This is a genomic window from Streptomyces spinosus (assembly GCF_020400655.1).
Taxonomy (GTDB): domain Bacteria; phylum Actinomycetota; class Actinomycetes; order Streptomycetales; family Streptomycetaceae; genus Streptomyces; species Streptomyces argyrophylli.
The window spans coordinates 113,378-301,566 of sequence record NZ_JAINRC010000014.1 but is presented as its reverse complement, the minus strand read 5'-3'; the positions used below and the strand labels follow the sequence as shown (position 1 = coordinate 301,566).

Below are 188,189 nucleotides of genomic sequence, written 5' to 3'. Positions count from 1 at the left end.
GGCCGCGCCCCCCCCCCCGCCGGGGGGGGGGGGCGGCCCCCCCCCCCCCCCCGGCCGGCCCGGGCCGTGGCGCGCGGCGCCGAGCGCCCGGCCTCACGACACCGTGGTGGCCCGTCCCTGGAAAGTGGCCGGAACACACACCGGCCGCGTCTCGTCCTGGCGGGCCAGGCGCGAGGGCCACCAGGTCTTCCAGCCGAGCAGCGTCACCACCGACGGCAGGACGACGATCCGGATGAGCGTGGCGTCCAGCAGCACCGCGCAGGCCATGCCCACGCCCATCTGCTTCATCTCGATGAAGTTGAGCGAGGCCAGCAGGGCGAACACGCAGACCATCACCACCGCCGCGCTCGTCACCACGCCGGCCGTGCGGGTGATGCCCTGCTCCACCGCCTCCCGGATGCCGAGCCCGCCGCGTGCCGCCTCCCGGATCCGGCTGATCACGAACACGTGGTAGTCCATCGACAGGCCCAGCAGGATCACGAACAGCAGCAACGGCAGCCAGGCCACCACCCGTCCGGTCGACTCGAAGCCCAGCAGGCCCTCCGCCCAGGTCCGCTGGAAGATCAGCGCGAGCACACCGAAGGAGGCCACCGCGGACAGCACGTTCAGCACCACGGTGATCGCCGCGAGCACCAGGGAGCGGAACGCGGCCGCCATCACCAGGAAGGTGAACACCAGCGCCACCAGCAGCACCCAGGGCATCTTGTCGACGACGTTCGCCCGGTAGTCCACGTCGTAGGCGACGTCGCTGCCGCCGACCGCGTACCGGGCACCCTCGATCCGGCCGACCGTGGCCGGGGCGATGTCGTCGCGCAGCCGGAACAGGGACTCCTGCGCCTGCCGCGAACTGCTGTCGAAGCGTGTGCCGACGGCGATCGTCGCCACCCGCCCGTCCCGCGAGGTCCGCACCTCGGGGGCCGGGGTGTGCACGAACAGACCGTCGTGCCCGACGCGCCTCACGAGCGCGTCGATCCCCTCGGCCAGCTCCGCGCGGTGCCCCGCGGGCACCCGGACGGCGACGGTGTGCGTGTCCGCCTGGCTCGGGAAGGACCGTGTCAGCCGCTCGTTGGCCTGCATCGCGGGGATGGACCGGGGCAGATCGTCGATGCCGGTGGCCTTCAGCCGCAGGTCCAGGGCGGGCACGGAGAGGGCGAGCAGCGCGCCGACGGAGAGGACCAGTGCCAGCGCCGGGTGGCGCAGGGCGGGCTTCAGCATCGCCGACCACAGCCGCGGCTTGACGCCGCCCTTCTGGGTGAGCCGCCACACCAGCGGGACCCGCGGCTTGTCGAGGTAGCGCCCGAACTTGGAGAGCATGGCCGGCAGCACGGTGAGCGAGGCGAGCATCGCGATGGCCACCACCAGCACCGCGCCGGTGGCCATCGACTCGAAGGCGATGTGCCCGGCGAGGTAGAGCGCGCCCATGGACGCCATCACGACCAGGCCGGAGATCATCACCGAGTGCCCGGAGGTGGCCGCGGCGATCTCGATGGCGTCGATGTTGTCGGTCCCCAACGCCCGTTCCTCGCGCTGCCGTTTGAGGTAGAAGAGCGAGTAGTCGACGCCGATGGCCATGCCCATCAGGACGATGATGTGGGTCACCGGGCCGGGGTCGGGCACCAGCTGCGAGGCCACGCCCCACAGGCCGAGCCCGGCGAGCACCGAGGAGATGCCGAGCAGCACCGGGACGCTGGCGGCGACGATCGCCCCGAACACGAAGACCATCACGACCAGCGTCACGGGCAGGCTCAGCACGGTGGCCTTGCCGAGGTCCCGGTCGAGCATGTCGTTCAGGCCCGCCTTGATGGAGCCGGCGCCGACGAGTTCGACGCGTACGTCGGTGTGCGCGTCGCGGACCTCGGCCACCTTCTCCAGCAGCGGCCCCACCCGGTCGGCCGCGGTCTCCGGGTCGCCGGCCAGGGTCACGGGCACGAGCAGCGCCGAGCCGTCCGGGGCGAAGACGGGCCGGCCGACGGCGGCGACGCCCCTGACGCCCTTCAGGGCGCTGACGGCCTCGCCCGAGGCGCGCTCGGCGGCGGCCCGGTCCAGGGTGCCCCGGTAGGGCGTCACCAGGAGGTTCTCCACCGCGCGGCTCTCCAGGCCGCCGCTGCGGGCCAGGGCCGCGGCCCGGCCGGACTGCCCGATGGCCAGATCCGAGTCGGTGGCGGACCGGGTGCCCGTCATACCGCCGACGGCCAGGGCACCGAGCACGAACACCACCCAGAGCGTCATCGCCCACCAAGGGTGGACGGCGCTCCACCGGGCGGCCCTGGTGATCAGGTTCCTGCCTGCCACGTCTGTTCTCCCCTCCTGGAATGAAATACCCGGATCACGGGAAACGGGCCGGGGGTTTCGGCACCCGGCCGGTAGATCGGCGCACTCCTCGCGAACAGAAAACTAGTGAGGGCACGGAGCGCGATCACGGGTACAAGTACTCCGATGTGGGGGGAGTTTCTTCTACTTGACACCCAGCGTGTTCCACACGGAGCCGGTTTGTTCTGGCGGGATGTGATACCACATCCGGAGTGACACGGAAAAGGGACCGTCGCCGAGCAGGGCGACGGCCCCCGCATACGTACCGGGAAGCGGTACGTCCTGCACGCGCCAGGACCCGGGAAGTCCTCCCGTGGGATCGCGGACGGCGGCCTGCCCGGAGAACCGCCCCACGGGCAGCGCCAGTCCCTGGGCGAGCCGTCCGCCGGCCGCTTTGACGCACGCCTCCTTCCTCGTCCACAACCGGGTGAAGGCACGCCGGCCGTCGCGTGCCACCCAGGCGCTCTCCTCGGCCGGGAAGAACCGCTCGGCCAGGCGCGCCGGGTCCAGTCCGGCACGCGGCCGTTCCACGTCGACGCCCACCGGCCGCGGGGCGAGGGCGAGCAGGGCCAGTTCACCGGAGTGGGACAGGCTGAAGTGCGGTCCGTCGCCCTGTGCGAGCCGCGGTTTCCCCCAGCGGCCCCGCGTGAGGCGCACCGATTCCGGGGCCCGGCCCAGCCGTTGCCCGAGGATGATCCGCAGGGCGGCGTGCGCGATGACGAAACGCCGCCGCATTCCCGGTTCCGTGCCCCGTCGCGCGCGTTCCCTCTCGGCGTCGTCCAGGACGTCCTCGAGTTCCGGCGGATATCCTTCCGTATCCGGCCAGGAGTCCAGCGCAATGCGCCAGATCTCCACCTCGTCGGCATCGGACGCGGGCACCGGTGTGACCCCGGCCGGTTCCGGATTCCTCAGTTCCGGCATGGTCGGTTCCGGCCCGCCTTTCCGGTGTGGAGGCCCTGGAAAAGGTTGAGTCTCTGGATGTTCCGGGTGCCTTCCATGAACTCCACGCCCCGCGCGTCCCGGGCCCACTTGTCGAGCAGCGGGTGGTCGATGCGCGCACCGGGACCGAAGAAGCCCAGGGCGCGCAGCGTCACCTCCTCGGCGACCTCGCAGGCCCTGGCCTTCGCCGCCGACGCCAGATGCCCGGCGGACGGCCGGTGGTCCACCGCGAGGGCCGCCCGGTAGGTCAGCGACCGGGCCGCGTCGATCCGCCGGCCCAGCTCCTCGTACGCCTCCCGCTCCGGGCCGCGCAACAGCAGCCGGTGCTCGCCGACGTAGTCGTGGGCGGCGCGCGCGATGCCCAGGGCGATGGCGGCGACGCTCGGCCGGAGCCGGTTGAAGACGGACACGATGCTCCACATGCCGCGCCGGGTCGGCGGCAGGTGCGCGCCCAGCACCCGCTCGGCCGGCACCCGCACCCCGTCGAGCCGTATCCGGGTGAGCTGGGCGCCGCGCAGCCCCACCGTGGGCAGCGGCTCGGCGTGGAAGCCGGGGTCGGAGGTGTCGACCAGCACCGCGAGCACGCCCAGCCGTTCGGTGCCCGCGACCCGGGCGAAGACGGCGCCCAGGTCGGCGCGGGCGGCGTTGCCGACGTAGCGCTTCTCGCCGTCCAGCACGTAGGAGCCGTCGCCCACCGGGGTGAGGGTGCTCGTCATCTCCCCGATGGCCGAGCCGCGTTCGGGCTCGGTCAGCGCGAAGCAGGTCCAGCGGGGCCGCTCGGCGAGCCGGCCGTGGACCCAGGCGCGCTGCTCGGGGGAACCGAGCACGCCGAGCAGCACCCCGCACATCGACGCGCCCGGTGACGCCAGCATCATCCCGGCGTCGCCGCGGGCGAGTTCCTCGCTCACCAGCACCCGTTCCAGGGTGGCCAGCCCGTGCGCGGGCCCGCTGCCGGGGGCCGCGCTCTCCCGGTCCCAGTCGGCCGGCACCTGGTGACCGGCGAGGAACCGTACGGCGGGCAGGTCCAGGTGGCGGTGGATGGCGTCCGGGTCCCGGTCCAGCTCCAGGGCGCCCTGCCGGAGGTCGTCGGCCCAGCGGCTCACCTCGCGGTGTGCCGTGGCCAGCGAGGCGGGCAGGCTGATCACGCGCCCTCCCGTGCGGTGCCGGGGCCGGCCGTGCCGTAGGCGTCGGCGAGCAGTTCGGAGGCGTGGGCGGCGGCACCGGGGCCCTCGGCGGTGTAGCCGTGGGCGCCGAGCAGCCGCAGCAGCGCCCGGTCGACGCGGGTGATCTGCTCCTGGAGTCCGGCGAGGTGCCGCTCGCCGTCGGCGGGCCGCAGCGGGCCGAGGGGCCCGGTCCGGCCGGTGGCGAGGTCGTCGAGGACGCCCTCGATCTCCAGGTGTTCCAGCAGGACGTCGGCGAGCGTGCCCTTCACCATCTGCTGCATCAGCAGCGAGGTGCCCTCGCTCTGCCGGGCCGCCAGGTGGGCCAGGCAGGCGTCCCGCAGCCGCTCGGACATGCCGAGCCGCAGCCAGGCCAGGGCCCATCCCCAGGCGGGCGGGACGGCCTCGGCCGGCTCTCCGGGCACGGGCCGCAGCACGGCGAGCCCCGGGAGCGGCTCCGCGTCCTCGACGCCCTTCGTCCCGGTGGAGCCCGGCGCCTGCGGCGACTCCTCCCGCGCCGCCGCCTCCTCCGCCGCGAACTCCTCCAGGAGTTCCCTCGGCAGCACCGCGTGGCCGCGCGGGCCCCGGGGCGGCACCTTCGGGGAAAGGGCGCGGACCAGCAAGGTGAGCGCGGGGACCAGGCCGTCCGTGCGCGCGCTCGTCCGGGCCTGCTCGCCGTGCTCCCGCACCTCGGGCGGAACCGTCATCGTCGTCTCACTCCCCCGTCGTCCCCCGCCCCGGCGTCCCGAGGTCGAGCGTGCAGTGCGCCAGCACCGCGCGTTGCGGATCGTGCTCGGCCACGACCACCCGGGCCGGGCCGCCGCCCGCGAGGCCGGCCAGCGCCGACCACACCGCCGTGGCCGGCTGCCCGGTGCCGGCCCAGGTCGCCCAGGGCCACACTCCGGGCACGGCGGTGCGCACCCCGGCGCCCGCCACCAGCGGCAGCGCCGCGTCCCACGGCACCGCGGGCCCGGGCGCCAGCCAGGGCCGCTGTCCCGCGCCGTGCACCGGGTCCGCGCCGCCGCCCCACTCGAACAGCAGCGCCACCGCCACGTCCGCACGGACGGCCGCCGGATGGTCCGCCGGCACGGCGAACGGCTGGCTGCTCTGGTCGACGGCCAGCACCAGCAGCCGCCGCGAGCCGAGGCGCCGGGCGTACTCCAGCGCCACCCGCAGCGCGCTGAAGGGAGCCAGCATGCCCTGGTCGGACACGCCGAACGTCAGCGGCTCGCCGGGCAGCATGCCCTGGACACAGGACCCGACCAGCTCGGCGTGCTCGAAGTCCGGGGCGGCCGAGGCCACCACGGCCACCTCGGGCGCCTCCTCCGCGGTGAGCGGCCCCAGCCCGGCGAGCGCGCCCCGGGCCAGTTCAACGGAGGTGCGGCGGGGCGCGGCGGCGAACCCGGCGCGGTCGAAGGGCACCCCGTGCGGGGCACCGAGCTGCCGGAAGAACCTCTCCCGGCCGGCGTCCGGCACGTACGGGGCGCCGGGGCCGGCCGGCGCGTACCGGCCGGCCCGCAGCAGCCGCGGCACGCCGCCCACGGCGCCGGTCGCCGAGGCCGCGGGCCGGACCGGCGCGGTCGCGGGCCGGACCGGCGCGGTCGCACGGAACATGCTCAGGCGCCCGCTTCCGCCGCCACGAAGTCGGCGAGCGAACCGACCGTCTCGAAGTGCGTCATCTCCAGTTCCTCGGCGTCGAACTGCACGTCGAGGATCTCCTCGATGGTGATGAGCAGTTCGAGCGCGCTGCTGGAGTCCAGGCCCAGCTCGTCGAAGAGCCGGACGCCCTCCTCGGCGCCGGTGACGTCCTTGTTCAGCACCTCGGTCAGGCCCTGCCGGACGGCGTCCAGGTAGCGGCCACGCTCGGTGAGGGTGTTCTCGGTCATGTCGTTCTCCTTGTGGTGGTGGGCGGTTCAGCGGGCGCCGGGACCGGCGTCGTAGAGCCGCTGGCGGGCGAGCATCGCCTCGCTGTCGTCGCGTTCCCGGATGAGGTGGGCGGTGCCGTCCAGGACGAGGACCTCGGCCGGGTAGCCGTGGCTGAGGAAGTGCACCGGCGAGGCGGTCGGGCCGTAGGCGCCGGAGCGCTGCACGCCGACCAGGTCGCCGGCGCGCAGCGGCGGCATGGGCACCTTCTTGCCGATGACGTCGTTCGGGGTGCACAGCGGCCCGGTGATGTTCCACGGTTCGGTGGGCTGCTCGTCGAGGCGTTCCAGCGCGGCCATCGGGAAGTTGCGCTTGACGTACGAGCCGATGCCGACCGCCGCCATGTGGTGGTTGGTGCCGCCGTCGGTGACGGCGAAGTTCTCGCCCATCGAGGTCTTCGTGTAGCGGACCCGGGTGACGTAGGTGCCGGACGCGGCGACCAGGAACCGGCCCAGCTCCATGATCATGCGGGTGCCGGGGTGCCGGGCGTGGAACGCCTCCACGACCGGGTTGAGCCGGGTGGTCAGCTCGGCGACGTCCAGGTCCTTCTCGTTGTCGAAGTAGGCGATGCCGAGGCCGCCGCCCACGTCGACGGTCTGAAGCGGGAAGCCGATCCGCTCCGCGAGCCGCTCGGCGAGTTCGAGGATGCGCCGGGTGTTGTCCACGACGATGTCCTCGCCGAGGATGCGCGTGCCCAGGTACGCCTGGACGCCGACGAGGCGTACGGCACCGTACCGGCCGGCGAGACCGGGTCCGGCGGCGAGCAGCTGCTCCTCGTCCATGCCGAACTGACGGGGCTTGCCGCCCATCGTCAGGCCGGAGCCCTTGACGGAGAAGGCCGGGTTGACGCGCAGCATCACCCGCGCGGTGACGCCCCGCTCGCGGGCGGCCCGGTCGATGAGCGCGAGTTCGTCCAGGTTCTCGCAGACGATGGCGTGGATGTCCGCGTCCAGGCAGGCGGCCAGTTCGGCGGCGCTCTTGCCGGGGCCGAGGAAGATGATGTCGTGCGGGGCCACCCCGGCGCGCCGGGCGGTGACCAGCTCGGTCAGCGAGGACACCTCGGCGCGGGCGCCGCTGCGGTGCAGCAGGGCGCACACGGAGACGTTGGGGTTGGCCTTCAGGGAGTAGAAGACCTCCAGGGCGGGGTGCAGGCGCTCGCGCAGGTCCCGGAAGCGGCCGGTGAGTTCCGCGCCGTCGTACACGTACAGCGGGGTGCCGAACTCCTCGGCGAGCCGGCTGACGCTCAGGCCCTGCACCTCGAAGACCTCGCTCATGGTCAGCTCCGTTCCGTCAGGGCCGCGAGGCGGCGGGTGATCTCCGTGTCGAGGGCCTCGGTCTCCGTGTCGGAGGAGGCGAGGAGGACGCCGTACAGCCGTCCCTCGAAGCCGTTCTCGCCGGCGTCGGCGGCCGCGGCGTTGACCGTGGCGTAGTTGTTGACGAACAGGCCGTGCGGGCGTCCGCCGGAGCGGGTGAGCAGCGTCGGTCCGAGCAGCTCGCGCAGCTCGGCGAAGGGCAGCGGGCGGCGCGGGCGCACGGTGAAGTGGCGGGCGACGGCGACGTCGTCCGGCCCGGCCAGGACCTCGTGCACCACGGCCTGGTAGGTGGACATGTTGTTCCGAGCGTTGATCTCCACCACGGGGTAGAGGCCGTCGTCCGGGTCGACCATCGCGTCGACGCCGACGACCCCGAAGTAGCCGTCCGCCGCGAGGCGTTCGCCGAGCCGGTGCGCCGTGTCGCGGATCTGCGCGACCTGTCCCCCGGTGAGCCGCGCGGGCATGCGGTGGCCCTTGTGGACCCCGCCCTCGGTGAGCAGTTCCTTGACGAAGTCGAAGTGCACAGCGCCGTCGCGGCCCACGGTGAACTGGTAGTTCAGGTCGGCCCGCTTGGCCACCCACTCCTCGATGACCAGCGCGGTGCGTACGGCCGTGCCGGCGGCCCGTGCGGTGCGCTCGGCCTGGGCGGCGGCCATGCGGTGCAGCCGGGCCAGCGTCCGCTCGTTGTCCACCACGACGATGCCCTTGCCGGACACCCCGAACGCGTCCTTGACCACGACCCGGTGCCCGGCGGCGAGCAGGTCGCCGGCCGCGGCGACCGCCGCCGCCAGCTCCTTCGGCGTCTCGCAGGCCCAGCCGCGGGCCTGGCGGATACCCAGCTCGTCGGCGAGCCGGCGGCTGTAGACCTTGCTGTTGACGTGCTTGCAGCGGTCGGCGGGCGGGGCAGCGAGCCGCAGCCCGGTCCGCTCGGCCAGCTCCTCCTCCACCGTGGAGACGCCGTGGGCGGTCAGCCGGGCGCCGTCGGCGGCGAGCGCGGTGAGGGTGCGCAGCAGGTCCGGGTCGGCGAGGGCGTCCTCGCTGACCGTGCGCCGGGGTTCCTGTCCGGCGACCACGTGCACGGTGGGCAGGGCGAGGCCGAGCCCCTCCAGGTAGGCGCGGTAGCCGTCGTCCACGGCGGTCTTCAGCACCACGTGGTCGTCCTTGCCGCCGAGCAGCAGCGCGAACTCGTCCATGCGGTTGACGACGGCGCTGCCGGCGTGCGCGGCGACCCGGGGCAGGGCGGGCTCGCCGAGGGCCCACTGGTTCTCCACCTCGAAGTTGCCGAGGAACACCAGCGGGGTGCCCGCGTCGCCGGTGACGGCGCGCTTGAGCCGGCCGGTGAAGCCGGGGGGCGGTGATGGCATGTCGACCTCTTGAATCTCTCGGGGCGCACCGTCCGGCGGGGCCGCGCGGGCGCAGCGGGTTCGGCGCGGGCTCGCGGGCTCAGTGCTCGAAGACCATGGCGGCGAAGGTCGCGCCCAGGCCGACGCTGGTCATCAGATAGCGGTCGCCGGGGCGCAGCCGGCCGACCTCGGTGGCTCGCTGCAGGTTGATGAAGGGATCGGCGCAGAAGCAGTGCCCGGTGTGCGGCACCAGGTCGAGGAAGACCCGCTCCAGCGGCAGCCCGAGGGTGCGGCACACCCCGATCCAGGACAGCCGGTTGACGTTGTGCGGAAGGACGAGGGCCAGTTCGTCGAGGGTGCAGCCGGCCTCTTCCAGGGCCGCGGTGACGACCTCGCACAGGCCGGGCCCGTAACGGTCCTGGAAGTCGGCGGCGGCCTCGGCGCCCATGATGAACTCGGTGCCGAACCGGCTGTGGGTGCGGGCGGCGTAGCCGAGCATCCGGTTGCGCCCGGTACGGTCGGCGCTGACCAGGAGCGCGGCGGTGCCCTCGCCCATGACGGTGACGTCGGGGATGGACTGGTTGTGGCCGGTGCCGGCCTTCTCGCCGGTCAGGACGAGGGCGAGGGCGTCCGGGTCGGGGTCGGCGGCGAGCAGGGTGCCGGCCAGGTCGACGGCGAGCAGACCGGAGGCGCAGGCGTGCTGGGAGACGACGAACGCGGTGGCGTGGCGCAGCCCCAGTTCGTCCTGGACCGGGCCGAGCGAGGTCAGCGGGTACGGCAGCGGGGCGGGCATGGTGCGCGCCTGGAGCACGTACCTGACCCGCTCCTCCTGCCCGCGCAGCTCGGCGAGTTTGGCCACCGCGCGCAGCAGCAGCCGTGTCTCGTCGGCCTGCGGGTCACGGCACACGTCCGACAGCCCGTAGAAGCGCTGGTAGCGCCGCAACTGCACGTCCGTGAGCCCGAGTTCGCGGTGGAACCGGGCGATCGGGATGGTGTCGGGAAGGCAGCTGGAGACTGCCACGATCGACGTCATGCCCACCACCCTCGCGTCCACCGCTGACGATGGACTGAAACATTGCTGACCGTTGTCGCGGGCGGCCGGCCGGGGCGTGCCGGAGGGATGGCGTCCGGATACGCCGAGTCCCGCCCGTCGGGGACGGGCGGGACTCGGCGGGTCAGCGGGTACGGCTCAGCGGGTCAGCGGGTGCGGCTCAGTGGAAGAAGTGGCGCGTCCCGGTGAAGTACATGGTCACGCCCGCCTTCTTGGCGGCCTCCACGACCTGCTCGTCACGGATCGAACCGCCCGGCTGGACGATCGCCCGGACACCGGCGTCGATGAGGATCTGTGGGCCGTCCGGGAAGGGGAAGAAGGCGTCGGAGGCGGCGTAGGCACCCCGGGCCCGCTCCTCGCCGGCCCGCTCGACGGCCAGCTTGCAGGAGTCGACGCGGTTGACCTGGCCCATGCCGACGCCGACCGAGGCGCCGTCCTTGGCCAGCAGGATCGCGTTGGACTTCACCGCGCGGCACGCCTTCCACGCGAACGCGAGCTGGGCCAGCTCCTCCGCGTCCAGGGCCTCGCCGGAGGCGAGCGTCCAGTGGGCCGGGTCGTCGCCCTCGGCCTGCAGCCGGTCGGCGACCTGGAGGAGGGCGCCGCCGTCGATCGGCTTGACCTCGACCGGCTGGGCCGGGCCGTCGGCGCAGCGCAGCACGCGGATGTTCTTCTTCTTGGTGAGGGCCTCCAGCGCGCCCTCCTCGTAGTCCGGCGCCACGATGACCTCGGTGAAGATCTCCGCGACCTGCTCGGCCATCTCCTTGCTGACCGGCCGGTTCACGGCGATGACCCCGCCGAACGCGGACAGCGGGTCGCAGGCGTGCGCCTTGCGGTGCGCCTCGGCGACGTCCGCGCCGATGGCGATGCCGCACGGGTTGGCGTGCTTGATGATCGCGACACAGGGCTCGGCGTGGTCGTACGCGGCACGGCGGGCGGCGTCCGTGTCCGTGTAGTTGTTGTACGACATCTCCTTGCCGTGCAGCTGCTCGGCCGCCGCGAGCCCGCCCTCGCCGGAGGTGTAGAGGGCGGCGGGCTGGTGCGGGTTCTCGCCGTAGCGCAGGGTGTGCGCGCGCTCCAGGCTGGAGGCGATGAAGTGCGGGAACCGCGAGTCGTCCGCGGGCGCGTAGGAGGAGGCGAACCAGGAGGAGACGGCGATGTCGTACTCGGCGGTGTGCCGGAACGCCTCGGCGGCCAGCCGCTTGCGGGCGGCGAGGTCGAAGCCGCCGTCCTTCACCGCGGCGAGGACGTCGGCGTACCGCTCCGGGCTGGTGACCACGGCCACCGACGGGTGGTTCTTGGCGGCGGCGCGGACCATGGACGGGCCGCCGATGTCGATCTGCTCCACGCACTCGTCGTCCGAGGCACCGGAGGCGACGGTCTCGCGGAACGGGTAGAGGTTGACGACGACCAGGTCGAACGGCTCCACGCCCAGCTCGGCGAGCTGCTCGCGGTGGCTGTCCAGCCGCAGGTCGGCGAGGATGCCGGCGTGCACCTTCGGGTGCAGGGTCTTCACCCGGCCGTCCAGGCACTCGGGGAAGCCGGTCAGCTCCTCGACCTTAGTGACGGGGACACCCGCGGCGGCGATCCGCCCGGCCGTCGACCCGGTGGAGACCAGCTCCACACCGGCCTCGTGCAGCCCGCGGGCCAGCTCCTCCAGGCCGGTCTTGTCATAGACGCTGACGAGCGCGCGACGGATGGCCCGCTTGTTGCTCTCGGCGGTCACTGGATAACTACCTTTCGTCCCTCGATGCGATAGCCGTTGCGGGCGAGCCGCCCCACGACCTCGACGAGCAGCCTTCGCTCGACTTCCTTGATGCGCTCGTGCAGCGCGCTCTCGTCGTCCTCGTCCCGGATCTCGACCACGCCCTGGGCGATGATCGGGCCGGTGTCGACGCCGTCGTCGACGAAGTGGACGGTGCAGCCGGTGACCCGGGCGCCGTACGCGAGCGCGTCGCGGACGCCGTGGGCCCCCGGAAAACTGGGCAGCAGGGCCGGGTGGGTGTTCACGAACCGCCCGCCGAACCGCGCGAGGAACTCCTTGCCGACGATCTTCATGAACCCGGCGGAGACGACGAGGTCGGGCCGGTGGGCGGCCACCGCCTCGGCGAGGGCGGCGTCCCACTCCTCGCGGGAGCCGTGGTCCTTGACCCTGCACACGAAGGTGGGGATGCCGGCGCGTTCGGCGCGCGCCAGCCCCTCGATGCCGGTGCGGTCCGCGCCGACGGCCACGATCCGGGCGCCGTACGCCTCGGCGCCGCCGGCGGCGATCTCGTCCAGCAGCGCCTGGAGATTGGTGCCGGAGCCGGAGACCAGCACGACGAGGCGCTTGACTGCCGGGCCGGCGGAGGTGGCGGCCACGATGGGGCCCTTTCTGGGGTTGCGGTCCGTGTACGGCCGGGTCCGTACGGCGGGTTTGTACAGTCGTACGAATGCTTCACGCCCCCGGATACGGGGAAGTCTACGAAGCGGCCGACCGCCTGCAACGATACCGGCACTCGGGAAGGGGCCCTCGGGACGGGTGGGCGGCCGGACGGTAGCGTTCGCAGGGAGTCACGAAGGAGCAGCCTCGGGAACCGGGTCGTCGTGCGGTGCGTTCACGGGGTGGAAGCTCATGCCGGACAGCCGTAGTCACCTAGGGGAAGACGCTCTTTTGATGCCCGATCGCAGCCTGCGACTCCTCACGTTCCCGCCGCGCCCGGCCCAGGGGGGCGAGCGTGGCGCCGCGCTGCTGCGGGAGCGCCCCACCTCGCCGCCCACGGAGTCGTCGCGGGGTGGTTCCGGCCAAGGGGGCGCCGGGCAGGGAGGCCCGGGGCACGGCGGTTCCGGGCACGGCGGCTCCGGGCACGGCGGCTCCGGGTCGGGTGGTGAGCGGCAGGACGACAATCCGTTCGCCCCACCGCCGGAGGGCGCTGCGGACCAGCCGTGGCGGCCTCGTCATCACGGGGACCCGTCCGGCACCGGGCACGGGCACGGGCACGGCCAGGGTCATGGTGAGGGTGCCGGTCAGGGCCCGGGGTACGGCCCTGGTCCGGGGCAGGCGCCCGGCCAGGGACCCGGTGGCCACGCCCCCTGGGGCAGTCAGTGGAGTGACCGGCAGCCCGGCCGCTCCCCCGGCGGCTTCGGCGAACGTCCGGGCGGCGGTCCGCAGGGCCCCGGCGGCCCGGCCGGCCCCGGCATGCGCTGGGACCCGACGGACCCGGCCCAGCGTCGCGCGCGCTACGCCCTGCTCTCCGGCATGTGGGCTGTCTTCTTCGCCCTGTTCAGCTGGCCCTACGTAGCCCTGCTGCTGGGCGCGCTCGCCCTGTACTGGGGCATCAGCGCCCTGCGCGCCAAGCCGCGCCGGCCCTCCCCCGACGCCCCGGCAGCCCCCGGCGGCCCTGTCGCCGAGGCCGGCCGGCCGCAGACGACGGCGGCCGTCAGCGGCCTGGTCACGGCGGGCCTGGCGCTGGTCCTGGTGGCCTCCACCTTCACCGTCCAGCTCGTCTACCGCGACTACTACACCTGCGTCAACGACGCCCTCACCCACGAGGCCAAGCAGTCCTGCGACACCCTGCTGCCCCGTGAGCTGCGGGGCGTGCTGGGCACGGAGAACAGCTGAGCCGCTCACCCGGTGTCCGGTTCCGGCCGGGGCTCGGCGTGCGCGCCAGGGTGTGTCCCGGGGCGCGTCCCTGCGTGTGACTCCGTGCGCGGCCGGGGTGCGGTGTCGGCGGCGGTGTCCCCGGAGGCGTTCTCACGCACGGCCTCGCGAGCGGTCTCGCTCGCCTTCTCCGGAGTTTCCACCGCCTGCTTCAGGGCCGCCCAGCGTGAGGCGCGGGCACCGTCGTCGTGCCACCCCGCGCCTCCCGTGACCGGACTCGTGACCGGCGCCGGGGCCGGGGCCGGAGCCGTGACCGGCGCGGGGGCCGGACCCGTGACCGGCGCGGGGGCCGGAGCCGGGTACGAGGTCGGGAACGCGTCGTCGGCGGGGAGCACCTCGTACCGGTCCTCCTCGGCCTCGGCCGCACCGGCCACCGCCCCCGTCCCGGCCCGAGCCGCCGTACCCGCCCTGCCGTCCTTGCCCCGGCCCCGCACTCTGAGCCTGCCCGCCGTGTCCCCGCCCCCGGTACCGCCCTCGGCCGGGGCCGGCCGAGCCTCGCCGTGCCCGGTCCCACCGGCCGCCCCGCCCGTGCCCCGGCCCGTGGTCGCCGCCTCCCCGGCGTCCTCCCCGGACCCCGTCTCCGCTCCTTCCCGCGTCTGCCCCGCCGTCGCCGCGACCGTCGGCACCCCGGCTCTCCCGTCGCCCTTCCCCGCGACCACAGGCGTCACCGGTACGGCACCGCCCTTCGCCCCGGCCGCCGGTGCCACCGCCCCCTTGCCGCCGCGCGCCTCGTCCGGGGCCGTGGCACCCGCCTCCGGGCCCGGGGCGCCGTCGTGGCGCCGCGGCCAGGTGCGCAGCCGCCAGGCCCGGGCGGTCAGGGCCACCGGCAGTGCGAACACCAGCGTCCAGGCACCGGCCGCACCCCCGGTCCGCCACCACTGCGGGCCGAGGCGGGACAGCGTGGCGACGCCCAGGGAACCGCCCGCCAGCGCGGCGAGCAGCGCGAGGGCCACCGCGCAGACCACTGCCGTCAGCAGCACGACACCGGCGGTACGGCCGGCCGACCAGCGGGCCCGCGCCGGCACCCCGGGCTCCGGCCGGTGGACGGCCGCCCGCGCCACGAACCATCCCGCCGTCATCCCGGCCAGCCCCGGCACCGCCCCCACCGCCCAGTTCCCCGTGGCGCCCGGCTCCGGGACCGCGGCCAGCAGCGGGAACGGCGGCAGCAGCGGGGCGGGGTCGGAGGCGAAGGGGTGGACCATATGCCCGGCGCCGAGGAGGAAGCCGGGGCCGAGCGCGTAGGAGGCGGCCCAGACCGCCGCGTTGGGGACCAGCGCGACACCGAGCAGCAGTACGGCGAACCGTCCCGTCCAGCCCCCCGTCAGCTGGACGAAGGAGGCCCGCGCGAGCTCGCCGTGCCACACCAGTGACACCCCGACCAGCAGCGCGCCGCCCCCGAACAGCACCGTCGTCGCGGCACCGGCGGCGCGTACGGCCGCGCTCAGCCGCGCCCACTCGTCCGTGCCGAACACCAGCCGCCGCACCGGCCCCGGCACCACCACCAGGGCGCGCAGCACCGGCTCGCGCGGGCGGCCGTACGCCGACCACACCCCGGCACCGGCCGCGCCCGCCGCGACCAGCGGCAGACACACCGTCACCCAGAGCCACTCGGGGCGCAGTTCGCCCCGGCAGCAGTACAGGGCCGCGGCGGCGCCGACACCCAGGTAGCCGAGGACCACCCCCGTCCACGCCGTACGCGCCCGCACCGGCGGCGGGCCGTCCGGTTCGGCGGACGCGTCGGTGGCGTCCCGCGCCGCCCGGTACAGCAGCCACAGCGGCAGGGCGAGCAGCAGCAGCGGGGTGACGCCGACGGGCATGGGCGCGCCGGAGAGGGTGCCGGTCCGGGTCAGTTCCACCCCGTGCGCCAGCAGCCACAGGGCTGCGGCGATGTGCAGCGCGCCGTCCGGTCCGTCGTCCGGATAGGGCGAGCTGACCCACAGCGCCATCACGAGCACGGCGAACGAGGCGAGGCCCAGTCCGGCCGCGACGGCACCGCCCAGCAGGCTCGCGCCGAGTCCGGGTGAGCGGTCGCGCATCCGGTTGGCCAGGGGTGACGTCGAGGAGCGGCGAACGGTCGTCTGGATCACGCTCGCCATGCTCCCAACGACACGCGCTTTCCCGTCGTAACAGGCGAACCTCCGAAGTGTCGCTCAATATACGTTTATGTTCTTTTTCGTACAGAAGGGTGCATCGTGACGACACAGAGTCCCGAGCCGACGGCCCCTCAGAACCGTGCCGCCGAAGCGCGCCTGACGGCCGGACAGGCACCCTCGCTGACCCCCGCTCAGGCCTTCGACGCGCTGTACGCCTTCTGCGCTCCCGCCCTCGTGCGCCAGACCTATCTGCTCACCGGGCGCCGGGAGCTGGCCCGCGAATCCGTGGAGCGGGCCTTCCAGCTGGCCTGGCAGCGCTGGCCCGAGGTGGCCCGGGACCGTGACCCCGCAGGCTGGGTACGGGCGGTCGCGTACGACTGCGCGCTCTCCCCCTGGCACCGCTTCCGCCCCCGCTACCGCTCACCGGAACCCCCGCCCGCCGACCCCGCCGACCAAGCCCTGCTGGACGCCCTCCTCCGGCTGCCGGCCACGTACCGGCGCACGCTCGTGCTGTACGACGGTGTGGGCCTCGACCTCCCGGAGACGGCGGCGGAGACGGAGGCGAGCACACCGGCCGCCGCTAACCGGCTGGTCCACGCCCGGGAGGCGGTGGCCGCGCTGCTGCCGGAACTGGCCGATCCGGAGAAGCTGCACCGCCGCATGCTCGAACTGGCCACCCGGGAGCGGCTGCGCGCGGAGAAGTCGACGACCGTACGCACCGGCTCCGAACGGCGGAACGTCTTCTGGACCCGCGCGGCCATCGCCTTCACCGTGACGGTCATCGGCGCGACCACGCTGACGCTCCGCACCGCACCGACGCGCTACGAGGCCCCGGTCGCACCCGCCCAGGCGGTGCAGGGCGTTCCCCCACCCGCCGGGCTGGGTCCGCTCTCCCGGCAGGAGCAGCGACTGCGGGCGAAGCTCCGCCGGTCGGAGGCGAGCGGACCGGAGAGACTGGCACCGGAGCCGAAGTGAGCGGTGACGCCCCGCAGAACGCCGGCAGGCCCGCCCCCGGACGGGGGAACGGGCCTGCCGGTCTGCGCGGAGGGGAAACTCAGGCGCTCAGGATCTCCCGGGCCAGCTTCGCCGTCTCGGTCGGGGTCTTGCCGACCTTGACGCCCGCGGCCTCCAGGGCCTCCTTCTTCGCCTGGGCGGTACCGGACGAACCGGAGACGATGGCGCCGGCGTGGCCCATGGTCTTGCCCTCGGGCGCGGTGAAGCCCGCGACGTAGCCGACGACCGGCTTGGTCACGTTCTCCTTGATGAACGCGGCCGCGCGCTCCTCGGCGTCGCCGCCGATCTCACCGATCATCACGATCAGGTCGGTGTCGGGGTCGTCCTGGAACGCGGCCAGGGCGTCGATGTGCGTGGTGCCGATGATCGGGTCGCCACCGATGCCGACGGCGGTGGAGAAGCCGATGTCCCGCAGCTCGTACATCATCTGGTACGTCAGCGTGCCGGACTTCGACACCAGGCCGATGCGGCCCGGCTTGGTGATGTCGCCCGGGATGATGCCGACGTTCGACTGGCCCGGGGTGATGATGCCGGGGCAGTTCGGGCCGATGATGCGGGTCTTGTTGCCCTTCTTGCCGGCGTACGCCCAGAAGGCGGCCGTGTCGTGCACGGCGATGCCCTCGGTGATCACGACGGCCAGCGGGATCTCGGCGTCGATGGCCTCGACGACCGCGTCCTTGGTGAACTTCTCCGGCACGAAGATGACGGAGACGTCGGCGCCGGTCTTCTCGATGGCCTCCTTGACGGTGCCGAAGACGGGTACCTCGGTGCCGTCGAAGTCCACGGTCTGACCCGCCTTGCGCGGGTTCACGCCGCCCACGACGTTCGTGCCGTCACCGAGCATGAGCTTGGTGTGCTTCATGCCGGTGGCGCCGGTCATGCCCTGGACGATGACCTTGCTGTCCTTGTTGAGCCAGATAGCCATGGTGGTTTGAGTCCTCGTCCTCGTGCTTACTTGGCGGCGGCCAGCTCGGCGGCCTTGTCGGCCGCGCCGTCCATGGTGTCGACGCGCTGCACCAGCGGGTGGTTGGCGTCCGTGAGGATCTTCCGGCCCAGCTCGGCGTTGTTGCCGTCGAGACGGACGACGAGCGGCTTCTCGACCTTCTCGCCGCGGTCCTCCAGGAGCTTCAGGGCCTGCACGATGCCGTTGGCGACCTCGTCACAGGCGGTGATGCCACCGAAGACGTTCACGAAGACGGACTTGACGTCCGGGTCGCCCAGGATGATCTCCAGGCCGTTCGCCATCACCTGGGCGGAGGCGCCACCGCCGATGTCCAGGAAGTTGGCGGGCTTGACGCCACCGTGCTTCTCACCGGCGTACGCGACGACGTCCAGGGTGCTCATGACGAGACCGGCGCCGTTGCCGATGATGCCGACCTCGCCGTCGAGCTTGACGTAGTTGAGGTTCTTCTCCTTGGCGGCGGCCTCGAGCGGGTTGGCCGCGGCCTTGTCGTGGAGCGCCTCGTACTCGGGGTGACGGAACTCGGCGTTGTCGTCGAGCGACACCTTGCCGTCGAGCGCGAGGACCTCACCGGAGGCGACCTTCGCGAGCGGGTTGACCTCGACGAGGAGGGCGTCCGACTTGATGAAGGTGTCCCACAGCTTGACCAGGACGTTGACGACCTTGTCCGCGACCTCGGCCGGGAACTTGGCGGCCTCCACGATCTCGCGGGCCTTGGCCTCGTCCACACCGTCGATCGGGTCGATCGGGGTCTTGGCGACGGCCTCCGGGCGGGTGGCCGCCACCTCCTCGATCTCCATGCCGCCCTCGACGGAGGCGATGGACAGGAAGGTGCGGTTGGCACGGTCGAGGAGGAAGGAGACGTAGTACTCCTCGACGATCTCCGGAGCGGTCTCGGCGATCATGACCTTGTGGACCGTGTGGCCCTTGATGTCCATGCCGAGGATGTCCGTCGCACGGGCGACGGCCTCGTCCGGGGAGGCGGCCAGCTTGACGCCGCCGGCCTTGCCGCGACCACCGACCTTCACCTGCGCCTTGACGACGGACTTGCCGCCGAGCCGCTCGGTGATCTCGCGCGCCGCCTCAGGCGTGTCGATGACTTCACCGGCCAGCACCGGTACATCGTGCTTGGCGAAGAGGTCCCTCGCCTGGTACTCGAACAGGTCCACGCGCTTCCGTCCCTATCAGTGATCTCGCGGTTCGTTGGATGCGTGGGCGTGCCGCGAAGGGCAACGTGACGTCCGCTGTCACTAGGGAAGCGCACACGGTGTCCGAGCGCGCGGCATGTCCGTCTCGCAGGTTATCGCTGCTTGCGGGGGCCCTCTAAATCGCGGGTCACACCTGAGCGGTGATACCTGTCACATGATGCCGGTTTTCCTGGCACAGCGTGCCGCCTCCCGGTGCGGTACGGGCGTTCCGCGAGCCTCACCGGGCTGGGGTTGACCCGGTGAGACCCCCTGGCGGCCCCGGGGACGACCCGGGGCCGGGGCGCTTGATCCCCACCCCAATGGGGACCACGCACCCCGTCCGCGGGGCTCCGCCCGGACGAGCCGACGGCTTTCGACCGCCCGGGCCGGCCACCCCGCGGAGCTGTGCGCGCCACCCACTCCGGGTACCGGGTGCCCCTTCCGGCCCGGTGTCACGCCGGCCGGTCCGACGCCCTCCGGTACCACGCCCTCCATGGTCACGCCACCCGTGGTCACGCGACCCGGGGTCACGCCGTCTCCGGTACCGGCAGGGGCCGCTTCTCCAGCGCGGCGGCCATCACCTCGGGGAACAGGTCGGGCGTGCAGGCGAAGGCCGGTGCGCCGAGCGCGGCCAGCGCCGCCGCGTGGTCGCGGTCGTACGCGGGCGCCCCTTCGTCCGACAGCGCGAGCAGCGCCACGAACTGCGTCCCCGACGCCTTCATCGCCGCGACCCGCTTGAGCATCTCCTGGCGGATACCGCCCTCGAAGAGATCGCTGATCAGCACGACGACGGTCTCGGCCGGCCGGGTGATCTGCGCCTGGCAGTAGGCGAGCGCCCGGTTGATGTCCGTACCGCCGCCGAGCTGCGTGCCGAACAGCACGTCGACGGGGTCGGCCAGCTGGTCGGTGAGGTCGACGACCGCCGTGTCGAAGACGACCAGCCGGGTGCTGATCGACCGCATCGAGGCGAGGACCGCGCCGAACACCGACGCGTACACCACGGACGACGCCATCGACCCGGACTGGTCGATGCAGAGCACGACCTCCTTCTTCACCGACCGCGCGGCCCGCCCGTAGCCGACGAGCCGCTCCGGCACGACCGTGCGGTACTCGGGCAGATAGTGCTTCAGGTTGGCCGCGACGGTGCGGTTCCAGTCGATGTCGTGGTGGCGCGGGCGGGTGACGCGGGCACTGCGGTCCAGGGCGCCGGTGAGGGTGGCCCGGGTGCGGGTGGCGAGCCGCTTCTCCAGGTCCTCCACCACCTTGCGCACGACCGCGCGGGCCGTCTCCCGGGTCGTCTCCGGCATCGCCTTGTGCAGCGAGAGCAGCGTGCCGACCAGGTGCACGTCCGCCTCCACCGCCTCCAGCATCTCCGGCTCCAGCAACAGGGAGGCGAGTCCGAGGCGGTCGATGGCGTCGCGCTGCATGACCTGCACGACGGAGGACGGGAAGTAGCGGCGGATGTCCCCGAGCCAGCGGGCCACGGACGGCGCCGAGGCGCCGAGCCCCGCCGACCGGTCCCGGCCCGTCTGCGACTTGTCCCCCCTGCCGTAGAGCGCGGCCAGCGTGCCGTCCATCGCCGCGTCCCGCCCGGACAGCGCGTACCCGGTGCCGTCGGCCTGCTCCCCGCCGAGTACGAGCCGCCACCGCCGCAGCCGCTCCCGCGCGGGGTCACCCACGCCCATGCCCACGCCCTCGTCCGACCCCATGACCCTGTCCGTCCTGCCCGTCCTGTCCGTCCTGTCCGTCCTGCCCGCGTCCGTCGCGTCCGTCGCGTCCGTCATGTGCCCACCCCCGTGAGGCGGTCGCCGTGCGGGGAACCGGGTGCCGCCGTGCGTATCTCCTCGCGGGTCGCGCCGGGGGGAGGGGTGCGGGCCGGCGCGGACACCGTGTCGAGGTGGGCGTCCAGGCCGAGCAGCAGCCGCAGTACCGGGAGGACGGCGTCGGCACGCCCGGTGTCCGGTTCGGCGGCGAAGCCGGGGAGGCCGGTTCCCTGGGCAGTGGTCCCGCCGGGCCGGCCCGCGGGACCGCGCCGGACCAGCTCGCCGAGGGTTCTGCGCACGCCCGGCTCGTACGCCGCGAAGGTGCGCCGCAGCAGCGGCAGTACGTCCGTGAAGGCGTCCGCCGGAACCCCCGTCAGCCAGGTGTCCAGCAGGGCGAGCAGCCGCTCGTCGTGCACCAGCAGCAGGCCGCCACCACCGGCGAAGCCCTCCACCCAGGCGGCGGCCGCGGCGGGAGGGGTGCCCGGCGACAGCGCGAGCCCCATCAGCCGGGCCGCCTCCCCGGACTCCAGCGCCCCGTCGTCCAGCAACAGCCGCACGGCCCGGCCCCGGATGACCCCGGGCACGGTGTCCCGCAGCGCCAGCACCCGCAACACGGCCCGCCAACGCCCCCGCAGCCCGCCGCCCCCGGCTCCGCCGACCGCCCCCGCCCCCGTAGCCGCAGCCGCAGCCGCAGCCGCAGGCGAACCGACGCCTCGGGCGGGGCCGGTGGCGGCATCACCATCCACCGCCACCACAGCCGCGCCGGCACCGGCGTCATACCCGCCCACGCGCGCAGGCGCTTGCGCGTCGTCACCAGCCGTCCCCGCGGGCACACCGGTGCCCTCGCCCGGCCCGCTCGCAGCCGTACCGGTGAGCACATCGGCGCCCCCGCCGGCCTCCCCCGCGGGCGCCCCGGTCAGGCTCTCCGCCAGTAGTCCCACCGCCGTGTGCACGGCGTCCACATGGCCGCGCATCTCCTCCGCCGCGTCCGTGTCGAGTGCGACGCAGGCCGGGGGCAGGCCGACGAAGACGCGTTCGGCGAGGCCCGCCGCGACCTCGGCCAGCGCGCCGGTGTCGGTGCCGCGCACGTCGCCGTAGCGCAGTGAGCGGACCAGGGCGGGCAGGGCCTGGGCGAGGTGGCCGACGTCGGTGTCCAGGGCCGCCCGGTCGGCGAGCACCCGCATGACCACGGGCAGCGCGTCCGGCAGTCCCGCCAGCAGGCACTGCTCGGCGACCCCGGTCACGTCGGCCAGTGCTCGCGCTCCCGTCGCGTCCGCCTCCGCCTTGGCCCGTGCCGCCGCGTGGACGGTCGTCCCCCACACGCCCGCCTCGGCGACCCGTACCGACAGCTCGGGTTCCCACCGCAGCCGCCAGGTCTCCCGGAACGTGCCCGTGCTCCCCCGGGACCGGACCGGCTCGCCCCAGCCCACGCCGAGCAGCCGCAGCCGGTGCAGCAGCCTGCTGCGGCCGGCGTCGGTGTCCCCGCGCAGGTCCAGCTCCAGCTCGCGCTCCAGCGCGTCCGGCTTCAGCCGCAGCGACCGCTGCCGGCGGGCCAGGTCGCGCTGCAACGGCACCGCGGGCGCCGACTCGGGGACCTCGCCCAGGTCGTCCCCGACCACCAGCCGGTCGTGCACCAGCGCCAGCGGCACGTCCGAGCCGTCGCACAGCACCGCCCGCACCGCGTCGGTGGTCTCGCCCAGACCGGGCAACGGGCGGCCCCGCAGCGCGGCCAGGGTCTCCGCGAGCCGTACGGCCTCGATGACGTGCGCGGAGGACACGATCCGGTCCTCCTCGCGCAGCAGCCGGGCCACCTTCGTCAGCCACCGCTCCACCGGCCGGTCGGGCGCGCGGAACAGGTGCCCGTACCAGCCGGGCGAGTCGATGCCGGCGCCGTAACCGCCGGACCGGGCCAGCCTGCGGTGCGTCCACGGCACCCAGGTCAGGTCAGCCCTGGTCCTGGGCAGCCCCTTGAGCAGCGCCCGGTCGGCGGTGACGGTGGTCCTCTCGCGCAGCGCGGGCACGTGCCAGGCCCCGCACACCACGGCCACCGCGTCCCCGAACTCCTTGCGCGCGTCGCGCAGTCTGAGCCGCATGTGTGCCTCGCGGACGAGGTCCCGGGGTCGCCCGCCGGCGCCGTACCGCTCGCGCAGCGCTTCCATGGCCTCCGCCACCGCCGCGAACGGCGCGAAGGGGTCGCCGGCGCCCGGCCCCCGGTGTTCTACGACGTCCTCCCACCAGCGCTCGGGGTCGTCGTACCCGGCCGCCTCGGCGAGCACGGCGAGCGGGTCGACGCGGACCCGGTCGCCGGGGCCGGGACGGGGAACGGGATCGGGCCCAAGTCCTGGTTCTGGTCCGGGCTCCGCGGCGCTGTCGCCGTCGTACCCGTCATCGCCGTCAAGCCCGTCATCGCCGTCGGCGCCGCCGTCGCCGGACTCGTCCACTTCCTTCTGCCACGCCAGTGTGTGCGTGGCCGGCAGGTCGATGAAACGGGCCGGGACGCCCTCGTCGAGAGCCCACCGCAGGGCCACCCATTCGGGGCTGAACTCGGCGAACGGCCAGAAGGCCGAGCAACCGGGCTCGTCCACGGCGTGGGCGAGCAGGGCGACCGGGGGCCGCAGGCCCGGGTCGGCGGCCAGCGGGATCAACGTGTCGGCCTCGGGCGGGCCCTCGATCAGCACGGCGGCCGGCCGGGCGGCGTCCAGCGCGGCCCGCACCGCGCGCGCGGATCCGGGCCCGTGGTGCCGCACCCCGAGCAGCAGCGGCCCGGCGGTGTACGCCGTGCTCCCGCCGGTGCCGGTCACGCGCTCACCTCCCGGCAGGCGCGGTAGAAGTCGGTCCAGCCCTCGCGCTCGCGCACGACCGCCTCCAGGTACTCCTGCCAGACGACCCGGTCGGCCGCCGGGTCGCGGACGACGGCGCCGAGGATGCCCGCGGCGACGTCTCCCGGCCGCAGGACGCCGTCGCCGAAGTGGGTGGCGAGCGCGAGGCCGTTCGTGACGACGGAGATGGCCTCCGCCGTGGACAGCGTGCCGCTGGGCGACTTCAGCTTCGTGCGGCCGTCGGCGGTGACGCCGTCGCGCAGCTCGCGGAAGACGGTGACGACCCGGCGGATCTCCTCGATGCCGTCGGGCGCGGCCGGCAGGTCGAGGGAGCGGCCGAGCTGCTCGACCCGACGGGTGACGATGTCGACCTCGGCGTCGGCGCTCTCCGGCAGCGGCAGCACCACGGTGTTGAAGCGGCGGCGCAGGGCACTGGAGAGGTCGTTGACCCCGCGGTCGCGGTCGTTGGCGGTGGCGATGAGGTTGAAGCCGCGGACCGCCTGGACCTCCTCGCCCAGTTCGGGGACGGGCAGGGTCTTCTCGGACAGGATCGTGATGAGCGTGTCCTGCACGTCGGCCGGGATACGGGTCAGCTCCTCCACCCGGGCGGTCATGCCCTCGGCCATGGCGCGCATGACGGGGCTGGGCACGAGCGCGTCGCGGCTCGGGCCGTGCGCGAGGAGCCGCGCGTAGTTCCAGCCGTACCGGATCGCCTCCTCCGGGGTGCCGGCCGTGCCCTGCACCAGGAGCGTCGAGTCGCCGCTCACGGCGGCTGCCAGGTGTTCCGACACCCAGGTCTTGGCGGTGCCGGGCACGCCGAGCAGGAGCAGGGCGCGGTCGGTGGCGAGCGTGGTGACGGCGACCTCGACGATGCGGCGCGGGCCCACGTACTTGGGCGTGATCACCGTGCCGTCCGGCAGCGTGCCGCCGAGCAGGTACGTCGCCACCGCCCACGGCGACAGCTTCCAGCGGGCCGGGCGCGGGCGGTCGTCCTGGGCGGCGAGCGCGGCGAGTTCGGCCGCGAAGGCGTGCTCGGCGTGCGGTCGCAACGCCTGCGCGGTCTCGTCGCGGTCGGGTGCGGCGGTCGTCGGTTCCACGGACACAGACATGGCTGAGGCCCCCTCCAGCTCGGCCGGTTCGGATCTGGCACCCACCGTGCACCACGCCACTGACAATCGCTCTGACCAGCACGAACGTGGTCGCCGGACCGATTGTCAGTGGCGGGACCTACCGTCGGTGACATGACTGAGCAGGGGGTGCGCTGGACCGCGGACCAGGTGCTGGCACTGGCGCCTGACGCCGCGTCACGCAAGGCCGGGAGCAAACTCGCCGTGGCCGGGCCGTGGTCCGGGACGGGAAGCGCGGAGGGGACGGTGTGGGGGCTGTGCAAGGGCAGCGGCAGCAAGCCGTACCAGACGGTGGTGGACCTGGCCGACGCGGCCGGGCCGGCGTACAAGTGCACGTGTCCGAGCCGTAAGTTCCCGTGCAAGCACGCGCTCGGACTGCTTCTGCTGTGGGCGGGTGACGACGGCGCGGTGCCGGTTGCCGCCCGGCCGCCGGAGTGGGCCGGGCAGTGGCTCGCGGGCCGGCGCGGACGGGCCGAGACCAGACGGGCGCGGGACGGGGCGGGTCCGGCGGCCGCACCCGCCGATCCGGAGGCGGCCCGGCGCCGGGCCGAGCGCCGCGCCGAGCGGGTCACGGCGGGCGCGAGCGAACTGGAGCAGCGCCTGGCCGACCTGCTGCGCAGCGGCCTGGCCGCGGCCGAACACGCGGGGTACGGCCTGTGGGACGAGACGGCGGCCCGCATGGTCGACGCGCAGGCGCCGGGACTGGCCGCGCGCGTCCGGGAACTGGGGGCGATCCCGGCGTCCGGCCCGGGCTGGCCAGCGCGGCTGCTGGAGGAGTGCGCGCTGCTGCATCTGCTCAACCAGGGCTGGCTGCACCGCGACCGGCTGCCGGACGGCCTCGCGGCCACGGTCCGTTCCCGGCTCGGCCTGCCCGCCACGCCGGACGGCCCGCCGCTGCGCGACCGCTGGCTGGTGCTCGCCCAGTACGACTCGGTGGACCCGAAACTGACGACGCGCCGGATATGGCTGCACGGCGCGGAGTCCGGCGGCACCCGGCTGCTGCTGTCCTACGGCGCGGCGGGCCGGGCGCCGGAGCTGTCGCTGCCGGTGGGCCTCGCCCTGGAGGCGGAGCTGACGGCGTATCCGGGCTCCGGCCGGTCCCGGGCCGCCCTGGGCGAGCGGTTCGCCCCGCCGGCCCCGGCAGCGTTCCGGCCGCCGGGTGTGTCGACGGCCGAGGCGGCGTCCCGGTACGGCGAGGCGTTGCGTGACGACCCGTGGCTGGACGCGGTCCCCGTGACCCTGGACCGGGTGACGCCGGTCCCGGACGGCGACGGATGGCAGCTGGCCGACGCCGACACGGACACGGCCCTGCCGGTGACCCGGGCCGCCCGCTCCCGGCCCGGCCTGTGGCGGCTGGTCGCCCTGTCCGGCGGCGCCCCCGTCACGGTCTTCGGCGAGTGCGGCCACCGCGGCTTCACCCCGCTCACGGCGTGGGCGGAGGGGGAGGGCGAGGCGGTGCCGCTGTGCTGACCCCGGCGGGTGGACGCGGAACGGAAGAAGACGGAAGGGAAGAGGGAGGGGAAGGCGACGTGATGAACGGGACACCGCCCGGCGGCGGGACACGGGCCGACGGGGAGGCGGGCGATCCGGTGGGCTCCCGGGGGAGTTCGGCGCGCACCGGGCACCCCTCGGCGGACTCCTCCGCGAATCCGCTACAGGCCCCGGCGGCCTCCCCGACGGCCGCAGCCCCCTCCCCGCCGGCGACGGCGCCCTCCTGGGAAGACCTGGTCACCACCGCGCTCCTCGGGACCGACCGGCGTGCCCCGGCGCACGTCGTACCGGGTCGTCCGGCCCCGGTGGCACTGCTCGACGCGGCGGCCGTGGCGACCGTACGGCGGCGTGCCGGGCTGCGGCCCGCGCGGGCGGCGCGGCGGCCCGGCCCGGCGCCCGCCGATCCACGCCCCGCCCTGCCCGCCCCCGCGGCCCGCAGACTCTCCGTCCTGCTGGCCGACCGGTCCGGTGGCGCGGCCGGCGGCCGGCGGGGCGGTTCCCCGGACCTCATGGAGCTGCTCCCCCAGTGGCTCGCGGCGGCCAACGCGCACGGGTACGCCGCGCCCCCGCAGCTGCTGCCCGCACTTCTGGACGCGGCCCGGGGCCGTACGGACCTGCGTCCGGCGGCGCTCGCCTTCGCCGGCCCGCGCGCACTGTGGCTGGCCCGGCTGAACCCGGACTGGCGGTTCGCCCTGCGTGCGGCCCCCGGCGGCGGTGCCGCCCTGCCCGATCCGGCGGACGCCGAGGCGGTGCGCCGGCTGTGGCAGGAGGGGCTGTTCGCCGAGCGGGCGGCGCTGCTGGGGGCCCTGCGCGTCCGCACGCCCGGGCTGGGCCGTGACCTGCTGGCGTCGACGTGGGCGACGGAGCGGGCGGAGGACCGGCTGATGTTCCTCGACTCGCTGCGTACGGGCCTGTCGGACGCGGACGAGCCGTTCCTGGAGCAGGCGTTGGGGGACCGCAGCCGCAATGTCCGGGCGACGGCCGCGGAACTGCTGTCGGCGCTGCCGGGCTCGGCGCTCGCCGCGCGGATGGCCGTACGGGCCTCGGCGTGCGTGGCCCTGGACCGTACGGGGAGCGCGCCGGCGATCGCGGTGGAGGCGCCGCTCGAATGCGACGCGGCCATGGAACGGGACGGTGTCGTGGCCGCACCACCCGCGGGACGGGGCGAACGGTCGTGGTGGCTGGGCCAGTTGGTGGAGGCCGCGCCGCTCGGCATCTGGCCGGGGCGGCTGGGCGGGCGCACGCCGCAGGAGATCGTGGCGCTGCCGGTGGCGGACGGCTGGCAGGGTGAGCTGCACGCGGCCTGGTGCCGGGCTGCGGTTCGGCAGCGGGACGCCGGGTGGTCGAGGGCGCTCCTCGGCTCGCCCTCGGCACCCGAGGCGGGCGGACCGGGCGCGGTGTCCCTGGCGGAGCGGGCGAAGCTGCTGGCCGCGCTGGATCCGGCGGAACGGGCCGTATGGGTCGCCGGGTTCATCGCCACGCACGGCCTGTCGGAGGCGTTCCAGTTGCTCGGGGTGTGCGCGGTCCCCTGGGCTCCCCCGCTGGGCCAGGCGGTCGTCGACGCGCTGAACATCGCCCGGGACGCCGGCAGTTACCCGTGGAGCTTCAGCGGGGTGATGGGGCTGGCGGAGCGTTGCCTGGACCCGGCGGAGGCGGTCCGGCTGGAGGGACTGCTGGCGGTGCCCGACGAGCGGGAGGACGCCGCGCCGGGGGCCGGCGGGTACTGGGCGGAGGCCTTCCAGCGCCTGGTCACGACCCTGCGGCTACGGGCGGCGATGACCCGGGAACTGTCCCCGCCCGCCCCGGCCACGCCACCACCCGGAACGCCCGCGCATCCACCGGAGACCCCCTCACCATCACGGGAGGCAGCCGCGTGACCCGCAACGGAACCACCCGGCCACCGCGGCAACCGCGCGACGGCCGAAGCCGGCCGGCTACGGTGCGTAAGCAGCCGCGGACCGGCGGGCGCGGCCTCGGACCAGCCTCGTGACGGGCCGGACGGGGGGCGGCGCCAGAGCGGCCGGAGGCGGCGGTCCGCCGCGCGCAGGCAGTCGCGGAACCACCCCGGCGCACCCTCGGAACCCGTTCGGGCCCGCCTGGCGGGCTCCACGAGGGACAGTCGCGTCACGGCCGAGGGCAGCGCGGAACCGCCCGGAGCAGCCGCGTAACGGTCCGGAGCAGCCGCCTACCCGACGGGAGCAGTCCTCCGGCCACCACGCGCAGGCCGGCCGCGCAACCCGGGAAAGACCCGCGCCGCCCGGAAACAGCCGCCGAACCGCCCCAGGCAGCCGGTCAGCCGCCCGACGCCGCCGGCTGGCGGACGTTCTCGCGGACCCACTCCACGATGGACGCGGTCGTCGCCCCGGGGGTGAAGATCTCCGCGACGCCCTTCTCCTTCAGCGGCGGGATGTCCTCGTCGGGGATGATGCCGCCGCCGAAGACGAGGATGTCCTCGGCCTCCCGCTCCTTGAGCAGGTCGATGACCGCGGCGAACAGCGTGTTGTGGGCGCCCGAGAGGATGGACAGGCCGATCGCGTCGGCGTCCTCCTGGATCGCGGTGTCGACGATCTGCTCCGGCGTCTGGTGGAGCCCGGTGTAGATGACCTCCATACCGGCGTCGCGCAGGGCCCGCGCGATGACCTTGGCCCCGCGATCGTGGCCGTCGAGCCCCGGCTTGGCGACCACCACGCGGATCGGACCGGCTGCCACACCCATCACTGCCTCCATCAAGCGACCACGGAAGCGATCGCTTCCGTCCGTATCGACAAGTACCGCACTTTTGGCGCGTTCCGCCACCGTCGCGAAGTGAACGAACGTTATCCCCAGCATCCCGCAGGCGGCAGTTTTACGGTGCGCGGCGAGGGGGAAATCACATGGTGGGACATGAGGGCACACGGGGGTCGAGCCGTCCCCCGGCGTGCCGACAGGAGGTGCCCATGAAGGTCACCGGGGTTTTGCCGCTCTTCCTCCCGCTCTGCCGCCGCATGTGGCCCGGCAGACTGGCCGGACTGTCCATGACGCTGCTGCGGGCGACGGCCCTGGAGGCGGCGATCCTGGCGGGTCACCTCCTGCTGTATCCGACCGGTCTGATCCAGGAGCGGCGCTCCGGCGCCCTGCCCGCCCCGGACGGGGCCGCGCGGCTGCCGGTCCGCCCCGCGCCCCCGGTCGTCCTGCTGCACGGCTTCATCGACAACCGTTCGGTGTTCGTCCTGCTCCGCCGCACCCTCGCCCAGCACGGCAGGCACCGGGTGGAATCGCTCAACTACTCGCCGCTGACCTGCGACATCCGCATCGCGGCCGAGCTGCTCGGCCGGCACATCGAGGAGATCTGCGAGCGCACCGGCAGTGCCCGGGTCGACATCGTCGGGCACAGCCTCGGGGGTCTGATAGCGCGCTACTACACCCAGTGTCTGGGCGGTGACCTGCGGGTACGCACGCTGGTCACCCTCGGCACCCCGCACTCGGGGACCCGGGTGGCGCCGCTGGCGGACGCGCACCCGATCGTGCGGCAGATGCGGCCGGGCTCCGCGGTGATCGAGGAGCTGGCCCGGCCCGCCCCCGGCTGCCGGACCCGCTTCGTGAGCTTCTGGAGCGACCTGGACTCGCTGATGGACCCACTGGAGACGGCCTGCCTGGAGCACCCCGACCTGGACGCGCAGAACGTCCGGGTGACCGGTATCGGCCACCTCGCCCTGCCGGTGCACCCCGCCGTGGCGGCGGGGATACGCGAGGCCCTGGACGCCCCGGACTCCGCAGACCGGGCCGCCGACGGCCTGACGGTGGCCTGAGCCCGGCCCCGGACCCGGCCCCGGACCCGGCCCCGGTTGCGTCCGGGGCGCGGAGCCCGCGCACAGCCGGCGCATCGCCGGCACACAGCCCGCACTTCGCCACTCGACATCGAACATTCTTCGAACGCAATGCCAAGGTCGGGTCCTGGAGCCCCGAAACACAGCCGAATGCCCGTTTCCGGCCCACCCGAAACAGGCCGAAGATTGTCGCGCCCAGGTACCGCCGGGTACAGTCGCCGCACTGCTCTGGCAGCCCCTGTTGTCGAGGCGAAAGAGAAGTTGGTGAACGACCGTCACCCGTCGGGGACCATGACCACCCCGGCCCCGGCTTCCGACGCCTCCACCGCGCACTACGCGCCGTACGGGGCACAGGAAGCTCCCTACGACGACCTCACCACGTACGGCGGTTACGACGCCACCCATTTCCCCGGTGACCCCGGGAGCACCTCGGCCTTCCACACCGATCCGCTCTTCGGGAGTCTGCCGGGCAGCGAGCAGACCACCGGCGCGTACGACACCACGCACTGGCAGACCGGCTCCGCCCAGACCCCGGCCTACGACCCGTACGCGGCCCAGCACTACGCCGCCTATGACTCCGGTGCCTACGACGGCACCGCCTGGGCCATCCCCGGACAGCCCACCGGGAACGACGTCAGCGGTCAGTGGGACGCCGGCGCCTGGACGCAGCCGGGCCCGTCCGGCGGCGCCGACCCCACCCAGCAGTGGGAGTGGGGCACCCAGACCTTCGACACGGGCGCCTACGACGCCACGCAGTGGAACGTCGCGGGGCAGAGCGTGCCGGCGCAGTCCGGGCCGGGTGACGAACCGTTCGATCAGCAGGCCACCGCGACCTTCGAGGCGGTCGGCGGCCCGCCCTCCGCGTTCGAGCACACCGGCGACCCCCAGGCGTCCGCGGCCTTCGAGCAGGTGCCGTACGAGGACACCGACTTCGACGAACAGCCCGCCGCCGACGGCGAGTCGGACTCCACCGGCGAACTGCCCGCCGCGACCGGCCTGCTGGACGGCCAGGAAGAGGTCGCCCCGGGGCCGGCGACCCGCGCGGGCTCGCGCGGCGCGGCGCGCTCCCGGCGCCGCACGCCCGCCAAGCGCTCCCGGCTGCTGACCGTCGCCGTACCGTCGGCCTGTGTGATGGGGGTGGCCGGGATCGCCGCCGCCTCGGTCGGCGCGCTCGCCGACGACTCCCATGACACCGCCACCACCGCCTCGGACGCCCAGCCGGTCAAGCCGTCCGTCGCCAACAGCAAGCTGGACAGCCAGCTCAAGACGCTCTCAGCGGGCGCCGACGACTTCGCCGACCGGGCGAGCCGCACCCAGGAGCGGATCGACCTCAAGGCACAGCAGGAGCTGGAGAAGAAGAAGGCTGCCGCGGAGGCCGCGCTCAAGGAGCGGCTGCGGCCCAAGTTCGCGCTGCCGGTCACGCAGCACGGACTCAGTGCCTACTTCGGCCAGGCCGGCATCAACTGGATGTCGGTGCACACCGGCATCGACTTCCCGGTCTCCTACGGCACGACGGTGATGGCCGCCACCGACGGCACCGTCACCACCAAGTGGAACAGCGCCTACGGCAACATGATGATCGTGACGGCGAAGGACGGCACGGAGACCTGGTACTGCCACCTCTCCAGCTACAGCGTCGCCTCCGGTACGACCGTCAAGGCCGGCCAGCCGATCGGCCACTCCGGCAACTCCGGCAACTCCACCGGTCCGCACCTGCACTTCGAGGTGCGGCCGGCGGGCGGGTCGGCCATAGACCCGCTGCCGTGGCTGCGCAGCCACGGACTGAATCCCACGTAGGCACCAGGGCCCCGCTCCTCGGCGGGGCCCTTCCGGCTTTCCCGGCCTTCTACAGCTTCTCCACCGGCGCGTACCGCAGCAGCAGCCGCTTCGGCTTGGCGTCGCCGAAGTCGATCGTCGCCTCCGCGTTCGAGCCCGTCCCCTTCACGGCGACGACCGTGCCGAGCCCGAACTGGTCGTGGGTGACCCGGTCCCCCACGGCCAGCGCGACCACCGGCTTCTCCGACGTGCGCCGTGTGGCGAACCCGGACGCGCCCGACGCCGAGGAACGCGAACGGCTCGAGGACAGCGAGGCGGCGATCCCGGACGCCGGCCCGGAGGCCACGGGCGCCGCCGCCCCGGTCCGCTTCCACTCCACATGGGCGGGCGGAATCTCCTCCAGGAAGCGGGAGGGCGGGTTGTACGACGGCTGGCCCCAGGCGCTGCGCATCGCCGACCGCGTGAGGTAGAGCCGCTCCCGCGCGCGCGTGATGCCGACGTACGCCAGGCGCCGCTCCTCCTCCAGTTCCTTGGTCTCGCCGAGGGCGCGCATGTGCGGGAAGACGCCGTCCTCCATGCCGGTCAGGAACACGACCGGGAACTCCAGGCCCTTGGCGGTGTGCAGGGTCATCAGCGTGATGACACCGTCGCCGTCCTCCTCGTCGGGAATCTGGTCCGAGTCGGCGACGAGGGCGACCTGCTCCAGGAACTCGGCCAGGGTCCCCTGCTCGCCCTCGCCCCGCTCCTGCTCGAACTCCAGGGCCACGGCCGCGAGTTCCTGGAGGTTCTCGATCCGGGTCTCGTCCTGCGGGTCGGTGGAGGCCTGCAGCTCGGCCAGGTATCCGGTGCGTTCGAGGACGGCCTCCAGCACGGTGGCCGGTCCGGCACCGGACTCCACGATCGTCCGCAGGTCCTCCATCAGCGTGTTGAACCGCTTGACCGCGTTGGTGGAGCGCGCGGCCATGCCGTACGCCTCGTCCACGCGCTTCAGGGCCTGCGGGAAGCTGATCTTCTCGCGCTGGGCGAGGGCGTCGACCATCGCCTCCGCGCGGTCGCCGATGCCCCGCTTGGGCACGTTGAGGATGCGGCGCAGCGGCACCGCGTCCTCGGGGTTGGCGAGGACGCGCAGGTAGGCGAGGACGTCCCGGACCTCCTTGCGCTCGTAGAAGCGGACTCCGCCGACGACCTTGTAGGGCAGGCCGACCCGGATGAAGATCTCCTCGAAGACACGGGACTGGGCGTTGGTGCGGTAGAAGACGGCGACGTCTCCCGCGCGTGCGTGGCCCGCGTCGACCAGGCGGTCTATCTCCTCGGCGACGAACTGGGCCTCGTCGTGCTCGGTGTCGGCGACGTAGCCGACGATCCGGGCCCCCTGGCCGGCGTTGGTCCACAGGTTCTTCGGGCGGCGGGACTCGTTGCGCTCGATGACCGCGTTGGCGGCGGACAGGATGGTCTGCGTGGAGCGGTAGTTCTGCTCCAGCAGGATCGTCGTCGCGTCCGGGTAGTCCTCCTCGAACTGGAGGATGTTGCGGATCGTCGCACCCCGGAAGGCGTAGATCGACTGGTCCGCGTCGCCCACGACGCAGAGTTCGGCGGGCGCGACGTCGTACTCGCCGGGCGGGGTGTCCTCATCGTGTTCCCCGGTGCCGACGAGCTCCCGCACGAGCGCGTACTGCGCGTGGTTGGTGTCCTGGTACTCGTCCACCAGGACGTGCCGGAAGCGGCGGCGGTAGTGCTCGGCGACGTCGGGGAAGGCGCGCAGCAGGTTGACCGTCGTCATGATCAGGTCGTCGAAGTCCAGCGCGTTCGCCTCGCGCAGCCGCGACTGGTACAGGGCGTAGGCCTGCGCCAGGGTCTTCTCGAAGCCGTCGGTGGCCTGGGCGGCGAAGTCCTCCTCGTCGATCAGCTCGTTCTTCAGGTTGCTGATCTTGGCGCTGAAGGACTTCGGCGGGAAACGCTTGGGATCGAGCTCCAGGTCGCGGCAGACCAGGGCCATCAGGCGCTTGCTGTCGGCGGCGTCGTAGATCGAGAACGACGAGGTGAAGCCGAGCTTCTTGCTCTCGCGCCGCAGGATGCGCACGCACGCGCTGTGGAAGGTCATCACCCACATCGCGTTCGCACGCGGGCCGACGAGCTGCTCGACGCGCTCCTTCATCTCGCCCGCGGCCTTGTTGGTGAAGGTGATCGCGAGGATCTGGCCAGGGTGGACGTTCCGCTCGGCGAGCAGGTAGGCGATGCGGTGGGTCAGCACGCGGGTCTTGCCCGAGCCGGCGCCGGCGACGATGAGCAGCGGGGAGCCGGCGTGCACGACCGCGGCGCGCTGGTTCTCGTTCAGCCCCTCCAGCAGTGCCGCCGCGTCCAGGGCGGGGCGCGGGGCGCCATCGCGGTAGTAGCCCCCCGCGCTCTCGGCTCCGCTCGGGTGGGAGGACCCCCATCGGTCCGGTGGCACGTCGAACTTCCCGCCGAACAGATCGTCCGGAAGCGGCTCCGGAGCGTGATCGTCCTCGGGCGGCGGCGGAGGTTCCTCCTCGTGCCCGCGGGGGGCCTGGAGGTTCGCCAGGAAGCTGTCGTCAAAGAGGCTGCTCATCGCTCTACGAGTCTAGGGCGCCCCACCGACAACCGGTCGCGGTCCCCCGAAGACGGCGGCCCTCGACGCGGGTTGATCTTCGAGAGGACCGGCGCGCCGACCGCTCACTCATCGGAAGCGCCTGGTCACACGCGCGTGAACCTTTACGGCCCCAGAGCAAAGGTCACGGAAATGTATCGGACAAACCGCACACCAACCTTCACAGAAGACACACGAGTTGGCTAGGTTTCCGTCAGGCCGCACGACCCCCCTCCGGCGAACGTCGCCGGGCCGCGCGGCCTCCGCCGAATCCGGCGCGCCCCCGCACGGTGCCCGGAGCCGGGGACCCACCGATCCTGGGGTGAATCGGCCGACTCCCGCCCGGGACGAGGCCGTAGGGCAACCCTTCCGAGCGCCCGCCCGAACCCTCCCTCCGAGGGGAGGCCTGGGAACCCCCACCACCGACCCCGGCAGGCGGCCGTACGGAAGGAGTCGCCTCCCTTGGCGTCGCACCGCAAGCCGCGCCCCGGCGGAACCCAGGGAGAGGGCGCCCGCACACCCGCCCTCGCCACCGCCGCCCTCACCTCCGTGGCCGTGCTCTCCCAGACGGCCGGGGCCGCACCCTCGCCCGTTCCGGGCCGGCCGAGCCAGGAGGAGATCGAACGCAAGATCGAGGACTTCTACCGCCGAGCGGAATCGGCGGCGGAGACGCCGGTCGCGGCTAGCGACGGAGGCCGGGGCGGCTGGAGGGCCGCACGAACCGACCGGGACGCCGAGCGGGCCGCGCGGGAGGCCGTGCGGGCCATTCGTGGGGGCAGGGAAGCCGGCACGGGGGTCGACGGCGCCGACCGGGGTGCCGGGTGGGCCGGACAAGGGACCGAGTCGGCCGGGCGAGGAGGCGGACGGACCGAGCCCGGTACCGGGAGTGCCGACCGGGCAACGGAGCGGGACGGCCGGGGAACGGAGTGGGACGGCCGGGGAACGGGGTCGGCCGACTGGGGCGCCGGCAGCGTCGAACAGGAAACCAGGCGAACCGGACGGGGCGCCGGGTCGGCGGGACGGACCGGGGCCGGACGGGCTGCACGGGCCGGGTGGTCCACGCGGGCCGAGGGAGGCGAGCTGGTCGAGCCGGCCGCGCCCTCACGACGGCCCGCCGACAACCTCCAGCGGCTCCGGGACGAGGTCGCCCGCCGCGCTCAGCACCGGGGCCGGGCCGGACAGCGGGCCGTGATCCCCGGCCGGACCAGCGCTCCCCCCACCGCACAGGCCGTGATTCCGGGACAGGGCGGCACCGTCCCGGCCGGGCAGACCGTGGTTCCCGCGCAGGACGGCCCGGACCCGCGCCGGCGGGCCATGATCCCGGCCCAGCGCGGTACGGTCCCGGCCGAGCGCGGCACGATCGGTGCCCGGAACACGGCCATGATCCCGCCCGCCGGGGACACCACCGTCCCCCGTCCCGTGGGGGACGCGGCCGTTCCCGCGCCCCCCGTGGACGCGGCGGGCCGCCAGGCGGAGGTGCCCGTGAGCGGCCCGAGGGCGGCCAAGGCGACCGTCCAGAAAAAGCTCGCCCACGCGCGTGTGCTGCTGTCCCAGCGGACGACACGGACCACTGCCACGCCCGCCACCGCCACCGCTCCCACGGTCGCGGCTTCCACGGTCATGGCTGCTACGGCTGCTACGGCCGCGCCTTCCCCGAACACGGCTGCCGCCGCCGCGCCCGCCGCCGTCCCAGCCCCGGCCGCCGCCGCACCGACAACCGCCGCATCCGGCACCTACGCGACCAAGGCCAGGAAGGCCATCGCCTTCGCCCGCGCCCAGGTCGGGAAGCCGTGCGTGTGGGGCGCCGCGGGCCCCGGTTCCTACGACTGCGCCGGGCTCACGCAGGCCGCCTGGAAGTCCGCCGGCGTCACCCTCCCGCGTACCGCCCGCGAGCAGGCCGACGCCGGCACCCCGGTCGCACCGGCCGAGGCCCGCCCCGGCGACCTCGTCTTCTTCGGCGACGACGCCGGCCACGTGGGACTCTGCACAGGCGACGGCATGATGATCCACGCCCCCAGGCCGGGCGCGTACGTCCGCGAGGAACCGGTTTCCGCCGTCGGGGCGGCCGTCCACAGCGTGGTACGGCCGGGCTGACTCAGAGGCGCGCCGAGGCCCGCGTCCGAAGGGACCGCGATCAAGTCCACAGGAAGGCGATCACGTCCAGAGGTCGAGGACCAGATCCCCAGGTCAGCGATCAGATCCCCAGGACGGTGATCAGATCCACAGGACGATCCCCAGGACGGCGATCAGGTCCACAGGACGGCGATGAAGATGTTGGCCGTGGTCAGCAGGCCGACCAGCCCGAAGAGGCCCTTGTCGATCCGCTCCTCGTCCCGCTTCACGTAGACCAGGCCGAGGATCACGATCAGCAGGGCGAGCTTCACGCCGATCTTGATGTTGTTGACGTGGTGGTCGTCGGCCTGGTTGAGGCCCACCAGGGCCACTCCGGTGACCAGCATGGTCAGCGCGCCGTGCAGCATCCCGGGCACGAACCGGGCCGTGCCCTGGCCCATCGCCTTCATCTGGGTGAGGAAACCGCCGAGCAGCGCGGCGATGCCGATGATGTGCAGGCCGACGAAGAGATGGATGAGTACGTCCATGGAGCCGGAGCCTAACCAGCCCCCTCCGCCCCGCCCACCACCGGTCCCCCTCCTCAAGCCCCTTCCCGAGCCCGCGACCCTCGGTCACCGCCCCCGGCGACCCTTCGTCACCGCGCTCGCTCATGGACGCGGCAATCCGACGGTCCGGCCGGTGCCATCTCGCATATATGCGCCCCATAGCACCTCACTTCCACCGGCAGTCCCCCTTTTCCGCTCTTCGGTCAGCACGCTCCGTAAACGCGACGACTCCAGTAAACCGGCACGGTCACATACGGTCACGTCCCGGTCCGTCCGAACCAGTTCCGTACACCGCGTTACCTGCTCGTCACCGTCCGGCCTAGCGTCCTCCCCCAGGTGACCGGCTCCCACCGCCGCACGGGCCAGAGGCGGCAGTCGGCCACCACCGCCGGGAAAGGCCCGGCGGAGGCCCGCTCCCCCGTGCGGGCCGCCGCGGGGCCTACCGGCCCCTCGGTCGTGTGAGTCGTACGGAAGGACGTGACGGTCCAGGTGGCAGCGCACCGCAAGCGCCCGCAGCGCCCGCTCAGCGGTCATACGGCCCGGACGGCCGCCACTCTCGCCCTGGCGGGCGCGGCCACAGCGACCGCCTTCGACGGGACGGGGCACGCCGAACCACAGCTGACGCCGGCGCAGGTGAAGGCCAGGGTGGAGACGTTGTACCGGGAGGCCGAGGCCGCCACCGAGAAGTACAACGGGGCGAAGGAGGAGGCGGTCGCCGGCCAGCGGCGGCTGAGCGCGCTGCAGGACGAGACCGCCCGCAAGCAGACGAGGCTCAACGCGGCACGGGAGGCGCTGGGGTCGATCGCGGCGGCGCAGTACCGGGACGGCGGCATCGCCCCGGCCTGGCAACTGGCCCTCTCCAGTGATCCCGACCGGTATCTGGACGGTGCCGCCTTCGCGGAGCGGGCCGGTGACCGGCAGGCCGCCGCGGTCTCCCGGGTGCGTCAGCAGTTGCGGGAGATCGAGCGGTTACGCGGCGCCGCGCGCGTCGAGGTGAGGTCGCTGCGGTCGCGGCAGGCCGAGCTGAGACGGCAGAAGAGGACCGTCACCGGCAAGCTGGACGAGGCCCGGCGGCTCCTGGCACGGCTGACCGCGCCGCAGCGGACCGAGGTCACCGGTGCCGGCGGCACGGGCGCCCGGGTCTCCCGGTCGGGCACCGGCGCGCGGCAGCCGCTGGAGCGACCCGGCTCCGCCGCCCCGACCCCTTACGCGGCGGTGGCCGTCGCCTACGCCTACAGCAAGCTCGGCAGCCCCTACGTGTGGGGCGCCACCGGACCGAACGCCTTCGACTGCTCCGGTCTGGTGCAGGCCGCCTACCGCTCCGCCGGGATCTCTCTGCCCCGCACCACCTACGCCCAGATCAACGCGGGCCGGCGGGTCTCCCGCTCCGAACTCCAGCCGGGTGACCTGGTGTTCTTCTACTCCGGGGTCAGTCACGTCGGTATCTATGTGGGCGGCGGCCAGATGATCCACGCCCCCAACCCGTCGGCACCGGTCCGCCTCGCCCCGATCGACCAGATGCCGTTCGCCGGGGCGACGAGGGTGGAATGAGGCCTGGCGGCGGGGCTGCCCCGGGCGGGCCCGCCGGAGGTCGGGAAACTCCTTCAGCGACTCGTCCTCGGCGACGCCCGCGTGCAGCGCGTCCCGCGAGTCAGACCAGCCGGCGCGCGGTCGCCCAGCGGGTCAGTTCGTGCCGGTTGGACAGCTGGAGCTTGCGCAGGACCGCCGAGACGTGGGACTCGACCGTCTTCACGGAGATGAACAGTTGCTTGGCGATCTCCTTGTAGGCGTAACCCCGGGCGATCAGGCGCAGCACCTCGCGTTCCCGCTGGGTGAGGCGGTCCAGGTCCTCGTCCACCGGAGGGGCGTCGGTGGAGGCGAAGGCGTCCAGGACGAACCCGGCCAGCCGCGGGGAGAAGACGGCGTCTCCCTCCTGGACGCGGAAAATCGAGTCGACCAGGTCGGTGCCGGTGATGGTCTTGGTGACATAGCCGCGGGCGCCGCCGCGGATCACCCCGATCACGTCCTCCGCCGCGTCCGAGACGGACAGCGCCAGGAAGCGGACCGGCTGCTCGGCGTCCGCCATCAACGCGGCGCACCGGCGCAGCACTTCGACCCCACCGCCGCCCGGCAGGTGGACGTCGAGCAGGACCACCTCGGGCCGGGTGGCGGTGATGACCGCGACCGCCTGGTCGACGTCCGCGGCCTCGCCGACCACCTCGACCCCGGTCTCGGCGGTCTGGCCGATCTCGGCCTGGACGCCGGTGCGGAACATGCGGTGGTCGTCCACCAGCACCACTCGTACGTGCCGCCCGCCCGCGCCGGCGCCGGCCGGGTCGGTCTCGGCCGGTTCCGCCGCCCCCGCCGTGCCGTTCGCCTCGGTCGCGTCGCTCATGACGTCTTCTCCGCCCTCTCCATCTCCAGCTCGACCTCGGTGCCGCCGTCCGGCACCGCCCGCAGCCGGGCCGTGCCGCCGTTGCGCTCCATGCGGCCGATGATCGATTCTCTGACACCCATGCGGTCGGCGGGTATCGCGTCGAGGTCGAAGCCGGGGCCGCGGTCCCGCACGGACACGAAGACCGTCCTTCCCTCGACTTCGGCGTAGACCTGTACGGCACCGCCCTCGCCACCGTACTTGGCGGCGTTCACCATCGCTTCACGCGCGGCCTGCATCTGCGCACCGGTCCTCTCGTCGAGCGGGCAGTCGCCGACTATCACCACCTCGATGGGGACGCCGTGCTTGTCCTCCACCTCGGCTGCGTTGCGGCGCACGGCCTCGGCGACCGTGTCCGGTTCGTCGGCCTCGTCCTTGCCGGTGCCCTCCGGCTTGTAGAGCCAGGTGCGCAGGTCGCGCTCCTGGGCGCGGGCGAGGCGGCGGACCTCGCCCGCGTTGTCGGCGTTGCGCTGGATCAGGGTGAGGGTGTGCAGCACGGAGTCGTGGACATGGGCGGCGACTTCGGCGCGTTCCTGTGCGCGGATGCGCATCAGGCGCTCCTCGGACAGGTCCTGGGTCATGCGGACCAGGTAGGGGCCGGCGAGCAGGGTGATGCCGACGAGGACGGCGAGCGCGGCCTGGAGGACGGCGCCGAGATGGGCGGTCGAGCCCTGCAGGACGAAGATGGCGGAGACACCGGCCGTGACGAGCAGGACGCCGCCGGCCGCGCGGAGCAGCGTGAGGGTGCGGCGCCGGCGGCCGGCCTCGGCCCAGCGGGCCCGGCGGGCGTTGTCCGCCTGGCGCCAGACCAGGGCGACACCGGCGGCGACGAGCACGGCGGGCACCAGGTACGCCTTGGTGGCGCTGCCCAGGTTCACGCTGCCGACGAAGACCACGGAGACGACGACCATGAGGAGCAGCGCGACGATCTGTCCCCGGTCCGGCTTGCGGGCCACCAGTTTGCGGCGGCCGTCCGGCGAGGTCTCCGTGCCCACCAGCGACGGCTTCTGGTCGCCGACGCCGCCGATGCCGAGCGGCACGAAGAACCAGAACGCGGCGTACAGCAGCGCTCCGAGTCCGTCGGCCATGAACAGGCCGACGAAGACGAGCCGCACCCACACGACGGGCAGCCCGAGATGCCCGGCGAGGCCCCGCGCCACTCCGCCGAGCCAGCGTCCGTCGCTGCTGCGGTAGAGCTTGCGCGGGGGCCGCGGGTCGTCGAGGGGCAGGCTTGCGGCTTCCGGCATGCCAACGATGGTCACACGAGCGGCGGGAGGGAGCATCAGGGTCGGTCCCCGAGACGCCCCTGATCTTCGGTCGGGGGCGGTCCGGGTGGGCGGTTCGGCGGGTGTCGCGCGGCGGCCGGTGCCGCTCGAACGCCTCCCCGCCCCGTCTCAGGGCCGATTTCAGGGTTGGCCCAGGGTCGTCCCGACTGCCGCCGCGGCAGCAGGGCCGTCACCATGGACGCATGACGGATCACGAGCACGCCGCGACGGGTCCGGGACCCGGCCCCGGCCCGCGCCCGGCCCCGGGCACCGGGCCGACGGATGCCGCGCCCGCCGCGACGGACGGAACGGGAGCGGCAGGCGCCGGCCCCCACTCCCCCACGCACGAGCCGGAACGGAAGGAGGGCACCGAGGTGCCCGGCCGGTTCCGGCGCGACCGCGGGCACAAGATGATCGCGGGCGTGTGCGCGGGACTCGGCCGGCAGACCGACATGGATCCCGTCATCTTCCGGATCACGTTGGCCGTGCTCTCCGCGACCGGCGGTCTGGGCCTCATCTTCTACGGCTTCGCCTGGCTCCTGGTGCCGTACGAGGACGAGGAGGAGAACGAGCTGCGCAAGCTCTTCACGGGCCGGGTGGACGGCCAGGCGCTGGCCGCCGTGCTGTTCGCCCTGGTCGGCTGCGGGATCTTCCTGACGATGCTGAGGAACGGCGGGGTGCTGGCGTTCGCCACGGTGCTCTCGTTGCTGCTCGCCGGCGCGGGGTACTGGTCGCGGCGCCGTGGCGCTCCCGACCCGGACCCCCTGGCCGCGCAGGCCGCGGCCGACGCGCCGCCGGAGGCCCAGGCGCCGCCGGTCGTCACCACCTATCCCTCCTGGTGGCGGGACCCGATCGTCAAGGACGGCACCCATGTCGGCGGCACCGGCTACCTGTGGGGGCCGGGTGACGCCCGTGAGCGCGATCTGACCTCGGTCGTGGACGTCGGCGTACCCGCCTCCTGGACGCACCCAGGGGCGATACAGACGCCGCGCGCAGCGCCCCCGAGACCGCGCGGCCCACGCTGGATCGGCGGCTGGGTGTTCCTGCTCGCCCTGCTGGCGGGCGGTCTGGGCACGAGGCTCAGCTGGGACACGCACCCGCTGGGCACCAGCCTGCAGACCGGTCTGGCGTGCGCGCTCGCGGTGTTCGGGCTGGGTATCGCGCTCAGCGCGTTCCTGGGCCGCACCGGGGCCGGCACGGTGTTCCTGGCGCTGGTCACGGCGGCGCTGCTCGCGGGGGCGGCGGCGCTGCCCCGGGACATCACGACCCACTGGCGGGAGACGTCCTGGAAGCCGGTGGCGGCGGCCCAGGTACGGTCCGGGTACGACCTCGGCACGGGGCGGGGCACCCTGGACCTGACCCGGGTGCACCCGGCCGGGGGGCAGACGGTCACGACGGACGCCCGGGTGGGCGCGGGACAGCTGAAGGTGATCGTGCCGGCGGATGCGGCGGTGCGGCTGAGCATCGATGTGGGGGTGGGCGACATCCGGCTGCCCGGGGACAGCGGAAAGGACGTGGACGTGCGGCCCGGCAGGCACCAGGAGGTGACGCTGACGCCGGCCAAGAGCGCCGGGAAGGGCGGCACGCTGGATCTGACGCTCGGCGTCGGAGTGGGACAGGTGGAGGTCAGCCGTGCTGCGTCATGAGTTCCAGCCGGGAAAGCTGGTCACCGGGCTGTTCCTGACCGCCACCGCCGTGGCCTTCGCGGGGGACGCGGGCGGTCTGTGGGAGACACCGTGGTTCGCGGTCGTCCCGCTGGTCGTGGGCGGACTGTGTCTGGCCGGCGTCACTGCGGCGCTGACCCGGGGGATACGCAGACGGGGCGGCGCCGAGAACGGTCAGCGGTAACCGCCGGTCCTTCGGCGGCGGGCCCGCCAGGCGGCGTCGACGGAGAGGTAGGGGGTGCCGGCGAGGACCAGGGGGAGCCAGGCCATCAGATAGGCGAGGTCATTGCCGTAGTAGTACGGGGTGGTCGCCCAGCTCACCGTCAGCCAGAGGCTGAGCGAGATCAGCGCTCCGCCGAGTGCGGCCAGCCGGCCGAACAGGCCGATCAGGACGCCGATGCCGACGGCCAGTTCACCGAGGGCCATGGCGTAGCCGAAGCCGACCGGGCTCTTCAGCGCCAGGTCGACCAGCGCCGGGATGGCCGCGGAGTCGCGGGCCGAGCGCATGGTCTCGCCGATGGAGCCGGTGCCGGCGGATTTCAGGAACGCGCTGTCGGTGAGCTTGTCCAGACCGGCGTAGACGAAGGTGATGCCCAGGAAGACCCTCAGCGGCAGCAGGGCGTAGTGGCCGGCGGTCTCCCGCCAGGTGCGGTAGCCGTCCAGCCGGGTGGTGTGCATGTCTGTCCGAATCCCGTGAGTCATCGCTGCCCGCCGCCTCTCGCCCGCCGATGCACCCCTCACGTGACCATACGTATGACGAAGGGAGCCCGTTCAATCCTTTCTCGAACCATTTTCCGGATTTCGGGTGTCGGTGTGAACGGGAGGGCGGGCCTTCCGACGGGCCTCATCCGCCCCCACGCCGCCCCTCCGCGTACCGCGCCGTCCGGGCCGGTCAGGACTCGGACACGCCCAGGCGTCGATCGCCCGCCGTACGGTGGCCGTACCGTCGCGCACGGACCGCAGGACCCCATGGACCGCAAGGACCGCAAGGACCGCAAGGACCGCACGGACCCCAGTGACCCCACGGCGGCGCGGAGTGCGGCCCCGTGCGACTCCTTCCAGCTCCGGGCGGCCATCCCCCGGCGGCCATTCGGGCGCCGCGCGGACGAGAACCGGGCTGCGCCGGGTCGTTCACTCCGTCACCTGGACGACGCACCGGTTGGTCGCCACGCCGGCCGCGGTCACCACCTGCACCTCCACCGCGCCGGGTTCCACCTCGGCCGGTACCGACACGGTCAGGACGGTGTCCGTGGGGTTGCGGAAGCCGCCCGTGACCGGGACCAGGGGGACGTGCACGTCGACCGCGCCGATGCGGACGACCGTGCGGGAGAGCCGGTCGGCACCCTGGGCGCCGGGCGGGACGAAGCCGCTGCCGCGGATCTCGATGTCGTCGCCGGTGCGAATCGGGCCGTCGAGGTCACCGGGTTCGCGGGCGCGGACCACCGAGAGGATGACCGGCCGGCCGCCCTCGGCGTACTTGCCGGCCAGGTAGGTCGCGGCCGAGATCAGCACGATCACGCCCAGGCCCCAGGGCAGGTCGGGCAGCTGGTCGGGGCGGCGGGCCAGTCGTACGGCGGCGAACAGCAGGGCGACGGCACTGATGGCGACGTACTGGATGTCGGTGAAGGCGCCCCGGCCGGAGTCGTCGGTGAGCAGGTCGGCGGCGCGCGGACGGTGGGCGGGCACCTTCTGCAGCCGCTGGGCGAGGATGCGCAGGCCCACCACCCGGCGGACCAGGACGGCGACGCCGCACACCACGGCGAGGACGGTGACCACGCCCGCGCCGCGTGCCAGGTCGAGGCCGGAGAGCAGCGCGTCGCGTCCGGCGTGATCGGAGGCGGCGGCCAGGCGGGCGGCGAGCAGCAGGACGGCGTACGCGACGAACAGGACCCAGCAGGCGGCGACGGTGCGGGAGGTGGAGAGACGGTTGTCCTCGCCGATCAGCGGTGCGAGCGCTCCGCCGCGCGTGCGGTGGAGGAAGCAGGCGGCGGTGAGCGCGGCGGCGACGACGAGCGCGGCGAGCAGGGCCGCGGTGCGGGCGCCGGTCCAGCCCGCGCCGATCGCGGTGAGCGCCTCGGCCAGCAGCAGCGCGGTGACCGCGCCCCAGACCGCGTACACCGTCCGCAGCCACAGCCGGGCGAGCCGGGCCGCGCCCTCGGCCCGGCTCTGTTCGGCGACGGCCTCGGCCCGCTCGGTCAGTTCCTCCGAGACCCACTGGCGGGACGCGGAGGCCGAGTGGGCCACGCCCGCCGGCAGTCCCCGGCCGGCGGCGAACTCGTCGCGCCGGCGCAGGAACGCGGCGACGGCCCGCCGGTGTCCCTCCCGGGCGCCGTGCGGGCAGTCCCCGCAGGTGCAGCCGCCCTCGTGGACGCCGTCGGCATCCGTGTGCCCTCTCGCCTCCTGCACCGCCACGCCCGACGCCCGCCTTCCCCGCGACCTGCCGATCCGGCCGCCGGCACCCGTGATGGGCACGACGGCCGGGCAACTCCCCTGTGTCGGAAGCGCATTGTGCCCTACGCCGGGCCTCCGGCGCGCCGGGGCCGGGTCACCGGGGGTGAAGCCGGTACCGCCGTGTTGACCCGGCGGCGGATCACCCACGGACCGCGCCGCTCCGGTACGCCGGCCGGGCGGATGCGGTGCGTCAGTCGAGCAGGTCCGGTTCGCTGCGGCTGATGTCCTGCCACAGGGGCTGGTAGTTGATCCAGGCCACGAGGTCGCCGCCGAGCTGTTCGCGCGTGGCGACGGCGAGTTTGTGGTCGATGAGCACCGGGCGGCCCGCGGCCCTGGCCAGCAGCTGCACCTGGCAGGACCGGTCCAGGGACAGGAACCACCAGGCCGCCGCGTCGACCGAGTCGCCGACGGTGAGCAGCCCGTGGTTGCGCAGCACCAGGGCCTTGCGGGAACCGAGCGCGGCGGCGATCCGGCGGCCCTCCTCGGCGTCCGCGGTGACGCCGGTGTACGCGTCGTACAGGGCGAGGTCCTCGTAGAAGGCGCAGCTCTCCTGGGTGATGGGGTCGATGAGGTCACCGAGGGCGGCGAGGGCGCGGCCGTGCACGGTGTGGCAGTGCGCGACGGCGACGACGTCGGGGCGGGCGGCGTGCACCTGGGCGTGCACGGTGAACGCGGCCTGGTTGACGTGGTAGCGGCCCTCGACGACCTGCCCGTCCTGGTTGACGAGGACGAGGTCGCCGACGGTGACGTGCCGGAACGGCATCCCGAAGGGGTTGACCCAGAAGCAGTCGGTGAACTCGGGGTCCCGGGCCGTGATGTGTCCCGACACCCCGTCCTCGAAGCCGGCCCGCCCGAAGATCCGCAGGGCGCCCGCGAGCCGCTCCTTGCGGTGCCGGCGCTCGTCCTCGGCCGAGTCGTGCATCGGCGGCATGGCGAACCGCAGCCGGTCGGTGGGCAACGGCAGGGGCGGCGTGGGCCCGTGCATGGATCCTCCCGTACGGGGATTGCGGTACGGCCGGAAGGTACCGCCGGCCGGTGGGAAAGGGCAGAGCCGTGCTGTGAAGATGCCGCGCAAACCCGACAGGAGGTGTCGGGATTGCCGGTGAGACTGGCCCGCATGAACTGGGCAGCCTTCAGCACCGCCGTACCCGATCTGGCGCGCACCGCCGAGGAGCGCTTCGGCGTCCACCGCCACCATGTCCTCGCGACCCTCCGCAAGGACGGCTCGCCCCGCACCTGCGGGATCGAGGTCCGCTTCCTGGGCGGCGAGCTGTGGCTCGGCATGATGCCGGGCTCGGTGAAAGCCCTCGACCTGCGCCGCGACCCCCGGTTCGCCCTCCAGGCCAACCCGGGCGCGGGCACGGACATGGGCGGCGGCGACGTCCGGATCGGCGGGCGGGCGTACGAGGTCGAGGACGGCGGGGCCAAGGCCGCGTACGTGAAAGAGGTGGAACCGCCGCAGCCGTTCCACCTCTTCCGCACCGAGCTGACGGAGGTCGTACGAACCTACGTCGAGGACGACACGTATCTGGTCACCCAGGTCTGGAAGCCCGGTGAGTCCCTGCGCACGCTGAAGCGCGCGTAGGGCCTACTCCCACTCGATCGTGCCCGGCGGCTTGCTGGTCACGTCGAGGACGACCCGGTTGACGTCACGGACCTCGTTGGTGATGCGGGTGGAGATCTTCGCCAGCACGTCGTAGGGCAGCCGCGACCAGTCGGCCGTCATCGCGTCCTCGGAGGAGACCGGGCGCAGGACGATCGGGTGGCCGTAGGTGCGGCCGTCGCCCTGGACGCCCACGCTGCGGACGTCGGCGAGCAGGACCACCGGGCACTGCCAGATGTCGCGGTCCAGGCCGGCCGCGGTCAGTTCCTCGCGGGCGATGGCGTCGGCCTCGCGCAGGAGGTCCAGCCGCTCCTTGGTGACCTCGCCGACGATGCGGATGCCGAGGCCCGGACCCGGGAAGGGCTGACGCTGGACGATCTCCTCCGGCAGGCCCAGCTCCTGGCCCACCATGCGGACCTCGTCCTTGAACAGCTTGCGCAGCGGCTCGATCAGCTTGAACTCGAGGTCCTCGGGCAGGCCGCCGACGTTGTGGTGCGACTTGATGTTCGCGGTGCCGGTGCCGCCGCCGGACTCCACCACGTCCGGGTAGAGGGTGCCCTGGACCAGGAACTCCACGGCCGGGCCCTCGTCGGCGATGATCTCGGCCTGCGCCTGCTCGAAGACGCGGATGAACTCCCGGCCGATGATCTTCCGCTTCTCCTCGGGGTCGCTGACCCCGGCGAGCGCCTTGAGGAAGCGCTCCTCGGCGTCGACGACCTTCAGCTGGACGCCGGTGGCCGCGACGAAGTCCTTCTCGACCTGCTCGGTCTCGCCCTTGCGCATCAGGCCGTGGTCGACGTACACGCAGGTCAGCTGGGAGCCGATGGCCTTCTGGACGAGGGCGGCGGCGACGGCGGAGTCCACACCGCCGGACAGGCCGCAGATCGCGCGCTTGTCACCGACCAGCTCGCGGATGGCCTCGACCTGCTCCTCGATCACGTTGCCGGTGGTCCAGTTCGGCTCCAGGCCGGCACCGCGGTACAGGAAGTGCTCCAGCACCTGCTGGCCGTGCGTGGAGTGCATGACCTCGGGGTGGTACTGGACGCCGTAGAGCTTCTTGTCGTCGTTCTCGAACGCGGCGACCGGGACGACGTCCGTGGAGGCGGTGACCGCGAAGCCCTCGGGGGCGGCGGAGCAGGCGTCGCCGTGGGACATCCACACGTGCTGCTCGGCCGGGGTGCCCTCGAAGAGGGTGGAGGAGTTCTTGGCGACGTGCAGGTCGGTACGGCCGTACTCGCGGGCGCCGGTGTTGTCGACCGTGCCGCCGAGGGCCTGCGCCATGAGCTGGAAGCCGTAGCACATGCCGAAGACGGGGACGCCGGCCTCGAAGATCGCGCGGTCGAGGGTGGGGGCGCCCTCCTCGTACACGGACGAGGGGCCGCCGGAGAGGATGATCGCCGCGGGGTTCTTGGCGAGCATCTCGGCGACCGGCATGGTGCTCGGCACGATCTCGCTGTAGACCCGCGCCTCGCGGACGCGTCGGGCGATGAGCTGGGCGTACTGCGCGCCGAAGTCGACGACCAGGACGGTGTCGGGGGTGGCGGCAGACTGGGTCGCTGATGACACGGGGTGCCTTCTGGTGGTCGGGCGGGGGTCTGTGCCTCCGATTCTAACGGGGCGGCCGGGGGACCTTCCGAGGGAAGCCGCCGTGGCATACTGGCCGTATGCGCAAGCACTCGACCTTCGTCTTTACCTATGGCACCCGGCCCGCCGGCTGCCATGGTCGTGCTGCTTGAGCTGACGCCAAGCGACTTCCCAGGCGCCCCGGGCCGACAAGGCCCGGGGTGCCTGTCGTTTCTCCGGGCCGTGTCGTTCCGGGGCACTCATCCCAGCGAGGAGCCCGACATGACCACCACCGCACCGGACACCGCACAGGACGCCGCCCCGGAGGCGATCATCGCCGACGCCCGTGACCGCATCGACGCGCTCGACGACCGGATCATCGGGCTCGTGCAGGAGCGGATGGCCGTCTCCGCTGTCGTCCAGCAGACCCGTATCGCCTCCGGCGGGCGGCGGGTGCACCTGTCCCGCGAGATGGAGATCCTCGGCCGCTACCGGGACGCGCTCGGCAAGCCGGGCACCGCTCTCGCCATGACGCTGCTCGAACTGAGCCGGGGTCGTATCTGAGTTCGGTGCCGCTCTCACCCGTACGGCGCGTGACCGGCCCGCGCACCGCTTCGTTGAGGGGGGTGTCCGTGCCAGCCAGGGGCGGGCCCGAAAGAACCACGCGTGGCTCGCTGGAGCGATGAGGCGTACGGGTCGTGCCGCACGCCGTGGGACCTCGCTCCGGGAAGTGACCGGACGGCAGGGGACAGCAGCCCGGTCACCCAAGAGAACGGCCGGCTCCGGGGACGCCCGGGGCCGGCCGGCGGAACCCGACAACTGCAGACAGGCCACAGGGCACAGGGACAAGCGGCGCGACCCCCGGCGCCGCTCCCCGGCACCGGCGCTGCCCTGACGCCGGTGCTGACCGGAAGAAGGGCCCCGCGGCCTCTCCGTCCCGCGGGGCCCTTCGTCATGCCCGCACGCCGCACCGCACGTCATGCCCGCACGCCGCACGCGCGCGCCGCACCCCCCACCTGAACTGTGACTCAGATCACAAAAGAACCCCGGATCTCCGGAGCAACCCTTCACGCTTTCCGCCGATCAAACCTGCGGATCAAGAAAACGGTGAGAGGGACCTGCCTTCGGAGGGGGATGCAGGTCCCTCTGTGCCGCTGCGGCCGGTCCGGCCGACACCCGCCCGGTCACTTCTTCGGCGGCACCGCCGGCATCCCGAGGAAGGGCAGCCGCAGCGCGCCGAACGCGTCCGCCGGGACCACCGGGGCCTGCGGCTCCACCGGCTTCAGCCGCTCGTACGGCGCTCCGGGCGCCGGCCGCGGGTCCTCCTCGCCCTTGTTCGGCCAGAACGACATCGCCCGCTCGGCCTGCGCGGTGATCGTCAGCGAGGGGTTCACCCCCAGGTTCGCCGAGACCGCGGCGCCGTCCACGACCGAGATGCCGGGGTGGCCGTGGAGCCGGTGGTACGGGTCGATCACGCCCGTCTCCGGTGAGTCGCCGATGGGGCAGCCGCCGAGGAAGTGCGCGGTGAGCGGGGTGCCCATCAGCTCGCCGACGTTGCTGCCGGGGAAGCCGTTGATCTCGGCGGCCAGCGCGGAGGCGGCCTCGGTCGCGGCCCTGATCTGCTTGGGGTTGGGCGCGCCGTGCCCCTGCCGCGCGGTGAGCAGGCCCTTGCCGACGCCGCCGGGCTTGAGGTACGTGGTCAGCGAGTTGTCCAGGGACTGCATGACCAGGCCGATGATGGTCCGCTCCGACCAGCGCCGGTTGGACAGGGAACGGGCGACCAGCATCGGGTGCCGGGCCGCGTTCGCCAGCCAGGCGAGGACGCGCGAGGAGCCCTCGGCGTAGGGCACCTGGAGGATGGACAGGCCGCCCATCGAGTTGGAGCCCTTGCCGTAGCGGACCGGTTCGATGTGGGTGTTCTCGTCGGGGTGGATCGAGGACGTGATGGCGACGCCCCGCGTGAAGTCGGCACGCGGCGCGCCGGTGGCCTTGCGGTAGCGCCGGTTGTCGGTCTGGGCGCCGACCAGGGCCTCGGAGTTGGTGCGGGTCAGGTCGCCGAGCCGGGGGGACAGGTACGGCAGCTGACCGCCGGCCTTCATGCGGTGCAGCAGGGTCTGCGTGCCGTAGGTGCCGGCCGCGAGGACCACCTGGCGGGCGGTGAAGAGCCGGCCCTCGCCCTTCTTCCTCCGGTCCGTCGGCAGGGTCGCCACCGCGTAGCCGCCGCGCGAGTCGTCCGTGACCGACACGACCGTCGTCATCGGGTGCACGACCGCGCCGGCCTTCTCGGCGAGGTACAGGTAGTTCTCGTTCAGGGTGTTCTTCGCGCCGTGCCGGCAGCCGGTCATGCACTCGCCGCACTCGGTGCACGCCCTGCGGTCGGGTCCGGCCCCGCCGAAGTACGGATCGTTCACCCGCTGGCCGGGCCGGGCCCTCGCCTTGCCGTCGGCGTCCTCGCCGTCGCCGAAGAACACGCCCACCGGGGCGAGGTGGAAGGTGTCGCCGACGCCCATCCGCTCGGCCGCGGCCTTCAGGTGGACGTCGGAGGGGGTCATGGTGGGGTTGAGCCGCACGCCGAGCATGCGCCGGGCCTGGTCGTAGTACGGCTTCAGCTCCTCCTGCCAGTCGGTGATGTGCCGCCACTGGGGGTCCTCGAAGAAGGGTTGCGGCGGCACGTACAGGGTGTTGGCGTAGTTGAGGGAGCCGCCGCCGACGCCCGCGCCGGCCAGCACCATCACATTGCCCAGCAGGTGGATGCGCTGGATGCCGAACATGCCGAGCCTCGGGGCCCAGAGGTAGTTCTTCAGGTCCCAGGAGTTCTTCGGCAGGGTGGCGCGGGTGAAGCGGCGCCCGGCTTCCAGTACCCCGACCTTGTACCCCTTCTCGGTGAGCCGGAGGGCGGACACCGAGCCGCCGAAGCCGGAGCCGACGATCAGGACGTCGTAGTCGTAGGCGTCTTGCGGCACGTGTACTCCTCGTCGAGTTGCGGCTGCGGGTCGTGCGTGGCCGGGCGCGGCTGCCCGCGCCCGGAGTCGGTCAGCGGAACCGGAATGCCTTCATCAGCTTCAGGCTCGTGCTCATGAAGCGGGCGTAGGACTCGTCGTCCATCCCCAGCGAGGGCGCCATCGGCAGCAGCCGCTGCTGGGCGACGGTCTGGGCCTCCGTGTACTTGAGGATGCCCTCGGAGCCGTGGCGGCGGCCCAGGCCGGAGTCCTTCATGCCGCCCATCGGGGACTGGACGCTGCCGTAGGCCGGGGCGTAGCCCTCGTTGACGTTGACCGTGCCGGTGCGCAGGCGGGCGGCGACGTCCCGGCCGCGGCGGGCGTCGGTCGTCCACACGGAGGCGTTCAGACCGTACGGCGTGGCGTTGGCGCGTTCGACGGCCTCGTCGTCGCTCTTGAACCGGTAGACCGAGACGACCGGGCCGAAGGTCTCCTCCTCGCAGACGGCCATGGAGGTCTCGACGCCGTCGAGGATGGTGGGCTCGAAGAAGTAGGGGCCGATGTCCGGGCGGGCCACTCCGCCGGCGAGCACCTTCGCGCCCTTGGCGACGGCCTCCTCGACGTGTCGTCGCACGGTCTCCAGCTGGCGTTCGCCGACCAGCGAGCCCATGTCGGCGCCGTAGGCGAGGCAGTTGCCGAGCCGCATGGCCCGGGTGCGGGCGGCGAACCGCTCCAGGAACGCGTCGGCGACGGACTCGTGGACGTACAGCCGCTCGATGGAGATGCACAGCTGGCCGGCGGAGGAGAAGCAGGCGCGTACGGCTCCGGCGGCGGCCTTCTCGACGTCGGCGTCCTCCAGCACCAGCATGGCGTTCTTGCCGCCGAGCTCGAGGGAGACGCCGACCAGCCGGGAGGCGGCGCCGACGGCGACCTCGCGGCCGGTGCGGGTGGAGCCGGTGAAGGAGACGTAGTCGGCGCGCTTGACCAGCTCCGGGCCGACGACCGGGCCCTCGCCGAGGACCACCTGGAAGACGCCCTCGGGCAGGCCGGCCTCGATGAGCAGGTCACGGGCCCACAGCGCGGTGAGGCAGGTCTCGGTGTCCGGCTTCATCACGACGGCGTTGCCGGCGGCGAAGGCGGGCAGGGCGTCGCCGACGGACAGCTCCAGCGGGTAGTTCCAGGGGGCGATCTGGCCCACGACGCCGCGCGGGTGGCGCAGTTCGGTGACCTTGGTCAGCGTCGGCACGGCGCCCGCGTGCCGCTTGGGCTTCAGGTACGCGGGCGCCCGGCGGCCGTAGTGGCGGGCCGCGACGGCGACGGCCTGCACCTCCTCGTGCGCGTGCAGTCGGGCCTTGCCGGTCTCCAGCTGGACCAGGTCGAGGACCTCGGCCTGCCGCTCCAGCAGCAGGTCGTGGAAGCGGAGCAGGACGGCGGCCCGCTGCCGGACCGGGACCTTCGTCCACACGGCCTGGGCGGCGCGGGCCACCTCGAAGGCCTTGCCGACGTCCTGCGGGGTGGACTCGGGCAGGTCGGCCAGTTTCTCGCCGGTGAAGGGGGTGTGGTTGGCGGTGCGGCCGGAGCCGACGACGCCCTTGGTGAGCTGGGCCACCAACTCCGGCGTGACCACGTCGGCGGCGGTGCGGGCGCCTTCGGGCGCGGGCGCGAGCGGGTTGGTACCGGCGGTGTCCGGGGCCTGCGTGTCCGTCATGACGCGCAGGGTATGCCGCGGCGGAGGCTTTGTGTACCCGTCGGTAACGCGGATTCACCGAGTACTCACACACTGCCAGTGATCACTGGCAGCGAATGCGCTGATCAGGGCGTTGGGGCACCGCACCGCACGATCAGTCGACCTCGCTCCTTCTCGCGAGGAGGAGTCCGAGGGCGGCGAGGGGGGTGCGGCGGGGCGCCGGCTCGGGCGCGGGGGCCGGCGTGGGCTCGGGTGCCTGGGCGGACTCGGGTGCCGGTTCGGGCTCGGGCGCCGGGGCGGCGGCCGGCGGGCGGGGTTCCCGCGCCGGTTCCGGTACGGCGGTGAGCCCCAGGCAGTCGCGGAGTGCGGCCTCGGTCTGCGCCGCGTCCGGCCGGGCCGCCGGCTCCACGGCGTGCAGCCGGTCCAGCAGCGGGCCCAGCGGGCCGGGGTCCGTCTCGCCCAGGGTGACGCGGAGCAGGGCGCCCAGGGACCACAGGTCGGAGGCCGGGCCGGCGCCGGGCCCCGCCGCCCGCTCGGGTGCGACGAAACCGGCGGGCGCGTCCTCCACGTGTCCGTCGCCGATGCCGAAGTCGGTGAGGACGACCCGCCCGGTCCCGGTCTCCAGCAGCACGTTGGCCGGTTTGAGGTCCCGGTGCACGATCCCGACGGCGTGGGCGGCGCGCAGCGCGCCGAGCACGGCGAGCCCGACGCGCGCGGCCTCCTCGACGGGGAGCGGGCCGCGGCGCAGCACCTCCCGCAGGGACTCCCCGGCCACCAGCTCCATGACGATCCAGGGGACGCCGTCCTCGGTGACGACGTCGTACACCGTCACGGCCGAGGGGTGCCGCACCAGGGTCGCGGCGCGGGCCTCGTGGTGGAGCCGGTGCGCGATGCGCCGGCTGTCCTCGTCGGCGGCCGGGTCGCCGGGCAGGAGGGGTTCCTTGACGGCGACCAGCGCCTCCCCCTGTTCGTCCCGGGCGCGCCACACGGTCCCGGACGGCCCGGAGCCGAGGCGTCCGGTCAGCCGGTAACGACCGCCGATCAGACGTGCGTCGGGCGGGTGTTCGCCGTCTTCGGTCATGTCACATGAGTACCGTGTGCACCGTGCCGTTGTCGAAGCGGGAGGCCGGAAACGGGACCCGGGAACCGGGACGGCCGGTCACACGGCCCACCGGCACGGGCTGAAGCCGTGCGCGCCCTCGCGCACCTCCACCGCCCCGGCCGGCCGCGAGTGCGCCGTGACCCCAACGCCCCTGCCTCCGCGACCCGTTGCGGCGCCGGCCGCCGTGCACTCCCCTACGGCGGCCCCCCGGCGGCCGGCCGGTCGCCGAGGCGGGAGACCGGGCGCCGGGGCGGGAGACCGGGGTACGGCGGCCCGTACGCCGGTAGCGGACCGGCGAACCGGTCACCCACCCGTGGCCGAGAATGTGTCCACCGCCACGTCGAAGTACTCCCGTGCCTCCCGCACCTGCCCGACCGGTGCCGACACCCACACGTCGTACAGCCGGCCGTTCTCCTCCCAGCACAGGTCGTAGGTGTGGCGCGGGCCCTCCGCCGCGCTGAAGCCGTCCCAGGTGAACTCCCACAGCGCGGCCGGGTGTCCGTGCCGCGTGGTCCGGATGACGCGTCCGTCGTGGTACCCGGGGTTGGTGGAGGGACCGTCGGCGGCGGAGCGGTTCATCGCCGCCTCGGGGCCGCCCACCTGGGGCCCGCCGACCCGGATGCCCAGCCGGAAGGTCCCGCCCGGCGAGAGGTAGAAGACGCGGCCCTCCGGGCTGCGGGTGAAGTCCCGCGGTACGGCGAGGGAGAAGCCGGCCGGGTCACGGGCCGTGCGGTAACCGGAGGGCGCTGTGCGCGAGTCGGCACCGGGGTTGAGCGGCGGTGCCGGTGCGGTCCCGGTCGGTGACGGGGAGACGGCCGCACCCCCCGTACCCCGTCCGGTCGGTGACGGGGACGCCGTCGTGCCTCCCGTGCCGGTCCGGGTCGCCGGGCTCGTCGCGGTGCCGCCCGGCGTGCCGCCGCCCCCGTCCCCGCTCCCGTGCAGCAGCAGCGCCGCGGCCGACACGCCGGCCCCGGCCAGCGCGGCCACGAGCAGTGCCGCGACCAGCGTGCCGCGCGGGGAGGAACGCGCCGGAGGCGGTTCGAGTGGCGGCCGGGCCGGGCCGGCCGGCGGCGGTCCGCCGTGGGGCAGGTCCCGCTGCGCCGGCGTTGCCGGGGTCTTCGGCGTGAGACTGCCGCCGATCCGGTGGATGAGCCCGCCGCCGTGCGCCCCCGCGGGGCCCGGGTCGCCCGGCGCGGGCGGCGTCCGTCCGGTCTCCAGATACGTCCACAGCATCCGCTCGGCGTCCGCCGCGCCCAGCCGCCGGTCCGGGTCGCGTTCCAGCAGCCCCAGCACGACGGGCAGCAGCGGCTCCGCCTCGGCCGGCGGGCGGATGTCGTCGGAGACGACGGCGTGCAGGATGCCGCCGAGCGAGTCGCGCCGGAACGGCGACTCGCCGCTGAGCACCGTGCACAGCAGCGCGCCCAGCGACCACAGATCGGACTCCGGCCCGGTGCGCAGTCCGGACATCCGCTCCGGCGCGGTGTACTCGGGCGAGCCGACGAACGAGCCGGTCTCGGTGAGCGTGGTGGCGCCCTCCACCTGCGCGATGCCGAAGTCGGTGAGGACGACCCGGTCGGTGCCCGACTCGATCAGCACGTTCGCGGGTTTGATGTCCCGGTGCAGCACCCCCGCCTCGTGCGCGGTGCGCACCGCGCTCAGCAGGGCGATGCCGATCCGCGCGGCCTCGGAGGCGTCGACCGGGCCGTGCCGGTCGATCCGGTCGGCGAGCGAACCGCCGTCGATCAACTCCATGACGAGGTAGGGCCGTTCGTCCTGCTCCACCACGTCGTGCACGACGATGATGTGCGGGTGGCGTAACTGGCAGACCGCGCGCGCCTCGCGGAGCGTGCGGTCCCGGCGGCGGCGTGCGTCGTCGTCCGGGAGCGCGTCGTCGGACAGGAGTTCCTTGACCGCCACCCGGCGGCCCAGCACCTGGTCGCTCGCCCGCCACACGACGCCCATGCCGCCGCGCCCGACGCGTTCCTCCAGGCGGTAACGGCCCGCGATCAGCCGGAAGCCGGCTCCCTCGGTCCCCATGGGCCCATCATGCCGCACGGGGCCCGTGCCCCCCGGGACACCGACCGGCCAAGACACACCGGTCGGCCTGCCATTTTCGGCCGACTCGGCGACCGCCGGGGCCGGTTCAGCCCTCGTCCGGCTGCTGCCAGCCGCGCAGCACCCAGGTGAACTGCTCGCTGGTCGTGGCCCAGTCCTCGGCCGGCGAGGACATGTAGAGGGCGTACTCGGTGCCCTGCCGGGAGAAGTACGTCTCCTCGACCGCGTGCCGCGGTCCGGGGACGTACGGCGGGTCCTTCTTCAGCGCGGTCCAGGTGTACTCCCACCGGGCGCCCTTGCGGTCGCGGTAGATGTTCTCCTTCATCGTGACGCGCCGGTAGTCGACCAGCCGCTGGAGCTGCTGCTCCAGGTCCTGCTGGTGGGAGAGGGGGTCGGCGAAGTCCGGTGAGCCGTCGATGGCGACGCGGACGAAGTGCTTGCCGTCGTCCGGCGTGTAGTCGATCTGCTTGAGGTCGCCCTGGATGCCGTACACCTTGCGCTTCCAGCCCTTGGGCAGGGAGAGGCTGAAGCCCAGCGGGTCGTGGTACGTCGTCCAGCCGTCGGGCAGCGCGCCGTCGGCCCCGGCCGTCTCGCTGTCGGCGGGCGCCGGGCTCACCTCGCCGCCGGAGCCGGTGTCCCGCCCGCCCCAGTGCTGGATCGCCACCGCCCCGGCACCGCCGAGCACCGCGGCCAGGGCGACGACCACCGCGAGGGTGCGCAGCCGCCGGCGGGGCCGGACGGGCGCCGGCCCGCGGACCGTGAACCCGCCGGCGGAACCCGGGTCGTGTCCGGGCCCGGTGGACGCGGGGTCGTAGGGGGAGGTGGCGGAGCCGGAGCCGTACGCGGCCGTCGAGCCACCGGCGCGGTGCCCCTGGCCGGAGGAGTGCGCTCCGTAGCCCTGACCGGAGGGGTCCGGCCCGTAGCCCTCGCCCGGGACGCCCGGACCGTAGCCGGAAGCCGGGGTCCGGGAGCCGTAACCGGAAGCCGGTGTCCCGGAACCGTAGCCCTCGGCCGGCGTGCCCGGGCCGTAGCCGCCGCCCGTCGTGCCGGCGCCGTGGCCGGGCGGGGGTGTGCCCGTGCCCTGGTGACGTCCGGTGGCCGTGGGGAAGCCCGAGCCCTGGGTCGGGACGAACGCCTCGGCGGCGCGCGGCCGGCGGTTCTCCGCCGCCTCGGCGAGCATCTGCTCGGCCTCCTCCGCGCCCGGCCGCCGGGCCGGGTCCTTGCGCAGCAGCGCGGCGATGACCGGGGTGAGCACACCGGCGTGGCGCGGCTCGTCCGCCTCCTCCTCGACGACCGCCTGCATGGTGCTCAGCGGCGAGGTCCGCCGGAACGGCGAACGCCCCTCGACCGCCGTGTACAGCGTGGCGCCGAGCGCCCACAGGTCGGAGGCCGGGCCGGGATCGTGACCGCGCACCCGCTCGGGGGCCAGGTAGTCGACCGAGCCGACGACCTCACCGGTGCGGGTGATGGTGGTGTCGCCCTCGATCTGGGCGATGCCGAAGTCGGTGAGCAGGACCCGGCCGTCCGCGCCGAGCAGGACGTTGCCGGGCTTGACGTCCCGGTGCAGAACCCCGGCGGAGTGCGCGGCGCGCAGCGCCCGCAGCACCCACAGCCCGATCCGCGCGGCCTCCGCCGGCTCCACGCGCCCCCGCTCCTTGACCGTGTCGGCCAGCGAGGCGCCCTCGACCAGCTCCATCACGATCCACGGGCGGCCGTCGTGTTCCAGGACGTCGTGCACGGTGACGACGGCCGAGTGGTTGATCCGCGCGGCGGCCCGGGCCTCGGCCCTGGTCCGGGCGAGCAGCACGCCCCGGTCGCTGTCGGAGACGTAGAGCGCGGCGGTCAGCTCCTTGACGGCGACCTTCCGGTGCAGCACCTCGTCGTGGGCGCGCCACACCCGGCCCATGCCGCCGCTGCCGATGGAGTCGGCGAGCCGGTAGCGGCCCGCTATGAGCAGGCCCTGCATCTGATTCACGTTGCCCCGCAATGCTCTTGACACGGTCAGACTAAGGACCGGCCTGCCCCCAGGGAACCAGCGGGGTGCCAAGGAAACCGCACTGTGACGATGGTCATTTCGGCGCGAGAGAGGGAACCGCACCGGCACCGCACGACCCCGGACACACGCTGCTCAACCGGTGTAGCGATACGTCGCGGTAGCCTGCTCGTACAGCCGCGTCACCTCGTCCCGCTCCGCATCCGGACCGCGCACCTGGACGACGTGATAGCGGCCGTTCAGCAACAGCGCCATGTTCCGCACGAACAGGTCACGGCCCTGCCCGTCGGTCCAGGTGAACTGCCCCTCGGCCATGGTCCGTCCACCCACCTCGATGGTCCGCAGCCCGCCGGCCGTGGCCCAGCTGGAGTCGCGGTACGGCTGGAGTTCGCGCTCCTTGTCCCGCTGATAGACCATCGGATCGCTGCCGTACGCGGACGTCCCGTCCCGTCCCGGTACGACGATCAGCTCGAAGTTCCCGTGCGCGTAGACCACCTGGCCGCTGCCGTTCTTCGGGGTGCGCGTCCAGCCCTCGGCGACGGCGACCTTGAAGCCGTCCGGGTCCTTGCGCAGGGTGAAGCCGTCGGGGACGGCGGGGTCCCCGCCCGTCTGCGTCTCGGTCGCGGGCGCGGAGGCGGAGGCGCCCCCGTCCGGCGCGCTCTGCCCGGCGGAGGGGCGCGGGGTGTGCGAGGGCGCGGCACCTGTCTGCCCGGCGCCGCCGGTACGGTCGCCGCCCGCCGCGCCACTCTCGCCCTGTTTCGGCATGAAGAGCATCGCGTAGGCGATCGCACCGGCCAGCAGGAGCAGGATCAGCAGGAGCAGGGTCCGGCCGAGGCTGCGCGGCGAACCCGCGCCGTCCCGGGCCCGCTTGTGCCGGCCGTGCGGATGGGCCGCGGGCAGCCCGGCGCGCCGCCGGCGCACCAGTTCGCCACGGCGCCGGACGATCGGCAGCCGGCTCGGGTCGGCGGGCGGCGTCGGGACGACATGGGTGCCGGCGTCCGGCTCGGGCGCGGACCGCACCAGCGACCGCAGCCAGCCGCTCAGTTCCTCGACGTCCGGCCGTTCGGTGGGGTCCTGGCGCAGCAACGACTCCACGACCGGCCGCAGCGGCCCGCACTCCTCGGCGAAGGCGGGCGGTTCGGCGCACACCAGCTGCACCAGCTCGGCCGTGGACTCCTCCGGGTACGGTGCGTGCCCCTGCACGGCCCGGAACAGCAGCGCGCCCAGCGCCCACAGATCGGTGGCCGGGCCGATGGGCGCCGCCAGCTGCCAGTTCTCGTGCACGGGCCCGGCCTGCTCCGGTGCCCAGCGCTCGGTCACCGGCCCCACCACGGTCATCCGCACCTGCCGCGCCCGCTCGGCGGCGAGCGCGGTCCCGGGCCCACGGCGCACACCGCCGGGCTGGTCCCAGCCACCGCCCGGCGCCCCGGGCCGACCGGCGCCGGAAACGGCTGCGGGGGCGGTGCCGGACGCGGGTGCGGGTTCGAGTGCGGAGTACGGCGGGGTGGCACCCGCGTAGCCGGGCTCGGACACCTCCCACGCCTGCCGGCTCCGCTCCCCACCCGGCACCGGGGCGCGCCCCGGACCCTGTCCGGGACCGGGCGCCGGCGCCTGCCGCCCGGACCCGTACCCCTGACCCGGCACGGACGCCTGCCCGCTGCCGGGGTTCGCCGGTGGCAGGCCCGGCCGGTGGGCTCCGCCGTCCGGGGCCGGGGGCGTGCCGCCGGTTCCGGGGCGCGGTGCGGCGCCGTGCCAGGGGGCGCCGCGCACCCCGTAGGGGTCGGCTGTCCGGCCGGGCGGCACCGTGGTGCCGGTGCCCTCGCCGGAGGCGCCGGAGGGGTACGACGGCGCCGCGCCGGGGCCGGTGTCGTCGGCGGGTGGCCGCGCGCCCGGAAGGGCCGCGCGGTCGCCCTGCTGGGCCTCGTGCACCCGGGCGGCGGCCCGGGCGCCCGCCCGGTACGCGGCGATGGCCCCGGCCCGGGCGGCCCGGATGTCGGCACCGCTCTCCAGGGCCGGCTGGCCCGCCGCGCCGGAGCCGCCGTTCGCCCCCGGCGCCGGGAGCCCTCCGGCCGCGCGCGCCTGGATGGCGGCCCGCCGCGCGGCCTCGGGATCGACGTCCCCGGCCGGCCCTGCGCCCGCTTCGCCGCTACGGCCCCCGGAAGCGGCGGAGACCGCGCCGCCTCCCGCACCGGGCCCACCGCCCATCGTGCCGCCGCCGACGGAACCCGGCTCGGCGCCGAACCCCTCCCCCGTGTCGCCGTGCGGGTCCTCGGGAGCCGGCACCGGGTCGTATCCGCACAGCGCCTCCTCCGCCGCGCCGGCCGCGAGACCCGTCAGCATCACGCGGCCGTCGTCGCAGACGAGGACCGTGCGGACGGTGATGTTGCGGTGCACCCAGCCATGGGCGTGCAGCACCCGGAGCGCCATGAGCACGTCGGAGGCGACCTCGGCCGCCCGGTACGGCGTCAGCGGCCGCTCGGCGAGCAGGGCGGCCAGCGGGCGCGCGTTCACCAGCTCGCTGACGATCCACAGGGACCCGCCCTCGGCGAACACGTCGAAGACCTGGTCCAGCCGGGGGTGGTCGGGGATGCCGGCCGCCGCCTGCGCGGCCTCGACGGCGCGCCGCACCGCCGGATCGGCGGGCCGCCGGGTGGCGGTCCTCGCCTCCGGCGCCCGGCGGGACGCGCGCTCCCGTGCGGTGAACCCGGCGGGCAGGCCCTCCGCGTCGAGCACCTCGGCCTCGACGACCTCCGGCAACGGCACCTGCCGGACGAGGACCTCCTGACCGCTGTAGGTGTCGAAGGCGCGGGTCTCGGTGAGTTCGTACTCGTCGGACGGCGGCAGTGGCAGGCGGTAGCGGTCGGCGAGCACCCGACCCGCGTAGTCGTCCACTTTGCCTCCCCCGGCCGCCCGGTTGGTCACATCCGTTCGCCCCACGGCCCGTTTCGTACACGCGTCCGGCCGCGTACGGTCCGCGACCCTTCACGATACGTGCCGGAGGCAACCCGCATTGAGAGGATGACGGATTCTCACGTACCAAACCGGCGCACGGCGCCTATGACTTGGGTTCGAAGGACTTCGTCAACGTCTTCCAGGTGTCCTTGCGCAGTTCGCCGTGCCAGTCGGCGCCCTTCGCGGTGTACATCAGCGCGTAACCGAGGTGGTCGTTCACCACGAACCCCCGGTCGATCGTGCGGTACCCGGTGCCGCCCTCGACGTAGGTGAACTCCCAGTCGGCGGTGTTCCAGCCGCGGTAGTCCACCTTCTCGATGCGGATCTTGTGGTACTGGGAGCGCACCATGGAGCGCTCCTGGTTCTTCCAGTCGGCCACCGGGTCGTCCTTCGGCGTGCCGGTCCAGGCGACGAGCAGCTTCTGCCCTCCGGGCCCGGTGTAGCGGTCACCGGCGCCCCCGGTGGACTGGTACGTCCACCCCTTGGGCAGCCCGATCGAGTACCCCTGGCCGCCCTTGCGGGTGGAGACCACCGGAGCGCTCCCGCCGTCCTTCGACCCGGAGGAGCCCTCGGTGGAGTCGTCGGAACCGGTGTCGGAGCCGGTGCCGGCGGACGGGTTCGCGCCGGTGCTTCTCGTCGGCCCGGTGCTCGCGGAGGCCGAACTCCCCCCGTCCGTCCGGGGCCCGGTGGCCGTGCCGCCGCCCGTGCCCTTGTCCCGCTTGGCGGACGCGTCGGGACTGGCCGCGGCCCTGGCACCGCCGCTCTTGTCGTCCTTGCCGTCGTCGCCGCCCAGGGTGAGGGCCAGTACGGTCCCGAGCACGGCGAGCACGACCACCACGGCGATGATCAGCAGCGTCCGCTTCGGCACCACGTCGGTCAGCGGGGCCCTCGGCACCGAACGCGTCGGCAGGTCCAGGTCCGGCGGCGGGACCACGGGCCAGCCGGAACCCTGCTTGTTCGTGCTGGAGTTCGGCATGCCGGCGGCACCCGTCGCCGCACCGCCCGGCCTCGCGGCGGGTTCGGCCCCCGGTCCGGCGGAGAACCCGGGCCGCGTCTCCCCGGGAACCGCGCCCCCGGCGCCCACCGCGCCGCCCGTCCCCGGCGCGGACGGCTCGCTTCCGCTCTTGTTCCGCGCGGCCGCCGCCGTGGCCGCCCCGGCCGCCTTGCGGACCGACCGCAGGGCGCCGCGCAGCTTCTCGCCGCCCTCCTCGCCCCGCCTGCCCGTGGGCCCGTCGGACTGGGCGGGCAGCGGGACCACCTGCGTGGCGTCCAGCGGCTTGGGCTCGGGCGCCCGGATGACGGCGTTGAGCATGGCCCGTGCCCCGGCGTCGTCCAGCCGCTTGGCCGGGTCCTTGGTCAGCAGGCCGTAGATGACGTCCCGCAGCGGTCCGGCGTTCTTCGGCTCGTCCAGGGGCTCGGTCATCACCGCGGTGAGCGTGGCGATCGCCGAACCCTTGTCGTAGGGCGGGGTGCCTTCGACCGCCGCGTACAGCAGGCCGCCGAGGGACCAGAGGTCGGCCGCCGGTCCCGGCTTGTGGCCACGGGCCCGCTCCGGGGAGATGTAGGAGGGGGCGCCGACGAGCATGCCGGTGGAGGTGATGGACGGGTCGCCCTCGACCTGCGCGATGCCGAAGTCGGTGAGCACGACCCGGCCGTCCTCGGCGATGAGCACGTTGGACGGCTTCACGTCCCGGTGCAGGATGCCCTCCCGGTGCGCGGAACGCAGCACGTCGAGGACGGCGAGGCCCACCTCGGCGGCGCGCTTCGGCTCCAGCACGCCGTCCTCGCGGATGACCTCGGCGAGGGACTTGCCCTCGACCAACTCCATGACGATCCAGGGCCGGTCGTCCTCGTCGACGACGTCGAAGACCGTCACCGCGCTGTTGTTGCGGATCCGGGCGATCGCCTTGGCCTCGCGCAGGGTGCGCGTGATCAGGCGCCGCTTCTCCTCCTCGTCGATGTTCGACGGGAACCGCAGTTCCTTGACGGCGACCGTCCGCCCCAGGGTCTCGTCCTCGGCGCGCCAGACCGTGCCCATACCGCCACGGCCCAGCACGTCTCCCAGCCGGTACCGCCCCGCGAGGAGACGCCGCTGGTTCTTGTCCTGACGAGTCTCCTGACGAGATGTACCCGCCCGCTCCGCCTCCGACATGCGTCCCCTCATACAACCCGCCCTGACAGAGCCTCCATTGTCTCTCACCCGACAAGTGCCCAACGCCCAGGGTGCCCCTGGCCGGGGCCCGCCCCCGCCGTCCCGGAGGCCCGCCTGAAGCGCGTGTTCCGCTTATCGGGATGACGGGTCGTAAGAAGGGAGGAACCGGTACGCCGACGCTTCGGACAGTCCCGTCCATACCGGTGCCCCCGACACCCCGAACCCGCGCTGCTCACAACCGAGTTCCCCCTTATCGCCCGGTATAACGACCGGTATTCGAGCGGGGATCCCGGAAACGGCCACTCGTTCGAGTGAACGCCGGTCGCCCTACAGCGGCACGATGTCCGGCGCGCCCAGCCTCGCCGCGTCCGCGGTCAGGTCGTCCGGCTGGATCTGGGACTCCCGCTCGGCCTCCACCCGCTTCTCGTAGTGCTCGACCTCGCGGGCGATCTGGTCCTCGTCCCAGCCGAGAACGGGTGCCATCAGCTCGGCCGCCTCGCGGGCACTGCGGGTGCCGCGGTCGAAGGTCTCGATGGAGATGCGGGTGCGGCGGGTGAGGACGTCGTCCAGGTGCCGGGCGCCCTCGTGCGAGGCGGCGTACACCACCTCGGCGCGCAGGTAGTCGTCGGCGGCGTGCAGCGGTTCGCCGAGCGCGGGGTCGGCGGCGATGAGGTCCAGGACCTCCTCGGCCAGCGAGCCGTACCGGTTCAGCAGGTGCTCCACACGGACCACGTGCAGTCCGGTGCGCGCGGCGATCCGCGCTCGCGCGTTCCACAGCGCCTGGTAGCCCTCCGCGCCGAGCAGCGGGGTCTCCTCCGTGACGCAGTCGGCCACGCGCATGTCGAGCCCGTGCACGGCCTCGTCGACGGCGTCCTTGGCCATCACCCGGTACGTCGTGTACTTGCCGCCCGCCACGACCACCAGTCCCGGCACCGGGTGGGCGACCGTGTGCTCGCGAGAGAGCTTGCTGGTGGCGTCGGACTCGCCGGCCAGCAGCGGGCGCAGCCCCGCGTACACGCCCTGTACGTCGTCGCGGCCGAGCGGCACGGCCAGCACCGAGTTGACGTGCTCCAGCAGGTAGTCGATGTCGGCGCTGGACGCGGCCGGGTGGGCCTTGTCCAGGTCCCAGTCGGTGTCGGTGGTGCCGATGATCCAGTGCCGGCCCCAGGGGATGACGAACAGGACGGACTTCTCGGTGCGCAGGATCAGACCGGTGGTGGAGTGGACGCGGTCCTTGGGCACGACCAGGTGGATGCCCTTGGAGGCGCGGACGTGGAACCGGCCGCGCTCGCCCACCATGGCCTGCGTGTCGTCGGTCCACACACCGGTGGCGTTGACGACCTGCTGGGCGTGGATCTCGTACTCCCCGCCGCCCTCCACGTCCTGCACCCGGGCGCCGACCACCCGCTCCCCCTCGCGCAGGAACCCGGTCACGCGGGCGCGGTTGGCCACCTTCGCGCCGTAGGACGCGGCCGTGCGCACCAGGGCGGCGACGAAGCGGGCGTCGTCCACCTGGGCGTCGTAGTACTGCAGGGCGCCGACCAGGGCGTCCTTCTTGAGGCAGGGGGCCACGCGCAGGGCGTTGCGGCGGGTGAGGTGGCGGTGCACAGGCAGGCCGCGGCCGTGGCCGCGGGCCATGGACATCGCGTCGTACAGGGCGACGCCCGAGCCCGCGTACATCCGCTCCCAGCCCTTGTGCTGGAGCGGGTAGAGGAACGGGACCGGCTTGACCAGGTGCGGGGCGAGGCGCTCCAGCAGCAGACCGCGCTCCTTGAGGGCCTCGCGGACCAGGGCGAAGTCGAGCATCTCCAGGTAGCGCAGGCCCCCGTGTATCAGCTTGCTGGACCGGCTGGAGGTGCCGGACGCCCAGTCACGGGCCTCGACCAGGCCGGTGGACAGGCCGCGTGTGACGGCGTCCAGCGCGGTGCCCGCGCCCACCACTCCGCCGCCGACCACCAGCACGTCCAGCTCGCGCTCCGCCATCGCCGCCAGTGCCCCGGCGCGCTGCGCCGGCCCCAGAGTCGCTGTCCTCACCGCTGCCTCCCGCTGTCGCAGATCCGCTCGCGTCGGCCGCACCCGGTGGGCGAAGCCCGGTTCATCCCCTCCTCCTGCCCAAATTCTGACCGGGCTGCCCGACTTCAGCCACCACGGGATCCCGGCCTGTGGACAACTTGCGCACAACCCTTGGAAGACACACAAACACAATCACGCATAACGGTCATATATGTACCTAGTCTGACAGTGCACTCGCTCGTCTTCTCCACAGCGGTTGCGCACCTGTCCCGCTTCGGCTACTGGAAGGACGGCCCACGCCATGCCCGCAGACCTCGCCGTCATCGGACTCGGTCCCTACGGCCTGCCGCTCGCCCAGGCCGCCGTCGCCTCCGGTATCCCCACCGTCGGCTATGCCACCGGCCCCGAGGCCGGCTCGCTCAGCCCCGCGGAGCTGCGCCGGATGCACTCCGCCGGGTTCCGCCCCGTCACCGACCCCGCCCAGCTCGGCCGGGTGCGCACCGCGGTGATCTGCGCGCCCACCCCGCGCGGCGCCGACGGCGGGCTCGACCTCGGTCAGGTCGAGGCCGCCGCCCGCACCCTGGCCGCGCGGCTGCGCCCGCACACCACGGTCATCCTGGAGTCGCCCGTGCTCCCCGGCACCACGGAGGAGTTCCTGCGCCCGCTGCTGGAGGAGGGCTCGGGGCTGCGCGCCGGCCGCGACTTCCACCTCGCCTACTCCCCCAGCCGGGTCGACCCCGGCAGCCGGGACCACACCCCCGCGAGCACCCCCAAGGTCATCGGCGGCCTCACCCCCGCCTGCACCGAGTCGGCCGCCGCGTTCTACGGCCGGCTCACCGACAAGGTGGTGCGCGCGCGTGGGCTGCGGGAGGCGGAGACCGTGCAGCTGCTGGAGACCAACTACCGGCACGTCAACATCGCGCTCGTCAACGAGATGGCCGTCCTCTGCCACGAGCTGGGCGTCGACCTGTGGGACGTCATCCGGTGCGCGGAGACCAAGCCCTTCGGCTTCCAGGCGTTCCGGCCGGGTCCTGGCGTCGGCGGGCACGGGGTCCCGCTGGACCTGACCGGGCACGCGACCCGCACCCTGCGCATGGTCGAGCTGGCCCAGCAGGTCAACAACCGCATGCCCCGGTACGTCGTCCAGCGCGCGGCCACCCTCCTGAACGAACACGGCAAGTCCGCGCGCGGGGCCCGTGTGCTGCTCCTCGGCGTCACCTACAAGCCCGACCTCGCCGACCAGCAGGGCACCCCGGCCCAGGAGATCGCCGTACGGCTCATGGGGCTGGGCGCGGCCGTCAGCTACCACGACCCTTACGTGCCCGAGTGGAGCGTCCTGGACCGGCCCGTGCCGCGCGCGGACTCCCTGTACGAGGCGGCGGCCGACGCCGACCTCACGATCCTGCTCCAGCAGCACCGGACGTACGACCTCCAGGGCCTCTCGGTGAAGGCCCAGCTGCTGCTGGACACACGGGGGGCCACGCCCACGGGGGCGGCGCACCGGTTGTGAAGGCGGGCGCGTGGGGGTGCCGGGGCCGGGGATGGTGGCGTCCCGTGGGCGCCCCCGTCGGGTAACGCCCCCCTTCGGGCGCACTCGACCACGCCTGGGCATGCGGAAGGGCCGGTCGTCCGCTGGGGACGACCGGCCCTTCCGGCGTTGTGGCGACCGCTTCGGCGACTACCGCCGGTGCTGGCTGTCCGCCACCGTCACCTCGACCCGCTGGAACTCCTTCAGCTCGCTGTAGCCGGTGGTGGCCATGGCGCGGCGCAGGGCACCGAAGAAGTTCATCGAGCCGTCGGGGGTGTGGGACGGACCGGTGAGGATCTCCTCGACCGTGCCGACCGTGCCGAGGTCGACCTTCTTGCCGCGGGGCAGCTCCTCGTTGACCGCCTCCATGCCCCAGTGGTGGCCCTTGCCGGGCGCGTCCGTGCCCCGGGCCAGCGGGGAGCCCATCATCACGGCGTCGGCGCCGCAGGCGATGGCCTTGGGCAGGTCGCCGGACCAGCCGACACCGCCGTCCGCGATCACGTGCACGTACCGGCCGCCGGACTCGTCCATGTAGTCGCGGCGTGCCGCGGCCACGTCGGCGACGGCCGTGGCCATCGGGACCTGGATGCCGAGGACGTTGCGCGTGGTGTGCGCGGCGCCGCCGCCGAAGCCGACGAGGACGCCCGCGGCACCCGTGCGCATCAGGTGCAGGGCCGCCGTGTACGTGGCGCAGCCGCCGACGATCACCGGGACGTCCAGCTCGTAGATGAACTGCTTCAGGTTCAGCGGCTCGTGCGAGGACGACACGTGCTCCGCCGAGACCGTCGTACCCCGGATGACGAAGATGTCCACGCCGGCGTCCACGACCGCCTTGGAGAACTGCGCGGTGCGCTGCGGGGAGAGCGCTGCGGCGGTGACCACGCCGGAGTCGCGCACCTCCTTGATCCGGGCGCCGATCAGCTCCTCCTTGATCGGTGCCGCGTAGATCTCCTGGAGCCGGCGGGTCGCCTGCTCGGCGGGCAGCTCGGCGATCTCGTCCAGCAGCGGCTGCGGGTCCTCGTACCGCGTCCACAGCCCTTCCAGGTTGAGCACGCCGAGGCCGCCGAGCTCGCCGATGCGGATCGCGGTGGCCGGGGAGACCACGGAGTCCATGGGTGCGGCCAGGAACGGCAGCTCGAAGCGGTAGGCGTCGATCTGCCAGGCGATCGAGACCTCCTTCGGGTCCCGCGTACGGCGGCTGGGGACGACGGCGATGTCGTCGAAGGCGTACGCCCGGCGGCCGCGCTTGCCGCGCCCGATCTCGATCTCAGTCACGTTGGTGGCCTTTCCCTATGCGTTGCAGCGCCTTCCAGTATCGCCGACGGGTACGGCGACGGCGGCCCCGGATGCTCCGGGACCGCCGTGGCACGAGCCTCACGCGCGCGCGGGCGTCACTTCCCGCGCCGCTGCCGCCGCTACTTCCTGCCGCTGTAGTTCGGCGCCTCGACCGTCATCTGGATGTCGTGCGGGTGGCTCTCCTTCAGGCCCGCCGAGGTGATCCGCACGAACCGGCCGTTGGCCTGCAGATCGGGCACGGTCTTGCCGCCGACGTAGAACATCGACTGGCGCAGACCGCCGACCAGCTGGTGGACGACCGAGGAGAGCGGGCCGCGGTAGGGCACCTGGCCCTCGATGCCCTCGGGGATCAGCTGCTCGTCGGAGGCGACGCCCTCCTGGAAGTAACGGTCCTTGGAGAAGGACTTGCGGTCGCCGCGGGTCTGCATGGCACCGAGGGAGCCCATGCCGCGGTACGACTTGAACTGCTTGCCGTTGATGAACAGCAGCTCGCCCGGGGACTCCTCGCAGCCCGCGAGCAGCGAGCCCAGCATCACCGTGTCGGCGCCCGCGACCAGGGCCTTGGCGATGTCGCCGGAGTACTGCAGGCCACCGTCGCCGATGACCGGGACGCCGGCCTCCTTCGCGGCGAGCGCGGCCTCGTAGATCGCGGTGACCTGCGGGACGCCGACGCCGGCGACCACGCGGGTGGTGCAGATGGAGCCGGGGCCGACACCGACCTTGATGCCGTCGGCGCCCGCGTCGACCAGGGCCTGGGCGCCGTCACGGGTGGCGACGTTGCCGCCGATGACGTCGACGCCGGACGAGTTCGACTTGATCTTGGCGATCATGTCGCCGACCAGCCGGGAGTGGCCGTGCGCGGTGTCCACGACGATGAAGTCGACACCGGCCTCGATCAGGGCCTGGGCACGCTCGAAGGCGTCGCCGGCCACGCCGACCGCGGCGCCGACCAGCAGGCGGCCCTCGGCGTCCTTGGCCGCGTTCGGGTACTGCTCCGCCTTGACGAAGTCCTTGACGGTGATCAGGCCCTTGAGAACGCCCTCGTCGTCGACCAGCGGCAGCTTCTCGATCTTGTGCTTGCGCAGCAGCTCCATGGCCTCCGGGCCGGAGATGCCGACCTTGCCGGTGACCAGCGGCATCGGGGTCATGACCTCGTGCACGCGGCGGCTGCGGTCGCTCTCGAAGGCCATGTCACGGTTGGTGACGATGCCGAGGAGCTTCTTGTCGCCGTCGGTGACCGGGACGCCGCTGATGCGGAACTTGGCGCACAGCGCGTCGGCCTCGGCGAGCGTGGCGTCCGGGTGGATGGTGATGGGGTCGGTGACCATGCCGGACTCGGAGCGCTTCACCAGGTCGACCTGGTTGGCCTGGTCCTCGATGGAGAGGTTGCGGTGCAGGACGCCGACGCCGCCCTGGCGGGCCATCGCGATCGCCATGCGGGACTCGGTCACCTTGTCCATGGCGGCGGACAGCAGCGGGATGTTGACCCGCACGTTCTTGGAGACGTACGAGGCGGTGTCGATCTCGTCGGGTGCCATGTCCGACGGGCCCGGCAGCAGCAGCACGTCGTCGTAGGTCAGCCCGAGTGTCGCGAATTTACCGGGCACTCCGTCGACGTTGGCAGTCATGACACCTTCCCCAAATGGCCTTGATCGGTGCGGATGTCCATGCTAACGGGAAGCGTCGCTAGCAAATTCCACGGTACGGGGTCGCTTCGGGCTTCGTATGTTCGTACGGAAACGACGGCGTACGCGTTCAGCGCGGGAGCCACTTCGGGCTCCGCGCCGGGGGGTTCACTGTTCGGCGAGCGCCCTCAGGCGGCTCAGGGCCCGGTGCTGGGCCACGCGGACCGCGCCGGGTGACATTCCCAACATCTGCCCCGTCTCCTCCGCGGTCAAGCCCACGGCGATGCGCAGCAACAGGAGTTCGCGCTGGTTCTCGGGGAGGTTGGCCAGCAGTTTCTTGGCCCACTCGGCGTCGCTGCTGAGCAGCGCGCGCTCCTCGGGACCGAGGGAGTCGTCGGGCCGCTCGGGCATCTCGTCGGACGGCACCGCGGTCGATCCCGGGTGGCGCATCGCGGCCCGCTGGAGGTCGGCGACCTTGTGGGAGGCGATGGCGAAGACGAACGCCTCGAAGGGGCGGCCGGTGTCGCGGTAGCGGGGCAGGGCGAGGAGGACCGCCACACAGACCTCTTGGGCGAGGTCCTCCACGAAGTGGCGCGCGTCGCCGGGCAGCCGGGACAGGCGGGTGCGGCAGTAGCGCAGCGCCAGGGGGTGGACATGGGCGAGCAGATCGTGCGTGGCCTGCTCGTCCCCGTCGACGGCACGATGCACGAGCGCACCGATCGCCCCGTGGGCCGTGCCCGCCTCGTCGTCGCGCATCGGTCCATGGTGCCCTGCGGCCGTCCGGTCCGTCGCATCGTGCTCGTGGTTGTGCACCGAAGCGTTATGAGCAGGTGCGCCGGCACTCATTCCCTGCGCCCTCCCCTTCCGCTCGACCGACTCGTCCCCGAGAGACTCCACACCTCCAAGGATGCGGCATCCGCGCCGAAACGAGCAGCGCGCGTCCGGCGGGCCGCCGCGCACACGCCCCTCGGGGCGCTCGGCGGGGTGGTGCGCCGGGGCGCACACGCACCGGGTTCGGCCCTGCCGACGTGTACGGCGTCCGCCGCCTGTCCGTACGACGGTTCACCGCCGGCCGCTACGACGGTTCGCCCGTCGGCGCGGGACCCGGAAGGCCGGGACGGCGGGGGTGACCAGGGTGGACCGGGACGACCGGAATCACCCGGACGGCCCCGTCCACCGAACGGCACGGCGGCACGGCATGAGGGCCCGCCACGCCACCGCGGAACCTGCGTACCGGCAGGAGCCGAGTACCTGAGGTCAAGCCGGGCCGTTCGCACCGGGGCCGCGGGCACGGACGGCACCGGGATGCGCCCCGGCGCCGAGCGGCCCGCCCGGCTCCACGCTCGTCAGCGGACCAGTCCCCAGCGGAAGCCGAGGGCCACCGCGTGCGCCCGGTCCGAGGCGCCGAGCTTCTTGAACAGGCGCCGGGCGTGCGTCTTGACGGTGTCCTCGGAGAGGAACAGTTCGCGGCCGATCTCGGCGTTGGAACGGCCATGGCTCATGCCCTCCAGGACCTGGATCTCACGCGCGGTGAGCGTGGGCGCGGCGCCCATCTCCGCCGAGCGCAGCCGGCGCGGGGCGAGTCGCCACGTGGGGTCGGCCAGCGCCTGGGTCACCGTGGCGCGCAACTCCGCGCGCGAGGCGTCCTTGTGCAGGTATCCCCGGGCACCGGCGGCGACCGCGAGGGCCACTCCGTCGAGGTCCTCGGCGACGGTGAGCATGATGATGCGTGCGCCCGGGTCGGCGGACAGCAGCCGGCGCACGGTCTCGACGCCGCCCAGGCCGGGCATGCGCACGTCCATCAGGATGAGGTCGGAGCGGTCGGCGCCCCAGCGGCGGAGGACTTCCTCGCCGTTGGCCGCCGTCGTCACGCGCTCGACACCGGGCACGGTCGCGACCGCGCGGCGGAGCGCTTCTCGGGCAAGCGGGGAGTCGTCGCAGACGAGGACGGATGTCATGACCGCCCTCCGCAGCTGATGCGCGTCACCTTGAGCCTCCAGGCTGGTACGGAATCGTCACCTGTGCGGTCGACCGTCTCGGACGCCTGCCCGAGCGCTTGTTTTCTCAACCGCATCCGCACTCTCAACGACGGTCACTCGAAAGAGTTACGGGCCCGCGTGCCGTCTTCGGCACTCTATGTGAGGGCATCGACACGGTGCAGACATGCTCGACGGACCCACAACTTTTCATCACAACCTATGCCCCATTCGGCCCTTTTTCTTCCCGTTTCGCAGTGTCCGGGGCTAGATTCGCAATGAGTCATATTTTCATCTCCTTAGACCGGAGATGTACGGTCGTTGGCACCGTATCCGCCCAGAACGGCGACAAGGGGTCACGTAATGGCAGATTTCTCCCGCCTTCCCGGACCGAACGCGGACCTGTGGGACTGGCAGCTGCTGGCTGCCTGCCGCGGGGTGGACAGCTCGCTCTTCTTCCACCCGGAGGGCGAGCGCGGGGCGGCTCGGAGCGCTCGCGAGAACTCGGCCAAAGAGGTCTGCATGAGGTGCCCGGTCCGTGCGGAGTGCGCGGCACACGCCCTGGCGGTGCGCGAGCCGTACGGCGTCTGGGGCGGCCTGACCGAGGACGAGCGTGAGGAGTTGATGGGGCGGGCGCGCAACCGCCTGGTGGCGGCCTCCACCACCAGCGGGGACACCGCTTCGGATCACTGAAGGAACGTTTCTGCAACATCATCGGCGAAGCATCCGTTTCCTTACCGGGCACGCACGCGCGTGCCCGTGCCGCGTCCGGGCGGCCCCCGCGTCCTCGTGACCCCCCGCGGCTGCGTGCCACCCGGTTCCGCGACCCCCGTGCCTCCGCGCCCCCTGTTTCCTCGGTGACCTCCGCGCCGCCGGCCAGCCGCGTCCGGTTCCTCGGCGGCCCCCGCGCCGCCGGCTAGCCGCGTCCGGCCGCCCGCGCCGCGCGGGCCAGCTGCTCCAGCGTGGCCGACACCGCCGGCACCTGGGCCAGGTCGGGCAGGGTGAGGGCGACGATCTCCCGCCGTACCGCCGGTTCCAGCCGTACCGTGCGCACGCCTCGCGGCCGTACCGACTCCACGGCCAGCTGGGGCAGGACGGCGACACCGAGGCCGGCGCCGACCAGGCCGACCACGGCCGGGTAGTCGTCGGTGGCGAAGTCGATGCGCGGAGTGAATCCGGCCCCCTCGCACACCTCGACCAGCTGACCGCGGCAGCGCGGGCAGCCCGCGATCCAGGGCTCGTGGGCCAGCTCGCCGATGGCGACCGTCCCGGCGCGCGCGAGCCGGTGCCGTTCGGGCACCAGGGCGACCAGGCGGTCCGTGAGCAGGGGCCGCAGGACGAGGTCGTCCCAGTCCTCGGCGACCGCGGCCCCCTCGTAGCGGAAGGCCAGGGCCAGGTCGCAGTCGCCTTCGCGGAGCAGTTCCACGGACCTCGGCGGTTCGGCCTCCTCCAGCGAGACGCGCGTGCCGGGGTGGGCCGCGCGCAGGGCGGCCAGGGCGGTGGGGACCAGGGTGGAGCTGCCGCTGGGGAAGGAGACCAGCCGGACGCGGCCCGCGCGCAGGCCGGCGATGGCGGCGACCTCCTCCTCGGCCGCGGTGAGCCCGGCGAGGATGCCGGAGGCGTGCCGGACCAGGGCCTCGCCGGCCTGGGTGAGGCGCATCTCGCGCCCGGTGCGGACCAGCAGCGGGGTGCCGACCGAGGCTTCCAGGGCCTTCATCTGCTGGCTGACGGCGGGCTGGGTGCAGCCCAGCTGGCGTCCGGCCGCCGAGAAGGAACCGGTGGTGGCGACGGCGCGCAGGACGCGGAGATGACGGGCCTCGATCACCCGTCGAGCATAAGGCAGGCTTGGGCGGGGCTCCCGATAATGCGTCGACGCTTTGGGGCCGGATCGCTTACCGTGCCGGGATGAAGCTTCTCTCCGTCAATCTGGGCCGGCCCCGGCGGGTGCCCTACACGAACCAGCCGGACGGCCTGACCGGCATAGACAAGCAGCCGGCCGACGGCCCGGTACGGGTGGCGGCGCCCGGTCCCAAGGGCGTCGGCGCGAGCGGGCTCGCCGGGGACGCGGTGTGCGACACCCGCTACCACGGCGGTGACGACCAGGCGGTGTACGCGTACGCCCGGGAGGACCTCGACGCCTGGGAGCGCGAACTCGGCAGGCCGTTGGCCCACGGGTGCTTCGGCGAGAACCTGACGACGGACGGTCTGGACGTCTCCGGCGCGCTGATCGGGGAGCGCTGGCGGATCGGTCCCACCGTCGTGCTGGAGGTGACCTCCGGCCGCATTCCGTGCGCCACGTTCCAGGGCCATCTGGGCGAGCGCGGCTGGGTCAGGAGATTCACGCGGACGGGCGCAACGGGCGCCTACCTCCGGGTGATCGAGCCGGGGGAGATCCGGGCGGGCGATCCGGTCGAGATCGTGCACCGGCCGGACCACGGCGTGACGGCGGCGATGCAGTTCCGCGCGGTCACCACCGAGCGGGAGCTGCTGCCCCGGCTGCTCGCCGCGGGCACGGCGCTGCACACCGAGACGCTGGCCAAGGCCCGGAAGTACGTGGCCGAGCACGGAGAGCGGTAACCCGCCGGCGGCTCGGCGGGCACGGCACGCGGACCGCTGAGGCTGTCGGTCCGGGTCACTACGCTTGGGCCATGACAACGGCTCTGATTACGGGATCGACCGCGGGGATCGGTGCCGCGTTCGCGCGGCGGCTGGCGGCTGACGGCCACGACCTCGTCCTGGTCGCGCGGGACACCAAGCGGCTGCGCGAGCAGGCGACCGAACTGCACGACCGGCACGGCATCGAGGTGGAGGTGCTGACCGCCGACCTGGCGCAGGACAAGGGCATCGAGACGGTGGCCGACCGGCTCGGCGACCGGAAGAACCCGGTCGACCTGCTGGTCAACAACGCCGGCTTCGGCAACAAGGGCCGCTATCTGGACGTACCGATGGCGGACGAGCTGCGGATGCTCAAGGTGCACTGCGAGGCGGTGCTCCGGCTGACGTCGGCGGCGGCCGGGGCGATGCGCGAGCGCGGCCGGGGCGGGGTGGTGAACGTCGCCTCGGTGGCCGCGTTCGTCCCGCGCGGTACGTACGGCGCGTCCAAGGCGTGGGTCGTACAGTTCACCCAGGGCGCGGCCAAGGACCTGGCCGGCAGCGGGGTCCGGCTGATGGCGCTGTGCCCGGGATTCGTGCGCACCGAGTTCCACCAGCGGGCCGGGATGGGCACGGACAACATCCCGGGCTGGCTGTGGCTCGACGCCGACAAGCTGGTCGCGGCGGCGCTGTCCGACCTCGCGCGCGGCAAGACGGTGTCCATCCCCGACCCCCGGTACAAGGCCCTGATGGGCCTGGTGAAGGTGGCGCCGCGCGGGCTGATGGGCGGGATCAGCTCCCGCACGGGGCGCAGGTACGGGCCGCGGTAGCGCGGGTGGCGCCGCCGTCCCGGTGGGAAAATGGGCGGGACGGTACCGGACCAGGGGGGCCGGAGGCGGCGCATGACCTTCGTACAGCTCATCGAGTGCAGGACGAGCCGGCTGGACGAGATGAACCGGCTGATGGACGACTGGGTCCAGCGGACCAAGGGGAAGCGGACGGCGACGCACGCGGTGGTCGGCACGGACCGGTCGGACGCGTCGCACGTCGTCGAAGTGCTGGAGTTCCCGTCGTACGAGGACGCGATGCGCAACTCGAACCTCCCGGAGACGGACCGGGTCTTCCGGGGGCTGGTGGCGCTGTGCGACGAGATGCCGACGTTCACCGACCTGGACGTCGTGCGGGACGAGAGCCTGCCCGAGGGCATGGTGCGCGGGTTCTTCGAGGCGCTGTGCGCCGAGGGGGAACTGCCGCCGTTCAACGACCTGCTGGACGAGGACGTCCACAGCCACGACCCGATGAACCCGCAGGACACCATCGGGCTGGACAGCGTCCGCGCCGAGTTCCGGATGTGGCGCGGCGCCTTCGACTTCGCGTTCACGGTGGAGGACGTGCTCAGCCAGGGCGACCGGTCCTGCGCGCGGTGGACCTGGTACGCCGCTCACCAGGGCGATTTCCTGGGCATCGCGCCCACCGGCAACCAGGTCACCATGACCGGGATGACGCTGTTCCGGTTCGGCGACAACGGCAAGATCGCCGAGCTGTGGTGGCAGCACGATCAGCTGGGACTGATGCAGCAGCTGGGGGCGCTCGACGCGATGGAGCAGTAGACCTCCGTAGGCCGGCGGCTCCCGCTCCTGGGAGCGCCGGGGCCACCGGCGGCGGGCAAGGACCCGCCGGCCCCTTGCCTCGGAGCGCGGATCATGGAATCTTTCGGTTCCGGCCCCCGCTTCGGTGTGGGGGCGAGCACCGATCTCCCTGCACGGCGTGTAAGGGGGTCTTCGTTCCACAGGAGGCCCTTGTGCACAGCAGTGACGCGGTCGGCACGCCCCTCAACTGGGATCTCTACCGCACGGCGGTGGTCGGCATCCGTTTCGGGGACCGCACCCTTCGCATCGAACCGCGTCCCTCGGGGACGGTGGAGGGCTGCTTCCCGGCACCGGCCCGTGGCGCCACCGTCCATGTGATCACCGCCTGGAATCCTCTCGGCCGGACCGCGCCGGCCGGCGCCAACGCCCGCGCCCAGCGCCTGCTGCTCGACGACGTCCGGCGACGCGGGCTCACCTGGTGGCCTGTGGAGGGAGGCGACGTACGCGGCTCGCACCGCGAGGAGAGTGTCGCCGTCGTCGGCCTGAGCGACACCGCGGCGCGTGACCTCGGCCGCCGCTTCGGCCAGGACGCGGTCTTCGCCTGGACTGCCCGCGACTGGCGCGTCCTGGCCTGCGCCACCGGTGCCGTGGCGGCCGGCGGATGGGCGGTCCGCCGGGAGAACCTTGTTCGGCCGAGTCGGGCTGTCTACGCTGATCCCTTCCGGTCTGCCGAGGCCGAGGGAGGACCGGGAGGACGGGAGGTCCGGGGGGATTGGCTGTCATGAAGGTCGGCGGGGGGCTCCTCGGCAAGAAGATCGTGAAGACCTATCCGCAGCGTGACGGCGTACAGCTGGTCCGGTTGGCTGCGGTCGCGTCGTTCACCTGCGCGCGGTGCGGTCAGACGAAGACCGCGAAACTCGTCGCCGTACACGGTGACGACCGGTACTGCAACGGCTGCTACGGGCGCATGGAGGCGTCGGCCTCCGCGAGCGACCAGCCGTCGCCGGGAGACACCGGCCGGCCGCCGGCCCCGCGGACGGAGGACCTCGCCGAGGTCGTCGTCGGGGAACTCGACAGCGGCTCGCCCCACTCGGTGGTCAACGCCGGTCTCACAGTCGACTGGAAGTTCCACGTGCGTGCCGAGCACCTCCTGCACGGCACGTGCCCCGTACCGGCCGAGATGGCCGACCGGGCCGCTCCCCAGGAACCGCTCGACCTCACGTTCCTGCGCGGGCGCCACCGCATCAGGGTCCTGGACGAGCAGAAGGGTGTCCGGCTCGACCTGAAGGGTGACGAGCCGATCCTGACCGGGCTGGCGTGGCAGCCCTTCGTCCTCCCCGGAACCCGGGTGTCGGTGCGGTGGGACACGTGGAGGAAGCTGCGCCTGGCCTACACCCCGCTGGACGAACCCGTCGTCTTCGGCGGGACCGTGGTCCGCTACGCCTTCGACCCGAGGATCATGACCCGTGAACTCGCGGCGTTCGACGCCCGCGTGGACCGGGTGGAGGAACTGGTCCTGATCGCGCTGCGCGAACTCGGCTACCTGGACGAGAAGGGCCGGGCACTGCTTCCGCGGGAGGCGCTGGTCCGGAACACCGTCGAACGCGCCCAGGGTGAGCGACCGGCCGTGCAGAAGATCCGCGGCGCGATCGAGCGACTCCTCTCCCGGGGGATCCTCACGTGGGAGCAGGGCAGCGTCGACCGGGCGGCCAGGCTGCACTATCCCGCGCGGCGCGGCGAGACACCGGTTCCGCTGCTGTGCTACGCCCCGACGCTGCGGGTGGCGGAACGTGAGGACCTCCGCGACGACGCGAGCGCGGCCTACAGCGTGAGCGCCCACCGCGTGGCCGGTCACCTGATGCGCATCGGCCACCTCGGCAAGGAGGCCAGTCCCGAGGCGAAGGCCGCCTACCGGGAAGATCACGCGAGGGCCGGTCTGGCCGGGCCGCACGAGCTGCCCCGCGGCTTCACCTACGTACGCGAGCACGAGCGGGGCCTGTAGACGAGGGTGCGTGGGGCAACGGGGGCGGCGCCGGCCCCGGCCCCGGCCCGCCCGTCCGGTCGCCGCAACGCCAGGTGCCCGGCACCCCCGAGGGGGCACCGGGCACCTGACTCAGCTCGGCGCCGGGCTCAGTGGGCGTGGCCGTGGCTGTGGCCGTGGCCCGCGGCCTCCGGCTCCTCTTCCTTCTTCTCGACGACCAGGGTCTCGGTCGTGAGCAGCAGGGAGGCGATGGAGGCGGCGTTCTCCAGGGCGGAGCGGGTGACCTTGACCGGGTCGATGACGCCGGCCTTGATCAGGTCGCCGTACTCGCCGGTGGCGGCGTTGTAACCCTGCCCCTTGTCCAGGTCCTTGACCTTGGACACGATGACGTAGCCCTCCTGGCCGGCGTTCTCGCCGATCCAGCGCAGCGGCTCGACCACGGCGTTGCGGACGACGGCGACACCGGTGGCCTCGTCGCCGGCCTTGTCGAGGTTGCCGTCGAGCACCTTGGAGGCGTGGACCAGGGCGGAGCCACCACCGGAGACGATGCCCTCCTCGACCGCGGCGCGGGTCGCGGAGATGGCGTCCTCCAGACGGTGCTTCTTCTCCTTCAGCTCCACCTCGGTGGCGGCGCCGACCTTGATCACGCACACGCCGCCGGCCAGCTTCGCGAGACGCTCCTGGAGCTTCTCGCGGTCCCAGTCGGAGTCGGTGGTCTCGATCTCGGCCTTGATCTGGGCGACGCGGCCCTGCACGTCCTCGGACTTGCCGGCGCCGTCGACGATCGTGGTGTCGTCCTTGGTGACGGTGACGCGGCGGGCGGAGCCGAGCACGTCGGTGCCGACCTGGTCGAGCTTGAGGCCGACCTCCTCGGAGATGACGGTGGCGCCGGTGAGGACGGCCATGTCCTGGAGCATCGCCTTGCGGCGGTCGCCGAAGCCGGGGGCCTTCACCGCGACGGCGTTGAAGGTGCCGCGGATCTTGTTGACGACCAGGGTCGACAGGGCCTCGCCCTCGACGTCCTCGGCGATGATCAGCAGCGGCTTGGAGGAGCCGGCCTGGATGACCTTCTCCAGCAGCGGCAGCAGGTCGGCGATGGCGGAGATCTTGCCCTGGTTGATGAGGATGTAGGGGTCCTCCAGGACGGCCTCCATGCGCTCCTGGTCCGTCACGAAGTACGGCGACAGGTAGCCCTTGTCGAAGGCCATGCCCTCGGTGAAGTCCAGCTCCAGACCGAAGGTGTTGGACTCCTCGACGGTGATGACACCGTCCTTGCCGACCTTGTCCATGGCCTCGGCGATCAGCTCGCCGACCTGCTGGTCCTGGGCGGACAGCGCGGCGACGGCGGCGATGTCGGACTTCTCGTCGATCGGGCGGGCCGAGGCGAGCAGGTCCTCCGAGACGGCCTTGACGGCGGCGTCGATGCCCTTCTTCAGGGCGGCCGGGGAAGCACCGGCGGCGACGTTCTTCAGGCCCTCGCGCACCAGCGCCTGGGCGAGGACGGTGGCGGTGGTGGTGCCGTCACCAGCGATGTCGTTGGTCTTGGTCGCCACCTCCTTCACCAGCTGCGCGCCGAGGTTCTCGTACGGGTCCTCGATCTCGACCTCGCGGGCGATCGTGACACCGTCGTTGGTGATGGTGGGGGCGCCGAACTTCTTGTCGATGACGACGTTGCGGCCCTTGGGGCCGATCGTCACCTTGACGGTGTCGGCAAGCTTGTTGACGCCGCGCTCAAGGGCGCGACGGGCGTCCTCGTCGAACTTCAGGATCTTCGCCATGGCAGCGGGAGCCCTCTCGGAAATCTGTGGGTGAAAACGCCGCGCCCCGGGCGCCCGGCTTCATATCGATCGCGGGGGGCCAGGGGCGCGGCTTCAAGCAGAGAGTCGCTTGAGGTGATTACTTCTCGATGATCGCGAGGACGTCGCGAGCCGAGAGGACGAGGTACTCGTCGCCGTTGTACTTCACCTCGGTGCCGCCGTACTTGCTGTAGAGGACGACGTCGCCGACCTTGACGTCGAGCGGCAGACGCTCGCCGTTCTCGAACCGGCCCGGGCCCACGGCGAGGACGGCGCCCTCCTGGGGCTTCTCCTTCGCGGTGTCCGGGATGACCAGGCCAGAGGCCGTGGTCTGCTCGGCGTCCAGCGGCTGGACCACGATGCGGTCCTCGAGCGGCTTGATGGCAACCTTGGAGCTGGCGGTCGTCACGATCCGACCTCCCCCTTCGGAGATCTCACGGGGTTAACTGTCTGAGGTGGCGACCAGGTCGATCCGTCGTCGCGGGTGCCGGACCTGCCCGTCGCGTTTGTCTGGCACTCTCCAGGGGGGAGTGCCAGAGCCGAGACTATGACCGCGATTAGCACTCGGTCAAGCGGAGTGCCAATTGCCCGCGGCGCGTCGCCCGGATTCGCGACACGAGGGCCGCCGTCCCGGGGGCCTTCGCCGCCCCCGGGCCCGCCGCCGTACGGGCCGCACGTCACACGTAGTCCTCCAGCGATCCCGCCGTCAGCCCTCTGCGCTGGGCCTCCGTCAGCACTCGCACCGTCCGCTCCCACAGCGCCGGCCCCCTCGACTCGTCGGGGCCCACCAGGACGATGTCGCCGGGGCGGAGATGATGGGCGCCGCGCGTGTAGGTGAGGCCGCCCGGGGTCAGGGCGGCGCGCCACAGGACGAGCGCGGAGATGCCGCAGTCGGCCGCCGCGCGCAGGGTGGTGCGGTCGTAGGAGCCGTAGGGCGGGCGCAAGAGCCGGGGGCGGACGCCGAGGGCGGCGCGGAGGCGGTCCTGCCGGCCGCAGATCTCGGCGCGCTGGCCGGCGTACGGCAGGCCGGCCAGGGCCCGGTGGTCGACGGTGTGGTTGCCGATGCCGGCGCCCAGGGCGCGCAGACGGGCGAAGTGCGGGTAGCCGGGGGCGGCGACGCTGTCGGTGAGGAACAGGGTGACCGGGAGCCTCAGTTCGCGGACCATGTCGACGAAGCGGGGGTCCCGCTCGGCGCCGTCGTCGTAGGTGAGGAAGACGACCGGGTCGCGGGTGGGGACGCGGTCGACCACGGGGAGCGGGGCGCCGGCCCCGGGGCGCTCGGCGAGCGGGCGGGCCGGGTGCGCCGGGGGGCGGGCGAGGGGCCGGGTCAGGCCCCAGGCGCGGTAGCGGTGGTCGGGGGCGGTGGCGTGCGGGCGTACCCCTTCGGCGGCCTTCTTGCCGAGGCGTTCGATGGGGTCGACGGACTGGGCGCAGCCCGTCAGGAGCAGGGCCGCGGCGAGGACCGCGGCCGGGCCCCGAGCGCGCCTCACAGGTAGTCCTCCAGGCGGGCCACGGCGTAGCCCTCGCGCGTGACCTTGTTCAGGAAGCGGCGCATGTCGTCCACCATCGTGCCGTCCCAGTCGTCCCGCCCGCGGAAGTGGGTGAGGACGATGTCGCCGCGGCGCAGCCGCCTGTCGTCCTCGCGGTACTCCCAGTGGTCGACGAAGACCTCCTCGTTCCAGATCGGCGCGTACTTGATGCCGCATTCCTTCGCGGCGACCAGGGTGTCCTGGTTGTAGTTGCCGTAGGGGGGACGGAAGACGGTGGGGGCCTTGCCGAACTGCTTCTTCATGACGGCCTGCATGCCGCAGATCTCGTCCTTCTGCTCCTCGTAGGACAGGCCCGGCAGGTAGGGGTGGTGCAGGGTGTGGTTGTTGAGGGTGTTGCCGTAGGACCGCATCTTCCGGAAGTAGGCGTAGTCGTCCTTGATGAGGTAGTCGCTGAGGAACGCGGTGTACGGGACCTTGAGCTCGCGCATCATGGCGAGGAAGCGCGGGTCCTTCTCGGCGCCGTCGTCGATCGTCAGGAACACGACCTTGTCCCGGGTGGGGACCGTGGTGAAGACGGGGGGCAGGTTCCAGTCCTCCTGGTGGTCCACCTCGAACCCCTCGCGGGCGGTGATCCTCGGCTTGGCCGCGGGGGCCGGCGGGGGCGTGAGCGGGACCTGGTCCAGCCCCCAGCGCCGGGCGGCGGCGACCAGCCGGGCGTGTTCGGCGGCCCGGCGCGCCGCCGGGTCCTGGGGCCGGGCGGGGCCGCCCTGGCCGGACGCGGGGCGCACGGACTCGGGCTCGGCGCAGCCGGAGAGCAGGGTGGCGGCGGCCAGCGTGACGGCTCCGCCGCCGAGGGCCAGCCACCGGAAACGAGTCCGACTTTTGTCATTTTGTACTACTGCTCGCATGGTGCCGGATCCTCCCAGGCCCCGGCCCGCGACCCCGGGCGACACCGCCGCCGGAGGCGCACCATCCACCGAGTGGCCCACAATGACCCGGTGAACGACCTCGCCCTGCTCCTCACCCCCGAAGGCCGCGCCCTCCTCGACGAGGTGCGCGACACCGAGCCGGCGCGGGAGCTGGCCGTGGCCACCCGGCTGCGCCGCGAGCACCCGGCCGAGCTGGTGTCGGCGGCGCTCGGCCAGGCCCGGCTGCGGCAGCGGGCGGTGGTGAAGTTCGGGCCCGAGGACGCCGGGCGCATGTTCTTCACGCCCAACGGGGTCGAGCAGTCGACGCGGGCCTCCGTGGCGGCGTACCGGGCCGGGCGGCTGAAGGAACTGGGCGTGGCCTCCGTCGCCGACCTGTGCTGCGGGATCGGCGGGGACGCCATCGCGCTGGCGCGGGCCGGGATCCGGGTGCTGGCCGTGGACCGGGACCCGCTGACGGCGGCCGTGGCGCGGGCGAACGCCGAGGCGCTGGGACTGGCCGGCCTGATCGAGGTGCGCGAGGCCGACGTGACGGAGGTGGACACGGCCGGGTACGACGCGGTGTTCGTCGACCCGGCGCGCCGGAGCGGACGCGGTCGCCTGTTCGACCCGGAGGCGTACTCGCCGCCGCTCTCCTGGGCGGTGGGTACGGCGCTCAAGGCACCCCGCGCCGCACTGAAGATCGCCCCGGGCATCCCGCACGAGGTGGTCCCGGCCGAGGCCGAGGCCGAGTGGATCTCCGACGGCGGCGACGTGAAGGAGGCGGTGCTGTGGTTCGGGACCGGGGCGCCGGGCGCGGTGCGGGCCACGCTGCTGCCGGGCCCGCGCACGCTGCCCGGCCGCGGGCTGCCCGACCCCGGGGTCCGTCCGGTGGGGCGGTACCTGTACGAGCCGGACGGCGCCGTGATCCGCGCCCACCTGGTCGCGGAGGTGGCCGAGGAGGTCGGCGGGGGGCTCCTGGACCCGACCATCGCGTACGTCACCGCCGACGAGGCCCGGCCCACGCCGTACGCCACCGGTTACGAGATCACCGACCGGCTCCCGTTCAACGTCAAGAAGCTCAAAGCCCTGCTGCGGGAGCGCGAGGTCGGCACGCTGACCGTGAAGAAGCGCGGCTCGGCGGTCGAGCCGGAGGAGCTGCGCCGCAAGGTGCGACCGCAGGGGCCGAACGCGGCCACCGTCTTCCTCACCCGTGTCGCCGGGGCGCCGACCATGCTCATCGGCCACCCGCTCGGCTGACGCTCAGCCGCACGCGCGCGCCCTGTCCCGCAACAGCCCCCGCTCCCTCTCGTTGAGCGCGAGATCCGCCGCCCGCGAGAACTCCTCCCGGGCCTCGGCGACACGGCCCAGACGGGCCAGCAGATCACCGCGGACACTGGGCAGCAGGTGGTAGCCGCGCAGCGCGGGCGCGGCGGCCACGGCGTCCACCAGCTCCAGGCCCGCCGCCGGGCCGTCGGCCATCGACACGGCGACCGCGCGGTTCAGCTCGACCACCGGGGACGGCGCGCGGACGGCCAGCAGGCCGTACAGGGTGGCGATGGCGTGCCAGTCCGTCTCCTCGTAGGTGTACGCGCGCGCGTGGCACGCGGCGATGGCCGCCTGGAGGGTGTACGGGCCCGGGGGGCCGCTCGCGGTGGCCCCGGCGCGGTCGAGGGCGCGGATGCCGCGCGCGATGAGCATGCGGTTCCAGCGGCGGCGGTCCTGGTGCTCCAGCAGCACCGGTGTGCCGTCGGGGCCGGTGCGGGCGGCGGCGCGGGACGCCTGGAACTCCAGCAGCGCGGTCAGGCCGTGCACCTCGGGCTCCCCGGGCATCAGCGCGGACAGCACCCGGGCCAGCCGCAGCGCGTCCTCGCACAGGCCGGGGCGCAGCCAGTCGTCGCCGGCGGTGGCCGCGTACCCCTCGTTGAAGATCAGGTAGATGACGTCCAGCACGGAGCCGAGGCGGGCCTCGCGGTCGGGGCCGTACGGCACCTCGAAGGCGACGCCCCGCTTCGCCAGGGTGCGCTTGGCGCGGACGATCCGCTGGGCGACCGTCGGCTCCGGCACCAGGTAGGCACGGGCGATCTCGGCCGTGGTCAGGCCGCCGAGCAGGCGCAGGGTGAGCGCGGTGCGGGCCTCCGGCGACAGTGCCGGGTGGCAGGCGGTGAAGACCAGCCGGAGCAGGTCGTCGTCGATGTCGTCCGGGTCGGCCGGCACGTCGTACGCCGGCGGGGCCGTGACCAGGTCGCGGCCGAGCTCGGCGAGCTTGCGGGCGTAGGTCTCGCGGCGCCGGACCAGGTCGACGGCCCGGTGCCGGGCGGTGGCCATGAGCCAGGCGCCGGGGTTGTCCGGCACCCCGTCCCGCGGCCACCGCTCCAGCGCGGCGACCAGGGCGTCCTGCGCCAGTTCCTCGGCGATGCCGACGTCCCGGACGATCCGCGCGACGCCGGCGATCACCCGGGGTGACTCCAGGCGGAAGACGGTCTCGATGGCGTGCGCCGTGGCGGGCTGTGTCTCCACAGCCCACCATGCAACACCCTGGACGGCGGCGGGCCAAACGGCCTCAGCCCTCGGCGATCTCCCGCAGCTCGCAGGCCAGCCGCCACTCGGGGCCGTGGATCTTCAGGAAGCGCTGCGTCCACTCCAGGGCCTCGGCCCGGTCCTTGCACTGCATGAGCGCGTAGCCGCCGACGACCTCCTTGGACTCGGTGAACGGGCCGTCGGTCACGGAAGCCTTCTCGCCGTCCCACTCGATCCGGGCCGCCTCGGCGGAGGGGGTGAGCCCGGCGGTGTCGAGGAGCACACCGGCCTTGGTCATCTCCTCGATCAGCTCGCCCATCCGCTGCATCAGTTCCGCGCTGGGGCCTGCGGCGGGGGCGGCGGACTCGTCGACGCGTACGAGCGACAGGTAGCGGGGCATGGTGACTCCTTCGGTCGGGGCGGCGGGTCCGTTCCCGCCGCTCACCCCTGCGTCGAACGGGAGAGGCCCGGATCGACACGCTCCCGGGAAAATCTCCGGGATCTTCTCCACCGTCCCGGCGGCCGGTCAGGGGCGGCTCAGCGCAGGGAGGCCCAGAGGTCGTTCGCCGCCGGCTCCCGGGCGACGACCCGGTTGGGGTCGGAGGGCGCCGTGACGACCGGCATGGTCACCGTCCGCACCCGGTCGGCGGTCAGCCCCTTCAGGCTCCGGCCGAGGCTCACCAGCTCGTTCAGGGAGTTCAGCCCGGTGTCGGTGGTGATGCTGGTGGTGACGGCGTCGGCGACCCGGTACAGCCGGGCGGGGTCGGAGAGCAGGCCGGCGCCGGAGATCCGCTCCAGCAGGGCCTTGACCAGCGTCTGCTGGAGCCCTATCCGGCCCAGGTCGCTGCCGTCGCCTATGCCGTGCCGGGTGCGGGCGAGGGCGAGGGCCCGCTTGCCCGCGAGGTGATGGGTGCCGGCCTTCAGATGCAGGTGGCTCTTGTCGTCGTCGATGTCCTGGGCGGTGGTGACGTCGACCCCGCCGAGCGCGTCGACCAGCTTGGCGAAGCCGGAGAAGTCGATCTCCAGGTAGTGGTCCATGCGGACGCCGGTGAGAGTCTCGACGGTCTTCACCGCGCACACCGGGCCGCCCACCGCGTAGGCGCTGTTGAACATGGCGCCGTACGCCGGTGCCGTGCTGCCGCCGGAGGTGAGCGGGCAGGACGGGCGGGTGACGAGGGTGTCGCGCGGGACGCTGACGACGGTGGCCTTCGTCCGGCCCGCGTCGATGTGCACGACCATCGCGGTGTCGGACCGGGCTCCGCCGCTGTCGCCGCCGCCCAGCTCCTGGTTGTCCTTGCCGCTGCGCGAGTCCGAGCCGAGGACCAGGATGTTGAGGGAGCCGGTGGGCAGCGGGGAGGCATCCGCGGGGGCGGTCGCGGACGGGGTGATCACGGCCCTGGCCGGACGGTCGTCGCCGAGTGCGCCGTCGATGTCGACGCTTGCGATGTTGCGGTCGAGGTGCCAGTAGGCCCAGCCGGCCCCTGCCAGGCCCAGGACCAGGAGGCCCGCCAGAGCGAGGCCGACGATCTTCACCGCTCCCGATCGCCGGCCCACCCGTCTGCCCGCGTCGCCTTGCTCCTCGTGTCGCGTCACGACAGGAACATAAGTCCGAATTATTAGGGGACTGTTAGGGGGAAGCCGTCAGAGTCTGTTTTCTTGTGAAATTCTCATCCACGCGGAACCGGACGCCCTCCGGCACGGCCCGGCGCACGCCGAAAGGCCCTCCGCGCGAACCGCTAAGCGGCCAAAGGCGCGCCCGTGCTCGACCGCACCACCAGGCTCGTCGCCAGCTCCACCCGGGTCGCCGCCCGCTCCTCCCGCTCGCTCCCCAGCTCCAGCACCAGCCGGGCCGCGGCCTCGGCCATCTCGGTGAGCGGCTGCCGTACGGTCGTCAGCGGCGGGCCCACCCAGCGGGCCACCGGCAGATCGTCGAAGCCCACGACACTGAGGTCCTCCGGGACGCGCAGCCCCAGCTCACGAGCGGCCTCGTACAGGCCGAGCGCCTGGAGGTCGTTGCCCGCGAAGACGGCGGTGGGCCGGTCCGGGCGGCGCAGCAGTTCAAGGCCCAGGCGGTAGCCCGCGTCGTGGTGGAAGTCGCCGGCCACGACGAGGGAGGGGTCGACGGGCAGCCCGGCCGTCTCCAGGGCGGCCCGGTAGCCGTCGACCCGGGCCCGGCTGCACATCATCCGGGACGGCCCGCTGATCGCGCCGATCCGGGTGTGGCCGAGTTCCACCAGGTGGCGGGTGGCGGCGAGACCGCCCTGCCAGTTGGTGGCGCCGATCGACGGCACGTCGGGGCCCGGGTCGCCTGCCGGGTCCATCACCACGAACGGGATGGAACGGCTGGTCAGCAGCGCCCGCTGGGACTCGTCGAGTTCGGAGAGCACCAGCACCACGCCGTGCGGGCGGCGGGCGGCGACCTGATCGGCCCAGGTGCGGCCGGGGGTGAGCCGGCCGGCCGACTCGGACAGGACCACGCTCAGCCCGGCGTCCCGGGCGACGTTCTCCACGCCCCGGATGACCTCCATCGCCCAGGCGCTCTCCAGCTCGTGGAAGACCACGTCGATCAGCGGTGAGCGGGAGGCCTCGGCACGGCGGCGCCGGTAGCCGTAGGCGCGCAGCAGCTCCTCGACGCGGGTGCGGGTGGCGGGAGAGACGTCGGCCCGGCCGTTGAGGACCTTCGAAACAGTCGGAGCGGAGACCCCCGCCTCACGGGCGATCTCGGCGAGGGTCGCCGTCTGCGTTCCTGCGGGCTTCGAGGGCTTCATGCCCGCGATCGTATCCCCGACGGACCGCTTGACGAAGCCCTCGGTACGCCGGACGCCACCGGAACATTCGAATGATCGGGCGAAACATTCGAGGAGCGCGCCCGTACAACGCGAACACCCCGCCGCCGGGAACCCGGGGGCGGGGTGTCGAGTGGAGCGCCGGGCAGGCCTTGCACCTGCATTTCCCCGCAGGAAGCGGGGCGTCTTTCCTTGGACCACCAACGCACTGCGTCCGTACCGGTGTTCCGGCCGTTCGCTGTGTGATGATCATAGCGCAGTCGGGGCGGTTTCCCCAACTCAGTCCTCGGCCACCGCCTCGAAACGCCACCGGTGCACCGCCCGGGTCACCAACTCCGGATCCGGTTCCGGCAGTTCGGGCAGCGGGGCGTCGTACGGCGCGTCCCACCACGTGACGACCAGCACCCGGTCCTGCGGCGCGCGGAGGGTCTCGCGGCGCAACGGCTCGCCGGCGAGGGGCTGTTCGCGTACCCAGGCCAGCAGGTCCGCGCCCCGGCCCTCGACGGCCCGGGCCTCCCACATCAAGGCGACGGTCACGAGTAGAGGTTCTCCTCGCCGACCTCGTGCACGTGGTCGTGGCCGGGCACGTGCGGGTCGGTCACCGGCAGGGAGGAGTCGGCCGACAGGTCCCAGCCGGACGCGGCCCGGTTGCGGGCGACCATCTCGGCGCCGAGCGCGGCCACCATCGCGCCGTTGTCCGTGCACAGCTTGGGCCGCGGTACGCGCAGCCGGATGCCGGCCGCCTCGCAGCGCTCCTGGGCGAGGGCGCGCAGCCGGGAGTTGGCCGCCACACCGCCGCCGATCATCAGGTGGTCCACGCCCTCGTCCTTGCAGGCGCGCACGGCCTTGCGGGTCAGCACGTCGACCACGGCCTCCTGGAAGGAAGCGGCCACGTCGCGGACCGGGACCTCCTCGCCGGCCGCGCGCCGCGCCTCGATCCAGCGGGCCACGGCGGTCTTCAGGCCCGAGAAGGAGAAGTCGTACGCCGGGTCGCGGGGGCCGGTCAGGCCGCGCGGGAAGGCGATGGCCTCCGGGTCGCCCTCCTTGGCGTACCGGTCGATGACCGGGCCGCCGGGGAAGCCCAGGTTCAGCACGCGCGCGATCTTGTCGAAGGCCTCGCCGGCCGCGTCGTCGATGGTCGAGCCCATCGGCCGGACGTCCGAGGTGATGTCCGTCGAGAGCAGCAGCGAGGAGTGTCCGCCGGACACCAGCAGGGCCATCGTCGGCTCGGGCAGCGGGCCGTGCTCCAGCTGGTCCACGCAGATGTGGGAGGCGAGGTGGTTGACGCCGTACAGGGGCTTGCCGAGCGCGTAGGCGTACGCCTTGGCCGCCGACACGCCGACGAGCAGCGCGCCCGCGAGACCGGGGCCCGCGGTGACCGCGACGCCGTCCAGGTCCTTGGCGCTGACCCCCGCCTCCTTCAGCGCGCGGTCGATGGTGGGGACCATCGCCTCCAGGTGCGCCCGGGACGCCACCTCCGGCACGACACCGCCGAAGCGGGCGTGCTCGTCGACGCTGGAGGCGACGGCGTCCGCCAGCAGGGTGGTGCCGCGGACGATGCCGACGCCGGTCTCGTCGCAGGAGGTCTCGATGCCGAGTACGAGAGGCTCGTCGCGTGAGTCAGTCATTGATATCGGTTCCTTGTACGGAGGCGGAGCCCGCGGCCGCGCCGCTGCCGGGTTCCGTGGTCAGGCGCATCACCAGGGCGTCGACGTTGCCCGGCTGGTAGTAGCCGCGCCGGAAGCCGATGGGGGTGAAGCCGAAGCGCTCGTAGAGCTTCTGGGCGGGGAGGTTGTCCACCCGGCATTCGAGCATCACCTCGTGGCACTCGAACGCGGTCGCCGCGCGCAGCAGCTCGGTCAGCAGGCGGGCGCCGAGGCCGGTGCCCTGGTGGTCGCGGGCGACGGCGATGGTCTGCACGTCGGCCAGGTCACCGGCGGCGGCCAGGCCCGCGTACCCGACGATCCGGCCGTCGGCGGACTCGGCGACGAGATAGCAGCGGGTGGCCTCGGGGCCCCGGGAGTGGGCCAGCTCGGACCAGAACATGCCCCGGGACCAGGCGTCCTCGGGGAACAGGTCCCGTTCGAGCTCCAGGACCGGGTCGAGGTCCCACCAGCGCATCTCGCGCAGTCGGGGGGGTGCCGGCTGTGTCACTTGGGGGTGACCACCTTGTAGTTCTTGGGGACCTGGGCGTCCGGCCGGCGCAGGTACAGCGGCCGGGGGGCCGTGAGCTCCTCGCCCGCGGCCAGCTTCCGCGCGGCGAGCGAGGCGAGGGCGGCGGCGGACACGTGCTCGGGCTCGTGGGCGCGCGGGAACGTGTCCGGGTAGAGCAGCGCGCCGGCGCCGACCGCGGGGAGGCCCGCGACCCGCTCGGCGATGTCGGCCGGGCGGTCGACGGCCGGGCCGGTCAGCCGGGTCCGGGAGTCGGCGTACGTGGCCCAGTAGACCTCCTTGCGCCGGGCGTCGGTCGCCACCACGAAGGGGCCCTCCTCGATGTCGGCGGCGTAGGCGAGGCCGTCCAGCGTGCACAGGCCGTGCACGGGGACGCCGAGCGCGAGGCCGAAGGTGTCGGCGGTCATCAGGCCGACGCGCAGGCCGGTGTAGGGACCGGGCCCGGTGCCGACGACGATCCCGGTGACGGCCTCCAGCTTCCGTCCGGCCTCGGTGAGGACCCGGTCGACGGCCGGCAGCAGCAGCTCCCCGTGCCGGCGCGCGTCCACCTGGCTCGACGAGGCGATGACGTCGGTGCCGTCGTGCAGGGCGACGGTGACGGCGGGTGTTGCGGTATCCAGAGCGAGCAAGAGCACGCGAACAGCCTACGGCGCCCGCGCCGCTCGCAGGGTCGTCCGGGACGTCCGGTCACCGACTGCTACGGTGTGTACGAAGTACGACATTTACACCGGATGACGGCACTAGGCAGAGGTGGCGCAGGTGGCAGGGACCAGCTCGGGGATCGTGGCCGCCCTCACCGCGGCGGCGCTGGGAACGGTCGGATTCCTCGCCTACCGGGCCCAGGCGACCGTCCCGGCGAGCCTGGGCGCGGGGCCGGTGGTGCACGCGACGCCCACCTCCAAGGCGCCCCGGGACCGGCACCGCCCGACCGCCCTGCCGAGCGGCTCCGGGACGGGTGAACGGGTCGTGTACTCGGTGGACGACGACCGGGTCTGGCTGGTCACCCCCGGCAACGCGGTGCAGCGGACCTTCCCGGTGCGGCCGGGCACCGTCGACCCGCCGGCCGGCACCTACTGGGTCACGTCCCGCTCCAGCACGGCCACCGGCACGGACGGCGTCCCCATTGAGCACGTGGTGCGGTTCACCAGTGTCGACGGGGTGACCGTCGGGTTCAGCGCGGCCGTGGACGGCGGCACGGAGGGGACGGCGGCCGACCCCGGCGTGAAGACGGGCGGCATCCGGGAGACGCGGACGGACGGGATCGCGATGTGGAACTTCGCGACGATCGGCGTGAGGGTCGTGGTGATCCGCTAGCAGCCGTGCCCGGACCCGCCGCCGGGCGGCCGCGGGGACGGCGTGGCCGGGCGCGTCCGGGCGACGGTGGCCGCCGGCTCGTCGCGCGCCGCTTCGAGGAGTTCGGGCCGCGGCGGCCTGGAGATCGCGTCCGCCGCAGCGCAGGCCGCCAGCAGATCACGCATGGACACCGGTTGCACCGTGGGCATGGACGCCTCCTGAGCTGCGGGGGCGGACGTACTTAGGCACACCTAAGTACGGGCTGGGTACCATGTGACCACGCCCGGGATGTCCTGCGCAATATCTTGCCGACGGCTTGTCGGAACGTGTCGGCGGTCTCAGCCGGACAGCGTTTCCAGGTCCGTCTCGGACCAGCGTTCGCCCAGGCCGGTGACGGTCACGTGCCGCACCTCGTCCGTGGTGTCGCCGACCGCGCGGTGGATGACCACCTGGAGGCGGTCCTCGGTCAGCTCCTCGACCTTGCCCTCGCCCCATTCGACGACGATCACCGAGTCGGGCAGCGAGACGTCGAGGTCCAGGTCCTCCATCTCGTCCAGGCCGCCGGAGAGCCGGTAGGCGTCGACGTGCACCAGGGGCGGCCCGTCACCGAGGGACGGGTGCACCCGGGCGATCACGAAGGTCGGCGAGGTGACCGCGCCGCGCACGCCCAGGCCCTCACCGAGCCCGCGGGTCAGCGTGGTCTTGCCCGCGCCCAGCTCGCCGGAGAGCATCACCAGGTCGCCCGCGCGCAGCAGCTTGGCCAGTCGGCGGCCCAGCTCCCGCATCTGCTCCGGGGAGGTGACGGTCAGCTGGGTCTCAGCGGGGTTGTGCGGTGCTGCTGGTGCTTCCATAGCCACTTACGGTAGCCCCTGCGGGCACCGCGCCCGCACGGGTGAGCAGGTCGGCGAGGCGGTCGGTGACCACTTCGGGGTGCTCCAGCATCACCAGGTGCCCCGCGTCCGGCACGAGCACCAGCTCGGCGTCGGGCAGCAGGTCGGCGATGGCCTCACTGTGCTCGCTGGGCGTGACCAGGTCCTGGACTCCGGCCAGCACGAGCACCGGCATGTCGCGGAAGCAGACGAGCGCCCCGGTCTTGTCGTGGTCGGTGAAGGCCGGGTAGAACTCGGCGACCACGTCGATCGGGGTGGACTCGATCATCCGCTCGGCGAAGCGCTCCACGGCCGGGTCGACGTCCCGGCCCGCGAACGAGTACCGCTTGATGACCCCGGCGAACAGGTCGGCGGTGGCCCGGCGCCCCTTCTCCACCCACTCCGCCTGCTGCCCGAGCGCCTTGAGCACCCCGGGGAGGATGCGGCGGACCGCGTTGACGCCGGCCACCGGCAGCCCGAAGTTGACCTCGCCGAGCCGCCCGGACGACGTCCCGACGAAGGCGGTGGCGACGACCCGGTCCCGGATCAGCTCGGGGTACTGCGCGGCGAGGGCCATCATGGTCATGCCGCCCATCGAGTGACCGACCAGCACGAGCGGCCCGTCCGGTGCGGCGGCGTCGAGCACGGCCTTCAGATCGCGGCCGAGCTGGTCGATGGTGACGGGTTCCCGGTCCCGGGTCTGCGCCACGCCCCGCCCGGACCGCCCGTGGCTGCGCTGGTCCCAGTGCACCGTCCGTACGACCCCCCGCAGGGCCGCGCGCTGGAAGTGCCAGGAGTCCTGGCTGAGGCAGTAGCCGTGGCAGAAGACGACGGTGACCGGGGCGGGCGCCTTGCGCCCGAAGAGCCGTCGTCGGCGCGGCGAGACGTTCGGGCCGGCATCGGGCTCGGCCTCGTCCACCTCGTAGTACAACTCGGTGCCGTCGTCGGCGTACGCCTTGCCGGGGGTGCCGCGCAGGGCGCCGTAGGGGCCCGCCGCGTCCAGCGCCAGCCGGGCCCTGCGGCGCATTCCGCGCCCCACCGTCATCCGTTCGATGGCGACACCGGCCGCCGCTCCCGCGGCGAGCACGCCTATCGCGGCACCGGCGATGCCGGTCGCCCTGCGCCAGCTCCCGGCCGCCCCCGCGGCGGAGGCGGCGGCCGCCGAGGCGACGACGTCCGCCACGAGCTCCGCGCTGCTCTCGGTCACGTACCGCTCCTCTTCGCCGTACTGCAGTTCGCCTGGGTGGGTGCCGCCGCGGAACGGGTTACCCGAGTTCCCGCGCGTTCACGTGAAGGCGCTCACCTGGACACGGTGGACGCGTTCACCTGGGCGCGTTCACATCGACGCGTTGACATAGACGCGCGGAACGCGCGTTCCGATGCGTGTGACGATCTCGTACGCGATCGTGCCGCAGGCCTGCGCCCAGTCCTCGGCCGTGGGCTCACCGCGGTCACCGGGACCGAACAGCACGGCCTCGCTGCCTACCGGCGGCTCGTCACCACCCAGGTCCACCACGAACTGGTCCATGGCCACCCGCCCCGCGATCGTCCGCCACTTGCCGCCGACCAGCACCGGACCGGTGCCCGAGGCGTGCCGCGGGATGCCGTCCGCGTAGCCGACGGGCACCAGGGCGAGCGTGGTGTCGCCGGGCGTGACGTAGTGGTGGCCGTAGCTGACGCCGTGTCCGGCCGGGGTGCGCTTGACCAGGGCCAGCGAGGCGCTGAGCGTCATCACCGGGCGCAGCCCGAAGTCCGCCGGGGTGCCCAGCTCCGGGCTGGGCGAGATGCCGTACAGGGCGATGCCCGTGCGGACCAGGTCGAAGTGGGACTCGGGCACGGTGAGGGTGGCCGGCGAGTTGGCGATGTGCCGGACCTCGGGCCGTACACCCCGAGCCTCGGCGTACGCCAGCATCTCCCGGAACCGGGTGAGCTGGGCGGCGATGGACGGGTGCCCCGGCTCGTCGGCGCACGCGAAGTGCGACCACACACCGGTGACGCGGACCAGCCCCTCGGCCTGCGCGCGCAGGGCGGCACCGACCAGCTCGGACCAGTCCTCCCCCGGCTGACAGCCGTTGCGGCCGAGTCCGGTGTCGGCCTTGAGCTGCACACGCGCGGGGCGGCCCGCCGACCGGGCGGCCTCGACGACCTCCCGCAGGGCCCACATGCCGCTCAACGAGACGTCGATGTCGGCCTCGATCGCCTGCCGCCAGGGCCCGCCCGGCACCCACAGCCAGCACAGGACGCGGCCGGGGAGCCCGGCCGCGCGCAGCGCGAGGGCCTCCTCGGCCGTGGCAGTGCCGAGCCAGCTCGCGCCCGCCGCGAGGGCGGCGCGGGCGCACGGCACCGCGCCGTGGCCGTACGCGTCGGACTTGACGACGGCCATCACGGCGGCGCTCCCCGCCCGGGCGCGCAGGGCCCGCACATTGGCGCGCAGGGCGCCCAGATCGATCTCGGCGCGGGCGCGCAGGGCGGCGGTCGGCACAGCTGGTGTCTCAGTCATGGCACCCCCAGTCTCTCAGAGCCGTCCTCCGCGGGACGCGGGCCGGGTCCCGCGGTCACGTCTCCGGCCGCGATCGGGCTGGGGGCGCCTGCCGGCCGGGCGCGCGGTTCCCCGCGGCCCCTGGGAGTTGTGCCACCGTCCACCCCCGTGCGCCGCCCCGGCCGTCGCCAGGCCGCCGGCGCGTGCGGCCGGGCGCGCGGTTCCCCGCGCGCGGGGGGGGCGCGCCGGCGTCGGCCGTGCCGTGGCGGGGACGGTCAGTTCCGTACGTCCCTCCAGGCCTTCGGGATGTGTGACGCCACGTCATGGGCCCCCGTGGGCGCGCCCTCCGCGGCGAAGCGGCCCGCCAGGCCGTGGAGGTACGCCGCCACGCTCCCGGCGTCCGCCGCCCGCAGGCCCGCCGCCAGCAGGGAACCCGCCAGCCCGGACAGCACGTCCCCGCTCCCGGCCGTGGCCAGCCAGGGCGTCCCGGTGGCGTTCACCCGCACCGGTCCGCCCGCGAAGCCGGCGACCAGTGTCGTCGAACCCTTCAGCAGCACGGTCGCCCGGTACGCCGCCGCCAGCTCCCGCACCGCGGCCAGCCGGGCCGTCTCGACCTCCTCGCGCCGCACCCCCAGCAGTGCGGCGGCCTCCCCCGCGTGCGGGGTCATCAGCGTCGGCGCCGTACGCCCGCGCACCGCGTCCCGGTCGGCCAGCCGCAGCCCGTCCGCGTCCAGCAGCACCGGCACGTCCGCCTCCAGCACCTCGGCGACGGTGGCCGCGTCGTCCCCGGCGCCCGGCCCGACCACCCAGGCCTGCACCCGTCCGGCCTTCGCGGGCCCGGCGTCGGAGACGAGGGTCTCCGGGAAGCGCGCGATGACCGCGTCCCCGGCCGGCCCGACGTACCGCACGGCCCCGGCCCCGCCCCGCAGCGCGCCCGACACCGCGAGCACGGCCGCCCCGGGATAGCGGGCCGACCCGGCGGCGATCCCCACCACCCCGCGCCGGTACTTGTCGCTCTCCCCCGTCGGCTGCGGCAACAGCCGTGCCACATCGGCGTGTTGCAGGGCCTCAAGTACGGCGTCGGCGGGCGGCGGTTCCAGGCCGATGCCGACGAGCCGCACCACTCCCGCGTACTCCCGCGCGGGATCCACCAGCAGCCCCGGCTTGTACGCGCCGAAGGTGACGGTCAGATCGGCCCGCAGCGCGGCCCCCCGCACCTCCCCGGTGTCCGCGTCGACGCCGCTGGGCAGGTCCACGGCCACGACGGCGGCACGGGACCGCGCCACCACCCCGGCGAGCCGCTCGGCGTCCGGCCGCAGCCCGCCCCTGCCCCCGATGCCGACGATCCCGTCCACCACCAGGTCGGCCCGCAGGACCAGTTCGTCCGCGGCGGCGGGGTCCGCGGTGGCCACCGTGCCGCCCGCCCGCCGCAAGGCGGCCAGTCCGCCGCCGTGGGCACGGTCGGGCGTGAGCAGGACGGCCGTCACCCCGGCGCCGCGCCGGGCCAGCCGGGCCCCGGCGTACAGGGCGTCCCCGCCGTTGTCCCCGCTGCCGACGAGCAACACCACCCGGCTGCCGTACACCCGCCCGAGCAGTTCGGCGCAGGCGGCGGCCAGCCCGGCGGCGGCCCGCTGCATCAGCGCGCCCTCCGGCAGCCGTGCCATCAACGCCCGCTCGGCGGCCCTTACCGTCTCCACGCTGTACGCAGTACGCATGGCACCGAGTCTGCCCCGTAACCCCCGTCGCCCACACCCGGCACGGGCCCGGTCAGCCCTCCGCCACCACCACGGCCGAGGCCACGCCCGCGTCGTGACTGAGCGACACGTGCCAGGCCCGCACGCCCAGCTCGGCGGCCCGCGCGGCCACGGTCCCCTTCACCCGCAGCCGTGGCTGCCCGGTGTCCTCCACGTACACCTCGGCATCGGTCCACTGCAGCCCCGGCGGCGCGCCCAGCGCCTTCGCCAGGGCCTCCTTGGCGGCGAACCGGGCCGCGAGCGAGGCGATGCCGCGCCTGTCCCCGCTGGGCAGCAGCAGCTCCCGCTCCACGAACAGCCGGTCGGCCAGGCCCGGCGTCCGCTCCAGGGACGCCCGGAACCGGTCGATCTCGGCGACGTCGATGCCCACCCCGATGATGCTCATGCCGAGCACCCTACGACCCCGGTGACGGGCGGCGCGGCGACACCACGTCGGACCCCGGGCGCCGCACGGCCGCCGCAGCCAGACCTCTACGCTTCCGGCATGACGTCCTCGCGTGCCTATCTCTCCGACCTCTTCTCCCTGGACGGCCGGGTCGCCGTGGTGACCGGAGGCAGTTCCGGCATCGGGCGGGCCATCGCCGGGGCGCTGGCCCGGGCCGGGGCGAAGGTGGTGATCGTGGCCCGGCGGAAGACCGAACTGGACGCCACCGTGAGGGAGTTGGCGGCGGACGGCTGCCGGGCCGCCTGGGTCAGTGGCGATCTGGGCACCCGCGACGGGGTGCGCGCGGCGGCCGAGGAGGCCGCGGCCGTCTTCGGCGAGCCCGACATCCTCGTCAACTCCGCCGGGATCAACCTCCGTCCGCCGATGGACGCGCTGGGCGAGGACGTCTGGGACACCACCATGGCGGTGAACCTGGAGGCCCCGTTCCTGCTCGGGCAGCGGTTCGGTCCCGGCATGGCGAAGCGGGGCTTCGGGCGGATCATCCACGTCACCTCCCAGCAGGCGCACCGCGCCTTCGTGCAGAGCGGCGCCTACGGCGTCTCCAAGGGGGGCCTGGAGTCCCTGGCCCGCTCCCAGGCCGAGGCGTGGTCGCCGCACGGCGTCACCTGCAACACCCTGGTGCCGGGTTTCGTGCTGACACCGCTCAACAGGCGGCTGCAGTCCGACCCGGGGAAGGTGGCGGCCCTGGCCGCGCGCACGATGACCGGCCGCAACGGTCTCGCCGAGGACTTCGCGGGCGCGGCCGTGTTCCTGGCCGGCCGCTCCTCCTCCTACGTCACGGGCCAGTCGATCCACGTGGACGGCGGCTTCTCCGTCCACTGACGAAGCGGCGCACGACGGAGCCGCGCTCCACGCAGCCGCGCCCGGCGGGGCCGCGCTCCACGCAGCCGCGCCCGGCGGGGCCCCGCTCGACGAGGCCCCGCCCCCTCACTCCACCGTGACCGACTTGGCCAGGTTGCGGGGCTGGTCCACCTCGTTGCCCCGGGCCGTGGCCAGCTCGCAGGCGAAGACCTGGAGCGGGACCGTGGCCACCAGCGGTTGCAGCAGGGTGGGCGTGGCGGGGATGCGGATCAGGTGGTCGGCGTAGGGCACGACCGCCTCGTCGCCCTCCTCCGCGATCACGATCGTCCGCGCGCCCCGCGCCCTGATCTCCTGGATGTTGGAGACGATCTTGTCGTGCAGGACCGACCGGCCGCGCGGGGACGGGACGACGACGACCACCGGCACGTCCTCCTCGATCAGCGCGATCGGTCCGTGCTTCAGCTCGCCGGCGGCGAAGCCCTCGGCGTGCATGTAGGCCAGCTCCTTCAGCTTGAGCGCGCCTTCGAGGGCCACCGGGTAGCCCACGTGCCGGCCGAGGAAGAGCACCGTGTCCTTGTCGGCCAGCGTCCGCGCCAGCGCCCGTACCGGCTCCATGGTCTCCAGGACCCGCTCGACCTCCTCGGAGATGCGGGACAGGTCCTTGATCACGGCCTGGATCTCGTCGCCCCACTTGGTGCCCCGGACCTGGCCCAGGTAGAGCGCGACCAGGTAGCAGGCGACCAGCTGGGTCAGGAACGCCTTGGTGGAGGCGACGGCGACCTCGGGCCCCGCGTGCGTGTAGAGCACCGCGTCCGACTCGCGCGGGATCGTCGAGCCGTTGGTGTTGCAGATCGCCAGCACCTTCGAGCCCTGTTCGCGGGCGTGCCGCAGCGCCATCAGGGTGTCCATGGTCTCGCCCGACTGGGAGATGGCGATCACCAGCGACCGTCCGTCCAGGATCGGATCGCGGTAGCGGAACTCGCTGGCCAGCTCCACCTCGCACGGGATGCGCGTCCAGTGCTCGATGGCGTACTTGGCGATCATGCCCGCGTGGAAGGCCGTACCGCACGCCACGATGACGACCTTGTCGATCTCGCGCAGCTCGGAGGGGCTGATCCGCACCTCGTCCAGGGTCAGCGAGCCGGACGGGTCGATGCGCCCGAGCAGGGTGTCGGCGACCGCCTTGGGCTGTTCGGCGATCTCCTTGAGCATGAAGTAGTCGTAGCCCCCCTTCTCGGCCGCCGAGGCGTCCCAGTCCACGTGGTAGGAGTGGACCTCGGCCGGGCGGCCGTCGAAGCCCGTGACCGTGACGCCGTCGCGCCGCAGTTCCACCACCTGGTCCTGGCCCAGCTCGACCGCCGAGCGCGTGTGGGCGATGAACGCGGCGACGTCGGAGGCCAGGAACGCCTCGCCCTCTCCGACGCCCACCACCAGCGGGGAGTTCCGGCGGGCGCCGACCACCACGTCCGGATCGTCGGCGTGCACCGCGACCAGCGTGAACGCGCCCTCCAGGCGCCGGCACACCAGCCGCATCGCCTCGGCGAGGTCGGCGGTCGCCGAGAACTCCTCGGCCAGCAGATGGGCGACGACCTCGGTGTCCGTCTCGGAGTTCAGCTCGTGGCCGCGCTCGGCCAGTTCGGCGCGCAGCACCGCGAAGTTCTCGATGATGCCGTTGTGGACCACCGCGACCCGGCCCGCGTTGTCCAGGTGGGGGTGCGCGTTGGCGTCCGTGGGGCCGCCGTGCGTGGCCCAGCGCGTGTGTCCGATGCCGGTCGTACCGGCCGGAAGCGGCCGTTCGACCAGTTCCTTCTCCAGGTTGACCAGCTTGCCGGCCTTCTTCGCGGCGGCCAGCCCGCCGTCCGAAAGTACGGCGACACCGCCCGAGTCGTAACCCCGGTACTCCAGCCGCTTCAGCCCGGCCATCACGACATCGAGCGCCGACTGCGACCCTACGTATCCCACGATTCCGCACATGAGCGGCAGCCTACGGGCCGACAACGATCGAAAACCGCCTCCGCATGCCCGAAATCGGAAATTACCACCGTCGTACGAAGGCCCGTGGCGGCCGGAACGGGCCGCGTGACGGACCCCACCCGCCGTGCCGTTCAAACTCCGTTAACAATGGACTGTGATCTCACCGGTCTCCTCGATGCCCCGGAGCGCCCACCGGCACAGGCCGGAGGCGACTCCCTACGTCGATCTCACCCGCGCCGAGTGGAGCGCGCTGCGCGACAAGACGCCGCTGCCGCTCACCGCCGAGGAGGTGGAGAAGCTGCGCGGCCTCGGCGACGTCATCGACCTGGACGAGGTACGGGACATCTACCTCCCGCTCTCCCGGCTCCTCAATCTCTACGTCGGCGCCACGGACGGCCTGAGGGGCGCGCTGAACACCTTCCTCGGGGAGAAGGGCTCCCAGTCCGGCACCCCGTTCGTCATAGGGGTCGCCGGCTCGGTCGCCGTGGGGAAGTCCACGGTCGCCCGCCTGCTCCAGGCGCTGCTCTCCCGCTGGCCCGAGCACCCGCGCGTGGAGCTGGTCACGACGGACGGATTCCTGCTGCCCACAAGGGAGTTGGAGGCCCGGGGCCTGATGTCGCGCAAGGGCTTCCCCGAGTCCTACGACCGCAGGGCCCTCACCCGTTTCGTCGCCGGCATCAAGGCCGGCAAGGACGAGGTGTCCGCGCCCGTCTACTCGCACCTCATCTACGACATCGTGCCCGGCGAGAAGCTCACCGTCCGCCGCCCGGACATCCTGATCGTGGAGGGCCTGAACGTCCTCCAGCCCGCCCTGCCCGGCAAGGACGGCCGCACCCGGGTCGGTCTCGCCGACTACTTCGACTTCAGCGTGTACGTCGACGCGAGCGCCGACGACATCGAGAGCTGGTACCTCAGCCGCTTCAAGAAGCTGCGCCAGACGGCGTTCCAGAACCCGAACTCGTACTTCCGCAAGTACACCCAGGTCTCCGAGGAGGAGGCCCTGGACTACGCCCGCACGCTCTGGCGGACCATCAACAAGCCCAACCTGGTGGAGAACATCGCCCCGACCCGGGGCCGGGCCACCCTCATCCTCCGCAAGGGCCAGGACCACAAGGTCCAGCGCCTCAGGCTCCGCAAGCTGTAGCGGTACGTGTTGGATGGGGGCCATGCTGCACCTGCGCCTGATCACCCCGGCCGAGCGGACCGACGAGGTGGTCCGCCTGATCGAGTCCACGGTCGGCACCACCCATCTGGTGGTCCTGCCCGGCGCCGCCCGCGACCCCGCCGGCGACGTCGTCCTGTGCGACGTGGCCCGCGAGGCGGGTGACGGACTCATCGCCGGGCTGCGCCGCCTCGGCCTGGACGACACCGGCTCGATCGCCGTGGACACCATCGACCTCTCCCTGTCCCGGCGGGCCGACGAGGCCGAGGAGGCGGCGCCGGGCGAGGGCGCGGACGCGGTGCTGTGGGAGGGCCTGACCGAGGCCACCCACGAGGAGTCGACGCTGTCGGTCACCTACGCGGCCTTCATCACCCTGGCCACGATGATCGCCGCCTGCGGTGTCGTGCTGGACAACGCCATCCTGATCGTGGGCGCGATGGCCGTGGGACCGGAGTTCGGCCCGCTGGCCGGCATCAGCACGGCCCTCGTGCGGCGCCGGCCGCGCCTGGCGTGGCGTTCGCTGACCGCACTGCTGGTGGGCTTCGCGCTGGCGATGGCGGTGACCGCGGGGTTCAGTCTGCTGATGGACGCGGTCGGCCTGTTCAGCAAGGCCCGGCTGGAGGCCGACCGGCCCAACACCGGCTTCATCTACGCACCGGACTGGTTCTCGTTCGTCGTCGCCGTGCTCGCGGGCATCGCCGGCACGCTGTCGCTGACGTCGGCCAAGTCCGGGGCCCTGGTGGGCGTCGCCATCTCGGTGACGACCGTACCCGCGGCCGCCAACGCGGCCGTGGCCCTGATCTACGACGACACCCACCAGGCCGCGCGCTCCTCCGAGCAGCTCCTGCTGAACCTGCTGGGCATCGTCCTGGCCGGCACGCTCACCCTGCTCGCACAGAAGTCCTTGTGGAAGCGGCGCCGGCGCCGTCCCTGAGCCCGCGGGACTACCCGAGGGCCGACTTCACCGCGTCGGCGAGCCGCCCGGCGACGGAGCGCGCCTGCTCGATGTCGGCGGCCTCGACCATCACCCGCACCAGCGGCTCGGTACCGGAAGGACGCAGCAGCACCCGCCCGGTCTCCCCGAGTTCCCGCTCGGCCTCGGACACGGCGGCGGCGAGATCGGCCGACGTGCGCACCCGCGACTTGTCCACGTCGGGCACGTTGACCAGCACCTGCGGCAGCCGCTCCATGACGGACGCCAGCTCCCGCAGCGTACGGCCGGTCTCGGCGACCCTCGCCGCCAGCAGCAGGCCGGTCAGCGTGCCGTCCCCGGTGGTCGCGTGGTCGAGGATGATGACGTGCCCGGACTGCTCGCCGCCGAGGGCGTAGCCGTGCTCCTTCATCTCCTCCAGGACGTACCGGTCGCCGACGGCGGTCTGCACGAGCCGGATGCCCTCGCGCTCCATGGCCAGCTTGAAGCCGAGGTTGGACATCACGGTCGCGACGACGGTGTCGGAGCGCAGTGCGGAACGCTCCCGCATCGCCAGCGCGAGCACCGCGAGGATCTGGTCGCCGTCGACCTCCGCACCGGTGTGGTCCACGGCCAGGCAGCGGTCGGCGTCGCCGTCGTGCGCGATGCCGAGGTCCGCGCCGTGCTCGACGACCGCGGCCTTGAGCTTGTCCAGGTGGGTCGAGCCGCAGCCGTCGTTGATGTTGAGGCCGTCCGGCTCGGCGCCGATCGTGACGACCTGGGCACCGGCCCGGGCGAACGCCTCCGGCGAGACCCCCGAGGCCGCGCCGTGCGCTTCGTCCAGGACGATCTTCAGCCCGTCGAGCCGGTTGGGCAGCACCGCGAGCAGGTGGGCGACGTAACTCTCGAAGCCCTCCTCGTGCGACCGCACGCGCCCGACCCCGGCACCCGTCGGACGCTCCCACGGCTCGCCGTGCCGGTGCGCGTGGTAGACCGCCTCGATCCGGTCCTCCAGCTCGTCGGCGAGTTTGTGGCCGCCGCGGGCGAAGAACTTGATGCCGTTGTCCGGCATGGCGTTGTGGCTGGCGGAGAGCATCACGCCGAGGTCGGCGCCGAGCGCTCCGGTCAGGTGTGCCACCGCGGGCGTCGGCAGCACGCCGACGCGCAGGACGTCCACCCCGGCGCTGGCCAGACCGGCGACCACCGCGGCCTCCAGGAACTCCCCGGACGCGCGCGGGTCCCGTCCGACCACCGCCGTCGGCTTGTGGCCCTCGAAGGTGCCCGCCTCGGCCAGCACGTGCGCCGCGGCGACGGAGAGGCCGAGCGCCATCTCGGCCGTCAGATCCGCGTTGGCGACACCGCGCACGCCGTCCGTGCCGAAGAGTCGTCCCACTTGTCCTCCTGAGGAAGCGTCCTTGCTGCCCGGATGATGGCAGACGCCATGACATCCGATCACACAAGCCTTTGAGCGTCTTGTGTCGTTATACGCCCTTGGCTGGGATAAACGAACGCCCCGACGGCACAGATGGCGTGCCGCCGGGGCGTTCGGAGTACGAGCAGAGGCAGCTGCTGATTAGCGCTTGCTGTACTGCGGGGCCTTGCGGGCCTTCTTCAGACCGGCCTTCTTCCGCTCGACCGCGCGGTCGTCGCGGCGCAGGAAGCCGGCCTTCTTCAGCGGGCCGCGGTTGTTGTCGACGTCGGCCTCGTTCAGCGCGCGGGCGACACCGAGACGGAGCGCACCGGCCTGACCGGAGACACCGCCACCCGCGATGCGGGCGATGACGTCGTAACGGCCCTCGAGCTCCAGGACCTTGAACGGCTCGTTGACTTCCTGCTGGTGCACCTTGTTCGGGAAGTAGTCCTCGAGGGTGCGACCGTTGATCTTCCACTTGCCGGTGCCCGGGACGATCCGGACGCGGGCGATGGCGTTCTTGCGGCGGCCCAGGCCGGCGGCCGGCTGCGGCTCGCCGAAGCGGGAGGCCAGGGACTCCGAGGTGTACTCGCCCTCGACGGGAACCTCGGACTCGGTGGTGTAGCTGTCGATGTCAAGCTCTTCGAGCGGCTGCTCGGCAGTGGTCTCGGCCACGATTCTCCTCAGATTCTCTTCAGTCTTAGGGGGTGGCCGGACTTACTGCGCGACCTGGGTGATCTCGAACGGCACCGGCTGCTGGGCAGCGTGCGGGTGCTGGTCACCCTTGTAGACCTTCAGCTTCGAGAGCATCTGACGGCCCAGGGAGTTCTTGGGGAGCATGCCCTTGACGGCCTTCTCGATGGCCTTCTCGGGGTTCTTGTCGAGCAGCTCGTCGTAGCGGACGGAGCGCAGACCACCCGGGTAACCGGAGTGGCGGTACGCCATCTTCTGGGTCCGCTTGTTGCCGGACAGGTGCACCTTGTCGGCGTTGATGATGATGACGAAGTCACCAGCGTCGACGTGCGGCGCGTAGATCGGCTTGTGCTTGCCCCGCAGGAGGGTCGCAGCGGTGGTGGCGAGACGGCCCAGGACAACGTCCTGAGCGTCGATGACGTGCCACTGGCGCGTCACATCGCCGGGCTTGGGGCTGTACGTACGCACGGTTCGTAGCCTTCGCTTCGAGTGAATGGTCCTAAACAAGGTCACCGAAACGATCACGACAGCCTTGACCCACGGCGGCGACGCAAACCGCGTGCGTGGGGTCGCTGGTCATCGGCCCGGTGGACCGGTGTAAGGGCCCGTCCCGTGAGAATGAGCAAGCCAATACACAACGAAGAAGTAGGTTACCGGGCAGCCCCCGTACCGGTCAAAACGAGGCAGGCCGCCAGAGGGACCCCGCACCAGCGGCCCCCCGTCTAAGATGCGCCCCATGAGTTACGGGCAGGGGGGACCCCAGTCTCAGTGGGATCCCTGGAAACCGAATTCCCAGCAGCCGTGGAACAGCGGATCCGACGACGGGACGCCGGACTGGGCCGCGCTCGCCGAGGCATCGGAGACGCGGAACAAGCGCCGCAAGGTGCTGTTCATAGCCGGCGGCGCGCTCGCCACCGTCGCGATAGGCACCGCGGTCGCCATGGCCGTCGTCTCCGCGAACGGAGGTGATCCGCAGGCCGGTCCCGGCAACCTGCCCGCCAGCGGATCGCTGCCCGGCACGGGCAGCGCGACGCCGTCCTTCGCGCCCACCAGCGCGCCGCCGCCGCTGGACCCCACGGACTTCATATCCAGCGCCAAGAAGGACACCGCCCCGCTGAGCCCGGACACGCTGTTCCCGGGCACCCAGCTCACCATGGACGGCACGGTGTACAAGAAGGGCCCGACGGCCGACACCAAGAGCTGCGCCTCCGCCGCCGGCGGCACCCTCCCCAAGATCCTCACCGGCAACGGCTGCACCCGCCTGATGCGCGTGACCTACACGAACGGCGGCATCGCGGTCACCGTCGGCGTCGCCGTCTTCGACGACGCGGACAAGGCCGCCAAGGCCAAGGGCCAGACCGACGACCGCAGCATCGTCCGCTCGCTGTTCGGCAAGGGCGTCAAACCCTTCTGCGACGGCGCGTTCTGCCGCTCGACCAGGAACTCCTACGGCCGCTACGCCTACTTCACGATCTCCGGCTTCACCAGCGGCAAGGACGTCACCACCAAGGACACCAAGGTCTTCGGCGCCGGCAACGACCTCGCCCAGTTCACCGCGAACCAGATCCACCGCCGCGGCCAGGTCCAGGCCTCGGCCGCCGCCCGGTAGCCGGGCGCGCGCCTACCGCCGCTTCAGCCGGAGCCGCAGCGGTACCACGGCCGACTCCAGCTGGGTGCGCAGGGTCATCTTGGAGGCACCCTCGGTGCGCTCGGCGAACCGGATCGGGACCTCCACCGCCGTGTGCCCGGCGCGTACCGCCTTGTACTTCAGCTCCACCTGGAAGCTGTAGCCCGCGCTGTCCAGGGACGCCAGGTCCACGTCCCTGAGGGTCGCCGCCGACCACAGGCTGAAGCCGGCCGTGATGTCCTGGATGTCGGTGCCGAGGACGGCGCGGGCGTACCGGTTGGCGAAGCGGGACAGCAGCACCCGGTGCGCGCCCCACCGCTCGTCCAGCGAGCCGCCCTCGACGTACCGGCTGCCCACGACGAGCCCGGCGCCGGAGGCGAGGGCCGCCTCCAGCATGCGGGGCACGGCCTCCACCGGGTGGCTGCCGTCGGCGTCCATCTGGACGACGTACGCGGCTCCCTCCGCCAGCGCGGCGGACATCCCCGCCGTGTACGCCCGTCCCAGCCCGTCCTTCTCGGTGCGGTGCAACACGCTCATCCGGTGCCGCCCGCCACTGTTGTACTCCGCCGCCAGCTCCTCGGCGATCCGCCCGGTGCCGTCCGGGCTGGAGTCGTCGACGACCTTCAGGTGCAGCCCGTCCAGCGGCAGCCCGAGCACCGCCTCGGCCATCCCCGGCAGGTTCGCCGCCTCGTTGTACGTCGGCATCACCACGGTGACCGGCAGCTCGTCCTGTGCCATCAGTGCCCCTCCCCCGCGGGCGCCGGAGTACCCAGCGCCCGGAACCGCCGGCCCGCCGCGGTCCAGCGGTCCGCGTCGAGCACGCCCGTTGACTAACAGGTTCCACAACCCGGCGCGCCGGGCAGCGACCGCTTGTTGCGTGCCTCCTTGCTCCGGGCCGCCAGCAGCTCGTCGGCCGGATAGCCGACCTCCTCCAGCGTCAGCCCGTGGGGCCGTACGACGTGCACGGCGGAGTCCCGGACGCGGGCCGCCAGCACCTTCCCGGGCCACTCCGGCTCCCGGTGCCCGTCGCCCACGAACAGCAGCGCGCCGATCAGCGACCGCACCATGTTGTGGCAGAAGGCGTCCGCGCGCACGGTGGCGGTGATGATGCCGTCATCCCCCCGGACCAGGCTCAGCTCCTGGAGCGTGCGGATGGTGGTCGCCCCTTCCCGCTTCTTGCAGTAGGCGGCGAAGTCGTGCTCCCCGAGCAGCGCGCCGGCGGCCTCGTTCATGGCGTCCACGTCGAGCGGCCAGTCGTGCCACAGCACATGGTTGCGCAGCAGCGGGTCCACGCCGCCCGGGTTGTCGGTCACCCGGTACGCGTACCGGCGCCAGACGGCCGAGAACCGCGCGTTGAAACCGCTCGGCGCCTCCCTGAGCGCCCACACCCGCACGTCCCTCGGCAGCCGGCCGGCGAGCCGCTTGAGCAGCTTCTCGTGATGCTCACGCCACACACCCTCGGGCAGGTCCACATGGGCCACCTGCCCCCGCGCGTGCACCCCGGCGTCGGTGCGCCCGGCGACCGTCAGCTCATAGGTCTCCCGGGACCGGGTCACCGTCCGCAGGGCGTCCTCGATCTCCCCCTGCACGGTCCGCCTGTCACCGGCCTGCTTGGCCCAGCCGTGGAAACCGGTGCCGTCGTAGGACAGGTCGAGACGGAGACGGACATGGCCGGGCTGTACTTCGTCACTCACGTACAGATCCTCTCAAGTACGCGAAAGCGGGCCCGCCCCGAAGGGCGAACCCGCTTCCCGCGTCAGGCGGAGCCTCAGGCGTCCTTGGACTCCTCGGCGGGAGCCTCGGCGGCCTCGGTCTCCTCGACCTTGGTCTCCTCGGCCTTCGCCTCCTCGGCCTCCTTGACCGCACGCTTGGTGGCGGCCTCGGCCTCACCGGTCGCCTGCTGGGCGACCGTCAGCGCCTCGACCAGCTCGATGACGGCCATGGGCGCGTTGTCGCCACGGCGGTTACCGATCTTGGTGATGCGGGTGTAGCCACCGGGGCGGTTCTCGTACCGCGGGCCGATCTCGGTGAAGAGCGTGTGGACGACGCTCTTGTCCGTGATGACCTGAAGCACCTGGCGGCGGTTGTGAAGGTCGCCCTTCTTCGCCTTGGTGACCAGACGCTCGGCGTACGGACGCAGGCGGCGCGCCTTCGCCTCGGTGGTGGTGATGCGGCCGTGCTCGAAGAGGCTCTTCGCCAGGTTCGCGAGGAGCAGCTTCTCGTGCGCGGCGCTGCCGCCCAGACGGGCACCCTTGGTGGGCTTCGGCATGTTCTTTCTCCTGTGTGTCTGCCCCGGCCGTGTCAGGTACCGGGGTCAGTATCCGAGCAGGCGGTCGCCTGTCGGAGACCCCGCGCCCGAAGGGGCGCGGGGAACTGCGCGACCAGCCACAGCGGGCCGGCAGCCGAGAACGGACCCGTGGGCCCGAGCTCTCAGTACTGCTCGGTCTCCACGAACCCGGCATCCGCGTCGTCATCGGCGCCGAAGGCGTCCGCAGCGGCGGTCGGGTCGAATCCGGGCGGGCTGTCCTTCAGGGCCAGGCCCATGCCGGCCAGCTTCGCCTTGACCTCGTCGATGGACTTCGCACCGAAGTTGCGGATGTCCAGCAGGTCGGCCTCGGAGCGCGCGACCAGCTCACCCACGGAGTGGATGCCCTCACGCTTGAGGCAGTTGTACGACCGAACGGTGAGCTCAAGCTCCTCGATCGGCAGCGCCAGGTCGGCGGCGAGCGCGGCGTCCGTCGGGGACGGACCCATGTCGATGCCCTCGGCGTCGATGTTCAGCTCGCGCGCGAGACCGAACAGCTCGACCAGCGTCTTGCCGGCGGAGGCCATGGCGTCACGCGGACGCATCGCCTGCTTGGTCTCGACGTCGACGATCAGCTTGTCGAAGTCGGTGCGCTGCTCGACACGCGTGGCCTCGACCTTGTACGTGACCTTGAGAACCGGCGAGTAGATGGAGTCGACCGGGATGCGGCCGATCTCCTGGCCCACCTGCTTGTTCTGCACGGCGGAGACGTAACCGCGGCCACGCTCGACCGTCAGCTCCATCTCCAGCTTGCCCTTGCCGTTGAGCGTGGCGAGGACCAGGTCGGGGTTGTGCACCTCGACACCGGCCGGGGGCGCGATGTCGGCGGCGGTGACCAGACCCGGGCCCTGCTTGCGCAGGTACATCACGACCGGCTCGTCGTGCTCCGAGGAGACGACCAGCTGCTTGATGTTGAGGATCAGGTCGGTGACGTCCTCCTTGACGCCCGGCACGGTGGTGAACTCGTGCAGCACGCCGTCGATCCGGATCGAGGTGACGGCGGCACCCGGGATCGAGGACAGGAGGGTACGGCGCAGGGAGTTGCCGAGGGTGTAGCCGAAGCCCGGCTCCAGCGGCTCGATCACGAACCGGGAGCGGAACTCGTCGACGACCTCTTCGGTCAACGAGGGACGCTGAGCGATCAGCATGTGTGGATCAGATCCTTCTTTCGTGGACGCCCGCTATTTGACGCCCGACGGAAACCGCGCCCGGGAAAAGCGCGGGTACTGCAAGGGTACGGGCGGCACGACCCGAAGGAGCCGTACCGCCCGCGACCAGCGACCCGGGAAGCGTCAGACGCGACGACGCTTCGGCGGACGGCAGCCGTTGTGCGGGGTCGGGGTGACGTCCTGGATGGAGCCGACCTCGAGGCCCGTGGCCTGCAGGGAGCGGATCGCGGTCTCACGACCGGAACCCGGACCCTTGACGAACACGTCGACCTTGCGCATGCCGTGCTCCTGGGCGCGGCGGGCAGCCGACTCGGCGGCCATCTGCGCGGCGAACGGCGTGGACTTCCGGGAACCCTTGAAGCCGACGTGGCCGGCGGAGGCCCAGGAGATCACGTTGCCGGACGGGTCCGTGATCGACACGATCGTGTTGTTGAACGTGCTCTTGATGTGCGCGTGGCCGTGAGCGACGTTCTTCTTTTCCTTGCGGCGCACCTTCTTGGCAGCGCCCTGACGTCCCTTGGGGGGCATCTACAAACTCCTAGAGGGAGGTGGTCGGTCCTACAGCGAAGACCGTGGACAGGTGTCCGCTGCGGACTACTTCTTGCCCGGCTTCTTCTTGCCGGCGATGGCGCGACGCGGGCCCTTGCGGGTGCGGGCGTTGGTGCTGGTGCGCTGACCGCGGACGGGCAGACCGCGACGGTGACGGAGACCCTGGTAGGTACCGATCTCGACCTTGCGGCGGATGTCGGCCTGGATCTCGCGACGGAGGTCACCCTCGGTCTTGATGTTGTTGTCGACGTACTCGCGGATCGCGACCAGCTGCTCTTCGGTCAGGTCACGGACGCGGGTGTTCGGGTCGACGCCGGTCGCAGCCAGCGTCTCCTTCGAGAGGGTCCGGCCGATGCCGAACACGTAGGTGAGGGCGATCTCCACGCGCTTGTCGCGCGGGATGTCGACACCGGAAACGCGTGCCATTCAATGGCTCCTGGTGAATCTTCGGAGGTCTTCCACAGAACCGGCTCCCGGCCGCCGTACTAGGTACGAACCGGGTCCCCGGCCTCCGAACCGGGGGTGTCGAGCTGGTTGGCTCGGGCTCTGCGTATGAACATATTCAGCTCGCGTCGCGCGAAGACTCTGCGATAGAGGTGCAGAGGGTGATGGTCGTGCGTCAGCCCTGGCGCTGCTTGTGGCGCGGGTTCTCGCAGATGACCATGACCCGGCCGTGACGGCGGATCACCCTGCACTTGTCGCAGATCTTCTTGACGCTCGGCTTGACCTTCATGGGGTGAGGTTCTCCGGGTCAGTGCCATCGCACCGGGCGGGCCCGGGGCGCGGGCAAGATCTACTTGTACCGGTAGACGATCCGGCCACGCGTCAGGTCGTACGGAGACAGCTCCACCACGACCCGGTCGTCAGGGAGGATGCGGATGTAGTGCATACGCATCTTGCCGCTGATGTGTGCCAGGACCTGGTGGCCGTTCTGGAGCTCGACCTTGAACATGGCGTTCGGCAGAGACTCGACGACAGTGCCCTCGATCTCGATGGCACCTTGCTTCTTGGCCACGCTTCGCCCTTCGAATCGACTACCTTGATCGACTCTCAGGCGATCCCTGGGATTCCCTTGCGGGAGCATGCGGACATGCGGGTGCACGAGAGCCGACGAGTCAGTCTACGTCGGCGCACCCCGAAAGGCGAATCGAGGAAGTCTGCCCTACGGGGGAGATCGTTAAGCAAGCGGGTCCGGTGCCGCGGTGACGCCGTGCTCGGCGAGCTTGGCCCTGCCTCCGTCGGGAGCGGTGAGGACCAGCGGGCCCTGCTCCGTCAGTGCGACGGAGTGCTCCCAGTGGGAGGACCAGGTGCCGTCGGTGGTGATGACCGTCCAGTCGTCCGACAGGACCTCGGTGCGCGGGGTGCCCAGCGACACCATCGGTTCGATCGCGAGGCAGAAGCCCGGGACCAGCTTGGGGCCCTTGCCGCGCCGGCGGTCGACGTAGTTCAGCAGGTGCGGGTCCATGTGCATCTCGGTGCCGATGCCGTGGCCGCCGTAGTCCTCGATGATCCCGTACCGGCCGCCGCCCGGCTTGGGCTGGCGGCGGATGTACGTCTCGATCGCCCGGGAGACGTCGACCAGGCGGTTGCCCTGCTTCATGGCCGCGATACCGGCCCACATCGACTCTTCGGTCACCCGCGACAGCTCGATCAGCTCCGGTGCGTGACCGGAGCCCACGAACGCGGTGTAGGCCGCGTCGCCGTGCCAGCCGTCGACGATCGCGCCGCAGTCGACGGAGATGATGTCGCCGTCCTTGAGGACGACGTCGTCGGAGGGGATGCCGTGGACGACCACGTCGTTCACGGAGGTGCAGATGGTCGCGGGGAAGCCGCCGTAGCCCAGGAAGTTCGACTTGGCCCCGTGCTCGGCGAGCACCTTGCGGGCCACCTCGTCCAGGTCCCTGGTGGTGGCGCCCGGCACCGCGGCCTCGCGCGTCGCCGCGTGGATGGCGGCTACGACCAGGCCCGCCGCCCGCATCTTCGCGATCTGCTCGGGGGTCTTGATCTGCACCATGAGGGGCCTGCGCTCTCCGTCACTCACATCGACTGGGATACCTGTACAACAGTACGGCCGCGGCGCCCCGGCAGGGCACCGCGGCCGGAAGGGCCGGGAGCTACTTCTCGGCCTTCTCGCGCTTGAGAGCCTCCAGCGCCCGCCGCGTGATCTCGTCCACCGGGCCCAGGGAGGAGATCGTGACGACCAGGCCCTGCGCCTTGTAGTAGTCGATGATCGGCTCGGTCTGCGTGTGGTAGACCTCCAGCCGCTTGCGGACGGTCTCCTCGGAGTCGTCGTCGCGCTGGTACAGCTCGCCGCCGCAGACGTCGCAGACGCCCTCCTGCTTCGGCGGGCTGTACGTCACGTGGAAGACGTGGGAGGAGTCGTTGCGGCAGATGCGCCGGCCGGCGATGCGCTTGACGACCTCGTCCTCGGGGACCTCCAGGTCCAGCACCGCGTCCAGCGTGATGCCCTCGGTCCGCAGCAGCTCGTCCAGGGCCTCGGCCTGCGAGACGTTGCGCGGGAAGCCGTCCAGCAGGAAGCCGTTCTCCGCGTCGGGCTGCTCCATGCGGTCCTTGGCCATCGCGATCGTCACCTCGTCGGGAACGAGGTTGCCGGCGTCCATGTAGGACTTCGCGAGCTTGCCCAGATCCGTCTGCCGACTGATGTTGGCCCGGAACAGGTCGCCCGTGGAGATGTGCGGAACGCCCAGCTTCTCTGCGAGCCGGACGGCCTGCGTTCCCTTACCGGCACCCGGCGGCCCGACGAGGACGATACGCATCAGCGGAGGAACCCTTCGTAATTGCGCTGCTGGAGCTGGCTCTCGATCTGCTTCACCGTCTCGAGGCCGACACCCACGATGATGAGGATGCTGGTCCCGCCGAAGGGGAAGTTCTGGCTTGCCCCGAAGCCCACCAACGCCATTGTCGGTACGAGAGCGATCAGACCCAGATACAGCGAACCCGGCCAGGTGATCCGGTTGAGCACGTAGCTCAGGTACTCAGCGGTCGGTCGGCCAGCCCGGATGCCCGGGATGAAGCCACCATACTTCTTCATGTTGTCGGCTACTTCTTCGGGGTTGAAGGAGATCGCCACGTAGAAGAACGCGAAGAATACGATGAGCAAGAAGTACGAAACGATGTAAATCGGGTGGTCGCCCTTGGTGAGGTTCTGCTCGACCCAAGTCTTCCAGCCCGACTTGCCTCCCGCGAACTGCGCCACGAGTGCCGGGATGTAGAGCAGCGAGGAGGCGAAGATGACCGGGATCACACCCGCCTGGTTCACCTTGAGCGGGATGTAGGTGGACGTGCCGCCGTAGGAACGGCGTCCGATCATGCGCTTCGCGTACTGCACCGGGATGCGGCGCTGGGCCTGCTCGACGAAGACGACGAGCGCGACCATGACGAGGCCCACCGCGATGACGGTGCCGAACTCGATCCAGCCGCCGGCCAGCGTGCCCTGCTTCTTGATGGCCCACAGCGCGGACGGGAAGGTCGCGGCGATCGAGATGAACATCAGGATCGACATGCCGTTGCCGATACCGCGGTCGGTGACCAGCTCACCGAGCCACATCACGACGGCCGTACCCGCGGTCATGCAGATGACCATGGTGATCGTGGTGAAGATCGCCTGGTCAGGGACGATGCTCGTGGCGACCGAGCAGCCGCTGAAGAGCGCGCCGCTGCGGGCGGTGGCGACCAGGCCGGTGCCCTGGAGGATGGCGAGCGCCACGGTGAGGTAGCGGGTGTACTGCGTGATCTTCGCCGTGCCGGCCTGGCCCTCCTTCTTCAGGGCTTCCAGGCGCGGGATGACCACGGTCAGCAGCTGAAGGATGATGCTGGCCGTGATGTACGGCATGATGCCGAGCGCGAAGACCGTGATCTGCAGCAGCGCGCCACCGCTGAACATGTTCACGAGGCCGAACAGGCCCTGGTTGCCCTGCGCCTCGTTGACACAGGTCTGGACTGCCTTGTAGTTCACGCCGGGGATCGGGATGTGGGTACCGACCCGGTAGACCACGATGATGCCCAGCGTGAAGAGCAGCTTCTTGCGCAGGTCGGGCGTCCTGAACGCCCGGGCGAACGCGGTGAGCACGGTGCCTCCTGCGACCCCCGCGCAACTGCGTCAAGGGTGACGGTCTGAGGTTCGACGAATACGAAAAAGAACAGTGCAGGCCACCTTACCGGCGACACTGCCCCCCTTGGAACGACCAACCGGGGATACCTCATTGTGAGGTATCCCCGGTCGGGATCGTTTACGTCATCGAGGCGTCGTCCGAGGGACTCAGACGAGCTCGGTGACCGTGCCGCCGGCGGCGGTGATCTTCTCCTTGGCGGAGCCGGAGACGGCGTCGACCGTCACCTGCAGCGCCACGGAGATCTCGCCCTGGCCGAGGACCTTGACGAGGCTGTTCTTGCGAACGGCACCCTTGGCCACCAGACCCTCGACCGTGACCTCGCCACCCTCGGGGTAGAGCGCGGCCAGCTTGTCGAGGTTCACGACCTGGTACTCGGTCTTGAACGGGTTCTTGAAGCCCTTCAGCTTCGGGAGGCGCATGTGGAGCGGCATCTGGCCGCCCTCGAAGCTCTCCGGAACCTGGTAGCGGGCCTTGGTGCCCTTGGTACCACGACCGGCCGTCTTACCCTTCGACGCCTCACCACGACCGACACGGGTCTTGGCGGTCTTGGCGCCCGGGGCGGGACGGAGGTTGTGGATCTTGAGCGGGTTCTGCTCCGCCATGATCAGTCGACCTCCTCGACCGTCACGAGGTGGCGGACGGTGTGCACCATGCCGCGGAACTCGGGGCGGTCCTCCTTGACGACCTGCGTGTTGATGCCCTTGAGACCAAGGGAGCGCAGGGTGTCACGGTGGTTCTGCTTGCTGCCGATGTAGGACTTGACCTGCGTGATCTTGAGCTGCGCCATGATTACGCACCCACCCCGGCACGCGCACGCAGCAGGGCCGCGGGGGCGACGTCCTCGAGCGGCAGACCACGGCGGGCCGCGATCTCCTCGGGACGCTGCAGACCCTTCAGGGCCTCCACGGTCGCGTGCACGATGTTGATGGCGTTGTCGGAGCCGAGCGACTTCGACAGCACGTCGTGGATACCGGCGCATTCGAGCACGGCGCGCACCGGACCACCGGCGATCACACCGGTACCCGGGGACGCGGGCTTGAGCAGCACGACGCCGGCAGCCTTCTCACCCTGGATGGGGTGCGGGATGGTGCCCTGGATACGGGGGACCTTGAAGAAGTGCTTCTTGGCCTCCTCAACGCCCTTGGCGATGGCGGCCGGCACCTCCTTGGCCTTGCCGTAACCGACACCCACGGTGCCGTCACCGTCGCCCACCACGACCAGCGCGGTGAAGCTGAAGCGACGACCACCCTTCACAACCTTGGCGACGCGGTTGATCGCGACGACGCGCTCGACGTACGCGGTCTTCTCGGCGGCAGCAGCGCCGCCGTCACGGCCCTTCCGGTCCCGCCGCTCGCCGCCACCGGCACCGCTTCCGCGGCGCTGGGGTCCAGCCATTGGATTACCTCTCTCTTTCCGCTAGCTACAAGCGGCTCAGAACTTGAGCCCGGCTTCGCGGGCGGCGTCCGCCAGGGCGGCGATGCGCCCGGCGTACTGGTTGCCACCACGGTCGAACACGACGGCCTCGACACCGGCGGCCTTGGCACGCTCGGCGACCAGCGCGCCGACCTGCTTGGCCTGCGCGGACTTGTCGGCCTCGCCGCCACGGATCGACGCGTCCAGGGTGGACGCCGACGCCAGGGTGTGGCCCTTCAGGTCGTCGATCACCTGCGCCACGATGTGGCGGTTGGAGCGGGTCACGACCAGACGGGGACGCTCCGCCGTACCGGAGATCCGCTTGCGGATCCGGATGTGACGGCGCTTGATCGCGGCGCGCTTGTAGGCGTCGCCCTTGAGGATCTTCTGCCCGTATGCCATGGCTTACTTACCCGCCTTTCCGACCTTGCGGCGGATGACTTCGCCCTCGTACTTGACGCCCTTGGCCTTGTACGGGTCGGGCTTGCGCAGCTTGCGGATGTTGGCCGCAACCTCGCCGACCTTCTGCTTGTCGATGCCCTCGACCGAGAAACGGGTCGGGGTCTCCACCTTGAAGGTGATGCCCTCGGGGGCCTCGACCAGGATCGGGTGGCTGTAACCGAGAGCGAACTCAAGGTTCGAACCCTTGGCGGTCACTCGGTAACCGACACCGCTGATCTCGAGCTTCTTCACGTAACCCTGGGTCACGCCGGTGATCATGTTCGCCACCAGCGTGCGGGAGAGGCCGTGCAGGGCCTTGCTCTGACGCTCGTCGTTCGGGCGGGTCACCTGGAGGGTGCCGTCCTCGCCCTTAGCGATGTCGATCGGCGCGGCGACGGTGTGGGTCAGCGAGCCCTTGGGGCCCTTGACCGAGACCGTCCGGCCGTCGATGGTGACGTCCACGCCGGCGGGAACCGCGATGGGGAGCTTGCCGATGCGCGACATAGCTGTTTCCTCCGTTCCCTTCTGCTACCAGACGTAGGCGAGGACTTCCCCACCCACGCCCTTCTTGCCGGCCTGCTTGTCGGTGAGGAGCCCGTGCGACGTGGAGATGATCGCCACGCCGAGGCCGCCGAGCACCTTCGGCAGGTTGGTGGACTTCGCGTACACCCGGAGACCGGGCTTGGAGATCCGCTTGATGCCCGCGATGGAGCGCTCACGGTTGGGGCCGAACTTCAGCTCCAGGACGAGGTTCTTGCCGACCTCGGCGTCCTCGACCTTCCAGCCCGTGATGAAGCCCTCCTGCTGGAGGATCTCCGCGATGTGAGACTTGATCTTGGAGTGCGGCATCGACACCGAGTCGTGGTACGCCGAGTTCGCGTTCCGCAGACGCGTCAGCATGTCTGCGATCGGATCAGTCATGGTCATGAATTGGCCTGTGGCCTTTCTCGCCGGGGTTTCCTATATGCGCCATCCCTCTCCCCATACATGGACGGGACGGGTGCGGTGCGGGGACCTACGGCGTAGTAAGTCGTTCAGGGCGGCAGAGGCCCAACCCTCCCAGCCTAAGCCATGAGGGGAGGAGCCCCTGCCGTCCCGGTTGCTTACCGAGAGGTCCAGGAATCCCTAAAAGTCGGGATTACCAGGAGCTCTTGGTCACGCCCGGCAGCTCGCCACGGTGAGCCATCTCACGAAGGCACACGCGGCACAGGCCGAACTTGCGGTACACGGAGTGGGGACGGCCGCAGCGCTGGCAGCGGGTGTAGCCACGCACACCGAACTTGGGCTTGCGAGCAGCCTTCGCGATGAGAGCCTTCTTCGCCATCTCGCTCACGCCTCCTTGAACGGGAAGCCGAGGTGACGGAGAAGGGCACGGCCCTCTTCGTCGTTGGTCGCCGTGGTCACCACGGTGATGTCCATACCCCGGACGCGGTCGATCTTGTCCTGGTCGATCTCGTGGAACATGACCTGCTCCGTGAGACCGAAGGTGTAGTTGCCACGGCCGTCGAACTGCTTGGGGGACAGGCCGCGGAAGTCGCGGATGCGCGGCAGCGCGAGCGACAGGGTGCGGTCCAGGAACTCCCACATGCGGTCGCCACGGAGCGTGACGTGGGCACCGATCGGCTGACCCTCACGCAGCTTGAACTGCGCGATGGACTTGCGGGCCTTGGTGACGGCCGGCTTCTGACCGGTGATCGTGGTGAGGTCGCGGATGGCGCCCTCGATCAGCTTGGAGTCGCGGGCGGCGTCGCCCACACCCATGTTGACCACGATCTTGACGAGGCCCGGGACCTGCATGACGTTCTCGTACTTGAACTCGTCACGCAGCTTGCCCGCGATCTCCTCGCGGTACTTCTGCTTCAGACGCGGAGTGGTGGTGGTAGCCATCAGATGTCCTCACCCGTCCGCTTGGCAACGCGGATCTTGTTGCCCTCTTCGTCGAAGCGGTAGCCGACACGCGTGACGACCTTCTGGCCGTCCTTCTCCACGACCAGCTGGACGTTGGAGACGTGGATCGGCGCCTCGGTGGTCACGATGCCGCCGGCCTGGGAACCGGTGGCGGTCGGACCGGCCTTGGTGTGCTTCTTGACCCGGTTGACACCCTCGACCAGGACGCGCTCCTCGCGCGGGTAAGCGGCAATGACCTTGCCCTGCTTGCCCTTGTCCTTGCCGGTGATGACCTGGACCAGGTCGCCCTTCTTGATCTTCATGCTTACAGCACCTCCGGAGCCAGCGAGATGATCTTCATGAACTTCTTCTCGCGCAGCTCACGCCCGACCGGGCCGAAGATGCGGGTGCCGCGAGGGTCGCCGTCGTTCTTCAGAATGACGGCGGCGTTCTCGTCGAAGCGGATGTACGAGCCGTCCGGACGGCGGCGCTCCTTGACGGTGCGAACGATGACCGCCTTGACGACGTCACCCTTCTTCACGTTGCCACCGGGGATCGCGTCCTTGACGGTGGCGACGATGACGTCACCGATGCCCGCGTAGCGGCGACCGGAGCCACCGAGCACACGGATGCAAAGGATCTCCTTCGCACCAGTGTTGTCGGCGACACGCAGTCGCGACTCCTGCTGGATCACGTCTATCTCCTGATCGTCTGCCGGTTCCCCGGGGGCCGCTCACCGAGCGGCCCCCGGAGCCTGGCGGAACTGTCCTGCGAGGGGCGCCCCGCAGGAGAATTACTTGGCCTTCTCGAGGATCTCGACGACGCGCCAGCGCTTCGTCGCGGACAGCGGCCGGGTCTCCATGAGGAGGACGCGGTCGCCGACGCCCGCGGCGTTCTGCTCGTCGTGGGCCTTGAGCTTGTTCGTACGGCGGATGACCTTGCCGTACAGCGCGTGCTTCACACGGTCCTCGACGGCGACGACGACGGTCTTGTCCATCTTGTCGCTGACGACCAGACCCTCACGGGTCTTGCGGAAGCCTCGGGCTTCGGTGTTCTCAGTCACGTTGCTCTCGCTCATCAGGCGCTCTCCACCGTCTCGATGCCCAGCTCGCGCTCACGCATCAGGGTGTAGATCCGCGCGATGTCCTTGCGGACGGCCTTCAGCCGACCGTGGTTCTCGAGCTGACCCGTCGCCGCCTGGAAGCGGAGGTTGAACAGCTCTTCCTTGGCCTCGCGGAGCTTGCCCAGAAGCTCCTCGTTGCCCAGCTCGCGCAGCTCGGACGCCTTGGTACCGGCCGACATCACGCTTCACCTGCCTCGCGCTTGACGATCCGGCACTTCATCGGCAGCTTGTGGGCCGCACGCGTCAGCGCCTCACGGGCGATCTTCTCGTTGGGGTACGACAGCTCGAACATCACACGTCCGGGCTTGACGTTGGCGATCCACCACTCCGGGGAACCCTTACCGGAACCCATGCGGGTCTCGGCCGGCTTCTTGGTGAGGGGACGGTCCGGGTAGATGTTGATCCAGACCTTGCCGCCACGCTTGATGTGGCGGGTCATCGCGATACGAGCCGCCTCGATCTGGCGGTTCGTCACGTAGGCCGGGGTCAGCGCCTGGATGCCGTACTCGCCGAACGCAACCTGCGTCCCACCCTTGGACATACCGTTGCGCTTCGGGTGGTGCTGCTTGCGGTGCTTGACCCTACGGGGGATCAGCATGACGGTCAGGCCTCCGTTCCGGTGCTCTCAGCCGGAGCGGCGGCGGGGGCCTCGGCCTTGGGGGCCTCGGCACCGGCAGCCTGCTGCGGCTTGCGACCGCGCCGCTCGCCACCGCGGCCACCACGGGCCGGGCGGTCGGCGCCACCGCGGGCCGGGCGGTTACCCGCACGGGCGGCAGCGTTCTCGGCGCGGACCTCGGCGATGTTCTTGACGTCGCCCTTGTAGATCCAGACCTTCACACCGATGCGGCCGAAGGTCGTCTTGGCCTCGAAGAAGCCGTAGTCCACGTTCGCGCGGAGCGTGTGCAGGGGCACGCGGCCCTCGCGGTAGAACTCCGAGCGGGACATCTCGGCGCCGCCGAGGCGGCCACCGCACTGGATCTTGATGCCCTTGGCGCCGGCCTTCATGGCGGACTGCATGCTCTTGCGCATGGCCCGACGGAAGGAGACGCGGGAGGAGAGCTGCTCGGCGACGGCCTGGGCCACGAGCTGAGCGTCGGTCTCGGGGTTCTTGACCTCGAGGATGTTCAGCTGGACCTGCTTGCCCGTGAGCTTCTCGAGGTCACCGCGGATGCGGTCGGCCTCGGCGCCACGGCGGCCGATCACGATGCCCGGACGAGCGGTGTGGATGTCCACACGCACGCGGTCACGGGTGCGCTCGATCTCGACCTTGGAGATGCCGGCGCGCTCCATGCCGGACGTCATCATCCGACGGATGGCGACGTCTTCCTTGACGTAGTCCTTGTACAGCTTGTCGGCGTACCAACGCGACTTGAAGTCGGTCGTGACACCGAGCCGGAACCCGTGCGGGTTTACCTTCTGGCCCATTACCGGGTTCCTTCCTTGCTGCTGACGACCACGGTGATGTGGCTGGTCCGCTTGCGGATCCGGTAGGCACGGCCCTGGGCACGCGGACGGAACCGCTTCAGGGTCGGGCCCTCGTCGACGTAGGCCTCGGAAATGAAGAGGCTGTCGACATCGGTGTGGTCGTAGTTGTGCGCGGCGTTGGCGATGGCGCTGTCCAGCACCTTGCCCACCGGCACCGAGGCGGCCTGCGGAGCGAATCGCAGGACGGCCTGGGCCTCCGTGGCGTCCATGCCACGGATGAGGTCCACCACGCGGCGGGCCTTCATGGGCGTGACGCGGATGTACCGCGCCTGGGCCCTGGCTTCCATGGTTGTCCCTTCAGTTACTTACGTGTCTGAATGCGATCCGCTGCTAGCGGCGCTTCGACTTCCGGTCTTCCTTGACGTGGCCCCGGAAGGTGCGCGTCGGCGAGAACTCGCCGAGCTTGTGGCCGACCATCGACTCGGTGACGAACACCGGGATGTGGGTCTTGCCGTTGTGCACCGCGATCGTGTGGCCGAGCATGGCCGGGACGATCATCGAGCGACGGGACCAGGTCTTGATGACGTTCTTGGTGCCGGCTTCGTTCTGCGTGTCCACCTTCTTCATCAGGTGGTCGTCGACGAAGGGCCCCTTCTTCAAGCTACGAGGCATCTCAACCCGTCCTTAGCGCTTCTTGTTCGTCTTGCGGCGGCGGACGATGTACTTGTTCGACGCCTTCTTGGGCGAACGAGTACGGCCTTCCTTCTTGCCCCACGGGGACACAGGGTGGCGACCACCGGAGGTCCGGCCCTCACCACCACCGTGCGGGTGGTCAACCGGGTTCATGACCACACCACGGACGGTCGGGCGAACGCCCAGCCACCGCTTGCGGCCCGCCTTGCCCCAGTTGATGTTGCTCTGCTCGGCGTTGCCGACCTCGCCGACGGTGGCGCGGCAGCGCGCGTCCACCATGCGGATCTCGCCGGACGGCATACGCAGGGTCGCCATGGCGCCCTCACGAGCCAGGAGCTGCACCGAGGCACCCGCGGAACGGGCGAGCTTCGCACCGCCACCGGGACGGAGCTCGATCGCGTGGATCGTGGTACCGACCGGGATGTTGCGGAGGGCCAGGTTGTTGCCCGGCTTGATGTCGGCCCCGGGACCGTTCTCCACGGTGTCGCCCTGCTGCAGGTTGCGCGGGGCGAGGATGTAGCGCTTCTCGCCGTCGGCGTAGTGCAGCAGCGCGATGCGCGCGGTGCGGTTGGGGTCGTACTCGATGTGCGCGACCTTCGCCGGCACGCCGTCCTTGTCGTGACGACGGAAGTCGATCAGACGGTAGGCGCGCTTGTGTCCGCCACCCTGGTGGCGAACGGTCACACGACCGGCGTTGTTACGGCCGCCCTTGCTGTGCAGGGGACGGACCAGCGACTTCTCCGGCGTGGACCGCGTGACCTCGACGAAGTCGGCGACGCTGGCGCCACGACGGCCCGGCGTAGTCGGCTTGTACTTGCGGATTCCCATTTCTCAGTCCTCGTCCGATATCGGACGATCCGACCCGCTTACGCGGTCGGACCGCCGAAGATGTCGATACGGTCGCCCTCGGCGAGGGTCACGATCGCGCGCTTGGAGCCCGCGCGCTGGCCGAAGCCGGTGCGGGTCCGCTTGCGCTTGCCCTGGCGGTTGATCGTGTTGACCCCGGTGACCTTGACGTCGAAGACCGCCTGGACGGCCTGCTTGATCTGGGTCTTGTTGGCGTTCGGGTCGACGATGAACGTGTACTTGTTCTCGTCGAGGAGCGCGTAGCTCTTCTCGGAGACGACCGGCTTGAGCAGGACGTCACGGGGGTCCGTGTACGACTTGCTCAGCGGGGTCTCGACGGTGTTCTTGCCCTCGGCGGCGTGACGGCGCGCCTTGGCGACGCGCGCGGCCTTGGCGGCCTTGGCGGCCTTCGAGGCGATAGAGGGGTGACGGATGGCCATCAGACCTCAGTCCCTTCGGTGTCGTTGGCCTTCGGGCCGGCGACGAAGGACTCGAAAGCGGCCTGGGTGAAGACCACGTCGTCCGAGACGAGAACGTCGTACGTGTTCAGCTGGCCCGGCTCCAGGATGTGGACCTGGGGCAGGTTGCGGGCGGACAGCCACGCGGCCTCGTCGGCGCGGTCGACGACCAGGAGCAGGTTCTTGCGCTCCGAGATCTTGCCGAACAGCGACTTGGCGGCCTTGGTGCTGGGGTTCCCGCCCTCGACCACGCCAGAGACGACGTGGATGCGGTTGTGACGCGCCCGGTCGGTGAGGGCACCGCGCAGGGCGGCGGCCTTCATCTTCTTCGGGGTGCGCTGCGAGTAGTCGCGCGGCACGGGACCGTGCACGACGCCACCACCGGCGAACTGCGGCGCGCGGGTCGAACCCTGACGGGCGCGACCGGTGCCCTTCTGGCGGTACGGCTTCTTGCCGCCACCACGGACTTCACCGCGGGTCTTGGTCTTGTGCGTGCCCTGACGGGCAGCGGCCAGCTGCGCGACGACGACCTGGTGGATCAGCGGAACGCTGACCTTGGCGTCGAAGATCTCCGCGGGGAGCTCGACGGAACCGGCCTTCTCGCCCGCCGGCGAAAGGATGTCAACAGTGCTCATCGGTTACCTCAGGCCCCCTTGGCCGCGGTGCGGACCAGGACGAGGCCGCCGTTCGGACCGGGAACCGCGCCCTTGATGAGCAGCAGACCCTTCTCCGCGTCAACGGCGTGGACGGTCAGGTTCTGGGTGGTGACCCGCTCGTTGCCCATGCGACCCGCCATGCGGAGGCCCTTGAACACACGGCCCGGGGTGGCACAGCCACCGATGGAACCGGGGGAGCGGTGCTTGCGCTGGGTGCCGTGTCCGGCGCCGAGGCCACGGAAGTTGTGGCGCTTCATGACACCGGCGAAGCCCTTGCCCTTGCTCTTGCCGGTCACGTCGACCTTCACGCCGGCCTCGAACACCTCAGCGGTGATCTCCTGGCCCAGCGTGTACTCGGAGGCGTCCGCGGTGCGGATCTCGACGAGGTGGCGACGGGGGGTGACGTCGGCCTTGGCGAAGTGGCCCTTGAGGGGCTTGTTCACCTTGCGCGGGTCGATCTCGCCGAAGGCGATCTGGACGGACTCGTAGCCGTCGACGTCGTTCGTGCGGACCTGGGTGACGACGTTGGGCCCAGCCTTGACGACGGTGACCGGAACAACACGGTTGTTCTCGTCCCACACCTGCGTCATGCCGAGCTTCTCGCCCAGGATGCCCTTGATCTGCTTAGCCATTCTCAGCCCACCAGCCTCAGAGCTTGATCTCGATGTCGACACCGGCCGGGAGGTCGAGTCGCATCAGAGAGTCAACGGTCTTGGGGGTCGGGTCGAGGATGTCGATCAGGCGCTTGTGCGTGCGCATCTCGAAGTGCTCGCGCGAGTCCTTGTACTTGTGCGGCGACTTGATGACGCAGTACACGTTCTTCTCAGTGGGCAGCGGCACCGGGCCCGCGACCGACGCACCGGTACGGGTCACCGTCTCGACGATCTTCTTCGCCGAGGAGTCGATGACCTCGTGGTCGTAGGCCTTGAGCCGAATGCGGATCTTCTGTCCCGCCATGGCTACTCAGTAGTCCTGTCTCTTCTCACGCTCTGGAACCCGGCGGTTCCTGCATCCCTCGTTCTCCGACCCACGCGGTCGGGCGTGTCGCACTCCCGCTGACACGGATGTCCCTTGTTCGAACATCCCTGCGGGATTGACACGGCCCTTCCGGAACCGCGGACCGGGGACCTCGGGTCCACCGGGCGCCTGGCCGGTGCCGCGCCCACGCTTCCCGGAAGATTCCCGTACGTCCGTCCCAGTGCTGCCCTAGGGCAGTTAGGACGACGAGTACTGTGGGACTCGCTTCCGGTCCTCCCGGCGGGAGGCGCGCAGCATCAACACTCGACCGAGCAACTCGGACAGTCTGCCATATGGGGCAGGCAGACCGCCAATCGAGCCGAAGAGATTACCCCGAAGGTGACGTAGGTCAAACCGTCCGCCTCACGGCGTGGACATGATCCGCACCTTGCCGCAGCCACGCTGAGGTGTTCGGCGCCCCGGCCGCGGGCGAGGTCGATACCTGAACCGGCGTCCCAGGGCCGCCCAGCTCCGTCACCGGCTCCCGAACCATCCGTGGACTCCGGGATTTCCCACGGGAAGCGACCATCAGACCTCGCTCACGGCAGCTCGGCCCACGTCCTTGATCTGGAACACGTGGTTGCCGGTCTCCACCACCGTCGCGGTGGGCAGCACGAAGCGGACTCGGGCCTAGCCTTGAGCCGCGCGTCAGGCGATGACCAGAGCCTAAGCCGCGCTACGGGTGACCCCGCCCCACCCGCATGCTCTCCAGCGGCCCCAGGTACAGCCGAGGCAGCCCGCCCGTGTCGATCAGCAGGCGTTGCACCACCACCGTCGGGTCCACCATCCAGAACCTCAGCCGGTGGACGCCCGGCCCGGTCACGGTGTGCGTGGTGGCCGTCGCGTTGACGTTGTCCGAGGTGTGGCGGGCCCAGACCGTGTTCAGGGCGCCGTCGTCCGCGCCCGCCGTGATGTCGACGGTCCGGACCGGCCCGTCGTCCAGCGAGACGCCGTAGCGCAGGCCCGGCACGCCGGGGACGGCCGGGTTGCGCGGGGACAGGTGGGCCCACACCGTCACCTCGCCGGGGGCGGACAGCAACGTCACCTCGTACTCCAGGTGCGGGGAGGAGCCTGCGGGGACCCGGCTCGGGGACGTGACCGGCCACGGCGTCATGCCCGCCCCGGTCCGTCCGATGCCGTCGATACGGCGCCACCGGCCGACCGCCCGGTCGTAGTGCTCGGCGTCGATCGCCACGTAGCCGCCGGCCTCCACGAAGCCCCGCGCCCGCACGCCCGACGGGCGCTCCGCCACGCAGCGCACCGGCACCGACGCCCCCGCGCCGCGCACCGTCAGGGTCGCCTCGGTGCGCCCGGCCGGCACCCGGGACCAGTCCACCTCCACCTCCAGGCGGACCTGCTGGTCCACCCGGCCGCGCGGGCGGTCCACCCGCAGCCACGGCGCCGAGACCGCGACCTCGTACGGGAAGGGCGTACGGCCCCGGTTGAAGATCTCCAGGTACTGCCGGGGGCGGGTCTGGTACGGGCTGAACGGCGGCAGGGACGCGGCCGAGGAGGAGCCCCCCGGCCACCACTGCCCCGCGTCCTCCGCGCCGTCCACCGACACGCCCAGCTCCGCTCCCGAGGGCACCTCGATGCGCCGTACCGCGGGGAACAGCACGTCCGGCAGCGCCACGTTGTCCTTCTCCGGCTGCTGCCAGCCCGCGTTGGGGCCGTAGCGGTCGACGTCGCCGTAGTCGATGTGGGGCTGGGTCTGGAAGCCCCGCCACTTGCCGTCGGCGACACGGAAGTTGAAGCGGTCCGCGAGGGCGAAGTCCCGGCCGAGGGCGGCTTCGGCTCGTGCAGCGCGGTCGTTCGCCGCGGCCCGGCCCTGCGCCGCGTACAGCAGGTTCGTGAACTCCGCCTCCCGCAGCGCGTACAGGTTCGCGGTCGCCGTGACCGCGTAGCCGGCCAGTTCGAACCACGCGTCCCGCAGCCGCTCCGGCAGTCTGCGCTCGACGCGTTCCGCACGGCGGCCCAGCGCGCGCCACTCCTCGGTGACCCGTTCCAGCTCGCGGTGCGCGAAGTAGTACGGGCTCTGCCGGTCGTCGTACACGACCTGGTCGCCCGAGAGGGTGATCCGGCGGTTCAGCAGTTCCGGCTTGCGGCGGGCCTGGAGCCGGCCGTAGGCCGCCAGCAGGGACGCGATCTCCTTCGCCTGCGCCTCGCCGAAGTTCTGGCGGGCGTAGCGCTCCTCCCAGGCGCCGAGGCGCTCCAGCGGCCAGGCGTCGGGGTTCCAGGCGTAGGAGAGGAAGAACTCCGTCGGCAGCTCGTTGCCCTTCAGGTCGCCGACGTTGGCCACCCACAGGCCGTGGTTGCCGTAGGCGTGCGCCTGGTGGAGCTGGTCCCAGACGTTCCTGACGTTCGCGGTGTCGACCCACTTGTAGTTGCGGCCGGCACCGACGTAGTCGAAGTGGTAGTACAGGCCGTAGCCGCCGGTGCGCGGGCCGTCCGGGTGCTTGCGGATGTTGCCCCAGTTGTCGTCCGTGAGGACCACGGTGACGTCGTCCGGGGCGCGCAGGCCGCGGTCCCAGTAGCGCTGGACCTCCTTGTAGAGGGTCCAGACCTGGGGGGTCTCGGCCGCCGGCCTGCCGGTCACCTCCTCGATGATGCGGCGCTGGTCGGCGATGATCTGCTGCATCAGTTCGATGCCGTCGCCGTCGGGCAGGCCGGTGTCCCCGTTGCCGCGCATGCCGAGGGTGACGACGCCCTCGAAGTCCTGGTCGACCATGCGCTGGATGCCGACGCGCCAGTACGCGCGGATCGCCTCCGCGTTGCGGCGGTAGGACCACTCGCCCGTGCCTCCGTAGGGGTCGGTCCCGGAGCCGGCGTGCCGGTTCCATTCCTCGATGCCCCGCATCATCGGCGCCTCGTGGGACGTGCCCATGACGATGCCGTACTCCGCCGCCCGCCGGTGGTTGTCCGGGTCGTCCTCCGCGAACGCCCGGCCCCACACCGCCGGCCACAGGTAGTTGCCCTTCAGGCGCAGCAGGACCTCGAAGACCTTCGCGTAGAAGTCGGCGGTGAAGCCGCCGGGGTAGCCGGGTGCCTTCCCTTCGCCGAAGTACGCCGGGGCCCAGGTGCCGAGCGCCGGGTTCTCGTCGTTGATGAAGACACCCCGGTACTTCACCACCGGAGTCCCCTGGGTGAAGCGGCCCGCCTCCACCCAGACCGCGTCGCGCCGGGCCGGCGGTACGTCGTCCCACCAGTGCCAGGGCGAGACGCCGATGCCGTACGAGACGTCGTACGCCCCGAAGATCGTGCCCCTGGGGTCGCTGCCCGCGATGACGAACGCCCGCTCCACACCCGGCATCGGATGCTCCACGACCGTCTGGAGCGAGGTCTCCCACCTGCCCCGCACGCCCGTGACGTCCAGCTTCCCGGACCGGATCAGGCCGTCGATCAGCGGGCTGCGGCCGATCGTGCCGAGCAGGACCGGGAAGCGGCCGATCGTCGTGCCCGGGCGGACGCCGGTCACCCGCGCCAGGTCGTCCCGGAGGTCCCCGGCCACCCGTACGACGCCGGGGTGGTCCTGCGCGCTCACCACCACGGGCGCGCCGACCAGCGAGAAGACGCCGCCCGTGAACGAGATGTACGCCCCCGGGTCCGTCACCCGCAGCCCGTCGCCCGGGGCCGCCGCCGCCGTCCCCGACGCCCCCACGGGCATCGCGGCCAGCCCCGCGCTCAGGACCGTCCCGCCGAGCACCGCCCTACGGCCGACGTGCGCAGACGACATACCTCACCCCTCCAGCCGCTCCGGCACCTATTTGCTCACAGGCATGACAAATAGTGGGGGGAGGCGGGGGCGGGGGGAACGGGTCGTACGCGCCGAATAGTTTCGGAGCCGTCAGTACGCAGCGCTCGCGACCATGAAGCCGTCCTCCGGCACCAGGTTGGTCGCACTGAGCAGGTTGCCGCCCAGCGGGAGGCCGATCGTCCTGCGCTGCGCCCCGATCCCCGGGTCGCGCACCGACACGGTCAGGGTGTAGGCCGGCTGGCCGGTGATGGTGTTCGAGGAGTCGATCGGTGGCCGCATCCTGTCCACCACGGTCCTCGCGTCCTGCCCGGGGCACAGCGCCTCCAGCGGCACGGACACCCGGGCGCTCTCCCCGGTGCCGGACCTCGTGGCGTGATCCCAGGTGACGGGCAGGCCGTGCGCCCCGCCGACCAGCCCCCGCGGGCCCTCGATCTCCACGGCGACGCCCTCATCGCCCAGGGTCCGCGACAGCTCCAGCGACCCCTTGGGACCGGGAGCGAACAGCAGGCCGATGGTGAAACGGCCGGGGGCGCGGGAGAGCTTCTCGTAGCCGTAGGAACCGAGGACGAGCCGCGGGCCGGGCGCCGGGGTCGCGGGCTCCGCGGCGGGGGGTGCCGACGCGGACGCGGGCAGCGGGAAGTAGTGGTAGCCCTTGGTCCCGCACCGGCCGCCGTCGGAGAACCCGCCCCCCGGCAGCGCGACCGTGCGGGCCGGGCCCGACGCGGCCGGCGCGCCCTGGGAGAACAGCCGCAACAGCCCCTGCTGCCAGGCCATGGCGATCACCACGGCCGCCACGGCCAGCCAGGGGACGACGGTCTGCAGCGCCGCGCGTATCAAGGTCCTCTTCCTCACCCGGAGAACCGTATGCGGTCCCGGGCGGGGACGTACGAAGGGGCGGGCGTTCGAGAAGGCACCCGTGCGAAGGGGCAGACACGCGAAGAGGCCCGTACGACCGGAGTCGTACGGGCCTCTCGCAGGTCGAGACCTTCGGGTCAGGCACTGGCCCTCGGGCCGTCAAGCCTCAAGCAAGCGGACTTACTTGACGATCTTGGTGACCTGGCCGGCGCCCACGGTGCGGCCACCCTCACGGATGGCGAACTTCAGGCCCTCTTCCATGGCGACGGGCTGGATGAGCTCCACCTTCATCTCGGTGTTGTCACCCGGCATGACCATCTCGGTGCCCTCGGGGAGGGTCACCACGCCGGTCACGTCCGTCGTGCGGAAGTAGAACTGCGGACGGTAGTTGTTGAAGAACGGCGTGTGGCGGCCACCCTCGTCCTTGGAGAGGATGTAGGCCTGCGCCTCGAACTCGGTGTGCGGGGTGACCGAGCCCGGCTTGATGATGACCTGGCCGCGCTCGACGTCCTCGCGCTTGATGCCACGGAGGAGCAGACCGACGTTCTCACCGGCCTGGCCCTCGTCGAGCAGCTTGCGGAACATCTCGATGCCGGTGACCGTGGTGGAGGTCTTCTCCGGCTTGATGCCGATGATGTCGACGTTCTCGTTGACCTTGAGGACACCACGCTCGATACGGCCGGTGACGACCGTACCGCGACCGGTGATGGTGAAGACGTCCTCGATCGGCATGAGGAACGGCTTGTCGACGTCGCGCTCCGGCTGCGGGATCGACTCGTCGACGGCCTTCATCAGGTTGAGGACGGAGTCCACCCACTCCTGCTCGCCCTCGAGGGCCTTGAGCGCGGAGACCTTGACGACCGGAACGTCGTCGCCGGGGAACTCGTACTCGGAGAGGAGCTCACGGACCTCGAGCTCGACGAGCTCCAGGATCTCCTCGTCGTCCACCATGTCGGCCTTGTTCAGGGCGACGACGATGTACGGAACGCCGACCTGGCGGGCCAGGAGCACGTGCTCCTTGGTCTGCGGCATCGGGCCGTCGGTGGCGGCGACCACCAGGATCGCGCCGTCCATCTGCGCGGCACCGGTGATCATGTTCTTGATGTAGTCCGCGTGACCCGGGCAGTCGACGTGGGCGTAGTGACGCGCCTCGGTCTGGTACTCGACGTGCGCGATGGAGATGGTGATACCGCGCTGACGCTCCTCAGGAGCCTTGTCGATGTTGTCGAACGGGGTGGCCTCGTTCAGGTCCGGGTACGCGTCGTGCAGCACCTTGGTAATGGCGGCCGTGAGGGTCGTCTTACCGTGGTCGATGTGACCGATGGTGCCGATGTTGACGTGCGGCTTAGTCCGCTCGAACTTCGCCTTCGCCACTGGGGTCCTCCTGTGGAGTGGTTCTGTACGCCTTACTTCATCGGCGCCAGGTGATCTTTGCTGTAAAGGCCCGGAACCCGGGGCAAACGCTCGCGATTGCGGACGTTTGCCCCTGGAGGCTCCGGAGTCAAGCCTACGGCGTGTGAACGCGGTGCGTTACTCGCCCTTGGCCTTCGCGATGATCTCCTCGGCGACGTTCCGCGGAACCTCGGCGTAGGAGTCGAACTGCATCGAGTAGCTTGCGCGACCCGACGTCTTGCTGCGGAGGTCGCCGACGTAGCCGAACATCTCCGACAGGGGCACGAGGCCCTTGACGACGCGGGCACCAGCCCGCTCCTCCATGGCCTGGATCTGGCCACGGCGGGAGTTGATGTCGCCGATGACCTCACCCATGTAGTCCTCGGGCGTGGTGACCTCGACGGCCATCATCGGCTCAAGGAGCACAGGGCTGGCCTTGCGCGCGGCCTCCTTGAAGGCCTGCGAACCGGCGATCTTGAACGCGAGCTCGGAGGAGTCCACCTCGTGGTAGGCACCGTCGAGCAGCGTGACGCGGACACCGGTCATCTCGTAACCGGCGAGGATGCCGAACTGCATGGCCTCCTGCGCACCGGCGTCGACCGAAGGGATGTACTCCTTCGGCACGCGGCCACCGGTCACCTTGTTGACGAACTCGTACGAGGCGTCGCCGCTCTCGATCGGCTCGATCGCGATGATGACGCGGGCGAACTGACCGGTACCACCCGTCTGCTTCTTGTGGGTGTACTCGACCTTCTCGACCGCCTTGCGGATGGTCTCGCGGTAGGCGACCTGCGGCTTGCCGACGTTGGCCTCGACCTTGAACTCACGGCGCATACGGTCGACGAGCACCTCGAGGTGCAGCTCGCCCATACCGCCGATGATGGTCTGGCCGGTCTCCTCGTCCGAGTGGACCTGGAAGGACGGGTCCTCCTCGGCCAGGCGCTGGATCGCGACGCCCAGCTTCTCCTGGTCGCCCTTCGACTTGGGCTCGATGGCGACCTGGATGACCGGCGCCGGGAAGTCCATGGACTCCAGGATCACCGGCTGCTTGTCGTCGGACAGCGTCTCACCGGTGGTGGTCTGCTTCAGGCCCATGACGGCGACGATGTCGCCGGCGCCCACCGACTCGATCTCCTCACGCTTGTTGGCGTGCATGCGGTAGATCTTGCCGATGCGCTCCTTCTTGCCCTTGACGGAGTTCAGCACAGAGCTGCCGGACTCCAGGCGGCCGGAGTACACGCGGACGAAGGTCAGCTTGCCCAGGTGCGGGTCGCTCATGATCTTGAACGCCAGCGCGGACAGCGGCTCCTCGTCGGACGGCTTGCGCTTGATGACCGTCTCCGGGTCCTTGACGTCGTGGCCCTCGATGGCCTCGATGTCGACCGGGGACGGCAGGTAGCGCACGACCGCGTCGAGCAGGGGCTGGACGCCCTTGTTCTTGAACGCGGTGCCGCAGAACACCGGGGTGACGGTGGTGCCGGTGCCCTTGCCGGACGCGATGGTGATACGACGGATCGCGGCGTACAGCTGCTCCTCGGTGGGCTCCTCGCCCTCCAGGTACAGCTCCATGATCTCTTCGTCGTTCTCGGCGACGGCCTCGACCAGCTTGCCGCGCCACTCCTCGGCGGCCTCGGTGTGCGTGGCGGGGATGTCGACGGTGTCGTACATCTCGCCCTTGGTCGCCTCGGCCGACCAGACCAGGGCCTTCATCTTCACCAGGTCGACGACGCCCTTGAAGTCCGCCTCGGCACCGATCGGCAGCTGCATGACCAGCGGCTGCGCGCCCAGACGGTCGGAGATCATGTCGACACAGCGGTGGAACTCGGCACCGGTGCGGTCGAGCTTGTTGACGAAGCAGATACGCGGAACGCCGTAGCGGTCCGCCTGACGCCACACCGTCTCGGACTGGGGCTCCACGCCGGCGACGCCGTCGAACACCGTGACAGCACCGTCGAGCACGCGCAGGGAACGCTCCACCTCGACGGTGAAGTCGACGTGACCCGGCGTGTCGATGATGTTGATGGTGTGGTCGACGTCCTCCAGCGACCAGTGACAGGTGGTGGCAGCAGAGGTGATCGTGATGCCACGCTCCTGCTCCTGCTCCATCCAGTCCATGGTGGCAGCGCCGTCGTGGACCTCACCGATCTTGTAAGACACACCGGTGTAGAACAGGATCCGCTCGGTGGTGGTCGTCTTGCCCGCGTCGATGTGGGCCATGATCCCGATGTTTCGGACCCTGGCCAGGTCAAGTGAAGTGGTAGCCATAAGGCTTCAGTCTTCTCTCGGTCTCGATGTGGGTAGCGACTACCAGCGGTAGTGCGCGAAGGCCTTGTTGGACTCGGCCATCTTGTGGGTGTCCTCGCGCTTCTTCACGGCCGCACCGAGGCCGTTGGAGGCGTCGAGAAGCTCGTTGAGGAGACGCTCGGTCATGGTCTTCTCGCGACGGGCGCGGGAGTAACCGACCAGCCAGCGCAGCGCCAGGGTGTTGGCACGGCCGGGCTTGACCTCGACCGGGACCTGGTAGGTGGCGCCACCGACACGGCGGGACTTGACCTCGAGGGTCGGCTTGATGTTCTCAAGAGCGCGCTTGAGCGTGATGACCGGGTCGTTGCCGGTCTTCTCGCGCAGGCCCTCCATGGCGCCGTAGACGATGCGCTCGGCGGTGGAGCGCTTGCCGTTCAGCAGCACCTTGTTGATCAGGGAGGTCACCAGAGGAGAGCCGTAGACCGGGTCGATGATGACCGGGCGCTTCGGGGCGGGGCCCTTACGAGGCATTCTTACTTCTCCTTCTTGGCGCCGTAACGGCTGCGAGCCTGCTTGCGGTTCTTGACACCCTGGGTGTCGAGCGAGCCGCGGATGATCTTGTAGCGAACACCCGGCAGGTCCTTCACACGGCCGCCGCGCACGAGCACGATGGAGTGCTCCTGCAGGTTGTGTCCCTCACCCGGAATGTAAGCGGTGACCTCGATGCCGCTGGTCAGACGCACACGCGCGACCTTGCGGAGGGCCGAGTTCGGCTTCTTCGGGGTGGTCGTGAACACACGCGTGCAGACGCCACGACGCTGAGGGGAACCCTCGAGTGCGGGCGTCTTGTTCTTCTCGACCTTGTCCTGCCGGCCCTTGCGGACCAGCTGCTGGATCGTAGGCACTACTTCTCCGGTTTCTGTGTGCCGATGGGTACAGCTAACCTGGAACATCGCCGACCCACGCGGTCGGGTGTGTCGAATCCGCCAGACTCCCGCCGCAAGGCGGAAAGGGCGCGAATTACGGTGGCCGTTCACGGCTCGCCATGCGGTTTGCAGGCACGCACAGGAGCCAGGGCACACCCCAGGCACAAGGTCTGAGCGTACCTACCTCACGGACTTCGGTCAAAACAAATGGGGTGGGCATCGACACGCCGGACTTGTCCCGCTTCCCCGTCCGGGGTCCGTGACCATTCCGCGCGAATCCCGCCCGACGCCCCGCGGCCGGCCCGTCGCGTCGGTACGTTGAGCGGTCGCAGTACCGCTTGGGGGCGAGGATGGGATGACGGGGGACGCACCGCACACGTCACCGCGGCAGACGCCGGACGAGACACCGGGGGACGACGGACTCGGCGACCGGGTGCCGTTCCTGGCCCGGCTGGAGAAGCCGGACCGAACCGCGCTGCTCGCACTGGGCTCCGAGCTGGACTTCGCGCCCCGGGCGGTGCTCCTGCGCCAGCGGGAGCCCTCCGCGCACGTGCTGTTCGTGCTGCGCGGCTGGACGAAGGTCACGGCGGCGGCCGCCAACGGCTACGAGGCGCTGCTGGCCCTGCGCGGGCCGGGCGACATCATCGGCGAGTCGGCGGCGCTGACCGGCCGGACCCGCTCCGCCACCGTGACCGCCCTGGAGGACGTACGGGCCGTGGCGGTCCACCGTGAGCGCTTCACCGCGTTCCTGACCGACTCCCCCGCCGTCTCCTTCGCCCTGCTCGGGCTCACCTCGGACCGCACCCGCGCCGCCGACCGGCGCCGGCTGGAGTTCGCCTCCATGACCGTCCGGGAACGGTTCGCGACCCTGCTGCTCGACCTCGCCCGCACCCACGGCCGCACCACCGGCGAGGGCGTCGAACTCTCCGTGCCGCTGAGCAAGCAGGAACTGGCCGGCTCGGTGGGCGCCTCCCGCGAGGCGGTGCAGCGACTCCTGAAGGAACTGCGGGAGCGCGACGTGGTGCGCACCGGCCGCCGCGAGCTGGTGATCGTGCGGCCGGACGTGCTGCGCCGGATCGCGCGGGCGGAGACGACGGAGTGAACGACCCGCACGCGACGCCCACTACGGGCCCGCGCGCCCTCTGTGCACACGGTCACAGTCCGAGTGCGTCATCCGTCCTCACGCCCCCGACGCCCCCCGCGCCACGCTGCTGACAGCGGACGGACCACCACGGTGACCACCGAGAGGCGAGCATGAAAGACCCTGTGAGCCGGACGATGCTCCTGCTCGACATCGAGAAGTACAGCGACCGGGACGACGTGGAGCAGGCGTACCTGCGGCGCGTCCTCTACGACATCGCCGACCGTGCCCTGGCCCGCGCCGGCATCGACGGGACGCAGCGGCGCCGGGCGGACCGCGGCGACTCCGTCATGGAGCTGATCGACGCCGCCGCGTCCGTCCCGGCCCTCCTGCGCGCCCTGCTCACCGAGGTCCCCGCCCAGCTGCACGGGTACAACCGGCTGGCGTCCAGCTCCGCCCAGATCCGGCTGCGCGGTGTGGTCGCCACCGGGTACGTGGCCGTCGACGAGCACGGCGGCTGGGTCGGGTCCGACCTCAACCACGCCTGCCGGCTGCTCGACGCCCCGCTCCTGCGCGCCGCCCTGCGGGAACGGGACAACGGCTTCGCGCTGTGCGTCTCGGAGGGCGTGCACACCGGCATCGTGCGCCACGACCACCACGGCATCCCGGCCGCCGACTTCCACCCGGTGACCCTGACCGGCAAGAACGGCCCGCTGCGCGGCTGGCTCCACGGGCCGGTCCCGCACGGCGGCGACGACCACGGTGACACGGGGGCGGGGGAAACCCCGGTGCCGGGAACGTCGGGGGACGTCCCGGCACCGGGGGCGCCGGCCGCACCGCGCCCGGTCCAGGCGGTGCCCGACCCCGCGGAACCCGCGCCCGGGGCGCGGCCCGCCGCGCCCACGGGAGGTGTCGTCTTCGACTTCGGCGGCGGCTCGCCCCGGTTCGGCGGCAGCCTCGTCGCCGGCGACCAGCACGGCGTGTCCGGCGGGCAGGTCACCGGTGACGTACACCTCGGCGGAACGACCGGGGAGGACACGTGACGCCCGCACCGGCCGCGCACGACGACGGCACCCCCGGTACCGGCCCCGCCCGGCAGCGCCCCCCGGAACAGCCGTCCCCCGACACGCCACCGCGCCGGACGCACGAGTCCGAGCCGGACCCGCACTCCCTGGCCGGCCCGGAGCCGGAGGCCGAAGGTCACGAGGAGGCCCGGGCCGCCCAGCGCGAGCTGGTCGCGCACACCCCGGGTTTCTTCCTCGACGGCGACGCCCGGTTCGGCGGCAGCCTCGTCGGCGGCGCCCAGCACGGCGTCTCCGGCGGCCGGGTCGACGGCGACGTCTACCTGGGCGGCCGTACCGAGACCCACCACCACTACGGCCCCGCCGGTGCCACGCCCGACGCCTCCGGCGAGATCCCCCGCGACTGGATCGAGGAACTGGCCGCCGTGTTCGCCGACGGCCCCGCCTTCGCCGCCGCGCTGGAGCGGCTGCGCGAGGAGCGGGTGCTGGTCCTCGCCGGCGCCCACGCCACCGGCCGCAACGCCGCCGCGCTGATGCTGGTGCACCGCCTCGGCATGCCCGCCGTGCACGCCCTGAGCCCGGAGACCCCGCCCGCCGCCCTGAGCGGGCGGCTGACCCGGCCCGGCGGTTACGTCCTGCGCGACCTGCCCCTCAGCCGCAACCGGCCGCTGCGGGACACCCACCTGTTCGCGGCCCGCGACCAGCTCGCGCGGACCGGCGGCTGCCTCGTCGTCACCGTCGAGAACTCGCCCCACCTGCCCGGCGTCAGACCCTGCCCCTGGGAGGCGCCGCCCGCCGAGGAGGTCGTACGGGCCCTGCTGCGGCGGCGCCGGCCCGACGAGGCCGGCACCCTGCTGGCGCTCCCCGCGGTGGCCGCGTTCCTCACCGAGACGGACCGCCGCCCGGCCGAGGCCGCCGCGTTCGCCGAGATGCTGGCAGCGTACGACGGCACCCCCGGCGCGCTGGCCCGGCTCGCGGACTTCGGCCAGGCCGCCGTGCAGAAGCAGTGCCGGGACTGGCTGGGCGATCCGCAGACGGGGCTGCGCGACAAGGCCTTCCTCATCGCCCTCGCCGTCTTCGACCAGGCCCCCTACGTCCTCGCCGCCGAACTCGCCGACAAGCTGTTCGTGCACTTCGAGAGGTTGCAGCACCCCGACCGGCCCCCCACCGTCCCGGTGTTCGGGCCGGCCGCCGAGGACCGGCTCGACCGCGCCCGGGCCGTCGGCGAGGTACGGCAGGAGGAGACCGACTGGGGCCCGGTCCCGCAGTACACGGCCGCCTTCCTGGACGAGCGCACCGCCCGGGTCCTGCTCACCGAGGTGTGGACCAGCCACCCCTCGGCCCGTCCGGCCCTGGTGGAGTGGCTGCGCCAGCTCGCCCGGGACGGCCGCGGCCTGGTCCGCACCCGCGCCGCCGCCGCGACGGCCCTGCTCGCCGCCGCCGACCTGCCCTCCACGGTCGCGCTGCTCGTCGACGGCTGGGCAACCGCGCAGGCCGTCGGCCCGCGCGTCACCGCCGCCAACACCCTCACGCTGTCCCAGCTCCTCGGCGCCCCGGTCGTCCTGCGCCTGCTCACCCAGTGGTGCAACGACGCCCACTGGGGTCGGCGGTGGACCGCCATCCGCGCCCTGGGTCTGCTGGCCCCGCTCCGCCCCGACCTGGCCGGCCCGGCCCTCGACGCGCTCGCCTCCCGGGCCCGGGTCGACGCCAGCGGCCAGGCCGAGCGGGAGAACCTCACCGAGTCCGCCGCCCTGCTGCTCTCCGCCGGGCGGCGCCGCGGGGAGGTGCTCGCCGAGTTCGTACGGCTGCTGTACCGGGACACCCCCGCGGTCCGCGACCTCGCCCTGGCCGCGTTCGCCCACGCCTGCGACAACGCCGGGGACGGCGCGCTCGTCGGCTGGTACGCCGAGGAGGGCATGTACCAGCCGGACGCGGCCCGGGACCTCGCCACCCTGTGGCGCACCGCCCTGGGCGACCTCGGCCACACCCGGCAGGCGCTGACCGCCCTGGCGACCTGGGTGCACGTCGCCGCCCGCCGCACGGACGTCGCCACGGCCCTGGAGCTGCTGCTGCCCGCGCTGATCGTCACCGCGGACGACCGCAAGCGCCTCGACCACGCACTGCGCACGATGCGCGCGGAGGACGGCAGCACCCGCCCGCCGATGGCCGAACGGCTGCTCACGGTGGTGCACCCGGTGCCCGCCACGCGCTGAAAGACCCCGAAGAACGAAGGAGTTGCCCCATGGCGGACTTCCGCCGCCCACCGGAGTGGACCCAGCACGCCGACCGGCACACCGAACTGATCGACCCCGTGCTGACCGTGCGCCCGATATCGCGGTTCGACTACACCGCGCGCCGCCAGGTCGGCGCGATCGACCACGCCCTGGTCTTCGTCACCGCCGGCGGCTCGTACGACGTCTACCTGCCACCGCACCGCCCGAGCCGCACCGAGGCCGCGACCCGTCGTTACACCTCCGTCTACGAGGTGGACATGGGCAGCCACCCGGTCCAGCTGGAGCTCGAACTGCCCAGCGACGACGACGCGTTCTCCTTCGGGGCGACCGCCGACCTCACCTGGCGGGTGGCGGACCCGCAGGCGTTCGTGGCGAGCGGCGAGCGGGACGTGCCGACCCGGCTCCTGCGCGAACTGCACCAGCTGGCCCGCCCGGTGACCCGGCTCCACCCCGTCGAGGACAGCCCGGCCGCCGAACGGGCGGTGCAGCGGGCCATCGAGGAGGAGGGCTCCTTCGCCGCCGGCACCGGTCTGCACGTGACCTGCGTGGTGCGGCTCCGCCTGGACGACGACGCGCTCGCCCACCGCCGCCGCAAGCGCACCCTGCGCTACGAGTCGGAGATGCTCGACCCCGAGCACGAGTACCTGGTGCGCCAGGCGCAGCTCGAACACCAGCGGGCGGTCCTGCGCGAACAGCAGTCCCAGGAACTGGTCGCCCGGAAGATCGAGTTCTACCAGTACTGGCTCCAGCACGGTGGCGTCGCCGCGTGGGCCCTGCACCTCGCGGCACACCCCGCGGACACCCGGATGGTCATCGGCACCCTGAAGCGGGACCAGCTCGGCGCGATCCGCAAGGAACTGGAGGTCATCGCCGGGGACACCCTGGAGGACTACCAGAAGGCGGAGTCGGCCAAATCGGTGCTGCGCTCCGTCGACGACCTCATGCGCGAGCAGGAGCCGCCGCCCCCGGCCCTGCCACCGGGCGTCCCCCCGCAGCCGCCGTACGCCCCGCCCCAGCCGTACGCCCCGCCCTCGGCGTCCGGCTCCACGACACCGTACGACCCGGCCGCACAGGGGACGGCCGGGTCGTACGGGCAGCCCCCGCACGGCCAAGCCCCCTACGGCCAGCAGGCGTACGGTCAGCCTCCCTACGGCCGGCAGCAGGCGTACGGCCTCCCCGCGCAGGGACAGCCGCCTGTCGCCCCGCCGCCCGGCCCGACCCCGTACGGGCAGCAGCAGCCGCCCTACGTCCCGGGGACGGCCCACGCCGCCCCGGCCACGCCTCCGCCGCCGCCCGCGCCGCCGGCAGCGCCCGCGCCGTTCACACCCCCGCCGACGCTCGTCGCCGACGGGCCCGCACCGGTCGTACCGCCCTCGCCCGGTGCCCGGCCCGGGGAGCCGGAATCCCCCGAGGCGGGGCCGGCATGACCTCTTCCGGCACCACCGCGCCGCCGGTCCGGTCCGCCACCGGCGCCCAGCACACCGCGGAACGGCTGCTCGCGGAGTTACGCGACGAGATCGCACGGGCCGACACCAAGGCGTCCGTGCTGGTGGCGGCGCTCGGCATGACCGCCGGTCTGTTCTCCGGCCTGGTCGCCGGACGGAACTGGTCGCCGGGCCGGCTGTCCGGGTTCGGCACCGGTCTGTGGTGGGCCGGGGCGGCGGGGCTGGCCCTGTCGCTGCTCGCGCTGCTGCTCGCCGTGCTGCCCCGCTACCGCACCGGCTCCTGGGCCGCGGGACGCCCGCTGTGCTACTTCGGCGACATCCACCAGGCGGTCCGCGAGGGCCGGCTGGCCGAGGCGCTCGCGGACACCGAGCGGGACCCCTCGGCCGGGCTGCTGGCGGCGCTCGCCGAGAACAGCCGGATCGCCGCGTCCAAGCACCGGTGGATCCGCACCGGTCTGATCGCGTTCTGCGCCGGCGCCCTGCTGCTGCCCACCGCCGCGCTCATCGGCTGACGTCCCCGTATGCGAAGGAGTCCCGCCCGTGTCCCAGCCGCCGGACCCGTCCCTGCCACCCCCGTACCCCGAGTCCGACCGTCCCGAGGCGGCGATTCCGGCGCCGCCCACGGCCCCGCCGGCGTATCCCGAAGAGCCCGCCCACCCCGCACTCCCGCATCCCCCGGCGGTCCCGCAGTTCCCCCCGTCCGCCCCGCCGTACCCGCCGACGGCCCCGCCCCCGCCGCCGGAATACCCGACGACGGCCCTGACGCCTTCGGCTGCGCCCCCGGCCTACCCGACCGCGCCCACCACAGCCCAGACCCCGCCCCCGGCCTATCCGACTACAGCGTTCACGCCCACGGTCCCGCCCCCGGCGTACCCGACCACACCCGCCACACCCCAGGTCCCGCCCCCGGCCTACCCCACCGCACCCGCCACACCCCAGGTCCCGCCCCCGGCCTACCCCACCACAGCGTTCACGTCCCCGGCCCCGCTTTCCGCACCGCTGGGCCCGCCCCCGGCCTACCCGGACACAGCCCCCGCGCCGCAGGGCCCTCCCCCCGCCCACCCGGCCACAGCCTTCACTCCCCCGGCCTACCCCGCCGCGCCCCCCGCGCTCCCGGGTCCGCCTTCCGCGCACCCCGCCGTCATCGTGCCCCCGCACCCGGGCGGGCCGCCCGCGTATCCGCCCGCCCGGCCGGCCCCGGGCCCCGCACACCCGGGCCTTCCTGCCCAGCCTCCGCAGTACCCCGGCCCGGGTGTCGCCGGTGAGGGGGCGAGCCCACCGCCGGACGACCTCGACTACCGCCACCGCGGTGCCCGCGTGCACGTGTCCGAGTACCAGCGCGGGGTCGACGCGACGGCGATCGGGCGGCTGGCGGTGCAGGTGCCCGGGGCCCTGGTGAGCCTCGGGCTGGTCTGCTCCGTCGCGCTCGGCTTCTTCGGCACCGTCGTGGGGACGTCGGTGGTGCTGGCGTGGGTCGCCTCCGGGCTGCTCGTCTTCCACCGGCCGACCGAGCGCGCCTTCGCCCGGTACGTGCTCAAGCTCCGCCCGCCCACCGCGCAGGAGCGGGCCCGTCTGGAACCCGTCTGGAACGAGGTGACCGCCCGGGCGGGCATCGAACCGGGCACCTACGAGCTGATGGTGGAGAACAGCGACGAACTCAACGCGGCGGCGGTGGCCGGGCATGTCGTCGGCGTCACGACGTACTCCCTCACCCAGGTCCCGAGCAGCAACCTGGCGGCCGTGCTCGCGCACGAGCTGGGCCACCACACCGGCGGTCACGCCTGGGCCGGTCTGCTCGGCTACTGGTACTCGCTGCCCGGCCGCATCGCCTGGGCGGTGACCCGGATACTGGCCGGGCTCGCGATCGCGGTCACCGGCTTCTTCTCCGTCGCCGCGACCGGCGCACTGATCCTGATCATGGCGCTGATGACGGTCGGCGTGTTCCTCTTCGCCTGGTACATCGCCGTCCCCCTCGTACTCGCCCCCTACCTGCTGGCCTACGCGGGCCGCCGCGGGGAGCTGCGCGCCGACCAGCAGGCGGCCGAGCTGGGCTTCGCCCGGCAGCTGGCCGAAGTCCTGTACCACTTCCAGGTCCAGGAGGAGGCGGCGAAGGCGGCCCTCGCCGCACAGGGCCGGCAGGTGAAGGAGCCAGGCCTGCTGGGCCGGCTGCTGTCCTCCCACCCGGACCGCTCCACCCGGATCACCGCCTTGCAGCCCTACCTCGGCCTGCACCGCTGACCCGGTCCCGGACACGCCGAAGGGCGGCCACCCCCTCGCGGGGGTGACCGCCCTTCGGTTCAAGCCACTCGCTTACTGGTTGTACGGACCGTAGTCGTAGTCCTCCAGCGGTACGGCCTGGCCGGAGCCCGTGCCGAACGGCGAGTAGTCGATGTCGTCGTAGCCGACGGCCGAGTACATCGCGGCCTTGGCCTCCTCGGTCGGCTCGACCCGGATGTTGCGGTAGCGGGACAGACCCGTACCGGCCGGGATGAGCTTACCGATGATGACGTTCTCCTTGAGGCCGATCAGCGAGTCCGACTTGGCGTTGATCGCCGCGTCGGTGAGGACTCGCGTCGTCTCCTGGAAGGACGCCGCCGACAGCCAGGACTCGGTCGCCAGCGAGGCCTTGGTGATACCCATCAGCTGCGGACGACCGGAGGCCGGGTGACCGCCCTCCTGGACCACACGACGGTTCTCCTGCTCGAAGCGGGAGCGCTCGACCAGCTCGCCGGGCAGCAGCTCGGCGTCGCCGGACTCGATGATCGTCACGCGGCGGAGCATCTGCCGGATGATGATCTCGATGTGCTTGTCGTGGATCGACACACCCTGCGAGTTGTACACCTTCTGGACCTCGCCGACCAGGTGGACCTGGACGGCACGCTGACCCAGGATGCGCAGCACGTCGTGCGGGTTGGTGGCACCCACGGTGAGCTGCTGGCCCACCTCGACGTGGTCGCCCTCGCGGACGAGGACCTTGGCACGCTTCGAGATCGGGTACGCCGTCTCGTCGCTGCCGTCGTCCGGGGTGACGACGATCTTCTTGGTCTTCTCGGTCTCCTCGATCCGCACGCGGCCGGAGGCCTCGGAGATCGGGGCGACACCCTTCGGGGTACGGGCCTCGAAGAGCTCGACGACACGCGGCAGACCCTGGGTGATGTCGTCACCGGCCACACCACCGGTGTGGAAGGTACGCATCGTCAGCTGGGTACCGGGCTCACCGATGGACTGGGCGGCGATGATGCCGACCGCCTCACCGATGTCGACCAGCTTGCCGGTGGCCAGCGAGCGGCCGTAGCACATCGCGCAGGTACCGACGGCGGACTCACAGGTCAGGACCGAGCGGGTCTTGACCTCCTCGACGCCACGGCCGACGAGCTCCTCGATGAGGACGTCGCCCAGGTCGGTGCCGGCCGGGGCCAGCACCTGGCCGTCGACCACGATGTCCTCGGCGAGGCAGCGCGCGTACACGGACGTCTCGACGTCGTCCGCCTTGCGCAGCACGCCGTCGGCGCCACGGTCGGCGATCCGCAGCCGCAGGCCGCGGTCGGTGCCGCAGTCCTCCTCGCGGATGATGACGTCCTGGGAGACGTCGACCAGACGACGGGTGAGGTAACCCGAGTCGGCGGTACGCAGAGCGGTGTCCGCCAGACCCTTACGGGCACCGTGCGTGGAGATGAAGTACTCCAGCACGGACAGACCCTCACGGAACGAGGCCTTGATGGGCCGCGGGATGGTCTCGTTCTTCGCGTTCGACACCAGACCACGCATACCGGCGATCTGCCGCATCTGCATCATGTTTCCTCGGGCACCCGAGTCAACCATCATGAAGATGGGGTTGGTCTTGGGGAAGTTCTCGTTCATCGCCTCGGCGACCTCGTTGGTCGCCTTGGTCCAGATCGCGATGAGCTCCTGCGTGCGCTCTTCCTTGGTGATCAGACCACGCTCGTACTGCTTCTGGACCTTCTCGTCCTGCGCCTCGTAGCCGCGGACGATCTCCTTCTTCGCCTCGGGAACGACGACGTCGGAGATGGCCACGGTGACACCGGAACGGGTCGCCCAGTAGAAGCCGGCCGCCTTCAGGTTGTCGAGCGTCGCCGCCACGATGACCTTCGGGTAGCGCTCGGCCAGGTCGTTGACGATCTCGGAGAGCTGCTTCTTGCCCACCGAGTAGTCGACGAACGGGTAGTCCTCGGGCAGCAGCTCGTTGAAGAGCGCGCGGCCCAGCGTGGTGCGCAGGCGGAAGCTGTCACCCTGCTGCCACTCCGGCTCGCCCTCCTCGCGCGCCGGCGGGGTCCACCCGCGCGGCGGGATGGTGCCCACCGGGAAGCGGATGTCGATCGGCGACTGCAGCGCGAGCTCGCCGGCGTCGAACGCCATGATCGCCTCGGCCGTGGAACCGAACGCGCGGCCCTCGCCCTTGGTGTCACGCAGCTCGCCGTCGGTGGTGAGGAAGAACAGACCGAGGACCATGTCCTGGGTCGGCATCGTCACCGGACGGCCGTCGGCCGGCTTGAGGATGTTGTTCGAGGACAGCATCAGGATGCGGGCCTCGGCCTGCGCCTCCGCGGACAGCGGCAGGTGCACGGCCATCTGGTCACCGTCGAAGTCCGCGTTGAACGCGGTGCAGACGAGCGGGTGGATCTGGATGGCCTTGCCCTCGACCAGCTGCGGCTCGAAGGCCTGGATGCCGAGGCGGTGCAGGGTGGGAGCACGGTTCAGCAGCACCGGGTGCTCGGCGATGACCTCTTCGAGGACGTCGTACACGACGGTGCGGCCGCGCTCCACCATGCGCTTGGCGCTCTTGATGTTCTGCGCGTGGTTCAGGTCCACCAGGCGCTTCATCACGAACGGCTTGAACAGCTCCAGCGCCATGGCCTTGGGCAGACCGCACTGGTGCAGCTTCAGCTGCGGGCCGACGACGATGACGGAACGCGCCGAGTAGTCGACTCGCTTGCCGAGCAGGTTCTGACGGAAGCGGCCCTGCTTGCCCTTGAGCATGTCGGACAGCGACTTCAACGGACGGTTGCCGGGGCCCGTGACCGGGCGGCCACGACGGCCGTTGTCGAAGAGCGCGTCGACGGCCTCCTGGAGCATGCGCTTCTCGTTGTTCACGATGATCTCGGGGGCACCGAGGTCGAGAAGGCGCTTCAGGCGGTTGTTGCGGTTGATGACACGGCGGTACAGGTCGTTCAGGTCGGAGGTCGCGAAGCGGCCACCGTCCAGCTGCACCATCGGACGCAGGTCCGGCGGGATGACCGGGACGCAGTCCAGGACCATGCCCTTGGGGCTGTTGGAGGTCTGCAGGAACGCGGAGACGACCTTGAGCCGCTTCAGGGCACGGGTCTTCTTCTGGCCCTTGCCGGTGCGGATGATCTCGCGGAGCCTCTCGGCCTCCTCCTCCAGGTCGAAGGACTCCAGGCGCTTCTGCAGCGCCGCGGCACCCATCGAGCCGTCGAAGTAGGTGCCGAAGCGGTCGCGCAGCTCGCGGTAGAGCAGCTCGTCGCCCTCCAGGTCCTGGACCTTGAGGTTCTTGAACCGGTTCCACACCTCGTCGAGGCGGTCGATCTCGCGCTGCGCGCGGTCGCGCAGCTGCTTCATCTCGCGCTCGGCACCCTCGCGCACCTTGCGGCGCACGTCGGCCTTGGCGCCCTCGGCCTCCAGCTCGGCCAGGTCGGACTCGAGCTTCTTGGCGCGGGCCTCCAGGTCGGCGTCCCGGCGGTTCTCGATCTGCTGACGCTCGACCGAGACGTGCGCCTCCAGGGAGGGCAGGTCGCGGGTACGGCGCTCCTCGTCGACGTACGTGATCATGTACGCGGCGAAGTAGATGACCTTCTCGAGGTCCTTCGGCGCCAGGTCCAGCAGGTAGCCGAGGCGCGAGGGAACACCCTTGAAGTACCAGATGTGCGTGACGGGGGCGGCCAGCTCGATGTGGCCCATCCGCTCACGGCGCACCTTGGCGCGCGTGACCTCGACGCCACAGCGCTCGCAGATGATGCCCTTGAAGCGGACGCGCTTGTACTTGCCGCAGTAGCACTCCCAGTCCCGGGTCGGACCGAAGATCTTCTCGCAGAAGAGTCCGTCCTTCTCGGGCTTGAGGGTGCGGTAGTTGATGGTCTCGGGCTTCTTGACCTCGCCGTGGCTCCACTGACGGATGTCGTCAGCGGTGGCCAGGCCGATCCGGAGCTCGTCGAAGAAGTTGACGTCGAGCACTATGCGTCAATCCCTCTCAGGGTCGTAAGTCTGTGGTCTGAAACGGGGGCCTGGGGGTCGGCGGGGGCCTCACACGGCGGCGAGGCCCCTACCGGACTCCCGTCAGACCTCTTCGACGCTGCTCGGCTCGCGCCGGGACAGGTCGATGCCGAGCTCCTCCGCAGCGCGGAAGACGTCCTCGTCGGTGTCGCGCATCTCGATGGACATACCGTCGCTGGACAGCACCTCCACGTTCAGGCAGAGCGACTGCATCTCCTTGATGAGCACCTTGAAGGACTCGGGGATGCCGGGCTCGGGGATGTTCTCGCCCTTGACGATGGCCTCGTAGACCTTCACGCGGCCGGTGACGTCGTCGGACTTGATGGTCAGCAGCTCCTGGAGGGCGTACGCGGCGCCGTAGGCCTCGAGGGCCCACACCTCCATCTCACCGAACCGCTGGCCACCGAACTGGGCCTTACCACCCAGCGGCTGCTGGGTGATCATCGAGTACGGACCGGTCGAGCGGGCGTGGAGCTTGTCGTCGACCAGGTGGTGCAGCTTCAGGATGTACATGTAGCCGACCGAGATCGGGTCCGGGAACGGCTCACCGCTACGGCCGTCGAACAGCCGCGCCTTACCGGTCGGGAGCACCATGCGCTCGCCGTCCCGGTTCGGGATGGTGTGCTGCAGCAGACCCGCCAGCTCGTCCTCACGGGCACCGTCGAAGACCGGGGTCGCGACGTTGGTGCCGGGGGCGACCTGGTCGGCGCCGATGGCCTGCAGGCGCTGGGCCCACTCCTCCGCGAGGCCGGAGACGTCCCAGCCGCGGCTGGCGAGCCAGCCGAGGTGGATCTCCAGCACCTGTCCCGGGTTCATTCGGGACGGCACACCCAGCGGGTTGAGGATGATGTCGACCGGGGTGCCGTCCTCCAGGAACGGCATGTCCTCGATCGGCAGGATCTTGGAGATGACACCCTTGTTGCCGTGCCGGCCGGCGAGCTTGTCACCGTCGGTGATCTTGCGCTTCTGCGCGACGTAGACGCGGACCAGCTGGTTCACGCCCGGCGGCAGCTCGTCGCCCTCCTCGCGGTCGAAGACGCGCACACCGATGACCTTGCCGGTCTCGCCGTGCGGCACCTTCAGCGAGGTGTCACGGACCTCACGGGCCTTCTCACCGAAGATCGCGCGCAGCAGGCGCTCCTCCGGCGTCAGCTCGGTCTCACCCTTCGGGGTGACCTTGCCGACGAGGATGTCACCGGCGATGACCTCGGCGCCGATGCGGATGATGCCGCGCTCGTCGAGGTCGGCGAGGACCTCCTCGGAGACGTTCGGGATGTCCCGGGTGATCTCCTCGGGGCCGAGCTTGGTGTCACGGGCGTCGACCTCGTGCTCCTCGATGTGGATCGAGGAGAGGACGTCGTCCTGCACGAGGCGCTGCGACAGGATGATCGCGTCCTCGTAGTTGTGACCCTCCCACGGCATGAACGCCACGAGCAGGTTCTTGCCGAGGGCCATCTCGCCGTTCTGGGTGGCCGGGCCGTCGGCGAGGACCTGGCCCTCGACGACGCGGTCGCCCTCGTTGACGATGACCTTCTGGTTGACCGAGGTGCCCTGGTTGGAGCGGGCGAACTTGGCCAGGCGGTACGTGATGTACGTGCCGTCGTCGTTGGCGGTGGTGATGTAGTCCGCGGAGACCTCCTGGACCACACCGGCCTTCTCGGCCTTGACGACGTCGCCGGCGTCGACGGCGGAGCGGTACTCCATGCCGGTGCCGACGAGCGGGGCCTCCGACTTAATCAGCGGAACGGCCTGGCGCATCATGTTCGCGCCCATGAGGGCACGGTTGGCGTCGTCGTGCTCGAGGAAGGGGATCATGGCGGTCGCGACCGACACCATCTGGCGCGGCGAGACGTCCATGTAGTCCACGTCCTCGGGGCCGACGTAGTCGACCTCGCCGCCACGACGGCGGACGAGCACGCGGCTCTCCTCGAACCGGAGGTCGTTCGTCAACGGCGCGTTGGCCTGCGCGATGACGAAGCGGTCCTCCTCGTCGGCGGTCAGGTAGTCGACCTCGTCGGTGACCTGGCCGTCGATGACCTTGCGGTACGGGGTCTCGACGAAGCCGAACGCGTTGACCCGGCCGTAGGAGGCGAGCGAGCCGATCAGACCGATGTTCGGGCCTTCCGGCGTCTCGATCGGGCACATACGGCCGTAGTGCGACGGGTGCACGTCACGGACCTCGAAGCCGGCCCGCTCACGGGAGAGACCACCCGGGCCAAGGGCCGACAGACGGCGCTTGTGGGTGAGACCCGACAGCGGGTTGTTCTGGTCCATGAACTGGGACAGCTGGCTGGTGCCGAAGAACTCCTTGATGGAGGCGACGACCGGCCGGATGTTGATCAGGGTCTGCGGCGTGATCGCCTCGACGTCCTGGGTCGTCATCCGCTCGCGGACGACACGCTCCATACGCGCCAGACCCGTGCGGACCTGGTTCTGGATGAGCTCGCCGACGCTGCGCAGACGACGGTTGCCGAAGTGGTCGATGTCGTCGGTCTCGACGACGACCGTCTCGCCGTTGTCACCGGTGGTCTCGGTCTCGCCGGCGTGCAGCTTCACCAGGTACTTGATCGTCGCGATGATGTCCTCGACGGTCAGGATGCCCGCGTCCAGCGGGGTGTCCGTACCCAGCTTCTTGTTGACCTTGTAGCGGCCGACCTTGGCGAGGTCGTAGCGCTTGGGGTTGAAGTAGAGGTTCTCCAGCAGCGTCTGCGCGGCCTCACGCGTGGGGGGCTCGCCCGGGCGCAGCTTGCGGTAGATGTCGAGCAGCGCGTCGTCCTGGCCCTGGGTGTGGTCCTTCTCCAGGGTGGCGCGCATCGACTCGTAGTCGCCGAACTCCTCAAGGATCTGCTCGGTCGTCCAGCCGAGCGCCTTCAGCAGCACGGTGACCGACTGCTTGCGCTTGCGGTCGATGCGGACACCGACCATGTCGCGCTTGTCGATCTCCATCTCCAGCCAGGCACCCCGGGACGGGATGATCTTGGCGGAGAAGATGTCCTTGTCAGAGGTCTTGTCGATGCTGGAGTCGAAGTAGACACCGGGGGAACGGACCAGCTGCGACACCACGACACGCTCGGTGCCGTTGATGACGAAAGTGCCCTTGTTCGTCATGAGCGGGAAGTCGCCCATGAAGACGGTCTGGGACTTGATCTCGCCGGTCTCGTTGTTGGTGAACTCGGCGGTGACGAAGAGCGGGGCGGCGTACGTGAAGTCGCGCTCCTTGCACTCGTCGATCGAGTTCTTGGGCGGCTCGAAGCGGTGGTCCCGGAACGTCAGCGACATCGACCCGGAGAAGTCCTCGATCGGGGAGATCTCCTCGAAGATCTCCTCCAGACCGGACTTGGTGGGGACGTCCTGACCGTTCTCAAGGGCCTCCTCGACCCGAGTCTGCCAGGCGGTGTTGCCGAGCAGCCAGTCAAAGCTCTCGGTCTGCAGCGCGAGCAGGTTCGGAACCTCGAGGGGCTCCTTGATCTTTGCAAAGGAGATGCGCAGCGGGGCGGTGCTGGCGCCGTTGTTCGTATTCGCGGTCGAGGCAGTGCGCGAGGCGGCCAAGAGGGGGTCCTTCCGAGGGCTCGGACTCACTACGCGCGTACCGGTCCCTCTCCCGTACACAGAGACGGAAACCCCAGGTCAGGGGGGCTTCGGTCGACTGTGCTCAAAAGAGGGCAGACCCCTGGTGACGGGCAGGGGACAGCTAACAGGCAGCGCAAAGGGACAGTGTAGCCACTTGGCACACTGATGTCCAGTGCGGGTTTTCGAAGACCCTCGTTGCCCTCAACGCCCTCTTCAACGCCCTCGGCATGCCTGCCCTCAACGCACGTTGATACTGCCCTCTTCGTCGCCGATCCATGCCTCGGATTCGGATCCTTGTGACGACGCGTCCTGAGAATTGCGCGCTGCGTGCGGTTCGTCAAGGGTTCCTTGCCGGAACCGGCGCATCGGGAGACACGACGAAGATCACCTTACCCCTCACGAACAGAGGTGCAAGGCAGCCCAGCCGGACCCCGGGGAACGCCGAAGGGCGACCACCCGGATGGATGATCGCCCTTCGGTGCGTTCGCGTTACAGCCCTAGGGGGCCGTTTCGGCGGTCGCGAAGGTCTTACTTGACCTCGACGGACGCGCCGGCGCCCTTGAGGGCCTCGGCGGCCTTGTCGGCCTGCTCCTTGTTGACCTTCTCGAGGACCGGCTTCGGGGTGCCGTCGACGAGGTCCTTGGCCTCCTTCAGACCCAGGGAGGTCAGCTCACGCACGACCTTGATGACCTGGATCTTCTTCTCGCCGGCGCCGGTGAGGATGACGTCGAACTCGTCCTTCTCCTCCTCGGCCTCGGCGGCGGCGCCACCAGCGGCACCACCGGCGACGACGACCGGCGCGGCAGCGGCGGCGGTGACGTCGAACTTCTCCTCGAAGGCCTTCACGAACTCGGAGAGCTCGATGAGGGTCATCTCCTCGAACTGGGCAAGCAGGTCTTCCTGGCTGAGCTTCGCCATGATGGCGGTCCTTCCACTCAAATCGGCAGGTGCCGGATGTACTGGGTAAGGCGGGCGTACGTCGGCCCGCTGCGACCCGTGCCGTGGGCGCGGATCAGAAAGCGAGCCGAATTACTCGGCACCGCCCTGCTCGGCCTGCTTGGCGCGCAGCGCGTCCACGGTGCGGACGAGCTTCGACGGCAGCGCCTGGAAGACGGAGGCAGCCTGGGACTGCTTCGCCTTGAAGGCACCGGCCAGCTTGCTGAGCAGAACCTCGCGGGACTCGAGGTCCGCAAGCTTCTTGATCTCGTCGGCGGACAGCGCCTTGCCGTCAAGGACACCGCCCTTGATGACGAGATTGGGGTTGTCCTTGGCGAAGTCACGGAGACCCTTCGCCGACTCCACCGGGTCACCGGTGACGAAGGCGACGGCCGTCGGACCAGCGAAGAGCTGGTCGTCCAGCGTGATCCCGGCCTCGTTGGCCGCAATCTTGGTCAGCGTGTTCTTCACCACGGCGTACTGGGCGTTCTCACCGAGCGACCGGCGCAGCGTCTTGAGCTGCGCCACGGTGAGACCGCGGTACTCGGTCAGCACGGCGGCGTTCGAGCTGCGGAACTTGTCCGTCAGCTCAGCAACCGCGGCAGCCTTGTCGGGCCTCGCCATAGAGCCTCGGCCTCCTTCCGGGTGATTCGGACCGCGCGGACCCGAAGGAGGACTGGGGAAAACGAAACGCCCCGGCGCAGGCGCACGGGGCGGACTCGACCGGCCGCACACGCGCTCGGCGCGCGCACTCCGGGAGTTCTTCCACTGTCACCTGCGCGGGTCGTCCACTTTTCAGCGGATCCTTCGGCCACCGCACCCTCATTCGAGCGCACGGCAACGACCAGCGGTCTTTGGCTTCTCGAAGAGAGTACGGGACGCGACCTCCTCCGAGCAAATCAGCCGTTTAGGCCCACGCCGCCCGGGGCAACACGCTCCCCGGACAGGTCCGGCGGCCCTCCACGGGGAGGTGCGGCGCCTGCGGCGGGGCGTGACGGGGGGTGAGGCGCCTGCGGCGGGCTGCGACGAGAGGGTGCGACGCCTGCGGCGGGCTGCGACGAGAAGCCGTGGCCGGGGCGAGCGGGCCCCCTTGCGGGGGCGGGCGGCGGCGTGAGGCCGGGCTCCGGCGGGCAGGCCCCTGCGGGGCGGGCGGTGGCGGGAGGCCGTGGCTCGGACGAGCGCCCCGTGGCCGCAGCCCTGGTTCTGACGAGCGTGCCGGGGACCAAGGGCCATGGCGCGAGCGGGCAGGCCGTGACGGGGGCCCGGGACCGGACGAGCGACTCGTGGCCGCGGCCCCTCACCCGGGCGAGCCGGCCTCTGCGGGAGGCCGTGGCTCGGACGAGCGATCCGCGTCGGCGCCCGAGCCAAGACGCGCGGGCCGAGGACGGAAGGCCGTCGCCCGGGCAAGCGACCCCTGACCGCAGCCCCGGCCCGAGCGAGCGCGGCGAGGGCGGGAGGTCACGGCCCGGGAGCGGGCCGAGCGACGGGAGGCCGTGGCCCGGGGCGAACGCCCCCTGGCCGCGGTCTCTGCCCGAGCGAGCCGGCCTCTGCCGGGAGGGCGTCGCGCGTGCCGGCCACTCGCGCACGGCCGGCCAGGCCGGGCCATCCAGAGCCGCAGACCCCGGCCGGGGCTCCTCGGCAGGAGGCCCTGGCGGTGGGCAGCCTGCCCGGCGGAAACCGTGGCTCATGGCCGCAGCCCCCACGGGAGGCCCTCCCCGTCACCGCCTCGGGGAGGCGGTGTTCCGGCGGGTCAGGACGTGGCGCCGGTGCCGCCCGACAGCGTGCCGCCGGCCTTCAGCATGTCCGCGAAGTCCTTGGTGTCGCCGGCCGGGGGCGCCTCGGCGGTGACCTTCACGCCGTAGTCGGTGTAGAAGGACGTGTTGGTCATGGCGCCGTTGGCCGTGTCGGCCTTCTCGGTCTTCTTGACCAGCAGGTCCTGGTCGTTGATCCAGATGTCGACCGTGTCGGTGGTGACGCCGGCCTGGCTGAGCTGCTTCTTCAGGGCCGACAACTGCTCGGCGCTGAGGTTGCTGGTCTTGCCCGCGAGGTCGGCGACGTTCAGCGTGCCCGAGTAGTGGGTGGTGTGGACGCCGGAGACCGTCTCCTCGCCGACCTTCTTGACGTCGCCGGAGGCCAGCAGCATCTTCACGGACTGGTTCGGCGTGGCGTTCTGGATCTGGTCCTTCATGTACGAACCGGAGGCGCCGCCGAGCTTGGCGAGGTCGTCGTAGGAGTACTTGATCCAGTGCTTTCCGCCGCCCGCCTGCTGGGCGTACGTGTCGCTCATGTGCGCGTAGTAGGCGTCCGGCAGGTACCGGGCCTCCATCGACTGCGTGCCGGCCTTCTTCATCAGCTCGGCCATCTGGCCGCCGGTGTACGTGATGGTGAGGTTGCCCTTGAGGCCGTCGCCCCAGGTGAGGGCGCCGTTCGCGGTCATCGACATGAGCTTGCCGATGGACGTGGTGGAGCGCACCTTGGCGGAGTCGGCCTTGTCCGTGGACTTCTCCGCGGAGCGCAGGGCGGCGATGGGGCTGACGCGCGTCGCGGTCTTGCCGGCCGCCTTCTCACCGCCGTCCTTGCCGGAGTCGGAGGAGCCGCACGCGGCCACTCCGGTCAGCGCGGCCACCACGGCTGCGGAAAGGGCCGCCCGGCGCACGATCGTGCTCATCATGTACTCCCACCCCTAATACGTGTCCTGTGCCTGCACCGTATGCCAGGCCACTGACAGTCGTGCGAAAAGTCGCACAAAGAAAGGACGGGCCCGGAACCTTCGAGGTTCCAGGGCCCGCCCTTTTCTTCACGCGTACCTGACGCGGCTACCGGGCTGAGCCGAGGGCTCAGACGGCGGCCGGGTCCTCCTCGACGAGGAGGTTACGGGTGCGGTTCGGGTCGACCGGGATGCCGGGGCCCATGGTGGTGCTGACCGCGGCCTTCTTGATGTAGCGACCCTTGGCGGCGGACGGCTTCAGACGGAGGATCTCCTCCAGCGCGGCGCCGTAGTTCTCCACCAGCTTGGTGTCGTCGAAGGACGCCTTGCCGATGATGAAGTGCAGGTTCGAGTGCTTGTCGACGCGGAACTCGATCTTGCCGCCCTTGATGTCGGTGACGGCCTTGGCGACGTCGGGGGTGACGGTGCCGGTCTTCGGGTTCGGCATCAGACCACGCGGGCCGAGGACGCGGCCGAGGCGGCCGACCTTGCCCATGAGGTCCGGGGTGGCGACGACGGCGTCGAAGTCCAGACGGCCCTTCGCCACCTCGTCGATCAGTTCGTCGGAGCCGACGATGTCGGCGCCGGCGGCCTCCGCGGCCGCAGCACGGTCACCGGTCGCGAAGACCAGGACCCGGGCGGTCTTGCCGGTGCCGTGCGGAAGGTTCACGGTGCCACGGACCATCTGGTCGGCCTTGCGCGGGTCGACACCCAGACGGAAGGCGACCTCGACGGTGGCGTCGAACTTGGTCGTGGAGGTCTCCTTGGCCAGACGGACGGCCTCGAGCGGGGCGTACAGCTTCTCCCGGTCGACCTTGGCGTCCGCAGCGCGGAGAGCCTTGCTGCGCTTGCTCACAACTTGCTCCTGTGTGTTCTGAAGGAGTCGTGGTCCCTGGGCCGAGCAGGCCCTGCCACGTGCGACCGGCTACGGCCGCATGACTGCTTGGGGGGTTGGGGTCAGCCCTCGACCGTGACGCCCATGGAACGCGCGGTACCGGCGATGATCTTCGCGGCGGCGTCCAGGTCGTTCGCGTTCAGGTCGGGCATCTTGGTCTGGGCGATCTCGCGGACCTGCGCCTCGGTGATCTTGGCGACCTTGGTCTTGTGCGGCTCGCCGGAGCCCTTCTCGATGCCCGCGGCCTTGAGGATCATCTTCGCGGCCGGCGGCGTCTTGGTGATGAAGGTGAAGGAGCGGTCCTCGTAGACCGTGATCTCCACCGGGATGACCCAACCGCGCTGCGACTCGGTCGCGGCGTTGTAGGCCTTGCAGAACTCCATGATGTTGACGCCGTGCTGACCCAGCGCCGGGCCGACCGGCGGAGCCGGGTTGGCGGCGCCGGCCTGGATCTGGAGCTTGATGAGCCCCGTGACCTTCTTCTTCTTGGGAGGCATAGCTCTCCGGGTCCTTTCGGTTCGGGTCCTGCCCGCCTCCGGGGACCACCCGGATGCAGGCATACCGCACAACGATAACGGGTATAGATGCGCGGCCAAAAACCGTGCAGGTCAGGAGGGCTGAACCAGCCCGCCTGACCTGCACGGAAGCAGTACGTCCAGAAAAGGTCTAGTTCTTCTGGATCTGGTCGAAGGAGAGCTCGACCGGCGTCTCGCGGCCGAAGATCTCCACCAGGCCCTTGACCTTCTTCGAGTCGGGGTTGATCTCGTTGATGGTCGCCTGGAGCGTGGCGAACGGGCCGTCGGTGACGGTGACCGAGTCGCCGACCTCGAAGTCCAGCACCTGGACCTCGACCTTGCGCTGCGGGGCGGGCTTGCCCTCGGCCTCGGCGGCCTCGCGGGCGGCCTTCTCCTCGGCCTCCGGGGCGAGCATCTTGACGATCTCGTCCAGGGTCAGCGGGTACGGGTCGTAGGCGTTGCCGACGAAGCCGGTGACGCCCGGGGTGTTGCGGACGACGCCCCAGGACTCGTTGGTCAGGTCCATGCGGACCAGGACGTAACCCGGCAGCTTGTTCTGCTTGATCGTCTTGCGGTCGCCGTTCTTGATCTGGACGACCTCTTCCTGCGGCACCTCGGCCTGGAAGATGTAGTCCTCGACGTTCAGCGAGACGGCGCGCTGCTCCAGGTTGGTCTTCACGCGGTTCTCGTAGCCGGCGTAGGTGTGGATGACGTACCACTCGCCGGGCAGGGTGCGCAGTTCTTCGCGCAGGGCCTCGACCGGGTCCACCGGGGCGGCGGGCTCTTCCTCGGCGGCCTCCGCGACGGCGGCCTCCGCGTCGGCCTCGGCCTCTTCGTCCTCGTCCTCGACGTGCAGCGCGGCCTCCTCGGCCGGCTCACCCGCCTCGGCCTCGGCAGCCTCGAACTCGTCCTGCTCGTCCGCGCCCTCGACGATGTCGAGCTCGTCGTCCACCGTCTCGGCAGCCAGCCCTCGGGGCTCGGTGGCGTCGTCGTTCAGGTTCGGGTCAGACACGATGGCTGCTTCTTCCTGGATACATAGGGGTGGAACATGCGAAAACGGGCGCCGGTACCACGGCGCCCTTCGCTCTTGGCTCAGCCGAAGACGTACTTGGCCGCGTGGTTGAGCCCATAGTCAATCACGGTCACCAGGGCGATCATGATGGCGACGAAGAAGATCACCACGGTGGTGTACGAGGTGAGCTGGTTGCGCGAGGGCCAGACGACCTTGCGGAGCTCCGCGATGATCTGGCGGTAGAAGGTGGCCAGACGCTTGAGCGGGCCCTTCTTTGCGCGCTTGCCGCCCTTGCGAGCCCTCTTCTTGGACTCGGACACCTCGTCCTGGGCGTCAGGCGTGTCGATGGAGCCCACGGCGTCCGTCATAGTCCTCACCTGATCCCGGGTCGTGGCCGTGCCGCGCCCGGTTTCTGAGCCGCACGGCGGTGCATTGCAGTACGTACATGCGCACACATCCTGGCGGTGTGTGTAGCAGGGCCGGAGGGACTTGAACCCCCAACCGCCGGTTTTGGAGACCGGTGCTCTACCAATTGAGCTACGACCCTTTGTGTGCCCCCCAACGTACCGCATCCGACCGGGTGCCCGGTGTGCACCGGCTCGGCGGCGGCTGCTGAAGGCCAACGAGGTGAGAGTGTACGTGGTCCGGGGCCCGGCGTCGAACAGAAAGCGCCCGTCCGGTACCACCCGGCCGAAGATCGTCCAGGCCGGGGGCCGGATTCGGACCCCTGTTCACGCCTCGACCCCTTCCCGCTCAGTCCGTGAAACCCGTGTGCCGGGCGCGTTCGCGGTCTGGAACGATGGGCCGCATGAGCGCTGCAACCCCTCCCACCGAGCGCCGGGTCTCCGCCCGAGTCGGCGCGATCTCCGAGTCCGCCACCCTCGCCGTGGACGCCAAGGCGAAGGCCCTGAAGGCCGCCGGGCGTCCGGTGATCGGCTTCGGCGCCGGTGAGCCCGACTTCCCGACCCCGGACTACATCGTCGAGGCGGCCGTCGAGGCCTGCAAGAACCCGAAGTACCACCGCTACACCCCGGCCGGCGGCCTGCCCGAGCTGAAGGCCGCCATCGCCGCGAAGACGCTGCGCGACTCCGGCTGGGAGCCCGACGTCTCGCAGATCCTCGTCACCAACGGTGGCAAGCAGGCCATCTACGAGGCGTTCGCCGCGATCCTCGACCCGGGCGACGAGGTCATCGTCCCCGCGCCGTACTGGACGACCTACCCGGAGTCGATCCGCCTGGCCGGCGGTGTCCCGGTCGAGGTCGTCGCCGACGAGACCACCGGCTACCGGGTCTCGGTCGAGCAGCTGGAGGCGGCGCGCACGGAGAAGACGAAGGTCGTGCTGTTCGTCTCCCCGTCCAACCCGACCGGCGCGGTGTACTCCGAGGCCGAGACCGAGGCGATCGGCCGCTGGGCCGTCGAGCACGGCCTGTGGGTGCTCACCGACGAGATCTACGAGCACCTGGTCTACGGCGACGCCGCCGCCGTGTCCCTGCCTGGGCTCTTCCCCGAGCTGCGCGACAAGTGCATCGTGGTCAACGGTGTGGCGAAGACGTACGCCATGACCGGCTGGCGCGTGGGCTGGGTCATCGGCCCGAAGGACGTGGTCAAGGCCGCGACGAACCTCCAGTCGCACGCCACGTCGAACGTCTCCAACGTCGCCCAGGTGGCCGCGCTGGCCGCCGTCTCCGGTGACCTCGACGCCGTGGCGACGATGCGCGAGGCGTTCGACCGGCGCCGCAAGACCATCGTGCGGATGCTCAACGAGATCGACGGCGTGGTCTGCCCCGAGCCCGAGGGCGCGTTCTACGCCTACCCGTCGGTCAAGGCGCTGCTCGGCAAGGAGATCCGCGGCAAGCGCCCGCAGGACACCGTCGAGCTGGCCGCGCTGATCCTGGAGGAGGCCGAGGTCGCGGTCGTCCCGGGCGAGGCGTTCGGCACGCCGGGTTACCTGCGGCTGTCGTACGCGCTCGGTGACGAGGACCTCGCCGAGGGCGTGAGCCGCATCCAGAAGCTGCTGGCGGAGGCCAGGGACTGAGTCGTCCGTTCCCGGACAGGGGCACCTCCGGATCTGCGGAGGTGCCCCTGTTCCTTTGTGCGAGCAAGACCACGTCGGGGGAAACGGCTACCGGGACAGCGGGGACATACGGCAGGATCTGGGAATGGAGCGTGTACGTGATCTCTCTGAGCTGCCGAAAGCCCATCTGCACCTGCACTTCACCGGCTCGATGCGACCGGGCACCGTCCTGGAACTGGCCGACAAGTACGGCGTCCGCCTGCCCGACGCGCTGACGGAGGCGCTGACCAGCGGGGAACCGCCGAGACTGCGGGCCACGGACGAGCGGGGCTGGTTCCGTTTCCAGCGGCTGTACGACGCCGCGCGCTCCTGTCTGCGCGAGCCGGAGGACATCCGGCGCCTGGTCCGGGAGGCCGCCGAGGAGGACCTGCGGGACGGCTCGGGCTGGCTGGAGATCCAGGTGGACCCGACGTCGTACGCGCCCCGGCTGGGCGGTCTGATCCCGGCCCTGGAGATCATCCTGGACGCGGTGGACACGACCTCGCGGGAGACCGGGCTCGGCATGCGGGTGCTGGTGGCCGCGAACCGGATGAAGCACCCGCTGGACGCGCGCACCCTGGCCCGGCTGGCGGTGCGCTACGCGGACCGGGGCGTGGTCGGCTTCGGGCTCTCCAACGACGAGCGGCGGGGCATGGCGCGGGACTTCGACCGGGCCTTCCACATCGCGCGGGAGGGCGGTCTGCTGTCGGCCCCGCACGGCGGCGAGCTGACCGGCCCGGCGTCGGTCCGGGACTGCCTGGACGACCTGGACGCCACGCGGATCGGGCACGGGGTGCGGGCGGCGGAGGACCCCCGGCTGCTGAAGCGGCTGGCCGACCGGGGCGTGACCTGCGAGGTGTGCCCGGCGTCGAACGTGGCGCTCGGCGTGTACGAGAAGCCGGAGGACGTGCCGCTGCGCACCCTCTTCGAGGCGGGCGTCCCGATGGCGCTGGGCGCCGACGACCCACTGCTGTTCGGGTCCCGGCTGGCCGCCCAGTACGAGATCGCCCGCCACTCCCACGGCTTCACGGACGCGGAACTCGCGGAGCTGGCCCGGCAGTCGGTGCGCGGTTCGGCCGCCCCGGAGGAGGTCAGGAAGCGGCTGCTGGCCGGCGTGGACGACTGGCTGGCGCGCCCGGCGGTCTGAAGTGGGCGTACGGCGGACGGGCCTTGAAGCAGACCATCACCTCGGCCGGGTGCCCGCCGCCGGGCGCGTCGACCAGGGGCAGGAACGACCCCAGGTACGCCATGCGCCCCTCGCCGACACGCTTCTGGTACGGCCCACGGCCCGCCGCGTCCGCGAAGCGGGTGGCCGTCCCGGCGAAGACGTGGCGGTGACCGAAGAGGAAGAAGGTACGCGCGTGCGTGGCGTGCCGCAGGTCGCCCCGGAAGTCCGCCCGGTCCCGGCGCTCGGTCCAGGCGGCGGCGTCCCGCGCGGTGCGGGCCTCGTCGGTGCGGACGGTCAGCGGGGTGCCTTGCCGTAGCCGGCGGCGCAGGTCGGGCCACCGGCTGGGACGCAGGCCGAGGCTTTCGTGGACGAGGAGCAGGTCGACCGGTTCGCCGACGCCCTCGTCGGGCGGGACGCCGTCGCGCAGCGGCACGTGGACGATCGTGTGCGGGGAGCGGGCGGCGAAGGCGAACAGCGCGGCGAGCCGGTCGAGCCCGTCGTGGTCGCCGAGCAGCATGCCGACGGGGTCGGGGGCGCGCAGCGAGGTGTGGCGCAGGGTGTGCCGGGGCTGGATGATCCGGTACTCGTGCGGCCCGGTGCGGGGCCGGAACTCGCGCAGCCTCAGCCGCATGGGGGACGCCTCATGTGGGGTGCCTCATGGCGTCAGGGTCGCGCGTCTCCCGGCGTTTCCGCAACGGAGATTCCGCCCACCAGGGTGCGGGCGACGCGGGTGGCGAACTCGTCCACGGGCGGGCGGGCGCCGGTCTCGGTGGCGTCGTAGGCGAACGCCCGCTGGGCGCACGCGCCGATGAGGAGGGAGGCGGCGGCATAGGTGTCGGCGTCGGCACGGACCCGGCCGGCGGCCTGCTCGGCGCGGAGGTAGGCGTCCAGGCCCTGGATGGGCAGGTGCGGGCCGGAGCCGATCGCGCGCAGGGCTTCGTCGTGGCGGCGCTTGAGCTGGGTCTCGGCGTAGAGGGATGCGGCGATCGGGAAGCTCTGCTCGTAGAAGAGGGCGGCCTGGCGGGCGATCTCGGTGAGGTTCCCGGCGAGCGTGCCCTGGCCCGGTTCGGCGGCGAGGCCGCTGAGCAGCGGGGTGAGGCGGGGCAGTCGCTCGGTGAGGACCCGTACGAACAGCTCCTCCTTGCTGTCGAAGTACTTGTAGAGGGCCGCTTCGGAGCAGCCGGCCGCGCGGGCGATCTCCTTGGTGGTGGCGCGGGCGAGTCCGACGGTGAGCATCAGCTCGTGGGCCGCGTCGAGGATGCGGACACGCGCCGGCTTCGTCTCCATGGGGCTCCGATCGGGACTTGACGGGTGGGTGAGTGCCTACCCACCCTAGAGGCCACACGGGTGAGTGAATACTTACCCACCATTGTCCGCGAACCTAGGGAGTCGAACGTCACCATGAAGCTCACTGTCTTCGGCGCCACGGGAGGGATCGGCCGGGAGCTGGTCCGCCAGGCCCTGGACGCCGGTCACGAGGTCACAGCGGTGGTACGGGACCCGGCCCGGCTCGCCGTCACCGGCGACCGTCTGGAGATCGTCCGCAGCGACCTGAGCGACCCCGAGGAGCTGCGGCCCGCCGTACGGGGCCGGGACGCCGTCTTGTCGGGCCTGGGCGCGCGCAGCCGCGAGGACGCCGGGGTGGCCACCCGGCTGACCCGCACGGTGCTGGATGCCATGGAGGCGGAGGGGGTACGCCGGCTGCTGGTGGTGAGCGCCGCGCCGGTCGGCCCGGCCCCGGCGCACGACGGCCTCCTGGACCGGGCGGTGCGGCGCCTGGTGTCGGCGATCCTCGCGGACGTCTACGCCGACCTGCGGGGGATGGAGGCGGAGCTGGCCCACAGCGGCACGGACTGGACGTCCGTACGGCCGCCCCGGCTCCAGGACAAGCCGCTCACCGGCCGCTACCGCACCGTCGTCGGCGGCTTCCCGCCCCGGGGACGCTTCATCGGGCGTGCGGACGTCGCGCACGCCATGCTCGCGCTGATCGACGCCGAGGAGACCCTGAAGCAGGGGGTCGGGGTGGCCTACTGAGCGGCGCCGCCCGCCACCGCTCCGGCAACCGCTCCTAGATGCCGACGCCGACGGTCACCGGCTCGTTGACCAGGGTGACGCCGAACGCCTCGCGGACACCGGCGATCACCTCGCGGGCCAGCGCGAGCAGGTCCTCCGTGGTGGCACCGCCCCGGTTGGTGAGCGCGAGGGTGTGCTTGGTGGAGATGCGGGCGGGGCCGCTGCCGTACCCCTTGGTGAAGCCCGCCTTGTCGATCAGCCAGGCCGCTGAGGTCTTCGTACGGCCCTCCCCCGCCGGGTAGGCGGGCGGCTCGACGCCCTCGCCCAGCCGTGCCCGCACGCGCGCGCGGAACGCGGCGAACTGCTCGTCGCCGAGGATCGGGTTGGTGAAGAAGGAGCCGGCCGACCAGGTGTCGTGGTCCTCGGGGTCGAGGACCATGCCCTTGCCGGCGCGCAGCTTCAGCACGGCCTCCCGGGCGTCGGCCAGCGGCACCCGGTCCCCCGGCTCCACACCGAGCGCACGGGCGGCCTCGGCGTACCTGACCGGCGCGGACAGCCCGCCCGCGTCCTCCAGCTCGAAGCAGACCCGGAGCACGACGTAGCGCTCCGGGTCGGCCTTGAAGCGGCTGTGGCGGTACGAGAAGGCGCACTCTTCGTTCGTCAGCGTGACGGTCTCGCCGGCCCGCCGGTCGTAGGCGATCACCTCGGTGATCGTCGAGGAGACCTCCTGGCCGTAGGCGCCCACGTTCTGGATCGGCGTGGCGCCCGCGGATCCGGGGATGCCGGCCAGGCACTCGATCCCGGCGAGCCCGGCCTCCACGGTGCGGGCCACGGCGTCGGTCCACACCTCGCCGGCCGCCAGCTCCAGCGTGGTGCCGCGCAGCTCGACCCCGCGCGTGGCGATGCGCAGCGCGGTGCCGTCGAAGCCCTTGTCGCCGATGACCAGGTTCGATCCGCCGCCGATGACCAGCAGCGGGGTGCCGCTGTCGTCCGCCTCGCGGACGGCGGCGATCACCTCGGCGTCGGTGGCGGCGGTCACCAGCCGCGTCGCGGGACCACCCAGCCGGAAGGTGGTCAGCGGGGCAAGGGGGGCGTCGTGGAGTACCTGCACGGGCCCAAGACTACGAGACGGGCCGGCGGGGGCCGCGCCGGCCGACAGCAGCGCCGCCGACGGACCGGGAGGCGCCCGTGCCACCGGCCTGCCGGCGCGACGCACAGGGCAGCGCGCTGCCGGACGGTGCCCTGCCGCTCTCCCTCCCCCGCGCCCGAGAACGCACGCACGCGCGCGTGGACCTCCCCCGCGGGCCGCGGGTCCACGCGCGCGTGCTGTGCGGGCGACGGCTACGTCAGCCGCCGTGTCGCCTCCTCCGGCTCACCAGGAGGCCGTCGGCGGAACGTCTTCCCGGTGGTGAAGTGGAGGTCTTCCGGGTGGCGGACCGGACGTCACGCATCCGGCCCGCCAGGCGCGGGACGTCGGCCGGCGGGCTCCGGACCGGGCGCACTTCTCGGGCGCGGCCGGCTCCCAGGCGGACAGGGTCCGCAGGGCCTGGAACCTGAGCGGGGCCTGGCAGGCACTGGTGCGCGGCCGGCCTGCCGCCGGACGGCCGGTGTGCGGACGAGGAAGCGGAGGGCGCCCCGCAGGATGCGGGTCTCGGAGGGCGAGGCGAAGACGTGGGCCCCGCGCCGGCCGGCGCGGGGCTGGGCGCGGTCCGGGCAAGCGTGGGCGTCGCGGGTTCCTCGCGCGGTGGTGACGGGTCAGCGGGAGGCGGTCTCCAGGACCGGCGCGGGCGCCTCCCCGACCGCGGGAGCGCTGCTGCGGCGCCCGGGGATCACCAGGGCCGCGACCGCGGCGAGGGCGACCACCGCCGAGCCGGTGACCAGGGCCGGCCGCAGACCGTCGACGAAGCTCCGCGCGGACTCGTAGCCGCCCCGCGCCGAGAAGATCGACGACATCACCGCGATGCCGAGCGCGCCGCCCACCTCACGGAGCGCGTTGTTCGCGCCGGAGGCGATCCCCTGCTCCTGCGGGCGCACGCTGGCCATGACCAGGCTGGCGGCCGGCGCGAAGTACAGGGCCATGCCGACACCGCTGATGACGAGGCCGGGAAGCTGGGCGCCGTAGGAGACGTCCGTGGTGACGATCCAGGCCATGTAGCCGAGCCCGGCGGCCTGGAGGAACAGGCCCGCGGCGACGACCGGCCGGCCGCCGATCCGGTCGGACAGGAGCCCCGCGACGGGCGCGACGAGCATCGGCATGCCGGTCCACGGCAGCATCCTCAGCCCCGCCTCGGTGGGCGAGTAGCCGAGGACGCCCTGCATGTACTGGCTGAGCAGGAAGATGGAGCCGAACATCCCGACGAACATCAGCAGGCTGGCGGCGTTGATCCCGGAGAAGGCCCGGGAGCGGAACAGCCGCATGGGCAGCATCGGGTGCGCCGCGCGGGAGCTGTAGCCGACGAAGCCCACGAGCAGCGCCCCGCCCGCGCCGAGCGCGGTCAGCACCACGGAGTCGGTCCAGCCGTCGGCGGGCCCGCGGACCAGGCCGTAGACGATCCCGAAGAGCCCGCCGCTGGCGAGGAGCGTGCCGGGCACGTCGAGGCGGGCGCCGGTGCCGTGGGACTCGGCGAGGCGCAGCCGGGCGAGCGGCAGCGCGGCGAGGCCCAGCGGGACGTTCAGCCAGAAGATCCAGTGCCAGGAGACGTGCTCGGTGAGGCTGCCGCCGATCAGCGGCCCGGAGGCGACGGCGAGGCCGTTGACGGCGCCCCAGATGCCGTACACCGTCCCGCGCCTGGCCGCGGGCACGGCCGCCGTGAGCAGGGTCAGCGTGAGCGGCAGCATCACGGCCGCGCCGACGCCCTGGACCGCGCGGGCGGCGATCAGGGAGTCGATGCCGGGTGCCATGGCCGCGGCGGCGGACGCGCCGGTGAAGACGGCGAGTCCGGCGATGAACATCCGCCGGCGTCCGAAGCGGTCGCCGAGCGCGGCACCGAACATCAGCAGGACGGCGAAGGTGAGCGTGTACGCGCTCACGGTCCACTCCAGGTCGTCCAGCGCCCCGCCGAGGTCCTCGCGGATCGAGGGCAGGGCCGTGGTGACGACGAGGTTGTCCAGGGACGCCATGAATCCGGCGACGCTCGTGATGACGAGGGCCCATATCGCGCTCGCGCGCGACGGGTTGGTGACGGGTGGTGCTGTCTGCTGTGCCATCGTCCCCCCTGGGGATCGTAGTTAGTTATTGCTGACTAACTTTGCTGGGCATGGCTGTGCTCATGCCGGTGCCCGCCGAGACGACAGGGCCAGGCCCCTACACCTCCAGGCGACCCGTACTCCGGGCCGACGGATAGAGCCCCTCCCAGACCCGGTGCTCGGGCGGAAAACCCATGGCCACCAGGCAGTTGATGAGCATCCCGTGGGCCAGGAAGGCGGTCGTGCCGTCGACGTCGGCGCCGAGCGCCAGCCGCACGGTGTCCCACAGCCGCATCCAGCCGGCCCGTACGCTCTCGCCGAACTCCCGGTCGCCCTCCTGCTCCGCGGCGGCCACGGCGATGTACATCTGCATCTGCATCATCAGCCACTCGGGCCGCTCCGCGATGACCTTGGTGTACGCGTTCGCCATGGCGTGCAGGGCCTCCTCGCCCCGCAGCCCCTCCGAGGCCTCCTCGAAGGTCCGGATGGTGTCCTCCACGCAGCGTTCGGCCGCCGCGAGGAAGATCGCCTTCTTGCCCGGGAAGAGCCGGAAGAGGTACGGCTGCGAGACGCCGACCCGCTTGGCGATGGCCTCCGTGGAGGTGCCGTGGTACCCGCCGCGTGCGAACTCGGCGGTCGCCGCGCGGACGACGCTCTCGCGTCGCTCCTCTGCGCTCATCCTGGGCATGCCGCTAAGTTAGTACTCAATCACTAAGTTGGTCAAGGGCGTACGGAGCCGTGTGGGAGGACGGCATGCGCGAGGGGCGCCCCGCCGAAGCAGGACGCCCCTCACACGCGGCACGCGGGCCGTCAGGCGAGCCGTACGACCGCCCGGGACATGCCCAGCACCTTCTGGCCGGCGCTCATCGCCGTCAGGTCCACCCGTACGGTGTTGTCGTCCAGCTTGGCCGCGACCTTGGCACTGACCTCGATCAGGGCGCCGTGGTCGTCGTTCGGGACGACGACGGGCTTGGTGAAGCGGACGCCGTACTCCACGACCGCGCCCGGGTCGCCGGTCCAGTCGGTGACCACGCGGATCGCCTCGGCCATGGTCAACATGCCGTGCGCGATGACGTCCGGCAGACCCACCTCCTTGGCGAACTTCTCGTTCCAGTGGATCGGGTTGAAGTCCCCGGAGGCGCCCGCGTAGCGCACGAGCGTGGCGCGGGTCACGGGGAAGGTCTGCGCCGGCAGCTCGGTGCCGACCTCGACCTCGTCGTAGGCGATCTTCGCCGTCATCGGGTCCTCACGCCTCCTCGGCCGCGCGGGCCACGAGCTTGGTCCAGGCGGTCACGACGTGCTCGCCGGCCTCGTCGCGCACCTCACCGCGGATGTCCAGGATGTCGTTGCCCGCGAGGGACTTGATCGCCTCGATCGTGGAGGTGACCGTGAGCCGGTCGCCGGCGCGCACCGGGCGGGCGTAGGCGAACTTCTGGTCGCCGTGGACCACGCGGCTGTAGTCGAGCCCCAGCTGGGGGTCCTCGACGACCTGGCCGGCCGCGCGGAAGGTGATGGAGAACACGAAGGTCGGCGGGGCGATCACATCGGAGTGACCGAACGCCTTGGCGGCCTCGGGGTCCGTGTACACCGGGTTGGTCTCGCCCACCGCCTCGGCGAACTCGCGGATCTTCTCCCGGCCCACCTCGTAGGGCGCGGTGGGCGGGTAGGTCCGTCCCACGAAGGACTGGTCGAGCGCCATGGCCCGGCACCTCCTGATGTCTGCTGTGCTGGCCCCAAATTAGCCGGAAACCGGCCGCGCGACGCGCACGGGGGCGGCGCGGCGGGCGGGTACGGCGAGCCGGGCGCCGAGCCGGTGAAACGCCGTGAGGCCGCCCCCTCGGAAGGGGACGGCCTCACGGTCGAGCCTGTTTATCGCGTTTCGCGGTGCGCGGTGTGCGCATTGCAACGCGGGCAGTGCTTCTTCATCTCAAGACGGTCCGGGTTGTTACGCCGGTTCTTCTTGGTGATGTAGTTCCGCTCCTTGCACTCCACGCAGGCCAGCGTGATCTTCGGGCGGACGTCGGTGGCAGCCACGTGAGTGCTCCTATGACGAACGGGTGGACTGGTTCAACGCAAGAAAGAGTAGCCGATCGAAGGACCGACCCCGCAATCGGCTACTGTCAGTAGCGGTGACCGGACTTGAACCGGTGACACAGCGATTATGAGCCGCTTGCTCTACCGACTGAGCTACACCGCTTTGATGAGATCAGCCCCCGCCTCGCGGCGGGAACCTCTCACACCAGAGCCCCAAAACGGAATCGAACCGTTGACCTTCTCCTTACCATGGAGACGCTCTGCCGACTGAGCTATTGGGGCGAGCGATGAAGACATTACACGGTCCGCCGCCGTTCACCCAAATCCGTATCCCGCCGCCCGACGGAACCCTCTCCACGGCCCACTCGACAGCCCCTCGGGCCCCGGAGACGCGGCGGGATCACCGCCCGCGCGCGTCGGCGGCCCGTGTGACGTCCGAGGCGGACCACGCCGGTACGACTATTGCGCTCCTGCGCGTCCCGCGCGGTTCGTCGCCCTAGGCTCGACTCACTCTGCGTGATCTTGGGGCGGTGGACGGCCCCTGTTCCCCACGCCGGCCCGCCCGCCCCCCGGCCCCCACCTGGAGCGCGATGCCCGACAGCCAGCCGCAGCCGCAACCGCCGTCGAACCCGTCGGGGTCCTCCGGACACTCCGACCAGGCCGCGCTCCTGCTCTGCGGTGCACGCCTCACCGACGGCCGGACGGTGGACGTGCGGCTGGGCGGCGGGCGCATCGAGGCCGTGGGCACCACCGGCAGCCTCGCGCCGGGCCCGGCCCGGACGACCGCCACGCGCGTGGACCTGAGCGGCTACCTGCTCCTGCCGGCGCCGGCCGAACCGCACGCCCACGGCGACACCGCCCTGTCCGCCGAAGACCCCGGCCCCGCGTCGTACGCCCCCGAGGACGTCCAGCGCCGGGCCACGGAGGCGGCCCTGCTCCAGCTCGGGCACGGGGCGACGGCGGTACGCGCGCACGTGCGCGTGGGCGACGTCCAGGGGCTCGGCGCGCTGGGCGCGGTCCTCCAGGCACGGCGGTCCCTGCGGGGGCTGGCGGAGCTGACGGCGGTGGCGATGCCCCGGCTGCTGACCGGGGTGGCCGGGGCCGACGGGCTCGCGATGCTGCGGGACGCGGTGAAGATGGGCGCCGGTGTGGTGGGCGGCTGCCCGGACCTGGACCCCGATCCCACCGGCTACGTGGAGACGGTCCTGGAGGTGGCCTCCGAACACGGCTGCCCCGTCGACCTGCACACGGACGCCGCCGACCCGACCCGTCTCTCCCGGCTCGCGGCCATGGCGGGGGGCCTGCGCCCCGGCGTGACGATCGGACCGTGCGCCGGTCTCGCCCGCCTGCCCGGCGATGCCGCCTCCCGTGTCGCCGACCAGCTCGCGGCGGCCGGGGTGACGGTCGTGTGCCTGCCCCAGGGCGGCTGCGGCGGCGCCGACCGGCGCGGCACCGCGCCGGTACGGCTGCTGCGTGCCGCGGGGGTGCGAGTGGCGGCCGGCAGCGGTGCCCTGCGGGACGTGTCCAACCCCGTCGGCCGCGGCGACCCGCTGGAGGCCGCCTACCGCCTGGCCTCCGCCCACGGCCTGCGCCCCGAGGACGCCTACGACGCGGTGTGCGCCTCGGCACGCGCGGTGCTCGGCCTGCCGGAGGTCCGCGTGGAAGCGGGCTTCCCGGCCGAACTGCTGGCCGTACGCGGCGACCACCTCCCCGGCGCGCTGTCCCTGGCCTACAGCCGGATCGTCGTCCACCGCGGCCGGGTGGTGGCCCGCACGAGCGCGGTCCGCGAGTACTGCAACTCAGCGGTCACAGCGGAACTGGGCCTGCCGCGACAGGGGCGGGGGGAGCTGTCCTGAGCGGGCGGCGGGGCGGGCGGGGCCGGCAGGGGTCGGTGCGGGAGCCGTCCCGGGGCGGCGGGACCTCGCTCGCCGGCACCGCCTGACCACGCCTGTGGTGCTCCGGAACGCGGCGGTCAACCCGTGCGGCGGATGCGGCTCTCCGGGCGTACGGTCGGTTCCATGCGCATTGTCATCGCTGGTGGTCATGGTCAGATCGCGCTGCGGCTGGAGCGTGTGCTCTCCGCGCGCGGGGACGAGGTGGCGGGCATCATCCGCAGAGCCGAGCAGGGCGACGATCTGCGCGCGGCCGGCGCCGAACCGGTCCTGCTCGACCTCGAGTCCGCCTCGGTGGAGGAGGTCGCGGCGCACTTGCAGGGCGCGGACGCGGCGGTGTTCGCGGCCGGCGCGGGCCCGGGCAGCGGCACGGCACGCAAGGACACCGTGGACAGGGGCGCGGCGGTGCTGTTCGCGGACGCCGCCGTACGCGCGCGCGTACGCCGTTTCGTGGTGGTGTCCTCGATGGGAGCGGATCCCGCGCACCAGGGGGACGACGTCTTCGACGTGTACCTGCGGGCCAAGGGCGAGGCCGACGCCTACGTCACCCGTCAGGAGGCGCTGGACTGGACGATCCTGCGCCCGGGCGCGCTGACGGACGAGGCGGGCACCGGGCTGGTCCGGCTGGAGGCGCACACGGGGCGCGGCTCGGTCCCCCGGGACGACGTGGCGACCGTCCTCGCGGAACTGGTGGACACGCCGGCGACGTCCGGTCTCACGCTGGAGCTGATCAGCGGTTCGACACCGGTGTCGGTGGCGGTGAAGTCGGTGGCCGGGAACTGAGCGGGGCCGCCGGCCGTCGACCGTCCGGGCCCGCCTCGCCCTCCCCGTACGCGTCCTGACGAGCCGTGGGAATCACGGCCCGCCTGCTCCCGGCCCGTCAGGCCCTCAGAACAGCGGCAGCTGCCCGGGAAAGTCCGGCACGGCGTACCCGTCCAAGGACGGCTGCACGGCCCCGAGTTGCGCCGGCTGTCGCGACCCGGCGCAGGAGACCAGTTCCCCGTTCTCCCGCGCCCCGGGCGGGTCGTGCCGTGCGAAGCGGCCCGCGACGACGGCGATGTCGCGGTGGCACACGGGGCAGGTTCTGCGGCGGGAGGACATGCCGTCAGTGTGCCCGAGCGTGCGGTCGGCGTACCTCCCCCGGGCGACGACGGTGGTGTGATCAGGTCCGGGTCTCCGCCTCCCACCGCTCGGGGCCGACTCCGCGCCAGTCGATCAGCGGCGAGTCGGCCACCTCCTCCGGCTCGATCTCCAGCCCCGCCCGGCGCAGGAACTCCACCAGGTCCCGCACGTTGTGCGCGAGGCCGAGGATCTCGCCGTCCACCCGTACCCGGCGACCGCCGGTCGGGGACGGCAGGTGCACGATGATGGGACGTTTCCCGGCCATGGCTCCAGCATCATCCGGACCGGCCGGGCCCGCACCCGGGCCGGTCATTCGAGAATCCCCAGCGCGGTGTCCGGCCGGCACAGCGGGCACGCGGGGACTCCTTCCTCGGTGAGGGCCCGTACCGCCTGCTCCCGGCCGACGCCCTTGGCCCGCCCGCCGCCGGCGCCCGTACAGCCGCCGACGTGGACGTACACCGCGCTCCGGCCCTGGGGACCACGCTCGACGGCCCACCCCGCGGCGGCCTGCCGGACGCCGGCACGGCGCTGCCGTGCGGCCTCCCGGCGTTCCTCGTCGGCGATCCACCGGTCCATCAGCGCGAGCTGCCTGGCGGCCTGGTGTTCGACGACGCGGCGGGCGAAGCGCAGCATGTCGAGACGCGTCAGCGGACGGTCCTCGTTCACACGTTCGATTCTAATGAGGTGCGGGGTCGACGCGCGACAGCGGTCCCCCCCCCCGGCCGGGCGGAGCCGGCGCCCCGGACAACGACGAAGGCCCCGTGACCTGCTTACGCAGATCACGGGGCCTCGCTCCCGTGTGGCGGCGCCAGGATTCGAACCTGGGAAGGCTGAGCCGGCAGATTTACAGTCTGCTCCCTTTGGCCGCTCGGGCACACCGCCGGGTGATGCTGCCGCTTCGAACCCGCTTTCGGCGGTGTTCCCCGGCAACGACGTAAACAATACCCGATGCCCGGGGGTGCTTCGCCACCCGATTGATCTCCGCCCGGCGGTGCGCGGGGTGGCTAGGCTGGTGCGGATGCGGACCGGTACTCCACCGGGCCCGGCGGTCACCGCCGCGCACGCCGGCACGCACCCGATACGCACCCGCACCCCGATACAAGGAGCCACAGGACATGGCCGACTCCAGTTTCGACATCGTCTCGAAGGTCGAGCGGCAGGAGGTCGACAACGCCCTCAACCAGGCCGCCAAGGAGATCTCGCAGCGCTACGACTTCAAGGGCGTGGGGGCCTCGATCTCGTGGTCCGGTGACAAGATCCTCATGGAGGCGAACTCTGAGGACCGGGTGAAGGCTGTCCTCGACGTCTTCCAGTCGAAGCTCATCAAGCGCGGCATCTCGCTGAAGGCGCTGGAAGCGGGCGAGCCGCAGCTCTCCGGCAAGGAGTACAAGATCTTCGCGTCGATCCAGGAGGGCATCTCCCAGGAGAACGCCAAGAAGGTGGCGAAGATCATTCGCGACGAGGGCCCCAAGGGCGTGAAGGCCCAGGTCCAGGGCGACGAGCTGCGCGTCAGCTCCAAGAGCCGCGACGACCTCCAGGCCGTCATCGCCCTCCTGAAGGGCAAGGACTTCGACTTCGCGCTGCAGTTCGTGAACTACCGGTAGGAGCCACCGGCACGGAGAACACAGAGAAGGGTGGGCACCCCGCGCCCCGCGGTGCGGAACCGTGCGGTGCGGAACCGTGCGGTGCGGTGCCCGCCCTCTCCTCTGCCGTGCCTCGCGTGCCGCCGTACCTCGCGTACCGCCGTACCTCGCGTTCAGTCGCGTGAGTTGCCGAACAGGATCCGGTAGACGATCAGCAGCACCAGGGAGCCGCCGATGGCAGCGGCCCAGGTGGCGCCGTCGTAGAAGTGCTTGCTGATGGGGTGGTCCAGCCAGCGGGCCGATATCCAGCCGCCGATGAACGCGCCCGCGATGCCGATGACGGTGGTACCGATGAAGCCGCCGGGGTCGCGTCCGGGCAGAAGGACCTTGGCAACGGCTCCCGCCAGCAGTCCCAGGATGATCCAACCGATGATGCTCATGCCGTGAACCTGCCCTTCCGCGCTGTGTCCGCGCTGTCGGTTGCCTGGGAGTTCCCGCTCCCGGGCGCCCGCGCGTCGCGCGCGTGTTCGTGCCGTGTCGATGAAGAGGACGTCACGGGTCCATCCGCCGGTTGCCACGATCAGTAGGGTGCGGCGCATGACACGTACCGACGCCCGGTTGCGCCGGACCCTGGGCGTGCGGGACGCCGTCGTCGTCGGCCTCGGCTCGATGATCGGCGCCGGCGTCTTCTCGGCCTTCGGGCCGGCCGCGCGGGCGGCCGGGTCGGGGCTGCTGCCCGGGCTCGCCCTCGCCGCGGTCGTGGCCTACTGCAACGCCATGTCCTCGGCCCGGCTCGCCGCCCGTTACCCGGCTTCCGGCGGCACGTACGTGTACGGCAGGGAGCGGCTCGGCCCCTTCTGGGGATACCTGGCCGGCTGGGCCTTCATGGTCGGCAAGACGGCGTCCTGCGCGGCCATGGCGCTCACCGTGGGTGCGTACGTGTGGCCGGGGCAGGCGCACACGGTGGCGGTCGCGGCGGTGGTGGCGCTGACCGCGGTCAACTACGGCGGGATCCAGAAGTCCGCGTGGCTGACGCGGACGGTCGTCGCCGTCGTCCTGGCCGTGCTCGCGGCCGTGGTCGTGGTGTGCCTGGCCTCCGGGCGGGCCGGCGCGGGACGGCTGGACATCGGTCTGCCGACGGGTGCCGGCGGGGTACTCCAGGCGGCCGGGCTGCTGTTCTTCGCGTTCGCCGGGTACGCGCGGATCGCCACCCTCGGGGAGGAGGTGCGCGATCCGGCGCGCACGATCCCACGGGCGATCCCGCTGGCCCTGGGCATCACGCTGGCGGTGTACGCGTGCGTGGCCGTCGCCGTACTCGCCGTTCTCGGCGCGGGCCGGCTCGGGCAGGCGGCGGCGCCGCTGGCCGACGCGGTCCGGGTGGCCGGGGTGCCGGGGCTCGTGCCCGTGGTCCGGGCCGGAGCCGCGGTGGCCGCGCTGGGCTCGCTGCTCGCCCTGATCCTCGGTGTCTCCCGTACGACGCTCGCCATGGCCCGGGACGGACACCTGCCGGGCGCGCTGGCGGCCGTGCACCCACGCTTTCGCGTGCCGTACCGGGCGGAACTGGCCGTGGGCGCGGTGGTCGCCGTCCTGGCCGCGACAGTGGACGTGCGCGGCGCGATCGGGTTCTCGTCCTTCGGCGTGCTGGCCTACTACGCCGTCGCCAACGCCTCGGCCTGGACGCTGAACGCGGCCCCGCGCTCGCGGCTGGTGCCCGCGGTGGGTCTGCTCGGCTGCGCCACGCTGGCGTTCGCGCTGCCCGCGGCCTCGGTCGCCGTGGGCGCCGGCGTACTCGCGGTGGGCGTGGCGGTCTACGGCGTACGGCGGTGGTGGCGGGGGCGGCGCCCGGGGTGACGTACGGACGGACGCCGGCGTGCGCCCCATCGGCGACGCTCCGCTTCCTCCTGAACGCGTGATCCGCCGATACTGGCGGGAGCAGGCACGCCGACCGAGCTGCCTGGAGAGGTACCGGTCATGAAGGTGTTCAACCTGCTGCTCAACATCCTGTGGCTCGTCTTCTGCGGGCTGTGGATGGCGATCGGTTACCTGATCGCCGCCCTGATCTGCTTCATCCTGATCGTCACCATCCCGTTCGGCATCGCGTCGCTGCGCATCGCCGGGTTCGTCCTCTGGCCGTTCGGCCGTACCACCGTGCGGCGGCCCGGCGCCGGAGCCCCGTCGTTCGTCGGCAACGTCATCTGGATCGTTTTCGCGGGCTGGTGGCTGGCATTGGCCCACCTGATCACGAGCATCCCCCTGTTCCTGTCGGTCGTCGGAATTCCCTTCGGCTGGGCGAACCTGAAGCTCATTCCGCTCTCGCTCATGCCGCTGGGACAGGAGGTCGTCCCCACGGACCAGGCGTTCGGCGGGCGCTGAATTCACCCCTCTCAGCGCTGACTTCCCCTTGCCGCCGTTCGACTGGATTCACCCCCCATGGTGTCCGACAATGGGACCATGCGGTACTCGAAACACCACTTCAAGGTTTTCGTACTCGGCATTCTCCTGGCCGGCGGTTTCGCGTTAGGCGAGCCGGAGGGTGCTTCGGCGGCAGCCCCGGTTCACGCGTCCACGCATTCCCACCAGCTGAGCCGCGGCTGTGACGAGGTGTGGGGGGACGACGGCTGCGACACCCACAGCGGGCGCTGATTCCGGCGCCGACGAGGGGGTTCACGTTCCCGGTGCATCACCCGGGCGGACTTCGTCCAGGCTGCCGACGAGAATCACGGGCGGCGGAGGCGAAGGCTCGGGAACCTGGACCAGGAAAGGCACGTACACCACTTCGCCGTGCCGGAACTCCGCCTTCCAGGAATTCCGGTAACACACGACGCCGTCAGGGTCGGCACGCGTCGCATAGCACCAAGTGTTCTCATCGGCCGCGACAGTTCGGCGGCCAGGGAGCATCGGGTACCCGGCCGCCGAACCCTCAAGTTCAGCCGTTGCTGTTGTTATTGTTGTTGTTGTTTCCACGGCGGGCCTTGGACAATCCTCAGGCGCGCGGTGACGTCCGCGTTTTCCCCCGGACAGCCTCAGGGATTTCCACGGATTATCGAGTAAGAAACAAGGGCCATCCGAACGACGAATACGGAGGCCGTCTTCACCGCCGGCCGCCCGCCATCTTTTCGAGCCGGGCGATGCGCTCCGCCATCGGCGGGTGCGTGGAGAACATCTTGGACAGCCCCTGGCCCGGGCGGAAGGGATTGGCGATCATCATGTGGCTCGCCGTCTCGATCCGGGGCTCGGGGGGCAGCGGCAGTTGCCGGGTGCCCGTCTCCAGCTTGCGCAGGGCGCCGGCCAGGGCGAGCGGGTCGCCGGTGAGCTGGGCGCCGGAGGCGTCCGCCTCGTACTCCCGGGAGCGGCTGATGGCCAGCTGGATCAGGGTGGCGGCGAGCGGGCCGAGGATCATGATCAGCAGCACGCCGAACAGGCCGGGGCCGTCGTCGTCGTCCGAGCGGCCCACCGGGATCAGCCAGGCGAAGTTGACCAGGAACATGATCACGGAGGCGAGTGCGCCGGCGACCGAGGAGATGAGGATGTCCCGGTTGTAGACATGGCTCAGTTCGTGGCCGATGACGCCGCGCAGCTCCCGCTCGTCCAACAGGCGCAGGATGCCCTCGGTGCAGCAGACGGCCGCGTTGCGCGGGTTGCGGCCCGTGGCGAAGGCGTTCGGGGCCTCCGTCGGCGAAATGTACAGCCGGGGCATGGGCTGGCGAGCCTGCGTGGACAGTTCCCGCACCATCCGGTACAGCGCCGGCGCCTCGAACTCGCTGACCGGGCGGGCGCGCATCGCGCGCAGCGCCAGTTTGTCGCTGTTCCAGTACGCGTACGCGTTCGTGCCGAGAGCGACCAGGACCGCGACGACGAGTCCCGCGCGGCCGAAGAAACTGCCGATGACGATGATGAGTGCGGACAGTCCCCCGAGGAGTACGGCGGTCCTGAGCCCGTTGTGCCGGCGGTGCACGGTGCGTCCTCCAAGTCGTGCAGCTGGGGAACACTCTGATCCAGTGGACCCTCCCGTTGGGGACAACGCCAGGCGACGGCCCCGAGTTCCCCGGTGCTTACGGCGGAGCGGCGCGGCCGTACGGGTGACGTGCGGGTTCGGCCACGCGCGCGTGCCGGCACGGGTGCCCCACGCGCGCGTGCCGACTCATCGGAACAGTCCGCCGGCCGCGAAGCGGAGGACCAGCTGGGGTGCTCCGGAGAGGACGACGGCGAGGACCCCGGTGACGGCGAGGGCGGCGGTGACGGGCGCCGGGACGCGGTGCCGGGCGGGCTCGCCCTCGGGCGCGCGGAACAGCAGGGCCGTCCACTGGAGGTAGTAGAAGAGGGCGATGACGACGTTGACGGCCATGACGACCGCGAGCCAGCCGAGGCCCGCGTCCACGGCCGCCGAGAACACGGTGACCTTGGCGAACAGGCCGATGACGCCCGGCGGCAGCCCGGCCAGGCACAGCAGGAAGAAGGCCAGCAGGAGGGCGCTGGGCGGGTTGGTGGCGTACAGGCCCCGGTAGTCGCTGATCCTGTTCAGGGCGCGCCCGCGGCCCACCAGGGCGGCCACCGCGAAGGCGCCGAGGTTCACGGCGGCGTACATCAGGGCGTACGCGACCGTGGAGCCGATCGCCTTCTGGGCGTCCCTGGAGTACCCGGCGGCGGCGATCGGCACCAGCAGGTAGCCGGCCTGGCCGACGGAGGACCAGGCGAGCAGCCGCACGGCGCTGTACGCGCGCGTGGCCTGCTGGCGCAGCGCCGCGACGTTGCCGACGGTCATGGTGAGGGCGGCCAGGGCGGCGAGCGCGGGCCCCCAGACGTCGGCGTACGACGGGAACGCGACGACCGTGACGAGGATCAGGCCGGAGAAGCCGACGGCCTTGCCGACGACGGAGAGGTAGGCGGCGACGGGCAGGGGCGCGCCCACGTAGGTGTCCGCCACCCAGAAGTGGAAGGGCACGGCGGCCGTCTTGAAGGCGAAGCCGACGAGGGTGAGGACGACACCGGCCTGCGCAAGGGTGTGCAGCTGTCCGTCGACGTGCGGGAGGCGCTGGGCGACCTGGGTGAGGTACAGGGTGCCCGTGGAGGCGTAGACGAAGCTGATGCCCATCAGGCTGACCGCGGTGGCGGTGACCGAGGAAAGGAAGAACTTCAGGGCGGCCTCGGAGGACCGTTCGTCGCCGTGCCGGATGCCGACCAGGGCGAAGGCCGGCAGGGAGGCGACCTCCAGGGCGACGATCAGGGTGGCCAGATCCCGGGAGGCCGGCAGCAGGGCGGCACCGGCCGCGGAGGACAGCAGCAGGAACCAGAACTCGCCCGCGGGGACGCGCCGCCGCTCGTCGTCCAGGTGGGTGACGGACAGCAGGGCCGCCAGCAGGGCGCCGCCCAGGACCAGGAACTGGATGACGAGGGTGAAGCGGTCGGCGGTGTAGCTGCACGCGCGCGCGGGGCCGGTGAGGCAGAAGGTGCTGCGGTCGCCGTCCAGGAGGGGCAGGAGCAGCAGGGCCGCCGCGGCGAGGCCCGCGACCGAGATCCAGCCGAGCACGGCCTTGCGGGGCTCCGGCAGGAACAGGTCGGCGACGAGGACGACCAGCGCCACGACGGCCGCGAGGGTGGGCGGGGCGATCGCGAGCCAGTCGACGGACTGGACCAGCGACTCGGCAAGCGGCTGGGCGCTCATCGGGTGCCTCCTGCGAGGAACTGCTGCACGGCCGGGTCGGTCAGGCCGAGCAGCGCCTTCGGCCACAGTCCGGCGAGGACGGTGAGGGTGACGAGCGGGGTCCAGGCGGCGAACTCGTACCCGTGGACGTCCGCGAGCTCCGGCACGTCACGCTCGGCGCCGCCCATGCAGACGCGGCGGACCACGATCAGCATGTACGCGGCGGTCAGCAGGGTGCCGAACGCGCCGATCGCCATGAAGGTGAGGAAGGCGGGGCGGCTGAGGCCGGCGGCGGGCCGGAACGCCCCGAACAGGGCCAGCATCTCGCCCCAGAACCCGGCGAGTCCGGGCAGCCCGAGGGAGGCGACGGCACCGAAGGCGAGCAGACCGCCGAGGCGCGGGGCCCTGCCGTACAGGGCGGCGCCGGGCTGGAACCGGTCCGGCGCGGCGGAGCCGCTCGGTGCGGGGTGGTGGCCGGGCGCCGGGAGGGCCAGGGTGTCGAGGTCGGTGCTGCCGGTGCGGTCCTTCAGGGCGCCGACCAGGAAGAACAGCAGGCCGGTGATGAGGCCGTGGGCGATGTTGGCGAACAGGGCGCCGTTGACGCCGGTCGGGGTCATGGTGGCGATGCCGAGCAGGACGAAGCCCATGTGGCCGACGGAGGAGTACGCGATGAGGCGCTTGAGGTCGCCCTTCGCACCCGGCTTGGCGAGGGCCAGGCAGGCCAGGGACCCGTAGACGATCCCGACGACGGCGAACGCGGCGAGATAGGGCGCGAAGGTGTGGAAGCCGTGCGGCGCCACCGGCAGCAGGATGCGGACGAAACCGTACGTACCCATCTTCAGCAGGACACCGGCCAGCAGCACCGAGCCGACGGTCGGCGCGGCGGTGTGGGCGTCGGGCAGCCAGCTGTGCAGCGGCCACATCGGCGCCTTCACCGCGAGCCCGATCCCGATCGCCAGAACGGCGATGACCTGCACGGACGCGGTGAGTGACCGGCCGTTGTCAGTGGCGAGTGCCACCATGTCGAACGTGCCCGCCTTGATGCCGATCAGGAGCAGGCCGAGCAGCATGACCACGGAGCCGAGCAGCGTGAACAGGATGAACTTCCACGCGGCCCGGGTCCGGCCCTCGCCGCCCCAGCGGGCGATGAGGAAGTACATCGGGATGAGCACCATCTCGAACGCGAGGAAGAACAGCAGCAGGTCGAGGACGGCGAAGGTCGCGAGGGTGCCGGACTCCAGCAGGAGCAGCAGGGCGACGAACGCCTTCGGGGAGCCGCCCTTGGGCGGGTTGAAGTAGGAGTACAGCGCGCAGAGGAAGGTCAGCAGCGCGGTCAGGACCAGAAGGGGGAGGGAGATGCCGTCGGTGCCGAGGTGGATCCGCACGTCGAGTGCGGGGATCCAGCTGATGTCGGTCGTGGCCTGCATCTTCGACGGGTGGTCGTGGTCGAAGCCGAGCGCGAGGACGATCGCGGCGATGAGGACCGCGCCGGTCACGGTCACGCCGTGCCGGAGCACGGCCTGCTCGGGTGACTTCCCCTTCAGTCCGGGCGGGGCCGGCAGGAGAGCGGCGACGGCGCCGAGGAGCGGGCCGACGACGACGAATGCCAGAAGGAACTGCATCACGGACTCGTTGATATCGATCACGCCTGCTCACACTCCCGTGGCGACGAGGAGGACGGCGACCACCAGGACGACGGTGCCGGCGAGCAGCGCGCTCACATAGGTCTGCACGTTGCCGGTCTGGGCGCGCCGCACGGCGGCCCCGAGCAGCCGGGGCACGGCGGCGGCGCCGTGGACGTAGGTGTCGACGACCTCACGGTCGAGGAACCGGACGAGGCTCGCTCCGGCCTGGACCGGCCGGACGAACAGCGCCGAGTACACGGCGTCCAGGTGGAAGCCGGCGGCCGCGTGCCGGTGCAGCGGGCCGAGCAGCAGCCGTGCCGGGTCCGCCGGGTCGGGGGCGTAGGCGATGTCGCCGTAGGCCGGTGCGTGGGAGGCGATGGCCTCGGCCTCGACCAGTCCGGCGTCCTCCTCGGGGTGGGCGGCGACCGCGCCGAGCGGGACACGGGCGGCCAGCGCGGCCGTGCGCTGCCAGGCGCCGTAGGTGAGCAGCCCGCCGACCAGGGCGAGGCCGGTGCCGAGGACGGAGGTGAGGAGGGTCGGGGTCAGGTCCCGGCCGTCGAACCAGCCGGGGAGCGCCCGGTAGGCGAGCCCGCCGAAGGCCAGGGACGGGACCGCCAGGACCCACAGCACCACGGTCATCGTCAGCGGCTGACGGCCGTGGTCGGGTGCCTCCGCGCCCCGGCCGCGGAAGGCCAGCAGCCACAGCCGGGTGGCGTACGCGGCCGTCAGCACGGCGGTGAACAGGCCGGCGACGAGGACGATCCAGCCGGCGGCGCCGGGGGCGTGCCCGGTGTGGCCGGAGGTCACGTGCTCGGCAGCGCCGAGGACGGACTCCTTGGAGAAGAAGCCGCTGAAGGGCGGGATCGCGGCGAGGGCGAGCAGCGCCACGGTCATCGTCCAGTAGGCGTCCGGGATGCGGTCGCGCAGGCCGTGCATGCGGGACATGGCGGCCAGCGAGTTGGTGCCGGCGGCGTGGATGACCACGCCGGCCGCGAGGAACAGCAGCGCCTTGAAGGCGCCGTGCGAAAGGAGGTGGAAGACGGCGGCACCGCGGTCGCCGACGGCGAGGGCGCCGGTCATGTAGCCGAGCTGGCCGATCGTCGAGTAGGCGAGGACGCGCTTGATGTCGTCCTGGGCGAGCGCGGCGAGACCGGAGCCGGCCATGGTGACGGCGGCCATGACGGCGAGGACCACCATCGCGGCCCGGGAGGCCTCGAAGAGCGGGAGGAGACGGGCGGTGAAGTAGACACCGGCGGCGACCATCGTCGCGGCGTGGATCAGCGCCGAGACGGGCGTCGGGCCCGCCATCGCGTCCGGCAGCCAGGTGTGCAGCGGGAACTGCGCCGACTTGCCGGCGACGCCCGCGAGCAGCAGCAGCGCGATCACGGTCGGGTGGTCGATGCCGCCGCTCGCGACGGCATCGAGGACGCGGGTGATGCGGAACGAGCCGGCCTCGGCGCCCAGCGCGAACAGGCCGATGAGGAACGGCACGTCGCCGAGCTTGGTGACCAGGAAGGCCTTCAGGGAGGCGGCGCGGGCCTCGGGGGTCTCCCAGTAGTGGCCGACCAGGAAGTAGGAGCAGATGCCCATGACCTCCCAGCCGACCAGCAGCACGATCAGATCGCCGGAGTAGACGACCAGGAGCATCGCGGAGGTGAACAGGGAGACGAGCGCGGCGTACGAGGGGTAGCGCGGGTCGTCCCGCAGGTAGCCGGTGGAGTAGATCTGCACGCAGGCCGCCACGAACGCGACCAGGACGGCGACGAGCGCGGCGAAGCCGTCGATGTGCAGGGCCAGCTCGATCGGCACGGATCCGGTGGGCGTCAGCTCGGTGTGGGCGTCGACGGCCGCGTCACCGCCCTCCCGCGCGGCGACCAGCGCGGCCAGCACCAGGGAGGCCAACGGGGGCAGCACGGCGAGCGGGCGGACGAACCCGGGGGCGGTGCGGCCGAGCAGCAGGCCGGCCGCGGCGCCCAGGAACGGCAGGAGGGGAACGAGAACGGCGAGGGTGATCGTGGTCACGCGGTGGCCTCAGCCTTCCCGGCCGCGGGGGTGCCGGGGCCCTCGGTGCCGGGACCGGCGGCGTCGGGACCCTCGGCGGTGTCGCGGAGCTTGTCGATGTCGGAGGTGCCGCGGTTGCGGTGGACGGCGAGCACGATCGCCAGGCCGATGCCGATCTCGGCGGCGGCGATGGCGATGGTGAACAGGGTCAGGGCCTGGCCGGAGTGCAGGGTCTCCTTCGCGGCGCGGCTGAGCCAGACGTCGAAGGCGACCAGGTTGAGGTTGACGGCGTTGAGCATCAGCTCGACCGACATCAGGACCAGGATCGCGTTGCGGCGGGCGAGGACGCCGTACAGGCCGGTGCAGAACAGGAGGGCGGAGAGTACGGCGGGGTAGGCGAGGTGCATCAGCGGGCGCCTTCCTTCCCGGGGGCCGCGGGGCCGGCGTCGGCCCTGGCCTTGCGGGACAGGACGATCGCGCCGACCAGCGCGGCGAGGAGCAGCACGGACAGGGCCTCGAAGGGCAGCACCCAGTGCCGGAACAGGCTCGCGCCGGTGACCTCGGTGGTGCCGGCTGCCGGTCCGTCCAGGTCGATCCAGGTGGCCCTGAAGGCGTCGACGACCACCCACACCAGGGCGACGGCGGCGGCGACCGCGACCGTGAGGGCGGCCCAGCGGTTGCCGGAGTCGGCGTCCGGGGAGCGGCCGATGGGGGCCTTGGTGAGCATGAGGCCGAAGAGGAGGAGGACGACGACGGAACCGACGTAGATCAGCACCTGTACCCAGGCGATGAACTCGGCCGTGAGGAGCAGGTACTCCACGGCGAGGCCGCCGAGCGCGACCACCAGCCACAGCGCGGCGTGCACCAGCTGCCGGGTGGTGACGGTGACCAGCGCCGCGCCGAGGGTGACCAGTCCGACGAGCAGGAACGCGATCTCGACGCCGGTCGGGGACAGGAAACCCGGTGTTCCGGAGGCGGCCACCGTGGTCGCGGCGAGGGTCACGACTCCCCCTCCCGCGGCTCGGCCTGGGCGGCGGCCAGCTTCTCCGCGGTCTTGCGGGCGGCGGCGATCTCCTTGGGCTCCTCCGCGCCGGGGTCCAGGGCGGGCGGGGCCGGCACGGTCCACATCCACTCGCGGAGCTTGTCCCGCTCGTGGGTGAGGTCGCGGATGTCGGTCTCGGCGTACTCGAACTCCGGCGACCAGAACAGGGCGTCGAAGGGACACACCTCGATGCAGATGCCGCAGTACATGCACAGGGAGAAGTCGATGGCGAACCGGTCGAGGACGTTGCGGCTGCGCTCGCGGCCGCCGGGGGCGGCGGGCGGGACCGTCTCCTTGTGCGAGTCGATGTAGATGCACCAGTCCGGGCACTCCCGGGCGCACAGCATGCAGACCGTGCAGTTCTCCTCGAACAGGCCGATCACGCCACGGCTGCGGGGCGGGAGTTCGGGCAGGACGTCCGGGTACTGCTCGGTGACGTGTTTCCTGGTCATCGTGCGGAGGGTGACGGCCAGGCCCTTGGCGAGGCCGCTGCCGGGGATGCGGGACCGGGTGGGCGGGAGCGACTCGGCCACTAGGAGATCACCACCTTGACGATGCCGGTGAGGGCGATCTGGGCGAGGGAGAGGGGGACGAGGAGGGTCCAGGACAGCTTCTGGAGCTGGTCCTCGCGCAGCCGCGGGTAGGTGACGCGGAGCCAGATGACGAGGAAGGCGAGGATCGCGGTCTTCAGCAGGGTCCACAGCCAGCCCAGGCCGTCGTGGCCCCACGGCCCGTGCCAGCCGCCGAGGAACAGGACGGTGGTCAGGCCGCACAGGACGACGATCCCCGCGTACTCGGCGAGGAGGAAGAGCGCGAACCGCAGGCCGGTGTACTCGGTGTACGCGCCGAAGATGATCTCCGAGTCGGCGACGGGCATGTCGAACGGCGGGCGTTGCAGCTCGGCGAGTCCGGCGACGAAGAAGACGATCGCGCCGACGATCTGCCACGGCAGCCACCACCAGTGGAAGGCGTGCACGATGCCGGGCAGGGAGACGGTGCCCGCCGCCATCGCGACCGAGGCCGCCGCCAGCAGCATCGGGAGTTCGTAGGCGAGCAGTTGGGCGGCCGTACGCAGGCCGCCGAGCAGGGAGTACTTGTTGGCGCTGGCCCAGCCGGCCATCAGCGAGCCGAGGACGCCGACGCCCATCACCGCGAGCACGAAGAACACGCCGGCGTCCAGCACCTGGCCGACGGCGCCCTCGCCCGGGCCGATGGGGAGGGCGAGGAGGACGAGGAGGTACGGCAACAGGGCCACGGCGGGGGCGAGCTGGAAGACGCGGCGGTCGGCGCCCGCCGGGACCACGTCCTCCTTCTGCGCGAACTTCACGCCGTCCGCGATGAGCTGAGCCCAGCCGTGGAAGCCGCCCGCGTACATCGGTCCGAGCCGGCCCTGCATGTGGGCCATCACCTTGTGCTCGGTCTGCCCCACGATCAGCGGGAAGGTGAGGAAGACGACGAAGACGACCACGAGTCGCAGGGCGACGTCCCACGCGCCGTTCACTGCGGGCCTCCTGCGGGGTCGTCGGGGGTGGTCGGGTCGTGCTCGGGGTCGTCGGGGCGCGGCTCGGGGGCACGTGCCTGCTCCGGTGCCGGTTCCGCGGACCGCTCGGGTTCAGCGGACCGCTCGGGTTCCGCAGGCCGCTCGGGTTCCGCAGGCCGCTCCGGTTCCGCAGGCCGCTCCGGTTCCACAGGCCGCTGCGGCCCGGCTGCCTTCCGCGGCTCCGGTTCGGCAGGGGGCTCCGGTTCGGCAGGGGGCCCCGGCTCGGCAGGGGGCTCCGCCCCGGCGAACGCCGGGCGGGCGTGGTGCCACGGGGCGTCGGAACTGCGGGGGGCGGTGCCGCGGCGGGCGGGGCGGGTGGCGCCGGCCGACTCCACCGGTCCCGCCGGTTCCTCCGGCCCTGCCGGCTCTTCCGGTCGGGCCTGTTCCGCGGGTTCCGCCGGCTCCGCCGGGGACGGTTCCGGCGCCGCCGCGGTCCGCTGCGAGGCCGAGCCCTGCGAGGCGCTGCGGGTGCGGCGCGGCCGGGCGGGCGCGGGCGCCGAGCCGGGCTCGTACGCCACCGAGGCCTCGGCGGCCGGCCCGTCCGCGGGCCCCCGCGCCGCCGCCCGGGTGGCATCGCCCTCGGTCGCGGCCTCCTTGCGCGTCGCCGCGTCCTCGGCCGGCACCGCCGCCTGGCTCACCGAGCCCTGGCTCGCACTCCGCGTCCGACGCGGCCGACCGGACGCACCGGCAGCACCAGCACCAGCACCAGCACCAGCACCAGCACCAGCAGCCTCCCCGGCCCCGCCCGCGGCTGCGGCCTGGGAGGCCGAGCCCTGGGAGGCCGAACGGGTGCGCCGTACCGGACGCTCCCCCGCCGCGCCTGCCGCCGTGCGGCCCGCCGCCGCCCTCGCCGGGCGGGTCGGGGCGGGCGGGAGCTGGCCCTTCAGGGGGCCCCACTCGTTGGGGTCGGGGACGCCGGGGGGCAGCATCTGCCGGCGTTTGGGGCCGCCGTGCTCGGACTCGCCGGGTTCCTTCGCGCCCGGCCAGGCCTTGGCGACGCGGGCGGCGAGGACGAAGTCCTTGCGGAGGGGGTGGCCCTCGAAGGTCTCCGGGAGAAGGAGGTGGTCCAGCCCCGGGTGGCCCTCGAAGACGACGCCGAACATCTCGTGGGTCTCGCGCTCGTGCCAGGCGGCACCGGCGTAGACGCCGACGGCGGAGGGCAGGGCCGGGGCCTCGTGCGGCACGGTCGTACGGACGAGGAGACGGCGGACCGGGTGCAGGCCGACGACGTGCGCGCAGATCCGGAAGCCGGTGCCCGGCTCGTCGACCGCGCTCAGCCAGTCGAAGTAGGTGCAGGACAGGGTCGTACGGGCCGTCTCCAGGGCGGTGAGCCAGGCGGACGGCGCTACGTCCACGGTCAGGAGGTCGTAGGACTCCTCGGCCGTGGCGCCCGTGCCGAAGAGTTCCTCCGCGGGGGCGGGCAGCCAGCCGGCGGCCGTGCTCATCGTGTGTCCCCCTCACCGGCCGGCGCCGGGGGCCGCACCAGGCCGCTCTGCAGGGCGGCGGCGGACGGCCGGGCCGGCCCGTTGCCGTACCGCTCACCCAGCGACTCGCGGGCGATCTTCTCCTGGAGCTTGAGGATGCCCTGGAGCAGCGCCTCGGGGCGCGGCGGGCAGCCGGGGACGTAGACGTCGACGGGGATGATCTGGTCGACGCCCTTCGTCACCGAGTACGAGTCCCAGTAGGGGCCGCCGCAGTTGGAGCAGGCGCCGAAGGAGATGACGTACTTGGGTTCCGGCATCTGCTCGTACAGGCGCTTGACCGCCGGGGCCATCTTGTCCGTCACCGTGCCCGAGACCACCATCAGGTCGGCCTGGCGGGGGCCCGGCGCGAACGGGATCACGCCGAGGCGGATGAAGTCGTGGCGGGCCATGGACGCGGCGATGAACTCGATCGCGCAGCAGGCGAGGCCGAAGTTGAACACCCAGAGCGAGTAGCGGCGGCCCCAGTTCAGGACGACCTTCATCGGCTCGGGGGCGAGGCGGGCGAGCGCGCCCAGCCTCTTCGGCTCAGGCAGGTACACGGGCTCGGAGACCGAGGGGTTCACGTCCATGCCAGGACGCCCTTCTTGTATGCGTACAGCAGGCCGACGGCGAGGAAGCCGAGGAAGACGAACATCTCCACCAGGGTCGCCGCGCCGTAGCCGGGGGCGGCGAAGACCGTCGCCCAGGGGAACAGGAAGATCGAGTCGACCGCGAAGATCACGTACAGGAAGGCGTACACGTAGTAGCGGACCTGGGTGTGGGCCCAGCCCTCGCCGACGGGGTCGACTCCGCACTCGTAGGTCAGGAGTTTCTCCGGTGTCGGCACGACCGGGCGCAGCAGGCGGCCGGCCCCGAAGGCGACCGCGACGAAGAGCACGCCGATGAGGGCGAGCAGTCCGACCACCGAGTAGGACCGGAAGTAGCCGGCCGCGACGACGTTCACCGCGGCGTACGACGAGTCCCCCAACGTCTCCCGCACCGTCCGTCCCTCGCTCCCTGACCTCGTTGACCTCGTTGACCTGTACGCACGGGAGTCTAGGCCCTGATAAAGAACCGGTAAGCAGCCCGTCGGGCCGTGGGACAGCCGGTACCCGGGATGGGGTGGGGTTTTCCCCCGGCGGCGGAGGGCGGCGTACCGCATGGCGTGGACGGTGCCGCGCACGGCAGGCTGATCAGCATGACCGCTCCCAGCCCCGCCGCCGACCGGACCGGCGGCACCGACGAACGTGACGGCCGTGCAGGTGACGGCGGACACGACGGACACGACGGCCCGCACCGGCTGCCGCCGCCCCGGCCGGCCTATGAGGCGCACACCTGGAAGGAGATCGCGTATCTCCTGCTGAACCTGCCGGTGGCGCTGTTCGGATTCGCGTACGCGGTCACCGTGCTGGTGGCCGGCGGCACCCTCACCCTCACCGTGATCGGTCTCCCGCTGCTCGCGCTGTCCCTGCTGGGCGCGCGGCAGCTGGGCAAACTGGAACGGGCCCGGGCCCGGAAGCTGCTCGGGGTGCGGGTGGAGGAGCCCTCGCCGCTGCCGCTCGCGAAGGGCGGCGGCCCGGTGCAGCGGTTGTGGATGGCGCTGAAGGACCCGGTGGGGTGGCGCACGCTGCTGTACGACGCCATCCGGCTGCCCTGGGGCGTCCTCACGTTCTGCACGGTGCTGGTCTCGCTGTTCGTGCTGTGGCCGGTGCTGCCGTACCTGGCGCGGGGCATGGCGAACCTGGACCGGGCGATGGTGCGGGGGCTGCTGTCGCCCTCGGACGAGCTGGAGCGCCGGATCGCCGAGCTGGAGTCCGACCGCGGGATCGTGGTGGACACGGCGGCGGCGGACCTGCGCCGGATCGAACGGGACCTGCACGACGGGGCCCAGGCGCGGCTGGTCAACCTGGCCATGGGGCTGGGCCTCGCCAAGGAGAAGCTGCTGGAGGACCCGGACGCGGCGGCGGCGATGGTGGACGAGGCGCACGGCGAGGTGAAGCTGGCCCTCCAGGAGCTGCGCGACCTGGCCCGGGGCATCCACCCGGCCGTGCTCACCGACCGCGGCCTGGACGCGGCCCTGTCGGCCGTCGCCTCCCGCTGCACGGTACCGGTGACGGTGACCGTGGACCTGTCGGCCCGGCCCGCGGCGGCCATCGAGGGCATCGCCTACTTCACCGTCTCCGAGCTGCTGCAGAACATCAGCAAGCACAGCGGCGCCCGGTCCGCCTCCGTCGACGTGTGGCGCTCGCAGGACCGGCTGCTCATCCAGGTCCGGGACGACGGCCGGGGCGGCGCCCGGCTGGACGGGGGCAGCGGGATGCGGGGCCTGGCGGACCGGCTGGGCGCGGTGGACGGCCTGTTCGTCGTCGACTCCCCGGCGGGCGGCCCGACGGTGGTCACGGCGGAGCTGCCCTGGCGGGACCGGCAGGAGTGACCCCGCCCGCCAGGGCACAGCGGTGGCCCCGCCCGCACATGGCCGGCCGCCGCGGCGCCACGCGCGCGTGAGACGCGAGAAACGCCTCACGCGCGCGTGGCCGCGTTTCCGGGCCGCGCGACCGCGGCGCCCACCCCGGCACCGCGGCCGGGCGGAGCGGGGGGGGTGGGGAAAACCCCCCGCTCAAGACGCCGACGGACTCCATGTCCCGGCAGGGCCCGGCGGACGACCCTGGAGGTACGGCTGGAAACCGCCGCCGGAACGAGGAGAACGGGACGACACCGATGGTCACGGACTACGGACAGGGGTACGCCACCCGCAGCGAGCCGCGGCACCGGCTGCCCGCCGGGCTGCGGGCGCCCTTCGAGGGCCGAAGCCGGCGCGAGTTCGGCTACGTGCTGCTGAGCCTGCCGGTGGCGACCGTCCTGTTCAGCTGGACGGTGACGATGGTCGCGCTGGGCGCGGGCCTGCTGGTGACCTTCCTCGGCATCCCGGTGCTGGCGGCGGCGCTCGCCGGCTGCCGGGGCTTCGGCGTGCTGGAGCGGGCGCGGGCGCGCGGCCTGCTGGACCTGGAGGTGGCCGACCCGGAACCGCTGCGGCCGCGCAAACAGGGTGCGGCGGCCTGGATGGGCGCGATGCTCAAGAGCGGAGCCTCCTGGCGGCACGCGCTGTACGCGCTGGTGCAGTTCCCCTGGGCGGTGTTCTCGTTCTCGGTGGCGGTGACCTTCTGGTCCTGCGGCTGGGGGCTGCTGACCTATCCGCTGTGGTTCTGGGTGTTCCCGGCGTACGCCGGCGAGGGCGGGATCCAGCTCTACGGCGACGCCCACCACAGCGTCTACCTCGACAACCCCTTCGAGATCACCGTGACCGCGCTGGTCGGGCTGGTGTTCACCCTGGCCGCGCCCTGGCTCGTACGGGCCCTGACGACCGTGGACGGGCTGCTCGTGCGCGGGCTGCTCGGCCCGTCGCCGCTGTCGGCGCGGGTGGTGGAGCTGGAGTCGGACCGGGGGGTCGTGGTCGACACGGCCGCCGCCGATCTGCGCCGCATCGAGCGGGACCTGCACGACGGGGCGCAGGCCCGGCTGGTGAACCTGGCGATGGACCTGGGGCTGGCGAAGGAGAAGCTGCGGGAGGACCCGCGGACGGCGGCGCGGATGGTGGAGGAGGCGCACGGCGAGGTGAAGACGGCCCTCCAGGAGCTGCGCGACCTGGCCCGGGGCATCCACCCGGCCGTGCTCACCGACCGCGGCCTGGACGCGGCCCTGTCGGCCGTCGCCTCCCGCTGCGCGGTACCGGTGCGGGTCGAGGTCGACCTGCCGGCCCGGCCCGCGCCCGCCATCGAGGGCATCGCCTACTTCACCGTCTCCGAGCTGCTGCAGAACATCAGCAAGCACAGCGGCGCCCGGTCCGCCTCCGTCGATGTGTGGCGCTCGCAGGACCGGCTGATGCTCCAGGTGACCGACGACGGCGTGGGCGGCGCCGACGCGTCCCGTGGCTCCGGGCTGGCCGGTCTCGCCGCCCGCCTGGACGCGGTGGACGGCATCCTCATGGTGGACTCCCCGGCGGGCGGCCCCACCCGGGTGATCGCGGAACTCCCCTGGCGCGGCTGAACACCAAAACGCCCGGGTCGGTGCGGGCCGGCCCCTGGTCGCGCCGGAGCCCATGCCGACGCACCACGCGGCCGTCCGGTGCACCGCCAGCTGCGGAACGGCCGCACACCAAAGCGCCCGCGCTCCGAAACGGCCGCACGCCGAAGCCCCCGGGCATCCGCCCGGCGCAGCGCATGAGATCGGGTCCGCTCCCCGGGGACACGCCCCGGCACGCCCCCGGTGTTCCCCCGACATTCCCCCGGTCCGGCGGCGGACCGGGGGGATTGCTGGAATGCTGGACCCCCGAAGGACGCCCCGGGGCGGACGGCGTCGCGGGGGATCGGGCTGTGGGGGGCCGGAAGAATCGTGGAGGACAGGGTGCGGGTGGTCATCGCCGAGGATTCAGTGCTGCTGCGGGAGGGCCTGACCCGGCTGCTGACCGACCGCGGGCACGATGTCGTGGCGGGCGTCGGCGACGCGGACGCGCTGGTGAAGACCATCACCGAGCTGGACGAGCGCGGTGAGCTGCCCGACGTGGTCGTGGCGGACGTACGGATGCCGCCGACGCACACCGACGAGGGCGTCCGGGCGGCCGTGCTGCTGCGCCGGCTGCACCCCGGGCTCGGGGTGCTGGTGCTGTCGCAGTACGTCGAGGAGCGCTACGCCACCGAGCTGCTGGCCGGTTCCAGCCGGGGCGTCGGCTATCTGCTCAAGGACCGGGTGGCGGACGTCCGGGAGTTCGTGGACGCGGTGGTGCGGGTCGCCGAGGGTGGTACGGCACTGGACCCGGAGGTGGTCGCGCAGCTGCTCGGCCGCAGCCGCAAGCAGGACGTGCTGGCGGGGCTCACGCCCCGGGAGCGCGAGGTGCTGGGGCTGATGGCGGAGGGGCGGACGAACTCGGCGATCGCCCGGCAGCTGGTGGTCAGCGACGGCGCCGTCGAGAAGCACGTCAGCAACATCTTCCTGAAGCTCGGCCTGGCCCCGAGCGAGGGCGACCACCGGCGGGTTCTGGCCGTTCTCACCTACCTGAACTCCTAGCCGGCCGGACCGGTGTCAGCCTCCCGTCAGCGTCCCGTCAGCCGCTCCCGCTTCGGTGGAGGCGGGTACCCGGGAGGAAGGCCCTCAGTGAGCCGTAGGGGGCGACCGGGGCTCCGGACGGGCGCCGGAGGAGAGAACCTGTACACGCGCGGGGAGCGCCTTGACCGGTGCTCCGGCGATGCGGGACATGATGTGCACACAGCGCGACAGGCCGTCTCGAAATGTCGTCCAATCCCTGGATGGCCTCGGGAAGGCGACCCTAACCGACGTAGGGTTGATCCTGGGATGGTCCGTGGGACGACCAGGCCCCGGACAGCCGCCTCGAAGGAGGTCCAGTTCAGTGACCAGCCAGGTCAGCAGCCCAGCGGAGCAGACCGACGGAACCGTCGTGGGAGAGCAGCGCAAACCGGGCGGCGCGAAGGACGTGCGGCGCCTGGACCGGGTGATCATCCGGTTCGCGGGGGACTCGGGTGACGGCATGCAGCTCACCGGGGACCGTTTCACCTCGGAGACCGCTTCCTTCGGCAACGACCTCTCCACCCTCCCGAACTTCCCCGCCGAGATCCGCGCCCCCGCCGGCACCCTGCCGGGTGTCTCGTCCTTCCAGCTCCACTTCGCCGACCACGACATCCTCACCCCCGGTGACGCGCCGAACGTCCTGGTCGCCATGAACCCGGCCGCCCTGAAGGCCAACATCGGCGATCTCCCGCGCGGAGCCGAGATCATCGTCAACACCGACGAGTTCACCAAGCGGGCCCTGCAGAAGGTGGGGTACGCCAGCGACCCGCTCCAGGACGGCTCGCTCGACGGCTACAGCCTCCACCCGGTGCCGCTGACCACGCTGACCGTGGAGGCGCTGAAGGAGTTCGACCTCTCCCGCAAGGAGGCCGAGCGCAGCAAGAACATGTTCGCGCTGGGGCTGCTGAGCTGGATGTACCACCGGCCGACCGAGGGCACCGAGAAGTTCCTGAAGTCGAAGTTCGCGAAGAAGCCCGACATCGCCGAGGCCAACATCGCGGCGTTCCGCGCGGGCTGGAACTTCGGCGAGACGACCGAGGACTTCGCGGTCTCCTACGAGGTGGCGCCGGCCGCCAAGGCCTTCCCGGTCGGCACCTACCGGAACATCTCCGGCAACCTCGCCCTGTCCTACGGCCTGATCACCGCGTCCCGCCAGGCGGATCTGCCGCTGTTCCTGGGGTCGTACCCGATCACGCCGGCCTCGGACATCCTGCACGAGCTGAGCAAGCACAAGAACTTCGGCGTGCGCACCTTCCAGGCCGAGGACGAGATCGCCGGCATCGGCGCGGCGCTGGGCGCGGCGTTCGGCGGC

The 188,189-nt window shown here is 72.1% G+C and carries 173 protein-coding genes, 4 tRNA genes and 1 pseudogene (1 of these 178 cut by a window edge); 43 read left to right on the top strand and 135 right to left on the bottom strand.

Annotated features, from left to right (window positions below; all coding sequences use genetic code 11):
• Positions 1 to 93 precede the first annotated feature (93 nt).
• The 11 genes from LG395_RS27230 to purN all read right to left on the bottom strand — a co-directional run bounded on the left by LG395_RS27230 (position 94) and on the right by purN (position 12,397).
• Positions 94 to 2,292 (bottom strand): MMPL family transporter, encoded by a 2,199-nt coding sequence (locus tag LG395_RS27230; RefSeq protein WP_225811536.1) that lies wholly within the window; start codon positions 2,290 to 2,292, stop codon positions 94 to 96.
• A gap of 162 nt (positions 2,293 to 2,454) precedes the next feature.
• Entirely contained in the window at positions 2,455 to 3,231 is a 777-nt protein-coding gene (locus tag LG395_RS27225; RefSeq protein ID WP_171153534.1) for a 4'-phosphopantetheinyl transferase family protein, read from the bottom strand.
• Positions 3,219 to 4,394: an acyl-CoA dehydrogenase family protein gene (locus LG395_RS27220; RefSeq protein ID WP_225811535.1), complete on the bottom strand. Its 1,176-nt coding sequence runs from the start codon at positions 4,392 to 4,394 to the stop codon at positions 3,219 to 3,221. The genes LG395_RS27225 and LG395_RS27220 overlap by 13 nt, the downstream gene beginning before the upstream one ends.
• On the bottom strand, positions 4,391 to 5,116 hold the full coding sequence (locus tag LG395_RS27215; protein ID WP_225811534.1) for a hypothetical protein: 726 nt from the start codon (positions 5,114 to 5,116) through the stop codon (positions 4,391 to 4,393). Before LG395_RS27215 ends, LG395_RS27220 begins: the two co-directional genes overlap by 4 nt.
• Positions 5,117 to 5,123: 7 nt before the next feature.
• Positions 5,124 to 6,023: a hypothetical protein gene (locus LG395_RS27210; RefSeq protein WP_225811533.1), complete on the bottom strand. Its 900-nt coding sequence runs from the start codon at positions 6,021 to 6,023 to the stop codon at positions 5,124 to 5,126.
• 2 nt (positions 6,024 to 6,025) lie between these two features.
• Positions 6,026 to 6,295, bottom strand: coding sequence for an acyl carrier protein (locus tag LG395_RS27205; RefSeq protein WP_014674481.1), 270 nt, complete (start codon positions 6,293 to 6,295; stop codon positions 6,026 to 6,028).
• A gap of 27 nt (positions 6,296 to 6,322) precedes the next feature.
• Positions 6,323 to 7,606, bottom strand: a complete 1,284-nt coding sequence (locus LG395_RS27200) for a type III PLP-dependent enzyme (protein WP_171153542.1) — start codon at positions 7,604 to 7,606, stop codon at positions 6,323 to 6,325.
• A gap of 2 nt (positions 7,607 to 7,608) precedes the next feature.
• Positions 7,609 to 9,009, bottom strand: coding sequence for a preATP grasp domain-containing protein (locus LG395_RS27195; RefSeq protein WP_171153544.1), 1,401 nt, complete (start codon positions 9,007 to 9,009; stop codon positions 7,609 to 7,611).
• Between the two features lie 79 nt (positions 9,010 to 9,088).
• Entirely contained in the window at positions 9,089 to 10,030 is a 942-nt protein-coding gene (locus LG395_RS27190; protein ID WP_212768395.1) for a 3-oxoacyl-[acyl-carrier-protein] synthase III C-terminal domain-containing protein, read from the bottom strand.
• A gap of 169 nt (positions 10,031 to 10,199) precedes the next feature.
• Entirely contained in the window at positions 10,200 to 11,762 is a 1,563-nt protein-coding gene (purH, locus tag LG395_RS27185; protein WP_225811532.1) for a bifunctional phosphoribosylaminoimidazolecarboxamide formyltransferase/IMP cyclohydrolase, read from the bottom strand.
• Positions 11,759 to 12,397 (bottom strand): phosphoribosylglycinamide formyltransferase, encoded by a 639-nt coding sequence (gene purN / locus LG395_RS27180; protein ID WP_225811531.1) that lies wholly within the window; start codon positions 12,395 to 12,397, stop codon positions 11,759 to 11,761. Before purN ends, purH begins: the two co-directional genes overlap by 4 nt.
• Before the next feature lie 295 nt (positions 12,398 to 12,692).
• On the opposite strand from purN, the gene LG395_RS27175 reads away from it, so the two are divergent.
• Positions 12,693 to 13,637 (top strand): hypothetical protein, encoded by a 945-nt coding sequence (locus LG395_RS27175; protein WP_225811530.1) that lies wholly within the window; start codon positions 12,693 to 12,695, stop codon positions 13,635 to 13,637.
• Between the two features lie 5 nt (positions 13,638 to 13,642).
• Here the strand turns inward: LG395_RS27175 and LG395_RS41715 are convergent, their stop codons facing one another.
• Complete coding sequence (locus tag LG395_RS41715; protein ID WP_372463472.1) at positions 13,643 to 15,772, bottom strand: cell division protein PerM; 2,130 nt, start codon at positions 15,770 to 15,772, stop codon at positions 13,643 to 13,645.
• A gap of 96 nt (positions 15,773 to 15,868) precedes the next feature.
• Here LG395_RS41715 and LG395_RS27165 point away from each other — a divergent pair, with 96 nt between their 5' ends.
• Positions 15,869 to 16,744 (top strand): sigma factor-like helix-turn-helix DNA-binding protein, encoded by an 876-nt coding sequence (locus LG395_RS27165; RefSeq protein ID WP_225811529.1) that lies wholly within the window; start codon positions 15,869 to 15,871, stop codon positions 16,742 to 16,744.
• 79 nt (positions 16,745 to 16,823) lie between these two features.
• On the opposite strand, the gene sucD is transcribed toward LG395_RS27165, so the two are convergent.
• From sucD to LG395_RS27140, 5 genes are all read right to left on the bottom strand, one after another.
• Positions 16,824 to 17,708 (bottom strand): succinate--CoA ligase subunit alpha, encoded by an 885-nt coding sequence (sucD, locus tag LG395_RS27160; RefSeq protein WP_171153555.1) that lies wholly within the window; start codon positions 17,706 to 17,708, stop codon positions 16,824 to 16,826.
• A gap of 26 nt (positions 17,709 to 17,734) precedes the next feature.
• Positions 17,735 to 18,913, bottom strand: coding sequence for an ADP-forming succinate--CoA ligase subunit beta (sucC, locus tag LG395_RS27155; protein WP_171153557.1), 1,179 nt, complete (start codon positions 18,911 to 18,913; stop codon positions 17,735 to 17,737).
• Between the two features lie 545 nt (positions 18,914 to 19,458).
• Positions 19,459 to 20,640 carry a VWA domain-containing protein gene (locus LG395_RS27150; RefSeq protein ID WP_225811544.1) on the bottom strand — a complete coding sequence of 394 codons (1,182 nt, stop codon included), beginning with the start codon at positions 20,638 to 20,640 and terminating at the stop codon, positions 19,459 to 19,461.
• A gap of 71 nt (positions 20,641 to 20,711) precedes the next feature.
• Positions 20,712 to 23,495, bottom strand: coding sequence for a DUF5682 family protein (locus LG395_RS27145; protein ID WP_225811528.1), 2,784 nt, complete (start codon positions 23,493 to 23,495; stop codon positions 20,712 to 20,714).
• Entirely contained in the window at positions 23,492 to 24,622 is a 1,131-nt protein-coding gene (locus LG395_RS27140) for an ATP-binding protein (protein ID WP_171153560.1), read from the bottom strand. Before LG395_RS27140 ends, LG395_RS27145 begins: the two co-directional genes overlap by 4 nt.
• Before the next feature lie 132 nt (positions 24,623 to 24,754).
• On the opposite strand from LG395_RS27140, the gene LG395_RS27135 reads away from it, so the two are divergent.
• Together LG395_RS27135 and LG395_RS27130 are read left to right on the top strand one after the other, a co-directional pair.
• On the top strand, positions 24,755 to 26,110 hold the full coding sequence (locus tag LG395_RS27135; protein ID WP_225811527.1) for an SWIM zinc finger family protein: 1,356 nt from the start codon (positions 24,755 to 24,757) through the stop codon (positions 26,108 to 26,110).
• A 62-nt stretch (positions 26,111 to 26,172) separates the two neighbouring features.
• Positions 26,173 to 28,008, top strand: coding sequence for a DUF5691 domain-containing protein (locus tag LG395_RS27130; protein WP_263983029.1), 1,836 nt, complete (start codon positions 26,173 to 26,175; stop codon positions 28,006 to 28,008).
• Between the two features lie 415 nt (positions 28,009 to 28,423).
• Here the strand turns inward: LG395_RS27130 and icmB are convergent, their stop codons facing one another.
• Positions 28,424 to 28,846, bottom strand: coding sequence for a coenzyme B12-dependent isobutyryl CoA mutase small subunit (gene icmB, locus LG395_RS27125; RefSeq protein WP_171153566.1), 423 nt, complete (start codon positions 28,844 to 28,846; stop codon positions 28,424 to 28,426).
• Between the two features lie 221 nt (positions 28,847 to 29,067).
• Here icmB and LG395_RS27120 point away from each other — a divergent pair, with 221 nt between their 5' ends.
• Both LG395_RS27120 and LG395_RS27115 read left to right on the top strand, forming a co-directional pair.
• Positions 29,068 to 29,919, top strand: coding sequence for an esterase/lipase family protein (locus LG395_RS27120; RefSeq protein WP_171153568.1), 852 nt, complete (start codon positions 29,068 to 29,070; stop codon positions 29,917 to 29,919).
• 282 nt (positions 29,920 to 30,201) lie between these two features.
• Positions 30,202 to 31,734 (top strand): M23 family metallopeptidase, encoded by a 1,533-nt coding sequence (locus LG395_RS27115; protein ID WP_225811525.1) that lies wholly within the window; start codon positions 30,202 to 30,204, stop codon positions 31,732 to 31,734.
• A 49-nt stretch (positions 31,735 to 31,783) separates the two neighbouring features.
• Here the strand turns inward: LG395_RS27115 and pcrA are convergent, their stop codons facing one another.
• Positions 31,784 to 34,300 (bottom strand): DNA helicase PcrA, encoded by a 2,517-nt coding sequence (pcrA, locus tag LG395_RS27110; protein ID WP_171153572.1) that lies wholly within the window; start codon positions 34,298 to 34,300, stop codon positions 31,784 to 31,786.
• 1,746 nt (positions 34,301 to 36,046) lie between these two features.
• Here pcrA and LG395_RS41710 point away from each other — a divergent pair.
• Positions 36,047 to 36,412 (top strand): annotated as a pseudogene (locus LG395_RS41710) (C40 family peptidase); the annotation flags it as partial.
• Positions 36,413 to 36,564: 152 nt separating this feature from the next.
• Here LG395_RS41710 and LG395_RS27095 read toward each other — a convergent pair.
• A complete protein-coding gene (locus tag LG395_RS27095; RefSeq protein WP_014674457.1) occupies positions 36,565 to 36,918 on the bottom strand; it encodes a hypothetical protein in 354 nt (117 codons plus the stop codon).
• A gap of 507 nt (positions 36,919 to 37,425) precedes the next feature.
• Here LG395_RS27095 and LG395_RS27090 point away from each other — a divergent pair.
• The gene (locus tag LG395_RS27090; RefSeq protein WP_225811542.1) at positions 37,426 to 38,487 is read left to right on the top strand and encodes a C40 family peptidase; all 1,062 of its coding nucleotides are present in this window, start codon (positions 37,426 to 37,428) and stop codon (positions 38,485 to 38,487) included.
• Between the two features lie 100 nt (positions 38,488 to 38,587).
• On the opposite strand, the gene LG395_RS27085 is transcribed toward LG395_RS27090, so the two are convergent.
• Positions 38,588 to 39,331, bottom strand: coding sequence for a LuxR C-terminal-related transcriptional regulator (locus LG395_RS27085; RefSeq protein ID WP_171153575.1), 744 nt, complete (start codon positions 39,329 to 39,331; stop codon positions 38,588 to 38,590).
• Positions 39,328 to 40,617, bottom strand: a complete 1,290-nt coding sequence (locus tag LG395_RS27080; RefSeq protein WP_171153577.1) for an ATP-binding protein — start codon at positions 40,615 to 40,617, stop codon at positions 39,328 to 39,330. The genes LG395_RS27085 and LG395_RS27080 overlap by 4 nt, the downstream gene beginning before the upstream one ends.
• Before the next feature lie 221 nt (positions 40,618 to 40,838).
• Here LG395_RS27080 and LG395_RS27075 point away from each other — a divergent pair, with 221 nt between their 5' ends.
• Together LG395_RS27075 and LG395_RS27070 are read left to right on the top strand one after the other, a co-directional pair.
• On the top strand, positions 40,839 to 42,281 hold the full coding sequence (locus tag LG395_RS27075) for a PspC domain-containing protein (RefSeq protein ID WP_225811524.1): 1,443 nt from the start codon (positions 40,839 to 40,841) through the stop codon (positions 42,279 to 42,281).
• On the top strand, positions 42,268 to 42,483 hold the full coding sequence (locus tag LG395_RS27070; protein ID WP_171153580.1) for a hypothetical protein: 216 nt from the start codon (positions 42,268 to 42,270) through the stop codon (positions 42,481 to 42,483). Before LG395_RS27075 ends, LG395_RS27070 begins: the two co-directional genes overlap by 14 nt.
• Here the strand turns inward: LG395_RS27070 and LG395_RS27065 are convergent.
• The 3 genes from LG395_RS27065 to LG395_RS27055 form a co-directional block, all read right to left on the bottom strand.
• Positions 42,474 to 43,001 (bottom strand): DoxX family protein, encoded by a 528-nt coding sequence (locus tag LG395_RS27065; RefSeq protein WP_372463471.1) that lies wholly within the window; start codon positions 42,999 to 43,001, stop codon positions 42,474 to 42,476. The two genes, LG395_RS27070 and LG395_RS27065, sit on opposite strands and share 10 nt — an antisense overlap.
• A 429-nt stretch (positions 43,002 to 43,430) precedes the next feature.
• Positions 43,431 to 44,711, bottom strand: a complete 1,281-nt coding sequence (locus LG395_RS27060; protein WP_225811522.1) for a hypothetical protein — start codon at positions 44,709 to 44,711, stop codon at positions 43,431 to 43,433.
• A gap of 229 nt (positions 44,712 to 44,940) precedes the next feature.
• The gene (locus LG395_RS27055; RefSeq protein WP_225811521.1) at positions 44,941 to 45,735 is read right to left on the bottom strand and encodes a class II aldolase/adducin family protein; all 795 of its coding nucleotides are present in this window, start codon (positions 45,733 to 45,735) and stop codon (positions 44,941 to 44,943) included.
• A gap of 132 nt (positions 45,736 to 45,867) precedes the next feature.
• Between LG395_RS27055 and LG395_RS27050 the strand changes: the two genes are divergently transcribed.
• Positions 45,868 to 46,335, top strand: a complete 468-nt coding sequence (locus LG395_RS27050; RefSeq protein ID WP_171153588.1) for a pyridoxamine 5'-phosphate oxidase family protein — start codon at positions 45,868 to 45,870, stop codon at positions 46,333 to 46,335.
• 3 nt (positions 46,336 to 46,338) lie between these two features.
• On the opposite strand, the gene guaA is transcribed toward LG395_RS27050, so the two are convergent.
• A complete protein-coding gene (gene guaA, locus LG395_RS27045; RefSeq protein ID WP_171153590.1) occupies positions 46,339 to 47,919 on the bottom strand; it encodes a glutamine-hydrolyzing GMP synthase in 1,581 nt (526 codons plus the stop codon).
• A gap of 279 nt (positions 47,920 to 48,198) precedes the next feature.
• On the opposite strand from guaA, the gene LG395_RS27040 reads away from it, so the two are divergent.
• Positions 48,199 to 48,480 carry a chorismate mutase gene (locus LG395_RS27040; RefSeq protein WP_171153592.1) on the top strand — a complete coding sequence of 94 codons (282 nt, stop codon included), beginning with the start codon at positions 48,199 to 48,201 and terminating at the stop codon, positions 48,478 to 48,480.
• Positions 48,481 to 49,100: 620 nt separating this feature from the next.
• Here the strand turns inward: LG395_RS27040 and LG395_RS27035 are convergent.
• From LG395_RS27035 to LG395_RS27000, 8 genes are all read right to left on the bottom strand, one after another.
• Positions 49,101 to 50,879, bottom strand: coding sequence for a GMC oxidoreductase (locus LG395_RS27035; protein WP_225811520.1), 1,779 nt, complete (start codon positions 50,877 to 50,879; stop codon positions 49,101 to 49,103).
• 70 nt (positions 50,880 to 50,949) lie between these two features.
• Positions 50,950 to 52,563: a succinic semialdehyde dehydrogenase gene (locus LG395_RS27030; RefSeq protein WP_225811519.1), complete on the bottom strand. Its 1,614-nt coding sequence runs from the start codon at positions 52,561 to 52,563 to the stop codon at positions 50,950 to 50,952.
• Positions 52,564 to 52,696: 133 nt separating this feature from the next.
• The gene (locus LG395_RS27025) at positions 52,697 to 53,623 is read right to left on the bottom strand and encodes a serine/threonine-protein kinase (RefSeq protein WP_225811518.1); all 927 of its coding nucleotides are present in this window, start codon (positions 53,621 to 53,623) and stop codon (positions 52,697 to 52,699) included.
• Between the two features lie 324 nt (positions 53,624 to 53,947).
• Entirely contained in the window at positions 53,948 to 55,681 is a 1,734-nt protein-coding gene (locus LG395_RS27020) for a protein kinase domain-containing protein (protein ID WP_225811517.1), read from the bottom strand.
• Between the two features lie 106 nt (positions 55,682 to 55,787).
• Positions 55,788 to 57,665, bottom strand: coding sequence for a serine/threonine-protein kinase (locus LG395_RS27015; protein ID WP_225811516.1), 1,878 nt, complete (start codon positions 57,663 to 57,665; stop codon positions 55,788 to 55,790).
• Positions 57,666 to 57,827: 162 nt separating this feature from the next.
• Entirely contained in the window at positions 57,828 to 60,584 is a 2,757-nt protein-coding gene (locus LG395_RS27010) for a serine/threonine kinase C-terminal domain-containing protein (protein ID WP_225811515.1), read from the bottom strand.
• A 163-nt stretch (positions 60,585 to 60,747) separates the two neighbouring features.
• Positions 60,748 to 62,796, bottom strand: coding sequence for a serine/threonine-protein kinase (locus tag LG395_RS27005; protein ID WP_225811514.1), 2,049 nt, complete (start codon positions 62,794 to 62,796; stop codon positions 60,748 to 60,750).
• Between the two features lie 327 nt (positions 62,797 to 63,123).
• Positions 63,124 to 64,830: a glycerol-3-phosphate dehydrogenase/oxidase gene (locus LG395_RS27000; protein WP_225811513.1), complete on the bottom strand. Its 1,707-nt coding sequence runs from the start codon at positions 64,828 to 64,830 to the stop codon at positions 63,124 to 63,126.
• 280 nt (positions 64,831 to 65,110) lie between these two features.
• Here LG395_RS27000 and LG395_RS26995 point away from each other — a divergent pair, with 280 nt between their 5' ends.
• Positions 65,111 to 66,319: a nucleotide sugar dehydrogenase gene (locus LG395_RS26995; RefSeq protein WP_171153609.1), complete on the top strand. Its 1,209-nt coding sequence runs from the start codon at positions 65,111 to 65,113 to the stop codon at positions 66,317 to 66,319.
• 168 nt (positions 66,320 to 66,487) lie between these two features.
• Here the strand turns inward: LG395_RS26995 and LG395_RS26990 are convergent, their stop codons facing one another.
• From LG395_RS26990 to LG395_RS26975, 4 genes are all read right to left on the bottom strand, one after another.
• Positions 66,488 to 67,612, bottom strand: a complete 1,125-nt coding sequence (locus tag LG395_RS26990; protein ID WP_014674429.1) for a GuaB3 family IMP dehydrogenase-related protein — start codon at positions 67,610 to 67,612, stop codon at positions 66,488 to 66,490.
• 140 nt (positions 67,613 to 67,752) lie between these two features.
• The gene (guaB, locus tag LG395_RS26985; RefSeq protein ID WP_171153611.1) at positions 67,753 to 69,261 is read right to left on the bottom strand and encodes an IMP dehydrogenase; all 1,509 of its coding nucleotides are present in this window, start codon (positions 69,259 to 69,261) and stop codon (positions 67,753 to 67,755) included.
• 165 nt (positions 69,262 to 69,426) lie between these two features.
• Positions 69,427 to 70,014: a sigma-70 family RNA polymerase sigma factor gene (locus LG395_RS26980; RefSeq protein WP_030641278.1), complete on the bottom strand. Its 588-nt coding sequence runs from the start codon at positions 70,012 to 70,014 to the stop codon at positions 69,427 to 69,429.
• 590 nt (positions 70,015 to 70,604) lie between these two features.
• Positions 70,605 to 71,216 carry a response regulator transcription factor gene (locus LG395_RS26975; protein WP_003948568.1) on the bottom strand — a complete coding sequence of 204 codons (612 nt, stop codon included), beginning with the start codon at positions 71,214 to 71,216 and terminating at the stop codon, positions 70,605 to 70,607.
• Between the two features lie 381 nt (positions 71,217 to 71,597).
• On the opposite strand from LG395_RS26975, the gene LG395_RS26970 reads away from it, so the two are divergent.
• Positions 71,598 to 71,927 (top strand): WhiB family transcriptional regulator, encoded by a 330-nt coding sequence (locus tag LG395_RS26970; RefSeq protein WP_030641276.1) that lies wholly within the window; start codon positions 71,598 to 71,600, stop codon positions 71,925 to 71,927.
• A 223-nt stretch (positions 71,928 to 72,150) separates the two neighbouring features.
• Here the strand turns inward: LG395_RS26970 and LG395_RS26965 are convergent, their stop codons facing one another.
• Positions 72,151 to 73,059 carry a LysR family transcriptional regulator gene (locus LG395_RS26965; RefSeq protein WP_171153612.1) on the bottom strand — a complete coding sequence of 303 codons (909 nt, stop codon included), beginning with the start codon at positions 73,057 to 73,059 and terminating at the stop codon, positions 72,151 to 72,153.
• A gap of 80 nt (positions 73,060 to 73,139) precedes the next feature.
• On the opposite strand from LG395_RS26965, the gene LG395_RS26960 reads away from it, so the two are divergent.
• The 5 genes from LG395_RS26960 to LG395_RS26940 all read left to right on the top strand — a co-directional run bounded on the left by LG395_RS26960 (position 73,140) and on the right by LG395_RS26940 (position 77,417).
• Positions 73,140 to 73,811, top strand: coding sequence for an MOSC domain-containing protein (locus tag LG395_RS26960; RefSeq protein WP_171153614.1), 672 nt, complete (start codon positions 73,140 to 73,142; stop codon positions 73,809 to 73,811).
• A gap of 71 nt (positions 73,812 to 73,882) precedes the next feature.
• Positions 73,883 to 74,656, top strand: a complete 774-nt coding sequence (locus LG395_RS26955) for an SDR family NAD(P)-dependent oxidoreductase (protein WP_171153616.1) — start codon at positions 73,883 to 73,885, stop codon at positions 74,654 to 74,656.
• Between the two features lie 72 nt (positions 74,657 to 74,728).
• Positions 74,729 to 75,436: an ester cyclase gene (locus tag LG395_RS26950; protein ID WP_171153617.1), complete on the top strand. Its 708-nt coding sequence runs from the start codon at positions 74,729 to 74,731 to the stop codon at positions 75,434 to 75,436.
• A 191-nt stretch (positions 75,437 to 75,627) separates the two neighbouring features.
• A complete protein-coding gene (locus tag LG395_RS26945; protein ID WP_225811512.1) occupies positions 75,628 to 76,200 on the top strand; it encodes a DUF3293 domain-containing protein in 573 nt (190 codons plus the stop codon).
• Positions 76,197 to 77,417 (top strand): LIM domain-containing protein, encoded by a 1,221-nt coding sequence (locus LG395_RS26940; RefSeq protein WP_225811511.1) that lies wholly within the window; start codon positions 76,197 to 76,199, stop codon positions 77,415 to 77,417. The genes LG395_RS26945 and LG395_RS26940 overlap by 4 nt, the downstream gene beginning before the upstream one ends.
• A gap of 128 nt (positions 77,418 to 77,545) precedes the next feature.
• Here the strand turns inward: LG395_RS26940 and groL are convergent, their stop codons facing one another.
• From groL to LG395_RS26920, 4 genes are all read right to left on the bottom strand, one after another.
• Positions 77,546 to 79,174, bottom strand: coding sequence for a chaperonin GroEL (gene groL, locus LG395_RS26935; protein WP_171153623.1), 1,629 nt, complete (start codon positions 79,172 to 79,174; stop codon positions 77,546 to 77,548).
• A 118-nt stretch (positions 79,175 to 79,292) separates the two neighbouring features.
• Positions 79,293 to 79,601 (bottom strand): co-chaperone GroES, encoded by a 309-nt coding sequence (gene groES, locus LG395_RS26930; protein ID WP_004955293.1) that lies wholly within the window; start codon positions 79,599 to 79,601, stop codon positions 79,293 to 79,295.
• A 268-nt stretch (positions 79,602 to 79,869) separates the two neighbouring features.
• On the bottom strand, positions 79,870 to 80,682 hold the full coding sequence (locus LG395_RS26925; protein ID WP_225811510.1) for a polysaccharide deacetylase family protein: 813 nt from the start codon (positions 80,680 to 80,682) through the stop codon (positions 79,870 to 79,872).
• Complete coding sequence (locus tag LG395_RS26920) at positions 80,679 to 81,590, bottom strand: polysaccharide deacetylase family protein (RefSeq protein WP_225811509.1); 912 nt, start codon at positions 81,588 to 81,590, stop codon at positions 80,679 to 80,681. Before LG395_RS26920 ends, LG395_RS26925 begins: the two co-directional genes overlap by 4 nt.
• A gap of 90 nt (positions 81,591 to 81,680) precedes the next feature.
• Here LG395_RS26920 and LG395_RS26915 point away from each other — a divergent pair, with 90 nt between their 5' ends.
• Positions 81,681 to 82,847, top strand: a complete 1,167-nt coding sequence (locus LG395_RS26915; protein ID WP_225811508.1) for a THUMP-like domain-containing protein — start codon at positions 81,681 to 81,683, stop codon at positions 82,845 to 82,847.
• Between the two features lie 3 nt (positions 82,848 to 82,850).
• Here LG395_RS26915 and LG395_RS26910 read toward each other — a convergent pair whose 3' ends face one another.
• The 8 genes from LG395_RS26910 to tsaB all read right to left on the bottom strand — a co-directional run bounded on the left by LG395_RS26910 (position 82,851) and on the right by tsaB (position 89,700).
• A complete protein-coding gene (locus LG395_RS26910) occupies positions 82,851 to 84,107 on the bottom strand; it encodes an RNA polymerase sigma factor (protein WP_225811507.1) in 1,257 nt (418 codons plus the stop codon).
• Positions 84,108 to 84,150: 43 nt separating this feature from the next.
• A complete protein-coding gene (locus LG395_RS26905; RefSeq protein WP_171153631.1) occupies positions 84,151 to 84,507 on the bottom strand; it encodes a YciI family protein in 357 nt (118 codons plus the stop codon).
• A 137-nt stretch (positions 84,508 to 84,644) separates the two neighbouring features.
• Positions 84,645 to 85,700: an LCP family protein gene (locus LG395_RS26900; protein ID WP_225811506.1), complete on the bottom strand. Its 1,056-nt coding sequence runs from the start codon at positions 85,698 to 85,700 to the stop codon at positions 84,645 to 84,647.
• Positions 85,701 to 85,843: 143 nt separating this feature from the next.
• A complete protein-coding gene (locus tag LG395_RS26895; RefSeq protein ID WP_171153632.1) occupies positions 85,844 to 86,875 on the bottom strand; it encodes a LacI family DNA-binding transcriptional regulator in 1,032 nt (343 codons plus the stop codon).
• 297 nt (positions 86,876 to 87,172) lie between these two features.
• A complete protein-coding gene (locus LG395_RS26890) occupies positions 87,173 to 87,430 on the bottom strand; it encodes a hypothetical protein (RefSeq protein WP_225811505.1) in 258 nt (85 codons plus the stop codon).
• Complete coding sequence (gene tsaD / locus LG395_RS26885) at positions 87,427 to 88,521, bottom strand: tRNA (adenosine(37)-N6)-threonylcarbamoyltransferase complex transferase subunit TsaD (RefSeq protein WP_171153636.1); 1,095 nt, start codon at positions 88,519 to 88,521, stop codon at positions 87,427 to 87,429. Before tsaD ends, LG395_RS26890 begins: the two co-directional genes overlap by 4 nt.
• The gene (gene rimI, locus LG395_RS26880) at positions 88,514 to 89,014 is read right to left on the bottom strand and encodes a ribosomal protein S18-alanine N-acetyltransferase (protein WP_171159796.1); all 501 of its coding nucleotides are present in this window, start codon (positions 89,012 to 89,014) and stop codon (positions 88,514 to 88,516) included. Before rimI ends, tsaD begins: the two co-directional genes overlap by 8 nt.
• Before the next feature lie 29 nt (positions 89,015 to 89,043).
• Positions 89,044 to 89,700: a tRNA (adenosine(37)-N6)-threonylcarbamoyltransferase complex dimerization subunit type 1 TsaB gene (tsaB, locus tag LG395_RS26875; protein WP_225811503.1), complete on the bottom strand. Its 657-nt coding sequence runs from the start codon at positions 89,698 to 89,700 to the stop codon at positions 89,044 to 89,046.
• A gap of 124 nt (positions 89,701 to 89,824) precedes the next feature.
• Between tsaB and LG395_RS26870 the strand changes: the two genes are divergently transcribed.
• On the top strand, positions 89,825 to 90,379 hold the full coding sequence (locus LG395_RS26870; RefSeq protein ID WP_225811502.1) for a hypothetical protein: 555 nt from the start codon (positions 89,825 to 89,827) through the stop codon (positions 90,377 to 90,379).
• Here the strand turns inward: LG395_RS26870 and LG395_RS26865 are convergent.
• The 6 genes from LG395_RS26865 to LG395_RS26840 all read right to left on the bottom strand — a co-directional run bounded on the left by LG395_RS26865 (position 90,376) and on the right by LG395_RS26840 (position 95,845).
• Positions 90,376 to 90,567 (bottom strand): hypothetical protein, encoded by a 192-nt coding sequence (locus LG395_RS26865; RefSeq protein ID WP_171153642.1) that lies wholly within the window; start codon positions 90,565 to 90,567, stop codon positions 90,376 to 90,378. The genes LG395_RS26870 and LG395_RS26865 overlap by 4 nt on opposite strands.
• Before the next feature lie 129 nt (positions 90,568 to 90,696).
• Positions 90,697 to 91,209, bottom strand: coding sequence for a tRNA (adenosine(37)-N6)-threonylcarbamoyltransferase complex ATPase subunit type 1 TsaE (gene tsaE / locus LG395_RS26860; RefSeq protein WP_171153649.1), 513 nt, complete (start codon positions 91,207 to 91,209; stop codon positions 90,697 to 90,699).
• Positions 91,175 to 92,434 (bottom strand): alpha/beta fold hydrolase, encoded by a 1,260-nt coding sequence (locus LG395_RS26855; RefSeq protein WP_171153651.1) that lies wholly within the window; start codon positions 92,432 to 92,434, stop codon positions 91,175 to 91,177. The genes tsaE and LG395_RS26855 overlap by 35 nt, the downstream gene beginning before the upstream one ends.
• Before the next feature lie 129 nt (positions 92,435 to 92,563).
• Positions 92,564 to 93,727 carry an alanine racemase gene (gene alr / locus LG395_RS26850; RefSeq protein WP_171153653.1) on the bottom strand — a complete coding sequence of 388 codons (1,164 nt, stop codon included), beginning with the start codon at positions 93,725 to 93,727 and terminating at the stop codon, positions 92,564 to 92,566.
• Between the two features lie 254 nt (positions 93,728 to 93,981).
• Entirely contained in the window at positions 93,982 to 95,421 is a 1,440-nt protein-coding gene (locus tag LG395_RS26845; RefSeq protein ID WP_225811501.1) for an NAD(P)H-hydrate dehydratase, read from the bottom strand.
• Positions 95,422 to 95,473: 52 nt separating this feature from the next.
• Positions 95,474 to 95,845: a holo-ACP synthase gene (locus LG395_RS26840; RefSeq protein ID WP_103812811.1), complete on the bottom strand. Its 372-nt coding sequence runs from the start codon at positions 95,843 to 95,845 to the stop codon at positions 95,474 to 95,476.
• A 99-nt stretch (positions 95,846 to 95,944) separates the two neighbouring features.
• Here LG395_RS26840 and LG395_RS26835 point away from each other — a divergent pair, with 99 nt between their 5' ends.
• Positions 95,945 to 96,727 (top strand): SDR family NAD(P)-dependent oxidoreductase, encoded by a 783-nt coding sequence (locus LG395_RS26835; protein WP_171153656.1) that lies wholly within the window; start codon positions 95,945 to 95,947, stop codon positions 96,725 to 96,727.
• Positions 96,728 to 96,832: 105 nt separating this feature from the next.
• Here LG395_RS26835 and glmS read toward each other — a convergent pair whose 3' ends face one another.
• On the bottom strand, positions 96,833 to 98,680 hold the full coding sequence (gene glmS / locus LG395_RS26830; RefSeq protein ID WP_171153658.1) for a glutamine--fructose-6-phosphate transaminase (isomerizing): 1,848 nt from the start codon (positions 98,678 to 98,680) through the stop codon (positions 96,833 to 96,835).
• Positions 98,681 to 98,855: 175 nt separating this feature from the next.
• Here glmS and coaA point away from each other — a divergent pair, with 175 nt between their 5' ends.
• Both coaA and LG395_RS26820 read left to right on the top strand, forming a co-directional pair.
• Positions 98,856 to 99,824, top strand: a complete 969-nt coding sequence (gene coaA / locus LG395_RS26825) for a type I pantothenate kinase (protein ID WP_171159798.1) — start codon at positions 98,856 to 98,858, stop codon at positions 99,822 to 99,824.
• Between the two features lie 22 nt (positions 99,825 to 99,846).
• Positions 99,847 to 100,776 carry a DUF389 domain-containing protein gene (locus LG395_RS26820; protein ID WP_171153660.1) on the top strand — a complete coding sequence of 310 codons (930 nt, stop codon included), beginning with the start codon at positions 99,847 to 99,849 and terminating at the stop codon, positions 100,774 to 100,776.
• 10 nt (positions 100,777 to 100,786) lie between these two features.
• Here LG395_RS26820 and glmM read toward each other — a convergent pair whose 3' ends face one another.
• The 3 genes from glmM to rplM all read right to left on the bottom strand — a co-directional run bounded on the left by glmM (position 100,787) and on the right by rplM (position 103,324).
• Entirely contained in the window at positions 100,787 to 102,145 is a 1,359-nt protein-coding gene (gene glmM, locus LG395_RS26815; RefSeq protein ID WP_171153662.1) for a phosphoglucosamine mutase, read from the bottom strand.
• 180 nt (positions 102,146 to 102,325) lie between these two features.
• The gene (gene rpsI, locus LG395_RS26810) at positions 102,326 to 102,838 is read right to left on the bottom strand and encodes a 30S ribosomal protein S9 (protein ID WP_003998795.1); all 513 of its coding nucleotides are present in this window, start codon (positions 102,836 to 102,838) and stop codon (positions 102,326 to 102,328) included.
• Positions 102,839 to 102,880: 42 nt separating this feature from the next.
• Positions 102,881 to 103,324, bottom strand: a complete 444-nt coding sequence (gene rplM / locus LG395_RS26805) for a 50S ribosomal protein L13 (RefSeq protein ID WP_014674395.1) — start codon at positions 103,322 to 103,324, stop codon at positions 102,881 to 102,883.
• 268 nt (positions 103,325 to 103,592) lie between these two features.
• Between rplM and LG395_RS26800 the strand changes: the two genes are divergently transcribed.
• The gene (locus LG395_RS26800; RefSeq protein WP_171153665.1) at positions 103,593 to 104,465 is read left to right on the top strand and encodes a hypothetical protein; all 873 of its coding nucleotides are present in this window, start codon (positions 103,593 to 103,595) and stop codon (positions 104,463 to 104,465) included.
• Positions 104,466 to 104,477: 12 nt separating this feature from the next.
• Here LG395_RS26800 and LG395_RS26795 read toward each other — a convergent pair whose 3' ends face one another.
• The 38 genes from LG395_RS26795 to rpsL form a co-directional block, all read right to left on the bottom strand.
• Positions 104,478 to 105,221, bottom strand: a complete 744-nt coding sequence (locus LG395_RS26795; protein ID WP_225811500.1) for a polyprenol monophosphomannose synthase — start codon at positions 105,219 to 105,221, stop codon at positions 104,478 to 104,480.
• Positions 105,222 to 105,313: 92 nt separating this feature from the next.
• Entirely contained in the window at positions 105,314 to 106,177 is an 864-nt protein-coding gene (gene truA / locus LG395_RS26790; RefSeq protein WP_225811499.1) for a tRNA pseudouridine(38-40) synthase TruA, read from the bottom strand.
• A 74-nt stretch (positions 106,178 to 106,251) separates the two neighbouring features.
• Positions 106,252 to 106,752 carry a 50S ribosomal protein L17 gene (gene rplQ / locus LG395_RS26785; RefSeq protein WP_171153670.1) on the bottom strand — a complete coding sequence of 167 codons (501 nt, stop codon included), beginning with the start codon at positions 106,750 to 106,752 and terminating at the stop codon, positions 106,252 to 106,254.
• Positions 106,753 to 106,913: 161 nt separating this feature from the next.
• Positions 106,914 to 107,936: a DNA-directed RNA polymerase subunit alpha gene (locus tag LG395_RS26780; RefSeq protein ID WP_003966937.1), complete on the bottom strand. Its 1,023-nt coding sequence runs from the start codon at positions 107,934 to 107,936 to the stop codon at positions 106,914 to 106,916.
• Between the two features lie 144 nt (positions 107,937 to 108,080).
• Positions 108,081 to 108,485, bottom strand: a complete 405-nt coding sequence (gene rpsK, locus LG395_RS26775) for a 30S ribosomal protein S11 (protein WP_003956432.1) — start codon at positions 108,483 to 108,485, stop codon at positions 108,081 to 108,083.
• A 66-nt stretch (positions 108,486 to 108,551) separates the two neighbouring features.
• Positions 108,552 to 108,932, bottom strand: a complete 381-nt coding sequence (rpsM, locus tag LG395_RS26770) for a 30S ribosomal protein S13 (RefSeq protein WP_030641206.1) — start codon at positions 108,930 to 108,932, stop codon at positions 108,552 to 108,554.
• Positions 108,933 to 109,125: 193 nt separating this feature from the next.
• Positions 109,126 to 109,239, bottom strand: a complete 114-nt coding sequence (gene rpmJ, locus LG395_RS26765) for a 50S ribosomal protein L36 (RefSeq protein WP_003998809.1) — start codon at positions 109,237 to 109,239, stop codon at positions 109,126 to 109,128.
• 60 nt (positions 109,240 to 109,299) lie between these two features.
• Positions 109,300 to 109,521, bottom strand: coding sequence for a translation initiation factor IF-1 (gene infA, locus LG395_RS26760; protein WP_003948620.1), 222 nt, complete (start codon positions 109,519 to 109,521; stop codon positions 109,300 to 109,302).
• 162 nt (positions 109,522 to 109,683) lie between these two features.
• Positions 109,684 to 110,520, bottom strand: coding sequence for a type I methionyl aminopeptidase (map, locus tag LG395_RS26755; RefSeq protein WP_225811541.1), 837 nt, complete (start codon positions 110,518 to 110,520; stop codon positions 109,684 to 109,686).
• 100 nt (positions 110,521 to 110,620) lie between these two features.
• The gene (locus LG395_RS26750) at positions 110,621 to 111,283 is read right to left on the bottom strand and encodes an adenylate kinase (RefSeq protein WP_171153672.1); all 663 of its coding nucleotides are present in this window, start codon (positions 111,281 to 111,283) and stop codon (positions 110,621 to 110,623) included.
• Positions 111,283 to 112,596 (bottom strand): preprotein translocase subunit SecY, encoded by a 1,314-nt coding sequence (secY, locus tag LG395_RS26745; RefSeq protein WP_014674383.1) that lies wholly within the window; start codon positions 112,594 to 112,596, stop codon positions 111,283 to 111,285. Before secY ends, LG395_RS26750 begins: the two co-directional genes overlap by 1 nt.
• 189 nt (positions 112,597 to 112,785) lie before the next feature.
• A complete protein-coding gene (rplO, locus tag LG395_RS26740; protein WP_004984514.1) occupies positions 112,786 to 113,241 on the bottom strand; it encodes a 50S ribosomal protein L15 in 456 nt (151 codons plus the stop codon).
• Between the two features lie 2 nt (positions 113,242 to 113,243).
• Positions 113,244 to 113,426: a 50S ribosomal protein L30 gene (gene rpmD / locus LG395_RS26735; protein WP_003974250.1), complete on the bottom strand. Its 183-nt coding sequence runs from the start codon at positions 113,424 to 113,426 to the stop codon at positions 113,244 to 113,246.
• Positions 113,427 to 113,428: 2 nt separating this feature from the next.
• Positions 113,429 to 114,034 carry a 30S ribosomal protein S5 gene (gene rpsE / locus LG395_RS26730; RefSeq protein WP_014674381.1) on the bottom strand — a complete coding sequence of 202 codons (606 nt, stop codon included), beginning with the start codon at positions 114,032 to 114,034 and terminating at the stop codon, positions 113,429 to 113,431.
• A 36-nt stretch (positions 114,035 to 114,070) separates the two neighbouring features.
• Positions 114,071 to 114,454, bottom strand: coding sequence for a 50S ribosomal protein L18 (gene rplR / locus LG395_RS26725; protein WP_014674380.1), 384 nt, complete (start codon positions 114,452 to 114,454; stop codon positions 114,071 to 114,073).
• A 3-nt stretch (positions 114,455 to 114,457) separates the two neighbouring features.
• On the bottom strand, positions 114,458 to 114,997 hold the full coding sequence (gene rplF / locus LG395_RS26720) for a 50S ribosomal protein L6 (protein ID WP_014674379.1): 540 nt from the start codon (positions 114,995 to 114,997) through the stop codon (positions 114,458 to 114,460).
• Between the two features lie 24 nt (positions 114,998 to 115,021).
• Entirely contained in the window at positions 115,022 to 115,420 is a 399-nt protein-coding gene (gene rpsH, locus LG395_RS26715; RefSeq protein WP_014674378.1) for a 30S ribosomal protein S8, read from the bottom strand.
• A gap of 211 nt (positions 115,421 to 115,631) precedes the next feature.
• A complete protein-coding gene (locus tag LG395_RS26710; protein ID WP_003948630.1) occupies positions 115,632 to 115,817 on the bottom strand; it encodes a type Z 30S ribosomal protein S14 in 186 nt (61 codons plus the stop codon).
• Between the two features lie 5 nt (positions 115,818 to 115,822).
• On the bottom strand, positions 115,823 to 116,380 hold the full coding sequence (rplE, locus tag LG395_RS26705) for a 50S ribosomal protein L5 (protein WP_030345436.1): 558 nt from the start codon (positions 116,378 to 116,380) through the stop codon (positions 115,823 to 115,825).
• A complete protein-coding gene (rplX, locus tag LG395_RS26700) occupies positions 116,380 to 116,703 on the bottom strand; it encodes a 50S ribosomal protein L24 (protein WP_171153674.1) in 324 nt (107 codons plus the stop codon). The genes rplE and rplX overlap by 1 nt, the downstream gene beginning before the upstream one ends.
• 2 nt (positions 116,704 to 116,705) lie before the next feature.
• Positions 116,706 to 117,074: a 50S ribosomal protein L14 gene (gene rplN / locus LG395_RS26695; protein WP_003998823.1), complete on the bottom strand. Its 369-nt coding sequence runs from the start codon at positions 117,072 to 117,074 to the stop codon at positions 116,706 to 116,708.
• A 99-nt stretch (positions 117,075 to 117,173) separates the two neighbouring features.
• Positions 117,174 to 117,458, bottom strand: a complete 285-nt coding sequence (rpsQ, locus tag LG395_RS26690) for a 30S ribosomal protein S17 (RefSeq protein WP_014674375.1) — start codon at positions 117,456 to 117,458, stop codon at positions 117,174 to 117,176.
• Positions 117,458 to 117,682: a 50S ribosomal protein L29 gene (gene rpmC / locus LG395_RS26685; protein ID WP_030174543.1), complete on the bottom strand. Its 225-nt coding sequence runs from the start codon at positions 117,680 to 117,682 to the stop codon at positions 117,458 to 117,460. The genes rpsQ and rpmC overlap by 1 nt, the downstream gene beginning before the upstream one ends.
• Positions 117,682 to 118,101 (bottom strand): 50S ribosomal protein L16, encoded by a 420-nt coding sequence (gene rplP, locus LG395_RS26680; protein WP_009190136.1) that lies wholly within the window; start codon positions 118,099 to 118,101, stop codon positions 117,682 to 117,684. The genes rpmC and rplP overlap by 1 nt, the downstream gene beginning before the upstream one ends.
• Before the next feature lie 5 nt (positions 118,102 to 118,106).
• Positions 118,107 to 118,928, bottom strand: a complete 822-nt coding sequence (gene rpsC / locus LG395_RS26675; RefSeq protein WP_014674374.1) for a 30S ribosomal protein S3 — start codon at positions 118,926 to 118,928, stop codon at positions 118,107 to 118,109.
• Positions 118,928 to 119,275: a 50S ribosomal protein L22 gene (rplV, locus tag LG395_RS26670; protein ID WP_006130776.1), complete on the bottom strand. Its 348-nt coding sequence runs from the start codon at positions 119,273 to 119,275 to the stop codon at positions 118,928 to 118,930. Before rplV ends, rpsC begins: the two co-directional genes overlap by 1 nt.
• Positions 119,276 to 119,318: 43 nt before the next feature.
• Positions 119,319 to 119,600 carry a 30S ribosomal protein S19 gene (rpsS, locus tag LG395_RS26665; protein ID WP_030641188.1) on the bottom strand — a complete coding sequence of 94 codons (282 nt, stop codon included), beginning with the start codon at positions 119,598 to 119,600 and terminating at the stop codon, positions 119,319 to 119,321.
• Between the two features lie 12 nt (positions 119,601 to 119,612).
• Entirely contained in the window at positions 119,613 to 120,449 is an 837-nt protein-coding gene (gene rplB / locus LG395_RS26660; protein WP_171153676.1) for a 50S ribosomal protein L2, read from the bottom strand.
• Between the two features lie 38 nt (positions 120,450 to 120,487).
• A complete protein-coding gene (rplW, locus tag LG395_RS26655; RefSeq protein WP_171153678.1) occupies positions 120,488 to 120,907 on the bottom strand; it encodes a 50S ribosomal protein L23 in 420 nt (139 codons plus the stop codon).
• On the bottom strand, positions 120,907 to 121,560 hold the full coding sequence (gene rplD, locus LG395_RS26650; RefSeq protein WP_171153680.1) for a 50S ribosomal protein L4: 654 nt from the start codon (positions 121,558 to 121,560) through the stop codon (positions 120,907 to 120,909). The genes rplW and rplD overlap by 1 nt, the downstream gene beginning before the upstream one ends.
• A gap of 8 nt (positions 121,561 to 121,568) precedes the next feature.
• A complete protein-coding gene (gene rplC, locus LG395_RS26645; protein ID WP_014674369.1) occupies positions 121,569 to 122,213 on the bottom strand; it encodes a 50S ribosomal protein L3 in 645 nt (214 codons plus the stop codon).
• 16 nt (positions 122,214 to 122,229) lie between these two features.
• Positions 122,230 to 122,538 (bottom strand): 30S ribosomal protein S10, encoded by a 309-nt coding sequence (gene rpsJ, locus LG395_RS26640; protein WP_003948644.1) that lies wholly within the window; start codon positions 122,536 to 122,538, stop codon positions 122,230 to 122,232.
• A gap of 736 nt (positions 122,539 to 123,274) precedes the next feature.
• A complete protein-coding gene (locus LG395_RS26635) occupies positions 123,275 to 126,331 on the bottom strand; it encodes a glycosyl hydrolase 115 family protein (protein ID WP_372463470.1) in 3,057 nt (1,018 codons plus the stop codon).
• A gap of 111 nt (positions 126,332 to 126,442) precedes the next feature.
• Positions 126,443 to 127,204 carry a hypothetical protein gene (locus tag LG395_RS26630; RefSeq protein ID WP_225811498.1) on the bottom strand — a complete coding sequence of 254 codons (762 nt, stop codon included), beginning with the start codon at positions 127,202 to 127,204 and terminating at the stop codon, positions 126,443 to 126,445.
• Positions 127,205 to 127,387: 183 nt separating this feature from the next.
• Positions 127,388 to 128,581, bottom strand: coding sequence for an elongation factor Tu (gene tuf / locus LG395_RS26625; RefSeq protein ID WP_030778468.1), 1,194 nt, complete (start codon positions 128,579 to 128,581; stop codon positions 127,388 to 127,390).
• A gap of 156 nt (positions 128,582 to 128,737) precedes the next feature.
• Entirely contained in the window at positions 128,738 to 130,864 is a 2,127-nt protein-coding gene (fusA, locus tag LG395_RS26620; protein WP_171153683.1) for an elongation factor G, read from the bottom strand.
• A 39-nt stretch (positions 130,865 to 130,903) separates the two neighbouring features.
• Positions 130,904 to 131,374: a 30S ribosomal protein S7 gene (gene rpsG, locus LG395_RS26615; protein WP_003998848.1), complete on the bottom strand. Its 471-nt coding sequence runs from the start codon at positions 131,372 to 131,374 to the stop codon at positions 130,904 to 130,906.
• Between the two features lie 2 nt (positions 131,375 to 131,376).
• On the bottom strand, positions 131,377 to 131,748 hold the full coding sequence (gene rpsL, locus LG395_RS26610; protein ID WP_003948652.1) for a 30S ribosomal protein S12: 372 nt from the start codon (positions 131,746 to 131,748) through the stop codon (positions 131,377 to 131,379).
• A gap of 376 nt (positions 131,749 to 132,124) precedes the next feature.
• Between rpsL and LG395_RS26605 the strand changes: the two genes are divergently transcribed.
• The 6 genes from LG395_RS26605 (at position 132,125) to LG395_RS26580 (ending at position 139,789) form a co-directional block, all read left to right on the top strand.
• The gene (locus LG395_RS26605) at positions 132,125 to 132,871 is read left to right on the top strand and encodes a Crp/Fnr family transcriptional regulator (protein WP_225811497.1); all 747 of its coding nucleotides are present in this window, start codon (positions 132,125 to 132,127) and stop codon (positions 132,869 to 132,871) included.
• 152 nt (positions 132,872 to 133,023) lie between these two features.
• Positions 133,024 to 133,893, top strand: a complete 870-nt coding sequence (locus LG395_RS26600) for a hypothetical protein (protein ID WP_171153686.1) — start codon at positions 133,024 to 133,026, stop codon at positions 133,891 to 133,893.
• Complete coding sequence (locus LG395_RS26595; protein WP_225811496.1) at positions 133,890 to 136,085, top strand: hypothetical protein; 2,196 nt, start codon at positions 133,890 to 133,892, stop codon at positions 136,083 to 136,085. The genes LG395_RS26600 and LG395_RS26595 overlap by 4 nt, the downstream gene beginning before the upstream one ends.
• Positions 136,086 to 136,114: 29 nt before the next feature.
• Complete coding sequence (locus LG395_RS26590) at positions 136,115 to 137,533, top strand: PE-PGRS family protein (RefSeq protein ID WP_225811495.1); 1,419 nt, start codon at positions 136,115 to 136,117, stop codon at positions 137,531 to 137,533.
• On the top strand, positions 137,530 to 138,063 hold the full coding sequence (locus LG395_RS26585; RefSeq protein WP_171153692.1) for a Pycsar system effector family protein: 534 nt from the start codon (positions 137,530 to 137,532) through the stop codon (positions 138,061 to 138,063). Before LG395_RS26590 ends, LG395_RS26585 begins: the two co-directional genes overlap by 4 nt.
• 805 nt (positions 138,064 to 138,868) lie before the next feature.
• Positions 138,869 to 139,789, top strand: a complete 921-nt coding sequence (locus LG395_RS26580) for a M48 family metalloprotease (RefSeq protein ID WP_225811494.1) — start codon at positions 138,869 to 138,871, stop codon at positions 139,787 to 139,789.
• Positions 139,790 to 139,861: 72 nt separating this feature from the next.
• Here LG395_RS26580 and LG395_RS26575 read toward each other — a convergent pair whose 3' ends face one another.
• From LG395_RS26575 to LG395_RS26530, 10 genes are all read right to left on the bottom strand, one after another.
• Positions 139,862 to 143,761: a DNA-directed RNA polymerase subunit beta' gene (locus tag LG395_RS26575; RefSeq protein WP_171153693.1), complete on the bottom strand. Its 3,900-nt coding sequence runs from the start codon at positions 143,759 to 143,761 to the stop codon at positions 139,862 to 139,864.
• A 102-nt stretch (positions 143,762 to 143,863) separates the two neighbouring features.
• Positions 143,864 to 147,349 (bottom strand): DNA-directed RNA polymerase subunit beta, encoded by a 3,486-nt coding sequence (gene rpoB, locus LG395_RS26570; RefSeq protein WP_103812788.1) that lies wholly within the window; start codon positions 147,347 to 147,349, stop codon positions 143,864 to 143,866.
• Between the two features lie 549 nt (positions 147,350 to 147,898).
• The gene (rplL, locus tag LG395_RS26565) at positions 147,899 to 148,288 is read right to left on the bottom strand and encodes a 50S ribosomal protein L7/L12 (RefSeq protein WP_030345391.1); all 390 of its coding nucleotides are present in this window, start codon (positions 148,286 to 148,288) and stop codon (positions 147,899 to 147,901) included.
• 111 nt (positions 148,289 to 148,399) lie between these two features.
• A complete protein-coding gene (rplJ, locus tag LG395_RS26560; protein WP_030641169.1) occupies positions 148,400 to 148,930 on the bottom strand; it encodes a 50S ribosomal protein L10 in 531 nt (176 codons plus the stop codon).
• Positions 148,931 to 150,056: 1,126 nt separating this feature from the next.
• A complete protein-coding gene (locus LG395_RS26555; RefSeq protein WP_225811493.1) occupies positions 150,057 to 150,977 on the bottom strand; it encodes an SCO4651 family lipoprotein in 921 nt (306 codons plus the stop codon).
• A 166-nt stretch (positions 150,978 to 151,143) separates the two neighbouring features.
• Positions 151,144 to 151,869 carry a 50S ribosomal protein L1 gene (rplA, locus tag LG395_RS26550; protein WP_171153697.1) on the bottom strand — a complete coding sequence of 242 codons (726 nt, stop codon included), beginning with the start codon at positions 151,867 to 151,869 and terminating at the stop codon, positions 151,144 to 151,146.
• A gap of 101 nt (positions 151,870 to 151,970) precedes the next feature.
• Entirely contained in the window at positions 151,971 to 152,405 is a 435-nt protein-coding gene (gene rplK, locus LG395_RS26545) for a 50S ribosomal protein L11 (RefSeq protein WP_030345386.1), read from the bottom strand.
• Between the two features lie 169 nt (positions 152,406 to 152,574).
• Complete coding sequence (gene nusG, locus LG395_RS26540; protein WP_225811492.1) at positions 152,575 to 153,435, bottom strand: transcription termination/antitermination protein NusG; 861 nt, start codon at positions 153,433 to 153,435, stop codon at positions 152,575 to 152,577.
• Positions 153,436 to 153,515: 80 nt separating this feature from the next.
• Positions 153,516 to 153,803, bottom strand: a complete 288-nt coding sequence (gene secE, locus LG395_RS26535) for a preprotein translocase subunit SecE (RefSeq protein ID WP_014674349.1) — start codon at positions 153,801 to 153,803, stop codon at positions 153,516 to 153,518.
• A gap of 106 nt (positions 153,804 to 153,909) precedes the next feature.
• A tRNA-Trp gene (locus LG395_RS26530) sits at positions 153,910 to 153,982 on the bottom strand.
• A 261-nt stretch (positions 153,983 to 154,243) separates the two neighbouring features.
• On the opposite strand from LG395_RS26530, the gene LG395_RS26525 reads away from it, so the two are divergent.
• Positions 154,244 to 155,470: a pyridoxal phosphate-dependent aminotransferase gene (locus LG395_RS26525; RefSeq protein WP_171153702.1), complete on the top strand. Its 1,227-nt coding sequence runs from the start codon at positions 154,244 to 154,246 to the stop codon at positions 155,468 to 155,470.
• Between the two features lie 124 nt (positions 155,471 to 155,594).
• Positions 155,595 to 156,635, top strand: coding sequence for an adenosine deaminase (locus LG395_RS26520; protein WP_225811491.1), 1,041 nt, complete (start codon positions 155,595 to 155,597; stop codon positions 156,633 to 156,635).
• Here LG395_RS26520 and LG395_RS26515 read toward each other — a convergent pair.
• Together LG395_RS26515 and LG395_RS26510 are read right to left on the bottom strand one after the other, a co-directional pair.
• On the bottom strand, positions 156,580 to 157,287 hold the full coding sequence (locus tag LG395_RS26515; RefSeq protein ID WP_225811490.1) for a hypothetical protein: 708 nt from the start codon (positions 157,285 to 157,287) through the stop codon (positions 156,580 to 156,582). The two genes, LG395_RS26520 and LG395_RS26515, sit on opposite strands and share 56 nt — an antisense overlap.
• A gap of 32 nt (positions 157,288 to 157,319) precedes the next feature.
• On the bottom strand, positions 157,320 to 157,943 hold the full coding sequence (locus LG395_RS26510) for a TetR/AcrR family transcriptional regulator (protein ID WP_225811489.1): 624 nt from the start codon (positions 157,941 to 157,943) through the stop codon (positions 157,320 to 157,322).
• A 114-nt stretch (positions 157,944 to 158,057) separates the two neighbouring features.
• On the opposite strand from LG395_RS26510, the gene LG395_RS26505 reads away from it, so the two are divergent.
• Positions 158,058 to 158,690 (top strand): NAD(P)-dependent oxidoreductase, encoded by a 633-nt coding sequence (locus LG395_RS26505; protein ID WP_225811488.1) that lies wholly within the window; start codon positions 158,058 to 158,060, stop codon positions 158,688 to 158,690.
• Positions 158,691 to 158,724: 34 nt separating this feature from the next.
• Here the strand turns inward: LG395_RS26505 and LG395_RS26500 are convergent, their stop codons facing one another.
• The 8 genes from LG395_RS26500 to LG395_RS26465 form a co-directional block, all read right to left on the bottom strand.
• Positions 158,725 to 159,780, bottom strand: a complete 1,056-nt coding sequence (locus LG395_RS26500) for a UDP-N-acetylmuramate dehydrogenase (RefSeq protein WP_225811487.1) — start codon at positions 159,778 to 159,780, stop codon at positions 158,725 to 158,727.
• A 644-nt stretch (positions 159,781 to 160,424) separates the two neighbouring features.
• The gene (locus LG395_RS26495) at positions 160,425 to 161,876 is read right to left on the bottom strand and encodes a DHA2 family efflux MFS transporter permease subunit (protein ID WP_225811486.1); all 1,452 of its coding nucleotides are present in this window, start codon (positions 161,874 to 161,876) and stop codon (positions 160,425 to 160,427) included.
• Positions 161,877 to 161,973: 97 nt separating this feature from the next.
• Positions 161,974 to 162,543 carry a TetR/AcrR family transcriptional regulator gene (locus tag LG395_RS26490; RefSeq protein WP_225811485.1) on the bottom strand — a complete coding sequence of 190 codons (570 nt, stop codon included), beginning with the start codon at positions 162,541 to 162,543 and terminating at the stop codon, positions 161,974 to 161,976.
• 122 nt (positions 162,544 to 162,665) lie between these two features.
• On the bottom strand, positions 162,666 to 163,094 hold the full coding sequence (locus LG395_RS26485) for a MaoC family dehydratase (RefSeq protein WP_225811484.1): 429 nt from the start codon (positions 163,092 to 163,094) through the stop codon (positions 162,666 to 162,668).
• Between the two features lie 7 nt (positions 163,095 to 163,101).
• Positions 163,102 to 163,554, bottom strand: a complete 453-nt coding sequence (locus LG395_RS26480) for a MaoC family dehydratase N-terminal domain-containing protein (protein WP_225811483.1) — start codon at positions 163,552 to 163,554, stop codon at positions 163,102 to 163,104.
• A 170-nt stretch (positions 163,555 to 163,724) separates the two neighbouring features.
• The gene (gene rpmG, locus LG395_RS26475; RefSeq protein WP_003948671.1) at positions 163,725 to 163,889 is read right to left on the bottom strand and encodes a 50S ribosomal protein L33; all 165 of its coding nucleotides are present in this window, start codon (positions 163,887 to 163,889) and stop codon (positions 163,725 to 163,727) included.
• 90 nt (positions 163,890 to 163,979) lie between these two features.
• Positions 163,980 to 164,052, bottom strand: a tRNA-Met gene (locus LG395_RS26470).
• Between the two features lie 46 nt (positions 164,053 to 164,098).
• Positions 164,099 to 164,171, bottom strand: a tRNA-Thr gene (locus LG395_RS26465).
• A gap of 308 nt (positions 164,172 to 164,479) precedes the next feature.
• Between LG395_RS26465 and LG395_RS26460 the strand changes: the two genes are divergently transcribed.
• Together LG395_RS26460 and LG395_RS26455 are read left to right on the top strand one after the other, a co-directional pair.
• Positions 164,480 to 165,745, top strand: a complete 1,266-nt coding sequence (locus LG395_RS26460; RefSeq protein WP_225811482.1) for an amidohydrolase family protein — start codon at positions 164,480 to 164,482, stop codon at positions 165,743 to 165,745.
• Positions 165,746 to 165,907: 162 nt separating this feature from the next.
• Positions 165,908 to 166,564 (top strand): NAD(P)H-binding protein, encoded by a 657-nt coding sequence (locus tag LG395_RS26455; protein WP_225811481.1) that lies wholly within the window; start codon positions 165,908 to 165,910, stop codon positions 166,562 to 166,564.
• A gap of 105 nt (positions 166,565 to 166,669) precedes the next feature.
• On the opposite strand, the gene LG395_RS26450 is transcribed toward LG395_RS26455, so the two are convergent.
• From LG395_RS26450 to LG395_RS26435, 4 genes are all read right to left on the bottom strand, one after another.
• Entirely contained in the window at positions 166,670 to 166,882 is a 213-nt protein-coding gene (locus LG395_RS26450) for a hypothetical protein (protein WP_030641127.1), read from the bottom strand.
• A gap of 61 nt (positions 166,883 to 166,943) precedes the next feature.
• Positions 166,944 to 167,168 (bottom strand): hypothetical protein, encoded by a 225-nt coding sequence (locus LG395_RS26445; RefSeq protein WP_171153724.1) that lies wholly within the window; start codon positions 167,166 to 167,168, stop codon positions 166,944 to 166,946.
• Positions 167,169 to 167,212: 44 nt separating this feature from the next.
• Positions 167,213 to 167,569, bottom strand: coding sequence for a DUF6233 domain-containing protein (locus tag LG395_RS26440; protein ID WP_225811480.1), 357 nt, complete (start codon positions 167,567 to 167,569; stop codon positions 167,213 to 167,215).
• 134 nt (positions 167,570 to 167,703) lie between these two features.
• A tRNA-Tyr gene (locus tag LG395_RS26435) sits at positions 167,704 to 167,785 on the bottom strand.
• Positions 167,786 to 168,018: 233 nt separating this feature from the next.
• Between LG395_RS26435 and LG395_RS26430 the strand changes: the two genes are divergently transcribed.
• A complete protein-coding gene (locus LG395_RS26430) occupies positions 168,019 to 168,507 on the top strand; it encodes a YajQ family cyclic di-GMP-binding protein (protein WP_171153728.1) in 489 nt (162 codons plus the stop codon).
• 152 nt (positions 168,508 to 168,659) lie between these two features.
• Here LG395_RS26430 and LG395_RS26425 read toward each other — a convergent pair whose 3' ends face one another.
• Positions 168,660 to 168,926 carry a GlsB/YeaQ/YmgE family stress response membrane protein gene (locus LG395_RS26425; RefSeq protein WP_171153730.1) on the bottom strand — a complete coding sequence of 89 codons (267 nt, stop codon included), beginning with the start codon at positions 168,924 to 168,926 and terminating at the stop codon, positions 168,660 to 168,662.
• 157 nt (positions 168,927 to 169,083) lie between these two features.
• Here LG395_RS26425 and LG395_RS26420 point away from each other — a divergent pair, with 157 nt between their 5' ends.
• Both LG395_RS26420 and LG395_RS26415 read left to right on the top strand, forming a co-directional pair.
• Positions 169,084 to 170,337, top strand: coding sequence for an APC family permease (locus tag LG395_RS26420; protein ID WP_225811479.1), 1,254 nt, complete (start codon positions 169,084 to 169,086; stop codon positions 170,335 to 170,337).
• A gap of 120 nt (positions 170,338 to 170,457) precedes the next feature.
• Positions 170,458 to 170,859: a YccF domain-containing protein gene (locus LG395_RS26415; RefSeq protein WP_171153734.1), complete on the top strand. Its 402-nt coding sequence runs from the start codon at positions 170,458 to 170,460 to the stop codon at positions 170,857 to 170,859.
• Positions 170,860 to 171,577: 718 nt separating this feature from the next.
• Here the strand turns inward: LG395_RS26415 and htpX are convergent.
• From htpX to LG395_RS26360, 11 genes are all read right to left on the bottom strand, one after another.
• Positions 171,578 to 172,441, bottom strand: coding sequence for a zinc metalloprotease HtpX (gene htpX / locus LG395_RS26410; protein WP_171153735.1), 864 nt, complete (start codon positions 172,439 to 172,441; stop codon positions 171,578 to 171,580).
• A gap of 186 nt (positions 172,442 to 172,627) precedes the next feature.
• A complete protein-coding gene (locus tag LG395_RS26405; RefSeq protein WP_225811478.1) occupies positions 172,628 to 174,148 on the bottom strand; it encodes an NADH-quinone oxidoreductase subunit N in 1,521 nt (506 codons plus the stop codon).
• Positions 174,145 to 175,773, bottom strand: a complete 1,629-nt coding sequence (locus LG395_RS26400) for an NADH-quinone oxidoreductase subunit M (RefSeq protein WP_225811477.1) — start codon at positions 175,771 to 175,773, stop codon at positions 174,145 to 174,147. The genes LG395_RS26405 and LG395_RS26400 overlap by 4 nt, the downstream gene beginning before the upstream one ends.
• A gap of 6 nt (positions 175,774 to 175,779) precedes the next feature.
• Positions 175,780 to 177,774 carry an NADH-quinone oxidoreductase subunit 5 family protein gene (locus LG395_RS26395; RefSeq protein WP_225811476.1) on the bottom strand — a complete coding sequence of 665 codons (1,995 nt, stop codon included), beginning with the start codon at positions 177,772 to 177,774 and terminating at the stop codon, positions 175,780 to 175,782.
• The gene (gene nuoK, locus LG395_RS26390) at positions 177,771 to 178,160 is read right to left on the bottom strand and encodes an NADH-quinone oxidoreductase subunit NuoK (protein ID WP_171153742.1); all 390 of its coding nucleotides are present in this window, start codon (positions 178,158 to 178,160) and stop codon (positions 177,771 to 177,773) included. Before nuoK ends, LG395_RS26395 begins: the two co-directional genes overlap by 4 nt.
• Positions 178,160 to 178,756: an NADH-quinone oxidoreductase subunit J family protein gene (locus LG395_RS26385; RefSeq protein ID WP_171153744.1), complete on the bottom strand. Its 597-nt coding sequence runs from the start codon at positions 178,754 to 178,756 to the stop codon at positions 178,160 to 178,162. Before LG395_RS26385 ends, nuoK begins: the two co-directional genes overlap by 1 nt.
• A complete protein-coding gene (locus tag LG395_RS26380) occupies positions 178,753 to 179,328 on the bottom strand; it encodes a NuoI/complex I 23 kDa subunit family protein (RefSeq protein WP_171153747.1) in 576 nt (191 codons plus the stop codon). The genes LG395_RS26385 and LG395_RS26380 overlap by 4 nt, the downstream gene beginning before the upstream one ends.
• On the bottom strand, positions 179,328 to 180,296 hold the full coding sequence (locus LG395_RS26375; protein WP_171153748.1) for a complex I subunit 1/NuoH family protein: 969 nt from the start codon (positions 180,294 to 180,296) through the stop codon (positions 179,328 to 179,330). The genes LG395_RS26380 and LG395_RS26375 overlap by 1 nt, the downstream gene beginning before the upstream one ends.
• On the bottom strand, positions 180,293 to 181,780 hold the full coding sequence (locus tag LG395_RS26370) for an NADH-quinone oxidoreductase subunit C (protein ID WP_225811475.1): 1,488 nt from the start codon (positions 181,778 to 181,780) through the stop codon (positions 180,293 to 180,295). The genes LG395_RS26375 and LG395_RS26370 overlap by 4 nt, the downstream gene beginning before the upstream one ends.
• Complete coding sequence (locus LG395_RS26365) at positions 181,777 to 182,388, bottom strand: NADH-quinone oxidoreductase subunit B (protein WP_171153752.1); 612 nt, start codon at positions 182,386 to 182,388, stop codon at positions 181,777 to 181,779. Before LG395_RS26365 ends, LG395_RS26370 begins: the two co-directional genes overlap by 4 nt.
• A complete protein-coding gene (locus LG395_RS26360; RefSeq protein WP_225811474.1) occupies positions 182,379 to 182,798 on the bottom strand; it encodes an NADH-quinone oxidoreductase subunit A in 420 nt (139 codons plus the stop codon). Before LG395_RS26360 ends, LG395_RS26365 begins: the two co-directional genes overlap by 10 nt.
• Positions 182,799 to 182,996: 198 nt before the next feature.
• Here LG395_RS26360 and LG395_RS26355 point away from each other — a divergent pair, with 198 nt between their 5' ends.
• From LG395_RS26355 to LG395_RS26340, 4 genes are all read left to right on the top strand, one after another.
• Positions 182,997 to 184,232 carry a sensor histidine kinase gene (locus LG395_RS26355; protein ID WP_225811473.1) on the top strand — a complete coding sequence of 412 codons (1,236 nt, stop codon included), beginning with the start codon at positions 182,997 to 182,999 and terminating at the stop codon, positions 184,230 to 184,232.
• 284 nt (positions 184,233 to 184,516) lie between these two features.
• Positions 184,517 to 185,842, top strand: a complete 1,326-nt coding sequence (locus LG395_RS26350) for a sensor histidine kinase (protein WP_171153755.1) — start codon at positions 184,517 to 184,519, stop codon at positions 185,840 to 185,842.
• 357 nt (positions 185,843 to 186,199) lie between these two features.
• Positions 186,200 to 186,859, top strand: coding sequence for a LuxR C-terminal-related transcriptional regulator (locus LG395_RS26345; protein WP_505016511.1), 660 nt, complete (start codon positions 186,200 to 186,202; stop codon positions 186,857 to 186,859).
• Positions 186,860 to 187,199: 340 nt separating this feature from the next.
• Positions 187,200 to 188,189, top strand: partial view of a 2-oxoacid:acceptor oxidoreductase subunit alpha gene (locus LG395_RS26340; RefSeq protein ID WP_225811472.1) — the 5' portion only. It continues 939 nt past the right edge of the window; the window shows 990 of its 1,929 coding nt (coding positions 1-990); the start codon lies at positions 187,200 to 187,202; the stop codon falls past the right edge of the window.

Bases quoted from the DNA above. Each gene is read 5' to 3' on its own strand.
- LG395_RS27205 (WP_014674481.1), bottom strand. From the start codon at position 6,295: ATGACCGAGAACACCCTCACCGAGCGTGGCCGCTACCTGGACGCCGTC.
- LG395_RS26795 (WP_225811500.1), bottom strand. From the start codon at position 105,221: ATGGCACAGGACGAGCTGCCGGTCACCGTGGTGATGCCGACGTACAAC.
- LG395_RS27215 (WP_225811534.1), bottom strand. From the start codon at position 5,116: ATGACGGTTCCGCCCGAGGTGCGGGAGCACGGCGAGCAGGCCCGGACG.
- LG395_RS26980 (WP_030641278.1), bottom strand. From the start codon at position 70,014: ATGCGCGACGACGAGGCGGGCACGGCCCACGGGGCGATCGGTGCGCTC.
- alr (WP_171153653.1), bottom strand. From the start codon at position 93,727: ATGACTGAGACACCAGCTGTGCCGACCGCCGCCCTGCGCGCCCGCGCC.
- LG395_RS27030 (WP_225811519.1), bottom strand. From the start codon at position 52,563: ATGACGGACACGCAGGCCCCGGACACCGCCGGTACCAACCCGCTCGCG.
- rplD (WP_171153680.1), bottom strand. From the start codon at position 121,560: ATGAGCACTGTTGACATCCTTTCGCCGGCGGGCGAGAAGGCCGGTTCC.
- LG395_RS26975 (WP_003948568.1), bottom strand. From the start codon at position 71,216: ATGACATCCGTCCTCGTCTGCGACGACTCCCCGCTTGCCCGAGAAGCG.
- rpsS (WP_030641188.1), bottom strand. From the start codon at position 119,600: ATGCCTCGTAGCTTGAAGAAGGGGCCCTTCGTCGACGACCACCTGATG.
- LG395_RS26370 (WP_225811475.1), bottom strand. From the start codon at position 181,780: ATGAGCACGGCCGCCGGCTGGCTGCCCGCCCCCGCGGAGGAACTCTTC.
- LG395_RS26800 (WP_171153665.1), top strand. From the start codon at position 103,593: ATGAGTTACGGGCAGGGGGGACCCCAGTCTCAGTGGGATCCCTGGAAA.
- LG395_RS27210 (WP_225811533.1), bottom strand. From the start codon at position 6,023: ATGTTCCGTGCGACCGCGCCGGTCCGGCCCGCGACCGCGCCGGTCCGG.
- LG395_RS27095 (WP_014674457.1), bottom strand. From the start codon at position 36,918: ATGGACGTACTCATCCATCTCTTCGTCGGCCTGCACATCATCGGCATC.
- LG395_RS26515 (WP_225811490.1), bottom strand. From the start codon at position 157,287: ATGCGGCTGAGGCTGCGCGAGTTCCGGCCCCGCACCGGGCCGCACGAG.
- LG395_RS26995 (WP_171153609.1), top strand. From the start codon at position 65,111: ATGCCCGCAGACCTCGCCGTCATCGGACTCGGTCCCTACGGCCTGCCG.
- LG395_RS26955 (WP_171153616.1), top strand. From the start codon at position 73,883: ATGACAACGGCTCTGATTACGGGATCGACCGCGGGGATCGGTGCCGCG.
- LG395_RS26520 (WP_225811491.1), top strand. From the start codon at position 155,595: ATGGAGCGTGTACGTGATCTCTCTGAGCTGCCGAAAGCCCATCTGCAC.
- LG395_RS26635 (WP_372463470.1), bottom strand. From the start codon at position 126,331: ATGTCGTCTGCGCACGTCGGCCGTAGGGCGGTGCTCGGCGGGACGGTC.
- rplR (WP_014674380.1), bottom strand. From the start codon at position 114,454: ATGGCATACGGGCAGAAGATCCTCAAGGGCGACGCCTACAAGCGCGCC.
- LG395_RS26365 (WP_171153752.1), bottom strand. From the start codon at position 182,388: ATGGACGTGAACCCCTCGGTCTCCGAGCCCGTGTACCTGCCTGAGCCG.
- LG395_RS26505 (WP_225811488.1), top strand. From the start codon at position 158,058: ATGAAGCTCACTGTCTTCGGCGCCACGGGAGGGATCGGCCGGGAGCTG.
- LG395_RS26450 (WP_030641127.1), bottom strand. From the start codon at position 166,882: ATGTCCTCCCGCCGCAGAACCTGCCCCGTGTGCCACCGCGACATCGCC.
- pcrA (WP_171153572.1), bottom strand. From the start codon at position 34,300: ATGAGCAGCCTCTTTGACGACAGCTTCCTGGCGAACCTCCAGGCCCCC.
- LG395_RS27135 (WP_225811527.1), top strand. From the start codon at position 24,755: ATGACTGAGCAGGGGGTGCGCTGGACCGCGGACCAGGTGCTGGCACTG.
- LG395_RS41715 (WP_372463472.1), bottom strand. From the start codon at position 15,772: ATGGCGAGCGTGATCCAGACGACCGTTCGCCGCTCCTCGACGTCACCC.
- LG395_RS26865 (WP_171153642.1), bottom strand. From the start codon at position 90,567: ATGCCCACGGTGCAACCGGTGTCCATGCGTGATCTGCTGGCGGCCTGC.
- rplP (WP_009190136.1), bottom strand. From the start codon at position 118,101: ATGCTGATCCCCCGTAGGGTCAAGCACCGCAAGCAGCACCACCCGAAG.
- LG395_RS26480 (WP_225811483.1), bottom strand. From the start codon at position 163,554: ATGGCGCTCGACCAGTCCTTCGTGGGACGGACCTACCCGCCCACCGCG.
- LG395_RS26600 (WP_171153686.1), top strand. From the start codon at position 133,024: ATGAAAGACCCTGTGAGCCGGACGATGCTCCTGCTCGACATCGAGAAG.
- rpsJ (WP_003948644.1), bottom strand. From the start codon at position 122,538: ATGGCGGGACAGAAGATCCGCATTCGGCTCAAGGCCTACGACCACGAG.
- LG395_RS26950 (WP_171153617.1), top strand. From the start codon at position 74,729: ATGACCTTCGTACAGCTCATCGAGTGCAGGACGAGCCGGCTGGACGAG.
- LG395_RS27055 (WP_225811521.1), bottom strand. From the start codon at position 45,735: ATGCACGGGCCCACGCCGCCCCTGCCGTTGCCCACCGACCGGCTGCGG.
- rplV (WP_006130776.1), bottom strand. From the start codon at position 119,275: ATGGAAGCCAGGGCCCAGGCGCGGTACATCCGCGTCACGCCCATGAAG.
- LG395_RS26840 (WP_103812811.1), bottom strand. From the start codon at position 95,845: ATGAGCATCATCGGGGTGGGCATCGACGTCGCCGAGATCGACCGGTTC.
- LG395_RS26355 (WP_225811473.1), top strand. From the start codon at position 182,997: ATGACCGCTCCCAGCCCCGCCGCCGACCGGACCGGCGGCACCGACGAA.
- LG395_RS27130 (WP_263983029.1), top strand. From the start codon at position 26,173: ATGAACGGGACACCGCCCGGCGGCGGGACACGGGCCGACGGGGAGGCG.
- glmS (WP_171153658.1), bottom strand. From the start codon at position 98,680: ATGTGCGGAATCGTGGGATACGTAGGGTCGCAGTCGGCGCTCGATGTC.
- LG395_RS27080 (WP_171153577.1), bottom strand. From the start codon at position 40,617: ATGCCGGAAGCCGCAAGCCTGCCCCTCGACGACCCGCGGCCCCCGCGC.
- LG395_RS26525 (WP_171153702.1), top strand. From the start codon at position 154,244: ATGAGCGCTGCAACCCCTCCCACCGAGCGCCGGGTCTCCGCCCGAGTC.
- LG395_RS26485 (WP_225811484.1), bottom strand. From the start codon at position 163,094: ATGACGGCGAAGATCGCCTACGACGAGGTCGAGGTCGGCACCGAGCTG.
- LG395_RS26710 (WP_003948630.1), bottom strand. From the start codon at position 115,817: ATGGCGAAGAAGGCTCTCATCGCGAAGGCTGCTCGCAAGCCCAAGTTC.
- LG395_RS26415 (WP_171153734.1), top strand. From the start codon at position 170,458: ATGAAGGTGTTCAACCTGCTGCTCAACATCCTGTGGCTCGTCTTCTGC.
- rplC (WP_014674369.1), bottom strand. From the start codon at position 122,213: ATGGCTAAGCAGATCAAGGGCATCCTGGGCGAGAAGCTCGGCATGACG.
- rplF (WP_014674379.1), bottom strand. From the start codon at position 114,997: ATGTCGCGCATCGGCAAGCTCCCCATCGCGGTTCCCGCCGGCGTGGAC.
- LG395_RS26895 (WP_171153632.1), bottom strand. From the start codon at position 86,875: ATGAAGCCCTCGAAGCCCGCAGGAACGCAGACGGCGACCCTCGCCGAG.
- rimI (WP_171159796.1), bottom strand. From the start codon at position 89,014: ATGCGCTGGTGGGACCTCGACCCGGTCCTGGAGCTCGAACGGGACCTG.
- LG395_RS27140 (WP_171153560.1), bottom strand. From the start codon at position 24,622: ATGTCTGTGTCCGTGGAACCGACGACCGCCGCACCCGACCGCGACGAG.
- LG395_RS26425 (WP_171153730.1), bottom strand. From the start codon at position 168,926: ATGAGCATCATCGGTTGGATCATCCTGGGACTGCTGGCGGGAGCCGTT.
- LG395_RS27225 (WP_171153534.1), bottom strand. From the start codon at position 3,231: ATGCCGGAACTGAGGAATCCGGAACCGGCCGGGGTCACACCGGTGCCC.
- LG395_RS27020 (WP_225811517.1), bottom strand. From the start codon at position 55,681: ATGGGGACCGAGGGAGCCGGCTTCCGGCTGATCGCGGGCCGTTACCGC.
- rpsC (WP_014674374.1), bottom strand. From the start codon at position 118,928: ATGGGCCAGAAGGTAAACCCGCACGGGTTCCGGCTCGGTGTCACGACC.
- LG395_RS26820 (WP_171153660.1), top strand. From the start codon at position 99,847: ATGCTGCACCTGCGCCTGATCACCCCGGCCGAGCGGACCGACGAGGTG.
- LG395_RS26405 (WP_225811478.1), bottom strand. From the start codon at position 174,148: ATGAGCGCCCAGCCGCTTGCCGAGTCGCTGGTCCAGTCCGTCGACTGG.
- rpmJ (WP_003998809.1), bottom strand. From the start codon at position 109,239: ATGAAGGTCAAGCCGAGCGTCAAGAAGATCTGCGACAAGTGCAGGGTG.
- rpsM (WP_030641206.1), bottom strand. From the start codon at position 108,932: ATGGCACGCGTTTCCGGTGTCGACATCCCGCGCGACAAGCGCGTGGAG.
- LG395_RS27050 (WP_171153588.1), top strand. From the start codon at position 45,868: ATGAACTGGGCAGCCTTCAGCACCGCCGTACCCGATCTGGCGCGCACC.
- LG395_RS26490 (WP_225811485.1), bottom strand. From the start codon at position 162,543: ATGCCCAGGATGAGCGCAGAGGAGCGACGCGAGAGCGTCGTCCGCGCG.
- LG395_RS26590 (WP_225811495.1), top strand. From the start codon at position 136,115: ATGGCGGACTTCCGCCGCCCACCGGAGTGGACCCAGCACGCCGACCGG.
- LG395_RS26970 (WP_030641276.1), top strand. From the start codon at position 71,598: ATGGCAGATTTCTCCCGCCTTCCCGGACCGAACGCGGACCTGTGGGAC.
- rpsH (WP_014674378.1), bottom strand. From the start codon at position 115,420: ATGACCATGACTGATCCGATCGCAGACATGCTGACGCGTCTGCGGAAC.
- rpsE (WP_014674381.1), bottom strand. From the start codon at position 114,034: ATGGCTGGACCCCAGCGCCGCGGAAGCGGTGCCGGTGGCGGCGAGCGG.
- rplE (WP_030345436.1), bottom strand. From the start codon at position 116,380: ATGGCTACCACCACCACTCCGCGTCTGAAGCAGAAGTACCGCGAGGAG.
- LG395_RS27005 (WP_225811514.1), bottom strand. From the start codon at position 62,796: ATGTCGGAGGCGGAGCGGGCGGGTACATCTCGTCAGGAGACTCGTCAG.
- guaB (WP_171153611.1), bottom strand. From the start codon at position 69,261: ATGACTGCCAACGTCGACGGAGTGCCCGGTAAATTCGCGACACTCGGG.
- LG395_RS26420 (WP_225811479.1), top strand. From the start codon at position 169,084: ATGACACGTACCGACGCCCGGTTGCGCCGGACCCTGGGCGTGCGGGAC.
- rpsK (WP_003956432.1), bottom strand. From the start codon at position 108,485: ATGCCCCCCAAGGGACGTCAGGGCGCTGCCAAGAAGGTGCGCCGCAAG.
- rplK (WP_030345386.1), bottom strand. From the start codon at position 152,405: ATGCCTCCCAAGAAGAAGAAGGTCACGGGGCTCATCAAGCTCCAGATC.
- rplJ (WP_030641169.1), bottom strand. From the start codon at position 148,930: ATGGCGAGGCCCGACAAGGCTGCCGCGGTTGCTGAGCTGACGGACAAG.
- tsaE (WP_171153649.1), bottom strand. From the start codon at position 91,209: ATGGAAGCACCAGCAGCACCGCACAACCCCGCTGAGACCCAGCTGACC.
- LG395_RS26905 (WP_171153631.1), bottom strand. From the start codon at position 84,507: ATGCCCCGCTACCTGTCGCTCGTACGCGTCGACGAGTCCGCCGCCCCC.
- LG395_RS26510 (WP_225811489.1), bottom strand. From the start codon at position 157,943: ATGGAGACGAAGCCGGCGCGTGTCCGCATCCTCGACGCGGCCCACGAG.
- LG395_RS26845 (WP_225811501.1), bottom strand. From the start codon at position 95,421: ATGCGTACTGCGTACAGCGTGGAGACGGTAAGGGCCGCCGAGCGGGCG.
- LG395_RS27075 (WP_225811524.1), top strand. From the start codon at position 40,839: ATGACGGATCACGAGCACGCCGCGACGGGTCCGGGACCCGGCCCCGGC.
- LG395_RS27015 (WP_225811516.1), bottom strand. From the start codon at position 57,665: ATGCAGGGCCTGCTCATAGCGGGCCGCTACCGGCTCGCCGACTCCATC.
- icmB (WP_171153566.1), bottom strand. From the start codon at position 28,846: ATGGGTGTGGCAGCCGGTCCGATCCGCGTGGTGGTCGCCAAGCCGGGG.
- map (WP_225811541.1), bottom strand. From the start codon at position 110,520: ATGGTGCAGATCAAGACCCCCGAGCAGATCGCGAAGATGCGGGCGGCG.
- LG395_RS26780 (WP_003966937.1), bottom strand. From the start codon at position 107,936: ATGCTGATCGCTCAGCGTCCCTCGTTGACCGAAGAGGTCGTCGACGAG.
- tsaD (WP_171153636.1), bottom strand. From the start codon at position 88,521: ATGACTGACTCACGCGACGAGCCTCTCGTACTCGGCATCGAGACCTCC.
- LG395_RS26835 (WP_171153656.1), top strand. From the start codon at position 95,945: ATGACGTCCTCGCGTGCCTATCTCTCCGACCTCTTCTCCCTGGACGGC.
- LG395_RS26750 (WP_171153672.1), bottom strand. From the start codon at position 111,283: ATGCGTATCGTCCTCGTCGGGCCGCCGGGTGCCGGTAAGGGAACGCAG.
- rpsQ (WP_014674375.1), bottom strand. From the start codon at position 117,458: ATGAGCGAGAGCAACGTGACTGAGAACACCGAAGCCCGAGGCTTCCGC.
- sucD (WP_171153555.1), bottom strand. From the start codon at position 17,708: ATGGCTATCTGGCTCAACAAGGACAGCAAGGTCATCGTCCAGGGCATG.
- rpmD (WP_003974250.1), bottom strand. From the start codon at position 113,426: ATGGCGCAGCTCAAGATCACGCAGGTCAAGTCCTACATCGGCAGCAAG.
- LG395_RS26940 (WP_225811511.1), top strand. From the start codon at position 76,197: ATGAAGGTCGGCGGGGGGCTCCTCGGCAAGAAGATCGTGAAGACCTAT.
- groL (WP_171153623.1), bottom strand. From the start codon at position 79,174: ATGGCGAAGATCCTGAAGTTCGACGAGGACGCCCGTCGCGCCCTTGAG.
- rpmC (WP_030174543.1), bottom strand. From the start codon at position 117,682: ATGTCGGCCGGTACCAAGGCGTCCGAGCTGCGCGAGCTGGGCAACGAG.
- LG395_RS26920 (WP_225811509.1), bottom strand. From the start codon at position 81,590: ATGCGAGCAGTAGTACAAAATGACAAAAGTCGGACTCGTTTCCGGTGG.
- LG395_RS26585 (WP_171153692.1), top strand. From the start codon at position 137,530: ATGACCTCTTCCGGCACCACCGCGCCGCCGGTCCGGTCCGCCACCGGC.
- LG395_RS27150 (WP_225811544.1), bottom strand. From the start codon at position 20,640: ATGGGGTCGGACGAGGGCGTGGGCATGGGCGTGGGTGACCCCGCGCGG.
- fusA (WP_171153683.1), bottom strand. From the start codon at position 130,864: ATGGCTACCACTTCACTTGACCTGGCCAGGGTCCGAAACATCGGGATC.
- LG395_RS26495 (WP_225811486.1), bottom strand. From the start codon at position 161,876: ATGGCACAGCAGACAGCACCACCCGTCACCAACCCGTCGCGCGCGAGC.
- rplB (WP_171153676.1), bottom strand. From the start codon at position 120,449: ATGGGAATCCGCAAGTACAAGCCGACTACGCCGGGCCGTCGTGGCGCC.
- nuoK (WP_171153742.1), bottom strand. From the start codon at position 178,160: ATGCACCTCGCCTACCCCGCCGTACTCTCCGCCCTCCTGTTCTGCACC.
- LG395_RS26350 (WP_171153755.1), top strand. From the start codon at position 184,517: ATGGTCACGGACTACGGACAGGGGTACGCCACCCGCAGCGAGCCGCGG.
- LG395_RS27085 (WP_171153575.1), bottom strand. From the start codon at position 39,331: ATGAGCGACGCGACCGAGGCGAACGGCACGGCGGGGGCGGCGGAACCG.
- LG395_RS27040 (WP_171153592.1), top strand. From the start codon at position 48,199: ATGACCACCACCGCACCGGACACCGCACAGGACGCCGCCCCGGAGGCG.
- rplL (WP_030345391.1), bottom strand. From the start codon at position 148,288: ATGGCGAAGCTCAGCCAGGAAGACCTGCTTGCCCAGTTCGAGGAGATG.
- LG395_RS26605 (WP_225811497.1), top strand. From the start codon at position 132,125: ATGACGGGGGACGCACCGCACACGTCACCGCGGCAGACGCCGGACGAG.
- LG395_RS26460 (WP_225811482.1), top strand. From the start codon at position 164,480: ATGCCCGACAGCCAGCCGCAGCCGCAACCGCCGTCGAACCCGTCGGGG.
- secE (WP_014674349.1), bottom strand. From the start codon at position 153,803: ATGACGGACGCCGTGGGCTCCATCGACACGCCTGACGCCCAGGACGAG.
- LG395_RS26445 (WP_171153724.1), bottom strand. From the start codon at position 167,168: ATGGCCGGGAAACGTCCCATCATCGTGCACCTGCCGTCCCCGACCGGC.
- rplX (WP_171153674.1), bottom strand. From the start codon at position 116,703: ATGAAGATCAAGAAGGGCGACCTGGTCCAGGTCATCACCGGCAAGGAC.
- rplQ (WP_171153670.1), bottom strand. From the start codon at position 106,752: ATGCCGAAGCCCACCAAGGGTGCCCGTCTGGGCGGCAGCGCCGCGCAC.
- LG395_RS26430 (WP_171153728.1), top strand. From the start codon at position 168,019: ATGGCCGACTCCAGTTTCGACATCGTCTCGAAGGTCGAGCGGCAGGAG.
- LG395_RS27120 (WP_171153568.1), top strand. From the start codon at position 29,068: ATGAAGGTCACCGGGGTTTTGCCGCTCTTCCTCCCGCTCTGCCGCCGC.
- LG395_RS26455 (WP_225811481.1), top strand. From the start codon at position 165,908: ATGCGCATTGTCATCGCTGGTGGTCATGGTCAGATCGCGCTGCGGCTG.
- LG395_RS27025 (WP_225811518.1), bottom strand. From the start codon at position 53,623: ATGACCGAAGACGGCGAACACCCGCCCGACGCACGTCTGATCGGCGGT.
- rpsG (WP_003998848.1), bottom strand. From the start codon at position 131,374: ATGCCTCGTAAGGGCCCCGCCCCGAAGCGCCCGGTCATCATCGACCCG.
- LG395_RS27195 (WP_171153544.1), bottom strand. From the start codon at position 9,009: ATGCCATCACCGCCCCCCGGCTTCACCGGCCGGCTCAAGCGCGCCGTC.
- LG395_RS27175 (WP_225811530.1), top strand. From the start codon at position 12,693: ATGCCCGATCGCAGCCTGCGACTCCTCACGTTCCCGCCGCGCCCGGCC.
- LG395_RS26555 (WP_225811493.1), bottom strand. From the start codon at position 150,977: ATGATGAGCACGATCGTGCGCCGGGCGGCCCTTTCCGCAGCCGTGGTG.
- LG395_RS27200 (WP_171153542.1), bottom strand. From the start codon at position 7,606: ATGAGCGAGGTCTTCGAGGTGCAGGGCCTGAGCGTCAGCCGGCTCGCC.
- rplO (WP_004984514.1), bottom strand. From the start codon at position 113,241: ATGGCGGAGCAGAACCCGCTCAAGATCCACAACCTCCGTCCCGCCCCG.
- rplW (WP_171153678.1), bottom strand. From the start codon at position 120,907: ATGGCCATCCGTCACCCCTCTATCGCCTCGAAGGCCGCCAAGGCCGCC.
- LG395_RS26960 (WP_171153614.1), top strand. From the start codon at position 73,140: ATGAAGCTTCTCTCCGTCAATCTGGGCCGGCCCCGGCGGGTGCCCTAC.
- coaA (WP_171159798.1), top strand. From the start codon at position 98,856: ATGCCCCGGAGCGCCCACCGGCACAGGCCGGAGGCGACTCCCTACGTC.
- LG395_RS27065 (WP_372463471.1), bottom strand. From the start codon at position 43,001: ATGACTCACGGGATTCGGACAGACATGCACACCACCCGGCTGGACGGC.